This window comes from Pseudobacillus sp. FSL P4-0506 (assembly GCF_038003025.1).
Taxonomy (GTDB): Bacteria; Bacillota; Bacilli; order Bacillales; family Domibacillaceae; genus Pseudobacillus.
Genome location: NZ_JBBOOI010000001.1, coordinates 1575172 through 1805857, shown reverse-complemented (window position 1 = coordinate 1805857; position 230686 = coordinate 1575172). Strand labels below are relative to the sequence as shown.

General features: G+C 41.5%; 213 protein-coding genes, 1 tRNA gene, 1 pseudogene, 1 riboswitch and 4 other annotated features (2 of these 220 running past the window's edge). Of the genes and pseudogenes, 54 read left to right on the top strand and 161 right to left on the bottom strand.

The genetic code is table 11. From position 1 onward, the window contains the following. Both MKZ02_RS08815 and MKZ02_RS08810 read left to right on the top strand, forming a co-directional pair. Window positions 1-446 carry the final stretch of an APC family permease gene (locus MKZ02_RS08815; RefSeq protein ID WP_340853100.1) on the top strand. The gene continues 1384 nt to the left of window position 1, outside the view, so only the last 446 of its 1830 coding nucleotides appear in the window; its start codon lies beyond the left edge, outside the window; the stop codon is at window positions 444-446. Between the two features lie 142 nt (window positions 447-588). Beyond that, a riboswitch (Lysine riboswitch) is annotated at window positions 589-767 on the top strand. Between the two features lie 100 nt (window positions 768-867). Beyond that, window positions 868-2337 (top strand): amino acid permease, encoded by a 1470-nt coding sequence (locus MKZ02_RS08810; RefSeq protein ID WP_406909913.1) that lies wholly within the window; start codon window positions 868-870, stop codon window positions 2335-2337. 105 nt (window positions 2338-2442) lie between these two features. On the opposite strand, the gene ysxE is transcribed toward MKZ02_RS08810, so the two are convergent. From ysxE to hemA, 8 genes are all read right to left on the bottom strand, one after another. Further along, entirely contained in the window at window positions 2443-3426 is a 984-nt protein-coding gene (gene ysxE, locus MKZ02_RS08805; protein ID WP_340853098.1) for a spore coat protein YsxE, read from the bottom strand. Window positions 3427-3488: 62 nt separating this feature from the next. Beyond that, window positions 3489-4658: a stage VI sporulation protein D gene (gene spoVID / locus MKZ02_RS08800; RefSeq protein ID WP_340853096.1), complete on the bottom strand. Its 1170-nt coding sequence runs from the start codon at window positions 4656-4658 to the stop codon at window positions 3489-3491. Window positions 4659-4847: 189 nt separating this feature from the next. After that, window positions 4848-6137: a glutamate-1-semialdehyde 2,1-aminomutase gene (hemL, locus tag MKZ02_RS08795; protein WP_340853094.1), complete on the bottom strand. Its 1290-nt coding sequence runs from the start codon at window positions 6135-6137 to the stop codon at window positions 4848-4850. Between the two features lie 12 nt (window positions 6138-6149). After that, window positions 6150-7127: a porphobilinogen synthase gene (hemB, locus tag MKZ02_RS08790; RefSeq protein ID WP_340853093.1), complete on the bottom strand. Its 978-nt coding sequence runs from the start codon at window positions 7125-7127 to the stop codon at window positions 6150-6152. Then, complete coding sequence (locus tag MKZ02_RS08785) at window positions 7127-7912, bottom strand: uroporphyrinogen-III synthase (RefSeq protein ID WP_340853092.1); 786 nt, start codon at window positions 7910-7912, stop codon at window positions 7127-7129. Before MKZ02_RS08785 ends, hemB begins: the two co-directional genes overlap by 1 nt. Beyond that, entirely contained in the window at window positions 7909-8841 is a 933-nt protein-coding gene (gene hemC, locus MKZ02_RS08780; protein WP_340853091.1) for a hydroxymethylbilane synthase, read from the bottom strand. Before hemC ends, MKZ02_RS08785 begins: the two co-directional genes overlap by 4 nt. Window positions 8842-8861: 20 nt before the next feature. Beyond that, window positions 8862-9695, bottom strand: coding sequence for a cytochrome C assembly family protein (locus MKZ02_RS08775; RefSeq protein WP_340853089.1), 834 nt, complete (start codon window positions 9693-9695; stop codon window positions 8862-8864). A gap of 13 nt (window positions 9696-9708) precedes the next feature. Further along, the gene (gene hemA / locus MKZ02_RS08770) at window positions 9709-11052 is read right to left on the bottom strand and encodes a glutamyl-tRNA reductase (protein WP_120037843.1); all 1344 of its coding nucleotides are present in this window, start codon (window positions 11050-11052) and stop codon (window positions 9709-9711) included. A gap of 182 nt (window positions 11053-11234) precedes the next feature. Here hemA and MKZ02_RS08765 point away from each other — a divergent pair, with 182 nt between their 5' ends. Continuing rightward, complete coding sequence (locus MKZ02_RS08765; protein WP_120033483.1) at window positions 11235-11720, top strand: LiaI-LiaF-like domain-containing protein; 486 nt, start codon at window positions 11235-11237, stop codon at window positions 11718-11720. Between the two features lie 453 nt (window positions 11721-12173). On the opposite strand, the gene yihA is transcribed toward MKZ02_RS08765, so the two are convergent. The 18 genes from yihA to MKZ02_RS08675 form a co-directional block, all read right to left on the bottom strand. After that, window positions 12174-12779 carry a ribosome biogenesis GTP-binding protein YihA/YsxC gene (yihA, locus tag MKZ02_RS08760; protein WP_120033485.1) on the bottom strand — a complete coding sequence of 202 codons (606 nt, stop codon included), beginning with the start codon at window positions 12777-12779 and terminating at the stop codon, window positions 12174-12176. Beyond that, on the bottom strand, window positions 12769-15099 hold the full coding sequence (gene lon / locus MKZ02_RS08755) for an endopeptidase La (RefSeq protein WP_120033487.1): 2331 nt from the start codon (window positions 15097-15099) through the stop codon (window positions 12769-12771). The genes yihA and lon overlap by 11 nt, the downstream gene beginning before the upstream one ends. 244 nt (window positions 15100-15343) lie before the next feature. Further along, the gene (lonB, locus tag MKZ02_RS08750) at window positions 15344-17014 is read right to left on the bottom strand and encodes an ATP-dependent protease LonB (protein ID WP_340853084.1); all 1671 of its coding nucleotides are present in this window, start codon (window positions 17012-17014) and stop codon (window positions 15344-15346) included. 275 nt (window positions 17015-17289) lie between these two features. Then, on the bottom strand, window positions 17290-18552 hold the full coding sequence (gene clpX, locus MKZ02_RS08745) for an ATP-dependent protease ATP-binding subunit ClpX (protein WP_340853082.1): 1263 nt from the start codon (window positions 18550-18552) through the stop codon (window positions 17290-17292). Between the two features lie 765 nt (window positions 18553-19317). Further along, a complete protein-coding gene (gene tig / locus MKZ02_RS08740; RefSeq protein WP_120033493.1) occupies window positions 19318-20604 on the bottom strand; it encodes a trigger factor in 1287 nt (428 codons plus the stop codon). 143 nt (window positions 20605-20747) lie between these two features. After that, window positions 20748-21725, bottom strand: coding sequence for a tetratricopeptide repeat protein (locus tag MKZ02_RS08735; protein ID WP_120033495.1), 978 nt, complete (start codon window positions 21723-21725; stop codon window positions 20748-20750). A 224-nt stretch (window positions 21726-21949) separates the two neighbouring features. Next, a tRNA-Arg gene (locus MKZ02_RS08730) sits at window positions 21950-22026 on the bottom strand. A gap of 284 nt (window positions 22027-22310) precedes the next feature. Next, window positions 22311-22820 carry a metallophosphoesterase family protein gene (locus tag MKZ02_RS08725; RefSeq protein WP_340853081.1) on the bottom strand — a complete coding sequence of 170 codons (510 nt, stop codon included), beginning with the start codon at window positions 22818-22820 and terminating at the stop codon, window positions 22311-22313. Further along, window positions 22817-23425 (bottom strand): XTP/dITP diphosphatase, encoded by a 609-nt coding sequence (locus tag MKZ02_RS08720; RefSeq protein WP_340853079.1) that lies wholly within the window; start codon window positions 23423-23425, stop codon window positions 22817-22819. Before MKZ02_RS08720 ends, MKZ02_RS08725 begins: the two co-directional genes overlap by 4 nt. Next, the gene (rph, locus tag MKZ02_RS08715) at window positions 23422-24183 is read right to left on the bottom strand and encodes a ribonuclease PH (RefSeq protein WP_340853077.1); all 762 of its coding nucleotides are present in this window, start codon (window positions 24181-24183) and stop codon (window positions 23422-23424) included. Before rph ends, MKZ02_RS08720 begins: the two co-directional genes overlap by 4 nt. A gap of 169 nt (window positions 24184-24352) precedes the next feature. Further along, a complete protein-coding gene (locus MKZ02_RS08710; RefSeq protein WP_120033506.1) occupies window positions 24353-25399 on the bottom strand; it encodes a GerMN domain-containing protein in 1047 nt (348 codons plus the stop codon). A gap of 109 nt (window positions 25400-25508) precedes the next feature. Beyond that, on the bottom strand, window positions 25509-26309 hold the full coding sequence (racE, locus tag MKZ02_RS08705; protein WP_120033508.1) for a glutamate racemase: 801 nt from the start codon (window positions 26307-26309) through the stop codon (window positions 25509-25511). 10 nt (window positions 26310-26319) lie between these two features. Beyond that, the gene (locus tag MKZ02_RS08700; RefSeq protein WP_120033510.1) at window positions 26320-26769 is read right to left on the bottom strand and encodes a MarR family winged helix-turn-helix transcriptional regulator; all 450 of its coding nucleotides are present in this window, start codon (window positions 26767-26769) and stop codon (window positions 26320-26322) included. A 550-nt stretch (window positions 26770-27319) separates the two neighbouring features. Further along, the gene (locus tag MKZ02_RS08695; RefSeq protein ID WP_041097586.1) at window positions 27320-27544 is read right to left on the bottom strand and encodes a helix-turn-helix domain-containing protein; all 225 of its coding nucleotides are present in this window, start codon (window positions 27542-27544) and stop codon (window positions 27320-27322) included. A 144-nt stretch (window positions 27545-27688) separates the two neighbouring features. Next, window positions 27689-28138 carry an acyl-CoA thioesterase gene (locus tag MKZ02_RS08690; RefSeq protein WP_340853067.1) on the bottom strand — a complete coding sequence of 150 codons (450 nt, stop codon included), beginning with the start codon at window positions 28136-28138 and terminating at the stop codon, window positions 27689-27691. A 64-nt stretch (window positions 28139-28202) separates the two neighbouring features. After that, complete coding sequence (gene sdhB, locus MKZ02_RS08685) at window positions 28203-28970, bottom strand: succinate dehydrogenase iron-sulfur subunit (protein ID WP_120033514.1); 768 nt, start codon at window positions 28968-28970, stop codon at window positions 28203-28205. Window positions 28971-28972: 2 nt separating this feature from the next. Next, a complete protein-coding gene (gene sdhA, locus MKZ02_RS08680) occupies window positions 28973-30733 on the bottom strand; it encodes a succinate dehydrogenase flavoprotein subunit (RefSeq protein ID WP_120033516.1) in 1761 nt (586 codons plus the stop codon). 55 nt (window positions 30734-30788) lie between these two features. Continuing rightward, window positions 30789-31397, bottom strand: a complete 609-nt coding sequence (locus MKZ02_RS08675) for a succinate dehydrogenase cytochrome b558 subunit (RefSeq protein WP_120033518.1) — start codon at window positions 31395-31397, stop codon at window positions 30789-30791. Window positions 31398-31681: 284 nt separating this feature from the next. Here MKZ02_RS08675 and MKZ02_RS08670 point away from each other — a divergent pair, with 284 nt between their 5' ends. Then, window positions 31682-32107, top strand: a complete 426-nt coding sequence (locus tag MKZ02_RS08670; protein WP_120033520.1) for a YslB family protein — start codon at window positions 31682-31684, stop codon at window positions 32105-32107. 70 nt (window positions 32108-32177) lie between these two features. Here the strand turns inward: MKZ02_RS08670 and uvrC are convergent, their stop codons facing one another. The 12 genes from uvrC to MKZ02_RS08610 all read right to left on the bottom strand — a co-directional run bounded on the left by uvrC (window position 32178) and on the right by MKZ02_RS08610 (window position 45987). Then, on the bottom strand, window positions 32178-33965 hold the full coding sequence (gene uvrC, locus MKZ02_RS08665) for an excinuclease ABC subunit UvrC (protein ID WP_120033522.1): 1788 nt from the start codon (window positions 33963-33965) through the stop codon (window positions 32178-32180). Window positions 33966-34059: 94 nt separating this feature from the next. Beyond that, window positions 34060-34374, bottom strand: a complete 315-nt coding sequence (gene trxA, locus MKZ02_RS08660) for a thioredoxin (RefSeq protein ID WP_120033524.1) — start codon at window positions 34372-34374, stop codon at window positions 34060-34062. A 216-nt stretch (window positions 34375-34590) separates the two neighbouring features. Then, window positions 34591-35571, bottom strand: coding sequence for an electron transfer flavoprotein subunit alpha/FixB family protein (locus MKZ02_RS08655; RefSeq protein WP_120033526.1), 981 nt, complete (start codon window positions 35569-35571; stop codon window positions 34591-34593). 28 nt (window positions 35572-35599) lie between these two features. Continuing rightward, on the bottom strand, window positions 35600-36373 hold the full coding sequence (locus tag MKZ02_RS08650) for an electron transfer flavoprotein subunit beta/FixA family protein (RefSeq protein ID WP_120033528.1): 774 nt from the start codon (window positions 36371-36373) through the stop codon (window positions 35600-35602). A gap of 69 nt (window positions 36374-36442) precedes the next feature. Next, a complete protein-coding gene (locus MKZ02_RS08645; protein ID WP_120033530.1) occupies window positions 36443-37213 on the bottom strand; it encodes an enoyl-CoA hydratase in 771 nt (256 codons plus the stop codon). Window positions 37214-37244: 31 nt separating this feature from the next. After that, the gene (locus MKZ02_RS08640) at window positions 37245-37829 is read right to left on the bottom strand and encodes a TetR/AcrR family transcriptional regulator (RefSeq protein ID WP_120033532.1); all 585 of its coding nucleotides are present in this window, start codon (window positions 37827-37829) and stop codon (window positions 37245-37247) included. A gap of 121 nt (window positions 37830-37950) precedes the next feature. Next, complete coding sequence (locus MKZ02_RS08635) at window positions 37951-39639, bottom strand: long-chain-fatty-acid--CoA ligase (protein ID WP_120033534.1); 1689 nt, start codon at window positions 39637-39639, stop codon at window positions 37951-37953. A gap of 144 nt (window positions 39640-39783) precedes the next feature. Next, window positions 39784-40656: a VanW family protein gene (locus tag MKZ02_RS08630; RefSeq protein ID WP_340853064.1), complete on the bottom strand. Its 873-nt coding sequence runs from the start codon at window positions 40654-40656 to the stop codon at window positions 39784-39786. A 168-nt stretch (window positions 40657-40824) separates the two neighbouring features. Continuing rightward, window positions 40825-42162 (bottom strand): transcriptional regulator, encoded by a 1338-nt coding sequence (locus MKZ02_RS08625; protein ID WP_120033538.1) that lies wholly within the window; start codon window positions 42160-42162, stop codon window positions 40825-40827. 346 nt (window positions 42163-42508) lie between these two features. Further along, on the bottom strand, window positions 42509-43981 hold the full coding sequence (locus tag MKZ02_RS08620) for a sodium:solute symporter family protein (protein ID WP_340853062.1): 1473 nt from the start codon (window positions 43979-43981) through the stop codon (window positions 42509-42511). Window positions 43982-43998: 17 nt separating this feature from the next. Next, entirely contained in the window at window positions 43999-44217 is a 219-nt protein-coding gene (locus MKZ02_RS08615; RefSeq protein WP_220702325.1) for a DUF3311 domain-containing protein, read from the bottom strand. A 105-nt stretch (window positions 44218-44322) separates the two neighbouring features. Next, window positions 44323-45987, bottom strand: a complete 1665-nt coding sequence (locus MKZ02_RS08610) for an amidohydrolase (RefSeq protein WP_340853059.1) — start codon at window positions 45985-45987, stop codon at window positions 44323-44325. Window positions 45988-46294: 307 nt separating this feature from the next. On the opposite strand from MKZ02_RS08610, the gene MKZ02_RS08605 reads away from it, so the two are divergent. The 4 genes from MKZ02_RS08605 (at window position 46295) to MKZ02_RS08590 (ending at window position 50814) form a co-directional block, all read left to right on the top strand. After that, window positions 46295-47281 (top strand): glycerophosphodiester phosphodiesterase family protein, encoded by a 987-nt coding sequence (locus MKZ02_RS08605; RefSeq protein ID WP_340853057.1) that lies wholly within the window; start codon window positions 46295-46297, stop codon window positions 47279-47281. A gap of 13 nt (window positions 47282-47294) precedes the next feature. Next, the gene (locus MKZ02_RS08600; protein WP_340853055.1) at window positions 47295-48275 is read left to right on the top strand and encodes a 2-hydroxyacid dehydrogenase; all 981 of its coding nucleotides are present in this window, start codon (window positions 47295-47297) and stop codon (window positions 48273-48275) included. 130 nt (window positions 48276-48405) lie between these two features. Then, window positions 48406-48855 carry an Hsp20/alpha crystallin family protein gene (locus MKZ02_RS08595; protein ID WP_120033549.1) on the top strand — a complete coding sequence of 150 codons (450 nt, stop codon included), beginning with the start codon at window positions 48406-48408 and terminating at the stop codon, window positions 48853-48855. Between the two features lie 150 nt (window positions 48856-49005). Next, entirely contained in the window at window positions 49006-50814 is a 1809-nt protein-coding gene (locus tag MKZ02_RS08590; protein ID WP_340853054.1) for a pyruvate kinase, read from the top strand. Window positions 50815-50981: 167 nt separating this feature from the next. Here MKZ02_RS08590 and MKZ02_RS08585 read toward each other — a convergent pair whose 3' ends face one another. From MKZ02_RS08585 to zapA, 5 genes are all read right to left on the bottom strand, one after another. Continuing rightward, window positions 50982-51389, bottom strand: coding sequence for a DUF350 domain-containing protein (locus tag MKZ02_RS08585; protein ID WP_120033555.1), 408 nt, complete (start codon window positions 51387-51389; stop codon window positions 50982-50984). A gap of 16 nt (window positions 51390-51405) precedes the next feature. After that, a complete protein-coding gene (locus tag MKZ02_RS08580; protein WP_340853051.1) occupies window positions 51406-53760 on the bottom strand; it encodes an endonuclease MutS2 in 2355 nt (784 codons plus the stop codon). A 16-nt stretch (window positions 53761-53776) separates the two neighbouring features. After that, window positions 53777-55492 carry a DNA polymerase/3'-5' exonuclease PolX gene (gene polX, locus MKZ02_RS08575; RefSeq protein WP_340856363.1) on the bottom strand — a complete coding sequence of 572 codons (1716 nt, stop codon included), beginning with the start codon at window positions 55490-55492 and terminating at the stop codon, window positions 53777-53779. Between the two features lie 82 nt (window positions 55493-55574). Continuing rightward, window positions 55575-56129: a CvpA family protein gene (locus tag MKZ02_RS08570; RefSeq protein WP_340853049.1), complete on the bottom strand. Its 555-nt coding sequence runs from the start codon at window positions 56127-56129 to the stop codon at window positions 55575-55577. Then, window positions 56126-56386 (bottom strand): cell division protein ZapA, encoded by a 261-nt coding sequence (zapA, locus tag MKZ02_RS08565; protein WP_340853047.1) that lies wholly within the window; start codon window positions 56384-56386, stop codon window positions 56126-56128. The genes MKZ02_RS08570 and zapA overlap by 4 nt, the downstream gene beginning before the upstream one ends. Window positions 56387-56477: 91 nt before the next feature. On the opposite strand from zapA, the gene rnhC reads away from it, so the two are divergent. Next, window positions 56478-57410 carry a ribonuclease HIII gene (gene rnhC / locus MKZ02_RS08560; protein ID WP_120033563.1) on the top strand — a complete coding sequence of 311 codons (933 nt, stop codon included), beginning with the start codon at window positions 56478-56480 and terminating at the stop codon, window positions 57408-57410. Window positions 57411-57587: 177 nt separating this feature from the next. Here the strand turns inward: rnhC and pheT are convergent, their stop codons facing one another. The 3 genes from pheT to MKZ02_RS08545 all read right to left on the bottom strand — a co-directional run bounded on the left by pheT (window position 57588) and on the right by MKZ02_RS08545 (window position 62206). Then, window positions 57588-60002, bottom strand: coding sequence for a phenylalanine--tRNA ligase subunit beta (pheT, locus tag MKZ02_RS08555; protein ID WP_340853046.1), 2415 nt, complete (start codon window positions 60000-60002; stop codon window positions 57588-57590). Window positions 60003-60017: 15 nt separating this feature from the next. Beyond that, entirely contained in the window at window positions 60018-61052 is a 1035-nt protein-coding gene (gene pheS / locus MKZ02_RS08550; RefSeq protein ID WP_340853044.1) for a phenylalanine--tRNA ligase subunit alpha, read from the bottom strand. 117 nt (window positions 61053-61169) lie between these two features. Beyond that, window positions 61170-61395, bottom strand: a binding site (T-box leader). Between the two features lie 43 nt (window positions 61396-61438). Further along, entirely contained in the window at window positions 61439-62206 is a 768-nt protein-coding gene (locus MKZ02_RS08545; RefSeq protein ID WP_340853043.1) for a TrmH family RNA methyltransferase, read from the bottom strand. A 113-nt stretch (window positions 62207-62319) separates the two neighbouring features. On the opposite strand from MKZ02_RS08545, the gene sspI reads away from it, so the two are divergent. Both sspI and MKZ02_RS08535 read left to right on the top strand, forming a co-directional pair. After that, the gene (sspI, locus tag MKZ02_RS08540; protein ID WP_120033571.1) at window positions 62320-62526 is read left to right on the top strand and encodes a small acid-soluble spore protein SspI; all 207 of its coding nucleotides are present in this window, start codon (window positions 62320-62322) and stop codon (window positions 62524-62526) included. 89 nt (window positions 62527-62615) lie between these two features. Further along, complete coding sequence (locus tag MKZ02_RS08535) at window positions 62616-63320, top strand: DUF421 domain-containing protein (protein WP_340853040.1); 705 nt, start codon at window positions 62616-62618, stop codon at window positions 63318-63320. Window positions 63321-63474: 154 nt separating this feature from the next. On the opposite strand, the gene MKZ02_RS08530 is transcribed toward MKZ02_RS08535, so the two are convergent. Then, on the bottom strand, window positions 63475-63756 hold the full coding sequence (locus MKZ02_RS08530; RefSeq protein WP_340853039.1) for a hypothetical protein: 282 nt from the start codon (window positions 63754-63756) through the stop codon (window positions 63475-63477). A gap of 159 nt (window positions 63757-63915) precedes the next feature. On the opposite strand from MKZ02_RS08530, the gene MKZ02_RS08525 reads away from it, so the two are divergent. From MKZ02_RS08525 to MKZ02_RS08505, 5 genes are all read left to right on the top strand, one after another. Next, window positions 63916-64146, top strand: a complete 231-nt coding sequence (locus tag MKZ02_RS08525) for a hypothetical protein (protein WP_340853038.1) — start codon at window positions 63916-63918, stop codon at window positions 64144-64146. Further along, window positions 64104-64682 carry an STAS domain-containing protein gene (locus MKZ02_RS08520; protein WP_340853037.1) on the top strand — a complete coding sequence of 193 codons (579 nt, stop codon included), beginning with the start codon at window positions 64104-64106 and terminating at the stop codon, window positions 64680-64682. Before MKZ02_RS08525 ends, MKZ02_RS08520 begins: the two co-directional genes overlap by 43 nt. A 973-nt stretch (window positions 64683-65655) precedes the next feature. Beyond that, window positions 65656-66207, top strand: a complete 552-nt coding sequence (locus tag MKZ02_RS08515; protein WP_340853036.1) for a hypothetical protein — start codon at window positions 65656-65658, stop codon at window positions 66205-66207. 63 nt (window positions 66208-66270) lie between these two features. Continuing rightward, the gene (locus MKZ02_RS08510) at window positions 66271-67728 is read left to right on the top strand and encodes a DUF2642 domain-containing protein (protein ID WP_340853035.1); all 1458 of its coding nucleotides are present in this window, start codon (window positions 66271-66273) and stop codon (window positions 67726-67728) included. A gap of 90 nt (window positions 67729-67818) precedes the next feature. After that, on the top strand, window positions 67819-68490 hold the full coding sequence (locus MKZ02_RS08505) for a DUF2642 domain-containing protein (RefSeq protein ID WP_340853033.1): 672 nt from the start codon (window positions 67819-67821) through the stop codon (window positions 68488-68490). A gap of 132 nt (window positions 68491-68622) precedes the next feature. On the opposite strand, the gene MKZ02_RS08500 is transcribed toward MKZ02_RS08505, so the two are convergent. The 5 genes from MKZ02_RS08500 to MKZ02_RS08480 form a co-directional block, all read right to left on the bottom strand. Further along, complete coding sequence (locus MKZ02_RS08500; protein ID WP_340853032.1) at window positions 68623-69978, bottom strand: arsenic transporter; 1356 nt, start codon at window positions 69976-69978, stop codon at window positions 68623-68625. Window positions 69979-70230: 252 nt separating this feature from the next. Next, window positions 70231-70509: a hypothetical protein gene (locus tag MKZ02_RS08495; RefSeq protein ID WP_340853031.1), complete on the bottom strand. Its 279-nt coding sequence runs from the start codon at window positions 70507-70509 to the stop codon at window positions 70231-70233. Between the two features lie 259 nt (window positions 70510-70768). Next, the gene (locus MKZ02_RS08490) at window positions 70769-71077 is read right to left on the bottom strand and encodes a hypothetical protein (protein ID WP_340853030.1); all 309 of its coding nucleotides are present in this window, start codon (window positions 71075-71077) and stop codon (window positions 70769-70771) included. Window positions 71078-71089: 12 nt separating this feature from the next. Further along, window positions 71090-71644: a hypothetical protein gene (locus tag MKZ02_RS08485; protein ID WP_340853029.1), complete on the bottom strand. Its 555-nt coding sequence runs from the start codon at window positions 71642-71644 to the stop codon at window positions 71090-71092. A gap of 72 nt (window positions 71645-71716) precedes the next feature. Further along, the gene (locus MKZ02_RS08480) at window positions 71717-72388 is read right to left on the bottom strand and encodes a hypothetical protein (RefSeq protein WP_120033592.1); all 672 of its coding nucleotides are present in this window, start codon (window positions 72386-72388) and stop codon (window positions 71717-71719) included. A 209-nt stretch (window positions 72389-72597) separates the two neighbouring features. On the opposite strand from MKZ02_RS08480, the gene MKZ02_RS08475 reads away from it, so the two are divergent. The 3 genes from MKZ02_RS08475 (at window position 72598) to MKZ02_RS08465 (ending at window position 77014) form a co-directional block, all read left to right on the top strand. Further along, window positions 72598-75633, top strand: coding sequence for a hypothetical protein (locus MKZ02_RS08475; RefSeq protein WP_340853027.1), 3036 nt, complete (start codon window positions 72598-72600; stop codon window positions 75631-75633). Then, complete coding sequence (locus MKZ02_RS08470) at window positions 75630-76037, top strand: M67 family metallopeptidase (RefSeq protein ID WP_340853026.1); 408 nt, start codon at window positions 75630-75632, stop codon at window positions 76035-76037. Before MKZ02_RS08475 ends, MKZ02_RS08470 begins: the two co-directional genes overlap by 4 nt. 179 nt (window positions 76038-76216) lie before the next feature. Continuing rightward, a complete protein-coding gene (locus MKZ02_RS08465) occupies window positions 76217-77014 on the top strand; it encodes a hypothetical protein (RefSeq protein ID WP_340853024.1) in 798 nt (265 codons plus the stop codon). Between the two features lie 179 nt (window positions 77015-77193). On the opposite strand, the gene MKZ02_RS08460 is transcribed toward MKZ02_RS08465, so the two are convergent. After that, a complete protein-coding gene (locus tag MKZ02_RS08460; protein WP_182916990.1) occupies window positions 77194-77343 on the bottom strand; it encodes a hypothetical protein in 150 nt (49 codons plus the stop codon). Between the two features lie 72 nt (window positions 77344-77415). After that, window positions 77416-77982, bottom strand: a complete 567-nt coding sequence (locus tag MKZ02_RS08455) for a GNAT family N-acetyltransferase (protein ID WP_340853023.1) — start codon at window positions 77980-77982, stop codon at window positions 77416-77418. A 377-nt stretch (window positions 77983-78359) separates the two neighbouring features. Between MKZ02_RS08455 and MKZ02_RS08450 the strand changes: the two genes are divergently transcribed. The 3 genes from MKZ02_RS08450 to MKZ02_RS08440 are packed head-to-tail and all read left to right on the top strand — an operon-like array spanning window position 78360 to window position 80176. After that, window positions 78360-78926: an IMEF encapsulin system ferritin-like cargo protein gene (locus MKZ02_RS08450; protein ID WP_340853021.1), complete on the top strand. Its 567-nt coding sequence runs from the start codon at window positions 78360-78362 to the stop codon at window positions 78924-78926. Between the two features lie 27 nt (window positions 78927-78953). Continuing rightward, window positions 78954-79802, top strand: a complete 849-nt coding sequence (locus MKZ02_RS08445; RefSeq protein ID WP_340853019.1) for a family 1 encapsulin nanocompartment shell protein — start codon at window positions 78954-78956, stop codon at window positions 79800-79802. A gap of 14 nt (window positions 79803-79816) precedes the next feature. Continuing rightward, window positions 79817-80176, top strand: a complete 360-nt coding sequence (locus MKZ02_RS08440) for a 2Fe-2S iron-sulfur cluster-binding protein (protein WP_340853016.1) — start codon at window positions 79817-79819, stop codon at window positions 80174-80176. Window positions 80177-80217: 41 nt separating this feature from the next. Here MKZ02_RS08440 and MKZ02_RS08435 read toward each other — a convergent pair whose 3' ends face one another. The 6 genes from MKZ02_RS08435 to MKZ02_RS08410 all read right to left on the bottom strand — a co-directional run bounded on the left by MKZ02_RS08435 (window position 80218) and on the right by MKZ02_RS08410 (window position 85491). Continuing rightward, window positions 80218-80697: a hypothetical protein gene (locus tag MKZ02_RS08435; RefSeq protein WP_340853014.1), complete on the bottom strand. Its 480-nt coding sequence runs from the start codon at window positions 80695-80697 to the stop codon at window positions 80218-80220. Window positions 80698-80861: 164 nt separating this feature from the next. Further along, window positions 80862-81950 carry an acetyl-CoA C-acyltransferase gene (locus MKZ02_RS08430; protein ID WP_340853012.1) on the bottom strand — a complete coding sequence of 363 codons (1089 nt, stop codon included), beginning with the start codon at window positions 81948-81950 and terminating at the stop codon, window positions 80862-80864. A gap of 4 nt (window positions 81951-81954) precedes the next feature. Then, window positions 81955-83418 carry an AMP-binding protein gene (locus tag MKZ02_RS08425; protein ID WP_120033613.1) on the bottom strand — a complete coding sequence of 488 codons (1464 nt, stop codon included), beginning with the start codon at window positions 83416-83418 and terminating at the stop codon, window positions 81955-81957. A 32-nt stretch (window positions 83419-83450) separates the two neighbouring features. Further along, complete coding sequence (locus MKZ02_RS08420; RefSeq protein ID WP_340853009.1) at window positions 83451-84005, bottom strand: biotin transporter BioY; 555 nt, start codon at window positions 84003-84005, stop codon at window positions 83451-83453. An 83-nt stretch (window positions 84006-84088) separates the two neighbouring features. Continuing rightward, window positions 84089-84232, bottom strand: coding sequence for a hypothetical protein (locus tag MKZ02_RS08415; protein WP_182916991.1), 144 nt, complete (start codon window positions 84230-84232; stop codon window positions 84089-84091). Between the two features lie 47 nt (window positions 84233-84279). Next, a complete protein-coding gene (locus tag MKZ02_RS08410) occupies window positions 84280-85491 on the bottom strand; it encodes an ATP-grasp domain-containing protein (protein ID WP_120033615.1) in 1212 nt (403 codons plus the stop codon). 156 nt (window positions 85492-85647) lie between these two features. Here MKZ02_RS08410 and MKZ02_RS08405 point away from each other — a divergent pair, with 156 nt between their 5' ends. After that, on the top strand, window positions 85648-86673 hold the full coding sequence (locus MKZ02_RS08405; RefSeq protein WP_120033617.1) for a YheC/YheD family endospore coat-associated protein: 1026 nt from the start codon (window positions 85648-85650) through the stop codon (window positions 86671-86673). 78 nt (window positions 86674-86751) lie between these two features. Here the strand turns inward: MKZ02_RS08405 and MKZ02_RS08400 are convergent, their stop codons facing one another. Together MKZ02_RS08400 and MKZ02_RS08395 are read right to left on the bottom strand one after the other, a co-directional pair. Beyond that, window positions 86752-87192 (bottom strand): CotY/CotZ family spore coat protein, encoded by a 441-nt coding sequence (locus tag MKZ02_RS08400; protein WP_340853003.1) that lies wholly within the window; start codon window positions 87190-87192, stop codon window positions 86752-86754. Between the two features lie 30 nt (window positions 87193-87222). After that, entirely contained in the window at window positions 87223-88440 is a 1218-nt protein-coding gene (locus tag MKZ02_RS08395; protein ID WP_340853001.1) for an ATP-grasp domain-containing protein, read from the bottom strand. Window positions 88441-88697: 257 nt separating this feature from the next. Here MKZ02_RS08395 and MKZ02_RS08390 point away from each other — a divergent pair, with 257 nt between their 5' ends. The 3 genes from MKZ02_RS08390 to MKZ02_RS08380 all read left to right on the top strand — a co-directional run bounded on the left by MKZ02_RS08390 (window position 88698) and on the right by MKZ02_RS08380 (window position 92435). After that, on the top strand, window positions 88698-90080 hold the full coding sequence (locus MKZ02_RS08390; protein WP_340852998.1) for a UDP-N-acetylmuramoyl-tripeptide--D-alanyl-D-alanine ligase: 1383 nt from the start codon (window positions 88698-88700) through the stop codon (window positions 90078-90080). A gap of 229 nt (window positions 90081-90309) precedes the next feature. Then, window positions 90310-91170 (top strand): TetR/AcrR family transcriptional regulator, encoded by an 861-nt coding sequence (locus MKZ02_RS08385; RefSeq protein WP_182916993.1) that lies wholly within the window; start codon window positions 90310-90312, stop codon window positions 91168-91170. A gap of 47 nt (window positions 91171-91217) precedes the next feature. After that, complete coding sequence (locus tag MKZ02_RS08380; protein WP_120033627.1) at window positions 91218-92435, top strand: MFS transporter; 1218 nt, start codon at window positions 91218-91220, stop codon at window positions 92433-92435. A gap of 39 nt (window positions 92436-92474) precedes the next feature. On the opposite strand, the gene MKZ02_RS08375 is transcribed toward MKZ02_RS08380, so the two are convergent. The 4 genes from MKZ02_RS08375 to MKZ02_RS08360 all read right to left on the bottom strand — a co-directional run bounded on the left by MKZ02_RS08375 (window position 92475) and on the right by MKZ02_RS08360 (window position 101240). Further along, on the bottom strand, window positions 92475-94502 hold the full coding sequence (locus MKZ02_RS08375; protein ID WP_182917148.1) for a PAS domain S-box protein: 2028 nt from the start codon (window positions 94500-94502) through the stop codon (window positions 92475-92477). Window positions 94503-94521: 19 nt separating this feature from the next. Beyond that, the gene (locus tag MKZ02_RS08370; RefSeq protein WP_340852994.1) at window positions 94522-95385 is read right to left on the bottom strand and encodes a CheR family methyltransferase; all 864 of its coding nucleotides are present in this window, start codon (window positions 95383-95385) and stop codon (window positions 94522-94524) included. A 14-nt stretch (window positions 95386-95399) separates the two neighbouring features. Beyond that, entirely contained in the window at window positions 95400-98132 is a 2733-nt protein-coding gene (locus MKZ02_RS08365; RefSeq protein WP_340852992.1) for a response regulator, read from the bottom strand. 276 nt (window positions 98133-98408) lie between these two features. Continuing rightward, a complete protein-coding gene (locus tag MKZ02_RS08360; protein WP_340852989.1) occupies window positions 98409-101240 on the bottom strand; it encodes a tetratricopeptide repeat protein in 2832 nt (943 codons plus the stop codon). Between the two features lie 160 nt (window positions 101241-101400). Here MKZ02_RS08360 and MKZ02_RS08355 point away from each other — a divergent pair, with 160 nt between their 5' ends. Both MKZ02_RS08355 and MKZ02_RS08350 read left to right on the top strand, forming a co-directional pair. Then, window positions 101401-102786, top strand: coding sequence for an aminotransferase family protein (locus tag MKZ02_RS08355; RefSeq protein ID WP_340852987.1), 1386 nt, complete (start codon window positions 101401-101403; stop codon window positions 102784-102786). 141 nt (window positions 102787-102927) lie between these two features. Further along, complete coding sequence (locus MKZ02_RS08350) at window positions 102928-104310, top strand: APC family permease (RefSeq protein ID WP_340852986.1); 1383 nt, start codon at window positions 102928-102930, stop codon at window positions 104308-104310. A 141-nt stretch (window positions 104311-104451) separates the two neighbouring features. On the opposite strand, the gene MKZ02_RS08345 is transcribed toward MKZ02_RS08350, so the two are convergent. From MKZ02_RS08345 to MKZ02_RS08315, 7 genes are all read right to left on the bottom strand, one after another. Next, complete coding sequence (locus MKZ02_RS08345) at window positions 104452-105810, bottom strand: IS1182 family transposase (protein ID WP_340851863.1); 1359 nt, start codon at window positions 105808-105810, stop codon at window positions 104452-104454. 350 nt (window positions 105811-106160) lie between these two features. Continuing rightward, the gene (locus MKZ02_RS08340; protein ID WP_120033645.1) at window positions 106161-106589 is read right to left on the bottom strand and encodes an RDD family protein; all 429 of its coding nucleotides are present in this window, start codon (window positions 106587-106589) and stop codon (window positions 106161-106163) included. A gap of 24 nt (window positions 106590-106613) precedes the next feature. Next, complete coding sequence (locus MKZ02_RS08335; RefSeq protein WP_340852983.1) at window positions 106614-108020, bottom strand: M48 family metallopeptidase; 1407 nt, start codon at window positions 108018-108020, stop codon at window positions 106614-106616. Between the two features lie 232 nt (window positions 108021-108252). Further along, a complete protein-coding gene (locus MKZ02_RS08330; RefSeq protein WP_142927217.1) occupies window positions 108253-108543 on the bottom strand; it encodes a hypothetical protein in 291 nt (96 codons plus the stop codon). Window positions 108544-108589: 46 nt separating this feature from the next. Then, window positions 108590-109126, bottom strand: a complete 537-nt coding sequence (locus MKZ02_RS08325) for an MFS transporter (RefSeq protein ID WP_120033651.1) — start codon at window positions 109124-109126, stop codon at window positions 108590-108592. Then, the gene (locus MKZ02_RS08320) at window positions 109123-110559 is read right to left on the bottom strand and encodes an FAD-binding oxidoreductase (protein WP_340852980.1); all 1437 of its coding nucleotides are present in this window, start codon (window positions 110557-110559) and stop codon (window positions 109123-109125) included. Before MKZ02_RS08320 ends, MKZ02_RS08325 begins: the two co-directional genes overlap by 4 nt. Window positions 110560-110815: 256 nt before the next feature. Further along, on the bottom strand, window positions 110816-112288 hold the full coding sequence (locus MKZ02_RS08315) for an N-acetylmuramoyl-L-alanine amidase (RefSeq protein ID WP_259455587.1): 1473 nt from the start codon (window positions 112286-112288) through the stop codon (window positions 110816-110818). 252 nt (window positions 112289-112540) lie between these two features. Here MKZ02_RS08315 and MKZ02_RS08310 point away from each other — a divergent pair, with 252 nt between their 5' ends. Further along, the gene (locus tag MKZ02_RS08310) at window positions 112541-112684 is read left to right on the top strand and encodes an acid-soluble spore protein N (RefSeq protein WP_120033657.1); all 144 of its coding nucleotides are present in this window, start codon (window positions 112541-112543) and stop codon (window positions 112682-112684) included. 55 nt (window positions 112685-112739) lie between these two features. Here the strand turns inward: MKZ02_RS08310 and MKZ02_RS08305 are convergent, their stop codons facing one another. After that, on the bottom strand, window positions 112740-113558 hold the full coding sequence (locus MKZ02_RS08305) for a phytoene/squalene synthase family protein (RefSeq protein ID WP_340852975.1): 819 nt from the start codon (window positions 113556-113558) through the stop codon (window positions 112740-112742). 570 nt (window positions 113559-114128) lie between these two features. Here MKZ02_RS08305 and MKZ02_RS08300 point away from each other — a divergent pair. Together MKZ02_RS08300 and MKZ02_RS08295 are read left to right on the top strand one after the other, a co-directional pair. Next, the gene (locus MKZ02_RS08300; protein ID WP_120033661.1) at window positions 114129-115145 is read left to right on the top strand and encodes an AI-2E family transporter; all 1017 of its coding nucleotides are present in this window, start codon (window positions 114129-114131) and stop codon (window positions 115143-115145) included. A gap of 268 nt (window positions 115146-115413) precedes the next feature. Continuing rightward, window positions 115414-116895, top strand: coding sequence for an amino acid permease (locus MKZ02_RS08295; protein ID WP_120033664.1), 1482 nt, complete (start codon window positions 115414-115416; stop codon window positions 116893-116895). A 57-nt stretch (window positions 116896-116952) separates the two neighbouring features. On the opposite strand, the gene MKZ02_RS08290 is transcribed toward MKZ02_RS08295, so the two are convergent. The 9 genes from MKZ02_RS08290 to MKZ02_RS08250 form a co-directional block, all read right to left on the bottom strand. Beyond that, on the bottom strand, window positions 116953-117621 hold the full coding sequence (locus MKZ02_RS08290; protein WP_340852972.1) for a hypothetical protein: 669 nt from the start codon (window positions 117619-117621) through the stop codon (window positions 116953-116955). Window positions 117622-117724: 103 nt separating this feature from the next. After that, window positions 117725-118933, bottom strand: a complete 1209-nt coding sequence (locus MKZ02_RS08285) for a S1C family serine protease (protein WP_120033669.1) — start codon at window positions 118931-118933, stop codon at window positions 117725-117727. 206 nt (window positions 118934-119139) lie between these two features. Next, complete coding sequence (locus MKZ02_RS08280; RefSeq protein ID WP_120033671.1) at window positions 119140-119352, bottom strand: hypothetical protein; 213 nt, start codon at window positions 119350-119352, stop codon at window positions 119140-119142. A gap of 229 nt (window positions 119353-119581) precedes the next feature. Further along, complete coding sequence (locus tag MKZ02_RS08275) at window positions 119582-120997, bottom strand: sensor histidine kinase (protein WP_340852970.1); 1416 nt, start codon at window positions 120995-120997, stop codon at window positions 119582-119584. Further along, window positions 120987-121661 (bottom strand): response regulator transcription factor, encoded by a 675-nt coding sequence (locus tag MKZ02_RS08270; protein ID WP_340852969.1) that lies wholly within the window; start codon window positions 121659-121661, stop codon window positions 120987-120989. The genes MKZ02_RS08275 and MKZ02_RS08270 overlap by 11 nt, the downstream gene beginning before the upstream one ends. 77 nt (window positions 121662-121738) lie before the next feature. Continuing rightward, on the bottom strand, window positions 121739-122245 hold the full coding sequence (locus MKZ02_RS08265; protein ID WP_340852966.1) for a DUF1648 domain-containing protein: 507 nt from the start codon (window positions 122243-122245) through the stop codon (window positions 121739-121741). Between the two features lie 238 nt (window positions 122246-122483). Further along, window positions 122484-122801, bottom strand: coding sequence for a hypothetical protein (locus tag MKZ02_RS08260; RefSeq protein ID WP_120033677.1), 318 nt, complete (start codon window positions 122799-122801; stop codon window positions 122484-122486). A 130-nt stretch (window positions 122802-122931) separates the two neighbouring features. Next, window positions 122932-124650, bottom strand: coding sequence for an assimilatory sulfite reductase (NADPH) hemoprotein subunit (gene cysI, locus MKZ02_RS08255; protein WP_406909333.1), 1719 nt, complete (start codon window positions 124648-124650; stop codon window positions 122932-122934). 25 nt (window positions 124651-124675) lie between these two features. Then, window positions 124676-126496 (bottom strand): assimilatory sulfite reductase (NADPH) flavoprotein subunit, encoded by a 1821-nt coding sequence (locus tag MKZ02_RS08250; protein ID WP_340852964.1) that lies wholly within the window; start codon window positions 126494-126496, stop codon window positions 124676-124678. 363 nt (window positions 126497-126859) lie between these two features. Between MKZ02_RS08250 and MKZ02_RS08245 the strand changes: the two genes are divergently transcribed. Beyond that, window positions 126860-127297: a YueI family protein gene (locus MKZ02_RS08245; protein WP_120033681.1), complete on the top strand. Its 438-nt coding sequence runs from the start codon at window positions 126860-126862 to the stop codon at window positions 127295-127297. Between the two features lie 146 nt (window positions 127298-127443). Here the strand turns inward: MKZ02_RS08245 and MKZ02_RS08240 are convergent, their stop codons facing one another. The 5 genes from MKZ02_RS08240 to MKZ02_RS08220 form a co-directional block, all read right to left on the bottom strand. After that, entirely contained in the window at window positions 127444-127695 is a 252-nt protein-coding gene (locus tag MKZ02_RS08240; protein WP_340852961.1) for a hypothetical protein, read from the bottom strand. Window positions 127696-127733: 38 nt separating this feature from the next. Continuing rightward, the gene (locus MKZ02_RS08235) at window positions 127734-128819 is read right to left on the bottom strand and encodes a M42 family metallopeptidase (protein ID WP_120033685.1); all 1086 of its coding nucleotides are present in this window, start codon (window positions 128817-128819) and stop codon (window positions 127734-127736) included. A gap of 76 nt (window positions 128820-128895) precedes the next feature. Continuing rightward, window positions 128896-129384 (bottom strand): dUTP diphosphatase, encoded by a 489-nt coding sequence (locus MKZ02_RS08230; protein WP_340852960.1) that lies wholly within the window; start codon window positions 129382-129384, stop codon window positions 128896-128898. 14 nt (window positions 129385-129398) lie between these two features. Further along, complete coding sequence (locus MKZ02_RS08225) at window positions 129399-129656, bottom strand: DUF1294 domain-containing protein (RefSeq protein WP_120033689.1); 258 nt, start codon at window positions 129654-129656, stop codon at window positions 129399-129401. A gap of 79 nt (window positions 129657-129735) precedes the next feature. Further along, window positions 129736-131187 (bottom strand): aldehyde dehydrogenase family protein, encoded by a 1452-nt coding sequence (locus MKZ02_RS08220; RefSeq protein WP_120033692.1) that lies wholly within the window; start codon window positions 131185-131187, stop codon window positions 129736-129738. An 84-nt stretch (window positions 131188-131271) separates the two neighbouring features. On the opposite strand from MKZ02_RS08220, the gene MKZ02_RS08215 reads away from it, so the two are divergent. Next, window positions 131272-131565 carry a hypothetical protein gene (locus tag MKZ02_RS08215; RefSeq protein WP_340852956.1) on the top strand — a complete coding sequence of 98 codons (294 nt, stop codon included), beginning with the start codon at window positions 131272-131274 and terminating at the stop codon, window positions 131563-131565. A gap of 72 nt (window positions 131566-131637) precedes the next feature. Here MKZ02_RS08215 and rplT read toward each other — a convergent pair whose 3' ends face one another. From rplT to MKZ02_RS08110, 21 genes are all read right to left on the bottom strand, one after another. Further along, window positions 131638-131997 carry a 50S ribosomal protein L20 gene (rplT, locus tag MKZ02_RS08210; protein ID WP_120033696.1) on the bottom strand — a complete coding sequence of 120 codons (360 nt, stop codon included), beginning with the start codon at window positions 131995-131997 and terminating at the stop codon, window positions 131638-131640. A gap of 32 nt (window positions 131998-132029) precedes the next feature. Continuing rightward, a complete protein-coding gene (rpmI, locus tag MKZ02_RS08205) occupies window positions 132030-132230 on the bottom strand; it encodes a 50S ribosomal protein L35 (RefSeq protein WP_041097707.1) in 201 nt (66 codons plus the stop codon). 23 nt (window positions 132231-132253) lie between these two features. Beyond that, window positions 132254-132772, bottom strand: a complete 519-nt coding sequence (gene infC / locus MKZ02_RS08200; RefSeq protein ID WP_082028145.1) for a translation initiation factor IF-3 — start codon at window positions 132770-132772, stop codon at window positions 132254-132256. A 72-nt stretch (window positions 132773-132844) separates the two neighbouring features. Next, window positions 132845-132977 (bottom strand) — a sequence feature (ribosomal protein L20 leader region). Between the two features lie 119 nt (window positions 132978-133096). Further along, the gene (gene thrS / locus MKZ02_RS08195; protein WP_340852948.1) at window positions 133097-135037 is read right to left on the bottom strand and encodes a threonine--tRNA ligase; all 1941 of its coding nucleotides are present in this window, start codon (window positions 135035-135037) and stop codon (window positions 133097-133099) included. Between the two features lie 54 nt (window positions 135038-135091). After that, window positions 135092-135317 (bottom strand) — a binding site (T-box leader). A 63-nt stretch (window positions 135318-135380) separates the two neighbouring features. Next, window positions 135381-136313: a primosomal protein DnaI gene (gene dnaI, locus MKZ02_RS08190; RefSeq protein ID WP_120033700.1), complete on the bottom strand. Its 933-nt coding sequence runs from the start codon at window positions 136311-136313 to the stop codon at window positions 135381-135383. Next, window positions 136300-137700 (bottom strand): replication initiation and membrane attachment family protein, encoded by a 1401-nt coding sequence (locus MKZ02_RS08185; protein WP_340852946.1) that lies wholly within the window; start codon window positions 137698-137700, stop codon window positions 136300-136302. Before MKZ02_RS08185 ends, dnaI begins: the two co-directional genes overlap by 14 nt. A gap of 85 nt (window positions 137701-137785) precedes the next feature. Then, a complete protein-coding gene (gene nrdR / locus MKZ02_RS08180; protein WP_120033702.1) occupies window positions 137786-138244 on the bottom strand; it encodes a transcriptional regulator NrdR in 459 nt (152 codons plus the stop codon). Window positions 138245-138360: 116 nt separating this feature from the next. Further along, complete coding sequence (gene speD, locus MKZ02_RS08175) at window positions 138361-138738, bottom strand: adenosylmethionine decarboxylase (RefSeq protein ID WP_120033704.1); 378 nt, start codon at window positions 138736-138738, stop codon at window positions 138361-138363. Window positions 138739-139023: 285 nt separating this feature from the next. Further along, window positions 139024-140052, bottom strand: a complete 1029-nt coding sequence (locus MKZ02_RS08170) for a glyceraldehyde-3-phosphate dehydrogenase (RefSeq protein WP_340852944.1) — start codon at window positions 140050-140052, stop codon at window positions 139024-139026. Window positions 140053-140255: 203 nt separating this feature from the next. Further along, on the bottom strand, window positions 140256-140579 hold the full coding sequence (locus tag MKZ02_RS08165) for a DUF2178 domain-containing protein (RefSeq protein ID WP_340852942.1): 324 nt from the start codon (window positions 140577-140579) through the stop codon (window positions 140256-140258). After that, complete coding sequence (locus tag MKZ02_RS08160; protein WP_120033711.1) at window positions 140563-140772, bottom strand: helix-turn-helix transcriptional regulator; 210 nt, start codon at window positions 140770-140772, stop codon at window positions 140563-140565. The genes MKZ02_RS08165 and MKZ02_RS08160 overlap by 17 nt, the downstream gene beginning before the upstream one ends. A gap of 130 nt (window positions 140773-140902) precedes the next feature. Continuing rightward, window positions 140903-141505 carry a dephospho-CoA kinase gene (gene coaE / locus MKZ02_RS08155; RefSeq protein ID WP_120033713.1) on the bottom strand — a complete coding sequence of 201 codons (603 nt, stop codon included), beginning with the start codon at window positions 141503-141505 and terminating at the stop codon, window positions 140903-140905. Window positions 141506-141524: 19 nt separating this feature from the next. Further along, window positions 141525-142157, bottom strand: a complete 633-nt coding sequence (gene ytaF / locus MKZ02_RS08150) for a sporulation membrane protein YtaF (RefSeq protein WP_120033715.1) — start codon at window positions 142155-142157, stop codon at window positions 141525-141527. A 69-nt stretch (window positions 142158-142226) separates the two neighbouring features. Then, window positions 142227-143060, bottom strand: a complete 834-nt coding sequence (gene mutM, locus MKZ02_RS08145; RefSeq protein WP_120033717.1) for a DNA-formamidopyrimidine glycosylase — start codon at window positions 143058-143060, stop codon at window positions 142227-142229. A gap of 30 nt (window positions 143061-143090) precedes the next feature. Then, entirely contained in the window at window positions 143091-145718 is a 2628-nt protein-coding gene (gene polA, locus MKZ02_RS08140; protein ID WP_340852941.1) for a DNA polymerase I, read from the bottom strand. Beyond that, window positions 145693-147489: a two-component system histidine kinase PnpS gene (pnpS, locus tag MKZ02_RS08135; RefSeq protein ID WP_340852940.1), complete on the bottom strand. Its 1797-nt coding sequence runs from the start codon at window positions 147487-147489 to the stop codon at window positions 145693-145695. The genes polA and pnpS overlap by 26 nt, the downstream gene beginning before the upstream one ends. Next, window positions 147486-148199 carry a response regulator transcription factor gene (locus MKZ02_RS08130; protein ID WP_340852937.1) on the bottom strand — a complete coding sequence of 238 codons (714 nt, stop codon included), beginning with the start codon at window positions 148197-148199 and terminating at the stop codon, window positions 147486-147488. The genes pnpS and MKZ02_RS08130 overlap by 4 nt, the downstream gene beginning before the upstream one ends. A 163-nt stretch (window positions 148200-148362) precedes the next feature. After that, window positions 148363-149301, bottom strand: coding sequence for a malate dehydrogenase (gene mdh, locus MKZ02_RS08125; protein WP_120033725.1), 939 nt, complete (start codon window positions 149299-149301; stop codon window positions 148363-148365). Window positions 149302-149383: 82 nt separating this feature from the next. Beyond that, a complete protein-coding gene (icd, locus tag MKZ02_RS08120; protein ID WP_259455789.1) occupies window positions 149384-150673 on the bottom strand; it encodes an NADP-dependent isocitrate dehydrogenase in 1290 nt (429 codons plus the stop codon). Between the two features lie 86 nt (window positions 150674-150759). After that, the gene (citZ, locus tag MKZ02_RS08115; RefSeq protein WP_120033730.1) at window positions 150760-151878 is read right to left on the bottom strand and encodes a citrate synthase; all 1119 of its coding nucleotides are present in this window, start codon (window positions 151876-151878) and stop codon (window positions 150760-150762) included. 279 nt (window positions 151879-152157) lie between these two features. Next, window positions 152158-152613, bottom strand: a complete 456-nt coding sequence (locus tag MKZ02_RS08110; RefSeq protein WP_120033732.1) for a DUF441 domain-containing protein — start codon at window positions 152611-152613, stop codon at window positions 152158-152160. Between the two features lie 106 nt (window positions 152614-152719). Between MKZ02_RS08110 and ytvI the strand changes: the two genes are divergently transcribed. After that, window positions 152720-153850 carry a sporulation integral membrane protein YtvI gene (gene ytvI / locus MKZ02_RS08105; protein WP_120033734.1) on the top strand — a complete coding sequence of 377 codons (1131 nt, stop codon included), beginning with the start codon at window positions 152720-152722 and terminating at the stop codon, window positions 153848-153850. Window positions 153851-153879: 29 nt separating this feature from the next. Here the strand turns inward: ytvI and MKZ02_RS08100 are convergent, their stop codons facing one another. The 8 genes from MKZ02_RS08100 to dnaE form a co-directional block, all read right to left on the bottom strand. Then, complete coding sequence (locus MKZ02_RS08100; protein ID WP_120033736.1) at window positions 153880-154266, bottom strand: FxsA family protein; 387 nt, start codon at window positions 154264-154266, stop codon at window positions 153880-153882. Window positions 154267-154436: 170 nt separating this feature from the next. Beyond that, window positions 154437-156197 carry a pyruvate kinase gene (gene pyk / locus MKZ02_RS08095; RefSeq protein WP_120033739.1) on the bottom strand — a complete coding sequence of 587 codons (1761 nt, stop codon included), beginning with the start codon at window positions 156195-156197 and terminating at the stop codon, window positions 154437-154439. A gap of 28 nt (window positions 156198-156225) precedes the next feature. Then, window positions 156226-157185: a 6-phosphofructokinase gene (pfkA, locus tag MKZ02_RS08090; protein ID WP_340852929.1), complete on the bottom strand. Its 960-nt coding sequence runs from the start codon at window positions 157183-157185 to the stop codon at window positions 156226-156228. 241 nt (window positions 157186-157426) lie between these two features. Then, the gene (accA, locus tag MKZ02_RS08085; RefSeq protein ID WP_120033743.1) at window positions 157427-158377 is read right to left on the bottom strand and encodes an acetyl-CoA carboxylase carboxyl transferase subunit alpha; all 951 of its coding nucleotides are present in this window, start codon (window positions 158375-158377) and stop codon (window positions 157427-157429) included. Then, window positions 158374-159246 (bottom strand): acetyl-CoA carboxylase, carboxyltransferase subunit beta, encoded by an 873-nt coding sequence (accD, locus tag MKZ02_RS08080; RefSeq protein WP_120033745.1) that lies wholly within the window; start codon window positions 159244-159246, stop codon window positions 158374-158376. The genes accA and accD overlap by 4 nt, the downstream gene beginning before the upstream one ends. 76 nt (window positions 159247-159322) lie before the next feature. Next, a complete protein-coding gene (locus MKZ02_RS08075) occupies window positions 159323-159931 on the bottom strand; it encodes a FadR/GntR family transcriptional regulator (protein WP_340852924.1) in 609 nt (202 codons plus the stop codon). A 4-nt stretch (window positions 159932-159935) separates the two neighbouring features. After that, on the bottom strand, window positions 159936-161174 hold the full coding sequence (locus MKZ02_RS08070; RefSeq protein ID WP_120033750.1) for an NAD(P)-dependent malic enzyme: 1239 nt from the start codon (window positions 161172-161174) through the stop codon (window positions 159936-159938). Window positions 161175-161280: 106 nt separating this feature from the next. Then, window positions 161281-164634 (bottom strand): DNA polymerase III subunit alpha, encoded by a 3354-nt coding sequence (dnaE, locus tag MKZ02_RS08065; RefSeq protein ID WP_340852922.1) that lies wholly within the window; start codon window positions 164632-164634, stop codon window positions 161281-161283. A 147-nt stretch (window positions 164635-164781) separates the two neighbouring features. On the opposite strand from dnaE, the gene MKZ02_RS08060 reads away from it, so the two are divergent. Beyond that, window positions 164782-165117: a YtrH family sporulation protein gene (locus tag MKZ02_RS08060; RefSeq protein WP_120033753.1), complete on the top strand. Its 336-nt coding sequence runs from the start codon at window positions 164782-164784 to the stop codon at window positions 165115-165117. Beyond that, complete coding sequence (gene ytrI, locus MKZ02_RS08055) at window positions 165114-165623, top strand: sporulation membrane protein YtrI (RefSeq protein ID WP_120033755.1); 510 nt, start codon at window positions 165114-165116, stop codon at window positions 165621-165623. The genes MKZ02_RS08060 and ytrI overlap by 4 nt, the downstream gene beginning before the upstream one ends. Here the strand turns inward: ytrI and MKZ02_RS08050 are convergent. Continuing rightward, window positions 165620-166558, bottom strand: coding sequence for a DHH family phosphoesterase (locus MKZ02_RS08050; RefSeq protein ID WP_340852920.1), 939 nt, complete (start codon window positions 166556-166558; stop codon window positions 165620-165622). The genes ytrI and MKZ02_RS08050 overlap by 4 nt on opposite strands. A gap of 96 nt (window positions 166559-166654) precedes the next feature. Here MKZ02_RS08050 and MKZ02_RS08045 point away from each other — a divergent pair, with 96 nt between their 5' ends. Beyond that, the gene (locus MKZ02_RS08045) at window positions 166655-166960 is read left to right on the top strand and encodes a YtpI family protein (RefSeq protein WP_120033757.1); all 306 of its coding nucleotides are present in this window, start codon (window positions 166655-166657) and stop codon (window positions 166958-166960) included. A 148-nt stretch (window positions 166961-167108) separates the two neighbouring features. Here MKZ02_RS08045 and MKZ02_RS08040 read toward each other — a convergent pair whose 3' ends face one another. Beyond that, entirely contained in the window at window positions 167109-168422 is a 1314-nt protein-coding gene (locus MKZ02_RS08040) for a DRTGG domain-containing protein (protein ID WP_120033761.1), read from the bottom strand. 114 nt (window positions 168423-168536) lie between these two features. Continuing rightward, complete coding sequence (locus MKZ02_RS08035) at window positions 168537-169217, bottom strand: metal-dependent hydrolase (protein WP_120033763.1); 681 nt, start codon at window positions 169215-169217, stop codon at window positions 168537-168539. Between the two features lie 143 nt (window positions 169218-169360). On the opposite strand from MKZ02_RS08035, the gene MKZ02_RS08030 reads away from it, so the two are divergent. Together MKZ02_RS08030 and MKZ02_RS08025 are read left to right on the top strand one after the other, a co-directional pair. Further along, window positions 169361-170455 (top strand): M24 family metallopeptidase, encoded by a 1095-nt coding sequence (locus MKZ02_RS08030; protein WP_340852915.1) that lies wholly within the window; start codon window positions 169361-169363, stop codon window positions 170453-170455. Window positions 170456-170535: 80 nt separating this feature from the next. Further along, complete coding sequence (locus tag MKZ02_RS08025; RefSeq protein WP_340852913.1) at window positions 170536-170985, top strand: universal stress protein; 450 nt, start codon at window positions 170536-170538, stop codon at window positions 170983-170985. Between the two features lie 191 nt (window positions 170986-171176). Here the strand turns inward: MKZ02_RS08025 and MKZ02_RS08020 are convergent, their stop codons facing one another. The 9 genes from MKZ02_RS08020 to MKZ02_RS07980 form a co-directional block, all read right to left on the bottom strand. Continuing rightward, window positions 171177-171962, bottom strand: coding sequence for a DeoR/GlpR family DNA-binding transcription regulator (locus MKZ02_RS08020; protein ID WP_120033769.1), 786 nt, complete (start codon window positions 171960-171962; stop codon window positions 171177-171179). Between the two features lie 30 nt (window positions 171963-171992). Next, window positions 171993-173183 carry a saccharopine dehydrogenase family protein gene (locus MKZ02_RS08015; protein ID WP_340852909.1) on the bottom strand — a complete coding sequence of 397 codons (1191 nt, stop codon included), beginning with the start codon at window positions 173181-173183 and terminating at the stop codon, window positions 171993-171995. Continuing rightward, entirely contained in the window at window positions 173180-174277 is a 1098-nt protein-coding gene (gene phnW, locus MKZ02_RS08010) for a 2-aminoethylphosphonate--pyruvate transaminase (RefSeq protein ID WP_340852907.1), read from the bottom strand. The genes MKZ02_RS08015 and phnW overlap by 4 nt, the downstream gene beginning before the upstream one ends. A gap of 15 nt (window positions 174278-174292) precedes the next feature. Then, window positions 174293-175096: a phosphonoacetaldehyde hydrolase gene (phnX, locus tag MKZ02_RS08005; RefSeq protein WP_120033773.1), complete on the bottom strand. Its 804-nt coding sequence runs from the start codon at window positions 175094-175096 to the stop codon at window positions 174293-174295. A gap of 10 nt (window positions 175097-175106) precedes the next feature. Further along, the gene (locus MKZ02_RS08000) at window positions 175107-176864 is read right to left on the bottom strand and encodes a putative 2-aminoethylphosphonate ABC transporter permease subunit (protein ID WP_340852905.1); all 1758 of its coding nucleotides are present in this window, start codon (window positions 176862-176864) and stop codon (window positions 175107-175109) included. After that, entirely contained in the window at window positions 176865-177881 is a 1017-nt protein-coding gene (locus tag MKZ02_RS07995; protein ID WP_340852903.1) for an ABC transporter ATP-binding protein, read from the bottom strand. It abuts the gene before it with no gap. A gap of 22 nt (window positions 177882-177903) precedes the next feature. Further along, window positions 177904-178980 (bottom strand): putative 2-aminoethylphosphonate ABC transporter substrate-binding protein, encoded by a 1077-nt coding sequence (locus tag MKZ02_RS07990; RefSeq protein WP_406909365.1) that lies wholly within the window; start codon window positions 178978-178980, stop codon window positions 177904-177906. 430 nt (window positions 178981-179410) lie between these two features. After that, entirely contained in the window at window positions 179411-180805 is a 1395-nt protein-coding gene (argH, locus tag MKZ02_RS07985) for an argininosuccinate lyase (protein ID WP_340852902.1), read from the bottom strand. Next, window positions 180802-182010 carry an argininosuccinate synthase gene (locus MKZ02_RS07980; RefSeq protein WP_445324326.1) on the bottom strand — a complete coding sequence of 403 codons (1209 nt, stop codon included), beginning with the start codon at window positions 182008-182010 and terminating at the stop codon, window positions 180802-180804. The genes argH and MKZ02_RS07980 overlap by 4 nt, the downstream gene beginning before the upstream one ends. A 217-nt stretch (window positions 182011-182227) precedes the next feature. Here MKZ02_RS07980 and MKZ02_RS07975 point away from each other — a divergent pair, with 217 nt between their 5' ends. Next, complete coding sequence (locus MKZ02_RS07975) at window positions 182228-182569, top strand: hypothetical protein (RefSeq protein ID WP_340852901.1); 342 nt, start codon at window positions 182228-182230, stop codon at window positions 182567-182569. Window positions 182570-182739: 170 nt separating this feature from the next. On the opposite strand, the gene MKZ02_RS07970 is transcribed toward MKZ02_RS07975, so the two are convergent. Beyond that, complete coding sequence (locus MKZ02_RS07970) at window positions 182740-183585, bottom strand: EcsC family protein (RefSeq protein WP_340852899.1); 846 nt, start codon at window positions 183583-183585, stop codon at window positions 182740-182742. A gap of 248 nt (window positions 183586-183833) precedes the next feature. Between MKZ02_RS07970 and MKZ02_RS07965 the strand changes: the two genes are divergently transcribed. Further along, the gene (locus MKZ02_RS07965; protein ID WP_120033789.1) at window positions 183834-184418 is read left to right on the top strand and encodes a YitT family protein; all 585 of its coding nucleotides are present in this window, start codon (window positions 183834-183836) and stop codon (window positions 184416-184418) included. Between the two features lie 87 nt (window positions 184419-184505). Here the strand turns inward: MKZ02_RS07965 and MKZ02_RS07960 are convergent, their stop codons facing one another. The 7 genes from MKZ02_RS07960 to sppA form a co-directional block, all read right to left on the bottom strand. Next, a complete protein-coding gene (locus MKZ02_RS07960; protein WP_340852897.1) occupies window positions 184506-185696 on the bottom strand; it encodes an acetate kinase in 1191 nt (396 codons plus the stop codon). Between the two features lie 60 nt (window positions 185697-185756). Further along, window positions 185757-186746 (bottom strand): class I SAM-dependent methyltransferase, encoded by a 990-nt coding sequence (locus MKZ02_RS07955; RefSeq protein WP_340852895.1) that lies wholly within the window; start codon window positions 186744-186746, stop codon window positions 185757-185759. Window positions 186747-186820: 74 nt separating this feature from the next. Then, the gene (gene tpx / locus MKZ02_RS07950) at window positions 186821-187321 is read right to left on the bottom strand and encodes a thiol peroxidase (protein WP_120033795.1); all 501 of its coding nucleotides are present in this window, start codon (window positions 187319-187321) and stop codon (window positions 186821-186823) included. Window positions 187322-187418: 97 nt separating this feature from the next. Next, on the bottom strand, window positions 187419-187850 hold the full coding sequence (ytfJ, locus tag MKZ02_RS07945; RefSeq protein WP_340852891.1) for a GerW family sporulation protein: 432 nt from the start codon (window positions 187848-187850) through the stop codon (window positions 187419-187421). A gap of 27 nt (window positions 187851-187877) precedes the next feature. Beyond that, on the bottom strand, window positions 187878-188498 hold the full coding sequence (locus MKZ02_RS07940; RefSeq protein ID WP_340852889.1) for a DUF2953 domain-containing protein: 621 nt from the start codon (window positions 188496-188498) through the stop codon (window positions 187878-187880). Between the two features lie 127 nt (window positions 188499-188625). Beyond that, on the bottom strand, window positions 188626-189204 hold the full coding sequence (locus MKZ02_RS07935; RefSeq protein ID WP_406909366.1) for an RDD family protein: 579 nt from the start codon (window positions 189202-189204) through the stop codon (window positions 188626-188628). Between the two features lie 14 nt (window positions 189205-189218). Then, the gene (sppA, locus tag MKZ02_RS07930) at window positions 189219-190229 is read right to left on the bottom strand and encodes a signal peptide peptidase SppA (protein WP_340852886.1); all 1011 of its coding nucleotides are present in this window, start codon (window positions 190227-190229) and stop codon (window positions 189219-189221) included. Window positions 190230-190374: 145 nt separating this feature from the next. Between sppA and MKZ02_RS07925 the strand changes: the two genes are divergently transcribed. Beyond that, window positions 190375-191175 carry an NAD kinase gene (locus MKZ02_RS07925; protein WP_120033805.1) on the top strand — a complete coding sequence of 267 codons (801 nt, stop codon included), beginning with the start codon at window positions 190375-190377 and terminating at the stop codon, window positions 191173-191175. A gap of 154 nt (window positions 191176-191329) precedes the next feature. Here MKZ02_RS07925 and rarD read toward each other — a convergent pair whose 3' ends face one another. The 9 genes and pseudogenes from rarD to ezrA form a co-directional block, all read right to left on the bottom strand. After that, window positions 191330-192259: an EamA family transporter RarD gene (gene rarD / locus MKZ02_RS07920; RefSeq protein WP_340852881.1), complete on the bottom strand. Its 930-nt coding sequence runs from the start codon at window positions 192257-192259 to the stop codon at window positions 191330-191332. A 255-nt stretch (window positions 192260-192514) separates the two neighbouring features. Next, a complete protein-coding gene (locus MKZ02_RS07915) occupies window positions 192515-193519 on the bottom strand; it encodes a DUF4097 family beta strand repeat-containing protein (RefSeq protein WP_340852879.1) in 1005 nt (334 codons plus the stop codon). Next, window positions 193516-194073, bottom strand: a complete 558-nt coding sequence (locus MKZ02_RS07910) for a DUF1700 domain-containing protein (RefSeq protein ID WP_340852877.1) — start codon at window positions 194071-194073, stop codon at window positions 193516-193518. Before MKZ02_RS07910 ends, MKZ02_RS07915 begins: the two co-directional genes overlap by 4 nt. Next, complete coding sequence (locus tag MKZ02_RS07905) at window positions 194060-194389, bottom strand: PadR family transcriptional regulator (protein ID WP_120033813.1); 330 nt, start codon at window positions 194387-194389, stop codon at window positions 194060-194062. The genes MKZ02_RS07910 and MKZ02_RS07905 overlap by 14 nt, the downstream gene beginning before the upstream one ends. A 297-nt stretch (window positions 194390-194686) precedes the next feature. Continuing rightward, complete coding sequence (gene mbcS / locus MKZ02_RS07900) at window positions 194687-196267, bottom strand: acyl-CoA synthetase MbcS (RefSeq protein WP_340852875.1); 1581 nt, start codon at window positions 196265-196267, stop codon at window positions 194687-194689. A gap of 158 nt (window positions 196268-196425) precedes the next feature. Then, window positions 196426-197094, bottom strand: a pseudogene (locus MKZ02_RS07895) (sensor histidine kinase); the annotation flags it as partial. A 353-nt stretch (window positions 197095-197447) separates the two neighbouring features. Continuing rightward, window positions 197448-198650, bottom strand: a complete 1203-nt coding sequence (thiI, locus tag MKZ02_RS07890; protein WP_340852874.1) for a tRNA uracil 4-sulfurtransferase ThiI — start codon at window positions 198648-198650, stop codon at window positions 197448-197450. A 5-nt stretch (window positions 198651-198655) separates the two neighbouring features. Continuing rightward, a complete protein-coding gene (locus tag MKZ02_RS07885) occupies window positions 198656-199792 on the bottom strand; it encodes a cysteine desulfurase family protein (RefSeq protein ID WP_340852873.1) in 1137 nt (378 codons plus the stop codon). 145 nt (window positions 199793-199937) lie between these two features. Beyond that, window positions 199938-201626, bottom strand: a complete 1689-nt coding sequence (gene ezrA / locus MKZ02_RS07880) for a septation ring formation regulator EzrA (protein ID WP_340852872.1) — start codon at window positions 201624-201626, stop codon at window positions 199938-199940. A gap of 192 nt (window positions 201627-201818) precedes the next feature. On the opposite strand from ezrA, the gene hisJ reads away from it, so the two are divergent. Together hisJ and MKZ02_RS07870 are read left to right on the top strand one after the other, a co-directional pair. Then, entirely contained in the window at window positions 201819-202637 is an 819-nt protein-coding gene (gene hisJ, locus MKZ02_RS07875) for a histidinol-phosphatase HisJ (RefSeq protein WP_340852870.1), read from the top strand. 28 nt (window positions 202638-202665) lie between these two features. Further along, window positions 202666-203145, top strand: a complete 480-nt coding sequence (locus MKZ02_RS07870) for a GAF domain-containing protein (RefSeq protein WP_120033828.1) — start codon at window positions 202666-202668, stop codon at window positions 203143-203145. Window positions 203146-203224: 79 nt separating this feature from the next. Here MKZ02_RS07870 and MKZ02_RS07865 read toward each other — a convergent pair whose 3' ends face one another. Continuing rightward, window positions 203225-205051 (bottom strand): sensor domain-containing diguanylate cyclase, encoded by a 1827-nt coding sequence (locus MKZ02_RS07865; protein ID WP_340852865.1) that lies wholly within the window; start codon window positions 205049-205051, stop codon window positions 203225-203227. A gap of 423 nt (window positions 205052-205474) precedes the next feature. Between MKZ02_RS07865 and rpsD the strand changes: the two genes are divergently transcribed. The 3 genes from rpsD (at window position 205475) to MKZ02_RS07850 (ending at window position 208195) form a co-directional block, all read left to right on the top strand. Beyond that, window positions 205475-206077 carry a 30S ribosomal protein S4 gene (gene rpsD, locus MKZ02_RS07860; RefSeq protein WP_120033832.1) on the top strand — a complete coding sequence of 201 codons (603 nt, stop codon included), beginning with the start codon at window positions 205475-205477 and terminating at the stop codon, window positions 206075-206077. Window positions 206078-206375: 298 nt separating this feature from the next. After that, window positions 206376-206816 (top strand): GNAT family N-acetyltransferase, encoded by a 441-nt coding sequence (locus MKZ02_RS07855; RefSeq protein ID WP_340852860.1) that lies wholly within the window; start codon window positions 206376-206378, stop codon window positions 206814-206816. Window positions 206817-207058: 242 nt separating this feature from the next. Continuing rightward, window positions 207059-208195 carry a fused response regulator/phosphatase gene (locus MKZ02_RS07850; RefSeq protein ID WP_340852855.1) on the top strand — a complete coding sequence of 379 codons (1137 nt, stop codon included), beginning with the start codon at window positions 207059-207061 and terminating at the stop codon, window positions 208193-208195. Between the two features lie 52 nt (window positions 208196-208247). On the opposite strand, the gene MKZ02_RS07845 is transcribed toward MKZ02_RS07850, so the two are convergent. The 4 genes from MKZ02_RS07845 to MKZ02_RS07830 form a co-directional block, all read right to left on the bottom strand. Beyond that, on the bottom strand, window positions 208248-209099 hold the full coding sequence (locus MKZ02_RS07845) for a CheR family methyltransferase (protein WP_340852854.1): 852 nt from the start codon (window positions 209097-209099) through the stop codon (window positions 208248-208250). An 18-nt stretch (window positions 209100-209117) separates the two neighbouring features. Next, a complete protein-coding gene (locus tag MKZ02_RS07840) occupies window positions 209118-211841 on the bottom strand; it encodes a response regulator (RefSeq protein ID WP_340852852.1) in 2724 nt (907 codons plus the stop codon). A gap of 302 nt (window positions 211842-212143) precedes the next feature. Then, the gene (gene copZ, locus MKZ02_RS07835; protein WP_340852850.1) at window positions 212144-212350 is read right to left on the bottom strand and encodes a copper chaperone CopZ; all 207 of its coding nucleotides are present in this window, start codon (window positions 212348-212350) and stop codon (window positions 212144-212146) included. A 16-nt stretch (window positions 212351-212366) separates the two neighbouring features. Further along, entirely contained in the window at window positions 212367-212705 is a 339-nt protein-coding gene (locus MKZ02_RS07830) for a metal-sensitive transcriptional regulator (protein WP_120037860.1), read from the bottom strand. 538 nt (window positions 212706-213243) lie between these two features. Between MKZ02_RS07830 and MKZ02_RS07825 the strand changes: the two genes are divergently transcribed. The 4 genes from MKZ02_RS07825 (at window position 213244) to MKZ02_RS07810 (ending at window position 217644) form a co-directional block, all read left to right on the top strand. Beyond that, complete coding sequence (locus MKZ02_RS07825) at window positions 213244-213936, top strand: response regulator transcription factor (protein ID WP_120033844.1); 693 nt, start codon at window positions 213244-213246, stop codon at window positions 213934-213936. Beyond that, window positions 213933-214928: a sensor histidine kinase gene (locus tag MKZ02_RS07820; protein WP_120033846.1), complete on the top strand. Its 996-nt coding sequence runs from the start codon at window positions 213933-213935 to the stop codon at window positions 214926-214928. Before MKZ02_RS07825 ends, MKZ02_RS07820 begins: the two co-directional genes overlap by 4 nt. 117 nt (window positions 214929-215045) lie before the next feature. Next, the gene (locus tag MKZ02_RS07815; RefSeq protein ID WP_340852849.1) at window positions 215046-215807 is read left to right on the top strand and encodes an ABC transporter ATP-binding protein; all 762 of its coding nucleotides are present in this window, start codon (window positions 215046-215048) and stop codon (window positions 215805-215807) included. Further along, on the top strand, window positions 215797-217644 hold the full coding sequence (locus tag MKZ02_RS07810) for an FtsX-like permease family protein (RefSeq protein WP_120033850.1): 1848 nt from the start codon (window positions 215797-215799) through the stop codon (window positions 217642-217644). The genes MKZ02_RS07815 and MKZ02_RS07810 overlap by 11 nt, the downstream gene beginning before the upstream one ends. A 377-nt stretch (window positions 217645-218021) precedes the next feature. On the opposite strand, the gene tyrS is transcribed toward MKZ02_RS07810, so the two are convergent. Continuing rightward, entirely contained in the window at window positions 218022-219284 is a 1263-nt protein-coding gene (tyrS, locus tag MKZ02_RS07805; RefSeq protein ID WP_120033852.1) for a tyrosine--tRNA ligase, read from the bottom strand. A gap of 57 nt (window positions 219285-219341) precedes the next feature. Beyond that, window positions 219342-219564 (bottom strand) — a binding site (T-box leader). 216 nt (window positions 219565-219780) lie between these two features. Next, entirely contained in the window at window positions 219781-221499 is a 1719-nt protein-coding gene (gene acsA, locus MKZ02_RS07800) for an acetate--CoA ligase (protein WP_120033854.1), read from the bottom strand. Window positions 221500-221700: 201 nt separating this feature from the next. On the opposite strand from acsA, the gene MKZ02_RS07795 reads away from it, so the two are divergent. Genes MKZ02_RS07795 through MKZ02_RS07785 form a run of 3 tightly spaced genes read left to right on the top strand, consistent with a single transcriptional unit; the run spans window position 221701 to window position 224155 of the window. Next, complete coding sequence (locus tag MKZ02_RS07795; RefSeq protein WP_120033856.1) at window positions 221701-222333, top strand: GNAT family N-acetyltransferase; 633 nt, start codon at window positions 221701-221703, stop codon at window positions 222331-222333. Between the two features lie 17 nt (window positions 222334-222350). After that, window positions 222351-222998 (top strand): acetoin utilization AcuB family protein, encoded by a 648-nt coding sequence (locus MKZ02_RS07790; RefSeq protein WP_120033858.1) that lies wholly within the window; start codon window positions 222351-222353, stop codon window positions 222996-222998. Then, window positions 222995-224155, top strand: coding sequence for an acetoin utilization protein AcuC (locus tag MKZ02_RS07785; protein WP_340852844.1), 1161 nt, complete (start codon window positions 222995-222997; stop codon window positions 224153-224155). Before MKZ02_RS07790 ends, MKZ02_RS07785 begins: the two co-directional genes overlap by 4 nt. Before the next feature lie 113 nt (window positions 224156-224268). Here the strand turns inward: MKZ02_RS07785 and motS are convergent, their stop codons facing one another. The 8 genes from motS to murC all read right to left on the bottom strand — a co-directional run. Further along, window positions 224269-224988 (bottom strand): flagellar motor protein MotS, encoded by a 720-nt coding sequence (motS, locus tag MKZ02_RS07780; RefSeq protein WP_120033862.1) that lies wholly within the window; start codon window positions 224986-224988, stop codon window positions 224269-224271. Further along, complete coding sequence (gene motP / locus MKZ02_RS07775) at window positions 224985-225794, bottom strand: flagellar motor protein MotP (RefSeq protein WP_340852842.1); 810 nt, start codon at window positions 225792-225794, stop codon at window positions 224985-224987. The genes motS and motP overlap by 4 nt, the downstream gene beginning before the upstream one ends. A gap of 58 nt (window positions 225795-225852) precedes the next feature. Further along, window positions 225853-226848, bottom strand: a complete 996-nt coding sequence (gene ccpA, locus MKZ02_RS07770; RefSeq protein ID WP_120037862.1) for a catabolite control protein A — start codon at window positions 226846-226848, stop codon at window positions 225853-225855. A gap of 72 nt (window positions 226849-226920) precedes the next feature. Continuing rightward, the gene (locus MKZ02_RS07765) at window positions 226921-227997 is read right to left on the bottom strand and encodes a bifunctional 3-deoxy-7-phosphoheptulonate synthase/chorismate mutase (protein WP_120033864.1); all 1077 of its coding nucleotides are present in this window, start codon (window positions 227995-227997) and stop codon (window positions 226921-226923) included. 269 nt (window positions 227998-228266) lie between these two features. After that, the gene (ytxJ, locus tag MKZ02_RS07760; RefSeq protein WP_120033866.1) at window positions 228267-228593 is read right to left on the bottom strand and encodes a bacillithiol system redox-active protein YtxJ; all 327 of its coding nucleotides are present in this window, start codon (window positions 228591-228593) and stop codon (window positions 228267-228269) included. 73 nt (window positions 228594-228666) lie between these two features. After that, complete coding sequence (locus tag MKZ02_RS07755; RefSeq protein WP_340852839.1) at window positions 228667-229401, bottom strand: YtxH domain-containing protein; 735 nt, start codon at window positions 229399-229401, stop codon at window positions 228667-228669. Between the two features lie 18 nt (window positions 229402-229419). After that, window positions 229420-229911 carry a DUF948 domain-containing protein gene (locus MKZ02_RS07750; RefSeq protein ID WP_340852838.1) on the bottom strand — a complete coding sequence of 164 codons (492 nt, stop codon included), beginning with the start codon at window positions 229909-229911 and terminating at the stop codon, window positions 229420-229422. Window positions 229912-230128: 217 nt separating this feature from the next. Continuing rightward, a protein-coding gene (gene murC / locus MKZ02_RS07745; protein ID WP_340852837.1) for a UDP-N-acetylmuramate--L-alanine ligase crosses the window boundary here: on the bottom strand, window positions 230129-230686 show its final stretch. 747 nt of this gene lie beyond the right edge of the window; 558 of the gene's 1305 nt are visible here — the last part of the coding sequence; the start codon falls outside the window, past its right edge; the stop codon is at window positions 230129-230131.

Sequence of the window (230686 nt, the reverse complement as noted above, 5' to 3'; positions counted from 1 at the left end):
TGAGAATTAAATCTGGAGAAGAAGCACTTCAATTTAAAGGAAATGTCGTCATTGTCCCGGTTGCCGGCATTACAAAGGTAGTTGAAAATTCCTTAAATTATGCCGAACTAATCGGTGATACTGTCATTGCTGTTTACGTCGCTTTTGACCGTGAAAGCGAACGACAAATGGAGGAGAGATGGAGAAAGTGGAAGCCTAATGTCCGTCTTGTTACTCTGCATTCTCAATATAGAAGCTTAATGAGGCCTCTCGCCCGGTTTATTGACATAGCCGTGGAAAAAGCGAATGAAAGGAACCATACCTTAACCGTACTTATTCCACAATTCATTACGAAGAAGAGATGGCAGGACATATTACACAATCAGTCGAGCTTACGTTTAAGAATCTACCTTCTTTATCAAAAGAATGTCATTGTCACTACCGTCCCTTATCGATTTAAAAAATAATCTTTACTCAAATTACGAAACACCTCTTCGAGAGGATGACAGGGCTTTGTGCATATTCCAGAGAAGAAGAGCTAAAATTAACCATTGCAAGATTGATAAGAATTGACTATAATTCTAGTGTCAATTAAATATTCCCATTTACCGATGGGATAGAGGCTGCAGCTTATATGAGTAAAGCGGAAGAGAGACAATGACATCTATGACTCCGTTTGAAAGGATAAACTGCCGAAGTGTGGACAGGTCATTGTCTGTTCATGCTGGGGATGTTTTCGAACAGGAACATCACTGTCGCGTTATTTAACGTGGAGGGCTATCTTCGGAAGGATTAAACGGACTTGTTAACAGCCGTCGATCTTCTTCGACGGCTGTTTTTTATTTGCCCTTGAAATGATTCAATCTTTATCACGAAAAGGAGTGCACAATATTGAGGAATACAGTTACGTCATCATCATCGACATCATCATCAAAGCCCAATCAGTTGAAGAGGACTCTAAAAGCACGCCATCTAACGATGATTTCTCTCGGAGGATCCATCGGAACAGGGATATTTTTAGCAAGCGGCGGAGCTATTCATAATGCCGGTCCTGGAGGGGCACTGCTCGCTTATGCAGCAATCGGAGTAATGGTCTATTTCTTAATGACGAGCCTTGCAGAAATGGCGGCCTATATGCCGGTAGCTGGTTCCTTTAAGGTATATGCATCAAAATTTGTTGATCCGGCCCTTGGATTTGCCATCGGCTGGAATTATTGGTACAACTGGGCGATTACCATTGCTGCAGAACTTGCCGCTGCAGTGCTCATTATGAAATTTTGGTTCCCTGACAGTCCTTCCATTCTCTGGAGCGGTCTCGCACTTTTAATTATGTTTGGCTTGAATTTTATGTCTGCCAAAGGATTTGGAGAATCAGAATTTTGGTTTGCACTTATTAAAGTAGTCACTATTATTTTATTTATTGTTACCGGTTTGTTTATGATTTTTGGTATTATGGGCGGCGAAGCCATTGGCCTCACAAACTTTACAATTAAAGACGCTCCTTTCAATGGCGGGTTTTTAGCTGTTTTAGGTGTTTTCATGGCAGCTGGCTTCTCTTTCCAAGGCACGGAGCTGCTCGGAGTAGCCGCCGGTGAAAGTGAAGAACCAGAAAAAAATATTCCTAAAGCTATTAATTCTGTATTTTGGCGCATTTTGCTTTTTTATATTTTAGCTATTCTTGTGATCGGATTGATTCTCCCATACACAGACGAACGTCTGCTAAGTGACTCTGTTTCTGTAAGTCCCTTCACGCTAGTGTTTGAACGGGCAGGTTTTGCTTTTGCTGCTTCTGTTATGAATGCTATCATACTCACTTCTGTATTGTCCGCAGGCAATTCAGGCATGTATGCTTCCACCCGTATGCTCTGGGACTTGGCACGTGATGGACAGGCCCCAAAATTTTTGGCTCGCCTTGACAAAAGAGGGGTACCGGTCAATGCGCTCATTATTACCACATTGGTCGGTTCTCTCGCATTTCTAACTACTTTCTTTGGCGACGGCGCTGTCTATGTTTGGCTGTTAAACGCTTCCGGAATGGCTGGTTTCGTCACATGGCTCGGGATCGCCATTAGTCACTATCGCTTCCGTCGGGCTTTTATCGCTCAAGGAGGGGACGTAACCACTCTTCCTTATCGTGCAAAATGGTTTCCAATTGGGCCATTGTTGGCACTTATTCTATGTACTTTCGTCATTTTGGGCCAAAATTTCCAAGCGTTTATGGGAGGCCAAATTGACTGGAATGGAGTCCTTGTTTCCTATATTGGTCTTCCTCTATTCTTGATCTTTTGGATTGCTTACAAAATCAAACACAAAACGAAAGTCATTCCTTTGGAAGAATGTGATTTCAACAGGGACTAATAGGTTATTGCTAAAGCAGAAGTAAAATTTTATCAAAGACATTATACGAGGATTACGATTACACCTTGTCAGAGCTGGAGGAATTTCATTCCTCCAGCCATTTTTTTATTCTTCCTCTTCTTTTAAGTCTGTGACGAAATACTCGATATTTTTTAACTGCCAATAATTTTGCTGCAGCTGATCCGTATAGCGATACTCGTTTTGTTTTCTTTGTGCCGAGAAATAGGCAGCTGCTGTCTCATAAAGCGCTCCCGGGTAAGCAATATAGCTTTGGAATAAAAGTTTCTCCCCTTTTTTCAGCGGAAAAAAATTTGTATAGTAACTGAATAACTCTCTCGCTAAAGCTGATCTTTCTGGGTACCCCTTCAATGTACGGGAGAAATAGGGAATTAAATCATGAATCGGCGTGGCTCTGCGAGATTGCTCCAAGTTAATAAAGTAGCCTCCCCCCCCTCGATCAATAAGAAAATGACCTGGGTCCAGTTTGCCATGAACCTGGACCGTTCTCTCTTTCTCCTCTTCCTCTGTTGCCTCTTTCCATTCTTTCAACTTTTCCTTGGCATAGAAAAAAGCTTGGCGAACATCTGTATAATAAAGACAAAACAACAATTGAAACGGAGACATATATGTTTCCCTTTCTGAAAGCTCTAAAAATTGCTCTAAGTGCTCTTCCTGTCTTTCCCACAAAGCCTTGACCTGTTCATATTGATAGATCCGCGCCTCCTTCGCTACAGCTACATCCGTGGAAGAAACGAAATGCAGCCTGGCAACCTCCCGAATCATCTTTTTTTCTCTCTCGGCTATTTCTTGCTCACCACTTTCGATCCACGGCATTAAATAATAAATATGAGCTCCCTCTAAAATGCCATATCTGCCATCCAAAGCCGGATAAACAGGAACAAATCGGTGATAACCCGTCTGGTAAAGCTTTTGCATATTGAATAAAAAATCCATCCCTTGTACTGAAGGAATTCTTTTTAAAGCAAAATTCCCTTTATCTGTTGATATTTTTTGCACGTGGCCTAATGTTTCTATGTGCAAAGGGGTTAATCCGTAGCTTCTCCAAATAGCTGAATAGGGCTGTTCCACTTTCTTCACCCGCTTTATAAAAAATAAGGCTGTCCCACCTTTAATCGGGAACAGCCGGATCATTAACGAGAATTCGGTATATAGAGTACCTGGCCTTCTTCAATGCTTTGGCTGGTCTCCAATTTGTTTTCTCGGACTAAGTCAGCTACCGGTAACTCATACCGCTCAGCAATCTTTTGGAGTGTATCATCTCTCTGCACAAGACAAACCTTCCAGGTTACAGCTTCCTCTGACTCTTTCCTTGAGAAGAAATCTGCTAGCGACATCGTTTCCGTTTTTTTCAAGCTAAATGACTTTTTCTTTTTCTGTGTGTTCTCCTCCTCCATTTCCTTTGAGGACGACTCTGCCATATGGGCTGGCTCTTGAGCCGGAGACTCTGTTAGCTCTGAAACATTAGGAACTTCATGATGAGATGACGGACTCGCGGAAGCAGACTCCATTATGGACAATGATTCAAGCACATTAGGAGATTCTTCGATTGCTGCAACTGCGGAATGATTGCTTTCCATCTCCAAAACAATATTTGGAGATTCTTTCTGCTGTTTTTCTTCTCTTTGTTCACTCATTGGTGGAACTGAAACTTCCTTCTTCTCTTCCTCAAGCACATCAGGTTGCCTTTTGACTTCAACCGAAAAATCTGTCTCCCTTCCTGTTTCCTCTGAGCCGCCTGCATCATTCACATCCAACTTTAAAATTGAAAACCCTGGTTCGTCATTTTTTACATTTTCTTCTTGTTCTATTTGTAACTCTTCGTCTGCTGGTGTCATTTCAACTAATTCATTCACCTGCTCTCTTTCTTTCTCTTCTTCCTCTTCCATGATCCCTGATATTGATAGATCGACTGTTAATTTCAAATTTGCTTTTTCAGGGAATTCATAGTCAAACGAATCAATGTAAATCTCCACATCTTCCATTTTAGCAATGCGTGATTTAGGAATCGTTATATCAATCGGAAAGTGATGAAAGAATTCACACTCATTCTCTCCGCGCTCCAGCACTTGTTGCACATATTTATAAGTAGGTGTATCCAGTGGTTCGGTTTGCTGCTCTGATGGAGCGTATTCTCCAGAAAGTTCCAAGAAACCGTGCATTCTAATAAATTCATCTGTTTCTTCAGTTTGAATTTGCGGATCAAGAGAAATAGAATATAATTCTCCTACTTCCTGACCACTCGTAAAACGGACAGTTTCTTCTAATGAAAACCGCAAATATGACAGGTCTTGAGACGCCACTTCATTTCCTCCTTTCTATTCATCGGCCTTATGCCATCCATTTGTTTATACAACGGCAAGATATTCCTATTGATCTTCTTTCACAATTTATTTGTATGACGCTTCTCTAAGAAATATGAAAGATTGCCTCATTCTATTTAGAATACGAAAAAAAACCGCCAGCATATAGCCAGGCGGTTTTTTCTATTATTATTTCTTTAGGCGGCTGAACGCTTTTTCAGCTGCAGCAATCGTATGCTCAATATCTTCTTCAGTATGGGCGCTGGATAAAAATAACCCTTCAAACTGAGATGGCGGCAAAAACACACCTTCATTTGCCATCTCCCGGTAATATTCAGCAAACAGTGCAAGATCAGATGTTTTTGCCTTTTCATAATTGGTTACATGTTCGTTAGTAAAGAAGAGGCCAATCATCGAACCAGCGCGGTTAAATGTAATCGGAATGTTATGCTTTTGTGCAGCTTCGGTCAATCCTTCTTCCAGGCGATCTGCTTTGCGTCCGAACTCCTCGTATATCTCTGGTGTTAACTGCCGGAGTGTTTCCAATCCGGCAGCCATCGCCATTGGATTTCCAGAAAGAGTGCCTGCCTGATAAATTGGTCCGCTTGGAGCAATTTGATTCATAATATCTGCCCGGCCACCATAGGCACCAACCGGCAGCCCACCACCGATTACCTTGCCAAGGCACGTAAGGTCAGGCGTGATGCCAAAGAATCCTTGCGCACAGTTATAACCGACACGGAAACCAGTCATAACCTCATCAAAAATAAGGAGAGCACCGTTATCCTGCGTTACTTCACGAAGTCCTTCCAAGAAACCAGGCTGTGGCGGTACAACGCCCATATTGCCTGCAACAGGTTCAACAATGACACAAGCAATGTCCTCACCAAATTGTTCAAAAGCATATTTAACACCGTCAAGATCATTGTAAGGTACGGTAATTGTGTTCTTCGCCACGCTCTCAGGAACGCCTGGACTATCTGGCAATCCTAAAGTAGCCACACCAGAACCAGCTTTAATTAAGAGGGAATCGCCATGACCATGGTAACAGCCTTCGAATTTTACTATTTTACTGCGGCCTGTAAAACCGCGGGCAAGACGAAGCGCACTCATGGTGGCCTCCGTCCCAGAAGAGACCATACGAACCACTTCAATAGACGGAACACGCTCGATCACAAGCTTCGCTAGTTCATTTTCAATGAGAGTCGAGGCACCAAAGCTCGTCCCAGTTTCAGCCGTCTTTTTCAAAGCTTCTACAACTTGATCATTCGCATGGCCCAAAATAAGTGGCCCCCACGATAAAACATAGTCAATGTACTCATTGCCATCAATATCGTAAATCTTAGAGCCCTTCCCCCGTTCCATAAAAATTGGATCCATATTTACGGACTTAAAGGCGCGAACTGGGCTGTTCACCCCTCCTGGCATTAATTTAACCGCCTCTTGGAAGGCTTGCTTTGATTTTTCGTAAGAACGCATACAAGAACCCCCTTATTGTTCATCCAGCCAGCGGGCTGCATCTTTAGCAAAATACGTAATAATTAGATCGGCACCTGCTCTTTTCATGCTGATCAACTTTTCCATAACGATTGCCTTTTCATCGATCCAGCCGTTCAATGCCGCAGCCTTCACCATGGAGTATTCACCGCTCACATTATAAGCGACAATTGGCAATTTAAATTCATTTCTCATGTCACGCACGATGTCCAAATAAGAAAGAGCGGGTTTGACGATTAAGAAATCAGCCCCTTCTTCTACATCTGACTCTGCCTCGCGAAAAGCTTCCAGGCGATTAGCCGGGTCCATTTGATAGGTTTTTCGATCACCAAACTGCGGAGTAGATTCGGCTGCGTCACGGAAAGGCCCGTAAAAGCCTGATGAGTATTTAACGGCATAAGACATGATCGGTACATCAGTGAAGCCTGCTTCATCCAATCCACGGCGAATAGCAGCGACAAACCCATCCATCATATTAGATGGAGCAATGATGTCGGCACCTGCTTCAGCCTGGCTGACTGCTGTTTTAGCAAGCAAACTTAATGATGGATCGTTTAACACTTTGCTGCCCTCGATCACTCCGCAATGGCCATGGTCTGTATACTCACATAAACACGTATCAGCGATAACCACCATATCCGGATAGTGCCCCTTAATAAAGCGTGTTGCCTGCTGAACAATGCCGTGATCATGATAGGCACCCGTTCCTTCTGCATCTTTTTCAGCTGGTACGCCGAATAAAATGACAGATTTTAACCCGAGCGCTAGAATTTCGTCCATTTCTGCTTTCAAGCGATCCATTGACAAATGATACACACCAGGCATGGAAGGGACTTCTTTTTTTATGTTTTCGCCTTCTACAATAAAGAGAGGATAAATAAAGTCCTCTTTATGAAGATAAGTTTCACGTACCAATGCACGCATATTAGCTGATTGGCGCAAGCGGCGATGACGTTTAAATTGTAATTCCATTACTCTTCTTCCTTTCTGAAATAGCGGGCAATTGCCTCTGCCAACGATTCGCTCGTATATACCTCTGGGCAAATCTGCGTATGAAGACCGAAGCGGTCCGCTTCTTTTTTAGTTACTGGGCCGATGCAGGCAACAACAGAATGTTCCAGCGTGTGCATGCCCACTTCCTTTATTGCTTTCATAAAATGACGGACAGCAGAAGGACTTGTGAATGTGAGGATGTCCGCTTTATTCGTTACAAGTAAATCAATTAATTGCTGATTTGCTTCTTCGGGGAAATATGTTTCATAAACGATCCATTCGTCAGCCGTCATCCCTTTTTCCCTGAGGGCGTCAGCAATAGCTGTTCTGGCAAGATTCCCCTTCGGAATTAACACCTTTTTCGCTTCAAAGCGCCCTCCGGTAATTTCTTCTACAAACTGATCAGCGGAAAATTTCTCGGGAATATACTCAGCATGAAATCCGTAGTTTTGGAGCACAGCAGCTGTTTTCGTTCCAATAGCAGCAAAACGGCCACGTATAACTGTGCGGTCTATGTTTCTATTCTTTAGCTGCTGAAAGAAAAAATCGACACCATTTTTACTCGTTAAGATAATCCAATCATATGTAGACAATTGCTGCAACCATTCTTCCTCACGATCATCTGAGAAAGACTGGAAAGCGATCAGGGGAACGAAGTGAACGATTCCCCCGGCTGTTTCTATTTTATCAATAAATGAAGCTGCTTGTCCTCTTGGACGGGTCACTAATACATGCTTGCCTGCAAGCGGCCGACCGGGTGTCATTCGGCATCAAGCTCTGCTTTCACCGCTTCAATCAATTCTTTAGCGCCACGTCCCGAAAGCAAAGCTGCTGCTTCTACACCCACAGCTTGCGGATCGCTGCCTCTTACTATTTCCTTATAAATCGTTTTTCCATCTGGTGAGGCGACAAGAGCAGTTAGCACGGTTTCATTGCCGTCAGCTACAGCAAACCCGGCGATGGGCACCTGACAGCCGCCTTCCATCTTGTGAAGGAAAGCCCGCTCAGCAGTCACCGTTTTCGTCGTTTCCTCGTTGGCAAAAGCAGCGAGCAGCTCAAGTAATTCTTTATCATCTTCCCGGCATTCAATAGCAAGGGCTCCCTGGCCTACTGCAGGCAGGCAAAGTTCTGGCTCCAAAAATTCTGTTACAACGTCAGAGGCCCATCCCATGCGTGACAAGCCTGCCGCGGCCAAAATAATCGCATCGTATTCCTCAGTTTCAAGCTTTGCTAAACGCGTATCGATATTGCCTCGAATCCATTTAATTTCCAAATCCGGGCGAGCAGCTAACAGTTGGGCGCTGCGGCGCAGACTACTCGTACCGATAACGGCCCCTGCTGGCATATCCTTAAGCTTTACATGATCTTTTGAAATGAAAGCATCACGGTGATCTTCCCGCACTGGAATACAGCCAATGGTCAATCCCTCGGGAAGCTCAGCTGGCATGTCTTTCATGCTATGCACGGCCATATCAATTTCCTTATCATACATGGCCTGCTCAATTTCCTTGACGAACAAGCCTTTCCCGCCCACCTTAGAGAGCGTAACATCCAGGATGCGATCGCCCTTTGTAACGATTTCTTTTACTTCAAAGTCGTATTCCGGCTTTAACTTTTTCAACTGGCTAATCACCCAGTTTGTTTGTGTTAAAGCTAGCTTGCTTCGGCGGGAGCCGACAATAATTTTTCTCATAATATCCCCCTGCTTTGCTTTTAAGTGTACCAAAAGTGAAACGACGAAAATCGGCTCACTAGGAAAAAGTTAATTAAAATAATTAAAAAGGCAGCAGTGTTCAACAGTGCCAATGATTTGCCATAAAGGCCCTTGCGAACTTTCAGGTAAAGGTAAATGCCGTAAATAATCAACAGAATAAAAGAAGTAATAATTTTCACGTCATACCAGCTTACATCCGGCAGTTTAATAAACTTCCAGATCAACCCAAGAATTAAGCTTAGCAACAGCATTGGCACTCCGACTGCATTTGATACGTATGAAAATTTCGTCAGCTTATCTAAATCACCTAGACGCCATAAACGCTGACTCCATTTTTTCATTTTTAATAGCCTGTACTGCAGCAAATAAAGTGCAGAAAAAATAAAAGAAAGCGAGAATGCAGCGTACGACAAAATGGCCATTGTAATATGAATAAGCAGCAATTCAGAAACGAGCTGTTCCGCCATCGCCTGAGATTCCATTTGCACAGGGGCAAATGTGTGTATCGCCATAATGGCAAAGCCAATCATATTAGTAAAGAAAACGGTAAAATCCATACGCAGCAGCCGGTTAATAACCAATGAAAGCGTAATTAAGATCCACGCATAAAAATAAAGCCCTTCAAAAAGGGTAAGAACCGGAAAACGGCCGGTTTTGAACATATATAAAAACAAAAAAATTGTTTGAAGAACCCAAACAATCGATAAAGTCCAGAAGGCGACTTTATTCGCCTTCCGGTTCTGATTTAAAAAGTCGATAAAATACAGCATAACACTCAGCGCATATAAAATTACCATCAATTCGTGGAGCCTGGCCATTCCTTGTTCAAACATCAAGTAACCCCGCTTACACTTGGAATAATGGCTTTGTCTGAATCTGCTGGGTAGACTGTTCCGCTGTTTTTACCTGCTTCTCTGCTTTCACTTCTTCTTCAATGTTAAAGATTTGTGTAAACAGAGCCAGCTTTTCAGCCGAACGTTTATCCCCAGCGAGTTCCTTCGCCTGTAAAATTGGATCCTTTAACAGCTGATTAATAATACTTTTTGTATGCTTGTTTAATACTTTTCGTTCACGATCTGTTAGGTTAGGCATTTTTCGTTCGATGCTGACCATTGTTTCTGCCTGGATGGCAAGCGCTTTTTGACGAAGAGCGGAAATAACCGGAACGACTCCCAGCATATTAATCCAATCGTTAAAAGCGACGATTTCTGCTTCGATCATCAATTCAATCTTTTCAGCCGCTTTCTGACGCTCTGCCATGTTTGCTTGTACAATGCCTTCCAGATCATCGATATCATAAAGAAAAACACTTTCCAGATCAGAAATAGCCGGATCAAGATCACGCGGAACAGCGATATCAACCATAAACAATGGTTTTCCTTTACGCATTTTTTCCACGACGGCCATTCTTTCTTTCGTAATAACATAGCCGCTTGAGCCCGTAGAACTGATTAAAATATCGGCTTCCACGAGAGCACATTGAAGCTCTGCCAAAGTTTTGGCATTGCCGTCAAATTTCTCAGCAAGCGCAACTGCTTTTTCAAACGTCCGGTTCACAACTGTCACTTTTGTAGCTCCGCTGCCATGCAGATTTTGAATGGCAAGCTCACCCATTTTGCCAGCACCAACAACAAGCACGTGCTTGCCGGAAAGACTGCCGAAAATCTTCTTAGCGAGCTCTACAGCCGCATAGCTGACAGATACCGCATTCGCGCCAATTTCCGTTTCCGCATGCGCTTTCTTGGCCAGTGTGATGGCTTGTTTGAATAAATGATTAAAGACCGTGCCCGTTGCCTCAATCTCCTGGCTTCTTAAAAAGCTCGAACGAACTTGTCCCAAAATTTGCGTCTCGCCAAGGACCATGGAATTCAATCCACTTGTTACTTTCAACAAGTGCTCGACTGCCGCTTCCTGCTCATGAATAAATAGAAAAGGAGTGAATTCTTCCTTTTCCATGTTAAACCATTCAGATAAGAAATGTTTAATATAATAACGCCCTGTATGGAGCTGATCGACGACCGCATAAATTTCTGTCCGGTTGCAAGTGGAAAGAATGACATTTTCCAAAATGCTTTTTTGCTTACGGAGCTCTGACATGGCTTTTTCTAAGTCCGTGTCCTGAAAAGATAATCGTTCACGTATCTCCACTGGGGCTGTTTTGTAGTTTAGTCCCACCACAATAATATGCACGTTCTCAGCACCCCCATAAAAATCTGTTATATTCATTATAACACGGAACAAATTTTCCTTATTCACAAATTGTGAACATATGCTAACATTAAAACCAATAAACCTTTTTAAACCCAATAGCAAGCGTAACAAAATAAGAACTAAGATTCAAGTTAGGAATATGGAAAGCGGGGAAACTATTTATGAAGCAGCAGCGAATTTTTCCGGGAACCATTTTAATCGGATTCGGTTTATATTTCTTTTTGCAGCAGGCTGCTATCGTCTGGTTTCAGCCCTTTTTAAGCTGGCCAACACTTTTGATTGTTATCGGACTTGCGTTCTTAGCGGACGCTTACAGCGGCAAAGAAGGGAATAATATTTTGCCCGGTGTTATTCTGACAGGCTTTGGTGTTCACTTTCATGTGGTGAATCATTTTGGCTTTTGGTCTAATGACACTGGCGTCTTTATCTTAATCATTGCACTCGGATTCTTGCTTCAGTATCAGAAAACGAGAAACGGTCTGTTTCAAGGATTGCTATTTCTTATTCTTGCCGTTATCACCCTCTTTTATGATAAAGTAATCGAGTGGCTTGGCTTGCTTGAGAATCGAGCGCTCTCCCTCTGGCAATTTTGGCCTGTTATTCTAATTGTCATTGGCGGTTATTTACTATTTGTGAAAAAGAAATAAATTGAGCGAATAGAGAAGGAAACCAGACCACCCAAATACATACTTTAAAGCCCTTTTAAAACTGCAGCAGCCCGCCACACTTTTATTAGGTCTATTTAACGGGCTACCCTTCCTTCTATTCCCTTGTTCGGTATCACTTTATCCTTCTTAAGTCCTTTTATAAAAGATTTAAAGAAAACACAGCTGCTGCCTTTAGATGGAATTTCTTTCATAGGAATTCCTCTTTTTTTTTGCTTGGCTCTGTTGATCTTTCCTGGAGTCGCCACCTTCCGCTACAATCAACTATTGAAAAAACAATATTCCTCTTTAACAGAGACTTTCATTTAAGAAACTGGTCTTCTCTCACCTGTTTGGCAGGATGTCTATTCTTTTCAAAGATATAGCGCCAAGGTTCACGTTTCTCGGCAACAAGCTGGCAGTCTGTCGCTTTTTCTCCGAACAAAAAGCTGCCCACTATTCAGCGGACAGCTTTGCTTTCTTCATTCTTTTATGAATAACACTCCACGCTTCGTCTTTTCCCTGTCCAGTTTCAGAAGAGAAAATAACGATATCGTCTGTCGGTTCAAATTCGAGCGCTTCTTTCACTACCTTTAAATGCTTTTGCCACTTGCCTTTTGGTATTTTGTCGGCTTTAGTGGCCACGACCACAACAGGGATTTCATAATGCTTTAAAAAATTATACATCATGACATCGTCTTCTGTCGGAGAGTGCCTCAAGTCAACAATCAGCACACATGCCCGCAACTGTTCCCTTGTCGTTAAATACGTTTCAATCATTTTGCCCCATGATTCCCGTTCTTTTTTGGAAACTTTCGCAAATCCATATCCCGGTACATCAACAAAATAAAGTGACTCCTCAATTTTATAAAAATTGAGCGTCTGTGTTTTTCCCGGCTTAGATGAGATCCGAGCCATGCTTTTACGCTGAATCATTTTATTAATAAAAGAGGACTTTCCTACATTAGAGCGTCCAGCTAGCGCAAATTCCGGAAGAGAACCTTCCGGATATTGTGCTGGTTTTACTGCACTGATAACAAGTTCTACTTGATTAACCTTCATAATTTTCTCCTGTCAGCGCAACTTTTAATACATCATCCATGTGAGAGGCAAGAATGTATGTTAAATCGTTGCGCACACTTTCTGGCACATCTTCAATATCTTTCTCATTATCCTGTGGCAGGATAATTGTTTTGAGCCCGGCTCTATGGGCACCAAGCGATTTTTCTTTCACACCGCCAATGGGCAGCACACGGCCACGAAGAGTGATTTCACCGGTCATTCCAACTTCCCGACGAATTGGACGGGCTGTTAATGCTGAGACGAGCGCCGTAGCCATTGTAATGCCGGCAGATGGGCCATCCTTTGGCACAGCGCCTTCCGGGACGTGAATATGAATGTCATATTTCTCGTGGAAGTCAGCTTCAATATTCAGTTCTTCGGCCTTGGAACGAACATAACTGAATGCAGCCTGTGCGGATTCTTTCATTACGTCCCCGAGCTTCCCAGTTAAGATTAGCTTGCCTTTTCCTGGGGACAAGGACACTTCTATTTGCAGTGTATCTCCGCCGGAAGCTGTATAAGCCAGTCCGTTGGCTACACCAACCTGGTTAACCGTTTCAGCCTGTCCATAGCGGAAGATTCGCTTTCCTAAAAATTCTTCCAAGTTCTTACTCGTTACGACTACACGCTTTTTTTCCTCCGAGACGATCATTTTGGCTGTTTTTCGGCAAATTGCTGCAAGCTGACGCTCAAGGCTACGAACGCCCGCTTCACGTGTATAATAACGGACCACATCTTGAATCGCATCATCCCTTACCTGAAGCTGAGATTTTGTGAGCCCATGCTCCTCCACTTGCTTCGGAAGCAAATGGGATTTTGCAATATGAATTTTCTCCAGCTCCGTATAGCCCGCAATTGTAATGATTTCCATCCGGTCGCGAAGAGGGCCTGGGATCGTTGCCAGGTCATTAGCTGTCGCAATGAACATCACTTTCGATAAGTCGTATGTTTCTTCAATGTAATGATCACTAAAGTTAAAGTTTTGCTCAGGGTCCAGCACTTCGAGCATGGCTGCGGACGGATCGCCTCTAAAGTCACTTGACATTTTATCAATTTCATCAAGTAAAAAGACTGGGTTAATTGTCTCTGCTTTTTTCATACCTTGAATAATCCGGCCAGGCATGGCTCCGACATATGTGCGGCGGTGGCCGCGGATTTCTGATTCGTCACGCACGCCGCCAAGAGAAATCCGGACAAAGTTTCTGCCAAGTGATTCGGCAATGGAGCGTGCCAATGATGTTTTACCGACCCCTGGCGGTCCTGCTAAACAAAGAATAGGCCCTTTAAGAGACTGGGTAAGCTGCTGAACAGCCAAATATTCAAGCACACGCTCTTTCACTTTTTCCAATCCATAATGATCTCGATTTAAAATGGCTTCTGCTTTTTCGATATCCAGGTCATCTTTCGTCGCTTTCGTCCACGGCAGTGTAACGAGCCATTCAAGATAGTTGCGGATAACGGCACTTTCTGCCGCGCTTGAAGGAATTTTCTCATAACGATTCAATTCCTTTAAGGCGGTCTTTTTCACATGCTCAGGCATGTCCGCTTCTTCGATTCGTTTCAACAGCTCCTCGACTTCACCGGTTTTTCCTTCTTTATCGCCCAGCTCCTGCTGAATTGCCTTCATTTGCTCACGCAGAAAATATTCTTTTTGTGTGCGCTCCATAGATGTTTTCACACGCTGACCGATTTTCTTCTCTAAATTCAACACTTGCTTTTCGTTATTTAATAAATCAATGATTCGGTTAAGACGGTTCTTTACATCAAACGTCTCAAGAATCTCTTGTTTATCTTTCATTTTAATCGGCAAGTGAGAAGCAATGATATCGGCCAACCGGCCCGGTTCGTCAATATCGGCTACCGTAGAATAGGTTTCTGCAGAAATTTTCTTCGACAGCTTGATATACTGTTCAAAGTACTCCAGCAGTGTGCGCATCAGCGCTTCAGTTTCTATATCTTTTGCTGCATCGTCCTCGTGCACTTCAACTGTTGCCAAATAAAAAGTTTCTTTATCATCAAGCTGCTTAATAACCGCGCGGTTTAGGCCCTCAACGAGTACACGGATGGTTCCATTTGGTAGCTTCAACATTTGTTTTACTTTCGTTAATGTTCCTGTTTCAAACAAATCCTCTCGTAAAGGATCGTCTATATTGGAATCTTTTTGAGTGGATAAAAAAATCAAATGATTGTCTAGCATTGCCTGCTCCAACGCCTCGATCGAGCGATCACGGCCAACATCCAGGTGCAGAACCATTGTAGGGTACACTAATAATCCCCGGAGTGGCAGGAGGGGCACAGTGTGAACAGTTTGATTACTCATAAACATAACCTCCATCACTTCAAACATCAGGCGAAATAGCTGCCTGTTCTCTCTTTTACGCTTTCTGCCGCAAAATAGGTGTTTTGTACAATCTTATCTTATTTAAATAGGAGTGTCCATTATTGAACGGGATATCACCTTCCCGTCTTTTTACCTATTCCTCACTTTGGCAGAAAACAAACAACAGGGCTGCCTTAAAAGTAAAAAAATGATCACTTTATAAGGCAGCCTTTCTTCTGCTATGCTATATTGATTTCTTTTCCTTCGATAAAATATTCCCCGGCTGAACGAGTCCTTTCTGTTCTGCCTGCTTATCAAAGAAATGATCAAATGCTTCTTTAAGCTGGGAAACTGGAATGAGCTCCACCCCTTCCACTTTCTCTAAAAGAAGTGTGTCATTTTCTTTTGGAAAAAGCACCTTTTTTGCCCCCGCTTCTTTAGCGGCTATCACTTTTTGTAAAACTCCCCCGACCGGTTTTATCTGCCCGTGGAGGCCGATTTCTCCCGTAATCGCTGCTGTTCGATCCGCCGGATGATTGTATATTGCTGAATAAATGGATAGTGCTATCGCCGCTCCGGCAGACGGGCCATCTACAGGCATGCCTCCGGGAAAGTTAACAAAAATATCAAACTGCTCCACCGGCACACCCAACGATTTTAGAACGGTCACCGCATTGTCTACTGACCCTTTGGCCATGCTCTTTCGTTTGATTGATTTTGCTGGCTGGTTGAATGTTTCTTCTTCAACAATCCCAGTCACTGTTACTGTCCCTTTGTCTGCCGCAGAAAGAACAGCGGCCTCAATACTAAGAAGAGCTCCACTGTTTGGCCCGGTTACAGCTAGTCCATTAATCAGACCAATTCTTGACTCTTCAGGAATCCGCGATTCCCATTTTGGTGCTAGTCGGCTTGAGCGGATCACCCATTCCACTTCCTCATTGTATATTTCTTTTCGATTCTCCATCATCGCTAGGCCGGAAGCCATCTGTACAAGGTTTACAGCTTCCCGGCCGTTACGGGTATGCCCAGCGATCAGAGCTAGTCCTTTTTCAGAGAGATTCATCCCCGCCTTTTCGGCAGCTTTACGAGCGATATCTGTTAAATGTTTATTATCTAATTCATTGAAATACACTTCTTGACAGCGAGAACGAATGGCAGCTGGGATTTCCTCGGGCTGTTTAGTCGTTGCACCAATCAATCGAAAATCCGCTGGCAGTCCCTTCTTAAAAATATCATGGATGTGTCTTGGAATATTATCATTTTCCTCACTATAGTACACGCTCTCAAGAAGTACTTTTCGATCCTCTAACACTTTTAATAGCTTGTTCATCTGAATAGGGTGCAATTCCCCAATTTCATCAATAAACAAAATACCGCCGTGTGCATTGCTTACTGCCCCTTTTTTAGGCTGAGGAATACCTGCCTGCCCAAGAGCACCAGCCCCTTGATAAATCGGGTCGTGTACAGAGCCGATAAGCGGATCAGCAATGCCTCTCTCATCAAACCGGGCTGTAGTGGCATCCAGTTCCACAAACACTGCAGACGGAGCAAACGGAGAGCGCTTATTCTTTTTTGCTTCCTCAAGCACGAGACGGGCCGCTGCTGTTTTCCCCACTCCCGGCGGCCCATAAATGATGACATGCTGTGGATGGGCGCCGCAAAGAGCTGCTCGCAATGCTTTAATGCCTTCTTCCTGACCAATGATATCTGAAAAATTTTGCGGACGGATTTTTTCAGCAAGCGGCTTTGTCAAAGAAATTGCCCGCATTTTTCCCATAGCTTCCATTTCCTTTTTCGATTCCTTGTCAATCGTTATTCTGCTCGTATGCTGTTTTTTGAGCATCGTGAGAAAATAAAGACTGATAATCAGCCCAAACACAAGCTGACCCGCGATTGCAATTGCTGTCCAATTCATATCGTATCCTCCCATACCAGCAAAGTGAACCCTGCATTGACGGCTGACTTTTCTCCAAAGGTTTACGGTCTTCTGTTCATTCGACTGCTTCCCTTTAATTGTTAATCAACCGTTTTCTTATTCGCCAGTATCGCCTCATTTTGATACTCATAAACAGCAATTCATCCGGAAGTTCTTCTCTCCACGGAAAAAACAGGACAGCCTTCTCATCCTAAGCTGTCCTGTTTTTTCATTTAGTTTATTTTTTTCTTACTTTTCGCCTGGTGCTTCCCTGCTTAAGCGGATGTTTTCGTCAAATCTATCTTTTGTCCATTTTCTCCAAGCAATCTTGGTGCAGCATTGTCAAGAACGGTCTCCTTTGTGATGACACATGTCTTAATATCCTCTCGAGAAGGCAAGTCATACATCACATCGAGCATGATGCTTTCAATAATGGAACGGAGCCCACGGGCACCTGTTTTGCGTTCGATCGCCTTCTTGGCAATCTCACGAAGTGCTCCCTCGTCAAATTCAAGGTCGACTTCATCCAGTTCCATCATTTTTTGATATTGCTTAACGAGCGCATTTTTTGGCTTCGTTAAAATTTCAACGAGCGCTTCTTCGTCAAGCTGCTCAAGGCTCGCAATAACTGGAAGACGACCAATAAATTCAGGGATCAGTCCAAATTTAAGAAGATCTTCCGGTACTAATTTAGATAAAAGAGAGCCATCTGCCGCCTCTTCCTGCTTCGTTTCAAAGCCGAAGCCAATGACCTTTTGGCCAAGGCGGCGTTTAATAATTTGCTCCACTCCATCAAATGCTCCCCCGCAAATAAAAAGAATGTTTGTCGTATCAATTTGGATAAATTCTTGATGAGGATGCTTTCGTCCACCTTGTGGAGGGACACTTGCCACAGTTCCTTCTAAAATTTTCAAAAGAGCCTGCTGTACACCTTCACCGGAAACATCACGCGTAATGGACGGATTTTCAGATTTACGTGCCACTTTATCAATTTCATCGATATAAATGATGCCTTTTTCTGCTTTCTCCACGTCATAGTCAGCCGCTTGGATCAGTTTGAGAAGAATATTTTCCACATCTTCCCCCACATAGCCTGCCTCTGTTAAAGAGGTAGCATCAGCAATCGCAAATGGAACATCTAGAATACGTGCAAGCGTTTGAGCAAGGAGCGTTTTCCCGCTTCCTGTTGGCCCGATTAAACAAATATTACTCTTAGCCAGCTCAACATCGTCCACCTTGCTGTTGGAATTAATACGTTTATAGTGATTATAAACAGCTACAGCGAGCGACTTTTTAGCACGTTCTTGCCCAATAACATAATCATCTAAAATATCACGAATTTCCATCGGCTTCGGTACATCTTTAAATTCTACTTCTTCCTCAGTGCCAAGCTCTTCCTCCACTATTTCAGTGCAAAGCTCGATACACTCATCACATATATATACACCGGGACCAGCTACAAGTTTGCGCACTTGATCCTGTGTTTTACCACAGAAAGAACATTTTAGCTGTCCTTTTTCATCGTTAAACTTGAACAATGTGTTTCACCCCTTATAAATAATAATCGCTTGTCCAGCTACAGGCGCTAGCGCATACACTGATTTCGCTCCCTCTGTCGGAGTCTGAAAAGCGACTCCTCATCCAGAGCCCTAATCCGTTATCACACTAATCGAGCGCCTTTTGCTTTTTGTGTCCAGCTACGCCTCCCTGGAACTCGAGGTCATGAGCCGGTCCGGCTGTGCGGCTAGAAAGCGCCGCTCCTCCGGCCTGCCTTATGCTTGTCGCTCCCATACAGTCGGCTTCGCTTTTCTGTCCAGCTGCAACGCTCCATTCCTTCAGAGTAAACAGACGTCTTTTTTTGAAAACGACATTTGTTTCTCTTCTCTAACAGGCACGCTTCGCTGTTTATTTGCCCTATCCAGCTTTAATGGTTTGCTGCGGCGGGACAGGTAATTATTCTCTCTTCCCCTGTTCAGCTACAAGCATCAACGCACATACTGAACGAGCGCCGTTGGCTCTTTGTAAAAAAGTTATGTATTGCATTGTACCACATTTTTCTCTGTTCAAAAAACAAAAGGTCTTTTGTATATATAATGTGTTACCAGCTTGACTATTACTAAAACATTTTTTCACATTTTCTTGTCAAGCTTTATCTATTTAGGAAGATGAAATCAAACGCTGCAAAGAGTATCATTGCAGCTTGTTATTTCCCTATCCCTATAGAATTCATATGTATGATAGTAAAACAAGTAGGTAGAAAACAAGGCACGAGCAGTTCGCGCCTTGTCTACCTTTATCTATTATTATGCACTAGTTTTGCTGTTTTCCACAAGAAATTCGATTGCTTTGCGAATTTTCAAGTCAGCCTGCATGCCATCTAAGTTGCCCAATGCTTTTTTGATATCTTCTACGGACAAATTAAATTGCTCTGCCATTTTGCTTAATTCTTTTTCTGTATCTTCTTCCGTTGCTTCTAAGTTTTCTGCATCTGCAATCGCTTCAAGCGTCAAGCTTGTGCGTACGCGTGTTTCTGCATTCTCTTTCATTTGTCCGCGAAGGTCTGCTTCACTTTGACCAGAGAATTGATAATACAGGTCAAGGTTCATTCCTTGCATTGAAAGATTTTGTGTGAACTCTTGAAGCATGCGGTCGATTTCATTTTCAACCATCACTTCTGGTACATCGATTTCAGCATTCGCAGCTGCTTTTTCTACAAGCGTATCACGAAGTGTTTGTTCTGCAGCTGTTTTCTTTTGCTCTTCAAGGCGAGTGCGGATTTTCGCTTTCAATTCATCAAGTGTTTCCACATCTTCATCTGTTTCTTTTGCAAATTCATCATTCAGTTCAGGAAGCTCTTGTGCTTTGATTTCGTGAATTTTCACCTTGAATACAGCTGGTTTGCCTGCAAGCTCTTCTGCATGGTACTCTTCAGGGAAAGTAACTTCTACCTCTTTCTCTTCACCAGAAGCTACGCCGATCAACTGCTCTTCAAACCCAGGAATAAACGTGCCAGAGCCGATTACTAAAGAATAGTTTTCTGCTGTACCGCCTTCAAACACTTCTCCATTAACAGAACCTTCAAAGTCAAGGACAACAGTGTCGCCATCTTCTACTTTGCCATCTTCTTTTACAACAAGTTCAGCATGACGCTTTTGCAGAGCAGTCAGTTCTTCCTGAACGTCTTCATCTGTTACTTCTGTGCTTAACTGTTCTGCTTCAAGCCCTTTATATTCGCCAAGCTTTACTTCAGGCTTTACTGTAACAGTCGCTTTGAAAATTAGCTCTTTGCCTTTTTCCATTTGCTCAATGTCAATCTCAGGACGGTCAACAGGATCGATTCCTGCTTCTTCAACTGCTTTCCCGTATGCTTCTGGAAGAATAATATCCAGTGCATCTTGATAAAGAGACTCTACACCGAAGCGCTTTTCAAACAAAGCACGTGGCATTTTTCCTTTACGGAAACCAGGTACGTTAATATTCTTTACTACTTTTTTAAATGCGGCATCTAAACCGTTGTTTACTGTTTCCGCATCTACTTCTACTGTTAGAACCCCTTGGTTCCCTTCTTGCTTTTCCCATTTAGCAGACATAAAGTTCCCTCCAAAAATCTATAAATTGATCATCATGAACATTATAAGTTGTTCGGCCGCCCTATGTATATTTCTCTTACACAAAAAGGACACATTATGACCTTTACATTATACCATACGTTTTTTCTCTTTCAACCAAAAGCCTACATGATCGGTGAAGAAATTTCATCTAGTTTTCTTATAAAATTAAGGCTCAGCTGCACATCCTCTTCCTGCTCATTTTCCTTTACCACCCCTGCGCCTTCATAATATGAGCGTAGCTGATAGAGCGATGCTTTTGCCCATCCCGCAGGAGAAATTTCTTCCGGTTCAAACGGATATAGAAGAAAAAAATGGCGTTTTACCATTTCTTTCGCCTGCTCCAGTTGAACAGGGTCCTTATCGGCCAGCTCTTCCTCAAGAAAAGAAACCACTTGTTTAAAATAATCCTTCTCAAAGGCATCTACCAATTGCGCTGGAATAACCGTTCCCACAAAACAGAGTTTCTTCACCGTGACCATCTTTTCAATCCCATGCTCTTTTAACACATTGAGAACGAGCGTTTGCAGAAAAGGATGGGCATCCTCTTTCTCGAGCATTGCTTTTAGCTCATTATAATATGGATGAATATTTACATGGGCAAGCTCCATTAATTTCAACGTTTGTTCACGTAAGCTTTCTTCGCCAGTAAATAACATTTCCCACTTTGTTTCAGGAGAATCCATCATCTTTTGGCTCAATTCAAGCAGCCTACCGAAATAGTCTCGCTTGTTTTCTGGCAGCTGCTTTTCCTCCATGAGAGCTGACAGCGTGGAGAAAATAGTATTGTATTGTTTTTGCTGCATAAGAATGAGTACATAAATATCTAGTACATCATAATAGTCCCCAAGACCTTTATGAAGCATGTCACTGCATAATTCCAAGGCCCTTTCGTAACGGCCGCTTTCGTATAGCGCTAATAAAAGGGCTGTCTTTACGTCTCCCTCTTCAGCAAGCGGATATTTTAACGCTTCCGATAAAAAGGAGGCCGCCTCATCATAGTCTTTCTTCTCAAGTGCCGCTCGTCCTTTTTGAATAAGCGCTTGAGCTGTTCCTGGAAAAATAAATACATTTCCTTTTCTATCCCACTTTTTTTTCTTCATAGTCAGTCACCCGATTGTCTTTAGCTCTATGAAAACAGCAACTGCTTTCATTCCTTTTTCTGTATTTCTGTAAGTGTAGCATGTCTGTTTCGAAAAAAAAAGCCAGGAGCGAAGGAGCAAAGTTCCATTCACCTTAAAATAAGAGACACACGCAAGAATAATAAAATAAATTCCAGAATAAAAACCTTCCAAGCAATTGCCTGGAAGGTTGGTTTACTTATGTATGGCGTCCCAGGAGAGATTCGAACTCCCGACCGACGGCTTAGAAGGCCGTTGCTCTATCCAGCTGAGCTACTGGGACAATTTCTAAAAAATTTTGAACTAGTTATGTAAGACATTTACTATAATAACAACCCATAAAAAAATTGTCAATGCGTTTTTGATAATTTTTTCTTTTATTGTATAGAAAAAACTTATTCTGCATGAAAAAGAGAAGTTCGGTCCAAAAAGTTAGCGAAGATCAAGCTTTCCGGACCGCTTCTTTCAAGAGTATAGAACCGGCCAATGAAAAAAGTCCATGGATAAACGCCTGATAACTGCTTTTATTGTATACAGAAAAGCCAGCAAAGTATACCTACCTACTTTTTAAAATGAAAATGTACAACTTAGCTCTGTCAATTCCCGATGGGTGTCATCGAAAAAGCGGATCACAGCCTGCTGCTTGTCCGTTTCTACAAGAGCATACGTTTTCTCACGCCGGCCGCGCGGCATCGCAATGCTCCCTGGATTTAAGAAGAGGGTGTCACCAATCTTTTCTGCTCCTAATATATGAGAGTGGCCGAAAAAGGTTAAATCTGCTCCATATTCCTGTGCCTTATAAGTTAATTTCATGAGGGACATCTTTACATCATAACGATGGCCATGAGTAATAAATATTCTCTTGCCCTTGACTCCCTCTACTACATCATATGGAAATTCTTCTTCGGCATCGCAATTGCCTCTCACAACAAGATAGCCTTCAATAGCAGGATCATCAGCGCTAAGCTCAGAATCTCCACAATGAATGAAGACATCCACTTCTTCTTCATAGCGCTGTTTTATCTCTGCCAAAATTTCGCTCCACCCGTGACTATCACTCACTACTAATGCCTTCATCCAGTTTCACCACCAATCAGTTCTGGAAGCATTCTTCCCAATTTCCTCATAGCCACTCCACGGTGGCTGACGCTGTTTTTCTCTTCCGGCTGCAATTCTGCCATTGTTCTCTCAAAGTCCTCCAGCCAAAAGATCGGATCATACCCAAAGCCATTTTCCCCTTTTTTCATCATTGTGATCTTGCCCTCACACGTTCCTGATACCGTTACCGTTTCTTTGCCTGGACGGGCAATCGCCAATACACAATGAAAACGGGCTGTTCGTTTTTCCATCGGCAGTCCTTGAAGTTCAGCAAGCACTTTTTGAATATTTGCTTCATCGTCCTTATCGGCACCCGCATAGCGTGCGGAGTATACGCCCGGACGGCCTTCAAGTGCGTCGATACTTAACCCCGAATCATCGGCAATAACAAGCTGTCCCGTCTCATTCGATATTGTTTTTGCTTTCAGGATGGCGTTTTCCTCGAAAGTCTCACCTGTTTCTTCCACATCAGCTAACGCCGGATAGTCAATCAGCGTTTTTACATCCATCCCGTAATCTGCAAATAAACTTGAAAACTCTTTTGCTTTTCCTTTGTTTTTGGTTGCTATAATTACTGTTTTCATTCCGCTGCTCCTTTTGCCTGACTGCCGATTTTCCCGGCAATTTCTCCTAAAGCGGCTGATTGAATAGTAAATAAGCTCGTTATTCCTGTCTGGGCAAGCTCCAAAAGCTGCTGTAGATCATTAATAGAAAACGTCGCTTCTTCTCCTGTTCCTTGTAATTCCACAAATTCATTGTTGCCAGTCATCACTATGTTCATGTCTACTTCCGCCTGGCTATCTTCTATGTAATTTAAATCTAACACAGGTCCATGCTCTTGGACGATTCCCACGCTTGTCGCTGCAAGAAAGTCGGTAACCGGAAACGATGGCAATCCTTTTTCCTCATACAACTTATTTAAAGCGAGAGTCAAAGCGACAAAGGCTCCACTTATAGAAGCTGTCCGCGTACCGCCATCTGCTTGAATCACATCACAGTCAACCCAAACGGTCCGCTCGCCAATCACTTCTAAATTTACAATCGCTCTAAGGGCACGACCAATCAGGCGCTGAATTTCCATTGTTCTTCCCGATACTTTTCCTTTGGAGGATTCGCGAATGTTTCGTTGTCCAGTGGCCCTCGGCAACATAGAATACTCAGCGGAAATCCAGCCCTTTCCGCTCCCTCTCATGAATGGAGGCACACGCTCCTCAATGCTCGCTGTACAAATCACTTTTGTGTCACCAACCTGGATTAGCACTGATCCTTCTGGATGTTTTAAATAATTAGTCTCGATATGTACATCTCTCAATTCATGTGCTTGTCTTCCATCAAATCTCATCCTAATTCCCTCCGTTATTTCATTTGGTCCGCATCTTCCTATAGTAGCACTTTTCTTTCAGACATAAAAAAGAAATCATTCACCTAAGCCCTCTGACAGCAGACGGTTAGATAGATGATTATCAGAAAAGTCACTTGCATATACGGTCTGTTAAAGGGAAGGGAGCCTTTCACAAATCAACCGGATTTACCACATCCGGCCGTGTTACGGAGCTGCTCAGCGGCTTTCCTTGTTCAGTCGTAATATTAGAACTGCCGCCGACTTGAAGAGCCAGACTCTCAATTTGAGTTCCTTCCGTTAAAGACAAAGCGAGTGATTTTAATATATGCTCGGATACCATTTTGTTTTCAAAGCTCCCAAGAATGGCTTCATTGAAATTCAGGGTAACCCGCCCCTCTTTAATTACAGGCTTTTCTAGTAATTCAGCCTCCGGTAAGAACTCTGTTACAAGACCTGAATTGGCGCGCGGCCCCTTTGCCAGCTCCTTAACGATAGCGGTAATTTGATCTTCTTCCGCATTACTTACACGTTTGGTGACAGGCACGTAATAATAGCCTTCTCCTTCCTGGGCCATATAATATACAGTTACTGGTCTTGTATTGATAATGTCAACCACTCCTGATGTATCTATATTAATCCCAGCCTGCCGCGTCAGTCCCTCTTCATCAAGCGCCATCTTTCCAACTGGCATTTCTGAAAGCGATTGTCCGTTCACCTGTAGCTTGACCCTCTCCACTGAATCAAATTGTGTTAATGTCCAAGCAATGGATTGAACAATTCTTTCTTCATCTGCCTCGTCATATTCTTTAAATTCAGGTGAAAAGTCAACTGTTGCAGTTCCCTCTTTAATGTCTACGCTCTTCACTTGTGTACCGGCTGGCAAAACAGCCCGAAAACCATTGGGAATACTGTTAGATACAGGCCCCTCTGCTACCAGATACTCCAGCGCCTGCTTGGCCAAACTTTTTGTATTTGGAAGCGGCATCGTTTGGGAAACCACATAGCCATTCTTATCGATTAAGTATAACTCTGTCATGACCATATCTTTTTTCTGCGCGGCTTTCTGTCCCTCTTCACCGGACAAGCTGTCCGTATAAACAACGGATTGCGGAGGATCAATTTTTTCCTTTTTCTCTTCAGGCCATAATCCGCAGCCAGCTGTATAAACGGAAGAAATCAAAATGACTGCCACTGCTGCCGTTTTCTTTTTTCGCATAACTACCCCTCCTAAAACTGTTTGTACTAAATATACGGGTGTTTCGAAAACTTAGAACCGGCTTGGCCAAATCTTCTATTCTTACCAGCACAGACAACAAAAAAACCGCTTAGTTGCCTAAGCGGATCGCTTCGATGTGTAATTCCTTTTCCTGCAGCCAATCAGAAGCAATTTCGTAAAATAACTCCTTCGAGCCTGTTGTATAAAAAACATGTGGCAGTCGAGGAGTGTCCTTGGCCAACAGCTTTTTATAATCAAGAATAGCACTTACCTCACGAGCCGTTTCTTCCCCTGAACTAATAACCTGTACCCGGTCACCAAGAGACTTAGCTATAATCGGTTCGAGCAGAGGATAATGAGTGCATCCTAAAATCACCGTATCAATATTAGTATTTTTCAAAGGAGTCAGCGTCTCTGCCACAACCTTTTCAGCCATTGGTCCCTTGTATTCCCCACTTTCCACGAGAGGAACGAATTTTGGACAGGCGAGGGAAGTAACAATCGCCTTTTTATTTATCGAAGTAAGCATTTTTTCATAAGCACCGCTTCTTATCGTACCTATCGTTCCGAGCACGCCAATCTGATCGTTTCTCGTCTGCTTAATAGCCGCTCTTGCTCCTGGGTGAATCACACCGATAACTGGAATGGACAAGGCTGTCCGAATTTCTTCGAGCACAACCGCCGTAGCCGTATTACACGCAATAACAAGCATCTTGATCTTCTTTTCTATTAAAAAACGGGTCATCTCCCAAGTGTATTCGCTAACTTCCTCTGCCGGCCTTGGACCATACGGGCAGCGGGCAGTATCTCCCGTATAATAAATCGTTTCATTTGGAAGCTGGCGCATGATCTCTTTAGCTACCGTCAGGCCGCCTACTCCCGAATCAATTACACCGATCGGTCTATTCACTTTTCTCGCCTCATTTTACTTTCATTTCCTGATGCATTTTCTCTAGGTTGCTTTTTAAAGACAAGATTTCATCTTCACTGAAATCTTGTAAAATCTGCTGGACATACAACTGGCGCTTCTTTATTACCTCTTCAATCATGCTCGCACCTTCTTTTAGCAGATGAATGCGGACAATCCGGCGATCATTCATATCTTTGACCCGTTCAACAAGCTTATTTCGCTCCATTCGGTCAATTAAGTCTGTCGTTGTACTAAAAGCCAAAAACATTTTTGTGGACAACTCTCCAATGGTCATATCTCCCTCTTCAAATAACCATTGCAAAGCAATAAACTGAGGAGGAGTAATCTTGTAATCACTTAATATTTCTCGGCCTTTTTGTTTAATAATCCCGTTTATGTATCGTAATTCTTTTTCAATATCCGCGACGAAGTCGAGCGACTGCTCAAAATCTGCTTCCATGTTTTGCACTCCTTACTCATCGTTCCCTTTTTCAAAACCACACCTACAAACTCATTTACCTGTTTATTTTCGCTTTTTTCCTTGTAAAATGCAAGGTAAAGAAGGCATAAAAACGCAAGCTATAACAATTACCTCACTATACTTATTCTTCATTAAATGGAAATCACCGTATGAGGAGAGGGAGAATGATCCTTAAAAAAATAACTAGCTTTATAGCCACATGGTTTATTTTATGTGGAGCGACTTATGGTCTCCCTTTGTTAAAGGACAGATTTTTTCGATTATTCCTTTTTCATCGGAGGAATGGGTGTGATATTCATTAAGCTTTTCCGCTCATCCGATGGTTTTCCTAACGATAGCATAGATAGGCCCTTATAAAGCCGAACAGCATGAGGCAAAACTGGCAATCAACATCTTTTCGGTCCCCTAACTAGTTTTTATGCAGCCATTCTATCAGTTGAATGCTGCTTTATTATCGATCATATTTTTAAAACAGCCGCTTTACGCAAAGGCAAAACAGATGGCGGTCCAGCGGACGCCATCTGTCTTCTTAAAGCTTTAATTCACCCATCCTGAGCAATTCAACGATTGCCTGCGCCCGTCCTTTCACCCCGAGCTTTTGAATGGAATTTGAAATATGGTTGCGGACCGTCTTTTCACTGATAAATAGTTCCTCAGCAATTTCTCTTGTAGTCCGATCCTGCACGAGCAATTCAAATACTTCTTTTTCTCTCTTTGTTAATAGCGGTTTACGATCAAAGCGATGCTCCCTCACTTGACATGTACCCTCCTCGCTTCCGCCAGCTTCTGATCACTTAATCAATGGAACGGCCGTTACGGTATCATATGTGAGGGAACAGAGAATTGACAGTGGAGTCACAAAATTCCCTGTTATTTTTATTTTTATCATTCTATCGGGTTACTGGCCGAGTAATTTTTCCTTTAACTCTGTTGTGAATGAAATCGCTTTGCCTGTCTTTGGAGAAATTTGCACAAGCGTTCCTCTGCCGACAAAGCACACTCTTCCGTCTTCTGTTGTCCCTTTGTAATGAATATCACAGGAAGAACGTCCAAAACTATCTACTTTGACACCGATGGATAACTTCTCGCCAAAAAATACCTGTTCTAAAAAATCACATTGTAAATCAGCGACAACCGGAATGCTTTCACTTTTTTGGCTAAGCCATTCATCCTTCAAGCCTCTAGCTGCTAAAAACTCAATGCGCGCTTCTTCGAAATAAACAAACGGCACTGTATTATTTAAATGACCAAACATATCAGTTTCGGAAAAACGCACTTTGATTGGATGAAAAAAGCTGAATCCTTTTTGCCACTGTTCAAAATCTTCAATATAAGAAAACTTCTTCATCACTGTTCCCCCTTTGTTCTACAAAAAACAGCCTCCAGCTGAAACAGCTGAAGGCTGGAGTCAATTAATCTACTTGATGATCGCTTCCGAAGAAGTTACGGAAAGATTGCACAGTAGCTGCTCTGTTCATTGCTGCAATGGATGTCGTTAAAGGAATTCCTTTTGGACATGCCTGCACACAGTTTTGAGAGTTTCCGCAATCTTGCAAGCCGCCATCACCCATTAATGCATTCAATCGTTCATCTCTATTCATTGCACCAGTTGGATGGGAATTGAATAAGCGAACAAGAGAAATGAATGCAGGACCGATAAAGTCAGATTTGCTGTTTACATTCGGACATGCTTCCAAACAAACACCGCAAGTCATACATTTAGATAATTCATATGCCCACTGGCGTTTTCTTTCTGGCATACGCGGACCAGGTCCAAGTTCGTACGTGCCATCAATTGGAATCCAAGCTTTGATTCGTTTCATTGAATCAAACATGCGCTCCCGGTCAATCTGTAAATCACGAACAACCGGGAATGTGCTCATCGGCGCCAGGCGAACAGGCTGTTCCAGCTTATCGATCAAAGCTGTACAAGCTTGACGCGGCTTACCGTTAATAACCATTGAACAAGCACCACAGACTTCTTCAAGACAGTTCATATCCCAGGCAACCGGTGTTGTTTTCTCACCTTTAGCGTTAACCGGGTTACGCTGAATTTCCATGAGCGCTGAAATAACGTTCATATTCGGGCGATATGGGAGAACGAATTCTTCTTCATACGGAGCCGAATTCAGTGCGTCTTGACGAGTAATAATAAAGCGAACTGTTTTATTTTCACTCATCTTTATTTCTCCTCCTTGTTTTTCGTATAGTCACGTTTGCGTGGAGGGATCAAGGAAACATCTACCTCTTCGTAATGGAAAGCAGGAGCTTGGTTCTCCCCTTTAAATGTTGCCATTGTTGTTTTCAGGAAGTCCTCATCGTTACGATCCGGGAAGTCCGGCTTGTAGTGAGCTCCACGGCTCTCATCACGGTTAAGAGCTCCGATTGTAATTACACGGGCAAGATGAAGCATGTTTTTCAACTGACGAGTAAAGGCCGCGCCCTGGTTGCTCCATTTCGCTGTATCGTTAATATTGATGTTTTTATATCGTTCCATCAACTCAACAATTTTATTGTCTGTTTCTTTAAGCTTATCATTGTAGCGGACAACTGTAACATTGGCTGTCATCCACTCACCGAGCTCTTTATGAAGCAAGTAGGCATTTTCCTTGCCGTCCAAGGACATGATATCATTCCATTTTGCTTCTTCTTGTTTCACATATCTATCAAAAACAGAGGAAGAAATGGCATCCGCTGATTTTTCTAATCCATGAATGTATTTTACCGCATTCGGGCCGGCAACCATTCCGCCATAAATAGCAGACAGAAGGGAATTCGCACCTAGGCGGTTCGCACCATGCTGTGAGTAATCACACTCACCAGCTGCGAATAAACCAGGAATATTTGTTTGTTGCTCATAGTCCACCCATAGTCCACCCATTGAATAGTGAACAGCAGGGAAGATTTTCATTGGTACTTTACGTGGATCTTCACCCATAAACTTTTCATAAATTTCAATGATACCGCCAAGCTTAATATCAAGCTCATGCGGATCTTTATGAGAAAGATCAAGGTATACCATGTTCTCTCCGTTAATACCAAGTTTTTGATTTACGCACACATCAAAAATTTCACGTGTCGCAATGTCACGTGGTACGAGGTTTCCATATGCCGGATATTTTTCTTCTAAGAAGTACCATGGCTTACCGTCTTTATATGTCCAAATCCGTCCGCCTTCTCCGCGTGCTGATTCACTCATAAGACGAAGTTTGTCGTCTCCTGGAATAGCTGTTGGGTGAATTTGGATAAATTCGCCGTTTGCATAATTTACACCTTGCTGATAAACGATAGAAGCTGCAGACCCTGTATTAATAACAGAGTTCGTAGACTTACCAAAAATAATACCAGGCCCTCCGGTAGCCATGATAACGGCATCACCAGGGAATGATTGGATGTGCATATCCCGTAAATTCTGAGCAACGACCCCACGACAAATGTTTTCGTCATCAAGAATTACACCGAGGAATTCCCATCCTTCATATTTTGTAACTAGTCCTGCTACTTCAAAGCGTCGAACCTGCTCGTCCAATGCATATAAAAGCTGCTGGCCTGTTGTCGCTCCAGCAAATGCTGTCCGGTGATGCTGCGTACCGCCGAAACGACGGAAGTCAAGCAATCCTTCTGGAGTTCGGTTAAACATAACTCCCATACGGTCCATTAAATTGATGATGCCCGGCGCAGCCTCTGCCATTGCTTTTACAGGTGGCTGGTTCGCTAAAAAGTCGCCGCCATAAACTGTGTCATCAAAGTGAATATAAGGTGAATCGCCCTCACCTTTTGTGTTAACCGCACCATTAATGCCGCCTTGCGCGCATACAGAGTGGGAGCGTTTAACGGGAACTAGAGAAAACAAGTCAACCTGTGTTCCTGCTTCTGCTGCTTTAATTGTAGCCATTAAACCGGCCAATCCGCCGCCGACTACAACAATTTTTCCATTACTCATTGAGACTCACTCCTTTTTCTCCCAAATCCAAACTTAACTTAATTCAAGAACTTACTTATACGAACGCAAGAATTGCACTAACACCTACATAAGAAAGCGCAACAAAAATAACCATTGTGACATATGTCATAATGCGCTGTGAACGAGGAGAAACAGTAATTCCCCAGCTTACACTGAAAGACCACAGACCATTAGCAAAGTGGAATACAGTTGAGATGACACCAATTATGTAAAAACCAATCATTAATGGATTAGAAAATACATCCGCCATCATTTGGAAATCCACTTCAGCGCCAAGGGCCGCCTGAATTCTTGTTTCCCATACGTGCCACGCAATGAATACAAGCGTAATCACACCAGATACACGTTGCAAGAAGAACATAACGTTCCGGAAATAGCCGAATCTGCCAATGTTGTTTTTCGCTGTAAAAGCAATATACAATCCGTAAATAGCATGGAATAACAGTGGTAGGAAAATAACAAATGTTTCCAATAAATAACGGAATGGCAAACCTTCCATAACACCGGCAGCTTGGTTAAATGCCTCCTCGCCTTTTGTTGCAAAGTGGTTTACGACTAAGTGTTGCGTTAAGAACAACCCTACAGGTATGACACCAAGCAATGAGTGCAGCCTGCGATAAAAAAATTCTCGGTTGTCAGCCATGTTTTACCCCCCTTAATCTTGAAGCATCCGACAAATCCTCTCTTCTTTCGGCAAAGCTTCATATTGTAACTATTTTGTGACAAGACCATTTTACTCTCATCCATATGAAGCGTCAAGGACAGGTGTGCTCTTTTTATATTGTAAAAAAGCTACCAAAACTGAATGTTTCTTCAGTATTTTTGTTTTTCTTTAGAGATTTATTATATCACAATACTAAGCTAATAAATTCCTTTTTTCTCTTCCAACTGTTGTATATAATGGATAACAGAAAGTGGGGATAAAAATTGACAAATCAACTCGATCAACAAGAGACAAAAAGCCTCTCTGTGCCTATTTTCGGTTATGAATTAATCAGGGATGCTCTATTAGCAGATGTGCTCGGAAAAGAGGCTGGTCCAATTCTTTACTGGGCAGGTAAATCACTTGCTAGAAAGTTTCCTTGCCAAAACAGCGAAGACCTTTGCTCCTTTTTTGAAGAGGCTGGCTGGGGGACGCTTACCCTCTTAAAAGAAGCAAAACGGGAAAAAACTTTTGAACTGAGCGGCCCTTTCATTGAAAGGAGATTTTCTGTTCAATCCGAGCCCTCCTTCTCTCTTGAAAGCGGATTTTTAGCTGAACAGATCTCCTCCAACGAACAGGCTGAGGCGGAATCAGTCGTTGATATACAAAAACGGACGAAAAAAGTCACGCTCATTGTAAAATGGGAATAAGGTTTTAAGGCATCATAAAAAGGCTGTCCTACAATTGACCGTTTCTCTTCGTTTGGACAGCCTTACCTCTTTACTTTTCTTCGTTTTTCCTCTGCAACTGCTCAAGAAGATCCTCCGCGGTTCTCTCGGGAATACCGATAGCCCGCAGTTCCTCCTTCGTTGCTTCTTTGATTTTCTTCACGGAACCAAAATGTTTTAATAGCTGTTTTTTACGCTTCGGCCCTATTCCAGTAATGTCATCTAAAATGGACTGAAATGTTCCCTTTCCACGAAGCTGGCGGTGAAAGGTAATAGCAAAACGATGAACCTCATCCTGAATACGCTGTAATAAGTAAAATTCCTGACTATTGTGCAAAAGTGGTACAACGGAGAGCGGTGACCCATAAAGAAGCTGTGACGTCCGGTGTTTATCATCCTTTGCGAGGCCGGCAACCGGAATATCCAAATTTAATTCATTAAGCAAGACATCTTTTGCTGTTTCAATCTGCCCTTTTCCACCATCAATAATAATTAAATCTGGAAGCGGAAGCCCTTCCTTTAGCACCCGGCTATAGCGGCGGCGTATCACTTCACGCATCGAGGCATAATCATCCGGTCCATGAACGGTTTTAATTTTGAATTTGCGATATTCTTTTTTGGCCGGCTTGCCGTCAATGAACACAATCATGGCCGAGACTGGATCTGTTCCCTGGATATTTGAGTTGTCAAACGCCTCAATGCGGAGCGGTGTGTGAATATTCATTATCCTTCCCAGCTGTTCCACCGCTTTAATCGTCCGTTCCTCATCTCGTTCAATCAACGCAAACTTTTCTGCCAGAGCCGCTTGGGCGTTGCTTGCTGCTAGATGAACAAGCTCTTTTTTCTTTCCTCTTTGAGGCTTAATCATTTTCACTTCAATTAACTGCTCAGCGAGTGCCTCATCTACTTTTTCAGGCAGAAGAATTTCTTTCGGTTTAAAGTGATTTGGCTGATCATAAAATTGTCCGAGATAAGTTAAAAACTCTTCTTCTGGTTCATCGTAAATAGGAAATAAGGACACATCGCGCTCGATTAACTTTCCTTGGCGGATAAAGAACACCTGCACACACATCCAGCCTTTATCGACAGCGTAGCCAAATACGTCCCGGTCTGTAAAATCTGTCGTATTAATTTTCTGCTTCTCCATCGTGGCCTCAATGTGAGCAATTTGATCCCGAAACTCCTTTGCCCGTTCAAATTCCAGGTTTTCAGCTGCTTCATGCATTTTTGCAGTCAGCTGCTCTTTTACCTGCTGATGCCCTCCATTTAGAAAACGGACAATCTCATTCGTCATTTCTTTATACTGTTCATCTGTTATTTCATTCACACAAGGAGCAAGGCATTGGCCCATATGATAATACAGACACACTCTATCCGGTAAGTTGATACACTTTCTAAGCGGGTACAAGCGGTCAAGCAGCTTTTTTGTCTCATTAGCCGCATAAGCGTTGGGATAAGGACCAAAATATTTCGCTTTATCTTTTTTCACCTTTCTAGTAATAATAAGACGCGGGTGTTTCTCCGCTGTTAGTTTGATAAATGGGTAACTTTTATCATCCTTCAGCATGATATTGTATTTCGGATCGTGCTTTTTAATTAAATTTAGCTCAAGGATGAGGGCTTCGAGATTGGATGAAGTAATAATGTATTCAAAGTCCTCTATTTCACTAACGAGTCGCTGCGTTTTTGCATCATGCGAGCCGGAAAAATAGGAACGGACACGATTCTTTAACACTTTGGCTTTCCCTACATAAATAACGGTTCCTTGGCGATCTTTCATTAAATAGCAACCGGGTTTGTCCGGAAGCAGCGCCAGTTTATTTTTAATAGTTAGATTCATTCTCCCACCTCCCGGACGAGTTTTTGTTCAATCACTTTATTTGTACAAAAAACCGTCTTCTGTCCCAGACAGAAGACGGTTTTTTGTAATTAAATTAAGCATGTTTGTTTACTAATTCTGCTAATGCTTCTTTCGGTTGGAAACCGATCACTTTATCAACAGGCTGGCCGTCTTTAAACAAAATAAGTGTTGGAATGCTCATCACACCGTATTTTCCAGCTGTCTCTTGGTTTTCATCTACGTCAATTTTTACAATTTTTACTTTGTCGGCTAACTCTGCATCAAGTTCTTCCAATACAGGAGCAATCATTTTACATGGTCCGCACCATGGAGCCCAGAAGTCTGCCAGCACAAGGCCGCTAGCTGTTTCGTTATTAAAGTTTTGGTCAGTCGCTTTTACAATTGCCATCAAAAACCCTCCTAAAGTTACGTATACTATGGTCAGTATAGCACCGATTATAATTGGATGCTATTTTTTTGCTTTACATTTTATTTTCCCCTTTTGAAGTGCCTCTACTCCTGTTCTACCAGCTTGTATAAGAATATCTTACCGCAAATTGAAAGCCTATCATAAAAGAACAAACAAAGAGCTGATGCTTAAAGCATCAGCTCTTTGTTTAGCTAATCAAGAGGAAGCTACCTTTAACTTTTTAAATTCTTCTGTCAGCATCGGTACCACTTCGAATAAATCACCGACAATGCCATAATCGGCTACACCGAAAATACTAGCTTCTGGATCTTTGTTGATCGCAACAATAATTTTTGAATTGGACATACCGGCTAAATGCTGGATCGCTCCGGAAATTCCGCAGGCAATGTACAAGTCAGGCGTAACAACCTTCCCTGTCTGTCCAATTTGCAGTGAATAGTCGCAATAGTCCGCATCGCATGCGCCGCGGGAAGCACCGACCGCTCCGCCGAGCACATCAGCCAGCTCCTGCAGCGGCTTAAAGCCTTCTTCACTTTTGACACCGCGTCCGCCAGCAACAATTACTTTTGCTTCTGATAAATCAACGCCTTCTGACGTTTTGCGAACGACCTCCTGAATAACGGTGCGAATGTCTGTAATGTCTACAGTGACAGGGTAGACATCTCCTGAACGGGATTCATCCTTCTCAAGGGGCGAAATATTGTTTGGACGTACAGAAGCTAGCACAAGCCCTTCGCTCACTTTTTTTGTCTCAAAGGCTTTCCCTGAATAAATCGGACGGGTAAAAATAACCTCTCCGCTCTCTTCTTCAACTGCCGTTGCATCAGAAATTAACCCTGCCTGGAGTCTTGATGCAATTTTCGGCGATAAATCCTTCCCAAGTGCCGTATGGCCAAAGATAATAGCCTCTGGATTTTCCCGGTCCACAACCGCAAGCAATGCCTGCGAATAACCGTCCGATGTGTATTGTGCTAACTTTTCGTTTTCTACGGTGGCCACACGGTCTGCTCCATATTGAATAAGCTGCTCCGCAAGGCTGCTAACCGATTCCCCTATCAGCACCCCGACAACTTCGCCACCCTGTGCAACTTTTTTACCTGCTGCAATCGCCTCAAACGAAACGTTTCTTAGTGCCCCATCACGTACTTCTCCCAATACCAATACTTTTTTTGACATGTTGATCCCCTCCTGTCCAGTTTATCCTTTAAATGACCTTTGCTTCGTTATGCAGTAAACTTACAAGCTCTTGCACCTGATCGTTTAATTCCCCTTCCAAAATGCGACCAGCTTCTTTTTTCGGCGGCAAAAAGACGTCAATGGTTTCCGTTTTTGCTTCTACATCGTCCTCATCAAGACCCAAATCGTCCAGCTCCAGCTCCTCAAGTGGCTTCTTTTTCGCTTTCATGATCCCTGGCAGTGAAGGATATCGCGGATCATTCAACCCTTGCTGCGCCGTTACAAGCAATGGCAGTGTTGTTTGAATTTTCTCGGAATCTCCTTCTACATCACGAACGATGTGAACGCTTTCACCTTCGATTTTAATATCCGTAATTGTGGTCACATAAGGAATGCCAAGCAGATCAGCTACTCGCGGGCCCACCTGCCCACTGCCACCATCGATCGCCACATTTCCTGCGATAATCAAGTCTGCTTCCTTGTCTTTCAAAAACTCAGCTAGGATCTTTGCTGTTGTATATTGATCGCCGCTTTCGACATCATCTTCCGTATTGATCAATACGGCTTTGTCAGCTCCCATTGCCAATGCGGTCCGTAGCTGTTTTTCTGCTTCCTCGCTGCCGACGGAAACAACCGTCACCTCACCGCCTTTGTCATCGCGAATTTGAATCGCTTCCTCAACGGCGTACTCATCATACGGATTGATGATGAACTCTGCTCCGTCCTCTTGAATTTGGCCATTTACCACACTGATTTTCTCTTCGGTATCAAAAGTTCTTTTTAGAAGTACATAAATATTCATAATTTCCCCTCCCGCTTTATTCTTTTCTGTTCATTTGAAAGATTGAAAATATTTTTTCGGAAAAATGAATTACCCCTTAAACTCCGGCTGTCTTTTCTCAATAAAAGCGCTAATCCCTTCCTTGGCATCTTGAGACTCGAATACTTCACCGAACAGCTCTGCTTCTCTCTCTGCCCCTTTGTAATACTCGGCATGCTTTGAAAAATTAAGCAATTCAATCGTTGCTTTCATGCTAATTGGACTTTTAAGAGCAATTTTAGCGGCCATTTCGCGCGCCTTGGAGAGCAATTCTTCCTCCGGATAAGCGTGATTGGCCAGCCCTAATTGAGCGGCCTCTATGCCGGTAATTGGCTCACTCGTCAGCAGTAATTCTGCCGCTTTTGCAGTTCCGACATATCGCGGAAGACGCTGTGATCCCGCAAATCCAGGAACGAGTCCAAGGGAAAGCTCTGGCAAGCCAAGTCTGGCCTGTTCTGAAACAAGACGGATATGACAGCTCATCGCCAATTCCAGACCGCCGCCAAGCGCTGCGCCATGAATAGCGGCGATAACCGGTTTTGAAAAATTCTCAATCCGTTCAAATACTCGCTGCCCACGAGCAGCAAGCTCAGTGAATTCTTTGCCGTTGCTTACTGTTGTAAATTCCTTAATGTCTGCACCGGCTGAAAAGAATCTTCCTTCTCCGCTGATAAGAACGACACGGACTTCATGATCTTGTTCGATCTCGCTGAACGCTTGCTCAATGTCAGCGATCAACGCACTCGAGAGAGCATTAGCCGGCGGTCTTTGAATAAGAATTTCTGCCGTCCGGCCCTCTCTTTTCCATGATATGTACTCCATTTTCTTACCTCCCCTTGTGCCTGACAATAGATCAGTGAATAGAAAAACCATTTAGCAGCATATCCCCTACTTCAGGAGCAAGCGCTGGAAGAGAATACTTTTGATCATTCATCACCCAGGTTGTAACCGTTTCGTCAATCGTTCCAAAAATCATTTGTCTTGCAAGCTGAACGTTCAGTGACGGCCTGAATTCATCTTTCTCGATGCCTTCCTTTAATATTTCATCAATCAGCAACAAATAGCCTTTCAGCACGGCATTAATTTTCAGGCGAAGTTCTTTATTTGATTGTCTAAGCTCCAGCTGGGTGACTACAGCTAAATGCCTGTCTTCTGACAACATGGTAAAGTGATGGTCCACCAATAATAATAACTTCTCCGCGGCTGTGTTTTTTCCTGCTAAAGCTTCTTGAATTTTCTTCACAAAACTTCCCATTTTTTCTTGAAACAATGAAATTAATATGTCTTCTTTATTTTTAAAATACAGATAGATTGTGCCGTCTGCGACTCCAGCTTGCTTGGCTATTTTTGCAACCTGAGCTTGGTGGTAGCCGTTTTCTGCAATCGCTATAACAGCAGCATCTATAATTTGGTGGTATTTTGGTTTGTTCCTTTTCACAGGCTGCCCCCTCCCAATCTTTCAGCATCAATAAAATGAATGACTATTCATTCATGTTTTTATCTTACCGTTTTAAGAAAGAAGAGTCAAGAGGGGACAAGCAGTTTTCTTTTGGTTCTACTTAGCTTGTTTTCTCTTGTTTCCTTTTTTCTTCATCCACTAATGTGCGTCTCAAAATTTTACCGACGGCTGTCTTCGGCAGCTCCTTTCGGAATTCATAGATTCTTGGTACTTTGTAAGCGGCCAGATGGGCGCGCGCAAATATATTTAATTCCTCTTCTGTCGTTGAATAGCCGTCTTTTAAGACGATATAGGCCTTCACCGTTTCACCGCGATATGAATCTGGCACGCCTGCCACTACGACCTCCTGTATCGCCTCATGCTCATATAACACCTCCTCGATTTCTCGAGGGTAAATATTGTAGCCGCCTGCAAGGATCATATCCTTCTTTCTATCAACAACAAAGAAATAACCATCTTCATTCATATAGCCGACATCCCCGGTTAATAGCCAGCCGTTCTTGAAAGCCATTTCCGTTTCTTCCGGCCGGTTCCAATACCCTTTCATCACTTGCGGGCCCTTAATTACAATTTCTCCAACTTCTCCTGGCGGCAGGACCTCTCCAGTCTCCATCGATAAAATAGCTGCCTCTGTATCCGGCCAGGGAACACCGATGCTGCCTTTTACCCGCTCGCTATCCCATAGAAAGTTTGAATGAGTGACCGGGGAAGTTTCAGATAGCCCATACCCTTCCACAAGCTTTCCTCCAGTAACTCTCTCGAACTTTTGCTGCACTTCTGCAGGCAGCGGTGCTGAGCCACTAAGACATGAGCCAATGGAAGATAAGTTGTATTTCTTCAAATCAGGATCATTTAACAGGGCAATATAAATCGTGGGGGCACCCGGAAATAGTGTAGGGCGTTGCTTTTCAATAGTCTTTAGTGTCGTCTTTACATCAAATTTAGGCAAAAGCACCATTTTATAAGCTTGCATAATTGACAATATCATAACTGTGGTCATACCGTATACATGAAAGAATGGCAAGATCCCTAAAATTACTTCTTCTCCTTTTTTACACTTATACATCCATGAAGCACACATTGATGTATTGGCGATAAGGTTTTTATGAGTAAGCATAACACCTTTCGGAAACCCCGTTGTTCCTCCAGTATATTGGATCAGGGCAAGATCCTCATTAAAACGGAAAGGAACGGTTAGCTCTTCGGCTGACTCCCTTTCCATGATGCGTGTAAACTCATGATTTGTCCCCCGCTCTTCCACATACACTCTCAACCCCGTTTGTTTTGTCTGTATAAAAGGATAAATAATATTTTTTGGAAAGGGGAGATAGTCCTTGATAGCGGTTACAATAATATGCTGCAAGTTTGTATGTTTCATTACCTGCCGTACACGAGGATATAAAATGTCCAAGGTGATAACTACGATGGAGCCTGAGTCCTTCATTTGATATTCGATTTCTCTTTCCGTATACAGAGGATTTGTCTGAACGACGATTCCCCCGGCATACAAGACGCCGAAATAACTGATCACTGCCTGCGGACTATTAGGAAGCATAATCGCCACCCGTTCTCCTTTTTTAACACCGAGTTTTTTCAAATAGCGCCCCATTTTCAAAGAAGATTCATATACTTCCTTAAATGTTAACTCTTTTCCCATAAAATGAATAGCTATTTTGTTGGGGTGCTCTTTTGCTGCTTTTGTTAAATACGATTGAACAGGCTGTTCTTCATAGGTAAGTGAAGCGGGTATCTCTTCCGGATAATTCGCAAGCCAAGGCCGAATACTCATTTCCATCCCTCCCCGTTCATTTTGAATATTAAAAATATTCCTTTCAATTATAAACCATCTAAGAAGGCTTTGCCATATGGAAAAGGCAAAGCCCAGTGACAAACCGTTTCACTTTTACAAACAAAAAGCTGGAGACCCTTCGTTTTATTTATTATTAGTCCTCATCCGGACGTCCTCCGATGATAATATCCGGATCATCATTTTACCGTTTCTTGAGGTTGCCCTGATTAGGATGGGGTAGTTATATTCGTTTTTAAATGCAAAATCCGGCCCCCACCAGCTAACTGTAGCATCTTTTCCCGGCGGGACATACGGGACTCTTCTACTATGTGAATAACGCTCAACAATTTGAATCCCCTTTACATTTACCGCATTAAACAATGTGGAAGAAACCTGGCATATCCCTCCCCCAATATCTTCTGCAAGCTCTCCCTTTACAATGACTGGCGCGCGCTTATATCCTTTCGCTTCTGTGCGTTCGCCAACCACTTTATTAAAGGAAAACGTCTCTCCTGGAAACAGCACATAGTTATTAACCGCCTTTGTTGCAAGAAAAATATTGTAAGAACGTTCCTTGTTGCTTTCCGCAAAATAAGTAGTGAAGCGGCCAATTTCCCTCGTGCTAATTTCTGCCAACAGCTCGCTGTCAACTTTTGGATAAACTCCTTTCTTCGGAATGGCTATTGCGGTTGATTGGCCCCCATAAAAAAAGGTGTAAAATTGCTTGATGAATTTCTCTCGGTCAAGAGCTGTTCCTGACTGTGCAGGAACAATTTCTCCTCCTTCATTCAAGGTAGCGTTGACCGGTTCCTTATACACTTTTTTGTCTAAACGATTCATGAATACTTGCAGCTTGTTTAAGTCCATAAATGAGGTTTCTGTTGGAAAAAGAAGAAAATGATTACGCGTAACGGTCTCATTTATATTTTCATCTGTAACGGTAAAACTCTGTGCTTGAGGCACAAGCGGAGATACCGCCAAAAGTAAAAGAAGCATAAAAGCAATTTTTTTTATCATGACATGACCTCCTCTGCTTAGTATTAGTGGCAGAGAAAATTTCATGTATGGTAAAGATATTTCAAACAGTTAGTTAAGGAACTTTCATGAGTTAGAAAAGAGCCGACATCGGCTTGTAAAGCGCAACAATGTCTTTCTTCTTTTTAGGCGTTATTTTACCTCCTCCTATCAAGGCCTATCATCTAGGGTCAATTGGTATATTTGGCGGGGGCGCCCTTTATTGACTGGCTGCTCCTCTCCAATGATTCGGGCGTAGTTATGTTGCTCAAGCTTGCTTAAAATTCGGCGCGCACTTCGCGATGTAATCCCAAAACCATCGGCTAAATCGCCGGCAGTGATCGTTTTATTTCCGCAGCTTTCATTAAATGAAATTAACTTGTTGATCGTTCCAATACTTAATCCGGCTTGTTTGGCAATCAAAAGCCGGCTAGGGTCCTTGCTACGCACTGTATATTCCAGTTGGAAAGGTTCTCCAACTGGACCGTGCACTTTCCCATCTGATTCAACAACAAAACAGTTGCTATTGCCGGTAGATTTAGCTTTAGAAAAAGCCTCGTTCGCTTTTAGTTCTGCTTCGTTTGCTGTATGTCCAAATCCAATCCCAAAGAAAACAGGGATATTTAACTTGTTGCGCACAGGTTGCAGCATAGGAAATTTTCGAAAAGATTGGGTATGCTGCTCGATCTCCCCTCTCGTCGTAATAAGCCGGATGTCACCCTGTTCTGACCAGTCACTTAAAGCTTGGATATCTTCTCCGTATTGAGTAATAATCTGTTGTAACATTTCTTCTCTTTGCTTACTAGTATGTTTAGCTACACTCTCCTTCGATTGGTCGGCCTTGCGATTAAAACCGACAATCATGATGGCAATTTGGCTTTCCGTTTGGTAGAGGCTTTTCCCTTCAAGCAATACTTGCTGTAACGTATGGCGAATAGCTGATTTTGCTGGTGTAACTCGAAAAACAGGGATCTTCATTTTTTTTAGCTTTTCATAAACAAGATAATAACTCGTCATAGCCGACACAATTTTCCCTTGCTTCCATAATTCATAATGAAAATGAAAAAGTTTGTCCAGATCCTGATAAAGCTTGCATTTCTTTTTATACATTTTTTCGACGTTGATCTCTAACTCTTCTAGGCACTCCTGCGCACCTGTTTCAGGAAGGTAATCAATGCTGAAATATAATTTATCCGCACTCACCCCTGTTTGCTTAAAAGCCATAAAAAGCCCCCGGTAAAAAGAAGCTTCAGTATACGGAATAAAAATCATTGGCTTATTCAACTCCATAGCGAAGTGATTTAAATAATCACGCGCCAATAAATAAGGGACAGGGGCCGCAAATAATAAAATATCTGCCTCCTCATGATACTTTTCCACCAGCTCTACTACCTGATCTGGATGAGTATAAACGGCTTGAAGCAAATCGAGATCTTCAAACTGTTTTCCAACCATCATTACTAGTTCCACCAGGTCAGGTGCCCCGAATACAGCTACTTTAATCTTCAAATATGTATCCCCCCCTCTCTCTCATTTCTGAATATTATAAATATTTTATCATGAATTGATTTTTATGTATTAGACTCCGTAATAATGAGTGTTTATTTGCACTCCAGCCGCGTCGCTTTCAACACAATCCTCTCTCTCCGTCATTCTGTAGAATATTGAATGATGCCCTTGACTCCACACCATGCATGACGGAGTGCCTTCGCAACTCCCATGCCAATATCAATACGGATATTTATAGATCCCTGTACGAAAAAGTAATAAAAAGCTGGTGTTCCCTATCCGAGAACACCAGCTCCTGTCAAATATTATACAGGAATGACTGAAGATGAACTTTTTAACCATTCCTTTATTTAGCTGCAACAGGCGGTGTGCCTTTAAATTCCTCCTTGGATTTAGCATCTGAACCATTTGATTTCCGTGCCACAGGCTCTTTTCCTGCTGATTGTTTTTTCGTAACCATACTTACTATATAAGTCACAATAAAGTTCAAGACAAGTGCAATCAATCCTATATTTATGTTAAACAGATTGATTTCAATCAAGTGCATACTTAAGGCAAATACGTTACCGGTAATTAAGCCAGCAGCTATTCCCAATGGTTTGATGGTACGGGAGAAAAAGATAGCCAATAACCCCGGCAAAAATTGTCCATATCCATAGTATGCTGTATTGATTAAATTTAACATTAAGCTTGGTGCGAGCAAGGTTAGTGCCATTGAGCTTAAAAGATAAAGAACAACGATCGTTTGCACCCATTTTCTTTGAGAATTTTCCGGAACGGCTGGCATTAAATTTCTCGAGACGAGTCCACCGACAGTTAAACTTGTAATCGCCAGCACCAAAATTCCAGAAAGAGCGGCCCCCGCGGCTACAAGTCCAACCGCCCATTCGGGAAGAATAGACATTACAGTAGCCATAAATGCTTGGTTAGGATTTTGCAAATTTGGAATATGGACTAAAGCAAAGTAAGAAGAGAGAATTAAGAAAGGATACATCAGCATATAAAGCGGCATAAATCTTTGTGTTTTTTTGATTGTTCCCTCCGATTTGCCAGTAAAAATGACGGATGCAATAAGTGGCATGCAATATAAAGCTAATGCTTGAAAGAAAATGGTTGTCAAACTGAAAACTAAACTTTCAGGCTGGTCTATAGTCACTGAGGCCCCTTGTTCTTTTGCCATGGAAAATAGGTTAGAAATGCCGTTCGCTTCCCTAATAACAGCTATCCCCGCAATAATAATAGCTAGGAACATTAAAATGTCCTTTAAAATAGAAATCATTGCTGGAGCCTTCACACCTGACACTGAAATATAAAGAAAAGCTATACATCCAGCAATGATGACCGCTGCTGCAGGTGACAAATTAAAGCCCAAGGAGCTAAGGGCAACAATGAGCCCCTCGAATTGCAGCTGTCCCCAAGGAATCAAAAAAAGCAACGCAGATAACGTCACTACCAATTCTAAACCACGGTTGGAATAGTGACCTTTAAATAAATCGGGAATCGTCATTGCCCCATACTTCTTGCCTGTTCTCCAAAGCAACGGAGCGAAAAAATAGCCAATAGGGTACGCTAATAGAATGTAGCCTAAAAACCATAGTCCATAGCTTGGGCCTTTTGCATAAATACCTCCCGGAAAGCCAATCATCGTCCCTATGCTATATATTTCCCCCACCGCCAGAAAGAAAAGTAGAATCCCGCTGAATGACCGGCCTCCAACCAGGTACTCTTCCACATCCATTTTCTTCTTTTTCCCACGGCTATTTAGTGCGATGCCCGATGACAAAAGTAAAATGAATCCGAAAACGAAAACTGTCATCATTCACTACCCCTTTTTTGTCAATTTTTTTCATCCTCGTATTGATGCCGGTCAAAGAAGTGCCAAGAGAGGCAAAGACAAAGAGTAGTCAACGGAAACCAGAGAAATATCCAAAAATAAAGAATAGGGAACCCTAGAACGCTCACATCCGCTGTAGCAATAAACGGAACAACTCCCAAAATCGCCAGGAACGGTATGCCGATACCGATGAACAAACTTCCTATTTGACGTGATGCCAACGCCATCTCCACCTTTCCGCTGATTCAGCAAAAACTCGTTTACCTACTTAAGAAAACAAATAAATTTAGCCTTCTGCAGGGCTTCAGGTTCCCATAAATGGGTAACTACAATACACACATTTTATTCTCGTAGACTACACCGCCGTCGATCAACGAGGCCATGATTTCAATATCTTTAATTTCTTGCGGCTGAACTTTTGTAGGATCTTCTGCCAGAACGGTAAAGTCCGCTCTTTTTCCTAATTCAATGCTGCCGGAATGTTGTTCATCAAAATTAAGCACAGCTCCCCACATCGTCATCGACTTTAAAGCATTTTCTACATCACATGTTTGATCTGCTCCTAATACTTTGCCCTCCTTCGTTAAACGGTTGACTGCCGCCCAAACGGAAAACAGCGGAGAGATAGGAGTCACCGGACAGTCTGAATGTAGCGTAAACAGTAGATCACGATCCAGCGCATCTTTTATTGGATTTATTCTGGCCGCTCTTTCCGGTCCGAGAAACATTTTTTCATGACGCTCTCCCCAGTAATAAACATGATTAATGAAAAATGAGCCGGCTACACCTAATTTCTTCATTCGGTCCAGATCGGCCGTTGTCGCTGTTTGCACGTGCTCAATGCGATGGCGATGGTCTCTGCGGGGATGATTAGTTAAAGCAAACTCAAAAGCATCTAAATTAGATGCGATCGCCCGGTCGCCATTGCCATGTATTGTCACTCGATAACCGCGTTTGTGCAGATCCAGCACTTCTAAATTAAAATCCCTCTGCTCATGGATCAAGTCACCATATAACTCAGAATTGCTATAATAAGGCTCTCTCAACGCTGCCGTCAGCCCTTGAATAGATCCATCTTGAAACAATTTAGCACTGTCCAGACGAGCTCTTCCTTTAGACCGAAGACGGATATCTTCATCCAGTTCTTTGGCGGATACCTCTCCAAATGCATTATTCTCTCTCAGAAGATGGTGCATAATCATTAATTGCATACGCATAGGATTTTGCCCCCCGGCTACTGCCTGGATATGGGCTTCAAGTTCCTCTATTCCTATGTTCAGTCCAACACCGGCATCTGTATTTGTCGTGATCCCCTGAGCTAGATAATCTGTGGATGCTTCTCCTAATAAGGAAACTAACTCCTCTACGGAAGGAACAGGGATTTTTGACTCAATCAGACTCATAGCTGGAAGCTCGTACAATACACCATTTAATTTTCCTGCTCCATCTCTTCCAAAGTGGCCTCCTGGCGGATCGGTTATTTGCTCATCTATTCCAGCGAGCCTTAGCGCAGCAGAATTGACAACAGCAAAATGGGCAGAGATGTGCCTAATTAAAACAGGATGATGAGGAACAACAGCGTCCAATTCCTCACGGGTCGGGTGACGCTTCTCTTTCAGGAGAGTATCATCGTATCCATAGCCCAAGACCCATTGGTTCCTTTTAGTTTTCTGCGCTAATTGCAAAAGCTGACCTTGGATATCACTAATGCTTTTATTGAGCGGACTGCTGCAATTCGCTTGCTGGCGAAATTGGGCATACATTAGCAAGTGATTATGCGTATCAATAAAACCTGGAAGCAGCGTGCCGCCCTTTAAATTGATGACTTGCGTATGTCTTGTCAATTCAACATCGCTCTTTGGCGGTTCAGCTTCCGGCCAAATCCCGCTAATACGGCCGTTCGTTACAGACACAGAGCCCCCGCGTCGTCCTTCCTTATCTAAAGTAATCACATTAGCATTTGTCAATAAAACATCCGGTTTAATCATCATAAACCACCTTCTTTTGTTTCATTTGCTCATCCCTCTCCTTTCTTATTCAAATCAAGGTATGACTCATCTTGTATGCGTTTGCAAAAAGAAAAAATATTCTGATTTTTCTTTTAAACAATGGTAATAAAAATAATAATTTCTTACAATAACCATAAGTGGACCTTTATTAGAACTTGAGAAAGAAAAGCTTGGAAATATGTAATTTCGGCTTTTTGATTCAGCGATCTCATTAAATATTGTTTAAAAGCTTATATTTGTATATGATTCACAAGTAGGAAAGAAAAACATTGTGTACGGGGGGAGACTTGTGAAACTTTTTAGAAGAATAATAAAGAGCAAGATTAGTCTAGTTCTTGTCTTATTAGTAATTTTTGTGTATGTCAACAACAGCTCACTGTTCGTAAAAGAAAGGGAAGGCAAGCCGTTGCTGATCGCACATCGGGGAGTGGCACAAACCTTCGATCTTGCAGGCGTGGAAAATGATACATGTACAGCGGAAAGAATTCACCCGCCTGAACATGAGTTTCTCGAAAACACTATTCCTTCAATGAAAGCAGCTTTTCAAGCAGGAGCAGACATTGTCGAATTGGATGTACATATAACGAAAGATAATCAGTTTGCTGTTTTTCATGATTGGACACTAGATTGCCGAACAAACGGTACCGGCGTAACCCGTGACTACACGATGGCTGAATTGAAAAAATTAGACATCGGCTACGGTTACACAGCGGATGGCGGAAAAACTTACCCTTTTAGAGGAAAAGGTGTCAACCTTATGCCTTCCCTTACTGAAGTGATGAATCAATTTCCCAACAAGCCATTCCTCATTCATATAAAGAGTAATGACCCTAAGGAAGGGGCTCTGCTTGCCAAATATTTGTCCGATTTTTCTAAAGAGCGTTTAAAACAGCTGACTGTGTATGGCGGCGATGAACCGATAGCAGAATTGCAGAAACAAATGCCGGAATTGAGAGTGATGTCAAAACAAACAATGAAGGCCTGTCTCATTCCTTATATTGCTTCTGGGTGGAGTGGTTATGTCTCTAAAGACTGTCAGAATACTGAAATTCATGTTCCAGAGAAGATTGCCCCCTTCCTTTGGGGATGGCCGGATAAATTCCTTAACAGAATGGACAAGGCCAACGTCCGTACAATTATTGTCGGCGGCAACGGCAGCGATTTCTCCTCGGGCTTTGATTCTGAAGAAGATTTAAAGAGACTTCCGCAGAATTACACAGGCGGCATTTGGACGAACACCATAGAGAAAGTTGGAAAGATTTATAGTAAACAATAAGAGGGGTGTAACTATGAAGAAGGTTATTCTTGCTTATAATCGCGTATCTCCTGAAGTAATTACACAACTGAAAGAAGACTATGAAGTCATATACTTTGAAAAAAACGAATACCTGGATGATCCTTTTTTTGTCCAAACGCTGAAGAAAGCTTCTGGCGTGATTGGGCTTGATCTAAAAGTGACAAAGGAGCTGCTTGATCTAGCTCCTGAATTAAAAATTATTTCTAACGTTTCTGTTGGCTATGACAACCTGCCAGTAGACGAGCTATCACAGCGCGGCATTATGGCAACGAATACGCCGGATGTGCTGACTGATACAACAGCAGATGCAATCTTTGGGCTTCTCCTTGCGGCAGCCCGCCGAATCGCTGAACTGGATCATTATGTAAAAAGCGAACAGTGGAACGAACTTTTGCCTCCTCACCTTTTCGGAATGGATGTTCACCATAAAAGGCTCGGCATTATCGGGATGGGCCGGATTGGACAGGCAATTGCCAAACGGGGTCACTTTGGATTCGATATGGAGATTCTCTATCATAACCGTTCAAGAAAGCTTGAGGCAGAAAATTGGTTAAACGCTTCCTATGTTTCGATGGATGAGCTGCTTGCAGAGTCCGATTTTGTCTGTTTAATGGTGCCAGCCTCTCCTGAAACCAAACAGCTCATTAGCCATGAGGAATTTAAAAAGATGAAACAAACGGCTATCTTTATTAACGGCTCACGAGGACAAAACGTAGATGAAGACGCCCTTTATCATGCGCTTGAAAACGGAACAATTTGGGCGGCAGGCACCGATGTATTTACAGAAGAGCCTCTTCCTGCCGGCCATAAACTTTTAACATGCAAGAACCTAGTTACATTGCCGCATATTGGCTCATCTACAGCTGAAACCGAACATAAGATGTCTGTAGTAGCCGCTAACAATCTTCAAGCAGGTTTGAGCGGAAAGCTTCCTCCAAATTTGATAAATAAAGAGGTAAAGCTCAACCGATAAACAGATCCCTGTTTTTTCAATTGAATGGGTTTGCATAACAAGAAATGTTTAAAGCTGACCAATAAATAGTCGCATTTCGCCCTTTTCAACATATTTTGTTATTGATAGCTAATAGGAAAGGGGCAGATGTATGATGTCATTTAAGAAAAGCAACCTTCCAGGATTATTCGATGGTTCACTTCATCATTTGGTAAAGTCTATTGACTCTTTTTTCGGTGAATCATTTAAATATCTAGACACGTTTATCCATCATAATATGTTGTTCTCTGTTGACTCGTATGAAACAGATTCCGATATCATTATCGAGGCGGACCTGCCAGGGTATGAACGGGCGCAGATTCAAGTCGAAATACTCGGAGACCGGTTACGCATTTCAGCGGAAAGTTCAGGGACGATCGAAGAACATGATGATAAAAAGGCCTACTTTCATAAAAAACAAACCTTGCAAAGAATGGAGAAATTCATCACACTGCCTTTTCTTATTTCAGAAAAAGAGACTAGAGCCACTTATAAAAATGGCCTGTTAAGAATTATCACTCCAAAACAATATCATTGCAAACGACTTCTTAATATTGAATAAACTCCTTGATGTTCAAGGAGTTTTGTATTTTTATAGCAGAAATCAAAGGGGTTGGAGTTGCTATTTTTCCTACCAGACGGTAAGAAAAAATTCCATATCTCCTGAATAAAATAAAGGATGAATCACTTTTACACTGGGGTGGATAGATAAATGTGCGACTTTTCCCATGATGAATTAGTTAAGCTGGCGTGGACACTATATGAAAAAGCGGTGAATCAGGCAGCACTTGCCCCGTTTATGCACCCACGTGTCCTCCATCCGTTCAGCGCACAGAACTTACTGGCCTACCTCGCCTATAAAAACAATATACATTCTAAATTTGCAACCGCTCTTCGTAATAGAGGGCTCTGTTTGAGCTCAGAGCAGTATGTCATCCAAAGCCTACGTACCCTTTGTTCCCATTTAGACAGCTTTCCTCCCCCGTCTCCTCCTTCCCAAGAGGTGCATGCGCTATCAAGAGAGCGCAGTGAAGACGTATTCGGAAAAAGACGCTACCCAAATTTGCCTCATGTGATGGTCACGTTAGACAGCCAAATGGCCTCTCCCTCCGCTATCAAGCGGTTTTTGCTGAATGGGATGTCCATTGCCCGAATTAACTGTGCTTACGGCGAGGCATCAGCATGGAAAAAAGTGATCGATGCGATTCGTTGCGCGGAAGATCAATTAAGAAGGAAAGGAGAATATGAGGAGAAGAAGTGCCAAATTTATATGGATCTTTCAGGCCCAAAAATTAGAATTGGCCCGCTACAAAAAACAACCTATCCTTTAAAATTAGGAATAAAAAAAGATCGATTCGGCCGTCCTCTTGAAAAGAAAAAAGGCCTTATAAGCTGGCAGCCAACGACGACAAAACGATTATATGACGAGGAATATGATTTTATTCTTCACACCTGTCCTTGTGAACAATTCCGGTATTTCAGCGAAGGAGATTTTCTCTACTTTATTGATCTCCGGAACAAAAGGAGAAAATTCTTAATTACTGAGATCTCCCCCAGCGGTTTAGTTGTAAGTCTTGAAGAAACTGCTTATATTTATGAGAATACAAAACTTAGCAGCACGGACGGCCAAATAGAATTACTCGTAACTAACTTGGAGAAATCACCGATTCAAATTAAAGTCAAAAAGGGGGACTTTTTAAAAATTTATTTAAATAGCGAAATGGAGGGCTTTCCTGTCGCCGGTCCAATAGCTGCCTGCCTTTCAGTTAGTCTCCCCGAAGCGTTTGCATCTGTCCGGGAAGGGGACAGAATCTTTATTGATGATGGCAAAATACAGTCTGTAGTAAGAGAGCACAACGATGAATTTATTGTGGCAGAGATCTTATCGCCAGACATGAGCCTAACCATTAAAGAAAACAAAGGAATCAACCTTCCTGACTGCAAGGTTCATCTAACGGTTCCGGCCTTAACAGAAAAAGATGAGAAAGATCTTGCATTTATCTGTGAGCACGCAGATATAGCAGGCATCTCATTTGTACATGGCCCCGAAGACCTGAGAAAGCTGCAGGAACTTCTTCAAAGATATCCAAAAAAAGAATTAGCTGTCGTTGCCAAAATTGAAACGAAAGAAGCGATTCATAACTTCTCATCCATTCTACTGGAAGGGCTGACTTTTTCAAAATTTGGCATTATGATAGCAAGAGGCGATTTAGCAATCGAGATAGGCTTTCAGCAATTGCCAGTGGTCCAAGAAGAAATTCTATCGCTATGCCGTGCCTCTCATGTGCCGGTTATCCTTGCCACACAAGTGTTAGAATCATTAGCTAAAAAAGGAATCCCTTCTCGTTCCGAATTGGCCGATTTGTCCTTTGGAAGTGAATTTGATTGTTTAATGTTAAATAAAGGACCGTTTATGAAAGAAACACTTTCATTTTTAACAGATGCCCTTTTTGTCATCTCGCAAGTAAAAGAGCAGAACGAGATGATTACACGCCCTTCACCCTTCACCCTTCACCCATAAACAGGATCCACTTATTATCTAAATGAAAAAACCTTTTCTGAATATACTAGAAAAGGTTTTTTCGTTTTAGGCGATAAATGTTAAATAAATTATACCGATGATAAGAAAAACGCCACACAGGGCCAGCAATACTTTCGCTAATGTTTCCATAGTTCTTATGCTCCTTATTAATCTAAAGCTGCACCGATGACATAAGACAACCCGACAGAAATAACCATAGAGATAAAGCCGACAGCACGATTGTCATTTTCAATTTCTTCATCAATTTTAAAACGGGGAGTTAAAAACTCAAAAATAAAATAACCCGCTAGCAATAAAACAAAGCCAAATGCTCCCCATCCAATCATTGTCAACACCGTATCGTTATGGGCAATAGAGTGGCGGAAAATGTTTGCCAGTCCAAATATTTTTCCGCCAGTTGCCATTGCAACAGCCATATTTCCTTTTTTTATTTCTTCCCAGTTGCGGTATTTAGTTACCAGTTCAAACAAGGCTAACGCTAGTATAATACAGACAACAACGACACTGTAATAACCGGCAAGCTGTATAAATTCATTTTCCCAAAACTGGTTCATACATATAAAGCCCCTCTTATTTTAATTCGACGACAGTCACGCCGCTGCCACCTTCTCCAGCTTCACCAAAGCGCGTGCGTTTTACCGAGCGATGATTTTTCAAATAATCCTGAACGCCTTTTCTGAGCGCTCCTGTTCCTTTGCCGTGAATGATAGAAACACGCGGATATCCGGCAAGCAAAGCGTCATCAATATATTTCTCCAACCTTGCTAATGCATCTTCATAACGCTCGCCGCGCAAGTCAAGTTCGAGGCTGACATGATAATCTTTTCCACGCACCGTGGCAAGCGGTTTCGGCTCTGCTTTTTTCTCTGACTTCATAAATTGCAGATCGCTTTCTTTCACCTTCATTTTCATGATGCCGATTTGCACATTCCATTCTTTGTCCCCGGCCTTTTCAAGAAGCGTCCCCTTTTGATCAAAACTAAGAACTTTTACTTCATCTCCCGGCTTTAGCACTCGTTCCGTAGATGCTACCTTCTTCTTCGGTGCTTTCTTCGTCTCTGGTACCGCTTCTGTCAAACGTCGCTTGGCTTCAATCAATTCATGTTCCTTCACATCTGCCTGCTTCTCAAGTCTCATCGTGCGCAGGTCACGAATCACCTCTTCGGCTTCTGCTTTCGCTTTCTCCACAATATCTGCCGCTTGCTTGCGCGCCTTTTCAGCAAGCTCCTCTTTATGGGCATAATATTCTTGCATTTGCTTTTGCATTTCTTTATGGAACTGTTCAGCCATTTTCAAATATTCACGAGCTTCTCGTTCTTCCTCTTCCGCTTTTCTGCGCGCTTGCTCGAGCGAAGCAATCATCTGATCTACTTCATTTGTATCCGCACCAATCAAGCTTCGCGCCTGCTGAATAACATTGTCATTAAGGCCTAGACGGCTGGAAATTTCAAAGGCATTGCTTCGTCCCGGCACACCAATTAACAGCCGGTACGTAGGACTGAGCGTTTCCACGTTAAATTCAACACTTGCATTGACAACCCCTTCACGGTTGTAACCATACGCCTTCAGTTCCGGATAATGGGTAGTCGCGATGACACGAGCGCCACGATTATGCACATCGTCGAGGATAGCCATCGCAAGAGCCGCCCCTTCCTGAGGATCAGTACCGGCGCCAAGCTCATCAAACAACACCAGGCTGTCATGGTCTACCTGCTCTAAAATGTCAACAATGTTCACCATATGGGATGAAAAGGTACTCAAGCTTTGTTCAATAGATTGCTCATCCCCAATATCAGCAAAAATGGAGCCAAACACAGCTGTTTCTGATCCATCAAGGGCCGGAATAGGCAGGCCGGCCTGAGCCATGAGTGTTGTAAGACCGACAGTTTTTAATGTTACTGTTTTTCCTCCGGTGTTCGGTCCAGTAATTAAGATCGTCGTATATTCTTTTCCAAATTCAATATCATTTGCTACTGCCTCATCGATAGGCAAAAGCGGGTGACGAGCTTTATTCAGACGAATATAGCCGTTTTCATTCACTAACGGTTTTGACCCTTTAATTACCCGGCCGAACTTTGCTTTCATAAACATAAAATCAAGTTCGCCAAGCAAGCCGGTTAAATAATAGAGCTCTTCTCCATGCTGTTCAACTTCCACCGTTAATTCAGTGAAAATCCGTTCAATCTCCAATTGTTCCTTCAATTTAAACTCCCGGATTTGGTTATTCATTTGCACAATAGACTCGGGTTCAATAAATAGCGTTTGTCCGGATGAAGACTGGTCATGAACAATGCCGCCGTAGTGTCCTCTGTACTCCTGCTTTACAGGAATTACGTAGCGGTCGTTTCTAATTGTAATAATGGTATCGGAGAGCATCTTTTGAGCATTGCTTCCGCGAATCAAACTCTCAAGCTTTCCGCGAATTCGGCTTTCATTCGCACGAAGCTGCTGGCGGATATGACGAAGAGTTTCACTGGCCGAGTCAAGAACGCCGCCATGCTCATCAACTGTATGTTTAATCCGGTGTTCAAGCGGTGTCAACACCGGCAGCTGCTCTGCTTTTTCAGAAAGGATCGGTAAGCCTTCCCCTTCTTCCACTAAATCATGAATAAATTGCTTCATCATACGGCCAGCATAAATGGTGCTTGCTACTTGGACAAATTCCATTCCATTCAACATACCGCCGATTTGTGCCCGTTTTACTTGTGGCCGGACATTATAAATACCGCCGAGCGGTGCATGCCCCTTAAGACGAAGCACGCGCGCCGCCTCATCGGTTTCTTCCTGGAGACGGACCACTTCATCGTAAGAGACAGATGGCTTCAATCCTTCTGCCTGCTCTCTCCCTAAGCTGGAAGCCGCATGTTCAGCAAGCTGCTGCTTAATTTTGTCAAACTCAAGAGTTTTTAATACCTTCTTATTCACGTAACAGGATTCCTCCCTATTTGTTTCGATTAATAAATGCTAAAAATTCTTCTTTGCTGTAAGTGTTGACAACCGTTTCTGAACGGAGCCATCCTTTTCTTGCAGCCTTAGCCCCAACTTCCATGAAGTCAAGATGTTCAATGGCATGGGCATCTGTATTAATAAATATTTTCACGCCGGCAGCCTGAGCCTGCTTCAAATGTTCTGCAGATAGATCTAATCGATGTGGATTAGCATTCAATTCAAGAGCCGTATTTGTTTCTTTTGCCAGTTGGATAAGCCTCTCCATATCTACATCGTAACCGTCACGCCGCCCAATCAGCCGGCCGGTTGGATGGGCAATCAAATCAACATGTGGATTCAACAAAGCTGTTTTCAACCGTTCCATAATCGTTTCACATGGTTGTGAAAAACTTGAGTGGATTGAAGCGATAACAAAATCGAGCTGGCTCAATATTTCATCATCGTAATCCAATGTGCCATCTGGAAGGATGTCCATTTCAATCCCCGACAAAATTTCAATATCTTCGTATTGCGCGTTTAGCTGGCGAATTTCTTCATTTTGCTTTAGCAGTCGCTCAATCGACAAACCGTTGGCTACCTTTAAAAAACGCGAGTGATCAGTAATGGCCATATACTCATATCCCTTAGCCCGACAGGCCTCTACCATTTCTTCGAGCGAATAGGCCCCATCTGACCAAGTCGTATGCATATGGACATCCCCTTTGATGTCGTCTAGGTGGATGAGACGCCCAAATCCAGGAAACTGTTCCACCTCTGTTCCATCCTCCCGAATCTCTGGAGGAATCCATGGCAGTTGGAAATGATGATAGAAAGCTTCTTCCGTTTCAAATGTAGTTATTTCTCCCGTCTCATTGGATTCAACGCCATATTCGCTAATTTTCTCCCCGCGTTCTTTTGCCAGCTGGCGCATGCGGACATTATGGTCTTTCGAGCCCGTGAAATGATGCAGAGTAGAAGCAAATTCTTCCGCTGTGACGATACGGAAATCAACTGATACGTCCCAATCTCCGGCAATAACGACCGAAACTTTTGTCTCTCCTGCTGCAATCACTTCTTTAATTCCTGGAAGCGCTAGTAATTGCTCCTTGACTGCAGCGGCTTTGTCAGCAGCGATAATGAAATCCAGATCTTTAATCGTTTCTCGGAGACGGCGCAAACTTCCTGCCCGTGAGAACCGCTGAATCCCTGACATATCAGCAAGATGTCGCTCAATCGATTCAGCAAGCGGCAGCATGTATGAGATCGGCAATCTTTCTGGGCGCTTTCCGGCCTCTTCGATGGCAGCAAGAATCTTTTCTTCTGTTTTCGCTCCAAACCCAGGCAGCTCACGCACTTTTTTCAGTTCGCAAACTTCTTGCAAGTCTTCTATATTTTTTACATTTAGCTCTTTATATAACTTAGCAATTTTTTTGCCGCCGAGTCCCGGCAGCTGTAGTAAAGGAACAAGTCCGGCAGGTACTTCTTCCTGCAATTCTTTTAACGTAGCAGATTCGCCGGTCTCCAAATATTCTTTAATAACGGCGCTTGTACCCTTGCCAATCCCGGGGATTTTTGTCATATCATCAATTTCAGCCAGGCTGCGATCATCTGTTTCTAAAGCAGCCGCCGCTTTTCGAAAAGCCGAAATTTTAAACGGATTTTCCCCTTTTAATTCCATATATATCGCGATTTTTTCCAACAAACGAATAATATCTTTTTTATTGATCATTGTCGTCACCATGCTTTCAAAATCGATCATTTTCTCCATTTTAATAGTAACAGAAAAGCCAGACAAAACAAAAACTTCTCTTTCAAAAAGAGAAGCGGTTCAATTGGGCAAGCGACTCAAAATTTTTGAGCGCATCTGACAAATAAGGTGTATGATGGATCATATAGCCGGCAATGGATGAGTTAGCAATCATGGAAGAGACTTCAGTAGGTAGCAGCATGCCCAGATACACGATCACAAATAAGACAAGATAAATTTCCACAAAACCGAGAACGCCTCCGCCCACTTTATTCACTTCCCTCAAAATCGGGATATGGGCAATGGCATCCAAGAAAGAGCCTAGCATAGATAAAACAATTTTTACTAGAATAAAAACAAGAATAAAAGCAATCGCTCCATAATAAAAAGATTCAAAGCCAGAGGCTACTAAACTAAACGACGGACTTTGATCAACCGGTGGCATAGGAATCCACGCTTTTAACACGGGTGCCACTTGTTCCCGAAGTGCAAGAGCGGCGATGATAGCAATAATCGATCCTGCTATATGAAAAAATTGCAAAATAAATCCTCGCTTTAAGCCAATGACAATACCGGCAAGCAATAAAACAATTAAAATAATATCAATCATATTGGTCATCCCTTTAATTCTCTTAATTCTTCTTTTAATAGTTCCATTTCTTCTTGTAATTTTACATAATCATGAACTGTATTTACAGCAGCTAATACTGCTATTTTATTCAAATCAAGCACAGGATTCTTCATTTTGATTTCCCGCATTTTCTCATCGACCAAACGGGCGACATGCCGGATATGACTTTTCGATTCCGTGCCGACAATTGTATAATGATGTCCGTATATGTCAACCGTAATCCGGTTTTTCTCTTCATTCGACAATGGAATGCCCCCATTCGTAAAGAATCCTATCTGTTATCATACCATGAGCAGGAAGCCATGAAAAGCCGCAAGTATAAAGGAGAGATTCTAGATGAGTCACACTGTTTTGAACGTATCAAGCACGACCCTTTCGGAAATGAAAACCCATTATGCTTCTCAGGCCACTGGCAAGTTGCCAGCGGGAGCCATCTTCACAGCTAAAACGGCTGCCTGCACGATTACTGGCTATCGCTCAGGAAAAGTTTTGTTTCAAGGGAAAGATGCTCTATTGGAAGCGGAAAAATGGCAAGGGGAACAAGCAAAAGCTGCTCCTGCTAAGAAAAAGAAACCAGCGCCTGCCCTATTGCCGCCCGGATTCTCTGAAATGTCGGTTATTGGCAGTGATGAAGTCGGAACTGGTGATTATTTTGGCCCCATTACCGTTGTTAGCGCATTGGTAAGAAAAGAACAGCTAGATGAACTGCGAGCAATAGGGGTCCGTGATTCCAAGGATCTAACCGATAAGCAAATCATTAGCATTGCCAAGAAGATTGCTAAGGTTGTGCCGTACAGCCTGCTTATTTTAAGAAACGAGAAATATAATGCTCTTCAGCAAAAAGGCATGTCACAAGGAAAAATAAAAGCTTTGCTTCATAATCAAGCGCTGATCAATTTGCATCAAAAAATCTCGCCAGAGCGTCCCGATGCCGTCCTAATTGATCAATTCGCCGAAAGGAACACCTATTATCGTTATTTACAAGACCAAAAAGACGTATTCCGGGAAAATGTGTTTTTCAGCACAAAAGGAGAAGGGATCCACTTGTCTGTAGCTGCTGCCTCAATCATTGCTCGCTATGCCTTTGTTAAACAAATGGATGAGTTAAGCAATGAAGCTGGCTTCCCGATTCCCAAAGGCGCTGGCAGCCAAGTGGATGTCGCTGCCGCCCGATTGATCCGTGAAAAAGGAGAAGGGGCACTGACGCACTTTACAAAAAAGCATTTTGCTAACACACAAAAAGCATTGAATCTTGTGAGCAAGCGCTGAAGGAACAAAGCCGGACCCGATCAATCGGGCCGGCTTTTCTTACATGGCTGTCTCTAGATTATGAAGGACAAGTTGTTCATTTATATAAGCATTTTTCTGCTTTATAGGCTGTAGGCGCACAGCCTTTTAGAAATGAGAAAAGCACCCCTTCATTAGATAGGAGTGCTTAAAGAAATATTAGCTTCTTAATTCGGCCCCGGCTTTTTCTTTCAATGCTTCCAATACGCCGTTATGAACCTTGACAACTTCTTCATCCGTTAAGGTTTTCTCTGGATCAAAGTATTTAAGTGAGAAGGCAATCGACTTCTTACCCGCCTCTACATGCTCACCTTCATACAAATCAAATACATGGACATCTTTTAACAGCTTTCCACCGGCTCCTTCAATCACCTCTTTAAGTTTGCCAGCCTCTACCTTGCTATCGACAACGAGAGCAATATCACGGGTGATAGATGGGAAACGCGGAATTGGCTCGTAAGCAACCGCCTCTGTTTTTGCTGTAAACAGTGGGCTCAGTTTCAATTCAAACACATATGTTTCTTTTATATCAAGGGCTTTCGCCTGTTGCGGATGTACCTGGCCAACAAATCCAATCTCTTGTCCATCGAGCTCGACTACAGCGGTCCGCCCTGGGTGCATGCCGGAGATTTCCGCTTTCTTGAATGTGATTCGCTCCAAGAGGCCGAGCTCGGCAAACAATCCTTCCAACACACCTTTTGCTACAAAGAAATCGACGGCCTTCTTTTCACCTTGCCATAAGTGTTCTTCCCATAAGCCGGTAATCGCTCCGGACAACTGTTCTTCTTCTGTTGGCAGCTCGGCATCCGTCTCTTTCAAGAAGACGCTGCCGATTTCGTAAAGGGCGAGTGAGTCGATTTGACGCGCATTATTATAAGCGACAGCACTCAACAGTTGAGGAACAATGCTTAAGCGCAAATATGCATGCTCTTCGCTCATCGGCATCGCCAACTTAATTGGCTCGCGTGAATTCAATGCATATTCTTTCGCTTTTTTCTCACTTGTCAACGTATAAGTGATCGCTTGATTTAAGCCGGCTCCTTCCAAGAAACGGCGGACCGCTCGACGTTTTTCCTGGTAATCTGTCAAGCCGCCTGGATAAGTTGCGCCGACCGGGACGGTTGTCGGCAAATGATCATATCCGTATAAACGGGCTACCTCTTCCACTAGATCTTCTGAAATCGTAATATCGCCGCGACGAGTTGGTACTGTGACGATAAACTCATCATTATCAAGAGTGACCCAAAATTTTAAACGTCGGAAAATATCCTCTACCTCTGTCATTTGTAAATGCGTTCCAAGCACACGATTTAATTTTTCAAGTGTCACTGATACCACTTTCGGTTCAAGGTCCATTTCACCGGCTACTACGCTGCCTGCCAGCACTTGGCCGCCAGCATACAGAGCCATTAATTGCGCCGCACGGTCAGCTGCTGCCTGCAGACGATTTGGGTCAACGCCCTTTTCAAAACGGGCACTCGCTTCAGAACGAAGGCCGTGATCCTTCGATGCCTGGCGTACGCGCTGCCCATTGAAATAAGCAGATTCAATTAACACAGTCGTTGTATCAGCTTCTACTTCTGAGTTAGCTCCCCCCATAACACCAGCTAGAGCAATCCCTTCTTCGCCATTGGTAATTAGCAAATGTTCAGATGATAATGTCCGTTCTGCACTATCAAGCGTAACGAGCTGTTCACCATCTTGTGCACGACGAACGACAATTTCTTTTGAGCCTAACCGGTCATAATCAAATGCATGTAACGGCTGGCCGTATTCAAGTAAAATATAGTTCGTAATATCAACGACATTATTGTGCGGACGGATGCCCTCTGCCATTAAACGTGCCTGCATCCAAAGCGGTGACGGGCCGATTTTCACGTCTTTCACGATACGGGCGATATAGATTGGATTATCTTCTTTCGCGTCGATGTTTACTTTAATCCAATCCTCTGTACGCTCAGCCGCTTCTTCTACTTTGATCTCTGGAAGCTTCACTTCTTTATCAAGAATAGCGGCAACTTCATAGGCCACTCCAATCATACTCAAGCAGTCCGAACGGTTCGGTGTGAGGCCAAGCTCCAGCACCTCATCATCTAGATTCAATTGCTGCAATGCATCTTCACCTGGTGTCACATCGTTTGGAAAAACAAAGATGCCTTCTGCATATTCTTTGGCAACGAGCTTGCTTTCAATGCCTAGCTCTTGCAAAGAACAGATCATTCCATTGGATGCTTCGCCGCGCAGTTTTGCTTTTTTAATCTTAAAGTTGCCCGGAAGTACAGCGCCTACTTTGGCAACGGCTACTCTTTGCCCTTTATCTACATTCGGCGCCCCACAGACAATTTGCACCGGCTCTGCTTCACCGATATCTACTTGGCATACATTCAGCTTGTCGGCATTCGGATGCTGTTCTTTTTCGAGAACATGACCGATGACAACACCTTTAATGCCTTCACCCAGCACCTCTACACCTTCCACTTCAATTCCGCTGCGTGTGATTTTTTCTGCTAATTCCTTTGCCGGCATGCCGTCTAAATCGACATACTCGCTTAGCCATTTATATGAAACAAACATTAGTTACCCCTCCAGTTATTCATGTTCTGCAAATTGCTTTAAGAAACGAACATCATTTGTGTAAAAATGACGGATATCATCAATTCCATATTTCAGCATAGCAATTCGGTCAGGCCCCATTCCAAATGCAAATCCGGTATACTTTTTCGAATCAAAGCCAGCCATCTCTAATACATTCGGATGTACCATACCCGCACCTAAAATCTCAATCCAGCCGGTTCCTTTACAAATCCGGCAGCCTTTCCCGCCACACATGCAGCTGACGTCCACTTCAACAGACGGCTCTGTAAATGGAAAGAAGCTCGGACGTAAGCGGATTTCCCGGTCTTCACCGAACAATTTTTTGGCAAATACTTCAAGCGTTCCTTTTAAGTCCCCCATGCTGATGTTTTCATCGACAGCCAGCCCTTCAATTTGTGTAAATTGATGGGAATGTGTCGCGTCATCATTGTCACGGCGATATACTTTACCTGGACAAATAATTTTTACTGGACCTTTGCCTTCATGCTTCTCCATCGTACGTGCCTGCACAGGGGAAGTATGCGTACGCAGCAAGATATCTTCAGTGATGTAGAAAGAATCCTGCATATCACGTGCTGGATGTCCTTTTGGCAAGTTCAAGGCTTCAAAGTTGTAATAATCCGTTTCTACTTCCGGCCCTTCAGCAATGGAATATCCCATGCTGATAAATAAATCTTCAATTTCTTCCACAACTTTTGTGAGCGGATGAACATTGCCTGTTTTTACTGGACGGCCCGGAAGTGAGATGTCGATGGTTTCTTTTTCCAGCTGTTCCTGAATGGCTTTTTGCTCCAAAGCAGACTGTTTGCCTTCAATAGCTGACGCTACAGCAGCACGTACTTCATTCGCAAGGGCCCCCATTTTCGGGCGTTCTTCCGCCGATAGTTTCCCCATGCCTTTTAACACTTCTGTAATTGGCCCCTTCTTTCCTAAGTAAGCGACCCGGATGTCATTCAGCTGCTTGAGCTCTTCTGCTGCTTCCACCTTTGCGAGTGCTTCAATTTGTAACTCTTTTAATTGCTGCTCCACTTGAAAGTCCTCCTTTATTTTGTAGAACAAGTGCCCTAAGGTTGACTGTTTGCCAGCTCTTTGGGAAAAGTTCCTTATTTTCATGTTTTTAACCAATAAAAAAAGCCCCGTCTCCCGGAAAGGGACGAGGCTTTGGTCGCGGTACCACCCTTTTTAACATGCCAAGCATGTTCACTTCATTGAGGTAACGGTTCTTCACCGGAGCACCTTTACGCAGCAAGCGGTCCTGATGCCGGCTCGAGAGGTGAACTTCACTCACCATTTCATAAAAGTGCTTCCAGTCCGCGGCACTTTCTCCCTGAAAGAAATTTAATGAGTTACTCTTCTCTGTCATTGCCTTTTTTATTATGTAATTACCGTTATTATAGTCAACGCTCATAGAAAATTCAAACGTTTTTCAAAGAATGTTTAAAATGATACAGTAAGATGCCCGCAGCAACGGCTACATTAAGCGATTCGCTCTTCCCATAAATCGGAATATACACGTTGCTATCTGTCTCCTTCAGTAAGGCCTCTTCCACCCCACTCCCCTCATTGCCAACGAGCAAGGCAAAGGAATTATTCACTTGTGCTTCTCGATAGTCAGATGCCCGATGGAGCGATGTACCAAACACCCGAATTCCTTGTTCCTTTAACTGCTGAATCGCTTCAAGCAACGGCATCTGAACGATCGGCAAGTGAAAATGGCTTCCTTGCGCCGAGCGGAGCACTTTCGAATTATATGGATCGGCACAGCCCATTCCGAGAATGATGCCATCCAATCCGGCTGCATCTGCTGTCCGAATCATCGTACCGATATTGCCTGGGTCCTGAACGGCATCAATGAGTAAATATGTGCGTCCCTGAAGCGTTTTTGACAGCTCCTGTTTGTGACAGATAGCAAATACGCCTTGTCCTGATTCTGTATCAGAAAGAGTCTTGGCTATTTCAGGCGTGACCATCGTTATCTCTAAGCCGTCTACACTCCAGTTTGCCGGCAGTACGGCTTCTTCTGAGACAATTAATTCAATCACTTCCTCTTTGTGATTCAGTGCCTCTTCAACTAAATGAAAGCCTTCGACCATATATTGTCCCGTTCTTTCACGTTCTTTCTTCGTTAATAGCTTTTTCCACTGTTTTACCTGTGGATTTTTCATGGATTGGATAAATTTCACGCCGTTCACTCCTTTTCCTGTTTTCGCCGCTTCATTATAGCTTAATTCTTCCGCATAATGAATGGGCAGACAGGTGAAAATAGAAAAGATCACTTTGAAAAGGAGCGATCTACATGAATTTTAACTTACGCAACGCCGTATTAGCCAATGTATCAGGAAGTTCTCAAGAGCAGCTGGAACATACCATTGTCGATGCTATTCAGCGCAATGAAGAGAAAATGCTGCCAGGTCTTGGCGTCCTGTTCGAAGTGTTCTGGCAGAATGCCGATGAACAGGAAAAACAGCATATGCTGCAGACATTGGAAGCAGGACTGAAATAAAAAAGTGAAGTGATCCAAAATTATTTTGGGTCACTTCTTTCATATGACAAGCAAATGAATCTTCTTTTTACAAAGGATGTGAGTATATAATGGACTTCTTTCATTCCCAGGAATCCTTAACATCTGTTCAATGGATACTACGGGCAGTGGTTGCTTTTTTCTTTTTATTACTTGTTGCTAAACTGATGGGGCGACACTCCATTGCCCAATTAAGAATGCTTGATTTTATTATGGCTTTATTGCTCGGCAACATTATTGCCCACCCTCTTTCTGATGAACATTTAGGGATGAAAGGTTCAATGATTACGATTAGCGTTTTAGTCATTCTGTATACAGTCGGTGTCTTCTTAACTTTAAAATGGCATAAGCTAAGAAATTGGCTTGATCCGGCTCCTTTTGCTCTTATTAATAATGGGAAGATTATTTATAAAAATTTATCTAAATCAAAAATATCCTTGGATTTTTTACTATCCCAGTTACGAAAGGAAAAGATTACCGATATACAAAAGGTAGCACTTGCCTTATGGGAGCCAGATGGCAATATTTCTGTATTTTTAGATCCAAAGTACCAACCGGTCACCCGATCAGACATGCAGTTGCATCCGTTACCTTTTTCTTTTCCTCATGCCGTTGTTAAAGATGGGAAAATTGATCACTCGGAGCTGAAAAAAATAGGGAAAGATTCGACCTGGCTTGAGACGAAGCTAAAAAAAGACCAGTGTGTAGCAGTCAATGAGGTGCTATTAGCCACAATTGATCAAAACGAGCAGTTAAAGGTCCTGCTGTATAAGTAGCCATTCTAAGCATAGAAGTTTGTTCACTTCCTTTATGTAAGAAGCCCCGTCCCCTCTAACAGCCAATTGGCATCTATAAGCCGAGGGACCATTATATAAAACCTTGTTGTATGGAGAAAAGCTGCCTAAGTAATATGGCAGCTTCTTCTAAAATTTATTGATCCCATCCTCCTGAATAGTACGGGTATGGCTGTGGATAATACGGATAATAACTCATCGGTCTTGGACGTGGACGAGGTCTTGGATATGGATAATATGGGTATTGATACGCATAAGGATACGGTTGTGGATAATATGGATACGGCTGATACGATGGGTATGGCGGATACGGCTGCATATGATATGATTGCTGTCTTTCTTCCTCCAGTTCCATATCGGTCAATTCCTCTTGTTCAATAAACGGTTCATCTTCAAAATTGTAGTTTTGGAAATGCACAATCATGTCCCCCTTTATTTGCTTCTGCCCTTTACCTTATGCTGCCCATCCGTGAGATGTGTCCGTCCTTTTTAAAAATAGGGTCATCTGCTCATACACTCTTGAAATAAATGGGATATGCTATAATAAGGCAACAACTTGCAGGAAAGGTGGATACTTATGAATGCAATTGGTCAAATACCGATAAATATTTCCCTTCTTCACGCTTTGGATAGTTTGGGAGAAAACCTCATCATCGCTGACACCGATTACACAATATGCTGGATGAATAAGAAAGCAGCTAGTCTGCTATCCACCATAGCGCCTTTGTATGGTTTATCAGATGCGGAAAAGATGATCGGAAAAAAATGGATGTATTTCACACCCGTCCAGAAACTCAACGGGAAATGATGGAAAAGATGACAGAAAGCCATAGAGCCCGTATTACCATTCGCGACCGCTATGTTGCGGACATTATCATTACTGCTATTAAAAATGATACTGACGAAATAACCGGATATGTGGTTATCCTTATGGATGTAACAACGAAGGCGGAAGAAGAAGAAAGAAACGAAAAGCTGATCCAAGCACTATCTGTTCCCATTTTAAAAATATGGGAAAAAACCATTGCTCTCCCTCTTATCGGGGAAATTGATGCTGTCCGGGCAGACTGGCTTCTCAATTCTGTCCTAAAGGAATGCGCCGCTCACGATATCCAATTTGCTTTAATTGATTTAAGTGGTTTGTATAGTCACGGAGAGGAAATCAGGGAACACATACAAAAATTAAACGATTGTCTAAACTTAATTGGAACGCAGTGTATTATCGTTGGCATTACCCCTGAGTTAGCTATGTCCATTGGTGAGCTGCATATCCATATCCCCATTTTCAATACAGCACACGCTGGTTTGAACTATGTATTAACCCGGCAGCAATCGGGCATCTAGACTGCCGGGAAACCCTCGGCAACCTTCTTCCTCCCTACCAGGAACCGTTTTAAATGCTTATTGCCGCTTGCCGTCCGGGTCGTACATATGAGCATAGAGACCATACACTCATGAATGCTATGTATTTATAAAAAGTTAGATTTTGGGGATCATGAGCACACTGAACAAAATGAATAATAAGATAATACAGAATGCTCTAATTAATCCCCATAAAAGTCTGACTAGCTTAAGAGAAGATTATATAGCTGTTACACTCATTCATAATTATTTTTTCGGATAAGCTTTTATTACTTTCTTTCCTTTTTGATTTTTAGATGTGGCATTTTTGGGTGAATAATTATTCCAACCGCAGCCACAGCCTGATTTTTTAGCCTTTCGGGCATATCCATGAAAGTTTCCATATGACATAATCCTCACCTCTTTCAATAGAAGGTATCTTATATATATGTTTCTTTGTGTAAGCCGGATTGGATGAATACCAATGAAATTTAAATAAATTTGCTCTATACTTTCGCTTTCATCGTTTACGTATCTCTCGATTCATTATCTTGTTATATTTTCCCCACCCTCTACTATCCACTCAGCATTTATATTTCATTGTACTTTCCTCCTTGCAGTTACACAGGTTTTCATCTTTTTCAAAATCACAACAGATCCTGCACACTTTTAAACGGTCCTTTCAGCAACTTTTTACCTGCTTAAATACTAATGTTCAATTATTAGAAAGCATCGGACCGGAGTCTGCCATCTTTATCGCTTTAGAAATTTAAATACCAAGCTAAACGAAGAGAGAAACGGGTCATCTCAAACGAACGAAAAAGCAATGATTGTTTATTTTTGTCGTAAGATATTTTGTGCATGTTCTTTTAGTTTCTAAGAAGAACTGCTGTAAAAGGTAAATGCTGCCGCACCTTCTATTCTTGCAAAACATATATATAAAGAGAACTTTTCAAATAGGAGGAGAAGAGCAGAAATGAACAGAGAAATATTAAGTTCTTTAGTGGGGAAAGCTGTGAAAGTAAACCGCGGCGGCCATGATTCCAGAATTGGCATGCTGATGGCAGTAGAAGAAGATTACTTTGTATTACTTACAAAAGAAGACGGCGTTCTTTATTATAAAGGCCATCATGTGAAGAGTTTGACGGACAACACTAGAAAAGGCATAGATGTAGATTTTGTTATTCCTGAAGATTTTTCTTATATACAAGGCAAAAATTTTAAAGATATATTGCAAGGCTTAAAATATCACTGGGTAACGATTAACCGTGGAGGACATGAGAAATATCAAGGGGTATTGGATGATATTAATGACGATTACATCACTGTCGTCTTTCATGAAGAAGTTATTCGTGTAGCTATGTTTCATATCCGCAATATTAGTTATGATCTAAGAATAGAAGAACCGGGCAAAGAAAATAAAGAAAAAGAAAAAGAGAAAGAAAATAAAGAGAAAAACAAAAACGAAGATAAAAATAAAAATGAAGATCAAAATAAGGATAAACAATCACAGGAGCAAAGCGAGTAGTCCTCCTTAATGATTTTCAAGCTTAACTGCAAAGGAACCACTTTTGAATAAGTGTAGGTGGACATGGATTTTTTACAAGCTTCCATTCATTCAAAGTGGTCCTTGCTATTGAAAAAAGTTAATAACCTGCGAGGAGGGTTAGAAATGTCGAGCCCTTATTTTTCCGATACACTTAAATCACTTATAGGCTATTCTATAGGGATTTTTTCTAGTGACGGGACGTTAGTTAAAGGAAGCTTGGTGAATGTAAAAAAAGATTACCTTGTGCTACAAAACAAAAAAGGAGAATATTTTTATTACCATCTTGATCAGATTAAATCTATTTCAAAAAACACAAAACACTTGGATAAAAAACCGATACAGGACGATTATTTAAACGCGGAAAAGCTACAAGAAATTTTAGAGCATTGTAAGTATAAATGGATCACCATTAACTGCCATAACGATCAACTTATCAGAGGATACTTAAGTAAAGTCTTTGAAGATCACATCATTTTGATTAGCTCTGAAGAAAAGATTATTATGCAAACTTCTTACATTTCCAATATTTTTCCGGGCTTCTACGAAGATTCCGATTCAACCGCCGCTAATGATTTAAATGAGAAGGAAGCAGCCTCCCCAAACCAAACCGAGTATGTAAATAATATTCAGCAGGCATTTCACGAAGAGAAACCATATGAAAATCAACTGACGAATTCCGAGACACATTCTAGTCCTTCCCTGCCTAATGAAAGTGGAACACAGCCACAATTCTATGAAGAAAAAACAATTGAAAATCAACTGACGAATCCCGAGACACATTCTAGTCCTTCCCTGCCTAATGAAAGTGGAACACAGCCACAATTCCATGAAGAAAAAACAATTGAAAATCAACTGGCGGATTCCGAGACACATTCTAATCTCTCGTTGCCTAGCGAGAGTGACACACAACTACAACTTCACGAAGATGCGGAGTTTCTATTAATAAGCCGACAAGATATACAACAAGCAAAAAATAAAGAAAGACCTGTTGAAAAACAGATGACTTACAATGAAAATAATTCTTTAGAAAAAACACAACAAAATGATCATCCAATCGTTGAAAAGACAGCCGAACCGATAGACTACAATCTTTTTGATCAGAAACGCCAATCACGTCCATCCACTGGCAGCGGATCTTTATCTGCCTCTCATGAATACGAAGAGAAAAATGAGCCGACTGAAAATAATAAAATACTTAATAACGATTCAACGATGTCTTCTCATTCAAAGAAACGTTTCTTCAGAAAAAAAGGAAGCAAGAAAAAGTTAAAAATAAATAGAAGAGAAATGAAATCATCACCTACAGAAGAACAACAAATAGGCAAGCAAACAACATTATTGCCTGCTGGAAAGGAGAGTCGCGTTCATATAAAGCCTATCCTAACCCCCGAAGAAAGAGACAAGGTACTCGAATCTCAATATTACTCACTCATGAAGCAGGCTGAAAAAAATTATATGAATTTGAAAAAGAAACGGTTAGCACGAGAAAACCTAAGATAAAATGAAAATTTTCCTGGAAAAGAGATTTATTGGCTGACTCTTTATACCTTTAGGAATGTATAGCTTTTAAGCACTTGAGGAGGGCTTTGTATGGAGAAATTCATCAAACACTATGTTGGAGAGCCAATTACTTTGGAGCTTCTTGGGAAAACGGAATTGTCAGGCACGCTTGTTGATTGGGGCGCTGATGTGCTTGTTCTCTTTAAACAAGATGAGTTTTTTTATATTCCTTTTTTTCACATTCGTGAAATAGAGCTCTTGTCAAACAAAGAAGCAAGTACATTGGCACAGCCTGATGCAATACCAACACTTGCAGTTACTGAAATGCTGTCATTAGAAAAAATCTTATTAGCAGCAAAAGGGACGTTTGTTGAAATAGATGTAACAGCGGCTCAGCCGCTTCATGGCCATATTACCAATACACTGGATGACTATATCGTATTTTCCTCTCCCATTTATCAAACCATGCTCATTCCATTTCAACACATCAAACGACTTACTCCTTATCCAGCGGCCTCTCGTCCTTACAGGTTTAACAGCTCTATATCTCCGCTGGCTTCTACTGCTAAACCTTTTGCCACAACCTTTGATAACCAGCTAGAAGATATGATAGGTACATTTGCTACTTGCAATATTGGAGACAAAAAAAGCATCAGCGGCAAACTCCTTCATAAGGAAGATCACTTTATCAGTTTGCTAACAGTAAAAGAAAAACAGATTCACGTAAATATCCATCATATTAAAACAATAACCTGCACATAAGGGATTTCGCTGCTTTCGATTAAAGGTGGAAAGAGATTGAGCTTTCTGCTTTTTTCTCTTGGTCTTAGAAACGATGAATCACACCCCTTTAAAGCCGATTGTCATATAAACAAACTAAAGAATGAAGGGCTACTAAAAGAAGACTATATGCACCCAGTAAAATAATAAAAACAAGGTGACGATCGTTGTTAACGGGATAACGATTAGTGAGACACTCAGATAATCCTTCCATTGAATTTTAATTTTATTTTCTTTTAAGAGATGCATCCAAATAAGAGAAGCGAGAGTTCCGATAGGCAATAATAATGATCCTATGTCACTTCCAATTATGTTAGCGAGATAAATGGTTTTTAAAGTAATTGGGTCGAGCCCCATTTCTGTTAAAGTAATGGTTCCGATCATCAAAGCAGGATGGTTATTAAAGAGGTTAGATAAAATGGATACGATCCCTCCCATAATGAAAGTCGAATAAAACAGGCCTTCATTGACAATAGGCTCACAGATTTTCACAAGCATCGCTGTTAAACCAGCGTTGTGCAATCCATATATAATTACATACATCGAGAAAGCAAATATCAGAATATGCCATGGAGTTTTCTTCAAGATATCGAACGGTGTCGTACGCAAATGATACCATCTCCACAACAACAGGATGACTGAACCGAGTACGGCAACTATTTCAATCGGAATGGAAAAATAAGAGGCGGCGAATAAGAGACAGCGAATGATAAAGACAAACAACAACAATTTCATCATAAATTTTGTACGTTTATGTTTGGTTTCAAATGAAAGAGTGGTTTTTAAAGGGTGAAAATTTTTTTCAAAAAAGACTTCTTCTATATCATACAAAGAATCCGGTAATTTTTTTGGGAGCTTTTTCCTGAGCAATATAAACATCAGCCAAGACATAAACAATAATCCTAAAGTAGCTGGAACAAACATCATAGCTGTATGCATATAAAGTGACATATCTACAATTTTCAAAGCTATTAAATTCACAATATTGCTTACGCCGATCGGTGCACTTGAAGCTGTGGCAATAAGCGCTCCGCTCAATAGATAAGGAATCTGCTGATGAGGTTTTAAACGAAGATTTTTTAAGAGCAATATTAAAATTGGAGTGGTAATCAAAATACTTCCATCGTTGTTAAATAAAAGGGTCATTAAAAAACATAGAAGCTGAATATACCAGTATAACCGATAACCTGAGCCTTTAGCTAAGCTTGCAAGTTTTGCAGCTGCCCAGTGAAAGAAGCCGAAGCTTTCTAATATTACAGCCATAACAATTGTAGCAATAATGGCGATAGAGGCGCCGCCAATCTTGTGAATGATGTCTGTGACATCTCCCCGGGACACCGTCCCCGTCAGTAAAATGATCACCGCACCAATGGAAGCTGGCCATGCTTCATTCATCCCTCCAGGCCTCCAAAATATAACTAACATCGTTATGAAAAAGACAAACACCGGAATTGCTATTTCCAAACTCATCATTAATTCTTCCTTTTCATTAAAATAAATTCGCCTACAAAGCCCCTCCTTTTTCTCTTACTTTTATCTATATTCCGTTCTATAAAATACGAGCTAGGCAGTGAACCAGCTTTTTAAATTATGTGTTTGTCTCTATGTTATAAATGCACAAAGTCATTGCTAAATAAAATGGCAAAAAAGCAGCTGGGGGAATTCCCCCGCTGCTTACTATTGATTCATCATCCTAAATGAATGTACTTCGTTAAACAATTATTACTTGCACTTGTTGATAAGGCGGTCCACCTCATTTTCAAGCCGGTCAATTTGTCTTTGCTGGCGAGCATTTTCTCTTTCTAACTGCTCAATTTCTCTTTGTAAACGCTCTACCTGCCTCTGGAGGTCCCTAATAGCATCTTCTAAATCCTCCAGTCTGTTTCTTCCTCGGTCTCGGTCTCGACCTCGGTCTTGATCTCCTTTTCTGTCATGCTGCCGATCGTGTTTTTGTTCCTTTTCTTCTTGATTCTTATTTTCTTTGTCATGATCTTTTGGCACATTCCTCTCCCCTTTCTTTATTAAGCTATGAGAGAGAGGAGAAAAACATTAAACAATTATCCTAGTACTAAAAATCCGTTTTCTGTTAGAGTATGGTAGGTCGAAAGTCTACTATAGATGATGACAAGGAGGAATAAACTCTTGCTTCAAGTATTACCTATTTCTATTCAAAGATATAAAAAATTATTATTCTGCTTTTCATCGCAGAATAAAATGCAGTGCATTGCTGTAACTAGCTATGTTAAATGGTTGGCTTTTGTCAATTAATTAAATTATTATTTAAAGTGTCCAGTATTTCCTCATAAATTTTTTTATTGTGCTTCCTTATGTTTTCCACTTGTTTGATTAATTTTTCCACCTCAGTGTCTGCTACACTATAGCTATCATTGTCTTTTGAAAGAATCATATATAAGATAACAAATAGCAAACTACTGTTATCTACATTTACAATTGTATCAGCTTTATTGTCTGTTGAATCCTCTTCTCTTTTTTTCAGATGCTCTTCCAACTTTTTTGTCACAAGCTTCTCAATCAACTCGTTTATATCCTTATTTTTAGATGAAATCATTTGGTATCTCCTTCAGCAATTAATATTAATAGTATTTAAAGATGACACACCAGATGTTTGCTCTGCACAATAAACGAAGCCTTCTATTAAGATATTATTGGGTTTTAAAAGAGAAAAGCCGATTTGAAAGTTTTTAAAAGCAAGTACTTCTCCAGGAAGAATTTTGTCTGTATAGATCGGTTTTAACCAATAGCTTGTTTCTCCGTCCTCTTCCTCCTCCCTTTCTATCCGTTCCCAACCAAACTTCTGATGCTTCTCCATCTGCTTAGCACGCGTAAATTTCCCTGAAAAATCGATTGCCTGGTCACTTTTCACCTTAATTAAAACAATAGGAGACGTGATCACATGACGACTGTTATTTTTCACTGAAAAACTGCCTATCATTATTTGGTTATCCTTGAGATCTTTATTCAGAAGAAAAGAATGAGTAAAAAAGCAACTTACCTTATCCGGCAGTTTGCTTTTCTCCGAAGTTATACTTGTATTTATTTCTTCCAAAAATCCCTTCGCTTCTGACTCCAGTTGGCTGATCGACTGAGCCAGCTCTGCTAGCAATTTATTTGTCATTGATATCACCCGCTTAAAGTATTAAAGAGAGGAATTGTATCCTCTCTTTAATACTATGCGGCAGCATTCATTCTATTCGCCTGCAAGACCTGGAAATAAAACCGGGCATTGAGGCGGAATAACCGGCGCAGGGCATTGTTCAACGAGGATATCGCGCGGTTCACAGAAGTCTGCTTCTATCTCTAAAGTCACATCCGCAACTGTTTGAATGCTTTGGCAAAGGCTTAATGCAATATCGATGCTATCAAATTCAGTGCCTGTGCAGTTGACTCTCACGTTGCACTCTACATCTGTGAGACGGACAACGAGCCGTGTTCCTTCAGGTGCACATAAGAAGATGGATTCTGGTACATCAATTGAAATAGGATCAGAGAGTCCTACAAAAGGAGATGTCCCTGCCACACCGCTAATCTCCACTCTTATGCATAACGGCTTTACAAATGTTACTCTTTGCAGTGTAACAAGTGCCCCATCGATTACGAAAGTTCTGTCTTCTCTTTCACCAATTTCCTCCACTGGGACCTCTGCATTTACCGGAAGAGGATCGCCATTCTCATCCACTAAAAAGCATCTTGTAGTCAAGTTAGTCACCGTAGGATCACATGGATTAAATCCTGGCGGCAAACCAAGAGCTCCGGCAGCTACAGTTTGATTTACTGTATTCTGAAGTATGACCCAATCGTATACTTTTTCTGCGTTAATACATAAAAGCTCTTGAGCCCCCTGTAAATTTTGGCTTTGCATTTCATCTACTCCTTTTTATGGATTTTCTAACACAATAATAAGATATGTAAAAAGTCTAACTATGCTACAGGTTAATCTTATCGTTTACTTTCAATGAGGCTCTTGCCTATAAAAACAGGCTGTTGTTACAGCTATTGCTATACAGGCACAAGTACATCCGCCCTTTCATAAGATAACCTATATTTATGCTTGCAGGAGGTGGACGCTGTATGTCTGATAATGTATATGAAGATTATATCCAGCACTTACATCATCAAATTAATACGTATAAAAAAATGATTCAAAGCTACAAGGAGAATGATTTAGAGCAGGAATACATTGATTTAATGGATAAATACCAAAAGTTAGAGGAAAAAAACGTCGAGAAGGAAGAACTGCTGGCACAAGAGACAGAAAGAAGCGAACAGCTTTCTCTTCAATTAAGCAGCGCATATAATGAAGCAAGTTTGTTAAATGAGCAGATTCAAAAATGGCAGACCGATTTCGCTCAAAAAGAGGAACAATATAGGGACATGTGCAAAGAGAAAGAACGGCTCGCGGTCGAGCTGCAGCATATACGCGAAGAATATGTTCCTTATGAAAAACTGACAGACACCCTAAACTCTCTTGATCAGACAAAGCAAGAGAAAGAAGCCCTGTTAGCTGAAAATAAGCGGATGACTCATCAGCTAGCTGAACAAGACAAGGAAACCAAAACATACAAAGAGCAGATGGAGAGGCTTTCTTTCAAGCTGAAGGCACAAGAAGAAAAAGAAGAACTATATGATGAAATGCGTAAAGAGAAAGAGAATCTGGAATTAGAACTAGAATATATGCGTGAGAAATACATCCCCTACGAAGAGCTGGAGGGCATTTCAAACGCTCTTGATAAAGCCAATCAAGAAAAAGAAGAACTGTTAATTGAGAATCAACGGATCACCAATCAGCTGGCTAAACAAAGTATAGAGGCAAAAACGTATAAAGAGCAGTTGGAGATGATTTCTTCCCAGCTGAAAACGCAAGAAGCGAGAGAAAAGAAGTTACTAGCAGAGGAAAGACAGCAAAATGAACAGCTTTCCCTTCAATTACACAATACATCTCATAAAGCCAATTTATTAAGCGAACAAATTCAAAAATGGCAGAGCGATTTTACCGAGAAGGAAAAACTATATGAAGAAATTCTAAATGAAAAAGAACAGCTGGAGATAGAATTACAGCATATACGGGAAAATTATATTCCTTATGAAAAATTAGAAAAAACTTTAAACACCCTTAACAAGGTAAAACAGGAAAAAATGAATTTGCTGACAGATAACGAGCAGATGGCCAGCCAGCTATCTAAGCAAAACAGGAAAGCTGAAGCTTTGAAAAATGAACTGGAGGATCTTTCTTCTAAATTAACTAAAGAAAAAGCTCAGCATGCTTTCTTGCGAGAAGAGCACGCAGAAATCAAGCGGATGAAAGACGAGATAGAAAAAACAAAAGAAAAATTAGAAAAAGAACGTTCCGAACTTAAAGAATCCTTTCTCAAACTCGAAAAGGAGTATGAAGAAGCCCTCGGCAATCCTGAAGCCAAAGAAAAACAGGAGCTGATAAACAGCGAGAATACAGATAAAAAGGAGAATGATCAGTCAGACCCTTCCCTGCTGACAAAACAGAAATCGAAGGGACACATCGATCTCGGAGGCAATCCGTACGCTTTTCTCTTTGAAACTTATCTTAAAGATTATTTATTCTTCAACAAACACTTATTAGAAAATACCCTCATGCAGGAGCAAATTTTGAGAGAAGCGGCTATGCATGAGAAAGATTCACAAAAAAAGGAGGAACCAATAGTACACATGAATGAAGTAAATCAAAATATAGAGATGCTTAAACAAAGCGGGAACATTGAGCAGCCAGCGATTTCATCCTATGCACAGCAAACAAGCGAAAAACCCGCCCAGGCCCAGGATGTTACCCAAGAAAGTTTCATCCAAGTTTTATTGGAACAAAAAGAATTAATATTGAATTTACAAGAACAAATAAAAGAGTTGAAAACGAGTATACCAGAAAAACAAAAAGGTGGTTTCCTGGAGGAAGATCATTCTAACAATTCGTCATCTAAATCCGTCACCTTCCGAGATTTACAAGGAGCCTCCGTTATGCAACCTGTCATAGGAAATAAAGCAAATAAATACCGCGGCGAGGTGGAACAATTTCAAAGAAATCTAATGAATGTTAACAAACTAGGGCTAGATTCTAAAAAGAGTGGAAGCACTCATGAAAATCAATTATACAACAAGGAAACCAACCATTGGAGCGGCAAGGGACCTTATGTTATTAACCTCCCTCCTATTCAAGCAAACTCATCCGCTCCTTTGCCAAAAGTCAAAAGCAGCGAGAAATCTGAAAGTGATTCTGATGACATCAGCACGCCTGCGCCATCAAATGAAAGAACACCTACTAATAACAAGCGAACCATCCAAAAACCAAATCCTTCCCCAGTTCCTACAGCCGACACACCTGACTTCGCTACCGTTAAAAGCGAACCATTAGGCCCATCTAAAAGTAGTTCTCATTTAGAGCTTCAGGCTGACTTTTCCGCCGGAAAAGAGATAACAGCTAAGAAAAAGCTTGAGAGCTCTGAACAAAACAAGAAAGAAACACAGCCCTTAGATGCCAAATATAATGAAGCCAGCTCAGCTGCTTTAGAGCATTTAGATTCAGAGCGGCCTTCCAGAACCTATCGAATCGTTTCAACCTATGAAAGAAAGGCCTCTACACTGGATAAGGAACCCTCTTTGGATCCGATCGCTGGGAAGGCAACAGAAAACCAAGAGATAAGCAAGCAAACAAGCAAATCGCAACAGGCAGAAAACAATGAAGCAACCAAACAAATAATCAAGCTGAAACAGGAAGAAGACTCTAAAGCGAATAAACCAACGATCAAAGCGGAACAAATGGAAGCCACTAAAGTGAGTAAACCAACGGCCAAAGCAGAACAAACAGACGCCACTAAAGCGAGTAAATCAACGGCCAAAGCAGAGCAAACAGACGCCAGCAAAGCGAATAAACAGATGCTCAAAGCGGAGCAAACAGAGGCCAGCAAAGCAAATAAACAGATGCTCAAAGCGGAGCAAATGGAAGCCAGTAAAACGAATAAGCAAATAATGAAAGCGGAACAGGCAGAGGCCGGTCCGTCAACTGTGAGACACAAACAGGAAGACCCGAGTAAGACAAGAAGAAAATCTCTATTTCAACTTGTATGGGATAAAATCACATGAAAACCGATGCATTACACATCCCTCTCTCTGTCTATAACGAGATGGTGCAGCATGGGCTTGAAGAACTCCCTTATGAAGCGTGTGGAATTCTATCCGGCCGGGAAAAACAGGTCAGCACCTTATGGAAGCTTCAAAATGAAAAAAGAGCGAGGAACAGCTATTTTGTTAGTGCCCAAACGGTATCTGCTGTATTAGATGAAATAAATGGCAATGGTGAAAAGCCCATTGCCATTTACCATACCCATCCCACTGCAAAAGCTGTGCCTTCTCAAATAGATATTGACTGCCACCCTCATTCAAGCATCTATATGATTATTATTTCTTACCAGAAGAAGATTCCTGTCGCCCGCTGCTTTTTCATCTTAGAAAAAAGTTTCCAGGAACTCTTATTGAAAATTGAGTAAGAAAAAACGGTTCACCTATCTTTTATGAAGATGTGCAATTGTCCAAACCATTATTTCCCTCTTCTCATAGGATATCATGTAAGCAGATTCACAATACACCTTCCACGGTCTTAAATGCTTTATTGATCTCATCTGAATTTGCCTACAAAAATAAAATTATAGGAAAGGATTGTATTCGTATGGCATTTGGTAACCAATGGGGCTCTTCTGGTAAACGTTGTAAGCCTGTTGTTAAACAAGACGATTGGAGGGGATGTGATCGTAAGCACGATGACTGGAATGACTCAGGTTCTTCCTGCGATTCCTGTGGACATAAGCATTCGCATTGCAACTGTCATTTCAAGTCGATTAATAAACCCGTCCACTTAAACAGCGACTGTGTATTGGTTAACTCAGTGGTGTGCACGAAGACTGTACAAAAAGTAGCTGAAGTCGTACTTCCTATTACTGTGTTTGCTGGTTTAGGTGCTCTTGAAGATCTTGTTGCTGTAGATGTTGTGCCTAATTTAGCTGGCGTGACAATGAACGCGAGCGTCATTAGAGACAAAGTTGTTAACATTGGGGTTATCCCTGCAACTATTACGGTAACGATTGCAGGAGTTGCTCTTCCTGTTACTCTTACAACTTCTCTCCCATTCCAAGAGCATACAGATTGTCCTGGTGCTTGTCCTGGAGATACATTGACAGAAACTCCACTTGAAGTAGAAGGCATCTTCGTTCAACCAGGCGTACCAGTCGTTGGAATTACTGGTGTAACTCTTGTAGAAGGTATTTTATTCAAGATCATTCTGCGTACAACACTCACTGTTACTCGCCCGCTTATCGCAAAATCAAACAATCTTAACTTTGACTGCTTGCAAGATGTAAATCCGCATCGCTGTGAAACAACAACTACTCCTACAACAATTCAATTTCCAACCCCTCCTGGCGGAGGTCTTCTAGGCGGTGGCGGTGGCGGCGGATTGCCAACACCATAAAATCCAATTACTCTTTCTTTAGCATCTAGGGAAGACTATTCACTCTGCTCAAATCAAACACAAAATAAAAACAGCCGTTTAGTTTATCTAACGGCTGTTTTTTTCTTTATTCACAAGTTTCAAAACCATTTTATCCTTTAAAGGAAATTGAACCGTCAAAAAGAAGAATATTTTTTCTGTTATTTATTTTCCTGTCCCTCTTCCTCGTCATAAGCAATCAATACAATATTCTCTCCAATTTCCTGCCTTAATTCCTTTTCCAGCGACTGCACTTTTTGCAAATGGTTTTCGTTCAGGTCCGCAACAGGAAAACGTTCGTATACACTCATTTTCACGGGCTCCTTTCGTTTATGCTGCTCTTTATTTTGCCCGCCTGCCTGAGCATTATGCAGTCCCGCTGCTCATTTGATTTTTGAATAAATACACGTGTTCCTCAGTTCTTTCCCGTCGACCGATACATCGTCATGACGCAAAGTGCCTTCTAAATGAAAGCCAAGCTTTTCAGGGATCGCCCGGCTCTTGCTATTTTTTTCATCGCAGCGAATCTCCACCCGGCGTGCCTGTAACACGTCAAAGGCAAAATCCGTGAGCGCGTCAACCGCTTCCGCGATATAGCCGTTACCGCTTTGGCGTGTATCAATCCAATAACCGATTTCAAATTTTGGCACGCTCCAGTTCATGCGATGCAAGCCTGTTGAGCCGATAAATTCTCCCGTTTCTTTATTAAAAATGTGAAAGCGCAAATCCTTACGTGTTAAAAATTCAGCATGAGCCTCTCTTACATTAGCCTCCGTTTCATCTAAGCTTTGTTTGTGCCTAGCAAACGGCAGCCAGGCTTGCAGCTCCTCCCTCGAAGCGTTTATTGCTTCATGCACCACTTTTCCATCTCCCGGCTTTGGCATTCTAATGAAGAGCCGTTTGGAATAAAGCTCACTTGGAAAATCCAGCAAAATCGGTTTCACTTGCATCCCCCCATAATATCCCATCCCTCACAGCACTCTGCTTGAAACGGCATCTATTTCAAAATTATTACATTAATCTGTCTTCTTATCAACAAATAAAAGAAAAACAACTCCACGCATAGAAACTCATTCCATAAAATTAGTTACTTTTGGGGAATAATATGGAGAAACAGTCGAATACTGGTGGTTTTCGCTATTCTCTTTGTCTGAAAATACGCTATAATGAACACAGAATTGAGTTTCACAAGAACGGCTACTTTTATTGGATCATAGGGCAAGCGATATATGAAAGGGCCAGCTCTTTCAAGCAGCTAGAAGCTCCGTAGTAAACCAAAAATAACCTGTCTATTCTGTAAATTATTCTATAACCGGAGGTGCCAATCGTGAAGGAAGAATTAGCCTCGTTTTACCAAATTTTCACGACGACGAAAGAAGCCATCGAGCGCTTTATGGATATGCTTGATCCAGTCATTGAACATGCTAAGGATGACCATGAACGTTTGTATTATCACCATATTTACGAAGAGGAAGAGCAGCGGCTGTCCCGGCTTGATGTACTGATTCCACTCATCAGCAGATTTCAGACTGAACAAAATGGCAATGCTTTTTCTCCTAGTAACAACACATTTAATCGCTTGCTGCAGGAGTTAAATCTTGAAAAATTCGGCTTACACAATTTTATTGAGCACGTCGATCTTGCCCTCTTTGCCTTCACAGATGAAGAACGACAGACCTTATTAAAGCAGCTCAGAGTGGATGCTTACGAAGGGTATCAATACGTGAAAGAAAAATTAGCCGAAATTAACAAGCGGTTTGACCATGATTATGAAGACCCGCATGCTCACCATGACGAGAAGCATGATCACTTAGCTGCTGTTCCTGATGCTTCGACTCAAAAACCACAAGCCAAAAAACGAAAAGGTTTTACTGTTGGCAGCTTAATCCAATAGGCCCCGCTAAAAAGAGGAGGAAAAAACATGAATAAATCGCAACTATACCCGGATTCTCCGTTAACAGATCAAGACTTTGCCCAGCTCGATCAAACGGTCATCGAAGCTGCACGCAGACAGCTTGTCGGCCGCCGCTTTATTGAACTGTATGGACCGCTGGGAAGAGGCATTCAAAGCGTCTTTAATGATATTTTTGTTGAGAATCATGAAGCAAAAATGGACTTCCAGGGCTCTTTCGATACGGATATTGAGTCTAGCAAGCGCGTCAACTATACGATTCCGATGCTATATAAAGATTTTGTCTTGTACTGGCGTGATTTAGAACAAGCAAAAGTTTTAGACATTCCGATTGACTTTTCAGCTGCTGCTAATGCTGCCCGCGATGTTGCTATCTTAGAAGACCAAATGATTTTTCATGGTTCCAAAGAATTTGATATCCCCGGCTTAATGAATGTAAAAGGCCGGCTGACACATTTAATGGGGAACTGGTATGAGTCCGGGAGTGCCTTCCAAGATATCGTCGACGCTCGAAATAAGCTTTTGGAAATGAATCATAATGGTCCGTACGCACTCGTGTTATCACCTGAATTATATTCTCTTTTGCACCGTGTACATAAAGACACGAATGTGCTGGAGATTGAACATGTTCGCGAACTGATTACGGACGGTGTATTCCAATCCCCTGTGTTAAAAGGCAAAACAGGCGTTCTTGTTAATACAGGCCGCAACAATTTGGATTTGGCTGTATCCGAAGACTTTGAAACGGCTTATTTAGGAGAAGAAGGAATGAATCATCCATTCCGCGTATATGAAACCGTCGTACTGCGCATTAAACGGCCGGCTGCAATTTGCACATTAGTCGATCCGAAAGAATAAAGGGCTGCGTAACGATGAATAACCGGAAATTTACTGTCGGCTCCCTTATTCCAAATCAGCAGACTGCCGAACCGGCCGCGGTCGCATGGCAAACGCAGCAGCCTCCGGAAAAACAATTAAAAACCAGCATTCGTCTGCTGCAAAATGGACAAACCTTTCAGGTGAAGCGTTTCAAAGGCAATTTGTTAGAAGCAGCATTGAAGCAAAATCAGGCTCTTCAATTTAAATGCCGAAAAGGTACGTGCGGCGTCTGCACAGTGAAAGTGATAGAAGGGGCCTCCTTGCTGTCACTGCCAAATGAACAGGAACAAAAGAAGCTAAAGCAGTCTTTAACAGAAGGATATCGGTTAGCCTGCCAAGCAGTCATCTATTAAAAAAGCTGTCCCGCGCCTATGGCCGGGACAGCTTCTTGTTATTAAGCATGTAGTCTGTCATTTAAATGGACAAGTTTGTCTTCCACAGAAAATGGCAAGTAGACATCGTGTTTTTTCAGTTCTTTGACGCTAATATCGCGAACAAGCTGCAATGCTTCTTTTTTAAATGTATGCGTGACAAATCCCTCGTTAATTTCACATAGCTTGCGTAAATATTGTACCGTATCCTGCAGCAGCATTTGCTTTACGTAGCTATTTTCCATCTGACAAATCAGCTTATGCTGCAACCCTTTGATCACCGCTATTTGATCAACATGCGTCATAATGTTCATGCCATCTTCATCGATAAAACAGAGGGAAACGTACTGCCCTTTTGAAAGATCAACATTCGTGAATACTGGATGAACGTACACTTCTCCCGACACCAACTGAATCATACTCGCTTCTGCCACTCCGCCAATTTTACGCTTGTTCGAAATCACTGTATGAATGTCTTTTAGTCCATGCAGCATGTTCATCATTTGTTTATTCGCTCCGTTCTTCAAAATGATACTTTCATTTTAAAGAAAATGATAATCATTGTCAATTAGTTTTTCATCGGGTCAATTGGTGCGCTCTTTTATCCGCCACTATATTTTATTAGCCCATTCTGAATGTTATTCTCCAGATTCTTCTATTGACTAGCCTAACACTCCACTTTTTCAAACAAAACAGCGGTTCCCACACCGCCGCCGCTCCCTAAAGCGGCGAGTGCATAACGCGCTTCAGGTCTTCTTTGCATTTCATAAAACAGTCGCGTGACTAAAATAGCGCCGGAAGCTGCATACGGGTGTCCTAGAGCAAGAGCTCCTCCTCGGACATTCAATTTGTCGGCAGGGATATCGAGTTCTCGAGCACAGGCTGCTATTTTAACAGCAAAGGCCTCATTAATTTCAACTAAATCGATATCATCCATCCTTAAATGATTACGAGCAAGCAATTGCCGAATAGCTGGTACGGGCGCGATGCCAGGATGATGAGGATGAACAGCGGCTACCTCGCTGTCAACAAACCGCAGCACCGGCCGGAATTGCCGGACAAGTGCCTCTTGCTCTTCCATAATGAGCACCACGCTGGCTCCATCGTGGATGCCACAGCTATTTACAGCCGTCACTGTGCCGTCTTCTCTTTGAAAGACTGCCTTTGCTCTTTTGGCAAGCTTCGCAATATCCCGCTTTTTGCAAAATTCCTCATCAGCTTTCAAGGAACTAGCTGGGATTATCTCCTCTGTGTAAATCCCCTGTTCAAAAGCTGTCCAGCTTCGCTCATAGCTAATTTTTGTCCACTCATCTTGTTCTTCTCGAGAAATAACATAATCCTGAGCTACATATTCAGCAGCTACTCCCATGTCAGGATCGCCTATATGGTCAGGTGCAAAACGGGCACGGGATGGAAACGGAGTGGTGCTTGTACTTTCTGTTCCACCGGCTAAATAGATCTTTCCTGCTCCACCTTGGATGAAATAGGCGGCCATCCGGATAGCTTCAAGCCCGGCACTGCATTGACGGTCAATCGTCAGGCCCGGCACAGAAAGCGGCAGACCAGCCTGCAGACCAGCCAAACGGGCAATATTTCCACCCGGCCCCACGATGTTTCCTAAAATCACATCGTTTACCTCAGCTTCTATTCCTCTTCCAAGATATTGAAGCAGAGGTGCGGCCAGTTCATGAGGCTGCCATGATTGAAATATTCCATTCTTTTTTCCAACCGGTGTGCGTTTAGCATTTACGATCACTGCTTTATAAATGGGAAGACACTCCTTTTTCCAATTCTTCCTTTAACTTTGCCCGGGCAATTTTTCCGCCTGCTGTCATTGGTATATCCTCCATAAAAAACCATTTTCGCGGGATCTTATAAGAAGCTAACTGTTCCTTGCAAAGTCTTTTTAATGGCTGCTTAGTCGCACGGCCTTTAATCACGGCAGCAACGACTTCTCCCCAATAAGGATCCTTCAGCCCGACAACAGCTGCTAGTTCAACTTCCGGATGCAAAGATAACACCGCTTCAATCTCCTCGGGAAACACATTAATGCCTCCATAGAGTATCATGTTTTTCTCCCGTCCTTTTATGTAAAGAAACCCTTCCTCATCACAGTAGCCCATATCATCGACGGTGCTCCAGCCTTGTGAGTCCTGCAATCGCTGCACTCCGGTTGTAGTTACATACCCGTCGCAAACCAGCTCGCTTTTCACGTATATCTTCCCGGTTTCATAAGGAGCAGCTACTTCCCCGCTTTCTTTGCGAATTTGAATAGCCACGCTATAACAGGGCTTGCCAACCGAATCAGGCCTCTCGCTATTTTCCTCATTGGATAAGACGGTCACAAAGCTTAACTCGCCAGCCCCGTAAAATTCGAACATCTTCAGTTGCGGAAACATCCTCCGTATTTTGCTTTTAGAATCTTTTTCCCATTTAGCACCAGACGAAATAAAAGTCAGCGGCTGCCTCACAATCTGGTCCTGTCTTAACAGGGCCTCGATCATTGTAGGTACAAGATAAACAGCCGTAATCCGATAATTTTGAATGACCTGCAAGGTAGCAGACGGCGAAAACTTTTCTAATAAATAAACGGTGCCGCCTAGAAATAACGTACTGATCGCTCCGTAAAGAAAATGGGAATGGATCAGGGCACCTGGCACGAGCGTGTATTCATTTTCTTTCAATCCAAAATCATGCCTGTTGCATTTAAAACTGGCAAGCCAGGATTGCTGCGAACGAACAAACGCTTTTGGTGCTCCTGTAGAACCGGAAGTAAACCCCATATAAAAAGGAGTATGACCAGCTATCTCTCTCTGAGATCGTTCCTGTATTTGTTCAATTTCATTTGAAATGCTCTCCCAACTGAAAATGGCGGTATCAATAAAATCAATCTTTTTAGATAAACTCTCTGTTGTCACAATCAAAGACGGAGAACAAACACGAAGCCGCTTGTCCAGTTCATCTCTGCTCCATTTCGGATCTAACGGGACAGCTGTCCATCCTGCTGCCGCCGATCCGGCAAATAATTGTAAAAACGGCAGTCCGTTACTCATAAAAATGCCCACCGTCTTGTTTTCCTGCTCTTTTGAATGGAGCCAGCCGGCTGTTTGAAGAACGAGCTGATGCCATTCCCTCCAGCTCACCTCCCGATCCGGTGTTTTCACCGCCAGTTGATCAGGATGGCGATGAACATGCTCGGAATAAATAGAAGTAATAGATGCCATAATGATTCTTCCTTTCTAAATCAAAAAGCGGCTTATCCTGCTTTAGCAAACTGTTTGGCAACTGCTGTCGACTTTCTTAGCTTATAGACTAAATAAGAAGCGGCTGTAGCTTTGATTAAATCTCCCGGGATATAAACGAGACTAATTTTAATCGTGTGAATAAGCGACAAATCCATAACGAAAGCTTGAACAGGTATACCAAATAAATAAAGGGTAAACACACCGATAGTTAAATTGATGAGCAAAATCTTTCGTAACGTCCATGCTTGAAAGCGAGAAAGTAAAAAACCAAGCAAAGCTGCTACAATTGGATAGCTGAATAAGTAACCGGCGCTTGGCCCGATGAATACTCCAATGCCCCCGCGTCCACCGGATAAAAGCGGCAAGCCGGCAGCTACAAGCAATAGGAAAGTAACCTGACTCATAAACCCAAGTCGAGCGCCTAATACTCCCCCAGCGAGAATAACGCCTAATGTTTGCAATACGATTGGTACGGGAGTAAACGATAGCATAATGGGCGGAACCATTCCAAGTACCGCCATTACGGCTACAAATAAGGCTACATAGGTTATTTCTCGGGTCTTCATGTAAATTCCTCCTTATTCTCCTTATCTAGTAAACTAAAAACACTGTCAGTTTATTAGATAGAAAAATAAAAGTCAACCTAAAATTAATAAGGTTTACATATATATTTTTTACGGGCGATAGCTGACAAATCTCCTTTCAAGCTCTCCATCATCCAGCCGCTGCTCACAGAAAGGGATATAAATGTCAGCAAAAAAGCCGTGCCATTCGTTTGATTTTCAAACGGCACAGCTGATTTCTCTCTCTATAAAATAAAATGACCGGTGCGAGATCGATTTATTTAAGATGGAACCTTATTTCCTTGGCAGCCTCCTCGGCTATTCTTATGGCTTCCTCTTTTGTATCTGAAGAGGTGATCACATACCCATAACGGTCTCCCATTGATAAAGGAGGCTGCAGCATCTTCCCTTTTTTAGGCTTGATAAACACTTCTTCTACCCCCGGAACTCGCAAGCAACGCTTCTTTCCCGTTACTTTTAACAATTCTCCTTTAGAATCAACAGTTAGATAATGAGTATAAACAAATTGGGCATGTTTTCTCTCCAAATCCGGTTCCTGTCCTACAAATAATTTAATCGTTTCTTCAACCAGGTTAATCCCGTAAGCTACCTCAATCATCCGGTTCATGGCCCCGCCTGATATTCGAGGGTTAATCTCAATTAATTTCCATTCGTTTTTGACTAACCTCATTTCTAGATGACAGGCCCCATTCTTCATCCCAAGACTGTCCAAAACGGAGCTTACTGTTCTAAACACATGATTGTAAAATGACTCTTCCATGTCAGCTAACACGCAGTAGCCAGTAACAATAAACCGTTTAAAATAAGTAATCTCTTGTTCAATCACAGCCACAATATGCAATTTTCCATCATGCACTAGAGCTTCAATTAAATATTGAGGACCCTCTAAATATTCTTCTACTAAAATTTCCTCGTTGCCTTTTTTTATTAATTTTTTAATAGACTCTCTTAATTGTTTCTTATTCCTTGCCAATAAAACGTCTTTTGACCCTGTGGATGTAGGTGATTTCACAATAAGGGGGAACGGTTTCTGTTGTTCATTGAGAAAATCGCTTAAGTATTGATCGGTTGTATACCGCGCAAAATACGGGGATACGGGATGGTCTTTAAGAAGTTCCCGGGTTAGGACTTTATCTTCCATCATTCGAATTGGTTCAGAAGAAACAACGCTCGTGCAAAACTCTTCTGTCAAAGCCGCTGCCACCTGAACAAAAGGGTCGATAAAGCTTAAAATAGCTACTATTTGTTTTCCTTGATTTTGTATTTCTTTAATGTTCTCTACTAATTGATCGTGATCGTCCAACTTTGTTAAGATCATCCGATGAACATCTGGAAATTCAAGCCTTTGCTGCAAAAACTGTTCCCTGTCCGTTAATAATACATTAAAAAATCCCAATCTCTCTGCAGCTTTAATGGCTTCTCTGCTTGATCCGGACTTATTGCTTCCAATAAAAATAAGAGTTCTCATTTGTTATATTCCTCTTCCCGCTATCATAGGTTTTCATTAAGGCTTCATTTTTGTGCTTATATAAACAGGATATAAAAAATAGGAAAATTGGTTCTGCATCACTGACAAAATAGGCAATTTTTTGGTGAGTTGATAGGAGGGGGGATGAAATGAAAAATGGTCTTAGTCGGAATGCTTCATCATCGGAAAGATCCTGAAAAGGTCAGGAGAGCCTATGCTTATGCCGTTGTGGCTAAAGCGGAAGGCATTGATTTTTTTTACTTTACTCCCGGAAAAGTAGATGTAGAGAGAAAGAGAATACAAGGAAAAGTCTATAAGAATGGCCATTGGGTTGATAAGGAATTTCCTTATCCGGATGTAGTGATTAATTCGAGCTCTCCTATGAACGATAAGGCTGCGAGGGTAGTTGATGAGTTATCTTACACTATTCCATTTACAAGCCTCTCCATTGGAAATAAATGGTCTGTGCATAAGCGACTTGAGCGAGGAAAAGACTTTGCCTCTTTTCTTATTCCTACTTATCATTTAACGACTGATATTAGATGGATGGACATGATTGAGCAATATTCAAAGATCATTATTAAACCAGTGTCTGGCCATCAGGGCAACGGAATTATCTTTATTGAGGTTCATGGAAAAGACCGTTATAGAGTGAATAACCAAGGTCATATTGTCATGAATACTAAAGAAGAACTGATGAAGCTTGTCCACTCGAAAATACAGGAGCAAGTCTATATCATCCAGCCATTTATTTCTTGCCAAATAAAGACCGGCCATGTATACGATTTCAGATTGCATGTACAAAAGAATGGAGAAGGAAAATGGGTGATTACCTCCATCTATCCACGGATAGGCAAATTGGGAACCATTACGTCAAATATGGGCAGTGGCGGCTATACCGCTTTTTTAGATGATTTTCTAAAGGCCGAGTTTAATGATTCCTGGTATGATATTAAGCGGGAGCTGGAATGGTTCGCCGTAAATTTCCCTGTCCACTTCGATTCTTTATATGACCACAGTTCTTTTGATGAATTAGGGATTGATGTCGGCATTGATGAAAAAAGAAAATTGTGGCTGTTTGAAGTGAATTGGCGTCCCGGTCCCCCAGTCATTTTTAATTTAGAATTGGATGTAGCCCGAAACGCTATCCATTATGCCGCTTATTTAGCAAAGAATGTGTAGTAGAATAAGAACACCGCCATACGGATAACCAAAATGGCGGTGTTTCTCTTGATTTATAGATAATCTTTCGGAGAGCGTCTATTTGCATTTTGACTCGATGTCTGGTAAAGGACGCTCTATTAATTGAGAAGGCAGGAATTGAATCGCACAGAAACAGGTCAAGTCCACAGTTAAGCAAAAATTAGTCTCCAGTAACGAAAATACTTCTGAAAATGACGCCACTCTGCATCCATCGATACCTATCGGTTCCAAAACAGATAAAGTTGCACAAGCGCCGTCGGCATGTAAAGTCTTTAAGGTAAAGAAGGAAGAAAGCAGCCAATCGCCCTCTCCCTCCTCCATGCCCTTTCCTACAAACAGGTTTCCCCGGTTCATATATAATAAAAAAGGAAGGCTACTTTTTTCTTTATCCAAGGTAAAGAAAGAGCTCTCATCTTCAAGCCACTCTTCCTCTTTTAATAAGGTGGCCATTAATTCATATATACAACTTTTTGAGACAGAAGAATTGTAGTTACTCAACGTTTTTCCTCCTTTCCATAATGTTTGCCATTATATAGGTTTAAGATGAAAGTGAATATGGCTGGCAGCCTTTAACGCAATTTCCTTTGCCTCGCTCTCCGTCCTGCCCTTCGCTAACACATAACCGTACCGATGCCCCATCGACAAAGGAGGGGTTAATGTTTGGCCATTTTTAGGTTTTATATAAATTTCAATGACACCTGGTTCTTTCCTAGCCTCATTTCTTCCGGTTACTTTTAAAAGTGTGCCGACTAGATGAACCGTCATGTAATGGGCATATACATGATTTTTATGCTTCCGCACTAATAAGGGCTCATTCCCTAAATAAATTTTCAATATTTGTTCCACGTAGCTAAACCCGTATGCTTCTTCCACGAGCTTATTCATTATTCCTCCGGAAATACGTGGATTGATCTCAATTAGCTTCCACTCCCCCTCTACCCACCTCAATTCTAAATGACAATTTCCATTTTCTACATCCAACTCACTAATAATTTCCCGTGAGGTTTCAATCAAGCGGTTATACATTTCTTTATTACGATTCAAGACCACGCTATATCCTGTCACAATAAATCTTTTTCTCCTTGTAATCTCCTGTTCGACTACAGCCGCAATGTGAATAGTGCCCTCAAAAACAATCGCTTCAACAATGAACTGCGGTCCTTCAAGATACTCCTCAATAAGAATCTCTTCCCCCGGATACCTCTTACGCAAATATTTGATGCGATTTCTCAGCTCATACTCATTTTCAATAAAAAAAACATCCTTTGATCCAGCGGAGTTAGGCATCTTGACCACAAGAGGGTATCTTCCTTTAAGAAGGCAAGTAACTGGATGAATCGATTCATTTTCTTGAACAATTAAATAATAGGGGGAATACTTTTTTTCTTTTAAACAGGCTCTCATTCGTGCTTTGTTTTCCATTATTTTTATGCTTTCTACAGATAAATTTGTGTGACAGAGATGATTTGAAAGCTCTGCTGCAATGTGAACATAAGGATCAATAAAGCTTATAATGCCAACCACCTGATAGGTAGATCGAATGTTCATTATCGCTTCTTCAATGCTTTCCTTCTGTTTTAAGTTCACAGCATGCATTTCATCCACTTCCGTAAATTCCTTGTTTTTCTCAAGAATGCTCGCCCGATTCGTTAACAGATGGGTAAAAAACCCCATCTCTTTTGCTGCTTTGATCCCCTCGCGGCTCGATCCTGACTGATTCGTATCTAAAAAAATAATCGCTTTCATTTTTCCAACGTGCCTCCATGTAAAGTCCGAATAAATACGTATATTGTACACTTGTCTATGATGCATCTTATTCAATTTACTTTTAAAATGAATAGTCATAAATACTATAAATAGAGATTATTGCTCATCGATAATTAAAAAGGAATATTTTTCATATACAGATAGACAAAGTTACGCACAGATGTCCAAGCAATCAGCTCGAATAGTCATACTATATAATGTACGATCACTAAAAATTAAAGAAAGGAGTAACCCGTTTGAAACCTCTAGCCTTAGAGGCGATATTAACTTCAATGGGAATCAAGCCGGACAAGGCCCATCAAGGCGTGTCTATCTCCAACGTTACCCATAACAAGTTTTATCCAGGAAACCACACGTTATATTTTCGGAGAAGCGGAAGGATATTTCTGGATGGGGAAAAGTTTAAGAAGTTTACAAGTTTTTATATAGTAACCGATTCATCTTTCTCCAACATGGACAAATTAAGACCCGAACAAATTATAATGGTGGACGATGTAATGAAGGCCTTCTTTACATTCACTTCTTACTACCGTCATTTATTTGATATTCCTGTTGTGGCTATCACCGGCACTTGTGGAAAAACAACAACGAAAGAAATGCTTAAACATATTTTACAAAAAGACTACAAGGTCCAAGCAACCGTTTCCAATAAAAACGCCGGCTGTTACAACCTTCCTTATTTGATGGGTATCGATGAAGAAACGGATGCCGCTATTATAGAAGCAGCCGTCGCCGAACCCGGTCATATGATGGAAACCTGTAAATATTTCTTTCCAACAATAGGTGTCATGACCATGATTGATGTTGATCATACAGATCACTTCCGCTCATTTAGAGAGTATGTAAGAGAAAAAGAAAAATTGATAAGGGGGCTCAATAATAAAGGAACGCTTATTATTAATGCCGATGATCCTCACATTCTATCCATGGATTTCTCTAAATATCGAGGCAAATTAATAACTTTTGGAAAAGATAAAAAGGCTGATTGGCGGATAAAAGACATGTATTCTCATAAAAACAAGACCTATTTCAAGGTCAATTATAGGGGGAAATCGTATACGGGATCCGTTCCTGGATTAGGAGAACATAACGTTTACAATGCTGTCGCTTCTATTGCAACAGCCAGAGAAATGGGAATGAAGGTTACCTCCGCTATAAAAAGATTAGCATCCTTTGAGCATTTGAGTTCTCATTTTGAGATTATTGAAGGTCGAAACAAAACCGTTCTTATCGATGATACATGGAAATCGAATCCCGCTTCCTTAAAAAGTGGTTTACTATCTTTAGTAGATATGGCTCGTTCTTCACAAAGAACCATTGCTGTTTTAGGAAGAATGGCTGAACTTGGAATCTACGCGGATGAAGAATATAAAAAAATCGGTCAGCTACTGAAAGAGATAGGAATAGATGTGCTCATTACAAAAGGTTTTTTTGCAAAAGATATTGCCAAGTCAGCCATTCGCGCAGGAATGAAAAAAGACAATATTTATCACTTTTCTGAGGAAGAAGAAATGAAAAGCTTTTTGGACACCTTCTTACAACCTAATGACATTGTATATTTTAAAACTGACGATACAGACCATGTGTTTGACCGGATCATTCGACATTTAAAACGTTGAGAAGTATGAATAGACAACAGCTAAAAAAGGATGCCAGCAAACTAAGATTTGCTGGCATCCTTTCTTTGTAACAAGTTCCTTTCATGAGGCAGCGTGAAAGGAAAAGGGCTCTCTCCTAAAAAAGCTTCGCTAATCGAAATTTTTTCGTGTAAATAAAATGAAGATGTGTTAAAATTGATCAATCATGACCAAATGGTCAAATTGGAAACCGAATGGTTGGGAAAAAAAGATGAACGAAAAGAAACGGAAAATACTCATTACTGCCATGAAGCTTTTCTCTCAAAAAAGCTTTCATCAAACATCGATGCAGCAAGTAGCTGATATATGCGGGATATCCAAGGGCAGCCTGTATACTTATTTCAAATCAAAAGAAGAGCTCCTATTAGACATTTTTTCTTATTATTACCAACTTCTAAGCGATCAGCTTGCCGCCTCTTCGAAAGATGGTGACACGCCGCGGGAAGTTTTCATTCATGAAATTGCAATTCGCATTCAACATTATTGGAAGTTCCAGGAGTTTTTCCTTATGCAAATGAATGAGTTAAGTGGATTGGAAGATAAGTCGCTGAATCAATATGTTCGCCAGGAAAACGCCAAAATTTTGCGCAGAACAGAAAAAGGAATCGTTTCTGTATTCGGTGAGGAGATCGTTCCGTATGCAGCTGATTTAACAGCTACCTTAAAAGGAATGTTCACTTCATATATGCGTGGGGTGATGGAAGAGGGGAACGCTTGTGACTTCCATAAGCTCGCTCATTTTTTATTTTTTCAGCTTGAAGCAGCAGCTCAAGCACTGATCGAAAAACGGCCGGAGCCATTTTTCGTAACCCCTCTCTTACAGGAGCTCACAGACAGACAGAAGGAAGAAACGGTACATCCGCTCTATATCTTACGAAAATTAAAAGAAACGGCTGCAGCTCAAGAAGAAGCAATCATTGCAGAATCTATAGAAATAATGGAAAAGGAATTGAGAGAATTAAAGCCAAGACCAGCGCTTTTGACAGGGATGATTCGTAACTTGAAAGAAAATGAAGAACTGGCCCCATTGGCCGGGGAACTTGAGAGAATGATTCGTTTATATCCATCGTAACACCGATTTAGTAAGTAAAGAGAGTAAAAAGAAAGCAGGTTGATCCTATGTCACAAAAAAATGTACAACAATTCCCGCTCCTCATTTTAATGGCCAACATGTTCATTGTTATGACAGGCATTGGGCTTGTGATTCCAATTATGCCCACTATCATACATGATTTTGGAGCCGGGGGGAAAACCTTTGGCCTGTTAATTGCTACGTTTGCCTTTGCACAGTTTATCTTCTCTCCGATCGCAGGAGATTTGTCTGACCGGCTCGGTCGCAAAAAAGCGATTGTGTTCGGTCTTATTCTTTTTTCTTTTTCTCAATTTTTGTTCGCTTTTTCCCAGCAGCTAATATTGCTTTACGCTTCGCGTATCTTTGGGGGCATCGGAGCGGCTTTTATGATTCCTTCTATGATGGCTTTTGTTGCTGATATTACGACAGTAGAAACACGGGCAAAAGGAATGGGACGGCTCGGAGCCTCCATGTCACTTGGCTTTGTTGTCGGGCCCGGGATCGGTGGCTTTCTTTCCACACTAGGCTTGCGGGCTCCGTTTTTTATCGCAGGGGCTGCCGCCGCTTTAGCTGTTATTCTCTCTATCTTATTTTTAAAAGAGCCTGAACGTGCGGCGATGCCAATGACATCTAAAAAACGTGATCCTTTATTTAAACAGCTCGCTCTTTCTGCAAAAAAGCCCTACTTTATTCTTTTAATGATGATGTTTACCCTATCATTCGGTCTTGCCAATTATCAAGCAACGATTAGCTTATACACAAATGTCAAATTCGGTTTTAGCCCTTCCGATATTTCTATGCTTATGGTCGTTGGCGGCTTGATTGGTGTCATTGTGCAAGCCTTTGTCTTAGATAGAGTGCTGCGAGTATTTGGAGAAGTCCGTATTATGAACATCATGCTTGTAGTCGCAGCTGCTTCTATGATTGGCTTGTTGTTTGCTACTGGATTCGCTTCTGTTCTTACAGTATCTGCCTTCTTCTTTACTGCCGCTTCCTTGCTTCGCCCAGCTATCAATACAACGGTTTCAAAAATGGCAGGAAGTGAACAAGGCTTTGCGGCCGGAATGAATAACGCCTATATGAGTATCGGCAATATGGTGGGTCCCGCGCTTGCCGGCGCTTTATTTGATATCAATATGGCTCTTCCTTATATATTTGGAGCAGTGATCATTATAATCACGCTTATCATTTGTATGAAATGGGCACAGAGCTTAAAGAGAAAACGCCGTTTACGGACATCTTACCAGCCCCCTTCCGCTCAATAGCAGGCCACCAAAGCGAGGCAATCCCAAAGTGTCTATCACTTATGGAGTTGCCTCGCTTTGGTTTCCTCCGGTGATGGCAAACCGGATAAAAAAAGTGGTTCCTTGCTCACTCGTTTTTAGATCAATAACCGCATGATGCCGTTCAGCTACACTATAGCAAATAGCGAGCCCTAGTCCTGTACCTGTATCTTTCGTTGTAAAGAAAGGAGTGCCAATCGTTTCAAGAAACTCCGGCTTGATGCCGCCGCCTTCGTCCTTTACCTCTAAAACGACCGTATTCTTTTCTGTATATGTTTTCAGCGTAAGTTTCCCTCCAGGGTCCATCGCCTCTAGTCCGTTTAAAGACAAATTTAAAATTAATTGACTAATTTCCTTTTCATCCAAATAAAGTTCGGGACAGTCGCTTAGCTGAAGAGAAACGAACTTGTCGTTCATTAATGCTTCTGCTTGTATTAATGGGTGTAATCCTTCAATCACCGGATTAAGAGGCTGTAGCTTCTTGTCGCTCACCTTATTCTTGGCTAAATTAAGAAACTCAGTGATGATTGAATTAGCCCTATCTAATTCTCCGAGCATTAAATCAACATACTTCACCATTAAATGCTCTGGATCACTCTTTGACAGCTCTAAAAATCCTCTGACGGTTGTCATTGGGTTTCTAATTTCGTGAGCAATGCCAGCGGCCATTTCCCCCACTAAATATAGGCGGTCCAACCGCGCTACCTCGCTTTCCAACCGCACGCGCTCCGTAATATCGGTAATAGCACTTAACACACATTGTTCTCCCTGGATCTCAAGGATCTCTGTCGACAACAGCCCATGCCTGATCATCCCTGCTTTTGTTTGATATTGAATTTCTGCATTGCGAACACATTCACCATTTTTCAAGTCATCTCTTCCTGTGAGATTTAAAACAGGAACGGTTTGATTAAGTATTTCTTCATATGAATAACCAGTATGGTTCAACCAGCTCGCATTTACATCAATATACTTTCCGTCCCTTAACGTACGAAGCTCGATTAAACAAGGACTTGATTGAAAAATTTTATAAAAATGTTCTTTGGATAGTCGCAAAGCTTCGGCCATTTTTTTACGTTCTTCGATTTCTTTTCGCAGTTGTTCATTTGCCTGTGATAATTCCTGTGTTCTTTCCTTCACTAGCTTTTCTAAAAGGGCATATTGCCGTTTTCGTTCTTTTTCCATCTTCTTTCTTTCTGCAATATTACGAATGGAGCAGACAAAAAGATATTCATCTCCTATCTGAGCCTCGCCAATTTGGATTTCGACTGGTATGTCTTTCCCCTCTTTATTTTTGACAACAGCCTCAAGCAGCTGGCCAGTCATTTCTCTGACATAATCCATCAGCTGAGGAGAAAAGCCGGGCAAAAGATTAACCATATGCTTTCCAGGAAGATCATCCATTGAATAGCCAAACATGCGTGTAATAGCCGGGTTAACCGATAAAATACACCCTTGTTCATCAAACGTAATAATCGTATCAAGCAATGTTTCACCAATGACTCTCGCCAATTCTTCATTTTTGCGCAAATCAAATGTCGTGCGTTTTAATTTTTCATTTACTTTTTTCAGCTCATTTTGACGCCGCAATTCACTTTCGTGTTTCAGTTTTTTATGATTTTGATAGATTTTAACAAACTGTTCGACCTTTAGCTTTAAAGTTTCTGGATGAAATGGCTTGAATATATAATCTACTGCACCGAGTCCGTATCCTTGAAGTACATTTTCCATCGTTTGATTGATCGCCGTAATAAAAATAATGGGAATATACTTAGATCGTTCTCTTGCTTTAATAAGATTAGCCGTTTCAAATCCATTTAATCCCGGCATTTGCACATCGAGCAAAATAACAGCAAAGTCCTGTTTGAGTACATACTTTAAAGCTTCTTCACCTGAATTTGCACATACAAGATGATAGTCCGGCGAAGCGAGGACAGCTTTTAGCACGAGTAAATTTTCAGGATGATCATCAACCATGAGAATATTCACCTTTTGTTGGTGGGCTTCTTCTTCAATTGTCCACTCTTTTTCCTCACTGCTTGCCGGCATTACCTGGGTAGATAAAGAACTATTGGATCTTTCTGTATATTTTTTCAAACGGATCCACTTCCTCATAAAAATTTGTAATGCTCGTAAATTTAATTCCTTCTTTACTGCCAAGTCCGAGAATGCCTGATTGGACTAAACTTTCATGAAAAAGATTATAAACACGATTTTGAAGCAATTTATTAAAATAGATCATGACATTGCGGCAAATAATAATATGAAATTCATTAAATGAACGATCGGCCGCCAAATTGTGCTCGGCAAAAATAATGTTTTTTGCTAAAAATGGATGAAAAGCTGCTTTTTTTTGTTTAGCCGTATAGTACTCTGAAAAAGCACTCGTTCCTCCCGCTGCTAAATAATTTTTTGTATATAATTGCATTTTCTGCAACGGAAATTCTCCATTTTGAGCATAGGTTAGTACAGTTCTGTTCATATCCGTCGCATAAATTCTTGTTTTCTCATATAGGCCTTCTTCATACAAAAGAATAGCCATAGAATATACTTCCTCTCCGGTTGAACAGCCTGCATGCCAAATCTTGATTGAAGAGCAACTTCTTAAAAACGGAATGACTTTTGTTCGAAACGATAAAAAAAAGCTTGGATCACGAAACATTTCCGTGACATTAATTGAAAAGTCTTCACATAACTTCTCCATCACCGAAGAGTCATGCAATACTCTTTCCTGCAACCCCGAAATACTTGTTACTTTTTCTGTTCGCATCCTATTCCAGATTCTGCGTTTTAAAAAGGGAAGCGCATAGTTTCTAAAATCGAATCCATAATAGCGGTAAATCCCTTCAAGCAATAAATCTACCTCTATACTTTCCAGTTCTTTATGCGGCAGACTATCGTTTTGCTCTTCTTGTTCTATTGCTTTGTTCACCCGTATTCCCCCGCCTATCTGTATAACCATACTTGAATAATAGAAAAGAGCTGTTCTAGATCGATTGGCTTGCTGATGTAATCTGAGGCCCCTGCATCAATACATTGCTTTCGATCATCTTTCATCGCTTTTGCTGTAAGAGCGATGATCGGCAGATGCTTAAACTCTGGTATTCTTCTTATCGACTGGATTGCCTCAAAACCATTCATTTCAGGCATCATAATGTCCATAAAGATTAAATCAACATCTGGATTTTCTTGTAAAATCCCAATCCCTTCTCTACCGTTTTCTGCAAACATTACTTCCACTTGATAGTTTTCGAGAGCTGCTGTTAACGCAAAGATATTTCTCATGTCATCATCTACGATAAGTATCTTTTTGCCTTTGAGCAGCACCTGTCTTTCAAGATCTTCTTTTCTCTCCCCTTCACTCACGGGCACTGAAAAAGCAGGCTCAGAGGGAAATACACTTTCTTCCTTCTCACTCTTCCCAGCCGCCGCCTCCATTGCATAAATAGAGGTCTCTAAATGTTTTGCTTCCTGATAATTGGGTAAATATAATGTAAATACGCTTCCCTTATGTTCTATGCTTTCTACCTCAATAAAGCCGCCTAACAAATGGGCAATTTCTCTACTGATGGAAAGACCTAAGCCCGTTCCTCCATATTTGCGGCTAATTGTGCCATCCGCTTGTTTAAATGCCTCAAAAATAAACTCTAAATTTTCCTCTGAGATTCCAATGCCAGTATCCTTAACCACAAAACATATCTCCATATTAGAATGGTTATCCTTCATGCTTTGAATCGTTAGGGACACAGTTCCTTGCTTAGTGAATTTGAAGGCATTCGATAGCAGATTTTTTAAAATCTGTTGTAACCGCTGCTTATCCGTACGAATAACCTCGGGAAGACCAGCAGCGAGTTCAACATAAAATTGAATATTCTTCTTGCGGGCCACAGGTGTAAATTGCGCATTTACAAAATCTTTAATGTCGCTTAGCTTTACATTTTCGAAAATAATTTCCATTTTTCCTGCTTCAACTTTTGCTATGTCCAATATGTCATTAATTAAATTCAACAGGTCCTTTCCTGAAGAAAAAATAGTCTTTGCATACTCTATTTGTTCAGCTGTCAGATTATTTTCGGCGTTATCAGCTAGCATCTGAGCTAAAATAAGCAGGCTGTTTAGAGGTGTGCGAAGCTCGTGGGACATATTAGCAAGAAACTCTGATTTATATTGAGAGCTAATAGTCAACTGCTGGGCTTTTTCCTCTAGTTTTTTTCTTATTTTTTCTAGCTCCCTCGTTTTTTGTTCAGATTGTTCATATTGCTCTTCAAGCTGTTCATTCACCGTCCGCAGCTCTTCCTGTTGCAGCTGAAGTTCTTCTGATTGGCTTTGCAATTCCTCGTTTAATGCTTGAAATTCTTCAAGCAGCTTTTCTACTTTCGTATGATTTAACGTTCTGTTGATGTTCATGCCCACATTTCCGATCACTTCCTGGAGAAACAGCTGTTCAAGCCGGCTGAATGTGTTGAAAGAAGCAAGTTCAATGACAGCCAATACTTCACCCTTAAATTCAGCCGGCATAGCTATCACATGAGCCGGGGCTGCCGAACCAAGGCCCGATTTAATTTTTATATAATTTTCAGGTACCTGATCAAGGGAGATTGTGCGATTTTCTGCGGCACACTGCCCAATAATACCTTCGCCCAAGTAAAAGCTTTCTCCTTCTATTACGGAATGAGGATCTGCATAAGCAGCAATCTTCCGTAATTTTTCTAGGCCTCCCTCATACTCCTTTATGTAAAAAACACCATAATTAGCTCCCGAAATGGCGGCAACCTTATTGATGAACCATTGAGCTAATGTTTCCAAATTATCTATTCCAGGATACATATGGGCAACTTCGGCAATTTTTGTGCTTAACCAGCTTCTTTCCTCTGCTTCGTTTTTTAATTGTTTTTCCTGCCGAGCATGAATTTCAAGAGATTGGGCCATTTCGTTAAAGGCAAGAGCAATTTCCCCGATTTCATCTTTTGTCGTTACTTCTATACGCGGAAGTTGATCTGAACGATTAAAAGCTACTTCAGTCATAACAGAAGTCACCTTTTGCAGACTTCCCGTTATGCTTCGTAAAATCCAAGTCATGATAGTTAAGCCGACAAGGAAAACAGCCACCACATAGATGAAAATGATTTGGTTTGTCCGTTTGTACGTTTCAACAGACTTTTTCAGTTCTGCATCGATTGTTTTCTTCTGAATGTTTTGCAGTTTTTCAGCAATGTTACTCATCTCTTCTCTAATTTTTCGGCTATCATACCAAAATATTTTTAGAAGCTCTTTATCCTCTCCAATGTTTGTGGACGCGTCTGTTTTTTTCTCTAAAGCACTATATTGTTTGCCCAGTCTGTTTAAGTCTTGGATTAAGTGTTGGGACTGTTCTCGTTTATCCAATTTTTCGAGAGAAGTAATCGCTGCATGCACATTCACCATCGCTTGATCTCTGTTTTTTTCTAGTTCTTTTACTAATTCTTCCGGTGGATTGGATATAAGCCCTCTTGACTCCCTGCTGAACACATTTAATTCATCTTGAATCGTATTAGCCAAATCAAGCATCTCATAATTTTTAACAGCGACATTTGTATTTAGGCTAAGTTGATTCATCATAAACATAAGAATAAAATACGAAAGGATGAATAGCCCAAAAAGAAAACCAAATCCGATATAGAGCTTTGTTTTAAGTTTCATTGCTTTCCCTTTCCCCTATCAGCCATTTAGCCTACATATCGCAATAAAGAAAAAACAGACGATTCCTAAGGCTATTTTAGCAGGAGTGATTAATTATATGATAAGTCCATCAGTTACAATTTTCAAACAGATTTTCCAATTATCAACTGTTATTTTGTTATAAGCAAACAAAAAATAAAAATAATAACAGGTAGATTTTGTCGATAAGCAACAAAACAAGTTCTTTCATTTCCATGCTTTAAAATGACCCATTATTCATCGGATTGCCTTACACGCCTAAAAAACCGGAACTCGGTTAAATGTCGAAAATAATCGATGCATACGACCTCGTATATCGATTCCCATTTCTTCCTCTACATGAATGACTAGCTGGCGAGCAAGACGATTTGCTTCCGTGGTCATATTCTGTCTTAAGAGCAATTTTATATAGTCAAAATAGACCTCTTCCTGATAAGGATCTTTTTTAATGAGCTTTTCAAAATAGGTAAAACACTTCTCGTATTCTTCTTGCTGTTCATAATACTGAGCAAGCGTGCGGCATATTTTCATAAATAGAGACCGCATATTCTCTCGTTCCGCTTCTACATAATGCTCATACGGATACTCTTCAAGATAGTCTCCTCTATACAATGCTTCTGCTGCAAGCAATTTCTTTATATTCACTGGAGAATTCGCTTCCCTTCCTGCAGAAGCTAATTGACAAAAACGTTCAATATCCAAATCTATTTCTGTCGTATGGAATAGATAATGATTATCCGAACGACTAATAAATCGGGAATGGCCTCCTTTTTTTAGCGGGGGCTCAAGCGCCTTTCTTAAAGTTGATACAGTTACATGCAATTGGTTTTGAACAGACTCTAATGATCCATTCGGAAAAAGAGCATCAAGCAGAATATCTTTTTCTATTTTCTTATTTCGGTTGGTAACAAGGAATTGAAGCAAACGGAGGCTGGATTTTCTCTTAATGATAACCGGCTGTCCTTTATAAAAGATTTTCAGTGGACCAAGTGTTTGAATTTCAAGCGGAACCTTCTGTTTCTCTTTAATGATTACTCCCTCAACTGCTTTTATCCCAGCTTCTTCCCAATAAAAGTTATGCTCTTTGCATAGTTGTACAAACTCTGTGATCTTTTGTTTTTCTCGCACCCTGTCATTCTTTTGACGATACAATTCAATCTGTGATTTGATGACTGTACAACGATAATAGGCGAACAATTCAAATGCACGAGAAGCCTCCATCAAACAATTCTCAGCCTGTTGCCATTGCTTCCCCTCTATGTAGCTAAGACCCAACTCTCTATTTGACCAGCCAATATCAAAATTAATATTGTATTCTTCGGAAATGTCCACTGCTTTCTTTCCCCATTTAATCGCCCCATTGAGGTCTCCTCTCATGCGAAGCATCCGCCCCATCGTTGTATAAATAAAAAATAATGAAGAGCGATCGTACTTCTTAGCAATTGTTAACGCTTGCTGAATGTGGAGGTCTGCTTCATCCAATTTTCCCTCATCCAGGCAAATAGTAGCGATCGTATCGAGCGCATGAAGCTGGGTATGTTTATGACCATATTTTTCTGAAATAAAAAGGGATCTTCTCACATTTTGCAATGCCTCTTTATACTCTCCAAAATATCGTTGAATTTCAGCGAGCAGATTTAAATTCAAAGCTGTCATTGGCCTATCTTGAAAACGCTCGGATTCCTGCAAGGATTCTAAAAACAGCTGTTTCGCTTTCATCAGGTCACCGTGCATAAGAAAAATAGTCGCCAGCCGATGCTGAAGACTGCATAACCATAATTTATTGTTTTTCTCTTTTAAGAGCGCCATGTTCTTTTCAAATTGAGCAATCAGTTGTTGAATGATGGACAGTGGTACACAGCGAATGAGAAACAGCGTATTGTTGGCAATGTTTTTCTCTAGTGTCATTTCCTCCAGCCAGCCGTCAAGAAAAACCATTGATTCAATCGGATTATAGCGATGGCTAATTAATTCCATCAGCCGGGCAGCCGCTGGATAATCCTTGCCGATTACCGAATAAACGAAAGCATAAACAAATTGGTATCTTGATTCATAAATAGCTGCCAGCTTCAGCTGCTGTTCCTGAAGGGTGATGGAAGAAGCACGTTCTTTATATTTTTGATAGAGAAATTCGCGAAACAGCCCATGATATCTAGTCGTTCCCTCGCTCTCACTGGCAATGAATAGATGCTCACGCTGCAATTGCTGCAAAATATGCTTAGAATCTTTTCTCCCTAACAGCTCATCAATTATTTCTGGGTTGAGTTCAGGCAACAAGCTCGTCTCACATAAGAATTCTTTTATTTCTTCAGACTGAGCTTCAAACACCTCTGAGGAAAGGTAGTCATAAATGTCTTGAACGTGCGGAAATTGTGTCCAGAATTGGGCTCGTTCTTTGGCAGCCATTTTACTGATAATACCTAATATGAGCTGATAGCTTGCAATCCAACCTTCTGTTTTCTTGTATATCAATTCTAATTCATGGGGCTCTAACTTTAATTGATGGGCCGAATGAAAGAATTCCTCCGTTTCAGCAAGAGTAAACGCAATATCATCGGTTGTTAACTCTTTATATTTGCCTTCAGTTTTCAACCTGGAGATAGACAAATTAGGACGAACTCGACTAATGATAATAAATCGAATAAAGGGAGAACAGTGCGCTAACAACTCTTTCATAACCGCCTTAATTTCCGGACTCTGATTGACCGATTGGTAATCATCAAGAACAATGCATAGCGGCTCTTTCTGGGCGGTTAAAAGTAAAAGCAACTCTTCAAACTCGGCTTCTGTACTTTCGGGAGAAGTGTTGGCTGTCGGTCTCTTTTTATGCAGCTTTTCCATAATTCCTGCCTTTAAATAGCTTATAAATACATGCTTATAACGGTCAGAGACTGTAAGGTTATACCAGACAGCAGGAATCTTTTTTTCATGGATGTAACTAGCTACAAGTGTGGTCTTCCCATACCCACTATCTCCAATAATTGAAATCAGAGATGCTGGTTTCAGGCACTCCAGCTCGGAGAATAAGCGGCCGCGCTGAACAACCGGAGAGTATACAGGCATTCTTAATTTTGTCTCTATCCATTTCATTCTACTATCTCTCCTTTAAGACAGAATTGTAACCGTTTTAATTTTTATCATTGTAAGAAAGAGGAGTTTATTTGTAAGAACGCAGTAAGAAAGATATTTTAATATTCAGTCTATAGTATTTTTTTTATATTTACAATCTACTTTACAGGAGGAAATGAAGATGTCAATTCAAACAGAAAAAGCCAAAACAATTGCTGAAAATTTAGTTGAATGGGATAAAAAACATTACTTCCATCCAACCACTCCACTGAAAGATCAACAAGCGAATGGACCTGCGCACATTTTTACAAAAGGCCATGGCATTCATGTAACCGATGTTCACGGCAATCAATTTATTGATGGGGTTTCATCATTATGGAACGTAAACATTGGCTATGGGCGCAAGGAACTTGCTGATGCAGCCAGTGAGCAAATGATGACTCTCGCCTATGGATCATCATTCTTCAATAATTCTCATGATGTCGTTATCCGTTTGTCTAAAAAACTAGCAAGTTTGGCACCTGGAAACTTGAATGTCAGCTTTTTTACCTCAGGCGGTTCGGAATCAAATGAAAGCGCCATCAAAATTGTCCGACATTATTGGAAGATGAAAGGACAGCCGGAGCGCAAGAAAATTATCGCACTAGAAAGAAGTTATCACGGGGTCACGATGGGAGCAACAAGTGCAACGGGTGTGCCAGAATTTAAAAATATGATTACCGCCATCGCGCCGGACTTTCTGCATGCACTGCCTTATCAAACGGAATGCGAACGCGGTGATAAATCAGCCCCAGGCTATGAACGCAGTATTAGAGGATTGATTGAAAAAGAAGGACCTGAAACAATTGCAGGAGTTATCCTTGAACCTGTCCAAGGTGTCGGCGGTATACAAATCCCGCCTGAAGGCTATTTGAAAGCTGTGCGCCGGCTATGTGACGAGTATGGTATTTTAATGATGACAGATGAAGTCATTACAGGCTTTGGCAGAACCGGTAAAATGTTTGGCGTCGAACACTGGGATGTCGTCCCTGATTTAATGTCGGTTGCTAAAGGAATTACAAGCGGCTATATCCAGCTCGGGGCTGTGATGATGACCGAACAGCTGCGAGATGAATTAGCTGAACTGTCTGATAACGTTTTCTTCCATGGTTTTACTTACAGCGGCCACCCGACTGCCTGTGCTGTCGCTTTAAAAAATATTGAGATTATTGAAAATGAAGGCCTTGTTGACAATGCTAAACAAATGGAAAAAGAATTGCTTAACGGATTACATTATCTGCAGGACACTCATAAAATTGCAGCTAAGCCCCGAGCTCTTGGCTTAATGGGAGGAATTGAGCTTCTTGCTGATCCAGACAGCGACACAGCGTTTGATCCGTCTGTATTTGCAGCGCCAGCGGTGGTAGAAGAGTGTGCCAAACGAAATCTCATCTTGCGCCCGCTCATTTTCGGAGGATTGAACGTAGTAGCCATTGCTCCGCCTCTCATCGTGAACAAGCAAGACATTGAGACGATCATTCATACGCTGTCTGATTCAATCAAAGCATTTGAACAAAAAGTTTTATAAGCTATTTAACTAGTAAAATAGCTGATCAAGACATTATCGCAATAAAAAAGCTCGTTTATCTTTCCAATTGGTCAGTAAATGTCTCGTTTAGATTAGTCAACGAGCGTTACTGGCCAATATTTTCCAGAGAGGAGAAGCATAATGAATGAATATAATTATTCAGCAACTGAAACGAATGGAATCCAAGACGAGGCATCAGCCCATTCATTAAAAAAAGTTTTAAAAACGCGTGATTTAGTTATTTTTGGCATGGTATTCATGGCACCTGTTTCAGCCCAGACACTCTTTGGAGAACTGACCCAGCTATCCAAAGGACATGCGGTACTCTCCTATGTAGTAGGATTAGTGGCTATGATTTTCACCGCTTTTTGTTATGGAAAAATGGCTGGCGCTTTTCCAAAGGCTGGTTCCACTTACAGTTATACTTCCCAAGCCATTCATCCGCAACTAGGCTTTATGGCTGGATGGGCGATTTTACTCGATTACTTACTAATTCCGATGCTGCTTTATAAATTAAGTGCTGTCTTTCTGATGGAGCTCATTCCCTCTGTCCCCTTGTGGATAGTTCTATTGATTTTCGTCGTTCCAGTCACATTAAGTAACTACTTTGGCGCCCGCGTTACCTCGCGTGTGAATATGTATATGATGCTGCTCATGTTCTTCAGCCTCGCATTATTTATCGGCTTTGCTGTCAAAAGCCTCATTTCTTCAGGCGGAATCAGCAGTCTTTTTTCTTTACAGGGGATCTATAATCGGGATACTTTCTCAATGAATTCACTGGTTACAGGCGCCTCAATTGCTGTCCTTTCCTATTTGGGATTTGACGCCGTAACAACTATGTCTGAAGATTCTAAAGTTACAGGAAAGATGGTCGGCCGCGCCGCTATTCTTTCTTTGTTAATCAGTTCCTTCTTTTATATATGTCAAGTATATTTTGCTACACTTGCAGCGCCAGACTTCACTTCATTTGCCTCTCAGGAAACAGCTTTTTTTGAAATTGCTACCGCTGTCGGCGGCAGCCCCCTTGCCACCATTTGTACGTTGATTATTGCCGTGTCGGGAATATCAACTGCTTTGGCCGGACAGGCATCCGCTTCTCGAATCTTATTCAGTATGGGTAGTGACAAAATGCTGCCGGATTTTTTTGCCCGGCTGCATCCGAAATATCAAACGCCCGTCAACAGTATTGCCTCATTAGCAATAGTCGGCTATATTGGTGCTGTTTTCATTCCTTTATCCGTTCTTTTCCAGCTGATTGTCATAGGAGCCCTCTTTGGTTTTGTTTGTGTTAACCTTTCAGTCGTCAAAGAGTTCTACTTTCGTCGGAAAGAAAGGCAGGGATGGCAATTCATCACCAATTTGCTATTTCCGCTGCTCGGTCTCTCTGTCTGCGTTTACATTTTCTTTGGTATTAGCCCGATTGGAAAAACGATTGGTTTCATCTGGTTGTCCGCTGGTTTTTGCCTGTTAATGTACACCTTGAAATTTCTAAAAAGAGAGATTTCTATCTTTGAAAACCTGTAAATATAAAAAGCTATCTCTGAAAAGAGATAGCTCAGTTTGTCGACAAAAGGGGTTCGGAATAGTCTTATTCCGAACCCCTTTTGATTTTTCGGTAGTTTTAAAGCCATTCGAGAGAAAGATAGACCTCTCCGAGGTCATCATTTAAGCCATTTCTGGTTCTCGCCAAGTCCAGCTGGCCATTTTCTTGAGATTCATGGCAGCGAAAGTAAGCATCGCTTGCATCGACAATTTTTTAAGTCCCCTTAACGTTGTCCAACGCATGCCATGCTTTTCTTTTGCATCTGCGAATACACGCTCAATCGTTTCTTTTCGCTCCGCATAAATCGCTTTAACTTCTTCGTGGTGGCGAAGATGGTCGGCCTCTTCCATATATTTCTGCCAAATATGGCGTGTCACCACTTTTTGATGATTTCTGCTTTTCGTGCATTTAGCTAAAAAAGGGCAGGAGGTACAAACCTGTTTGGGTGATCTGTATTCACGATAGCCTTCCTTATTCGTCGTTGAGTAATTCAATACTTCCCCTGCCGGACAAAGGTAACAGTCAAAATGTTCATCGTACACATAGTCATGCTTTCTGAAGAAGCCCTCTTTTGTGCGCGGCCGTGTATAAGGCAAAGCAGGTGTCATGCCGTTTTCCATTAAATAACTGGCAATGGCAGGTGTTTTGTAAGCTCCGTCTGCACCAACAGCTTTAGGTTTTCCTACCTTTTCTATCACTTTCTCCATTAACGGCTCTAAGATTTGGCTGTCATGTGTGTTGCCTGGTGTGACCATTGTGCCAATTACGAATCCCTTACGGTCTGCGGCCGCGTGAAAGGAATAGGCAAATTGTTTGGTTCGTTCGTCTTTAACGTAGTAGCCACTGTCCGGATCGGTTGTACTTTCCTTGATTTCTTTTGTTTCTTCTTTATCGAACTTATCTGGCGGGAACGGCTTTTTTCCATGATCCTCTCGGTCCTGATTAATCTCTTCTTGGAGGCGTTCCTGATACGCGCGTGTTTCTTTGCGAACCATTTTCTTTTCAAATTTACGCTTATTCGCGCTAGCTTTTACATGAGTGGAATCCACAAAAACGTGCTCCGCACTAATGAGCTTTTTCTCGGCAGCTATTTTTAAGATACGATAGAAGATCTGTTCAAACAGGTCGGTATCTTTAAAGCGACGCTCGTAGTTCTTACCGAAGGTAGAGAAATGCGGCACTTTATCATGGAATCCATAACCGAGAAACCAGCGGTAGGCCATATTCGTTTCCACTTCCTCGATCGTCTTGCGCATGGATCGAATGCCAAAGGCATATTGGATAAATGTTAGTTTAATTAAAATAATTGGATCAATGCTTGGGCGGCCCACTTCCGCATACAATCCTTCCACCAAGTCATAAATAAAAGAGAAATCCATCGCTGCCTCCATTTTACGGACCAGGTGATTCTCTGGTACAAGCTGGTCTAGAGCGATCATTTCTATTTGATTCCGTTGGATTGGATTGTTTTTCGAAAGCATCTTTCTCACCTCAAGTGTTTGATCTATTTATTTTAAAACAGGTATGGTTGTACGGCTACTCTAACTTTGTAACCCCTGTTGATTGAAATGAATGGCGCAAAGACTCCTGCGGGATCAGCGGGACAGGTGAGACCCCGCAGGCGCTTTCGCGGCGAGGAGGCTCACCGCCCGCCCCGCGGAAAGCGAAGCGCCTGGAATGGAAATCAACAGCCCCCATTCACAAGCAAAATAAAAAGGACTGTAGACAAACTCTAGAATTTCATTGAGTTTGTCTACAGTCTGAGCTATCTCTGAAAAGAGATAGCTTTTTATATACTTTTAAAGCGGACGTTTGCTCCTGAACCCAGCTCTTAGAGCGAGATGTTTTCTTCTATTTGAATGTCTTCAGTGGTTACATACGTGCCGGCAATAAAATCATGGATGGCGCGCTTGTCATCCCGCAAGCCGACCATGAAGGCGCTGATAATAAGGCCAATACCTAAAGTTAATACGTAAACAAGGCCGGCGACAATTGTTCTCAGCAACATAGCACCGATTCCTAGTTTTCCCCCATTTACTTTGGCGATACGGACGCCCATAATTTTTTTCCCCACCGTATAGCCGGACCAGACAACAGGGATAATTAAAGCGTATACGAGATTCAATATATTCGTAAACGTATCGCCATCCCAATCTCCTGTAATAAAATAACTAATAATGGATAAAGGAACCCCAATAATAAGTGCATCTAACAAATTGGCAGCTAATCTTCTCCAAAACCCTGCTGGTTGTCTAATCATTGAATGCTCTCTCCTTTTTTGTGATTAACTTTCTCTCTTTAATAATTCAATTATATTACGATTGCCTGTCTCAATTGCATACATTAATGCCGTCATGTTGCCGCTGTCTCTATACGTTGGATCAGCTCCTAGTTTTAATAGAGCCGCCACTGTAGATTCATCTTCGCTAAAAACAGCGTGCACTAAAGGAGTCGTCTCATCTTCTCCCTCACTTTGATAATTCGGATCTCCTCCTGCTTTTGCCAGACGTTGCACCATCTCTGCATTCCCTTGCTCGGCCGCCTTTGTAAAAGGAGTCATGCCATAATAGTCTTCCTGGTTAGGGTCTGCTCCAGCTTTTAGCAACTCATCGACCATTTCTTTATTATTATCAAGCACAGCCCAATGAAGCGGCGTATATCCTTGATTATCCATCGTGTGAACATCTTCACCTTTTGTAATAAAAGCAGCAACTGCAGCTGTATCTCCCTTTACCGTTGCTTCAATAATTGGCGGAATAGGCTCTGCATGAGCTTCCTCTTCTTCATAATTTTCATAGTCATCGGAAGCGATAAATCCATCAAATTTCTCGAAAGCATATATCATACCAGCCACAAATAAACCGAAAATCAGGGCAATCACTGGTATCCAGAGCCAAACGACCTTCGATGCTTTTCTTACAATAACTGTTCCCTCAGGCTCATTAAAGAACAAAGCAATCTCATTTATTCGTTTCGGCAAAGGCGGATGAGTAGAAAGAATCTCACTCAGCCAGACGAAAAAACCCGCTTCATGATTGATTTGATCTAAATATTCATCTCTATTCACCTGTTCGTAAAGCGTCTTACCGACCGCAAGGATAGTTAAACTCTTTTTAGCCGCCTCCCTATTATCTATATAATATGCAGCGTACCGGTCACATGTGTATTCACAAGCCCGTAAGTATAATTCAGCGATGCCCGGAATCCACATAGCAGGCAGAATAAACATTGTTTTTGACAGGTGATTTCGCTTAATGTGAGCCAATTCATGCGCGATAACAAACGTTAATTCATCACTATTTTGTTTCTCTGACAGTTCAAAAATCTCAGAGTATAATACAACCATGCTCCGTCCAAAAAAACGGGTGGCAAATGCATTCAATACGCCCTGAGACTCTAGGACATATACGTCAGGCACATGTGAAATCTCCATTTTTCGGCATAGTTCTTTTACTTGCTCATATACTTGCGGAAATTGTTTCTCTGTCAACTTGACAGCATTCGTCCGTATATACCCAATCGATAGGGCGTGCAAAAATAGCGAAATGGCCATCAAGACTAAAATAATTACAATACCCACAATAGAAATGATTAAACTGCCATACGCAATAAGGCTTATAAGAAGAACAAACCAAAAATATTTTTGCTCATTTTTGTGGATGAGGCTTTTAAGTGGTACATCTTGATTCATTAGATTGTCGTAACTCCTTTATTTATCATCATCTTAGAATAACAGTGAAGGGAAGAATATACTATAGGAATATAGTGGTATATTTGGTTATAATATAGAAGAAAGGCAGACAATAAGTCTGTACTCACCATGGATAATCAGGCTCACTGCTATTCGTTTCAAACTATTTAAATAGTTTGATGAACACACGACTAATTTACTAGAGAGACAGAGCCATTCTGCCTCTGCACTTTTATAAGCAGAACGAGGAGTTGGTGAAGAATAAACGCTGATTCCTGTATTCCTTGCCAATATGATTGCCCGCATCATGTGGAGAGGATGACTGACAATGGCAAAGCTGGGCATCCCTTGTCTCCTTCGCAGGCTCTTTGCACTGCTTAAGATCTTCTTCAGCACTTCTTGATTGTTCATCAATTAAGATAGCTGCAGGGTGCCCATTATGCCCCAGCACATACTCACCCACCGCTTCTGCCTCGTCCATAACAGTGTGACTTCTTCTTCCAGCGGTAAGAACAATAGCCATTACACCATTGTTTTCATACAGCCAAACAGCAGAATGCCTTAATCACTTAGCTCATGTCTTTTTTTAACAAAATCATCCCGCTGATCACATAGACAAGGGATGCCAAGTAAAAGATCGTTCCGATCGTGAGGAAGTCAACGATATATCCCGTTAAAATGACCGCCACAGCTGCCCCAATCGACGTCCATGTATGATAACTGCCAATTTGCTTTCCTGCTGTCTCCTTCATAACGTGACGGGCAAGTGCTGTTTTTTCCGTATTTTTCTGCAAAGCACCGAGCAGACCCATGACAATTTGCAGAATATATACTTGCCATGCTTCGGTAACAAGCGGAAAAAACAATAGAGTAACAGCCGTCCCCCATGTATACGTAACAAGCAGCACTTTATCGCCTAGCTGATCAGCCATTTTTCCAATCATCGGATAAGCTAGAGCAGAAGTTAAGGCAAATAAGCCATAGGCCCAGCCAAATTGAGCATAGCTGTCGCCCACATTTCTCAATAGCAGAACATAAAAAGGAAAAATCATGCTGCCAGCCATTATCATTAAGCTTTGTGACAATATAAACCGTTGAAAATTCATTGGCCATACTCCCTGTAAAAAAAGTTCATGAAGCGCTCATCCGGATCATATTTTCTTTTCATGCGAAAAAACTCTTTGCTATGCGGATAAGCAGTATCAAACTGGTCCTTCGTTGGGTAGGAATAATAAGGCAAGTAATAACTGCCGTTATGCTGAAGGGTAATATCGATCATCTTACGGATAACTTCTTCCGTTTGCTTCATATCCTTTGAAGACCTCCCCTGATTAATGAGCAGAACAAGGGCAAACATATCTGCTTTCGCATAAGACAAGACAGCTTGTTCATCTTTTCCTACATAGCGGACGGTAATATTGAGCAAATTAAAATCCTTTTCATTTTCAAGAACATTCCGCAAATCATCAATATAGTCTGCAAATTCACTGACAGGAACAAAATATTCCTGAAGCACCTCTGTCCGACTGCTGCTTTCATACTCCATAAAAGCTGTTTCTGATCTCATCACATTATTTCTCGTTTCCAGCTTCCCATTTCCCTTTTTCATATACGTTCGCTGCAGTTCCCAAAATTTATCTTTCCCCCAGTCACTGTATCGGGATAAGCCAAGAAGTAATTTTGGTGCTGCAATGATCCGATCCTCTTTTAACTGATTATAAGCAGTCAATTTATGTTCATCTTTAGCATTTGTCCAGTCTGTTACATACATTTCTCGTAAAAAGGTGTCAGGTGCAACCGAAATGCGGGCAAGATGCATTTTAACTTGCGAGCTATTTACAGCGTTTTGAAAATAGGAAGAATATTGGCTGTAATCTATCACTCTTGTATGTGTTTCATACAGCTCATCCTTTGCTAATGAAAACGTAACATCGAGAATGATCCCAAATAGACCATAGCCTCCGATAACAAGTGGAAACAGCTCCTTATTTTCTTCTCTGCTCACGTTGATAATCTCACCTGCAGCAGTTAGCAGCCGAAACGATTCCACTGTATCAATTAATGAACCATAATGGATATCTCGGCCGTGGACATTGACACTCAACGACCCGCCAATTGTAAAAATATTTTGCGACTGCATGACTTTGACAGAGAGCCCGTATGGATTAATTCGTCGTTGAATATCATCCCATGTAGCTCCAGCTTGAACAGTAATCGTTTGCCTTTTCGGATCAAACTGAAGAATTTTATTGTACTTTTTCATATCAATGATCGTTCCACCAGGATAATAGGTATGACCTCCCTGGCTATGCTGCATGCCAGCAATAGAGAGTTTATCACCTGTTCGATTTGCCCGTCGAACCATCTCTTGGAGTTGCTTCTCCCCTTCTGCCTGCTCGATGCTTTTCACTGCCGTTGGCAACAATTGACCAGCATCACTTGCAATTGGCTGTGAGAATTGTTGCCCGTGCCAATAAACAGATCCTGTAAAAAGAAGCGTATATCCAATTAAAAAAGAAGCCATTGCTTTTTTCTTCATAAATAACGTCTCCTGAAAAAATATCTATATTTATCTTATCATAATCATTGGCATTATTTTTCTATCAGTGTAAAAAATGGAATCATTTGCTTAATATAGATGGATGACTTTTTAGTAACCCATTTAAAATGCCCCTTTAGAAACTTAATTAGGACATAACGGGCAAAAACGGATGAGTCTGGCTATGAAAATCCTCACAAAAAAGACGCCCTCTAAAAGCAAGATTTGTGAGCTTTCAGAGAGCGTCTTTTCAATATTATTTTGCTACGTTATAAAGAGAATCGACTTGATAACCTTTTTCTTTATAGTAATCTAGAATGCCAAGATAGATAGCTTTAGACGCAGCTGTACGCCAATAGTCTGATTTTAGCTTTTCATTATCTTTTGCGTTATCAATGAAACCAAGTTCAGCTAGAGCGGCTGGCATGCTATTATACTTAATCACATAATAATTAGCTGTTTTTACTCCACGGTTCTTCAACTGTAAAGCATCTACCATGCGCTTCTGAATTTTAGTCGCCAGCAGCTTACTGTCAGATACGTAAGGATTAGTTGCTGCTGCTGAATAGTAATACGTTTCCGTACCGTTGCCCGCTCCGTTGCTGGCATTCGCATGGATGCTGACAAATACATTGCCCTTTTTACTTTTAGCAAACGCCGTGCGGTCTGGTAGTGATGGGAACGTGTTACCTGTGCGAGTCATATACACTTTAAACGGTGTTTTTTTCAATAGTTCATTTGTTTTCAGTCCCGTATCTAAGACCACATCTTTTTCCTTGAGGCCGAATCCAGAAGCTCCAGGATCACTGCCGCCGTGGCCAGGATCAAGAACGATAATTTGATTAGCTAAACGCGGATCTACGTTGTCGATTACCCCAGGTTTCTCATCATTATCCTGGTTATTGTCTTTATCCGGTGTTGCTGGCTGATCCGTTGTGTTGCCTGGTTTCTCTGTATTGCTCAGATAGCTTTTATGAACAAATCCGATTATATTTTCTGATTTGATATACATCCAGCTCCCGATTTCATGGCTGCCGAGTACTTTGACACCCTTCTGTAATGAGCCGCTCTTTTGATAGCTTGTAGATGGGCCTGTACGTACATTTAAATTATTGGTGTTTACCCAAAATGTTTTTGTAAAGGTGGCCGTGTTTTTTATACGGAATTCAGGATTAATGGCACGTGCAAGAAAAACAGAGAAGTCTGCACGGATAATTTGCTCATTCGCTCCAAATGTACCATCTTCCATACCGCTTGCAATTCCACGGGACATTAAAGCGTTCGCTGCACCCGAAAGGCTTCCGCCAAACTCATAACCAAATGCTTTTGAGAGCATAACGGCCATTTCGCCACGTGTTACCTCTTTCTGTGGGAGAAACCTTCCACCGTCATAGCCTGATAGAATGCCTTTATCTACCGCTGATTGAATATACCCTGAAGAAAAATTGCTTGCTGATACATCTTTAAAGACGGTTTCACGTTTTGCTCCATCTAATTGCAAGGCACGTGCGATAAAAGTAGCTGCTTCTTGGCGGGTCACCACTTTCTCGGCAGCAAATATAGTTGCTGATGAACCATTTGCAATTCCTCCCTCAGCCAAGTAATTGACTTCTTTTAACGCCCGATTAGGTACATCGGTAAAGCCGCTCGCCTGGGCTGTCGTATGAAATCCAAAAAGAGGAATAATTAAGAAAAAGGCAAACGCCATAAAAATAGAACTCTTCTTCACAAGTTTGTCTCCCTTCACAAATTTTACCATTTTATTCTAGCATACAAATATACTTCTAAACATACAATTTTCGACTCTTATTGTACTTTTCGGTAATAAAGGGCTAATTATGTAGCTTTATTGTATCTTTGTAACAACAAAAACATCTTTGTAATATTTTTGAAACAAAATATTTCGAAGGGAGGAAAATAGGAGAAAAATAAATTATTTCTCTTTACTTTGGCAAACCTATCTATCGAAAGGAGGGATATTATGAGTAAGCCTAAAACAAGCAGAAATCACTTTGCTTCCAATGAGACCGGTTCACCTCCAACTTCCTTTGAGGGCAACAAAGGAAAGAAAATGCAGGACACATCAGGAAAACATGCCCAAGTTATCCAAACAAAAGGGGAATAACTGCCTCTCATCAAAAAAAGGCAAAAAGCTGTGGAAACAGCTTTTTGCCTTGATCCTATTTCTCTATGACTTGACTCACCATTTCTGTTACCTCTGCTCTGCTCATTTTTTCTTTTCCTTTTTCTAAAGCATGGAGCGTCCCATGAGCAAGAGCGAGAGGGATTTTGCAAAAATTAAGAATAGAGCCGGATTTAATCCCTTCTATATAAACATCAGCTAAAGCCAAATTGCGCTTAGCATAATTGAACATATCTTCCAATTCCCAACCCTCAGGGAAGAAGCTTACTCCCCGTTCTCGATCTTCCGTATGGTTGCGAAGAATATTAACAGACTGTAATCCGCGTCCGTAAGCAATCGCTAATTGTTTGTCGGTTTCTGTGCCATCGTGCCATTTCCATATATCGGAGAGCATGACTCCAACAAGGCCGGCCACATAAAAAGTATAGTCGTCCAAATCTTTCTCGTCCTTTACTTTCCATCCCTTCATTGCCCAATCTGCCATGCCCTTGGCCATGATCGAAGTAGCACTTAGAACAGTGTCTACAACTGTTGCCGGACAGTACTTGACCCAATCACCAAGCCGTAAAGTAACCTCTGGCAGCAAGGCTTTATATGGCTCGACAATAGACTCGAACTTTTCAGTATTAAACGATCCTTTCAAAATCTGGCTGATAGAGTTTAGCAGGCTGTTTTTCGATGCTGGCTCAAGTTCCGGATGGTCTTCAATCTCATCGATTGCTCTCATGCATAAATAAGCTGAAGCCACGGCTTCCTGCACCCCTGGTGCAAGCTGACTGATCGGAATAAAGAATGTCCTGCTCGTCTCCTTTAGCACATTGATTGCATCTCTTTGTAAATGATTCATTTCGCTCATCTGTTGCTGCCTCCCACTATTTTCGCGGTCCTACGCTAAATATTCTCAAAAACCAATGTTATTTTCACTCATAACAATATTCTAACATAAAAGACCCACTTCTCATTACATTTGATTTTAGAGAAAAAAAGTTTAGTATAAAGTTTTTGCAAGCTGACAAGTGAACAATTGACTAAAAAGTCACTTTCTGCCCGTCCTTCTATTTTATCTATTATAACCGTCCCGGTAATTGAAAAATAGTCACATGCAGAATATGACTAAAAAACGTCATTTTCTGGTTGCTTTAAGAAGGAACTCTGGCCCCCCCTTACTCAATAAACATACAATAGATCATTTTCTTTTCTACTGTTTTAAGCTATGGTCTCTAAAAGAAAAAACGAGACAACTCCTGTTAACATACACTATTGATACATATATCTGATACGGCAGCCTTGTTAATTATTCCTATATGAAAAAAACCTCTTTAAATACTTGTAAACTTCCCCCCGCGAGTTGATAATGAAATAGAAAGAACAGAATGTAATTGGCTGTATTGAAAAGTGAGAAACTTGCTAAGGAGTCATAGTAGAGATGGATGAGATAAAAGGGTTTTTCCAAAAAAAAAGCGTTAAACGTATTATTATTGCCGGTTTGATTATTTTGATTTTATTTGCAATGAGAAGCATGATTAATTTACTCCTTCTTACATTTATTTTTGCCTTCTTAATGGACCGTCTCGTAGAATTTGCAGCTAGGCGCATCCCATTAAACCGCAGGCTTCTCGTTTTATTGATGTATTCCCTCATCGTGGGTCTATTAACATTTGGACTCGTGAAATACCTGCCGATTATTACGATAGAGATCGGCCAGTTAATTAAGCGCATCACCGCTTTTTATGCCCAGCCTCACGATAATGTTTTTATGAATTACATTGAAAAAGTCATCTCTAGTGATCAAATTAATGCTTACTTAGAGAATGGCGTATCTTTCTTGCTCAAATCATTCAGCGATATTAGCAAGACGAGCATTGATGTATTCATTTCCTTAATCTTAAGCTTGTTTTTCCTTTTAGAAAAACCGCGCTTACAAGAGTTCACCAAAAAATTTAAAGATAGTAAAATTGCTCCTTTTTATTATGAAATTGAATTTTTCGGAAAAAAGTTCACACGTACCTTTGGAAAAGTGATTGAGGCACAATTTATTATTGCCTTTATTAATTGCTTATTATCCGTGATCGCACTGTCGATTATGGGATTTCAGCAAATCTTCGGATTGGCGATAATGATTTTCTTTCTGGGACTTATCCCCGTTGCCGGTGTCATTATTTCACTCGTCCCTCTCTGTTTAATTGCCTATACGATTGGCGGTTTTATTAAAGTCGTCTACGTAATAATAGCCATCGCTATTATTCATGCAATCGAGGCTTATATTTTAAATCCAAAGCTGATGTCCTCAAAAACCGATCTGCCCGTTTTCTACACGTTCGTTGTCCTCCTTTTCTCGGAGCATTTCTTCGGTGTATGGGGGTTAATTATCGGGATTCCGGTCTTTGTTTTCTTGCTTGATGTTTTGGAAGTGACAAATAAAGAAGCCACCCGTTTGTCATAATATGTTTAACAGCTTTTTATTCTCCCCTCTCACCAAATGAGAGGGGATTTTTCATAAAGTTATCTATCAATTCATTTTTCACATAGTAAAAATACAACATTTTCCGACAAAAAAATACAAAAAACCTCTTTCTTTTTTACTCTTTTCGATTTATGATATGTATACGCTTTCAACATTTTGATGTTTACTACTTCTCTTAGCGGTGGTATTTAAGATAAAGCATAGTTACCATGCAACATTTGTATTTAATCATCTTGGAGGTAGAACTATGAGCAATCAATCATTACAAAATGGTAGCATTGGCCAAAACGGCGAATTAAAGAAAGGATTAAAAGCAAGACATTTAACGATGATCTCGCTGGGCGGCTCAATTGGTACCGGTCTTTTTTTGGGCAGCGGTTTTTCTATTTATTCAGCAGGCCCTGGTGGCGCCTTGCTTGCCTATCTTATTATTGGCGTGATGGTCTATTTTATTATGACCAGTCTGGCAGAGCTAGCAGCTCTTATGCCAACAAGTGGTGCATTCAGCACATACGCCACTAAATTTATCGATCCCTCTCTTGGCTTTGCACTAGGTTGGAATTACTGGTACAGCTGGGCGATTACGCTTGCCGCTGAGTTATCTGCCTCCACCCTCGTTATGAAATTTTGGTTTCCAAATAGTCCATCCTGGTTGTGGAGTGGTTTATTTCTATTATTAATATTTGGCTTAAATATATTGTCCGTTAAAGGTTATGGGGAAGGGGAATATTGGTTTTCTTTTATTAAGGTTACTACAATCATTATCTTTATTATTGTTGGCTTCCTTATGATCTTTGGTATTATGAATGGCGGCGATTCCGTTGGATTCAAAAACTTTACTATTGGTGATGCTCCTTTTCACGGAGGATTTCTAGCCATGTTTGGTGTGTTTCTAGCAGCAGGTTTTTCTTTCCAAGGAACTGAAATCGTCGGTGTCGCAGCAGGGGAAAGTGAAAACCCGCGCGAAAATGTGCCCAAAGCGACACGAACTATTTTTTGGAGAATTTTATTATTTTACGTGCTTGCCATTTTAGTCATCGGGTTAATCATTCCTTATACAAATGAAAATCTTAAAAGTGATGACATTATGGTAAGCCCATTTACGTTAGTATTTGAAAAGGCTGGTCTTGCTTTTGCAGCTTCCCTAATGAACGCGGTCATTTTGACAGCTGTATTGTCTGCAGGGAACTCAAGCTTATACGCCTCAACTCGGATTTTATACGCTATGGCAAAAGAAGGACAAGCCCCTCGGCTTTTTGGAGTGTTAAATAAAAGAGGCATTCCAGTTGCGGCCCTTGTAGCAACTGCATTAGTAGGTTTACTAGCTTTTCTTGCTTCCATCTTTGGAGACGGTGTCATTTATATTTGGCTTCTAAATTCTGCTGGCGTCACCGGTTTTATTTTCTGGTTAGGGATTGCAGCAAGCCATTATCGTTTTAGAAAAGCATTTTTAGCTCAAGGGTATTCACTTGATCAGCTTCCTTATCGGGCAAAGTGGTATCCATTGGGGCCAATTCTCGCATTCAGCATCTGTCTTGTCGTATTATTGGCACAGAACTATCAAGCCTTTCTTGGTGATCATATCGACTGGACGAATGTAGTTTCTTCCTATCTCGGTATTCCGTTATTCCTAATCGTCTGGTTTAGCTATAAATTCATCAAAAAAACAAAAGTCGTTCCTTTAACAGAATGCGAAATTACTATGGATGAAGATCCACAAGTTAAATAAGCTAAAAAAGAACCGTCTGGAGAATCTCCAGGCGGTTCTTCACATAGTATTTACTTATCAGTTCAGTTTGTGTTTCTCAAAGGGAAGATGATCGACTCCTAATTCCGCTAACTGCTCCTTTGCTTTGGCAATAAGGGCTTCCGCTTTTTTCTTCGTTGCTTCATCCAAATTGGCAAACAGGTCTCCCTTGTCTCCTCTTTCCGGCATCTTCACCCCTAGTTTTTCAAGCTGCACATGGGCCTCTTCACGAGTAATCGTTCCCGCTCTTTCTTTTTCCATAATGGCTTCGGCTTTTTTCTTTGTTGCTTCATCTAAGTTAGCAAACAGGTCTCCCTTGTCTCCTCTTTCCGGCATCTTCACACCCAGTTTTTCAAGCTGCGCGTGGGCCTCTTCACGAGTAATCGTCCCCGCTCGTTCCTTTTCCATAATGGCTTCGGTTTTTTTCTTCGTTGCTTGATCCAGGTTGGCAAACAGGTCTCCCTTGTCTCCTCTTTCCGGTATCTTCACGCCTAGCTCAACTAAATCAGATTTAAGTTGATCCATGATCATTTTTACTTTTTTCTCCGTTGTGTGATCTTCCGAAGCTTTTGCATTTGTTCCCTGCTGAACCGTAGACACCGATGAGGATGAATTGGTAGCAGCCAATACTGATGCTCCTGCTCCTCCTAAGATGCTTAAAGATAAAGCTCCTGTCATTACGTAACTGAATACTTTGTTTTTCTTCATTATAAATTCCTCCTTTATGAATGGGGCTGACACAACATTTACTTTATCCGTCAATAGTGAAAAGATGGTGAAAATTCAATGGGACGACTACTTTTTCGCTACTTTATTTTTCATTAAGCTTTAAGGTTATGCTCATTTGCTGGCCATTCCGATACAATCCTACTTTAATCTTTTCTCCTACTTCCGCTTTGGAATAGAGATATTTTCGAAAGTCGCTTGTATCGCTAACCTTCGTCCCATTGACTGACTGGATCACATCTTTAGCCTGAAGGCCAGCTGCTGCTGCGGGTGAAGAGGTCTCTATCGCGGCAATTACTATTCCTTCCTTTACATCTGCAGGTAGATCAAGCTGGCTTTGCAGTACAGTAGCAGGAAGATCACCGACATCCTGCAGGCTAACCCCGAGATACGGTCTTTTCACTTTTCCATCTTTCAGTAGATGATCAATAATTGGAACCACATCTTCACTTGGAATAGCAAACCCTAATCCTTCCACGCCGCTTTCTGCAATTTTCATGCTATTAATACCGACAACTTGTCCAGAACTATTAATTAAGGCGCCACCACTGTTGCCAGGATTAATAGCGGCATCTGTTTGAATAACATTTAAATCCCACTGTCCCTCTGATGTAGAGACAGGTATAGTTCTATCCTTCCCGCTCACAATCCCCTGTGTTACTGAACTTGCCAAGTCGAGGCCAAGCGGATTGCCGATTGCGGCTACTTGTTCACCGAGCTTAAGCTTCGATGATTCACCAAAGCTGGCTACTTTGGTGATAATGCTGCTGTCTGTTTTAAGAACGGCTAAGTCTGTCAATGGATCGGTTCCGACAATTTCCGCTGTCGCTTTCTTTCCATTATTAAGCACTATTTCTACCTTATCTGCTCCTTCAACGACATGGTTGTTTGTCACGATAAAGGCATTAGCACCAGACTTTTTAAAGACAACTCCAGAACCAGTACCAGCCTCTTGCTCATTTTCTCCGATATTTCCATTTTCCTGAAAAAAGCTTGCTGACTGTTGTTGAAGATTCACTACGCCCACGACGGCTTCATTGATTGTATCAATCGCACTGACCAAGCTGGTAGAGGAAGCCGCTGTTGGCTGTATATTTAGGTCAGAACCAGCAGCTTGATCATTCTCCACAACAGCGGCCTTCTCTTTATCCACAGCCGGCACCTCTCCATTTACTCCAAGAATTGGCGATAAATATAAGACTGCAACCCCACCGGCAATGGCACCGGTAAACGAAGTCATAAGCGGCTGAAGTATCCCTTTTCTCTTGTTTTTTTCATTTGTCTCATCATACATATCTACTCTCTCCTTTTCACTGTCCTCTTTTTTTACCTATTACTGATGTTAAAAAACAATGGTGAAAAGACGGTGAAAAGATAAAAATAAATAAATTACATAGGAAGGATGGTTGGGAAGGTCAACGGGGGGAAAATTAGGGGTGTATGCATCTTTAAAAGCCGTATAGGATGAATCACTATACGGCTTTCATAAAGGAAAAAAATCTACTCTATTTCTTTAGATTGGCCGGCATCTTTAAGCAGTTCGCTAAGCCTTTCATTCCTTTCCCGATCAAGCTTTAGCTTTGCATTCATAAACTTAATCACTTGTATAGCGAAATAAATGCCGAATCCAACAAGGATTATATTAATAACTATAGGTAGAAGAGTAAGAAAAACAATCATCCCTTCCGACGCAAACAATGCATTATTGAACATCAAATACCTCCAGTAATTGGATGAATCATCCTTATTTAATATGCCAATTCCAATTTTATCAATTTTATTTTCTAAAAGCTAAAAAATTACCTATTAAATACTGAATAAAGAGCGCTCACTTGAAGGAGAATGGTCTAAACCAAAGGAGAGCTCATTGCTCTAAATGCTAGAGTAGTAGAGAAACACATAAAACAGGGAGATTCTTGTAGAACCTCCGTTTAAATTAATTCTATGATGAAAAATGCTTCTCGTTCTCCTCCTCGGCACGTATTGGCAGGCGCACGGTGAATACACTCCCTTGCTCAGGCTTGCTATCCACCTCAATAGAGCCTCCATGAGTAGAGACAATCCACTTAGCAATGGCGAGCCCTAGCCCATAGCCTCCCATCGATCTTGATCTTGATTTGTCAGAACGGTAAAAGCGATCAAAGATACGATCATAATCATCAGAAGGAATACCGATACCTGTGTCTTCTACAATTATAGTCAGCTCCTTTTTCTGCCCCTTTAAGAGAAGAGAAATTTCACCTCCGTCTGGCGTATATTTAATTGCGTTATCAAGCAAAATGTAGAGAAGCTGAGTAAGCCTTTCGCTATCACCGTTCACCTGGATGGATGGAGACGCCTCAAAATGCAGCCTGATTTGCTTTGCCTGTGCGAGTGACTGAACAGATCCAACCACTTTTTCAGCAGTCTTGAAAAAATCGAACGTCTCTTGCTGTCTTTCCATCATTCCCGAATCTGTGCGGGCAAGTGTCAATAAATCACTCACTAGCTTCGTCATTCGTTTCACTTCAGTCTTCATATTGACGAGCAACTTACGAGCAAATGGATCTTCGTTCATTGAATCCGTCATTTCCATAGCATTAATTGATGACAGCATAATGCTCAATGGTGTGCGCAATTCATGTGAAGCATCACCGACAAATTCCTGTTGACGGGCAAATGCCTTAGAGATTGGAATCATCGCTTTCTTTGACATATACCGACTAATAAACAAAGCAATGCCAAAAAACAAAACAGCTAACAAAGTAAGAATAACAAGGAGCCATTTAAATAAATGATAAGCAAATGAAATATCTTTTCCGATATACAGCATCCCAATAAACTGTCCGTTATAAAAAAGCGGCCGTCCATCAATCATCAACTTGACTGTTTGCGAATCTCCTATGCGATGCGGGCCTTTTCCTATTTCTTCTCTTTTCGGAAAAGTGATCTGTAGTGTTTCTTCACGGACGTCATTTTTTCTCGGAATCCAACCTTGTAAAAGCTGCAATAAATCCGGGCGAATCTGAGGAATGGTTTCCTGTCCCATAATAAGGTCTCCATCTGTATCCACTACATAATAAAAAAACTGATCGACTCCAGCTAAAACAATTTGTTGACTTTCAAGGCCTTGCAATTCTTTTATCGCATTGTCTGCCAAATAATCTAAAATAATTCTCGATTCGTGGTGAGTTAGCTCTCCAAGCTCTTTTTTTTGGTCCTCTAAAACAATTATATATACTAGAAAATAAACAATAATAACGAATAACGAGAGAAACAATACCATTAAACCGCTATAGAAAAAAGTAAGCCGAGATTGTGTATTCTTAAAGATATCAGCTTGTTGATGTTTCCGCCGCAAAAAACTCTTATTTTTCAACTTTGTAACCAACCCCTCTAATGCTATGAAGGAGGTGCTGTTTTCCTACGATGTCTAGCTTTTTCCGCAGCAGCTTCACGGTTGCATCTATCGTTTTTGTAGATACGTCCGCATCGTATCCCCAGATCCGGTCTAAAATCACTTCACGCGGCAACACCTGCCCTTTGTTTTGAACAAGCAAGTCTAACAATTGAAATTCACGCGGGCTTAACTGAATACTTTCATCACCATAGTGAATCATTTGGCTCGTTCTGTTAAGAAGAAGGTCCTGAATCGCTAATGTTTCTTCCAAGATTGGCGCATAATTTCTTCGGGATAGCGCTCGCAGCCGTGCAAGTAATTCATCTATTTCAAACGGCTTGATGAGATAATCATCTGCACCCGAATCAAGCCCTTCCACCCGATCTTCCACTGTATCCTTCGCTGTCAACATGAGTATCGCTCCCGAATAACCCTCTTTTCGTAAACGGCGGCATACGTCTATTCCGCTTCCATTTGGCATCATCCAATCGAGTATTAATACATCATAATGGGAAGCAGCTGCATAGTCATAAGCGTCCTCCCCCTCCTTTACCCACTCTACCCGGTAGCCTCCTTTTTTCTTTAGCATAAAAGCAACTAATTCGCCAAGCTGCTCATCATCTTCAGCTAAGAGGATATTCATGTTGTCTCCTCCTTTCTCTTCTCTTTTTATGCTAATCCCTTTTAATGAAAAACAAGTGAAAATGGCGCCTATCTTTCTTACAGTTCATTGCCCCATTTTCTTATTTTACGGTTTCGATAAAGAAATACACCAAGCGTGCCAAATAGAACAACTAGAAAGACAGGCAGTTCAAAATAGCCTAATCCTACTTCCTTTCCATATGACCATTGAACACTTTGCCAACTAGTATAGATAAGAAAAAGAATAATCTCCGTTTTAATGGTATTTAGCATAAGTCTAGTATTAGCAAACATTTGGTCCTTATTTTCCTCTGTTAGATGAGGAATGTTATAAAGACTCGGCTTTCGTTCCAAAACTGTCATACCTGCCCAAAGAATAAAAGTGATGAAGGGAAGAAACCAGATCATCCCTTTGCTTCCCCAGCCGTCCGCTTCTCCTTTGGCATTAAAATGAATGGGTACTTGTTCAGGCAATTGGCTCCATTGTGTAAACAAATAGATGACATTAGCAAGGATAAATAGCAGCGAAACAACAGTAGAGACTTTTTCAAACATTGTTTTGGCTAATTGGTTGTTATCAGTCATTTACTTCCTCCTTTGTCATGCTCATTCTCGGATGCTTAAAACCGTATCTAGCTTAGCTTATTTTGTTACAATCCGTTTTTCTTCATAAAATGATAGCCGCTGTCTGCTGCATTCTTGACAACAAGGTGACACTATTCATTTCTTTTTTCTAAACAACCTGTCCATCCTACAAAGTGCTTATCAGTTAACAATCCGCAATCAACATTCTTCTTTCCGGATTTTTTATTCCTTTTTCTTTTCATGTCTTTTTCATTCTTAAAAACAGCTCTTCAATCATTGGCCAGTTTTTTACCCATGTAAACAGCCGGACAATATGGAAAGGTGCCACCATCACCACAATGAGAAGGGTGAGAAAAAATACAGCCATGCTCACAAATTTCACATATCCTGTTTCCTGATAAGTCATTGCTTTCAAACTGACAAAAGCGCCAACGAGCAAAAAAATCATTCCGACAGCAAACAAATACTCCACAAAGTTGCTTAAAATAAAAGAGAGACCGACAAATAACATCCCTATAAAAGAAAAGATGACAGATGACAAACTATAGATTTGCATATTTTCTCCTTTTTTATTAATTGTACCAATTATTCCGCCTCATGGGTATCACACAACAAAGCAGGATGCCCAGACGGCATCCTGCTTTGTTTTAAAAATTTTATAACGTGCGGATTTTGCATTTTTTCTGTCAAGCGTGGAAATCAGTACCGGAATGAACTTCTTTAACGATGCCAGCCCGAATCACATAATCTCCAAAGCGTTCGCCTTCCTGACGCTCTTTAGCATATTGAGAGAGAATCGGACGAAGCAACGCCAAAATCTCTTTTTCCCCAACATTTTCTTTATAAAGCTTACTCAGGCGGTTTCCTGAAAAACCGGCTCCTAAATACATATTATACTTTCCAGGAGATTTGCCGATAAAGGCAATTTCAGCCAGAGCTGGACGAGCGCAACCATTCGGACATCCCGTCATACGGATCGTGATCTCTTCTTCATGCAAACCGCTCTCTTCTACAATGTCCTCAATTTTTTCAAGTAAACTAGGAAGATAACGTTCTGCTTCCGCCATGGCGAGGCCACACGTTGGAAGAGCCACACAGGCCATTGAATTTCTGCGTAATGCTGAATAATGCTTGCCGTCTGTAAGTCCGTATTTCTTAATCAGCTCCACAATTTGATCTTTTTTCTCATTCGACACATTAGCAATGACAAGATTTTGGTTCGGCGTCAAACGGAAATCACCCGTATGAACTTTAGCAATTTCTCTTAAGCCGGTCATGAGTGGATATCCCTCTATATCAGCTACACGGCCATTTTGAATGAATAAGGTAAAATGCCAGCTTCCATCGCTTCCTTCTACCCATCCATAGCGATCCCCATTATGATTAAAGTGGAAAGAATGTGCCTCTTCAAGCTCCCACCCTAATCGTTTATGAAGCTCTTGTTTAATAGATTCCAGTCCCAATCTGTCAACTGTATACTTAAAGCGGGCATACTTTCTAACAGAGCGGTCACCGTAATCACGTTGAATAGTGATTACTTTTTCAGCTACGTCAAGAATCTTTTCCGGCGTACAGAAGCCAATCACTCTAGCCAGCTGCGGATATGTGTTTTTGTCGCCGTGGGTCATCCCCATTCCGCCGCCAATCGCCACGTTGAATCCAGCTAGTTTTCCCTCTTCTACCACTGCCACAAAACCAAGATCCTGGGAGAAGACATCTACATCGTTGGAAGGCGGAACCGCGATGCCGATCTTGAATTTTCGGGGTAAATAAAGCGCTCCATACATCGGTTCTACTTCTTCTTCCGGAGTGCCTGCCACTTTTTCCTCATCAAGCCAGATTTCATGGTACGCTCTCGTACGCGGCGAAAGGTATTCGCTCAATTTTCGTGACCACTCATACACTTCTGAATGAATTTCGGACTGATAAGGATTAGGGTTGCACATAACATTTCGATTCACATCTCCACAAGCGGCTAATGTATCCATTAGCACTGCGTTAATTTCCTGGATGCTTTTCTTCATGTTCCACTTTAGAATTCCATGCATTTGAAATGCTTGGCGAGTCGTTAATTTAAGTGTGCCATTGCCATATTTTTGAGCAATGTCATCCATGGCAAGCCACTGTTCTGCTGTTGCCACTCCACCTGGCGCACGCACGCGCACCATAAATTGATAAGCGGGCTCAAGCTTCTGGCGCTCCCGTTCATTTCGTAAATCCCTGTCATCTTGCAAATAGCTGCCGTGGAATTTCATCAGTCGATTATCATCATCAGGAATGCCTGCGGTAATGGGATCTGCCAACGTTTCTGCAAGTGTGCCACGCAAGTAATCGCTCTCTCTTTTTATTCGTTCGACATCACTTGGAGGACCTTCTGGCGCCTTTAATACTTTCTCTTCGATCATTTTCCTAACTCCTTCCCCTCAAGGCTTAATATACATCGCGCTGATAACGCTTTTGTTGCTGCATCTCAGCAAGATAAGCCTCTGCTTGCTCCCGGCTTCTGCCGCCTTCCTGTTCAATAATTTGAATCAGTGTTTCATGGACGTCATGCGCCATATTTTTTTCATCGCCGCAAATATAAATGACTGCTCCTTCTTCAAGCCATTGATAAAGCTCTTTGCTCTGTTCTAGCATGCGATGTTGGACATAGACTTTTTCCTCTGTATCACGTGAGAAAGCAACGTCCATTTTCGTTAGAACGTCTTTTTTGAGCCATTGCTGCCACTCTGTTTGATAGAGAAAATCCGTTACAAAATGCTGATCACCGAAGAATAACCATGTTTTCCCTTGAGCAGCCAGCTCCTCTCGTTCTTGTAAAAACGATCTGAATGGAGCTGCTCCTGTGCCAGGTCCAATCATAATAATCGGTGTATCCGGGTTTGCTGGCAGCTTAAAGTTTTGATTGCGTTGAATATAAACTGGCAAATAATCCCCAGGCTGAACCCGTTCAGCACATTGTATGGAGCATACACCCTTACGGCTGCGTCCGTTACTATCGTATCTGACGGTTCCAATCGTCAAGTGTACTTCATCAGGATTCGCTCTTAAGCTGCTGGCAATGGAATAAAGCCGGGCCGGCATTTTACGCAAAATCGAAACAAATGCGCTAGCTGTTATGCCTTCAAAGCTAAAATCTTGGATTAGATCAAGCAGATCCCGTCCTTCAATGTAAGTTCGTAGGTCTTCCTCTTGTCCTGGTGCTACTAGCTGCTGCAGTTGATGATCTGAAGTAAGTTCAGCTGCTTTTTGAATAAGCGGCTTCGTCAGCACTGTGATCTCATAATAAGAGAGGAGTGAATCACGCAATGAACGTGTTTCTCCTTGCTTGTTCAGCGTGACCACTTCATCAGGATTCCAATTCATTTTCCCGATGATTAAATCAACCAGCTCCGGATCATTTTCAGGATAAATACCTAAGCTGTCTCCCGGTTCAAACTCAAGATTTGACCCTTCAAGCGATAGTTCAATGTGTCTCGTTTCTTTATTTGAACCGCGTCCATTTAAATTAATATTTTCAAGAACCTCGGCCTTAAAAGGATTCGTCCGTGAGTAGACCGACTGGCCTGCCGATGTTCCCGCTCCTATTGAAGCAAGTGGAGAAACAGCTTCCTCAGCTTTTGCTTCACCTAAACTGCTTAGGACGCCTTCCAGCCACTCGGCAGCAGGTTCATCATAATCCAAATCACAATCAAAGCGCGGATAAAGGCGCTGACCGCCCAATTCCTCTAAACGTTTGTCGAAATCTTTCCCAGTCTTACAGAAAAATTCATACGAGCTATCGCCTAAGGATAGGACAGAGAAACGTAAATCCTTCAGCTGGGGAGCCCGTCTTCCATGAAGAAATTCATGGAATGAAAGGGCGTTATCCGGTGGGTCTCCTTCTCCATGAGTACTTACCAAGAGCAGAAGATTTTGAACTTTTTTAATATTATTTGCTTTAAATTCATTCATTGGAGCAAGAGTTACTTGGAATCCACGTTCTTTTAGCTTAGCTGCTACATTCTCAGCAAGCCCCTGGGCGTTGCCTGTCTGAGAACCAAAAAGAACAGTCACTTCCTTAGACAGGGCCGAACCATTTTGTTGAGGGACAAGTTCGCTTCCTGTCACTTGTGGCAAAACAGTACCAGCCATTCCGGCAAGATATCCGCTCAACCACATTTTTTGGGGTTCCGTCAGCGTTGATAAAAGACGATTAAGGAGCTCCGACTGCTCCTGACTAAAAGGACTGTTCATTACTTGAAGTTGCAATGATATCCACCTCACAAAGGAATATAGATGATCAATCATTTAGCCTCGAAGGATAAATGATTGTATTCGCCACAATCAGAAAAGCGACAAAAGGAATGAGCAAAACAATTTCCTTTTTTTTGACGCGGCTATGTACTAGTAAAAAGAAGCCATATCAGCGTCTTAATGATTAAGTTTTATAATATATTCATTAATCCTATATGTCAAGTAGGTTTTATGTCCGCACCTTGTGGTTTTCTCCAATTATTTTGACTTTTTTGCCTTTCAATGCTACACGTTAGAAAATGAATAACTCGATCACTCCCCAATTTAAAGATAGGCGCATATTCTTTATTATATTATTAAAATACAAGGAGTTAGATGATGACTAAAAAAAGTGTAGAGGATATTTTACAAGAAGGGATGTACGGCAAAAAAGAAATTAACCCAGAGGAGCGGCGGAAGTTTCTTGGCACATTGAGAGAAAGAATAATAGCTGCACTCCGGCAGAGCCAGGTAAGGGAAGCGGAGGTTTATCCGGAGTTCATTGAGTTGATAAAGAAACATCCGCAGGCAAAACTGTACTTAAACGGCTCCATTGACATTACTTATTTAAAGAAATATATTACCGCTGCCGAAAAGCACAGGATCGATTATACGATCGTCATTAACAAAACCCATGATACAGACATCGGGCTAGTTTTTGCTTATGACTATGCTATCGATAAAGAGGAGATTTATCTTTCTAGACCGCAAAAGCAACAAAAAAGCGTAAAAAAAAATAAGCTTGCCTCCTTTTTTAATTGGCTGAGGCGCAAATAACAAGCTTCTTATACAAATTTAGGCGTATCCATAAAAAAGCTGTCATGAAAACACATGACAGCTTTTTTGATTGAGAACAGGGTTAAATAGTTTTACTGGGCCGCTTTAACAGATTAATGAACCGCTTCCTCTAAAATACGAGCCACTCAGTCCGGTTTACGTGCTGGGCGAGCGCCTTCCGCTTTTCTTTGTCCAGCTGCAGCGACCATCGGCTCGAGGTCACAAGCCCATCCAATCAGAAGGTTAAAGAACAAACTTCTGGCTGGCTCGTCTTGTGCTTGTCGCCGATAAACGGCCGCTTCCGCTTTTCTTATTGTCCAGCTGCTGGCGCTAGCGCGTACGGCGGTTTCGGTCTCTCTGTCGGAGTCTAAAAAACGCCTCCTTGTCGAGCCCTCCAACCTCCTATCGCGCTGGGCGAGCGCCTTCCGCTTTTCTATTAGTCAAACTTAATTTTGTCGACGGTTTCCTGATCCAATCGCAGGATGACTTCGCCGATAAGTTTGACAGCATTTTCGTAATCGTCACGGTGAAGCATCGCTGCGTGTGAGTGGATGTAGCGGGTAGCAATCGTAATGGACAAACTTGGTACTCCGCCTGAGGTCACATGAATCGCACCTGAATCTGTTCCGCCACCTGCCATTGCATCAAATTGATAAGGAATATTTAATTCATCCGCTACATCTGTTACGAAATCACGTAACCCTTTATGGGAAACCATGGAGGCGTCATACAGAATAATCTGTGGACCATCGCCCATTTTGCTCATCGCCTCTTTGCTGGAGACTCCTGGCGTATCACCAGCGATGCCCACATCCACGCCAAATGCAATATCCGGCTGAATGGCTTGAGCAGATGTTTTCGCTCCACGCAATCCTACTTCTTCCTGTACAGTTCCAACGCCATATACTGTGTTTTTATGTTGTTTGCCTTTAACATATTTCATGACATCAATAGCAATCGCACAACCGATACGGTTATCCCACGCTTTGGCAAGCAGCATTTTTTCATTGTTCATTACCGTGAATTCAAAATAAGGCACGACCATGTCGCCCGGACGCACACCCCATTCTTGTGCTTCCTCTTTGCTGGAGGCACCAATGTCGATAAACATATCCTTGATATCTACCGGCTTTTTACGCGCTTCAGGAGATAAGATATGAGGTGGTTTAGAACCGATGACTCCCGTAATGTCACCTTTTCTCGTCACAATGGTCACGCGCTGGGCAAGCATGACCTGACTCCACCATCCGCCGACTGTTTGAAAGCGGAGAAACCCCTTGTCATCAATTTGTGTGATCATGAAGCCAACTTCATCCAAGTGGCCGGCAACCATAATCTTTGGTCCGTTCTGTGCACCCGACTTTTTGGCAATTAAACTGCCGAGATTATCTGTCGTTACTTCATCCGCGAACGGCTCTATGTATTTTTTCATAACGGCGCGGGCTTCACGCTCATTTCCAGCAATCCCTTTAGCGTCCGTTAAATCTTTGAGCATCGATAATGTTTCGTCCATTTTCGCCATACATCATTCCTCCTATAAAAAATATGGATCCGTTTTCATTATACGTATTTTTTCAGATATATACAAAAATTACCGCTTAATATCCTTGCTGTTGCCGCTCGTAGTTCACTTCATTTTTCGAAACATATGCTTTTTCCACTTCTTCCGCCGAGAATCCGAGCAGGCCGCCCAGTGTAAAGTACTCTTGAAGCATTTGCTGATATGCCTCCGCTGATTTTTCCTGCTTGAATGATTGAACAGCCTCATAGACGAGTAGAAACTGGTCGGTTATTGAGCCTTCCGCTTGTTTATCCTCTGCAGTTGCCTCTTGCTCTAAAGAACATGTCAGGCCAAGTGATAAAATAAAGTGCACGCCATCCACAAATTCCTCCAAGATCACTTCACGTGCACTTGGTTTTTTTAGACTCCAAAATTTAAAACAGCGTGTCTCATTGGCAAGTTCGCCAATTTCAACAAGCAAAGCAAGTACCTTTTTATCGAACAAGTCCGCTTCTTGTAGGCCATGCTCCGCTTCAATATATCCATCGAGCGCCCGCTGCATGCGGAACAACTTAGCTAAATCCATCTTTCTTCCTCCATTCATGAAAAGTAAATAAGCAGGCTGAGGTCAATAAGCGCTAAGACAGGCATCCCATACTTAAACGAAGGATGCTTCGTCTTGTGACGATGTGTCTGCATGGCTACCCAACTGCCGATCGCTCCTCCAATAAGCGCCAACAGCCACAGTGTACTCTCGCGTGTCCGCCATTTTCCCTGCCTCGCTTTTCGCTTGTCATTTCCCATTGCAATATAGCTAATTAGGTTAATAAGAACAAAATAAATAAGCACACCCTTCACTCCTCTCTGTTAGTTTAACAAAAAAGTCCGGACAGAGTGAGGATGTGCATGGAAGAAAGATCATTTTTATATGGTCACATTAAAACGGATATTCTCTTGCCTTTGTTTGAACGGATATCCACTTTGTTGTCGTAAATTCATGAAGAGCCCATTCTCCGCCATATCGGCCCAACCCGGAAGCTTTTTCACCGCCAAAGGCAACGATCGGCTCATCATTCACTCCCTGGTCATTCACGTGAATCATTCCGGTCACTACTCTTTTTGCCACTTCTACTCCGTGTTCAATCGATCCAGCGTGCACCGCGCCACTCAGTCCATACTCGCTGTCATTAGCGACTTGGATTGCTTCTTCTTCATTTTCCACTACAATAATGCCTACCGCTGGGCCAAATATTTCCTCTTGAGCAATCGGCATATCATTTGTTACATCTGTAAGGATCGTAGGGGCAAATACACTTCCTTTCACCTCTCCCTGCAGAGCATATTTAGCTCCCTTGGCCAAGCTTTCGTCAATTAGCCTTTGAATGCGCTCTACTTGCTTATGGTTAATAAGAGGACCTACCACGACCTCTTTATCTTTCGGGTTTCCATATTTAATTTGCGACGCTTTATCTACAAATTCTTTTAAAAATGCTTCATAGACAGGTCTCTCCACAATAATCCGGTTTAAAGACATACATATTTGCCCGCTGTTGAGAAACTTGCCAAAGGCTGCAGAGCCAGCTGCTTTCCCAATATCGGCATCTTTTAATACAATCATTGCATTATTGCCACCTAATTCCAAGGCAACACGCTTAAGATGCCTTCCGCATAATTCTCCAATATGACGGCCCACAGAAGTAGAACCTGTAAATGAAATAATCCGCGGAATTGGATGTTCAACAAAAGCATCTTTAATTTCTGAAGAACTAGAAACAGTAATGTTTAACAATCCTTTCGGGATGCCTGCTTCTTCAAAAATTTCTCCCATAAAGAGGCCGCCTGAAATCATTGTTTGCAAATCAGGCTTCAGGACTACTCCATTTCCTGCTGCTAAAGCGGGAGCAAGTGAACGCATCGTTAAATGAAATGGAAAGTTAAAAGGACTAATAATACCAACGACTCCTGCGGGATTCTGATAAATCCTGTTTTCTTTTCCAGGGATCACAGAGGGCATAATTCTACCTTGCATACGAACAGGAAAGGTAACCGCCTCTTTCATAATCCCAATCGCTGCATCTACTTCAATATTTGCTTTTGTATAAGAGGCTCCATTTTCCTCCACTAAAATATGAACGATTTCTTCTCTTCTTGCTTTTACTAACTCGACGGCTTTTTCAATGACGGCTGCCTTTTGATAAGGATTGACCTGTTCCCACTCTTTTTGCGCCTTCTCTGCCGCACGATATGCTTCATCGATATCTTCTTTGTTAGCCAATCGAATTTCTGCTAATGTTTCATCATTGTAAGGGTTTTTATCTGCGTAGACCGTTTGGCTGTTTCCTTCTTTCCATTCTCCACCGATAAATTGTTTGTCCCAGTTTTTGTACATCTCATCCCATCCTTTTTCCTTGTTTTCTGCTTATGCTCTTCCTTGCATATTAACTATTTTGGCCGTTCTTTAAGATTTTTATTTTTGTTCACTTATTGCCTTGTGTATAACGAAAGTAAGACGGGAGAACAATACAAAGAAGAACGAACGGAAGCAGGTGAAGATCCAATGCCGCGGGAAAGAGAAAATATCCAAACGAACAACGGCGATCCGCATTTTGACGGGAGATATGAAGGCATTATTGCTCACCCTGAGGGCACGTCGCAAATGGGCATTCGCGTAGACCGAAAACAGTCTGAAAGTGCTTATGAAGTCACAAGTTTAAAAAAGGACCTGGAAATGGAACGGTTTAAACAGTTCTTTGACGGAAAAGAATAAAAGCTTTTATTTCCTAGGGAAATCACAAAAAAAACAGACCCGCTGAAAGCGGGCCTGCTTCTTAAAAATATCTTATTTATTTAACTGAGCTTTAGCTGCTTCAGCTAATTGGTTGAACGCTTGTAGATCATTCACAGCTAAGTCAGCAAGCATTTTACGGTTTACTTCGATACCTGCAAGCTTTAAACCATGCATTAAACGGCTGTAAGAAAGACCGTTCATGCGTGCAGCTGCATTGATACGAGTGATCCAAAGCTTACGGAAGTCACGTTTTTTCTGGCGACGGTCACGGTAAGCGTATTGCAGGGATTTCATAACCTGCTGGTTGGCTACTTTATATAAACGGTGTTTAGCACCGAAAAAACCTTTTGCTAATTTAAGAACTTTTTTACGACGTCTGCGAGTTACTGTTCCGCCTTTTACGCGTGGCATAATATTTCCCTCCTAAAATATAAGTCCTGATCTTACTTAAGATTGTCTAACATATGACGAATGCGTTTGAAATCGCCTTTAGATACAAGAGTTCCTTTGCGAAGCTTACGTTTTTGCTTTGTAGATTTGTTGGCAAATAAGTGGCTAGTGTAGCCATGAGAACGTTTCAATTTACCAGAACCTGTTTTCTTAAAACGTTTCGCTGAGCCGCGGTGAGTTTTCATTTTTGGCATTTTCGTATTCCTCCTCAAACTGATTACTTTTCGTTTTTAGGTGCTAATACTAAGAACATACTGCGTCCGTCCATTTTCGGTTTCGTCTCCACAGTAGCTACTTCTTGACAAGCTTCAGCAAAACGGTCAAGTACGCGTTGGCCAATCTCTTTATGAGTAATGGCGCGTCCTTTGAAGCGAATGGAAGCTTTAACTTTGTCGCCTTTTTCTAGAAACTTGATCGCATTGCGCAGTTTTGTGTTAAAATCATGTTCCTCGATTGTCGGGCTGAGACGCACTTCTTTCAAGTTAATGATCTTTTGATTTTTACGAGCTTCTTTCTCTTTCTTCTGCTGCTCGAACTTAAATTTGCCGTAGTCCATAATACGGGCAACCGGCGGTTTTGCGTTTGGCGCAACAAGCACAAGATCAAGGTTAACGCGTCCAGCAATTTCGAGCGCTTCGTTCTTTGACTTAACACCAAGCTGCTCTCCATTTTGATCGATTAGACGAACTTCACGGGAGCGAATCCCCTCGTTTACAAACATATCTTTGCTAATAATGAGCCACCTCCAAGGTTTTTGAGAATAAACGTTTCTATTCCAGAATACACAACTTAGCACCTAATTGCTTTGACACAATAAAAAATGCGGGTATGATGTACATACCCGCATTAAACAGCGTAAATCAGCTATTTGTTCTTACGTTCAAACCTGCCAACTGCTTATGCGTCAATCAGGTGAGAAGCGGGTGCTCCTGCTTAAATTGTATATTCAGTTCACCATAGCATTATATCATAACGAATATTCTTCGTCAACTCATCGAAAGCAATTCAACAGAAACAATTCTAGCAAAGTTTATAAAATTAAGCAACATCTTTTTAAAACTTATGCTTTTTTTGCTTCTTTCTTGATCATTTCAATGAAATCTTCGAAAGCAACCGTCTCTGATTTTTGCTCCCCATATTTACGAACGTTAACAGAATCGTTTTCAATCTCTTTGTCGCCGACAACAAGCATATACGGGATTTTCTGCATCTGTGCTTCACGAATTTTATAACCGATCTTTTCATCACGGCTGTCGAGTTCTACACGGATACCTGCTGCACGCAGCTTTTCTTGGACTTCTTTAGCATAGTCAAGATGAACATCAACAGAAACCGGGATAACTTGCACTTGTACCGGTGCAAGCCAAGTCGGGAAGGCACCTTTATATTCTTCAATCAAGAAGGCAACAAAGCGTTCCATTGTAGAAACAACACCGCGGTGAATAACAACAGGACGATGCGGCTTTCCATCTTCGCCGATATAAGTCAGATCAAATCTCTCTGGCAGCAAGAAATCCAACTGTACAGTGGATAGCGTTTCCTCTTTACCGAGAGCTGTTTTTACCTGTACATCAAGCTTCGGACCATAGAACGCTGCTTCACCTTCTGCTTCGAAGTAATCCAGCCCCATTTCATCCATCGCTTCTTTCAGCATGCTTTGCGCTTTGTTCCACATTTCATCGTCATCATAATATTTTTCTGTATCAGCTGGGTCCCGATAAGACAGACGGAATGAGTAATCATGTAAATCAAAATCTTTATATACTTCTAAAATCAAGTGCACTACACGTTTAAATTCATCTTTAATTTGATCCGGACGGACAAATACGTGGGCATCGTTTAAAGTCATACCGCGGACACGCTGAAGGCCGGAGAGCGCTCCTGACATTTCATAACGGTGCATTGTGCCGAGCTCCGCGATTCGGATTGGCAGTTCACGATAGGAGTGGATGCCATTTTTATAAATCATCATGTGATGCGGGCAGTTCATTGGGCGAAGCACAAGCTCTTCATTGTCCATGTCCATAATTGGGAACATATTTTCCTGGTAATGATCCCAGTGTCCGCTCGTTTTATATAGCTCTACATTCGCCATAACAGGCGTATACACGTGGTGATAGCCAAGGCTTTCTTCTTTATCGACGATATAACGCTCGATAATGCGGCGGATCGTTGCGCCTTTTGGCAGCCACATCGGCAGTCCCTGTCCGACTTTTTGTGAGCTCATGAAGAGATCGAGCTCTTTGCCGATTTTGCGGTGATCGCGCTCCTTTGCTTCCTCGAGCATTTTTAAATGATGTTCCAAATCTTCTTTTTTGAAGAAAGCAGTGCCATAAATACGCTGGAGCATCTTATTATCACTGTTGCCGCGCCAGTAGGCACCCGCAATGCTCAACAGCTTGAATTCTTTAATTTTATTCGTAGACGGCACATGCACGCCGCGGCATAAATCAAAAAATTCCCCTTGCTCATATATAGTCACTGTTTCATCTTCTGGAATAGCATCAATTAGCTCAAGCTTATATTCGTCACCAATCTCTTCATACAGTTTTTTAGCTTCATTGCGGCTTACCTCTTTGCGGACTACCTCTAGATTTTCACCCACAATTTTCTTCATTTCTTTTTCAATTTTTGGCAAGTCTTCCGGTGTAATAGACTCATCAAGGTCGATATCGTAATAGAAACCGCCTTCGATTACCGGACCAACACCGAGCTTTACTTTCTCTTCGCCATACAAGCGCTTGATGGCTTGTGCCATTAAATGAGCGGTACTGTGGCGAAGAATTTCCAAAGCATCTGCATGGTCAGGTGTAACAATTTCCAAGCTGCCATTTTCTTCAATCGGTGTGCGTAAATCGAGCAACTTGCCATCTACTTTTCCAGCAAGTGCCTTTTTCTTTAAGCCCGGGCTGATTGACTGGGCAATTTCTTCTGTTGTTGTTCCTTTTGGAAACTCCTTGACTGATCCATCAGGAAATGTAATATTCAGCATTTCAGACATCGTCCACACTCCTTATTTTTTGACAAAGTAAAAAACCTCGCCCTTCAATAATAATGAAGGGACGAGGTTTATATCGCGATTCCACCCTACTTTTCAACAAAAATGTTGAAATCTCCAGATCAGATAACGGCTGCTGCCGGCGGTCCATTACTAACATTGCTGCGTTCACGGCCGAAGTTCAAAGGCGGTAAGCATATTCCTCGTGTTAGGAAAGTTTCAGCCTTGCTTTCCCTCTCTGGAAACCGTAAGAAAATACTCATGTCCTTATCAAAACTTGTTGCATTATTTACATGTATGTCCGTATTATATGCCTTGCCTATTGAAAAATCAATAGGGTGGTTCTCTATTTTCGACGATTAATCCCTTTCATTTCGACAGGAATAGTCAAAAACTTAATTCGTTCCATTACCCGCTTGGCCTTCATCTCTTCCCTCTCTCCCCGCTGGGAATGAGCTAAGTGATGTTCAAGTTCACTGTAACTGAAATTAGACGTTAAAAACGTTGGCAGTCGTTCCAGCATGCGGAATTGCAAAATCGTCCCAAGAATTTCATCACGCATCCAGCTCGACATCGCTTCAGCGCCGATATCATCAATCATCAATACAGGTGCCTTTTTGACAACTTCAAGCTTCTCATTCATAGATTGATCATTTAAAGACTGTTTCATCTCCCGAACGAATTCCGGAAAGTGAACAATTAAAGACGAAACATTTACATTGGCCAGTTCGTTAGCTACAGCTCCTAATAAATAAGACTTCCCTACACCGAACGGCCCATAAATAAATAACCCTTTCGCCTCGTTATTCTTTGTATATTCCTCTGTAAAGTGCTGCGCCTGTTCAATCGCCGGCCATCGGCCAGAATCCCCTAAGTCGAGGCTAGAAAAGTCCGCACTTAAAATATCTTTCGGAACGTACAAGCTTTTGATTAACTTTTCATTTTTTCTTTGCTCGTCATCGCGGATTTTGCGCGGACAACGGTGGTAATCGATATCGATGCCTCCACGGCGCCAAACGAGCTTTGGCTCAAAGCCTTTCATCACGTTCACACACTCGCTTAAACTTGGACATTTTTCACAGGAAAAGCTTTGGGTTTTATATTCATAAAGTTTCATTAAATTTCTATCTAGCACGTCCGGCGTTATTTGACTTTGATGCTCAAGCAAAAATGATTGGACTGCCGGGTCACTTAAAATTTCCTGGCGCGTTTTTTCATAACGAGCTTTAAAGTCCGGAGATTTTGTCAATTTGTTCAACGTTTCATCAATTCGTTTCATCGCTGCTCGTCACCTGCCTTTTCAATCTCCTGTTTTTAATTTTTTCCTCAAGCTCCCGCCGTTTCGCTTCCAACTCTTCATTCTTTTCAGAAGCAGGCTCTTTTGCTTTCTCTTCTTCATAGAACCAGTCAGGCAGTTTTTCCGTACGTATGACTCGTTGTTTCGGTTGTTGCTTGTTTTTGGCCCATTCCGCATACTGGCGATGTTCATTTTTCGCAAGTTCCATCGCATCTCTTACTGTTTTTACTTTTTTCCGCGCCCAATGGGAAGCAATTTTTTCCACGTAACTTTTCGTCAATTTCATGTCAGTCTTTAACATGACATATTGGATCAGTACATTTGCGACACCTGCTGGCAATTTATGCTGAAACAAAACACCCTCGATCACTTGCATATCCGAACTTGAGGGGAGGCTTCCTGAAATATCGATGAGTAGCTGCCGCGGAGATACGGTCTCCAAATAATAAATCAGTTCTTCTTCTTTTGTCTCCGGTTCGCTTTGGATAGTACGCAATGCCGCCGGTTGAGCTAGATGAATAAGCTCAGGAAGCTTCTCATCCCGCTCCAACTGGTACCAATCACGTGCTGATTTACGCAACACTTCAATATCAATCTCGTCTTTTTCATCTACTGCTGTAAGCAGTAAATTTTTCATTTCTAGCGGTTCAATGCCATACAGGTAAGCCAGCTTTACGATCGTTTCTTTCACAAGAGGTGTCATTGCTGACTTGGATACCATCATGCCTTGAAGGGAGCTTTCCAGCAAGCTGAAATCAAACTGATCCACTTTTAGAGAAACCCCTCTTCTGTCCGGCTTAGTCATAAACAGCTTGTCTTCAGGGAGAAGGCTGTCTTCTATAACATCCTGATCTAGTGGTGGCGGACCAGCAGAAAACACTTCTTGGAAGTCTTTTGTGATTTCTATATGATCCTCTGTACAGGACACGTCATCAGAAAAAAATTCTTTTAATCTTAAAAAGTGGGCACGGCCGATTTTACGATAAAGAAACACATTAAGCATGCCGTCGTTAAAGAATTGTTCTGGTGTGAGCGGCGGCTGAAGTTCATATACAAATTCACGCAAATCACCATTTTTTCGAATGAATGTTTTTAGTAACCCCAATGCTTCCAGCTTTAGACGTGCCTCATAAATTTCCTGAAGATTTTTATCAAGAAAGTTCATTAAATGATAATGATTAGCTATTCGAGAACGAAGTCGATTTTCTTCTACCTCTGCCCAGAGAGTCATATATAAACTAAAACAGGTGGTGCCGAGGAGCGGTTGATACAAGAACGTTAAAATGCGCCGGTCGGCTTCATGGAGGGTGCCGTGTAAACACACTATGTATTCATCCACCGGCTGTATTTCGTTCCAATGTCTTTTCATGTTAACCATCTAACCTTTCAGTGTTGAAACTTCTTTTGCTGACCGATGAAAAAAAGCTAGAGAACGGGTCGTTGCCTCCAGCCTGCTATTCTTCTTTTTTAATTAACTCTTTCAATTCATCCAAAAATACATTAATATCCTTAAATTGGCGGTAAACAGAAGCAAAGCGAACATAAGCTACTTCGTCAATATCTGCCAGGCGGTCCATGACCATTTCACCAATCTTTTCCGATTGAATCTCTGAAAACCCACAACTTCTGATTTCTTTTTCTACATCCATTGTTAATTTTTCAAGCTGTTCGAGTGAAACCGGACGCTTTTCACAGGCTTTGATGAGCCCGCGCAGAAGCTTTTCGCGATTAAACTCCTCCCTTGTACCTTCTTTCTTTACGACAATTAACGGTAAATCTTCCACCTTTTCAAAAGTCGTAAACCGGTAAGCACAAGATTCACATTCACGGCGTCTGCGGATGGAGCGCGCTTCATCTACAGGCCTTGAATCGATTACACGGGTGCCATTATGCTGGCAGGCCGGACACTTCATTCTACCAACTCCGATTATAAATTGATTACTCTCATCATATTAAAAAGAAACAAAATGCACAAGGCAAGATCCCCTAAATAAATGAAAGAGGTGTATGCTTGTGCATACACCTCTCTTTATAACACACTTGCTTCTTGCTTCATTTGTACAGGGCCCATTCCCCGAGGCATTTCGATTTTTTCCTGTGTTTCTGCCTCTAACGCCTCTGCAATGTAATTAGCCGCAATGTTTGGATCAAGGTCTCCGCAAGTATAGACATCAATGCTTGCGTAGCCATGTTCTGGAAAGCTGTGAATCGTTAAATGCGACTCGGAAATAATGACGACTCCACTCACGCCTTGAGGAGCGAATTTGTGAAACGCCACTTCCCGGATTTCAGCACCTGATTTTAATGCAGCATCCACAAAGATTTGTTCAATAGTTTCCATATCATTCAATTTTTCAAGATTGCATCCCCAAAGTTCTGCAATTACGTGACGACCCATAGTATCCATGATCGCTTCCCCCTTTTACAATTTTTAGAAGATTCGTTGTAAAAGTATAACCACCACGGGGGAAAGTTAGTCCGAAGAGGTCCTAACCCTTTAAGCGGTTATTTATTTCACGAAGATTAGTATACTGTGAACAGTTTAATTTTGCAACATCTTGTCAGACATTTTTCCGAAGGATTTTTTTAGAAAATTCTACATACAAATAAAGGAAGCAACTAAATCCCGCAGACAATTATCTGCGGGATTCATTTACTCTTACACGATTAATCGTATTCCTTTATAGACAAATTATGCAGTTACTTCAACTTTTTTTTTCATATTTTCAGCAACATAGTTCACTAAATCAACGACACGGCAAGAGTAGCCCCATTCATTGTCATACCAAGCTAGAACTTTCACTTTTGTTCCTTCCATTACGATCGTCGATAAACCGTCGATAATAGAAGAATGAGGATTTGTATTGAAATCAACAGATACTAATGGTTCTGTTGTAAATTCAATAATCCCATTTAGTGGGCCTTCAGAAGCTCTGATGAAGGTGTCATTTACCTCATCTACTGTAACTTCACGCTTCAAATCAACAACAAGGTCAACTAAAGAAACATTGGAAGTTGGTACACGCAACGCCATGCCGTGAATTTTTCCTTTTAATTCAGGCAGAACTAGCGATAATGCTTTAGCCGCTCCTGTAGATGTCGGAATGATTGATTGGGCACATGCACGAGCACGACGTAAATCTTTGTGTGGATTGTCGATGTTATTTTGATCATTTGTATAAGCATGAACAGTAGTCATTAGACCATTTTCAATACCAAACGTATCATTAAGTACTTTTGCCACTGGAGCAAGGCAGTTCGTTGTACAAGAAGCATTCGAAATCACTTCATGTTTTTCGATATCTAAATCGTCCTGATTAACGCCCATAACAATTGTAACATCCTCGTTTTTGCCAGGAGCCGTTAGTACAACTTTCTTTGCGCCAGCTTCCAAATGAAGGGCTGCTTTTTCACGGGCATTGAATTTACCTGTTGCTTCAATTACAATATCAATGCCAAGTTCTTTCCATGGAAGCTCACGCGGATCGCGATTATTAACCAATTGAACGCGCTTGCCATTTACAATCAAAGCATTCTCTTCTGTTTGCACATCTCCATCAAACTTGCCATGATTTGTGTCATACTTTATTAAATGGGCAAGCGTCTCTGCAGGATAGCTTGCATTTACCGCAACAATATCAAATTTATCCTCTAAAATTGCTTTGCGGAAGACCATTCTCCCGATACGTCCAAATCCGTTAATTGCTACTTTCGCCTTCATACACCGGCTCCTCCTATATCAATAAATGTTATACTTAATTGTTTTTTTATCTGCAATTAGTATAACATATTTACCTCCAAGTGGAAGCCTAAAAACCACAAATTAATAAGTTTAACTATTCTGAAAAAAGCGAAGATAACCATATAATTGTGACTATCTGACTAGCACGACTCCTATCCATCTGCGCTGCTTTTCTCACTCCTTTAATTTTGGTTACTAAAGTACACACTAGTAACGATAAGCGAGAGATTATGAGCTACCCAGATGCCGGTCATAAGGAAAAATGAGAAAGAAATGCCGTCAAAGATAATAATAAGAGCCCAGGCAGCGAGAAGAATAACTGATGTAGCATTCCAGGCGGCTGCTTTGGAACGAGCTGTTACATATTGCTGGCGTTCATCGAACAATCGTTTTTTCCTACCGACCCGGCGGTTGATAAAATAAATAATAATGATACACAGAACTCCAAGTAGTAAACCTGACAAGCCAGTCAAATTATTTACTAACGTTTCACTCAATATTCTCATCCCCTTCAAAAATAAATAAGTCTTCAATGCAGCAATTAAATAATTGAGCAAGCTTATGAGCCAAAACGAGAGAAGGATGGTATTTTCCTTTTTCCAGGGAAATAACTGTTTGTCTTGACACATTTAATTTTTTTGATAATTCTTCCTGTGTAATATTTCTCTCTGTGCGTTTTTCACGAATCTTATTTTTCATTTGTCCTCCTAACTCAACATAGTAAAGTAAGCTTTACGTAAAGTTTACTTTACTATCATTCTAATGTCAAGCGCACTTTACAAAGATAGTGTTTTAGCCTAAAAAAGAACCCGTCCATTATAGAGACGGGTTAAGGGGTCAGTTGCCATTCTTTGATGATTTCTAAAAGCTGCTCTTTCGTTTGCATAATGGAGCCATTATTATCAATTACCGCATCCGCTCTTTCGACTTTGTCAGCGAGCGGGAGCTGAGAAGCGATGCGGGCTTTAGCAGCTGCCTCATCTAAATGATTGCGAGCCATCAACCTGTCCAGTTGCGTGGCTTCACTTGTATAAACGACAATCACTTTTTCGACCATCCATGTCAATTCACTTTCGAATAAAAGCGGGATATCCATAATAATCGTTTGTTTTCCCGCTGCAACAGCTGCATCTTTCTCCGCAATCATAAACTGGCGCACAGCAGGATGAACAATGCTATTTAGCTTCTCCCGCTGCTCTTTATCGTTAAAAATAAGCTCTCCGAGTCGGCTTCGGTCTAGGGAGCCGTCAGGTAAAAGTATCCCTTCGCCAAATGTTTCAACAATTTGTAAAAGAGCTGGCCTACCCGGCTCAACTACTGCTCGGGCAGCCACATCTGCGTCCACTACTGTGTACCCCAATTCTTGTAGCAAGCGGCTCACCGTGCTCTTTCCGCTTGCAATGCCTCCGGTCAATCCAATGATTGCTGCCATGACTTCCTCCTCTTAACGGTTAAATTTTCAACGTTCCTAAGATGATTAATAAGATGCCGGGAAAAAAGGAAAGCCGCTGTACCCATTGAATCCCTGCAAACTTCCGGCCACAAGCCAGCCCTCCTGTAATAAACAGAAGGTTCATCACAGCTACAGCTGCCGCAAGTACAAGCGCCGGATAGCCAAGCATAGCCGCTCCAATTCCTGCACCGAATGCATCTAAAGAGAGAGCAAAGCCGAGCAGCAGGGCCTCCAAACCATTAATTGTGCCAGATTGATCCAAATCCGCAGCCGTTGGACGTTTAAAAATATGAACAACCACACCAAGCCGTTTCAACTCTAAATGGATAAGCGGCTTCTCTTCCATCTGCTCATGCACTTGTCTCTCCCGGAAAAATTGCCAAAGGACCCAAGCCCCGAGCACAATCAAAATAATACCGCCAAGTCGGCTGGCTGCTTGCTCACTGAACCATCTGCTTAGCCAATGGCCTGCCCCCATGGCAACGAGAAGCACTACCGCTGAACAAAGCGATAAAATAATGGAAGATTTAACCGGCAATTTTAGCTTTTTTAATCCGTAGGCAAGGCCTGCACTGAAACTGTCTAAACTGACCGCTGCTGCCAGCATAAATAACGAAATATACCCATCCATCAAACAGCTCCTCCCCTGTCAAAACGTTACTGTAGTATATGGAAGGAGGGATGGGAAGGTTCAATTTTATTAGCTTGGAAACGGCTGACAGTTTGGACAAAGATGCGTGCCGCGACCGGCTGTTCTTATTTTAACAATCAGTTCACCGCAACATTTACAAGGCTCTCCTTTACGGTTGTAGACAAAATGAGTTTCCTGGAATGTACCGGCCTGCCCCTGGCTGTTCACATACGATCGGACAGTACTTCCTCCTTTATCTACCGCTTCTTTCAATGTGGAAATAATCTCTTTTTGAAGAACAACAATCTCTTCTTCATTGAGTGAATTAGCCTTTCGTTCAGGGTGGATTCTCGCCCGGAAAAGAGCTTCATCTACATAAATATTGCCGAGACCCACAAACACTTTTTGGTCAAGCAGCACTGCCTTAATAGTTCTCTCAGTTTTCTTCAGCTTACTTTTTACGTATTCAACCGAAAAGTCCTCGGAAAACGGCTCAGGGCCAAGCTGTGACAGCGGCAGGGAATTATACTCCTGTCCCCGCTGAAATAAATGCATCGTGCCAAACTTACGTACATCCCGGTAGTGCAGCTCAGAGCCGTCTGTAAATTTAAATAATACGTGTGTATGAGGCTCTTCTTCTTCCCCGCACCCATGCAACCGGTATTTTCCTTCCATTCGCAAATGAGAAACGAGTGAATAATGATCAAGGGTAAAAATTAAAAATTTTCCTCTGCGCCCTATGTCATGAATCGTTTCACCGATCAAAGCATCAGCAAATTGCTCTGCCTGTTCTGGTTGTTTAATAATATTTGGCCACCGGATCTCCACCTCTTGGATGGTTTTACCGACGACAAGCTGTTGAAGAGTACGCCGGACAGTTTCTACTTCTGGCATTTCAGGCAAGTAGATCTCTCCTCTCTATGTTGTCTTTTATTATTTGGCATCGTACCATGTCGGTCCGTATGAATAATCAACCTTCAATGGAACCTTTAGTTGAATGGCCTGTTCCATTACTTCTGGGACAAGCTGCTTCATTATTTCAATTTCCTCTTTTGGCACTTCAAAAATTAATTCATCGTGTACTTGTAACAGTAGCTTGGAACGAAGCTTTTCATTCTCCAGTCTCTCGGCCACATCAATCATCGCTTTTTTAATAATATCAGCTGCACTTCCCTGAATTGGCGTATTCATCGCTGTTCGCTCTCCAAAGCCTCGTAAATTAAAGTTGCGGCTCGTGATTTCTGGAATGTAACGGCGGCGTTGCATCAGTGTAGTAACAAAACCTTTTTCTTTCGCCTCGCGGATGATGGAATCCATGTATTCTTTCACACCCGGATAAGTTTGTAAATAACGATCAATAAAGGTACCTGCTTCTTTTCTTGTGATGCCGAGACTTTGAGACAAGCCATAATCGCTGATCCCGTAGACGATACCAAAGTTGACTGCCTTTGCCTGCCTCCGCATATTGCTGTCTACTTCTTCCTGTGACACGTGGAACACATCAGCGGCTGTTGCTGTATGAATATCAAGGTCATGCAAGAAAGCATCGATTAATTTTTCATCATCAGCGATATGAGCAAGTACACGCAATTCAATTTGCGAGTAATCGGCGGCAAACATCACTGAATCAGGCTCTGACGGAATAAAAGCCTGGCGGATCTTTCTGCCTTCCTCCAAACGGATGGGGATGTTTTGCAAATTAGGTTCTGTTGAGCTTAACCGTCCTGTTTGCGTCAACGCCTGGTTGAAGCGTGTATGAATTTTGTGTGTATCAGCATCTACTACTTTAAGAAGCCCTTCAATATAAGTCGACTGAAGCTTGCCGAGCTGACGATAATGTAAAATATGGTCTACAATTTCGTGGGACGGCGCCAGTTTTTCAAGCACATCCGCCGAAGTAGAGTAACCTGTTTTTGTTTTTTTTATAGGTGGCAGCCCCAATTTCTCAAATAAAATTGTCCCAAGCTGCTTCGGCGAATTAATATTAAACTCGGTGCCTGCAAGTGAATAAATCGTCTTCTCAATATCAGCCAGCTTGCCTTTTAGCTCTTCGCCCATTTCCTTCAGACGGTTTATATCTACTTGAACACCTTCTGACTCCATATCAGCAAGAATGAGTGCGAGCGGCAGCTCCAGCTCATAAAATAATTCAAGCTGTTGGTTTTCTTCAAGTTCTTTTAGGCAAACCGCTTTTAATTCCTCAATTGCTGCTGCTTTTGAGGCGATATGCTCGGCATATACCGATCCTTCAGGAAGTTGGCGTTTGGCTCCCTTTCCATATACCGCTTCATCTGATTGAATAGATGAGATGCCATGCAGCTTCGCTACGGCAGCGAAATCTTCCGGTGACTCAGATGGGTTGAGCAAATAAGAAGCAAGCCAGATATCAAAGTCAATTCCCTTGAGCTCAATTCCATAGCGCCTTAATCCAATAATAGTACGCTTTGCATCATAAACAGATTTTTTCTTCGTTTCATCCTCTGCCCATTTTTTAAAAACGGCTGACTGAAATGCCGCTTCTGCCGGAATAAAGTACGTTCCCTTTTCCCCACTTATCCCAAAACCAGCTATATCTGCCCGGTGATAGTTTTCAGTAATCATTTCTAAATAGAAGGAATCCTCTCCACTAAAAAGATCGTCTGTCAGTTCTGTCACAGACTCATAATGTACGTCTTCATGAGCAGAAGCTTCTTCTACCGGACGGTCCAGCTTTTCCAGCAGCGAGTTAAATTCAAGTTCCTTAAATAACTCATATACTTTTTCATTATCCGCTTCATGATATTCCAGGTTGCCTATCGAAAAGTTAATGGGAACCTCACGAAGAATCGTCGCCAGCTCTTTGCTCATTAAAGCGAGATTCTCGTGCTCGCGTAGTTTTTCTTGCAACTTTTTCCCACTCACCTCATCGATAGATGCAAGTAAGTTTTCTACAGAACCAAATTGCTTTAATAGCTTGATCGCTGTCTTTTCTCCAACTCCAGGTACACCCGGAATGTTATCAGAAGAATCACCCATTAAACCCTTCATATCAATGATTTGTTCTGGTGTTAGCCCATACTTTTCCTCAACGTGAGCAGGAGTATATTCTTCAATGTCGGTAATTCCTTTTCTTGTAATACAGACGGTAGTCGCATCAGAGGCAAGCTGAGTTAAATCTTTATCTCCTGAATAAATTTTAATTTCATATCCATCTTTTTCCGCCTGAAGCGACAAGGTCCCAATAATATCATCTGCTTCATAATTTTCCAGTTCATATTGAGCAATACCGTAAGCTTTCAGCAATTCACGGATATAAGGAAATTGCTCAGACAGCTCAGACGGTGTTTTTTGCCGGCCGCCTTTATAATCGCTGTATGTTTGATGCCGGAAAGTTGTTTTACCGGCATCAAAAGCAACAAGAAGATGTGTAGGTTGCTCTTCCTTTAATACTTTTAAAAGCATCATAGCAAAGCCATAAACTGCATTGGTATGGACACCTTTGTTGTTATTCAATAAGGGCAAGGCGAAAAACGCCCGATAGGCAATGCTGTTGCCGTCAATTAATACGATTTTTTTCTTCAAAGCGGTCATCCTCCTCTTGCTTATTTAAGAAAACGGTAAACGTGGTGCCTTCATTGGCTTTACTTTTTACAAAAATCTCCCCATCATGCGCCTCGATAATATGTTTGACAATGGCTAATCCAAGACCAGTGCCTCCTGAATTGCGGCTTCTCGCTTTATCTACCCGGTAAAAACGCTCAAAAATCCGCGGTATCTCTTCCGGATTTATGCCAATGCCATTATCTTCTACTTCAACGATTACCCGGTTCTCTTTATCAAAGGCCCTTACTTCTATATGGCCTCCTTCTTGTGTATACAAGATAGCGTTTGTCAATAAGTTAAAAAATACTTGTTTTAGCCGACTGGCGTCTCCAGTAATCCATAAATCTTTCTCCAGTTGCAGTGACAAATCAATCCGCTTAGCTTCAAAGCGATTTTGCAAGGAGGGAATCACTTCTTTTATCACTTCATCTATAGACAAGTTTGTTGTGTGAAGAGAAATTCCCTTTTGTTCAATTTTCGATAATTCCAACAAATCCATAACAAGAGTTTGCATTCGTTCACTCTCTTTTAAGATAATGTTCAAAAACATCTTCAGTGCCTCTTTATCTTCGAGCGCCCCGTCCAGCAAAGTTTCGGTAAAGCCTTTAATGGAAGTAATAGGCGTTTTCAACTCATGGGAAACATTTGCCACAAAATCTTTGCGCATTTGCTCCAGCTTTTTCAAACTTGTAATATCATGAAAGACAATCAATATGCCTTTCCATTCAGCATTCGTTCCAATGATCGGCGCACCGGACACTTCAAAATGCTTTCTTTCAATCCCAAGTGGCAATAACAGCTGCCTGCGTATATTTTGCTCGGTCATGAACACTTCTTCAATAATATCAATGACTTCCGATTGTGGGATTGCCTCATGATACCTCTTTCTTATTAATCGTTTGTTTTCCAAATGGAAATGTTTTTTAAACGATCGATTCACCATAATGATGAAACCGCGATCATCTATTAGAAGCAAACCGCTTTCCATATTTTCAATTAAGGTCGATAGCCGATTTTGATGAACTTCTTGCGCTTGCATCATTTCCTGCAAATTCCGAGCAAGAATATTAATGGAAGTATTCAGCGTCCCTACTTCATCCGCAGGAATTTCATGCGTTCTGGCCCGATAGTTCCCTTTTGCAAGCTCTATCGCTACTTTCGTTGCCGATTCGATTGGTTTAGTATAGCGATTCGTAATTTTGGTACTAAACAATGTGAGCAGCACGAGAGAGACCCCGAGAGAGAAAAGCAAAATAAGCCAAATTTGCTGGTAAATATCATCAAGATCCTTCACTTTTGTATTTACTACAATCATTCCATCGATTTGACCCGCCTGATTCTCTATCATTCGCCAATGATAATGTTCACCAAACTTGCTAGCAAGCGATTCTTGATAAGCAGTGGAGGGATCGGTATTAGCCAGCCTTTTAACGACCTTTCGATGATCAGATCTAGATGGATCGTCAAAAGCCCCGCTGTCAAAAATTAATCGGCCAGAGGGATCGGCAAGGGAAATCCGTACATGTAGCTGTTTGCTCCAATCTTTTATAGTGTCCTCGTTCAAGGACTCCAGACCACCTTGCCGAGTAATCTGTCCGGCTAATAGTTCTGTCTCTTTTTCCAAACGTTCATTAAATGTGGATAAATAATAGCCTTTGAACACCTGTCCCAGCATAATGCCAAGTGCCACCAGAACAAGAACAATTAAAGAAAGAAGAGCAAGCACAAGCCGGGTACGGAACTTAATCATGAAGGCTTTGGCTCCTCTAATTTATAGCCTAATCCGCGGATCGTTTTTATGTACTCGGGCTTTCTCGTATTATGTTCAATTTTCTCACGCAAATGGCTGATATGCACATCAACAATTCGTGTATCACCGGCAAAATCATATTTCCAAACAGCACTTAACAGCTGATCACGTGTTAATACACGTCCTTTATGCTCCATTAAATATAGAAGTAACTCAAACTCTTTCGGTGTAAGCTCCAGTAAGTTCCCTCGAAAATACGCTTCATATTTTTCTGGATAAATAACGATTTCTGAAACGGTCAGTCCGTTCTCCTGTCCATTTGTTTCTTCTACTTTCGGCATATGCTGCAGCCGGCGTAAAATAGCCTTCACCCGTGCCAGCAATTCTCTTGGACTAAATGGCTTTGTCATGTAATCATCCGCACCTAGTTCAAGGCCAAGTACTTTATCAAACTCTTCATCCTTTGCTGTCAGCATTAAAATTGGTGTGGACACTTTTCTCTGCCGAAGCTCCTTACATACTTCCATTCCATCCAGCCGTGGAAGCATCCAATCCAGCACAAGCAAATCTGGAAGTTCCTCCAATGTTTTTTTGAGCGCTTCCTCCCCATCATATGCTGTGATAACTTCATATCCAGCCTGCTCTAAGTTGTATTTAATTAGCGTTACAATAGATGGCTCGTCATCTACCACTAAGACTCTTTTGTTCATTTTGCCCTCCCTGGAAAGTAATGACCGTTCTTTCTCAATTATACCTTAACCTTCTATTGTTGAAAAAGGAAGAAACGCGACTCCTTCGATGTCGGTCTTTTACGATAAAAATCAATACAAAAACCCCCAGGGGAAACTGGGGGTTTTTGTAAATACCTATTTATCAAGAAAGAACACTCATCACATTACGCACAGAATCAACTGATTTTTGCAGCGCCGCCTTCTCATTCTCTGTTAGCTCAAGCTCAATTACTTTTTCAATGCCATCTTTACCGAGAATTGTCGGTACCCCTAGATAAAGGCCCTCGTGTCCATATTCACCTTCAAGATAAGCAATAGCAGGAAGAATGCGGCGTTGATCTTTCAAAATAGCCTCTGCCATTTCTACAAGGGAAGCAGCTGGTGCATAGTAAGCAGAACCGTTACCTAAAAGAGAAACGATTTCACCGCCGCCTTTGCGTGTACGTTCAACAATGGCCTCAAGACGATCTTGCGGAATCAATTTTTCTAAAGGAATACCGCCTGCGTAAGAATAACGTACAAGTGGGACCATGTCATCGCCGTGGCCGCCAAGAACAAAGCCTGTAATATCTTTTACAGACAAATTTAACTCTTGTGCAACGAATGTACGGAAACGAGCGGTATCAAGAACGCCTGATTGGCCGATCACGCGGTTTTTCGGGAATCCTGATTCTTTAAACACAGTATAAGTCATCGCATCGGCAGGGTTCGTTAGCACGATAATATGGCAATTTGGAGAGCTTTTCGCAATTTCAGCTGTTACAGCCTTCATCACTTTTTGGTTTGTTTGTACCAGGTCATCCCGGCTCATCCCTGGCTTACGAGCAATTCCAGCTGTAATGATGACCAGATCAGAATCTTTCGTATCTTCATAGCTGGATGTACCGATGATGTTCGTATCAAATCCTTGCACAGGACTTGCTTCAAGCATATCAAGGGCTTTGCCTTTGGTTGGGCCTTCCGCTTGTGGAATATCAACTAGTACAACGTCTCCTAGTTCTTTCTGTGCAAGCAAAAATGCCGTTGTTGCTCCTGTAAATCCCGCACCGATGACAGAAATCTTTTTACGTTTCAAAGACATGTGTGAGTCCCCCTTAAAATTAGGTATGGTATGGAATACATATAACACCGTTCCTTTGTAAAAAGAACGGTGTTGATACTAATTAAAGGTTCTTGATTAATTCATCAGCAAACTCAGAAGTTTTTACTTCTGTTGCGCCTTCCATTAAACGGGCAAAGTCATAAGTAACTACTTTAGACGCAATGGTTTTTTCAACAGATGCAGTGATAAGATTAGCTGCTTCATTCCATCCTAAGTGTTCAAGCATTAATACACCTGAAAGTAGAACAGAAGAAGGATTTACTTTATCAAGTCCTGCATATTTTGGAGCTGTTCCGTGTGTCGCTTCAAAAATAGCATGTCCTGTTTCATAGTTAATATTGGCTCCCGGTGCAATTCCGATTCCACCCACTTGTGCAGCAAGTGCATCAGAAATGTAGTCACCGTTTAAGTTCATTGTTGCTACTACATCAAATTCTTTTGGACGAGTTAAAATTTGTTGAAGGAATATATCAGCAATGGCATCTTTAACGATGATCTTGCCAGCAGCTTCTGCATCAGCCTGCGCTTTGTTTGCTGCTTCTGTTCCCTGTTCTTCTTTAATTTTATCGTACTGAGCCCAAGTGAATACTTTTTCGCCGAATTCTTTTTCAGCTAATTCATAGCCCCAGTTTTTGAACGCACCTTCAGTAAATTTCATAATGTTACCTTTATGTACTAAAGTAACAGATTTGCGGCCTTCTTTAATAGCATAGTTGATCGCTGCTCGTACTAAGCGAGTAGTTCCTTCTTTAGAGATTGGCTTAATACCAATACCTGAAGTTTCAGGGAAACGGATTTTATTTACACCCATTTCATTTTTCAGGAAGTCGATGACTTTTTTCACTTCATCTGAACCTTCCTTGTATTCAATACCAGCGTAAATATCTTCTGTATTTTCACGGAAGATAACCATATCAGTATCTTCAGGGCGTTTGATCGGAGAAGGTACTCCGTCGAAGTAACGAACAGGACGCAAGCAGACGAATAAGTCTAATTCCTGGCGAAGCGCTACGTTTAAAGAGCGGAATCCGCCGCCGATTGGTGTTGTTAATGGACCTTTAATAGCAATCAAATATTCACGAATTTGCTCTAGTGTTTCTTCCGGAAGCCATTCGCCTGTTTTGTTAAATGCTTTTTCTCCGGCATATACTTCTTTCCATTCGATCTTCTTTTCACCGTTATATGCTTTCTCAACAGCAGCATCAAGTACACGGGAAGCTGCTGCCCAGATATCAGGGCCAATTCCGTCCCCTTCAATGAATGGGATTACTGGATGGTTTGGTACATTTAAAACTCCATTTGATACAGTAATTTTTTCGCCTTGTGACATGAAAAATACCTCCAATTCCATAATCAAAGGTTAGAGGCATACGCCCTCTAACCTCTGTTACTCAATTTATATTACACCAATTTTTTGGGTGTTTGTAAATATTAGAATTACTTGCGCTTACCGATCGGTACGTACTCTTGCATACCAGGACCTGTGTATTCAGCACGTGGACGGATTAAACGGTTGTTTGAATACTGTTCCAAGATGTGTGCCAACCAGCCAGATACACGGCTTACAGCAAAAATTGGCGTGAACAAATCATGCTCTATGCCCAGGCTATGGTAAACGGATGCAGAATAGAAATCCACATTTGGCGGAAGTTTCTTCTGCGTTGTTACAAGTTCCTCAATTTGTGTGGACATCTCGTACCATTGTGGCTCTCCAGTTAATTCTGTCAATCTTCTTGACATTTCCTTCAAGTGCTTCGCACGCGGGTCGCCTTGACGGTATACACGATGGCCGAAGCCCATAATTTTTTCTTTATTGTTTAACTTGCTCAAGATATACGGCTCTACGTTATCAACGGAACCGATCTCAGTGAGCATTTTCATTACCTGCTCATTCGCCCCGCCATGAAGCGGGCCTTTTAAAGCAGAAATGGCTGCTGTTACTCCAGAATAAACGTCAGATAAAGTAGCTACACATACGCGAGCTGTAAATGTAGAAGCGTTTAATTCATGGTCCGCATGCAGAACGAGCGCTTTGTCAAACGCTTCGATTTCGACAGCCTCCGGTTCTTTTCCGGAAAGCATGTACAGGAAGTTCGCTGCTAAACCGAAATCTTTGCGTGGCGCTATCGGCTCTTCGCCTTTACGGATGCGGGCAAACGCAGTTACAAGCGCAGGGATTTTTGCTTGCAGACGAACTGCCTTGCGGTAATTTGCTTCCTCGCTCATAACATCCGCTTCTTCATCGTACAAACCAATTAATGAAACAGCTGTGCGGAGGGCGGCCATTGGATGGACTTTATCAATTGGATACATTTTAAAGTGGTTAAGTACTTCTTGAGGAAGATCATAGCTGTCTGACAATTGCTGCTTCAGCTCATCTAGCTCTGCCTGTGTAGGAAGTTTTCGGTGCCATAGCAGATAAATAACTTCTTCAAAGCTTGCATTTTCAGCTAAATCATCGATGTTGTAGCCAGCGTATGTAAGAGTGTCATCAATAATAGAGCTTACTGAAGATGTTGTTGCTACTACTCCTTCTAATCCACGAGCGGTCGTCATAATCATTCTCTCCTTCGACTGTTAATTTCCCCCATTGCCTTTTTTGAAACCATTTTTAACTGAGTTCTTGCTCAGTAAAGTTTCATGTAAAACACGAACATTTTTAAAGATTGCGCTTTCACCTGATATTATAAACAATAATTTAATGTTTGTGAATGAAAAGTGTCTAAAATTCTACAAAATCGCCATGGTTTCTCAACAAAACACGGGGAAAAAACATGTTATACTAAAAAATTATTTTCTTCCTGTACTCATTATACATGGGAGCGGCTAAAATTTCTATTGAAACCACTCAAGAACTTTCATAACCGTGTAGGCGATGCCTGCGCCGATCAATGGACCAACGGCCACGCCATTAAAAAGAGCTACCGCTGCAATCGTTCCAAAGACAAGTGCGGTCGTAATATGAGGATCCTCCGCCAGCAACGTCACGCCGCTTTTGCCGAGAAGGGCTACAAGCATACCAGAGATGAGAGCGATCCATGCATAAGGAGACTTTAGAGAATCCCCCAGCTCCCTAAACCCAATTTCTCCTGTCGCAATCGGCACCAACACCGCAATAGTAATGACTGCTACTCCCCAGTTGATTCCCTTCGTTTGAACAGCCGCAAACAGCTTGTCATCTAAACCAATCACTTTCAGTACGAGCAAAACAATAACAGCCAGAAGAAGCGATTGATTTTTCGCAATGAGCGCGATGGCAAGTAACATCAGTAAGAATAGATAAGGCTGCATATCTCTACCCCTTTCTTTTATGCAATTTTTGTCGTTATAATACGAGCCATTTTTCTTTCTCTCCCCTGATCAGATTGATACAATGTGAGGCATAGGAGGTGAAGCCTTGAATTCATCCAACTGGCATAGGTTGATACGCTTTCTGATTGTAATTATTTCCACCGCGTTACTTTTACTCTCTTTATATTATGTTGCAAAAATAACGTACCCATTTATCATCGGCTTTGCAGTTGCTTTTCTTATTCAGCCATTCGTTCGTTTTTTGGAGAAAAAGGTGAGGTTGCCACGAGCTGCTGCTGCCGGCACAGCTATCCTTCTTATTTTGGCTATTTTCGCTGGTGGAATGACGCTTTTAATCGCTGAAATTGTTTCAGGCGCGAATTATTTCGCCTCTGTTGTTCCCCGCCACGTTCACGTTGTAGTGGAGCAAATAGAAAACCTCTTCGCTTCTCAAGTGATCCCAATATATGAACGGGCAGCAGGGCTGTTTCATTCTCTTGATACCGGCCAGCAGGAGACCATCTCTACAAACATTCGCCAAGCAGGGGAACAGTTCGCCTCAACAGCAGGAGAGTTTATCCAGAACTTCTTTTTGAAACTCCCAAAATTAATCTCATGGGTCCCTAATTTCGCGACCGCATTAATTTTCTCATTTCTTGCTGCTTTTTTCATTACTAAAGATTGGGAGAATCTTCAGAAGCGGACGATTCATTACTTACCCGTAAAAGCAAGGACAAGCTTGATTAACGTGTTTGCCGCTTTAAAAAGGGCGTTATTCGGCTTTTTGCGCGCCCAATTGACACTCATTTCGATTACGACCTTTATCGTTCTTGTAGGATTGCTTATTTTGCGGGTAAATTATGCAATTACACTCGCTCTTGTTGCGGGGCTTGTTGATTTGCTTCCTTATCTCGGGACAGGCACCCTATTCGTGCCATGGATTATATACGAATTTATTGCCGGAGATACTGGCCTAGCCATTGGTTTAACTGTTTTATACGTGATCATCATTGTTCAGCGTCAGATTATGGAGCCTAAAGTATTGTCCTCCAGCATCGGCCTGGACCCTCTAGCTACGCTGATTGCCTTATTTGTCGGCTTTAAGCTTGCTGGTTTCTTCGGTCTGATTCTCGGCCCTGTTACACTCGTTATTATTAACGCTCTCAGCAGTGCAGGAGTATTTACAGATTTACGAAACTATATTACAGGAGAAGATGTGCCACCTCCGATGAAATAGAAAAGCGTCAGCCGCTGGCTGACGCTTTTCTATTTCATGATAATGACATTTCCATTTTGAAAAGAACGACGAAATAGTTTTAATAAGAGTGGTTTAACCCATTTTCTTGTGAAGGGAAGCAAAAGTAAAAAACCTAAAATATCTGTAATAAAGCCCGGGGCTAAAAGCAACAAGCCGCCGACCAATATGCATACGCCATCGATTACCGTATCACCAATGAACCGGCCGTTCTGAATATCTTCACGCAACTTTATAACCGCCTGCATTCCTTGTTTCTTAGCAAAATAAGCTCCTAAAAAACCTGTTGTTAAAATCAACAGAAATGTTGGCCAAACTCCTATAGTTTTTCCTGAAAGCATCAGTAGACTAATTTCCAATGCCGGAGCAACAATAAAAATAAATAATAAATATCGCAACGGATTTTCCCCTTTTTAAACAATTTATGTTCTTCTTTATTGTATCATCCCTCCCCAGCCGTCCGCAAAAATAGACGCATCTATTGTCTCTTCATACACTTGTTACTTATAAAAAAAGCTGTTCAGCAGCCGACAATCTGTCAGTTGCTGAACAGCTTTCATTTTCTTAATTAAAGGACATTGGCATGCCCGTTATAAACAATGCCTCTGGAGGCATCCACAGTAATTTCTTGTCCATCCTTTAAAATCGACGTCGCTTCTTCTACTCCAACTAGGACCGGAATGCCCAAATTGATACCGACAACAGCACCGTGGCTTGTCAATCCACTTTCCTCTGTAATCAGCGCTGCACATTTTTCGATAGCCGGCACCATGTCTCTGTCGCTGCCGATCGTTACAAGGATGTCCCCTTCTTCTATCCTTTCTAGTGCTTCTGATGCGTTTTTAGCAACGACGACCTTGCCATAAGCCGATTTTCGCCCAATCCCTTGGCCTTTCATTAAAACGTCCCCAACCACATGGATTTTCATCAGATTTGTCGTACCCGATTCGCCTACTGGAACACCGGCTGTGATGACGATTAAATCTCCGTGCTTGACGAGACCCGTACTTATGCTTTGTTGTACAGCGAGCTCAAGCATTTCATCTGTTGTCTTTACTTTAGGACCGATATTTGGGAATACTCCCCAGACAAGTGCAAGGCTGCGTGAAACTCGTTCACTGGATGTAACCGCGACAATCGGTGCTTTTGAACGATAGCGTGAAATCATTCGAGCAGTGTGTCCACTCTCCGTTGGCGTCACAATCGCTTGTACATCTAAATTGTTTGCCGTATGGGCCACTGATTGTCCGATCGCATCGGTCATTGTATGTCCACTTACTTTGCTACGTATAGATAAGATTTCTGAGTAATTTAAAGCCGTCTCTGTGCGATCTGCAATGCTGTGCATCGTTTGTACCGCCTCAAGAGGATACGTTCCTGCAGCTGTTTCCCCAGAAAGCATAATCGCATCTGTACCATCAAAAATAGCATTGGCTACATCACTTGCTTCCGCACGTGTCGGGCGCGGGTTACGCTGCATGGAATCAAGCATTTGTGTCGCCGTAATAACCGGCTTGCCGAGAGTGTTGCAACGCTGAATTAACCTTTTTTGCACGAGCGGCACTTCCTCGGCAGGAATTTCCACGCCAAGATCTCCGCGTGCTACCATCAATCCATCCGATACCTCAAGAATGCTGTCGATATTATCGACTCCTTCTTGATTCTCAATTTTAGGGATGATTTGAATATGGCTCGCTCCATGCAGTTCCAGCAACTCATGAATCTCGAGAACGTCAGAAGCGCGACGAACAAAAGAAGCAGCAATAAAGTCAACGTCTTGTTCAATACCGAACTTGATATCTTCTGCATCCTTTTCAGTAATTCCTGGAAGATTGATCGATACACCGGGCACATTTACACCCTTTTTATTTTTTAGCGTGCCACTGTTCAGTACTTTTGTTTGGATTTCGCCTGCTGATCTATCGATGTCTGTTACTTCAAGGGCAATTAAGCCGTCATCCAACAGGATTTTTCCTCCCGGCTTAATATCCTCTATCAATCCCTCATATGTAACCGAAAATTTTTCGGATGTTCCGAGCACTTCATGCATAGATACTATCACTTGACTGCCAGCTGTTAGCTCTATAGCATCATTTTCCATATTATGTGTGCGAATTTCAGGGCCTTTCGTATCTAACAAAATACCGATTGTTTTTCCGGTCTTCTTTGCAGCTTCGCGAATATTTTTGATTCGCTGTGCATGCTCTTCGTGATTCCCATGGGAAAAATTCAAACGGGCAATATTCATGCCAGCTTCCATTAACTTTTCGAGCATGGACGGGCTTTCACTTGCCGGACCAATCGTACATACAATCTTTGTCTTTCTCATCTTTTGAGAGCCTCCTCGTGAAAATCAATTAAATAGATAACTCTTTAGCTAATCGGGAAATATTTAGATCCAGCTTATGTGGAAGAGCTAGTGCTTCTACAATGTCATAATCAACCAGCTCATTGCGCTCAATGCCGACTGCACGGCCGCCTTTTCCTGCTATCAACAGCTCGACAGCTCGAGCACCAAGCCGGCTTGCAAGCATCCGGTCGGCAGCTGTTGGAGAGCCCCCTCGCTGCATATGGCCAAGCACAGATACCCTCGTTTCAATTCCAGTCATTTTTTTTACTTTCTCAGCAAAGTCATTTCCACTCATTACGCCTTCAGCCACAATAATAATACTGTGTCTTTTTCCGCGCTCAAGCCCATTCAACAGCCGGACTTTGATCGCCTCCATATCAAGTGGTTCTTCCGGAATTAAGATCGTTTCCGCCCCGCCAGCAAGGCCGGCCCACAACGCCAGATCTCCGGCGTTTCTTCCCATTACTTCCACGATAAATGTGCGTTCATGAGAACTTGCCGTATCTCGGATTTTATCAATTGCATCAATGATCGTGTTTAAAGCCGTATCAAAACCGATTGTGAATTCGGTGCCCGGAATATCATTATCGATTGTCCCGGGTACACCGACACACGGATAGCCAAGCTCAGTAAGTGCTTTTGCCCCGCGGTAAGAGCCATCGCCGCCAATCACAACAAGCCCTTCTATTCCATGTTCTTCCAACTGTTTCAATCCTTTTTTCTGCCCTTCTGCTGTTTGAAATTCGGGGCATCTTGCCGATCGGAGAATCGTTCCTCCCCGATGAATAATATCGCCAACTGAACCTACTTCCATCTTGTGAATATTGCCTGAAATTAACCCTTGGTATCCTTGGTAAACCCCATATACTTCCAGGTTATGATAAATCGCTTCACGGACAACAGCACGAACGGCTGCATTCATTCCCGGTGCGTCACCACCGCTCGTCAACACTCCGATACGTTTCACATGGATCCCTCCGTCTCGCCTGGATATGTATCTTTTTACAGACATAGCTAAACAGTTCTTATTGTTTGGCTCATTCTCTACTTGTCTCTTCTAAAATAACAGAAAGGTCTGACCTTCACAATGTTTATGGAGTTCCATGATCAATTAGATAGGGCTATATTTTATAAACATTTAAAAAAGAACGTGCTTTTGCCTTTCGCTGCACGTTCTTCTTTTCCCGCTGTCTATTTGCACGAAACAATCAGAGTGTGTACTCTCCGATCTGTTTATATTTCATATAACGATTGTCCAATAATTCCGGAATCGATAAATGAAGAAGCTCTTCAAGAGCCGGCTTCAGCGTTTGATCAATTAATGCTGCTTGTTGGGCAACATTTCGATGGGCTCCTCCGCTCACTTCAGGGACAATGGCATCAATGACTCCTAAGTCTTTTAAATCTCCTGCTGTGATCTTCATTGTTTCTGCAGCCCTTTTTGCCTGAGAGGCATCTTTCCAAAGCAGAGCCGCAGCCCCTTCTGGGGAAATAACAGAGTAAGTGGAATTTTCCATCATAAATAATTTATCGCCGATGCCTAGACCAAGGGCTCCTCCGCTTCCGCCTTCGCCGATAACAATACAGATAATAGGCACTTCCATGCCAGCCATTTCAAACAAGTTTTTCGCAATTGCTTCGCTCTGTCCTCGTTCTTCAGCGGCCTTCCCTGGGTAAGCACCTTTCGTATCGATCAGACAAATAATCGGGCGCTTAAATTTTACTGCCTGGTTCATTAGACGAAGTGCCTTTCGATATCCTTCCGGGTGCGGCATGCCAAATGTCCGCTTAATATTTTCCTTCGTGTCCCGTCCTCGCTGATGACCGATAACAGTTACTGGTAGGCCGTGATATTTAGCTACTCCACCGACAATCGCTCCATCATCGCCAAACAATCGATCGCCATGAAGCTCCATAAAATCGGTAAATAAATAGCTAATATAATCCAGCGTTGTCGGCCGTTCCGGATGCCGGGCCATTTGTACACGGTCCCATGGTGTCATGCTTTCATAAATATCTTTCTCAAGCTTTTTCAAGCGTTGTTCCAGCTTTTCAATCTCTTCCGTCAAATCAACATCCGAAGTTGAAGTAAACTCTTTTAATTCAGCAATCTTTCCTTTTAGTTCCATCACTGGTTTTTCAAATTCTAAACCAATCATGCCAATTCACCACCCGGTTGATGTATGTCCAGTAAAAAGGCGATCTTTTCCTTGATTTCATGACGATGAAGTACTGCATCCAGCTGGCCATGCTTTAATAAAAATTCGGCTGTCTGGAAATCTTCCGGCAGCTTTTCGTGGATCGTCTGCTCAATAATCCGCCTGCCTGCAAATCCAATCAATGCGCCTGGTTCTGCGAAATTATAGTCTCCAAGGGAAGCAAAACTTGCGGATACGCCGCCAGTGGTAGGATGCGTCATAATGGAAATAATCAACCCGCCATTTTCGCTAAAACGTTTTAAAGCTACACTTGTTTTCGCCATTTGCATTAACGAAAGCACACCCTCTTGCATTCTGGCTCCACCTGAGGCAGTGAAAATAATAAACGGTACTCCCCGGCGTCCTGCTTCCTCAATTGCTCTCGTAATCTTTTCGCCAACCACTGATCCCATACTTCCCATCCGGAAATTAGCATCCATAATGGCAACAACGGCTTCAAAGCCTTCCACCCGGCCAATGCCGGTTAAAACAGCTTCATTCATTTTTGTTTTTTGCCGGTCTGCCTCCAGCTTTTCCAGATACCCCGGGAAATTCAGCGGATTTGTTGAAGAAAGTCCGGCGTCGAATTCCTCGAATGTTCCCTCATCAATAAAAGAATTACAACGTTCAATTGCCGTCATTCCATGATGATGGCCACACTGCAAGCAAACACTTAAATTTTTCTTTAGTTCTTTTGTATACATGATCTTTTTGCAGTTAGGGCATTTTTGCATAATGCCTTCAGGTACGTCTTGCTTACTAGCTTCTGTAGGTATCGTCGCATACTTTCTTTTTTTTGGTTTTTGTTTGTTAAATAAATCTTTAATCAAGTTGCATCCTCTCCCTGTAAAAAGCTTGAACCTAGTTATCTGACTTTATGAGACGGACAGCAAAAAACAGAACAGCCTAAAGCTGTTTGTAAGCGTCAATAACATCTTTTATGTTTCTAGTCTTCACTATAGAAATCAAATGGATAAAAGCCTCTTTATTCGTTAATAGTCTATCCTCTTTGTGAATTGCCGCGGCATAATCAGATACGATCAACCAGATCTTTTTTAAAAGCGAATTACCGCTTATATCCATTAAGAAAGCAAAAAAGCTCTGCTCCGTAAACGATTCGTCTTTTATTCTTTCAGCAAGCTCTGACATTAATTCCTCTAAATGTGGAAGTAAGACAACAGAGGATAAACAGCCGATTTCCATAATCTCTTTCGTTAGCCGAACATCTTTTTGAGTCTGTTCTCTTTGCAAAATAAATGTGCTTAGCAATTGAACGAGCTGATGATCGCTGAAATCACGAAGAAATGTTCCCTCTCCTCGTCTTGTTTCAATCAATCCAAGTAGTTCCAGAGCCCGCAATGCCTCTCTAACAGAGGACCGGGCAGCAGACAGCCGCTCAGACAGCTCCCTCTCAGATGGCATCTTGTCCCCCGGAGTCAAGCCGTCTGCTGCGATCATCTCACGGATTTTGTCTACCACTTCCGCAAACTTTGATTGCGGTCGTTCATTTTCCACAGCTTTATTCACCTTTTCCGATAAGAGACAACTGCATCGTACGTTGGCGAATTTCCTCAGGATCAGCTTTCAAGCGGGCTACACCCGTTTCCATTGCTGCCTTTGCCACTGCCGATGCTACCGCTGGAGCTACACGCGGATCAAACGGACCTGGTATCACGTAGTCAGCATTTAGTTCGTGATCCTCAATCAGTCCCGCAATAGCCTCTACAGCTGCCTGCTTCATTTGTTCATTGATGTGCGTCGCGCGTACATCAAGTGCACCACGGAAAATTCCCGGAAAAGCGAGAACATTATTTACTTGATTCGGGAAGTCTGAACGCCCAGTTCCAATCACACGGGCTCCTGCCATTTTTGCCTCTTCCGGCATGACTTCCGGTACCGGATTTGCCATCGCAAAAATAATAGGTTCTGGATTCATTGTTTGAATCATTTCTTTTGTGAGGGCGCCGGCAACAGATACACCAATAAACACATCCGCCCCCTTAATGACGTCCTTAAGTGAACCTTCCTGACGGTGAACATTCGTATACTTGGCCACTTCTTCTTTCACAGGGTTCATTCCTTCTTGACGCCCTTCATAAATAGCCCCACGAGAGTCACACATAATGACATCACGCACTCCATAGCTTGTAAGCAGCTTGATGATAGCAATGCCAGCTGCTCCAGCACCATTGGCCACTACTTTAATGTCTTTGAACTTTCTTCCCGTTAATTTTAGAGCATTCAACAGACCTGCCACTGTGACGATAGCCGTTCCATGCTGATCATCGTGGAAGATGGGAATGTTCGTTTCCTTCTTAAGGCGTTCCTCAATTTCAAAGCAATGAGGAGCTGCAATATCTTCTAAATTGACTCCTCCGAATGTTGGCTCCATCAGCTTTACAGTTTCTATGATCTTCTCTGGATCTTCTGTATTTAAGCAGATTGGAAACGCATCTACGCCAGCAAAACTTTTAAATAACACTGCTTTCCCTTCCATAACAGGCATCGCTGCCTCTGCCCCAATATTTCCAAGCCCAAGAACGGCGGTTCCGTTAGAAACGACCGCTACCGTGTTCCCTTTAATGGTATAATCAAACACTGTTTCAGGCTTTTCATAGATTTCCTTACATGGCTCTGCGACACCCGGTGAATAGGCCAGGCTTAAATCTCTTGCATTTTTCACTTTTGTTTTAATGCCAGTAGACAACTTTCCTCTATTAACCTTATGCATATGTAATGCTTCTTCTCTAAGTGACATCTTTTTCTCTCCCTATTTCGGCAATTCTAACCGCTCTCAGTGGTCAGACCACGTTTTTGTCTATTACACACAATAAACTATCAGCGATCAGTTGTAAAGTAAAGAATTATTTAAGTACTACATTCTCGCTGCCGACGAGCTTTCTTAATTCCTCCAGCAGCGATTCTGCCGGCTTAACGGCGCTTCTTCCATGAAGCTTAACCGTTTGCCGGTTCTTTTCATAATGAAGAACAACAGGCACATTTCCTTTGGAAAAGCTGATCAGCCGGTGAATATCCTCAAGAATTAAATGTTCATCCGGTACCTCTGGTATTTTTATGTACAGCGTTTTTTCTCTTTCTACCTGCCACTCTTCCACCTCTTCTAAGCTGTACACCTGATTCACTATCAATTGTTTACGGCCGTTTCGTTCTTCCGCATTTCCTGATAGATAAAGAATAGCACCTTTTTCTAGAAGAGTGGAATACCTTCTATATGAAGTTGGGAATAAGACACCTTCTATTTCACCGCTGTTATCTGAGCAATGAACAAATGCCATATTTTCTCCCTTTTTCGTGCGGATGACTTTTACTTCGTTTACAAAAACACCGACAGACACACTGCGGCTGCCAGCAGACAATCGAACAATTGGAAGAGCTCCCTCTTGCTCAAAAAGCTGCTTATACTGTTCTATTGGATGAGCAGACAAGTAGAAGCCGATGACTTCCTTTTCAAATTGAAGTTTATCTTCCATGCTCATTGGCTCTGCCTGTGCATATTTTGGTTTTGGGAAGAAATCATCTCCTATAAATAAGTCCTCCACGCTTGGACTATCCATTGGCTGAATCAACTGAGCATGTTCAATCGCCACGTCAAGTGTGGCCAGAAGGACAGCTCGATCTTCATTAAACTCATCAAATGCACCTGCAAATAAGAGGGCTTCTAGCGCCTTACGATTCACTGCATGAATAGGGACACGCAGACAAAAATCAAACAAGTCCGTAAAGGGTCCTTTTTCCCGGGCATTTATAATTGTTTTCAGTACACTTGCCCCAATGCCTTTGATAGCTGCAAGGCTAAAGCGGATGCTGTTTCCTTCAGCTTTAAAAGGATAAAAACTGTGATTAATAGACGGCGGCAGTAAAGAAATTCCCATCTCCTTCGCTTCTGCTACATATTGTCTCACTTTCTCTTCATTGCCGACAGCGGAGCTTAACAACGCAGCCATAAAGATGGTTGGATAGTGAGCTTTTATATACGCCATTCCGTAGGAAATAAAGCTATAGGCTACCGCATGGCTTCGGTTGAATCCATAATTCGCAAACTGAACGATTAGATGGTAGATTGCTTCTGCTGCTTCTTTGCTGTAGCCCCTCTTCACTGCTCCTTCTATAAAATGATGGCTTTCGCTGTCAAGCACGTCCTTTTTCTTTTTGCTGACTGCCCTTCTCAATAAGTCCGCTTCCCCTAGAGAAAAACCAGCGAATTTTGAGGCAATCTGCATGATTTGCTCTTGATAAATAAGTACACCATACGTCGGCTCTAAAATGTCCTTTAAGTCAGGGTGGGGATAATGGACCGGCTGTCGTCCATGCTTGCGCTCTATATAACGAGGGATACTTTCCATCGGACCTGGCCGGTAAAGCGCATTAACTGCCACAATATCCTCAAAACGGTTCGGCTGCAACTTCATCAGTACGTTTCGCATTCCCGCTGATTCCAATTGAAAAATCCCTGTTGTCTTTCCTTCTCCGAGCAATTGAAACGTTTCTTTATTCTGTAAAGGTATATTCTGCAAATCTAGCCTTTTTCCTTCAACATAATAAATGGAATCAATCATTCTTTCCAGAATGGTCAAATTGCGCAGACCGAGTAAATCAATTTTTAACAAACCAAGTTCTTCGAGGGCATCCATTGGAAATTGGGTCAGAAGCACATGATCATGTCCCTCTTGCACAGCAACGAGTTCCGTTAAAGGCTCTTCCGTGATAACCATTCCGGCGGCGTGTGTGGATGTATGGCGCGGTAGCCCCTCAAGTGTCAAAGCCGTCTGATAGATTTTTTCGTGCTCTCCCGTTTGGTGCACCCACTCACGAAAACGGTCAGAGTCCGCATACTGCTGCTTAAGTGTCACCCCTGGCCGTGATGGGATGATTTTGGAAAGCTGTTCAAGTTCCTTTGAGGACAAACCGAACACTCGGGCTATATCGCGGATAACTGCCTTTGCCGACAATGTGCCAAACGTAATAATTTGTGCCGCATGAAGCGTCCCATATTTATCAGCAACGTAACGAATGACCTCATCCCGTCGGTGATCGGGAAAATCAAGGTCGATATCCGGCATGGTTACGCGCTCTGGATTAAGGAACCTCTCAAATAACAACCCATGTTCAAGCGGATCGACTGTTGTAATGCCGAGCACATAAGCTACGAGCGAGCCAGCGGCCGATCCTCTTCCCGGCCCTGTCAAAATATGATTGTCTTTTGCGAATTTCATAAAGTCCCAGACAATTAGAAAATAATCACAAAATCCCATCTTTTTAATTGTTTCAAGTTCATAAGAAAGCCGCTCTGCATAAGATGGCTTCCCGGAAGCTCCTATTTCCTCCAGCCCTTTATGGCAAAGCTGTTCTAAATATTGAGAAGCAGATTGGCCCTCCGGCAGCGGATACTTAGGAAGCAGACGTCGTCCGAGTGGAATATCCACTTTGCACTCATTTGCGATTTTTACCGTTTGTGCCAGAGCATCCGGCAAGTCTGCGAATAACTGAGCCATCTTCTCTTTGGAAGAAAGGTACGCTTGATTATTATCATCTATCTGTTTATCTGCCAGCTTCACTCCATCCCTGATCGCTTCTAAGCATTGAACGGCAAATGCTTCTTCTTCATTTAAATAAGTAACTCGATTAGACACAAGTAGCGGAATTGAAAGGGAATGACTTAATTCTCTCATTTCTTGGATAATTGTTTCCTCATTCTTTCTCCCGTGACGTGCAACCGATAAGAAAAAATGGCCTGGATCAAATTGCTGTTCTAACAATTTAGCTGCCTTCTTCGCTTGTGCAGGATCGATTAAGAGCCATTGCTCCACCTCTCCTTCTACCCCTGGAGTAAAGGCAAATAAACCAGCTGAATAACCTTTGAGCCACTTTAATGGAATGCCTTCTTTAGCTCTTGTTTGAATGGCACTGGAAATCTTCAATAGATGATGGTAACCTATATTGTTTTTCGCCAGCAGTACAAGCGGATAAGAACGTCCCTCCTCCAGGCTGCTTTCAACATCGGCAATTAAGCCGATAATCGGCTTGATTCCAGCCCGCCTGCATGATTTGTAAAAAGGAACCGCCCCGTACATAACATTGCGGTCTGTGATGGCGAGTGCGTCATAGCCCAGCTCTTTTGCCTTGACAGTCAACTTGTCAATAGCTATGGAGCTAGACAATAGGCTGTAGCCTGTTTGAACTTGCAGATGTGTGAACATCCTTCTCATCCTTCCTTGACACTTTTCGTCCCTAGCCTCTTTCTTCATTATAAGACGGCCGCCATAAAAAAGAAAATATGTTCTGCTTTCATAGGAGACTCTTTCTTTACATATATAAATAGAAAGACAAGCTATTATGGAGGGCGTATGGCAGAAACCTTTTTTGATGAATTATTTAAATGTTACTTTATCGCATTTGGCGTTTTACTCGGCGGCTCGCTAATCGGGGGACTAGCATCGTTTGCAACCGGAAGACCGCTTTTTACGGGCATTTCACAAATTAGTGAAGGCTTGCGAATTTGGGCAATTATCGCTGCCATCGGAGGAACCTTTGATACCGTTTATAGCTTTGAACGAGGCTTTTTAAATGGTGAAACAAAAGATTTATTTAAACAATTCTTGCTCATTTTGTCGGCAATGGGCGGAACAGCTACCGGAACGGCTATTATCGTATGGCTGACTGGGGAGCATATTTCGCCATGAGAGTGCCAACTTTGCATAAGCAAAAGAGCTTGCAGCGGCTGCTGGCCGGGGCAGCGATCGGCTTCTGCCTTAGCTGGGTGCTCTTTCTTTATATGTTTGGAGCTTCCCAGGAAAGGCAAGCTGCTTTACTGGAAAAGCAAAAGAAAACGATTGATGAATTAAAGGTCCAGCTAGAAGTTTGGCAGGAGGAGTATAAAGAACTTAATAAAAAAAACCTGCACAAGCTGATTGTGCAGGAAATTGAAATTGATATTCTCAATTATAAAAAGTATGGCATTGATGACTCCCAAAGCATTTTCAATGCAAAGGAACAGCTAAAAAAAGATCTATCTGTTTTATATGCGAAGGACCTCGAAACAGTTTATTCTCATAAAGAACTGATTCGACAGACAATTGAAAACAAAACACTAAAAATCAATAAACGAAGTTATTCCCTTCATGTAAAAGAGTGGTATTTTTATACCACTATCCATATTCAGCTCGAGATGGATTTAGAAGGCGGTTAAGCCTCCCGGCAAAGCTTCTCAAGATCAGCCGCTACGTTTTCTGCCTCTTCCCAGGAATAAACGGAAGCCCCGGCAGCGAGTGGATGGCCGCCTCCTTTATACCTTTTCGCAATCTCATTAATTACAGGTTTTTTAGAGCGAAGACGGACACGGATTTGATCTTCTTCTTCGATGAAAAAAACCCAAGCCTTGATCCCTTTTACATTGCCGAGTGTGCTGACAAGCAAGGAGGCTTCTGAAGGGGCTACTTGAAACTCCTCAAGAAGCTCCTTTCTTAAAACGACAGAAGCCGCTCCACTTGCTGATAGATTGAATGTTTGCAGGATATACCCTTGCAATTTCAATACTTTCTCATCCGTCTCATACATCCGGTTAAACAGCTCGTCACGATCAAAATCAAACTGAAGAAGCTCTCCTGCAAACACCATGGTACGTCTCGTTGTACTAGGATACAGAAAGCGTCCGGTGTCACCGACAATGCCAGCAAACAATAGCCGGGCTGCCTCATCATTCAAGCTTAGTCCTTCCTCTTTGCCGCTTTTATATAAATCATAAATCATTTCACTCACCGAGCTGGCAGAGGTATCTACCCACAGAAGATCGCCATACGGGTCCTCGTTTGGATGATGGTCAATTTTGATCCACTCTTTTCCAAGACGATAACGGCGGTCACAAATTCTCTCCTGATTGGCTGTATCACATACAATCACGAGCGCTCCCTCATATACTTCATCCGCGATGACATCGAGCTTGCGCAAATAAGCAAGTGTCGGCTCTTCCTTTCCAACCGTGTATACCTTCTTATGGGGAAAAGAAGCGAGGATCATTTCTGCCAGCCCCCCCTGCGATCCGTAGGCATCTGGATCGGGACGTACATGACGATGAATAATAATCGTATCATATTCTTTAATTTTTTGGATAATTTGACTTTTCATTCCTGTCTCCTTTGTGACATTCCGTTTTTTTAGTAGAATTTCCTTCTTGTTCTCGTTAAAATGAAGATGTCTGAACAAATAAATGGAGGAAAACTTATGCCCGTTTTAGCATTTATTATTGTTTTATCGTTCGCTTTTTACATTTTTTATAAGGTCCAATACGTTAGAAGCAGACGTCCCATGGAGAAAAAATGGCTATCTGCTAAATCCAGCATGGCGCTTGGCCTATTTGTCGGCTTCTTTGGTTTGAATACATTATTTATCCAGCAGACGACTATATCTTATGTGATTGCTGCTCTGTTTTTGCTTATCGGTTTTTCTAGCTTATGGGCAGGGTATAAAGCTTACCGTCATGTTCTTCCTTACGCCCAAAGAGAAGCTGAAGAATTAAAAAATCAATAATGACCTAAAAGGAGGATGACCTAAAAAAATCTTTGGGACATCCTCTTTATTTATTTGTCACATCCCATCCGCCGGGAAGGTTACAGAACAACCTTCCAAACGGCTCGTCTTGTGCTTGACGGGACATAGCAGTCGGCTTCGCTTTTCTTTATTGCCTATCTAGGATTTGGCACATCATGAGGGCTTTTCCGACGAGCATGCCTCCGTTGTATACTTCCACGTCCACTTTTCCAAATTTCCGGCCGACTTCAAGTACATTTGGATGGATTTCCAACAAGCTTTCCATTTGTACGGGCTTTGAGAAATAGATAGTAATGTTCTCTACGACAATGTCGCCCTTTTTCTTAGCCCGCAGCGAGCGCCTTGCTGCTTCTGTAACAATCGTTGTAAATACTCCATAAGAAATAGCTCCCAGCTGATTGGTCATTTGGGGCGTCACTTCAAATGTATAAGTTTCTTCGGACTTATCGCCCGAAAGATCAATCTGGTTTGTAATCGTATCATCAAGCGTTTCACCCATTTGCGGTTGTCGCTGGGCCATTTGTAATGTTTTCAATACATCTTGACGACTGACAATTCCCTGGATACGACTCTGATCATCGACGACCGGCAAAAGCTCAATCCCTTCCCAGATCATCATATGAGCAGCAGCAGCTACACTCGTTTTCATGGTGACGGTGATCGGCTGCTTTGTCATGACTTTCTCAATAGGCGTCTCCTGTTCTGCTCCCATGATATCTTTCGCTGTCACAATTCCTTGTACTTTTAAATGGCGATCAAGAACAGGAAAGCGACTGTGGAGCGTCAATCGATTTTTGTCAATCCAATGGCTAACTTTATCACCGATAGTGAGTGAAACTGTCTGGTCAAATGGCGTAAAAATATCACCGACAAGCACGATTTCCTTTTTGATCAACTGATCATAAATGGCACGATTGATCATGGTCGCCACTGTAAAAGTGTCATATGTTGTGGTAATGACCGGCAACTCTAATTCATCTGCAAGTTTTGTTACATGGTCATCCGCCTGAAATCCTCCCGTGATCAACACGCCTGCTCCTGCTTGCAGGGCCAGTTCATGTGCTTTCGTCCGGTTGCCGACAATCAATAAATTATCAGGCCCAGTATATCTCATCATGGCCTCTAGTTTCATGGCGCCGATCACGAAACGGTTTAGCGTTTTATGCAGGCCAGCCCGGCCTCCTAGTACTTGCCCATCAATAATATTCACTACTTCAGCGAAGGTCAGTTTTTCAATATTTTCTTTTTTCTTTTGCTCTATCCGGATGGTGCCAACTCGCTCGATTGCTGAGACAAACCCCTTAGTTTCCGCATCTTTTATGGCTCTATAAGCCGTTCCCTCACTGACTGAGAGCGCTTTAGCAATTTGCCGGACAGAAATTTTCTCCCCTATCGGCAGCCCCTCTATGTATTGTAGAATCTGTTCGTGTTTTGTAATCAACTGTTTCACCTGTCCCTTTCAGACTCGCTAATACAGTTATTATACTTTGAAAAGCACAGCGATTCAATTCAATTCAGAAAAGGCTGCAAGGTTCTTCTCGCAGCCTGAATCCTGTTACAATTCGATAGCTTGTCCAGGTTCTAACACTTGTCCATTTTTCGTTTCTAGCTTCTCAATAAATGCATGAGGGTCCTGTTTGATCGGCGGGAAAGTATTGAAATGAATAGGAACGACTTGCTTTGCTTGTAAAAATTTAGCCGCAAGCGCTGCATCATCTGGTCCCATTGTAAAATTATCACCAATCGGGAGAAATGCCAGGTCAATCGGGTGCAATTCACCAATTAATTTCATATCGGAAAAGATCCCCGTATCTCCCGCATGGTAGATTGTTTTTCCTTCAATCATTAATAAAACGCCCGCCGGCATGCCCATATAAAGGAAGGTCCCGTCTTCTTGTTCAATTCCCGAACCGTGAAATGCCTGAGTAAATTTTACGCGGCCAAATTCAAACTCACGACTTCCACCGATATGCATAGGGTGAGTATTAACTCCTTGGTGACTGAGATAAGTAGCCAGCTCATTTACAGCAATAACGAGAGAATTATTTTTTTTCGCAAGTTCTACTGTGTCACCCACATGATCACCATGACCATGCGTCAAAATGATGACATCCGGCTGTTCATTTTCCACTTGCAGATCGGTTAAGTCATTCCCTGAGATAAACGGATCGATTAAAATTGTCTGGCCGTTCGTTTCTACTTTTACAATTGAATGTCCATGATAGGATACTTTCATAGGTAAAACCCCTTTCTTAAAATGATTTCCACTCCTACTATTCGATGAAACAATAAATTCCCCTGCATGTCTACTTATTTACTTACTCATCATTTATTGATACGCTTTTAACTGGTAAATGCATTGTCTAAGGAGGAAACAACATGAACAATCGACTAACAAAATTAATGGAGTGGCTGAAAGAAAAAGACATTTCCTTGGCCTTTATCACTGCTCCTGAGAATGTCTTTTATTTAACTGGTTTCAGAAGCGATCCGCACGAACGTCTGCTTGGCGTAGCCATCTTCCCTGAATCTGAGCCTTTTCTCATTTGTCCAAAATTAGATGCATCCGATGCTAAAAACAGCGGCTGGGCATTTGAAATTGTCGGCCATACAGATATCGAAAATCCCTGGGAAATGATCGAAACCCGTGTAAAAAAACGGTCCGGTCGCATCAATCGAATAGCCGTTGAAAAACAACATTTAAATGTTGAACGCTACGAGGAGCTTTCCAGCCGTTTTCCGGGTGCCGCGTTCGTTGCCGCCGAGGAGAAAATGCAGCAGCTTCGATTGATAAAAGACAAAAAAGAACTTGCCTCTTTAAGAAAAGCTGCAGAGTATGCAGATTTAGCTGTAAAAACCGGAGCAGAAGCCATTCGTGAAGGCAAATCGGAGTTAGAAATTCTCGCTGAGGTTGAATTCGAAATGAAAAAACAAGGCATTGCTGAAATGTCTTTTTCTACGATGGTATTGACCGGTAAGAATGGCGCTTCTCCACACGGGACACCTGGAAACACAAAAGTGAAGAAAGGGGATCTCGTTTTATTCGATCTCGGGGTTGTATATGAGGGCTATTGCTCTGATATTACGCGTACGGTCGCTTTTGGAGAAATCTCAGACAAACAACGTGAAATTTATGAAACGGTGTTACAGGCTCAACAGGCAGCTGTGGCAGCTGTAAAGCCTGGAATGACTGCTAAAGAGATTGACCTGACTGCAAGAAAGGTGATTGCAGACGCAGGATACGGCGACTTTTTCCCACACCGGCTCGGACACGGTCTTGGAATCAGTGTTCATGAATACCCAAGCATCACTGAAACAAATGAGCTGCTTTTACAAGAAGGCATGGTATTCACAATTGAGCCAGGGATTTACGTGCCGGATGTGGCCGGTGTGCGCATTGAAGATGATGTATACGTTACAGCGGACGGCGTTGAAATTTTGACCGCCTTCCCTAAACAATTAACATTTGTTTAAGAATTTTCATATTTTTGGATACATCTCAGCTGTCATCTTTCTCCTTTTCATGTAGAATAAAAGAAAAGGAGGAATGTATAATGAGCATGAAGTATGAAAGCATCCTTGTGGCGGTTGACGGGTCGAAGGAAGCGGAGTGGGCATTTCGAAAATCAATCGAAATCGCTAAACGCAATGATGCGGTACTCAACCTTGTACATGTAATCGACACACGCTCATTTGCAGCCATTGAAGCATATGACCGCTCCATCGCCGAACGGGCTACTACTTATGGCAGTGATTTGCTAAAAGAGTACAAATCGTCAGCTGAATCGGCAGGTGTCGGAACCGTCAACACTTATGTTGAATACGGCTCGCCTAAAGTTATCATTCCTAAAGAAGCAGCAAAGCAAGTAAAAGCAGACTTAATTGTATGTGGAGCAACCGGCTTGAATGCCATGGAACGCTTCCTCATTGGAAGTGTTTCCGAACACATTACTCGTTCTTCTAATTGTGATGTACTTGTTGTCCGCACAGATAAAGGCGAGTAATAGAAGAAAGACCGAAGCATAAGGATGCTTCGGTCTTTCTGGCTTGTAAGCAGCTTTCATATAATCTCTTCTATAGAATTCACGGTACATTTTCCCTTTTTTTGATCACTAACTATTTTTCTTACATCTTCTTTTCTAATGGCTATTTCCTAACTACTTTTAGCAGCCGATTCGGAGCAGTCGTTCATTTTTCAGCATTTTATCCAACTCACTTTGTCTTTGGCTAGCTGTTCTCCCCACCCATCCGGATAAGATGCATCAGAAAAAATATAATCCACTTTGTTTAAATTAGTAATTTGATAAGTAGCTTTTTTGTCTAGCTTCGAGTGATCGGCCAGTACGAATGTCTGGCTCGCTTGCTTAATCATTTGCTCTGACAACGTAGCATTCTCTAATTCATAGCACGAGAGTCCAAACTTTGGCAATATGCCGTCTACTGAAATAAATGCCTTTTCAAAATGAAGTTGGTTCATAATTTGCTGGGACATTGGGCCAGCTACCCGATAGTGCTGAGAACTAACCTTTCCCCCAATAAATATCACTTCCCCCTCAAAAAACTTTTTATTGATTGCTGAAATCAGTTGATTAGCTAGTGCAAAAGAATTTGTAATTACAGTTAAGTTTTTGTAATGGAGCATATAAGGAATCAGTTGCAACGTAGTGCTTCCCTCGTCAATCATCAGCACATCTCCATCGCGTATAAAGGCAGCAGCCTTGTAAGCAATTCTTTTTTTCTGTTCTATGTTCCAAATTTTCCTCTCTATCATCGAAGGCTCCACTAATGGGGAGTTCGCCGACTTAACAGCTCCCCCGTATACCTTCTTCAGCTTCCGCTCTCTATCCAATTCTTCTAAATAGCGGCGGATCGTTTCTGTAGATACAGCAAACTCATTCGCTAAGTCTGCTACCTTCACTTTTCCCTTCACTTCCACTTTTTCTACGATGATCCGCTTTCTCTCTTCACTTATAACGGACACTGCTGCACCTCCAATGCCAGTCTCTTTTTGTTAAATGTGCGGCAGGGCAACTTCTTTTTCTATAACACTTACCTTTTCATGGATAAAAATCTCTCTTTTTTTTAGCTCTTCAAAGATGATAGACGGATTAGCAAACGCTTCTTCTGGCGTGATTATCCCCTGCTTTTTTACATGCCCTTTGGCAATTAAACTAGCTGCGATAGCAAAAGGGATTGCTACATTTCGAGTATAAGCCCTTAACCTCTCCCAACCAGGCACAGATCCATCCGAAGCAGGATGTGTATGATACAATGTATGCCGCATCTGTTTTCCTTGCTTTGTTCCCTCCACCTCTACATGAAGGGCATATCCATATAATTCTGTTGTCTGCCCTTCGTCAGATGCCAATAAATACTGGGATATACAATCCATAATTCCAATCTCTTGACCGTTTACAGTAATCTGTGTATTCTTCAACATTCCATAATCAAATAACGATTTTACTAGACTCATGTTCTTTTCAGGCCATGCTCCCCGGGTTTCAATTAATTTAACCCCTTTATCCTTCAGTGCTTGAGCGAGGGTGATCGTTTCAGCATGTGGAATAATATATTGAATCGTTTCTCCATAAGGGTCCGGCAGCTTGACTTTTCGCGGCCGAGCAAAGGGTGGCACTTGCTTCATTTCTCCGTTTTCAAATACCACTCTTGTCGGCAAGTTCGGGTCGTATTCGTAAGTAGTTGTTTCAGCAATGGAAGCTGAGAAAGCAATCGGCCGGAAAGAACCATGGCTTACCCGTACACTTTCAACGGTATCTAATTGATTGGCCGCATGCATCGCCATCATTTGCGTTAATCCTGGGGTCATGCCGAAACCCGGGAGAAGTGTTTTTCTATTTTTCACAAATAGATTGTTCCACTTTGATTCTTCGCCAAATCCATTTAAGTTAACGCCATGACATCCTGCTTTCGCAATACATTCGGAAGACAAACCATTCAGCTTAATCGTCGTTCCATCTAAAACGATATCGTATCCCTTCATTTTTTCCACAGTTTCGTCTACGTTGGTCACGTCCACTTGGACAAAGTCTATTCTTGGGTCATTCAACCACTTTACAACCGCTTGTCCTTCTTGTTCATTGAAATCAGCTACTGTAATTTTTTCGAATTTAGAGTACTGAACGAGATCTAAAATCGCTTCGCGGCAAATTTTCCCGGCTCCTCCTAAGCAGAATACCTTCATAGACAAACCGCCCTTCTTTCAACAGCTTTTGTTAAGGCCAAAATATCAGCGGCATGCACATTACCAATATTGCCAATTCGAAAAGTATCTATTTGAGAAACCTTTCCTGGATAAATCACAAACCCTTGTTCTTTTAAATAGTTATAAAACGATGTAAAGTCAAACTCTTCGTTCGGAAAACAAAATGACGTGATAATGGGTGAATGGTATTCTTCTTTAATAAAAGGCTGAAAGCCAGCTTCCTTCATCCGTTGCACTAATAAGGTCTGATTCTGCTCATAGCGTGTTTGTCTCGCCCCGACACCACCCTCTTCTTCAAGCTCGAGCAACGCTTGATAAAACGCTCTTACTACATGGGTGGGAGAAGTGAATCTCCATTTTCCGTTAAACTGTTCCATTGTTTGCCACTGATCATACAGATCGAGCGACAGGGAACGTGCCTGTCCCTTGCATTTCTGGAGTTCCGCACGATTAGCAATAACAAAACCAAACCCAGGCACTCCTTGAATGCATTTGTTGGCACTGCTGATTAGAAAATCAATTTGCCAGCTTTCCATATCTATTTCAACTCCGCCAAAACTGCTCATCGCATCAATGATTGTTCGTTTGCCATACTTTTTGGCTGTTTCAGCAATGGCCCGTACGGGATTTAATATTCCCGTAGTCGTTTCACAGTGAACGGCTGCCACATGAGTAATGTCTTTGTTGGCAGCTAAGACATTTTCCAGTTGTTCAATTTCTATCGGTTTATTTTCCTCAGTCCTGCATATAACAGTTGGGATACCGAGAATCCTGGCAATTTTGACAATCCTGTCTCCGTAAGCTCCATTTACACAAACTAATAGTTTACCGGATGATTGAACAACTGATCCTATCGTGGCTTCTACAGTAAATGTTCCGCTTCCCTGCATAAGAACCGCTGTATAGTCATCCGTATTTGTTACAGCCAATGCTACAAGCTTTTGACGAACTTCCTGAACGAGATCATTATACTCTTTATCCCATGTACACCAGTCCCTCATCATTACGGCTTTCACTGTTTCAGTAGTAGTAAGCGGTCCAGGCGTTAATAGTAAATAATGTTTGTTTTCCATATGAACATCTCTCCTTTATGAAACAGTTATAGATTGCTCGAATTCGATTTTATCAATTACCTTTTCCAAGTCATCCAGCTCTAAAATAGTGAAATCGGCTCCCGCTTCAATAAAGCGTTCCCTTACTGCTTGTATTCTTCTGTCTAACTCGTTGATCTCCATCGATTTTACTTCCTCTTCTGAAAGACCGAGTTCACTGCCTCCTAAAATAACCCCTACTGTCCACATTCCAGCGTTTTTTCCCTCTTGTATGTCTGAAATCGTGTCTCCTACCTTAATCATAGAATTCATTGGATAAATCCCTAAGTGTATGGCATTTAGATAACACATCCATGGATAAGGGCGCCCTGCAGGCACTCCATCGGATGTAATGAGATAATCAGGAGCATAGCCTTGTTTCTCTGCTTGGAAGGCAACAACTTTCATCATTTCTGCTGTGTAACCTGTTGTCGAGCCGATCTTGATCCCCCGGTGACGGAGTTTCTCCATGAGTTCTAAACAGCCGGGAACTGGTGTAGCGTAATCAGGAAGAATCGCAAACAATTCTTCTTCAAATCGGTCGTACATCTCTTTAATATCGTTTTCTTCTGGATCGCGTCCATGAATGGTGTGCCATAGCTCCTTGATACGCGGCATTTCAGTGAGTACGCGAATGTGATCTATTTTCAAAAGCCCCATCGGCTTGCGAGCCTCTTCAATCGTAATATCAATGCCTTTCTCCTTAAAAATGCGGATGAATACTTGCACAGGTGCAAAGCACCCGTAGTCTATTGTTGTTCCTGCCCAATCGAAAATGATTCCTTTAATTTTTGTTTTCATCTTGTCTCTCCTACCTTTGCTGCCAACGGATTACCCACAGGCGCATCGTTTTTGTTATTCCTTCATGCAAAATTTTCACAATAATATTCGCTAATAAAATAAGTGAACTCATGGCAGCCGCCGCAGCCAAGTTTCCAGCATCATCCATGTTTACAATTGAGATAGCCGCCAACTTGAAGTCCGGCGAGTACAAAAACATGACCGCAGAAACGGTAACCATGGAATTGACAAAGAAGTACATGGCCATTTCCAGAATAGCTGGCAAGCACATAGGAACCGTTACAGTGAAAAAGGTTTTGTAAAGGGGAATCCCCATGGATTCGGAAACAACTTCATATTCTTTGTCTAACTTTTTTAACGCTGTCGTCGCCGTAACAAAAGCAACGGAATAGAAATGGATAATATTCGCCATAACGACTATCGCTACTGTTCCATATAAGAAATGAAAAGGGTTGGCCAACTTCCATGAAAAAATCTGAATGTCTGGCTGGCTGAAGAAAAATATATATCCAAGACCAATTACAAGGCCTGGCACAGCCAATGGGATGACTGATAGAAAATAGCCCACTTTTCTCAAATGAGATAGCCCGCGGATCTTCTCTATTGCGTAGGCGAATAAAAAGGTCAAACAAGTTCCGATAATTGCTGTAATTCCAGCTACGATCAAGCTGTTTGTAAATGCCTCTATTCCGTTGCCTGTATAACTGGAAAACCCGAGGTGTTCAAGGGTAAAGCTTAAATCATATGGCCACACTTTTGTAAAAGCAGCAATTAAAACGGCCAATATCATAAACAAAATGGCTCCTGTAATAGCTGAACAAAACAGGAACAACAATGTATCTCGTAATCTTCCTTTTTTGATTTGAAATGGCTTCGATTTAGCTGAAATGAATGAAGCGTGTTTTTGCTGTGTGAGTCTATCGATAACAAAAGCAAAAATAGCAGGAAGCATAAGAATCATGCCAACAGCAGCCCCCATGGCTATGTTTTGCTGCCCGATCACTTGCTTGTATACGTCTGTTGCCAACACATTATATTGTCCTCCGACGATTTTGGGTGCGCCAAAATCTGTAAAACTTAAAGTGAAAACAACAAATGACGCACTGATCAATCCATATTTCACCCCTGGCATCGTGATTATCCAAAACTTTTTAAGCTTTCCTGCCTGGAGAATATCAGCCGCTTCATACATCTGATAATCTGTTCCTTGAAAGGCGACCAATAAAATTAACAGTGCCTGCGGGAAAGTATAGATAACTTCCGCTATGATAATACCTATCGGGCCATATAACTCCAGTGATACTCCCGGAAAAATCCCCAAAAATCCATTGGTGAGCAGCCCTTGATTGCCAAACAAATAGACAAGGGCGATTCCGTGCATCATGGTTGGGGCAAACAACGGAAGAAGTGCTGCAGACTTAAAGAATCCCTTTCCGGGAATTGCTGACCGAACGAGTGCATAGGCGTAAACAAACGCCAGGGAAACTGAGATGAAAGTGGTAGCGCCAGATATAAAAACCGTATGCTTTAATGACTGAACAAGTGCCGGTGAGGAAAAATACTGAATGAAATTTTCTAAGCCGGCAAATGAGCCATCTTTCCGATAAAATGCATGAATAAATAACTGGCAGAGCGGAAGAACAAGAAGAAGCATAAAAGTGCCGATTAATCCGAGAAGGAGCAATCGCTGCAGCCAGTCATTTTTCCCGCTTTCTCGTTTTATTCTCTTAAGCGCAGCAGCTGTTCCACTTTTTTCTAACCACTCCATTTAAACGCCCACTTTCTCCCGATATGACAGCATCTGCTTTTCACCTAAAGACAAGGTGAGCAGGCTGCCTTTTTTGATTTTTCGCTGCTGAACGATATTTGTAGCTATATCAATCAGCAACAGCCTCTTATGTAATGGTGAATCGACGTCTTCAAGTCTGACTAATCCTCTGTATATCGGGCCTCTAAACTCAAGTTTTTCTACAATGGCACAGATACCTGCTTCATCGGTTAACATGATCTCTTCTGGGCGGATGGCGAGCATCTGTCCATTCTCTGTATCCTGATGAGCATGGATAAAGTTCATCGCTCCAATAAAATCAGCTACAAATGGATTAGCTGGCATTTGATAAATTTCTTGAGGGGTCCCTATCTGCATAATCTCTGCGCTTTTCATGACGATTATCTTATCTGCCATGGTTAAAGCTTCCTCCTGATCATGAGTTACCATAATCGTCGTAATACCAAGTTTTTCTTGCAGGGAACGAATTTCAAATCTGAGTTTTTCCCGCACCTTCGCATCTAGGGCAGATAACGGCTCATCAAGCAAAAGAAAGTCCGGTGACAGGGCGAGTGCGCGGGCAAGTGCTACCCGTTGTTGCTGTCCTCCTGATAACTGTGCAGGATAGCGATCTTTGCTATCTAGCAACCCAACCATCTCCAAAGCTTCAAGCGCCTTCTCTCTCACTTCAGGCCTCGGAATCTTTTTAGCTTTCAAACCAAATTCAACATTTTTTAAAGCAGTCAAATTCGGAAAGAGGGCATACGATTGGAAAACCACCCCGACATTCCTTTTTGCCGGCGGAACAGCAGTCATATCTTTTCCTTTAATAAAGACTCTCCCAGAGGATGGTTTTTCCAATCCGGCAATAATACGAAGCAATGTTGTCTTGCCGCAGCCACTAGGCCCCAATAAACAAAGGAACTCTCCTTGAGACACATTAAAAGAGAGATTATTTAACGTAGTAAGCTCTCCAAACGTTTTTTTAACGTGGTCAATTCTTAAATAATCCTTCATAGCGTTCGCCGTCCTTTCTATCTTATTCTTCTTTTGCTTCTGCCTTTTGGCCGAATTCATTTTCCCATTTTTCTAAAATAGTCTCCCGGTTTTCTGCCGCCCATTTCAAATTATTTTCAGTAAATAATTGATCGGATACACCTTTAGGAAACCCGTCTGGTGTTGTGAAATTATTTTTAATCGTGGCAAATCCATTGGCTTCAAAATATTCCTTCATGGCTTCATCAGAAATGGCCCAATCTAAAAATGCTTTAGCAATCTCTTCATTTTCCTTTTCATCCTTCTTAATTAAGGCATTGGCTTCCACTTCCCAGCCCAATCCTTCCTTTGGCAAAATAACAGCAACTGGTGAGCCTTTTTGTTTCTCTTTTACGCTGCTGTAAACCATGGAAATACCAATCGGATACTCCCCTGCTGAGGCAAGCTTGGCCGGTTTTGATCCAGAATGAGTATACGTCGCTATATTTTTATGCAATTTCTTCATATAGGCCCATCCTTTTTCCTCCCCCATCATTTGCAGCCAAGCAGAAACCGTTAAAAATCCGGTTCCTGAGGATGCAGGATGCGGCATGACGATCATTTCTTTATATTCGGGTTTTACCAGATCTTCATATGATTTAGGCATTGGAATGTTTTTCTTCTCTAGTTCTTTTTTATTCACAGCAATCCCCGTCATGAATGCTGTATTTCCTACCCACTTCTCCGGTTGGTTTGAATCTTTAAATAGGGGTTGTACTCTGTCCACTCCTTCAGGTGAATAGCCCTCAAGCATATTCTTTTCATCAAGCATCAGCAAACTGGAAGCTGCTGTTCCCCAAACAACGTCAGCAGGAGTGTTTTTCCCTTCTGCTAGAAGCTTCGCTGTGATGACCCCAGTTGAATCACGGACAATATTGATGTCTACTTCCGGATACTTCTTCTCAAATGATTCAAGATAGACAGGAACCAGCTCCTCCTCAATCGCTGTATAGATGGTTAGTTCTCCCTCCAGCTTTTCACCGCCAGTCTCTGCAGCAGTTTTTCCTTCTTTGCTTGAGCATCCTGTCATTAAGGCTAAACTGAATATGGCCGCTAGAGCAGCTAATCTTTGCTTTTTCACCTTCAAGTTTCTCTCCCCTTTTTAATTGGTTGTTTCTCTATACATTCACTATAAAAAAGAAAAGTAAAAACCGATTAGGTAAATTGTTAATCGTTTGTTTTTTATGGGAAACCGTTGAATTATGTGTTTTTAACTTAAAAGCAAACGAATACCACAATTTCCGCTCTATATTCTTTACATTGGCTTAACATACGGCATAAACTCCCACAAAAATAACTTGGCTTTTTCACATGAAGGGGATAGATAGAAGAAAATAAATTGGAGAGAGCGGAAGGAGTGTAACATTCAGAGATGCTACTCGTTATTGCTTATGAATGATGAGGGTTTAGTGTGTAACTGCAGGAATAATAACAGAAAGAGCGGGAAAGAAAAGCACAAAACAGGAACAAACGAGGATGTCGCAAATAATAGGCATAACAAAAACAGCCCCTTACTTCTTAAGGGGCTGTTTTTCATTTACCAAATGCTTGGCTGTCTCGATTTGGAGCTGAACCTGGTCGAAACCAGTGCCGCCTAAAGACTTCCTTCTTTTAACGGCCTCATATGGAGACAACACCTGGTAAATATCTTCTTCAATGTTCGCTGATGCTGACTTTAGCTCCTCTAAAGACAGATCGGCAAGATAGCATTGATTTTGAATGCAATGAAGCACAAGTTTTCCAACAATCTCATGTGCCTCCCGGAATGGAATGCCTTTTGACGCCAAATAATCGGCGAGCTCCGTAGCATTGGAGAAATCATTGTGGACAGCTTCCTCTAAGCGGCCCTCATTCACCTTCATGGTCTGAACCATTCCTGTAAAGATCTTCAAGGAACCAATGATCGTATGTACCGTATCGAACATGCCTTCCTTGTCTTCCTGCATATCTTTGTTATATGCAAGTGGCAGGCCTTTTAATACGGTGAGCAAACTGAACAGGTTTCCATAAACGCGTCCTGTTTTTCCACGGATTAACTCCGCCATATCAGGATTTTTCTTCTGCGGCATAATGCTTGAGCCAGTAGAAAACGCGTCGTCCATTTCAATGAATTGGAATTCCTGGCTCGACCAAAGAATCATTTCTTCAGCAAGACGGGATAAGTGCATCATTAAAATAGAGGAACTGCTTAAGAACTCAAGGATAAAGTCCCGATCACTGACTGCATCCATGCTGTTAGCATACACCCCGGAGAACCCGAGCAGATCTGCTGATAATTCACGGTCAATCGGGAAGGTGGTTCCAGCAAGCGCTCCCGCCCCTAAAGGCGAGACATCTATGCGCTTTAAGCCTTCCTGAAACCGCTCTTTATCTCTTTGCAGCATCCAGAAATATGCCATTAAATGGTGACCGAATGAAATCGGCTGTGCTCTTTGCAGGTGGGTATAGCCAGGCGCAAGTGTTTCCACATGCTGTTCTGCTTTTTCCACCAAAGTTGCTTGAAACTGTTCAATCAATCCAATGATAAGTTTGACTTGCTTCTTCAAGTACAAATGCATATCAGTGGCAACCTGATCGTTACGGCTGCGTCCGGTATGCAGCTTGCCGCCGACCGCTCCGATTTCTTCGATCAAGTATTTCTCCAAATTTAAATGGATGTCCTCTTGGGCAACCGAGAATATTAATTCACCTTTTGAAGCTTTCTTCTTTAAAGCTTCAAGGCCGCCCAAAATTTGATTCATTTCTTCTTCTGTTAAAATGCCCGTTTTTCCGAGCATCGTTACATGTGCCATGCTGCCCTCAAGGTCTTCAAAAACAAGCTCCTGATCAAAGTGGATAGAGGCGCCGAATTCATCTACCCATTCTTCAGCTGTTTTTTGAAAGCGTCCTCCCCAAAGCTTGCTCATTGCTGGACTTTCACTTTCTCTTGCTGAACCATAGAATTCACTTTTGTCGGCAGACCCCAAAGCTGGATAAAGCCTACTGCTGCTTCATGGTCAAATTGATCTTCTGTTGTATAAGTAGCTAATTTTTCATCGTATAATGAGTACTCAGACTTTCTTCCTTCAACAATCGCATGGCCTTTGAATAATTTCACACGTACAGTTCCAGTGACAAACTGCTGTGTTTGTTTCAGAAATGCTTCAAGCGCTTTTTTCAATGGTGAGAACCAAAGTCCTTCATAAATTAATTCAGTCAATTTCTTTTCAATGACTGGTTTGAAATGAGCCATTTCTTTAACGAGTGTTAAGTCTTCTAATTCTTTATGCGCCAAAATTAATGTCATCGCACCTGGGCACTCATACACTTCTCTTGATTTAATCCCAACCAGACGATTTTCTACATGGTCGATTCTGCCAACACCGTGCTTGCCGGCAATCTCATTCAACTCAAGAATTAACTGAGCTAGAGAGTAGTTTTGCCCATTCAATGCAACTGGAACGCCTTGTTCAAACCGAATTTCAATGATTTCCGGAACATCCGGTGTGTTTTCAAGAGAGGCGGTTAAATCATAAGCCTCTTCCGGAGGAGCTGCCCATGGATCCTCTAAAATTCCACATTCGTTACTTCTTCCCCACAAGTTTTGATCAATAGAGAACGGGCTGTCTAAGTTAATCGGGATCGGAATATTGTTTTGTTTTGCATACTCAATTTCTTCTTCGCGCGACCATTTCCAGTCACGTACAGGCGCTAACACCTCAAGGTTTGGATTTAATGCTTTAATCGACACTTCGAAACGAACCTGGTCGTTTCCTTTCCCTGTACATCCGTGAGCCACAGCGACCGCATTCTCTTTTTCAGCTACCTCTACTAGCTTCTTCGCGATAAGCGGACGTGACAGCGCGGATACTAATGGGTATTTCCCTTCGTAGAGCGTATGACCTTGAAGAGCAAGCAATGCATATTCATTTGCATATTCTTCTTTTGCATCAATCATGTAACTGGCTACAGCTCCCACTTGCAAAGCTTTCTCTTTTACGAATGCTAAGTCTTTCCCTTCTCCTACATCTAAGCAGCAGGCTACTACATCGTATCCTTTGTCCTTTAGCCACGGGATGGCTACTGATGTATCTAAACCGCCGGAATAAGCTAACACTACTTTTTTGTTCATTGATATTTCCTCCTCTTAGCTGCTATCTATTAGTATAAATATACATTTATTTTTATTTTTATTCTTTTGTATGAATAAAATATAACATGTTATTTCTTAGCTTTCAAGCATTTATTTGAAAAAAATTCATTTTGTTGAATAAATAATCAATCCCCCAAATTCTTTTGCAGAAAATCCGGAAAACAGATACGATAAAAGAAAAAAAGAGGAGACTTATATGCACTTTCTTTTACATGAACGGCTTGGTATTTTACTTCCTTATTCTGAAAAGGAATGGGAAAAATACCCATCCGTGGAGCAAGAAAAAATCCTTCAAAAATGGGAAAATATCCGTGGAAGTATTCCCGATCGCATACAAGAGCTTGAGAAGCAGATTAACATCCTACAGCACCAGCTGAATCACGAAGAAGATTTTTCACTCTCCTGCCGTCTTAATGAAGAAATCAGTGAGCTTGCTTCCATTATTAATGATTTATGGCTTTGGTTCCGCACGACTCCTTCCATAAAAAATCAGCCTAGAGAAATCAATGCAGCCGACAATAACAGCCGTCATCAATAAACTGCCGGCTGTTATTTTTTTATACATAAATTACACATTTCCTCAGTTATTCACATAAATGTGAAATTAACCACAATCTTTCCATTAAGATAAAAGTAAAAAAGAGCGTTTGGGCTGCGGCACCCGAACGCTCTTTTTTAGTATCCAATTACCTTTTCTATACGCAGCTCCTAAAAGGCTCTAGACGCTTTCTTTTCCTGCAGCCAACGGTACTGATAATACTTTTCAGCAAATTCGGTCATGCTTTTTGTCAAGCGATAATTCGCTCCGGCACCAATCGCTAGACTAATAAGCGGCAGATTTGCCATTTTTTTATTTTTAAACAGCGTAATAGCTAGCAGCTTGCTAAATTGCTTTATCTGACCTTCCATCCACGACGGATCGATCAGTTGTTCCGTTTCATTGTAAAAATAAGGATGTTCCCTTTCCTCAAGATCAATTAGCAGCTCTTGCCATCCATCGGCTTTGAGTCGTTCAGGCAAAGCAGCAGCATGAAAGACTTTCAGAGAAGCCATCATTTCAAATGGCAACTGAGGATCATATCCGTACGTCATTGCAGTAATTTGGATGGCTCGCAGGTTAAGAACGGCCATGGCCGCAAAGTCAGTGCTAAGCGGAATGGCGCCTCCTGTCCCGGTAATCCCGCCCTGAATGAGTGAATAAAGTCGATGCCTTGATGACTGCTGGCTATTCAAGTAGCGAAGTTGATCAATCGTTAGCTTTTTTAAATCATCCAGTACTTCCACATCTTCTCTAAATACGCGAGCAGATGTTAAAATTCGGTCCCTCGCTTCATTTTGAAATTGTGAGCCTTGAAGCAACGAGTGCATATGAAACAGCACACTGTCTAGCTGTCCGAAAAAAGAAGAAAGCGCCTCTTCAGGAATAGTTGCCAGTGCTGCATTTAACCACTTCGAATATGTATATTGAAAGTCATTGCCGTCATAGTCAGCCATTGACTGTTCCCACGCCATGATTTCTTCCCAAACGGCTTTCTCCCGTTCTGTCCAAGCCATATTCGCGTCCCCTTTCCATGCTATTTCCGTCCTTTCATTTTCTATCATCAACCAGTAAAAGTCAATTTCGACGGATTGACAAAAAACAGTGGTTGACAAGTAGCTTCTCCTTTATTTAGCTGGATTCCCCGTCCTCACTCTGGATCAAGGCGTAGAGTAGTTCAAATGCAGCTTTTGCTTTTCCCTCGGAATAGGAACCCTTTCCATTGCATAGTTTTTAACGAGGACTTGGACAAGGAGAGGATAAGATCGTAAAAAAGATACTTATTATTGGATTTGCAGCTGTGCTCATTGGAATAGGGATTAACGGATTCATTCTTCCCTTTCATCTTCTCGAAGGAGGAGTGTTTGGAATTGGCTTGTTATTCAACTATTTATGGGGATTTAAAATAGGAATTACTATTTTATGTTTAAATTTCCCAATCTATCTTCTCGCTTTTAAGTTGGAAAGATCGTATTTTTTTAACAGCTTATATGGGACTCTTTTAACGCCCGTCGCAATCGATCTACTTCTCCCTCTGAAAGGAACAATTGACCTGCCTATCCTGATGAGTGCTTGTGTTGGTGGTCTATTCATTGGAGCCGGAACCGGTTTAATGCTAAGGTATCACATCTCTCCAGGAGGGGTGGATTTATTAGCTCTTTTGCTGTCAAAACACCTGGCTGTCAATGCTGGTTTTTTTATCTTCTTTATGGATTCGTTGATCCTTGCTTCCGGCTTATGGATTTTTAAGGACCCCACAATGATCTATTCTTTACTTACACTAATGGCTGTTGCCTTTTTAGTAACTATTCTTACTTCGTTTCGCTCAGTAAATATTTATTCAAAATAAACATCCTCTGCCATAGAATGGGAGTTCCATACAATGCCAGAGGATGTTCCTCTTGCTATCATTGAAATTGACAGCTTCCTTATATCATTATAATCCCGCTAGTTTTACCGTATCGCAGGCGATCATCACTTCTTCATCTGTTGGAATAATGATGACTTTAACTGGGGAATGAGGATAATTAATAAAAGCCTCTTGACCGCGCACTTGATTGCGCGCAGGGTCCCAATAGACGCCCATAAATTCAAGTCCGCGAAGTACACGACCGCGAATAACAGGGCTGTTCTCTCCAATGCCAGCTGTAAAAATAATGGCATCAACCCCAGACATCCGTGCTGCATAGGAGCCAATGTATTTATGTATTCGACCGGCGAACACTTCAAGAGCAAGCTCAGCTCGTTCATTTCCCTTGGCTGCTTCTTCTTCAATATCGCGAAGGTCGCTGGAGAAACCGGAAACTCCGAGCATCCCTGATTCCCTGTTTAACACATCTAGTACTTCATCCGCTGTTTTCCCTGTCTTTTCCATAATAAATGGAATAAGAGCTGGATCAATATTCCCTGATCTCGTACCCATGGTAACACCGGCAAGCGGTGTAAATCCCATGGACGTATCAATCGACTTGCCGCCGCTGATTGCTGCAATGCTCGCACCATTTCCGAGGTGACAGGAAATTAAGCGCAGCTGTTCAATGGGCCGTTCAAGCAACTCGGCCGCCCGCTGTGAAACATATTTATGAGAGGTGCCATGGAAACCATATTTTCGAATGCCGTAATCTGTGTAGTAATGATACGGCAGACTGTATAAAAACGAACTCTCGGGCATCGTCTGGTGAAAAGCCGTATCAAAAACGGCAACGGCCGGCACATTAGGAAGCACTTCCCTAAATGCCCGGATTCCGGTTACGTTTGCTGGATTATGGAGCGGTGCTAAATCGGACAACTGTTCGATTTTCTCTATCACCTGATCCGTAATGATGACTGAATCTGTAAATATTTCTCCTCCATGAACCACACGATGGCCGATACCGTTTATTTCTTCAAGCGATTGAATAATCCCCATGTCGGTCAGTTTATCTAAGAGAATCCGGACCGCTTCTGCATGGTTCGGAATATCCATGATTTCTTTTTGTTTGTGCCCGTCTACTGTAATGTTAAATAAGGCTCGTGGCAGGCCAATCCGTTCCACAAGTCCCTTTGTGATAACCCGTTTTTCCGGCATTTCAAACAGCTGAAACTTTAATGAGCTGCTCCCGGCGTTAATGGCAATAACTTTTGACATAAAGACCTCCTCATTTTCACAAAGTGCTGGCACGGCCGATTATATTCAATTATCTAGCTTTTACTTATTTTCTTTGAACCATGTCTCCAATTTTATCATGATCGACTGCATGGCCTTTCTGTCCTTCATAGATGGCATGGTTGCCAAAAATACTTGTTTTGGTGCAAGGCTTTCCACTTGCTGCTTTTGTAAAATCAAAATACTTTTTGCCGCCTGCTTGTTCTTAAACATAGTCATTGGCAATTGAATCAGCCCTTGAATATGAACATGTTTTTGAAAAAAGCGATGCAGCTTATCAGCTCCCGCCTCCTCAAATAAACCATTTGGAACAAGCAAGAATAGATAACCACCTGGCTTTGTATGCTTTACACTTTGCTCTATAAATAAATGATGGGCATAGGAATGTCCCTCTTCCGCTTGCAGCTCATAGTCTGCTGCCCTTCTATCATTAGGGTACCAGCCGACTGGCAAGTCGCAAATAACTGCATCCACTGGGTCAATTAACAATGGCTCTAATGCATCTTGATTATAAAGCTGGACAGACTGCTCGATCAAGTTGGCTCCACACCAGGCGAGTTTTAATAATAAATCATCTATTTCTACCCCTGCAGCGGCAATGGCTGCTTCCGGTTGGCGATTTAAAACTGTCATCAAAAGATTCCCTGTTCCAGCCGCGGGATCAAGAAGGGTAAATTCTTTTTTTCCTTGCATGAATTTTTCCAGTAAATAGCTCATAAATAATCCGATAGAATCCGGTGTCATTTGATGATGCGGCTGTACATTTTCTTGCATTCCTTTTAAAATAGCGAACTGATAAGCTTGACGAACTTCCTCTTTCGAATAATTGTCAAGGTTTGTTTCCTCATATTTTTTACATACCCGTTTCTTCGTAAAATCGCTCATTTCTTCTTGCAAAACTTTTTGTTGAAATAAGTTTTCCGCAGTTTCTGCTAATGCATCTAGATAAGAGCATTCTAGCTCTTGCTGAAGAATAGCCGCTGTTTCATCGAAGATTTTAAATAGGTGTTCAATCGGGGAAAAGTCACTCATATTCGTTCCTCCTGTAAGTCTCTATCGCTTTAAAAAGGCTGACTCATAAAGAGCCAGCCTTTCATTTTTTATTTTTACTTGGCGGATTTTGCTGCCTCAATCGCTTTTTCATAGTCCGGATGGTTCGTTCCCTCACTTACATATTCTACATATGTAACTTTCCCTTCGCTATCTAAGACGAATACAGAACGTGCCAATAGGCGGAGTTCTTTCATATGAACACCATAAGCATCCCCGAACGACATATTGCGATGATCAGAATAAATTTTTACATTTTCCAGTCCCTCTCCCGCACACCAACGCTTTTGTGCAAACGGAAGATCGGCAGAAATAGTAATGACTTCTGCATTGCTAATTTTAGAAGCTTCTTCATTAAACTTGCGTGTTTGCTGCTCACACACGCCTGTATCAATGGAAGGAATCACACTAATTAAACGCACTTTGCCATTAGAATCGGCTAACGTAACCTCTGATAAGTCTGTTGCAAGCACTGTAAAAGCAGGTGCCTGGTCGCCCACCTTTACTTCGTTTCCAAGCAGTGTGACCGGGTTTCCTTTGAATGTTATATTTGCCATATTCCTAATCCCTCCTCCATCTTTTTCACACTTAATATCATACTTGTTTGAACGAGGGAAATGCAAGGAAAAGTCCTGCTATTGCTCAATCTCTCTGCTAAATTGTAAAATCTGAAGAAGATTTTTTAGCTGACGATTGTTTGGACTGATTTTTTTGGTTAAGCATATTTTGAATTTTATCTATGACAGCCGGCGCGAGGTCAATAATCTTGTCTAACAAATGTGTGTTTTCGTCTAGATGAAGCATGCGTACACCGCTTGAATTAACAATTAAAAAAGCGATAGGTGTAATGGACACACCGCCCCCACTACCGCCGCCAAACGGGCTTTTCCCCTGGCCTTCTCCCTGCTTATCAAGCATAAATTCACTTCCGCCTGCCGCAAAGCCAAAGCCAACTTTAGAAACAGTCATAATTACACTGCCGTCAGGTGTTTCCACCGGATCTCCAATAATTGTATTGACATCAATCATATCTTTCAAGTTTTCCATAGCTGTGGTCATTAATCCTTCGATTGGATGGTCGCCCATGTTCATCCCTCCAGTTGTTTACGCATTTTAAAAAAACAGCCCGGTATTCGAACGTTTTTTTCGGCTTCGCCGGTGAAAAAATAGTTGAATAACTGCAGTTATAGCATGCCCTGCACGAAAGGAAATCATACACGAACATTCCACTTTCCAAATAGATTGGCCAAAAACGGGTGTGACCTCGATTTCAGGAATGGCAGTCATATTCATCATGCGATGTGCGGCTGAAAGGACACTTCCTTTTATAGCCCAGAGCGAACCTGCTGCCACACCTGTCCAGGCGGCGTCCTTCATACCGATAGCTGTCCGCCACAAAAAAGTGTGGATTTCTATTTTATTTAAAAATGAACGAATAATATAATGAAGATTTTCAATGTGCTCCAACTTCTCCTTCACTTGGATGAAAAATTTTTCCGCCTCCTCAGGTGTCACTTCTTCATCTGCTCTTTTTCTTTGAGTCTCAGAAATTGAACTGTCTGTAAGTGGAATATAGAGAGTATAAGATAGCAGTCCGTGAAGGAAGGAAAAACGGACATAGGCCTCTTTGCTTTCAGGTACGCGAAAAAAGTAAAAAAGGAGCCTGATTTTCAGGAAATATATAGATAAACAAAGAATTAAAAAAACAGCCAGTCCCCACCATACGTAACCCATACGGTTCCCTCCTTTTTCGCTAAACAGTTTGTCCGCAGGAAAAAGAAAGTAAACATGAGGAACCAACGTATTCTCTAATGGTTACAAAGAGCATAAAAAAGCCGCCGGCAATCAGCCGACAGCTTTTTTATAAGGAATGAACAGGAGACTGAACAGCTAGTGAATACTCGTGGATAACTGTTGTACCCGCAAAATAGTCATGCAGTCCTTGTTTTCTTGATAAAAAGGCAACAAGTACATATAAAAAAGGTATGGTTACAGATAAGTAGCGGCCAATCCACTCGCGGAATAAAATCGTCTTCCATGAAAGACCGGAGTCCGTCAATGAAATAACTTTTAGGCCAAACACCATTTTTCCCACCGTTTGCCCCCACCATTTTGTCATTAAAACAAAATATAAATAAAAAACAAGGGCGGTCGCTATATTAACTGCGGAAAAGAGCCCATCGCCTGTCGTATCGATCCCAACGGCCCGAAATAACGGATAGACGAGAAGGCGGGAAATGCTTCCGACTACAATTAAATCGAGAAGATACGCCCAGAACCGCATCCAAAAGCCGGCATAATGTAAAACAGGTGGAGCAGAAACAGCCAACGGCGCTTTTTCTTCTACCGGTGGACCGAACGCATGCGCAGGCTCTTCTGTTGGCTGCTCCTCCTCAGGACGCTTTGTCTCTTCCGTTTCATTGTTCCAATCTTCTCTCATCATCTGTCCCTCCTTTATTCCGCATATAAATACATCAGCCGCGGAGAATTTGGATGTGAAAAGATTTTCATTAACGCTTGGACTTCATCATTTCCACCGATCAGCTGCTGCGCTTTCGCTGTTAAGAAAGACGGCAGGCCAAGATTAGACTCATACGTCACCACTTGGGCACCTTTTAAGTTTTTATCCTGTTTCAATGCATCAATGGTATCTTCAAGATAACCAAAATCATCAATCAAGTTAAGCTTTTTTGCCTGGCGGCCATCATAGATGCGGCCATCAGCAATTTTTTTGACTTGCTCTTTCGACATCCCGCGCCCACTAGCGATAACATGAACGAAACCTTCATAGGAGTTATTAATCATTGATTGTAGAATTTTTCTTTCTTCTTCTGTCATTTCACGCGTCGGGCTCATAATGTCTTTGTGAGGACCGCTTTTTATGGTAACAAAATCAACTCCATACTTTTGCGCAAGCTTTGAATAATTGACGCTTTGCATAATGACTCCAAGTGAGCCAGTCAACGTTTCAGGGCTCGCATAAATTTTATCAGCGGGAGCTGAAATATAGTAGCCGCCTGAAGCTGCCATCGAACCCATGGATACATAAAATGGTTTTTTCGTTTTTTCTTTAATCTCTAAAATCTTCTCGCGAATTTGAGCGCTTTCCACTACTCCGCCACCCGGTGAATTTACTTGTAGAATGACAGCTTTTATCGTGTCATCCTCCTGAACCTTATCGAGTTTTTTCATAAACTGTCGATGATTATAGCCGGGAGACGAAAAAAGTGATTCAGCCGTGCCCGTATCTTGGATAACTCCCTCCACTGGCAAAACGGCAATCTTTTTCGCAGCATTCCCTTCTTGCTCCACCTGCTCGGTGAAATCCTCATCACTGGCTCCCATCGCGCTTTCGAACGCTTTAGAAAAGTCTGTTTTCATTGCCATGGATGCTACATTAACAATAATGGAAACAATAAATAATCCAGCAGCCAGTGCGAGGGCAACCATTCTCTTTTTGTTCAATTTACTCTCTCCTTCCCTATCTTTTTAGTTCACCAGCTTCGAAAAAACAGCTGGCACATGGTAAACTTGAAACAGGTACACCTTATTCTAACAAATCATTTAATAACAACCATACTAACTTTCCCAAAAAAAAGGAGACTTTCTTATGGATCAGCGCCGGAATGTCTATTTTTACGAAACCCGCCGAAAAAATGTGGCAGAAAAAGTAGCAGAAATAAAAAAGCTTGCCGTAAAACACGGCTTTACTATCGTTGAAAAATCAGCAGATGCAAATATCATTGTCAGCATCGGCGGCGATGGCACATTTTTGCAGGCTGTTCAAAAAACCGGATTCCGCGAGGATTGCCTATATGCCGGTATTTCTATTTTTAATGAGTTAAATATGTATTGTGATTTTCATGCAGACAATATCGCAAGCCTCATTGAAGTGATGTCTAAAGCAGAAATGGAAGTTCGCCGTTATCCCGTTTTACAAATTTCTGTCGATGAAGAAGCTGTCTTTTACTGCTTAAACGAATTCAGCATTAAATCTAGCATTATTAAGACAATGGAGATGAATGTGTATATCGATGACCTCCATTTCGAAATGTTCCGCGGTGACGGGATGATCATTGCTACACCGACAGGCAGTACAGCCTACAATAAGTCCGTAAGCGGAGCGGTAGTCGATCCGCTGCTTCCTTGCATGCAGGTGAGCGAGCTAGCCTCGCTAAACAATAAGCGCTACCGCACACTCGGCTCCTCTTTTATATTGAGCGGCGATCGTACACTAACGCTGAAAATGCTGAAAGGGAGCAACAACTATCCAATTATGGGGATCGATAATGAAGCACTGAGTATCCAGCATATTGAAGAAGTAAACATCTCATTAAGCAATAGACGCGTAAAAACATTGAAACTAAAAGATAACTCATTCTGGCACAAAGTAAAACGGGCCTTTTTATAAGAAAAGCGCAAGGCACATGCTCCGTATGACATCGGATTGGACTCCCCAACAAGTAGGCGTTTTTCAGCCTTCGATAGAGAGTGTAAAATCAGCTCACTTGCTAGTGTATGCAGCTAGAACAAGAAAAAAGAAGCGCCTAATGGACTATCGTCTATTAGGCGCTTCCTTTTTCTTGTTTTCTCGTCATTAAATGTCTTTTTTGATACCATTTTGTCTGAGAAAGTGTAAACACAACCAGCGCTAGCCAAATAAATGAAAAAGAAACAAACTGGATAACAGAAAATGGCTCCTGATAAACAAACACACCAAGCAACAGCGTCATAGTTGGTGTGATGTATTGCAAAATGCCAATCATTGACAACGGAATTTTCGGTGCGCCCGCTGCAAACATCAGCAATGGAAGTGCTGTCACGGCTCCGCCAAGCATTAACAGTACATCGGTAGAAAATGAGCCAGAAAACAACAATAGCTCTCCTTTGGACCACCAATAAACAAGAAAGGCAACCGCAATTGGCGTAACCGAAAAAGTCTCAAGCGTTAAACCGACAGCTGCCTCCACTTGAATGGTTTTCTTCATTAATCCATATAAAGCGAAAGTTACAGCGAGCCCCAGTGATACCCATGGCAGTTGACCATAGGATATCGTAATAATCGCTACACCAATGGCTGCCAAAGCAACAGAAAATACCTGTGCTTTAGACAAAGACTCTTTTAGAACAAAAACTCCGAGCAGCACACTCATGAGCGGGTTAATGTAATAACCTAGACTTGTCTCTATCACACGTTCATCATTGATCGCCCAAATAAACAAAAACCAGTTGCCGCTCACAAGAAAAGAAGCAATGACAAGAGCCGCTGCCTGCTTTGGCTTCTCTTTCATTGTTTGGAGCGTAGCTTTTAAGTCTCTTAGTTTTCTAGTAAACACGAGCAGCAGCACCATTGAAACAAACGACCAGAGTACACGATTAGCAAGAATCTCATGAGCGGTTACATGCTCCAACATCTTCCAATATATTGGGAATAGTCCCCATAGTAAGTAAGATAAAAATATGTATAGAGCCCCTTTTTTTGTCTGCTCATTCATGTGATCACCTATTTCCTTCCACTCCCGAAATAAATTTCATTATACTCCTTTCCTTTTAAAAATCAATAGAACAGCTAAGAAAGAACCGGGCTAAACAAAAGTAACTTATCCAAAGGCCAAACTAGGTAAGTTTCCTAAGATAGCCTGCAGCAATTCGTCTGCAGGTTTATAGATGAGACACAACAAAGATCGAACGGTAAAAGCCGTTGAACATAAGAAAAACAGCAATACTACATTGCTGTTTCCCCTCGTTTCCTATTTTAGCTGGAAGTCTCCTGATTTGGTTCGTACGATAAGCTGCAGTTTGCCATTGGCAATTTTCCCGATCACTCGATGCTCTTCCTTCGTTGTGTAAGTCACATTGGATGCACGAATGCTGGCCTCCCCGGATCCGGCTTTAAAATCAATGGAAAATGGCAACGAATTTTGACTTGTATCTATAAGGACAGTGCCACTTGATGTTTCTAAATTCACGTTGCCTGCTTGCTCATTAGGACGAATCTCGATGTCTCCAGACTGTGCTTTCGCTAAAACTTCTCCACTTATATCCTTAAGGTTAATATCTCCTGATTTAACCGACAGATCAGATTTTTCTGCGTCTAATTGATTGGCTATAATAGCTCCGCTTTCCCCTTGTATCTTTACCTGTTTTTCAACTTTCGTATGATCTATTGAAATATCCCCACTGCTACTTTTGAGTGACAGGTTGTATGCATGATTGCTTTCGCCCTCAATATCTCCGCTGGTTGTTTCAGCGTTCAATTCTTCCTTTAAAACAGTCTCTTTAATGATTAGGTCTCCCGAATTGGATTGGAATGTCGCCTTGTTTGCCTGGCCGTCTTCCAACGTAATATCACCCGATGTAGTCTTTAAGGCAATGGATTTATACATTTTTTCTGGTAGTTTTACATGCAATTGAACATGGCTATAGAAGGTAATTCCCCACTTGATATGATGCTTCACCTTAACTTTCAATGTATCACGATCCTCATCAATGACTAGATCATATTCTCCGTCTCTTTTCCTGCTTTCTTTTCCAATTAATTCAACTTTCACACGATCACTATTTCCTTTTTCAATTATAGTATCAACAGCAGCCGAATCGATATCGATTTTGTCTATTGAACTGGCTTCAACCGTTTGCTCTTCCTTCCATTTAACAGGTTCAAGCAAGTGTATATCTGAAAAGTAAAGTGAAGAGGCTGTGCCGATCAGTCCTATGATAATTAGTGCAAACGCAACAATAACCAGTTTTTTCATGATATTTTCCCTCCTTTCATCACTTTTATATTAAATTTTGTATATTGCAGCATGATTTTGTAAGAAAATTTCCCGATATGAATGATAGCTATACTTAGTAAAATTCCAATGCCGCATAAAGTAACGGACATAAAAAACTGAATCATAAAGTCCTCAAAACCCGTAAAAATTCCCCAAAGCACAGCCAACAATGGAGAGACTGTGAATGAAAATGCCGTTACACATAGGCTAAAATATACTCCAATCAGCCCAATGACTGGTCCTAGCAGAAATACTAGGTTAAAAAAGCTTAAACCTATCGTTACGAAGACCGTACGGGATGTATTAGGAACAGATGGTCCTTTTTCTGCCCTTATCATCTGATAATCCGCAATTAAATCCTTGGCAATGAGATGAGGATCTCCGAGTTCCTCTACGACTTCTTCTTCTGTTTTTCCATTTTCTATTCCCACTGTAAAATGCTCGTCAAAATCATAAAGCATATCTTTTCGATCATGTTCAGGAACCTTCGCAAGATAGGCCTCCAGTTTTTTCATGAATTCATTCCTTTTCATTTTTCATCCCCTCCTCAATGAACTGATTCACTGCATTTGAAAATTGCTGCCATTCTTGAATTAAACTATTCATATAATCGATTCCTTTTGCTGTAATTGAATAATATTTTCTTGGCGGCCCCTCTGTTGACTCTAAAAGATAAGTTGTTAAGAGGTCCTCCTTTGTTAATCGTCTCAATAATGGGTAAAGTGTTCCTTCAGCCACTTCAATTTTCCCGGAAATACTTTGTGCTAATTCATATCCGTACTGGTCCTTTGATTTGATTAAAATCAAAACACACAATTCTAAAACACCTTTTTTAAATTGTACGTTCAAGGATTTCACCTCCTATAAACTAATAACAGCTATTAAATATTATTCACTAGTCGATAGCTATATCATATCCGATAGTACTGATCAATGCAAGGTACTGAACAATAAAAATGGAAAATGATTCAATCACCCATCATTCAAGCAAAAAAATAAGCCGGATCTATAGCGATGATCCGACTTAAGGGGTACTTTTATATGATCTAGCTCTCGCTCATTCGGGCATTGATGAGCGAGGTGCTTTTCGAATTCTTTAGAAACAGACGCTTTTATTTCACGGCAGTATGTTTAATTTTTCTAAAATTAACTTTTCACTTGCTGTTCGGCCTGACGCAATTCAATGCGGCGAATTTTTCCGGAAGTAGTTTTAGGCAAGTCTTCAACGAATTCTATCTTTCTAGGATACTTATACGGAGCGGTTAATTCCTTGACATGGTTTTGCAGCTTTTCCACCAATTGAGGATCTTTTGCATCCACCCCTTCTTGCAAGACAACAAATGCTTTAACGATGTGGCCACGAATTTCATCCGGACTGGCCACAACGGCACACTCTTTAACATCCGGATGCTTAACGAGCGCGTCCTCTACTTCAAATGGTCCGATCGTATAGCCTGAACTGATAATAATGTCATCTCCGCGCCCTTCAAACCAATAGTAGCCGTCCTCATCTTTTTTAGCTTTATCACCAGTTAAGTAGTAATCTCCCCTAAATTGCATAGCCGTTCTTTCTGGATCTTTATAATATTGTTTAAATAGAGCCGGTGTATCGATGTGAACAGCAATATCTCCTACGACCCCTGCCTCTACAGGCTCCCCTTCATCGTTAATAATCTCTACACGGTTGCCCGGCGTTGGTTTTCCCATAGATCCAGGTTTGACTTCCATTCCTTTTAATACACCAATTACAAGTGTACTCTCTGTCTGGCCATACCCATCTCGCACGTCAACGTTAAAATATTTGCGGAACGTGTCAATGACTTCGCGGTTTAACGGTTCGCCAGCGGACACAGCGCTATGAAGGCTTGATAAATCATAGTCTGCCAAGTTATCTACTTTCACCATGAGTCGGTATTCGGTTGGTGTACAGCATAATACATTGATTTTATTTTGCTCAAGCAGCTCCAGATATTTTTTCGGTTCGAATTTTCCATTGTATACAAATCCTGTAGCTCCAGAACCAAGAACGGACATAAACGGGCTCCATGTCCACTTTTGCCAACCAGGACCTGCAGTGGCCCAAACAGTATCTCCCTCTTTGATACCGAGCCAGTTTGGCGCTGCTGTTTTAAGATGCGCATACCCCCATGCATGCGTATGAACGACACCTTTAGGATTGCCGGTTGTACCTGATGTGTAAGGAAGAAAGGCAATGTCGTCTTTCGATGTGTCAACGATTTCCAACTCATCGGAAGCTTCGGCCATCTTTTCCTCAAGGTTTATCCATCCTTCTACCTTTCCTCCGAATGAAAAGGCAGTTAATTCTTTTATCTTTTCTACTTGTTTAAATTGCTCGGTAAATGGCGCGTAGCAGACAACCCCTCGTACACCAGCATGCTCGATGCGATAATTTAAATCTTTAGTACGCAGCAATTCTGCACTTGGGATAATAATCAGGCCTGTTTTTAAGGCGGCAAGAAACACCTCGTATGCTTCAATTAAACGCGGCACCATAATAAGAATCGGATCTCCCTTTTTTAATCCGCTCGCAAGGAAAGCGTTTCCAATCTTATTTACATTTTTTATTAATTGAGCATATGTAATTTCCTTTTTTTCCCCGGCTTCATTCTCCCACTTTAGCGCCAGTCGATCGGGGTCTTTTGCAAATTTTTCTACTTCCATGACGATGTTATATTTTTCAGGTGCAAGCAAGTCTTCTCTTTTCATTATTCTACCCCCTTAATAATATGTCTCCATTATACAGAATAATGGAAAACTTTAAAATATTTTAACATAGCAATCTGTTACTTTTATCTTTTTAATACTTGTTTTGCGCAGACAACAGCTTTTAAAAAAGCCTATGGAACATTCGATCCCATAAGCCATTACATACGTACAGGTTGTTCAACAATAAAGCTCAACCAACCTTCTCTATATTCCGCATGAATAATACCATGATGAAGTTCAACAATCCTCTTTGAGATAGCAAGTCCAAGTCCCGTGCCTTGATTATCTTTTCTTGCCTTATCGCCCCTGAAAAACCGTTCAAACAATTTATTTGCCTCGTTAACAGGGAGATTCTCCACTTTGTTTGATACTTTCAAGATCGCTTTGTCTGCTTTAAGTTCCAGGCTTATTAATAATTCAGATGGTTTTCTACTGTATTTTATTGCATTCATAAAAAGATTATCATAAACACGAACCATCTTTTCTATATCCATTAAAATAGGGATATTTTCTTCTGTAATTGATTTTTGAACACTTAATTGTTCCTTTTCAAAAATAGGCATGTATTCTCCAACTACTTGTTCCAACAAACCTGACAAGTCTACTTCATTAAGGTTTAACGTAACATCTGGACTTGATAAATGAGTATACTCAAACAGTTCATCAATTAGGTGTTTTAGTCTTTGCGATTTTGAATAAATAGTTTCAACGTATTCTTGAAATTGCGCTTTACTCACGTATTGTTCTTTTTTCAGTAAATCTAAATATCCGATAATAGATGTTAAAGGTGTCCTTAAATCGTGAGAAACATTTGTAATCAGTTCATTGGTTTAGATTTGTAATCCTACTTTAAAATTCAAACCTGAAGAAAAAGGAACAAAAATCCTTAAAAATTCTTAAGCTTTGATCTATCTCTTTTCTGAACACGGTTACCCTTACTTTAAAAGGACAGGTGTTTATTGTTATTTATGAAACAAACACTTGTTTTATAATTCTATGTCCATTCACCTATTGATGTTTATCTTACAAGATAAATAAAGAAATTCGTTGATTTTCTAATGTGAAAACAACCGGATTTTAAAAACAGATGCGAAAAACACTTTAAAAAGGAATAACTAGCAAGAAAACCAATCAAAAAACCTTACATTCATCAGACTTAATGAATGTAAGGTTTTTATGATTACAGCAAATCCAAAAACTCACTGGCTGTTTTTTCTTGAGGAAGCTGAATTGTTTCCATTTCTTCTATCGCTTGATCAATCATCTCTTCAAAGTTAACGAAGCTCTCGAAATGCTGTACTTTTTCAAGCTTTGGCCGTGTTTTTGGAGATGGTGGTGTAAAAATTGTGCAGCAATCTTCATAAGGCAAAATCGAAATGTCATGAGTGCCTATTTTTCTGGCTATATCGATAATATCAAGCTTGTCCATTGCAATGAGCGGACGTAGTACCGGTGTAGATGTTACATCATTAATGGCTCTCATGCTCTCAAGCGTCTGACTTGCCACTTGTCCGAGACTTTCACCGGTTGCAATGGCCAGTCCACCACGTTTCTGACGAATTTTGTCGGCAATGGCTAGCATCATGCGTCTTGTTGAGGTCATCGTATAATTCTCGGGCACTTGCTCTTGAATTTTTTGCTGAATGGCGGTAAAAGGAACGATATGAAGCTTGATTTCCGCTCCAAATGCAGTCAGCCTCTCAGCTAAATCAATCACCTTCTGCTTTGCTCGCTCACTCGTATATGGCGGGCTGTGAAAATGAATAGCTTCGATTTCTACCCCTCTCTTTAACATGAAATAGCCAGCTACAGGGCTATCAATTCCTCCAGAAAGCAAAAGCATTGCTCTTCCGCTTGCCCCTGACGGCAGTCCAGCAGCCCCTGGATACTTCTCACATGATAAAAAGACGCCTCCCTTGCGAACCTCTACAAGCAGATTAATATCAGGGTGTTTAACATCCACAGTTAAGTCTTCGATGTTCCTGAGCACGTGGCTGCCAATAGCGTAATTAATTTCATTCGTATCCAACTCAAATTGCTTATCGGAACGGCGGGCAGATACTTTAAATGTTTTTCCTGCACTAAAATTTCGTTTAACGAGTTCAAGAGCAGCTACTTTCATCTCTTCGATATCATGGGCTGTACGGACCACAGGGCTGAATGATTGGATGCCAAACACGTGACTTAGCCGATCCTTTATCGCTTCGAACGGTACGTCATTTAAATGGATAAACATCCGATCATGACTTAATTCAATCTTTATTCCCGCAAATTCTTTTAACGCCAACAAAATATTTCTTTTTAATTTAGTTATGAATTGTTTACGATTACGTCCTTTCGTAGAAAGCTCACCGTATCGAATTAATACGCGGTCGTAATTCATCGTTGTCACCTCTGGACTTTCGTTAGTTTAGGAATGATTTCTTTTAACACCCGGATAAATATCTGCGCTTCTTCTTTTGTATTCTTATAAGATAGGCTCAGTCGGACACTGCTATCAGCTACGGCTGCCGGCAGTCCCATCGCTGTTAATACGGTACTCGTTTTCTTCTGTCTGGAGGAACAGGCGCTCGTTGTGGATAAATAACAACCTTGTTCTTCAAGAGCATGAATGAGTACTTCCCCTTTCATTCCAGCAATTGAAAAGTTTAAAATATGGGGAGCACAGCCTGTTTTCGGTGTATGGATGGTTACCCCGCTGATCCTTTCCAGTTCCGTACGCAAAAATTGCTGAATGCCCCTCATTTCTTGGACGCTTTTCACTCGTTTTTCCTCTGTCAGACGCAGCGCCTTAGCCATGGCAGCAACCCCGCCTGTATTTTCTGTGCCGCTCCGCCAGCCTCTTTCCTGATCGCCACCGGATAAGAGTGCAGAAAGCTTGACTCCTTCTTTCTTGTACAGCACACCACTTCCTTTTAACCCGTGAAACTTGTGCGCAGATAGAGAACAAAGATCGATCCCGTCAAGATCTAATTCTACTTTCCCGCGGCCTTGTACATCGTCCACATGAAATAGGGCTTTCGGGTACCCTTTCAACAGCTGGCTGATTTCCGCTATTGGCTGAATCGCCCCTGTTTCATTATTAACATGCATAATAGAAACGACAATCGTTTCATCTGTCATTGCTTCTTTCAGCTCTTGCACAGAAACTTTTCCCGATTCATCAACCGGCAAGTAGGTTACTCGAAATCCAAGCTCTTCAAGCTGCCGGCACGCATTCAACACTGAAGGGTGTTCAGTTTGCTGGGTAACGATATGATCTCCCCGTTGCCTGTTCGCAAGAGCCGCTCCTTTTAATGCTAAATTATTTGCCTCCGTTCCCCCAGAAGTAAAGACTACCTCTTCTGGCTTTCCGCCTATCAATGAAGCAATTTGCTTACGAGCTTCCGCCAACAGGCGATCCGCCTGCATGCCTAGCTGATGAAGAGAGGAGGGATTACCAAAAAATTGCTCGTTTGTCTTTATAAAAGTTGCCAAAGCTTCTTTGTATGGTTTTGTCGTTGCGCTATTATCAAAATAAATCATGATCGCACCTGCTTCATTTCAGTTTGTTCAACTATTTATCATAACATAGCTATGTGTTGAAGAAAACTTCCCATATACATAGCTGTAAACATAACAAAAGCGATCCCGGCTAAATTGAAGGCCAATCTGCCGGCACCGCTTCTGTTTATTTTTTATTCATCATATCCTCAAGCTGTTTCAACCCTTTTGGATCAACTTTATCGATCGCTGTAGCCGCTTCTTCAAGAGCGGAGCGATAGTCATAATTGCGAAAAGCACGTTCCGCCTCGTAAAGCTGATCACTAATAGCCGGATGGGAACGCTTATATCTGTTTCCGTATTGGATAATACGCTCAGCAAGCTCGGCTTGCTCGATCACTTCCTCTGTTTTACGCTCAAGGTTGCTTACAGAGGAAACCGCCTCACTTAGTTTTTCCTGAACGGCTTTCATATTTAATGGCTTTTCATTTAATGCCTGTACAACCTCGCCAATACGCTCTGTTGTTTCTTCTGTCAACGACTGATAAAACCCCGGTACGCCTGGCATGTTGCTTTTATTGACCATACGGAAGATTTCATTGATCTTCTTGCGGAGTGCCGCCAGACTTTCACGGGCAGCCATCTCATCCTTGCGCAATGTTTTTAAGAAGCGGCTAAAACTCGCTTGTTCTTTTTGCAGCTCTTCAAGTTGAGATTGCAGTTCTTGTAATTCTTCATGTAAAAAAGAATAGGCCGTATTCTGTTCGGTAATTCTGGCTTCTAATAAATCGTACCGCTTTACAAGGCGAAAAATATCTTCTTCCAGCTTTTGAGGGACGACCCATTCATCTTTTGCTAGCTGATAGCTTTGTCGCACATGTTCCGTCTCCGCCTGCAACTCTTCATTGGCAGTCCGCACATTGTCTAACTGCTCCCTCGTTGCCTTCTCATTTTTCACAAGAAAGTGCTTGGCATCGACTTCTTTCTCAAGCAGCTCATAAAAGAATTCTATGTTTTCTTTTACATCTTGAATTCCCACTTCTACTTCGTTCGTCTCCGTTTTAATAATAAAATCTTTATAAAGAGAAAGCTGCTGACGCAAGCTGGCAACTTCTTTTTCAATCTGTAAATGGTCAAGCAAATAGCCCTTTTGCTTCATTTCTTTGTAGCCAGATTCAATTTCATTTAACTGTGCTGGCAACAAGTTCGTTGTTTCAGCCATCAACACCGGAATAACTTCCATCTTATGTAGAATGGTATCCATATCATGAGTCAGCTTTAAAATGATCTCCCTAGCTGCGAGATAGTTTCCTTCATTAGTCAGCTCTTCAAATTTATCAAACTCCGAGGATAGAGCATCAAGCTGAATTTCAAGCACGGATGCAGCTTTGCCAAATGTGTGGCGATGAGCAAGCAGCTGCTTTCTTGCCGACCGGCGCTTTTCTTTCAGTTCTTCACTCTCTTCACGGTTATTCTCCTCACTGCCAATTAATTCATCCAGCTCGGTCAGGATGCCTTCCACTTTCTGTTCAGCCTCTTCCAGCCTGCTGACGATGGTTTCATTGATCTCTTTTGCTTTGCCAAATCTAAATTGATCCAATCGTTCTTCTGATTCAAATAACTTTTCTTCAACGTCGGCTAAATCGACAGCAAGCACCTCGTCCCATGTTTGCCGCCAACGGTCGAAAAGTTCTTCCGTCTGACCCGTCATGTTAAGGCGCTTCACTTTAGCCAATTCGTCAGTGACTGGCCGATTCATAATTTCCGTTTTCCTTTTTTCTAACATATTAATTTCTTTGTATATTTTTTTTCTATTAAAATAGGCGATAATCACTAAAATGGCTGCTATTAAAATCGCAGCAATGATGAATTTCATCGTAAGCCCCCTGTTCTTCTGCCAGCAAAAGTAATCGTTTCATCTATGTGGTAAGATATAAATTTCACTCAATTATTACTAATGATACCACAGGATGTAGCATTTTTTGACGACAAAACTCGTTTTTTTTTAAGCTCCTGATTAAAATTTTTGTTACACTATAAATAGGATTATTTTTCAGGAGGTTGTTCTATGAAAAGAGACGGACACATTCACACACCTTTTTGTCCTCACGGAACGAAGGATTCGCTGAACAGCTACATTGAGGAAGCAATTAACCAAGGTTTTTCCCAGCTCACTTTCACTGAACACGCTCCCTTGCCCTTCGGCTTTGTAGATAGTACGCCTACAAAGGACAGCGGAATGAAACGAAGCGATTTAGATGCCTACTTTTCTGCTTTGCAGCAAGTAAAACAAGAGTATGCAACCGATGTAGCTATCCAAATCGGACTGGAAGTTGATTATATTGAGGGCTTCGAAAAAGAAACGTCCATTTTTTTGAATGAGTATGGTCCACTTCTTGATGACTCTGTTTTGTCTGTTCACTTTTTAAAAGAGCAATCTAACTGGTACTGTCTTGATTATAGCGTGGATTTATTTGGAGAAATGATAAAAATCTTTGGATCGACTACTGTTCTATATAGAAAGTATTTTGAAACTGTACAGCGCTCTATTGAAGAGGATCTCGGCCCATTCAAACCGAAGCGAATTGGCCATTTGACGCTCGTGCATAAATTTCAACACCGCTTCCCGTGCGAAGCAGACTTCAGCGCTGAAATAGAAAATCTCTTAACAACGATAAAAGCCAATGGCTATGAAATTGACTTTAACGGCGCTGGTCTGATGAAACCGTTCTGCCTGGAATCTTATCCACCGTTAGAAGTTGCCCAAAAAGCCCGGGAAATGGGCATCCCGCTTGTATACGGGTCAGATGCTCATCAATCTAAGGATATCGGACAAGGCTACAAAGAAATGTTTCCTCTGCAAGAGCAAGCCGTTCCTCGTCCATAAAATACGTTTGATAAAGGAGCCATCCATCATGTTTCAAACAACTAGTTATACAGGGAAAAAAACAGAAAACTATCAACTCGTTATTAAACAATTGCGAGCGCTGCTCGCAGGAGAAAGCAATCAAGTCGCTAATTTAAGCAATGCTTCCGCCTTATTAAACCAGTTTCTCGACCGCATAAATTGGGTCGGCTTTTATTTAGCTGAAGGGGAAGAGCTTATACTCGGTCCTTTTCAGGGTCTTCCAGCATGTGTGCGCATTCCATTTGGCAAAGGTGTATGCGGGACAGCGGCCAGTGAAAGAAAAACGCAAAGAATTGCAGATGTTCATTCCTTTCCAGGCCATATTGCATGCGATGCTGCCTCTCAATCTGAAATTGTTGTCCCCTTGCTAAAAGACGGGCGTTTGATTGGCGTACTTGATATTGATAGCCCGGAAACAAACCGTTTTGATGAAACAGACGAAGAAATGCTTGAAGCTTTTGCGACTGCTTTAGTCGAATACTTGTGATGTCTGTACTGCCAAATAAGAAGTTTTTTTAAAATTGACAGTCATAGCGTAAAAAGAGCTGGATAACCAGCTCTTTTTTCTATAAACAGCAATAGCCGATAGCCACTCTGTTCTTTCCAGCTTCCTTCGCTTTATATAAGGCCGTATCGGCATAATTAAATAATTGTTTTTTGGAGGGAGGATTCGCCTTTGACCAACAGGATAATCCACAGGAAATAGTGACTGCAGGCTTAGTATTTTCTGCTACTTCACTTATGATTCTTTTAGCTGTCATCGCCCCTTCCTCTAAAGAGCAATTGGGCAAATAGACAGCCAGCTCCTCTCCTCCCCAACGGGCAGCTACGTCTTCTTGCCGAATAGCCGTTTTCAAAATTTGAGCAACTTGAATGAGTATCTCATCTCCAGTTTGATGCCCGTATGTGTCATTAACCTTTTTAAAATTATCAATATCCATTAACAAAAAGACACCCTTCTCATCTTTCTCAACGGACTTTTGAAGCAATTGATCTAAATAGTTTCTTGAATATAAATGTGTTAGATGGTCAGTAATAACCATTTCTTCTAATTTTTCTCTGAGCATGGCATTGGCTAAGGCAAGTGTAGAATGATGGATCAGTGACTGCAAAAGCTTATACATTTCAAACGTAAAGCTATATGGCTCTTTTTTTAATACGATACAAAATCCTCTCAGCTCATTCCCCTGTTCCATAGGAACAGCCATCATCGCATGGAAAGTCAAGCAGTCCCTTTCTAGCTTATTCGCCAATTCACCAATAAAAAAAGCTTCTTTATCTTTTATCAGCTTCTCAGCAGTAAAATGAATGAGTTCTTTTCCTTCCATCTCGTAAAAAAAAGAACTGCTGCCCGGCAATGTTTCTGTTTCTTTTCCATTTAAAAAAATAAAGCCAACGGCACAAGCGTTAAAGGAACGAATGATTTGAGAGTGTAAAAAATTAGTGACATCGGAAAAGCGCAAGCTGGAGTTTAATTCGTGGGATGCATCATTAATTAACTGCAAATCTGAATTAAGCTGTCGCGATTGATCATATAGCATTACTTTCTCAATGGCGCCTCCTCCTGCGTTAGCGAGCATACGGATAAATTCTTTTTTTGTCTCAGGGATATTTTTTTCTTCGGAAAAATTCACTTTCAGTACACCATATACTCCCTGTTTGCCAATTAAAGGAGCATAGAGAATCTTCGAAATATCATCAACTTGGATTGTTCCATTTGTATATGAGGCCATCCCCGCTTCACTTACTTCATCAAAATTAAAGTGAGTTACTGGCAGGCCGGTATAGGATCCCTCCATTGCCATAAGGAAATGATAGGAACATAGCGGGAAAATCTTCTGTAAGGTGGTAATGATTTCTTTCAGCACAAATTCAATGTCTGTAGAGGAATGCAATCTTCCTGTTACATTAAACAACTCTTTATATCTATTGACTCTTCCTTCCATCACATGGACATAGTTCGCCCATTCAATTAAGCGGCTGCTTTCTTCCGTAAAAAACAACAAATCCTCTTCTGTAAGGACGGCCATTACCTCCTTATCCGCCCGCAAGAATAAATAAGTGTTTTTTTCTTTACAAAAACCTGTTAGTCGAAATCCTACATTGTAGGCAGCAGGTAGCGGCCATCCGTCTATTTCTTCCTTACAAAAAAGGTATGGCTGTGTAAAAGCCTGGCTCAACGCCTCCTTTTGTTCTCTAGTCCAGTCTAACTTCTCTTGGCTACTTGCATTAAACAAGTACAGTTGAGACGTGCGAAACTGTCTGCTGACGAGGCGAAGCCATTCCTTCTGAAGTTGTTCTACATCGAATAAAGCATCCCGGAAGCCGGCCATCAAGTCATATAGCAATGCTTTCCAGCTTATCGCCCACTTGCTTTCATAACGCTGATTCATGTAGTAATCACCTGCCATTCAAATTGGACAAAACAGCTGTTCTTCCTTTTTATACCACTATTGGAACATTATTCACTTTTACAAATTTAAACATCTAAAGAAGAGCTGACCTACTCATCAATAGGATAATTATACCACACGAAATGAGCCTAAAGACTTACTAAATTTATTATTTTTTCATATATTGCAATCTTACCTTGACAGAAGGGCCTGTCAATTATATACTAGCATTTGTGTAAAATATCGCAGCCTATGTGAACACCTTTATGTGCTCATTTTGTTCCTTTGCCTTTAAATGCAAATGGTGCATCGCGTAACCCTCTGCTGCTGGGGCGATGGTGCATGAAAACAAAATGACCTAATTGCTGTCTCACCGGTTTTTATTTTACAACAAAATAAAACCATTAAAGGAGGAGCTATATTATGGCTCGCTATACTGGCCCAAGCTGGAAACTTTCCCGCCGTCTTGGAATCTCTCTAAGCGGAACTGGTAAAGAATTAGAAAAACGCCCTTACGCACCTGGACAACACGGTCCAAACCAACGTAAAAAATTGTCTGAATACGGACTTCAATTACAAGAGAAGCAAAAGCTTCGTCATATGTACGGTGTAAATGAGCGCCAATTCAAAAACTTATTCGTAAAAGCTGGTAAAATGAAAGGCGTTTACGGCGAAAACTTCATGATCCTTCTTGAAGGCCGCCTAGACAACCTTGTTTACCGTCTTGGCTTAGCTCGTACTCGTCGCCAAGCACGTCAGCTTGTTAACCATGGTCATATCCTTGTTGATGGAAAGCGCGTTGACATTCCATCTTACCAAGTAAAACCTGGTCAAACAATTTCTGTTCGTGAAAAATCCAGAAACCTTGCTATCGTTAAAGAAGCTGTTGAAGTAAATAACTTCGTACCAGATTATTTAACATTTGATGCAGATAAGCTAGAAGGTACATTTACTCGCCTTCCAGAGCGTTCTGAGCTTCCAGCTGAAATCAACGAAGCTCTTATCGTAGAGTTCTACTCTCGTTAATTCTATTGCTTATCAAATAGCAATAGGCAAAACCCTAGAAATATTGGTATACCAATATTTCTGGGGTTTTTATTTTACCTTAGAAACTCACCAATCGACTCTTCTCTTAGAATAAAGAATTGACTTTTTCTCTTTTGTCGGGGGCAGTTTTCTTGCTTTTTATTTCAAATGCTATATGGGTCCAGCGCTAGAGACTAAGTCTTTTGTTTGTAGCAAAAACAAGTAAGTATCCATATTATAATCAAGTAAACTTGCGTCATTTCCTTTCTAATTTCCCCTGTATGATGGAGGCTCATAAATGATTATTAGAAAATCAAATAGGAAAGAGACAGATTTTATTTTAGCTTTTTCGCAAAAGGTAATCGAAGAAAGTTCAATGGGATATCTTAAACCCGGTCATCATAATATCGTAACTGAGATGTTTGAACCTGCTCTTCAAAACGGGGCTTACTATTTGGTGGCTGAGAAAGAAAATAAATTGCTAGGATGGATCTTAGTCGGAACAACTATTGACCCTTATTCTCTTGAAGAAATTGGGTATCTTCTCGATATTTATGTTTTTCCCGACTATAGAAAATCCGCGATAGCCAAAAAGCTTACACATGAAGCCTTAACACGATTAAAACAAGACCATTACAAGAAAGTTCAATTAAGTATTTTTTCTGGTAATCACTCAACAGCTCTTTGCCAACAATTTGATTTTAAAGAAGTACTAACTGTTTTTGAAAGACCTCTCTAAACTCCTTCTTTAACCTAAAATAAATGTCGCCAGCTTTTATTTAGATTAGCTTCCCCCAATTACTTTTTGACCAGTGTAAAGCTATGATCCCCCCTTTTAATCATCTATCAAAACTGTTACCAATTTAGCTATCATTGATTCCTAAAAATATACGTTTCTCCTCTTTATTTGTATACTAATTGTATAGAAAAACTCATTGCGTGTACCGCACAATAAATAGTAAATAAGGGGAAGAATTTTGAATGTCCATTCTAATTGTTGATGACAACAAAGTCAATTTATTTGTAATCGAGAAAATATTAAAAAACGCAGGATATGAGAACTGTGTTTCTCTATCATCCGCTCAGCAGCTATTCAATTATATTGAGAAAAATGAGCAACACGCCAACAAAGTCTCTATTGACCTTATCCTGCTTGATATCATGATGCCAGAGATTGATGGTATAGAAGCTTGCCGCCGCCTTCAGCAGGATGACTGCCTTAAAGATATCCCGGTTATTTTTATTACAGCTCTTGAAGACTCCAATAAACTTGCCGATGCGCTGGACGCAGGTGGAATGGATTATATTACAAAGCCGATCAATAAAGTTGAGCTGCTGGCGAGAATAAGAGTGGCACTTCGCTTGAAATATGAAAAAGACTGGCATGCAGAACAAGAACAAAAGATTCAAAATGAACTTGATCTGGCCATGCAAGTTCAGAAAGGACTCTTGAATCCTCCTTTAGAGACAGACAATATCACAATTAATGTCTCACACCTTCCCTCCTTCAAACTTGCTGGTGATATGTATTATTGGCACAAATTTGAGGATCACAGATACGGCGTTATTCTTTTAGACATGATGGGACATGGCATTTCTTCCTCTCTTGTCTGCATGTTTATCTCTTCCGTCTTGAGAGATATTATTAAAGAACTGTCTGATCCTGAACTGGTCATTAAAGAATTAAACCGCTATATGGCACTTCTGCATCATCCGAAAATTGATTACAATTACTATTTTACCGGCATTTATCTTTTGGTTGATACCGAAAGAAAAATCGTTGAATATGTGAATGCAGGTCACCCAGAAGGGTACGTTCTCGTTGATAATGCTTCATTATGCACAATTGAAAGAAGCAGCTGTGCCGTGGGATTTTTTGATCAAATGGAAGTCAAAAAGTCAGTCATCAGTTATGAAGACAACATTCAGCTTCTGCTCTTTACCGACGGCGCAATAGAAGTGAATCGCAATGACGAACAGTCTATGCTGAACAAGTTAAAATATATTGCCTCTCAAAAATGGAGCAATGTACGCTCTCCCATCCATCTTGTCATCCCGGAAGAGCAGCATGCTGGACAAGGCGATGATATGTGTATCATGATGATTCATGCTAAATAAGAAAGTGAAAAGCAGAATAAAAAGGAGAATGATTCTCCTTTTTATTCTGCTTTTAATTTTTTTGATAAATTTTTACATGTTCAGCAAAACTTTTATATTTTTCTGCGCAACTTGCAAATTGAAGGGACTCTTTATCCCCCAAACCAAGAAATCCCTTCGGGCAAAGACTGTCAAAGAATAGTTGGTGTACTTGATTTTGCAGATCAACTGTAAAATAGATCAGTACATTTCGGCATAAGATGACATGAAATTCATTAAAGGACTGGTCCGTGACAAGATTATGCTGGGCAAAGCTGATTTTATTTAAAATCGAAGGATTTAAATAAGCAAAATGCCCATCAGCTGTATAATACTCAGAAAAAGCTCGCGCTCCTCCTGCAAGCATATAATTCTTCGTGTATGTCTTCATTTTACTGAGTGGGATGAACCCTTTACGAGCCTTCTTTAGCACCTCTTCATTCATATCTGTGGCGTAAAGCTTCGTCTTATGCCCAAGCCCTTCTTCTTCTATTAAAATAGCCATTGAATACACTTCTTCACCTGTCGCACAGCCTGCATGCCAAATTCGTATTTCCGGATAATCCTGTAACTGGGGAAGGACCGTTTGTCGGAAAACTTTAAAAAACTCCGGATTTCGAAACATCTCGGTTACGTTAATAGAAAAATCATTAAGTATTTTTGTCACGAAGGACGGATCATGAATCATTCTGTCAGTAATCTGAGAAATCGTTGAGATCTTCTCAAGCTGCATGCGATTTTTAATGCGCCTGTAAATGGAGGACCGCATATATTTCCGAAAATCAAATCCAGATACACGGTAAAGTCCCTCCAGCAATAAATCCATCTCGATTGCTTCTTTAAAACTAAAGTCTTGTTCTTCTTCGTTATTCCACATACTGTTCATTTAAAATCTTATCCTCACTTACCTTGTCATCCAGACATTCATAACGGAAAATAGCTGCTCCAGCTTCAGCGGCTTGCTAATGTAGTCAGATGCCCCTGCCTCGAGACATTTTTCGCGGTCATTTTTCATCGCCTTAGCCGTCAGAGCAATAATTGGTAAATCATCGTATTCTTTCGACTGGCGAATTCGCTGCATCGTTTCATATCCATCCATGTCCGGCATCATAATATCCATTAAAATTAGATCAATGCTCTTGCTGGAACTGAGAATATCCAAACATTCAATCCCATTGTTTGCCACTAGTACATTCATTCCTTTTTGTTCAAGCGCTGTCTTTAGAGCAAAAATATTGCGGTTATCATCATCTGTGATCAATGCCGTCTTTCCATAGAATACATTGTCCTGAGCCTTTGGCTTTTCTTGCAGTCCTATAACTGGAGTGGTCTCCTCCCCCATAGAATCTGGAGGTGAAATTGTGGCTGCAATTTCTCTCGATGCCTCTGTGAATAAGTCAGCAGGTATGTTTCCATCTGAAATATTAGGAAGGAGAAGAACAAATGTACTTCCCTTTCCTTCTTCGCTAAAGAGCTGAAGATTGCCGCCTAACAGTTTGGCAAATTGACTGCTGATCGACAACCCTAAACCGGTGCCGCCATATTTTCGGATAGTAGCTCCTTCACCTTGCTGGAATGCTTCAAAGATGAGCGCATGCTTTTCTTTTGGAATGCCGATCCCTGTATCCGTTATGGCGATTTCAAGCCAATAATCTACATTTGTCTGGTTGGCGTCCGCCCCCACCTTCTTAATATTTGCAGAGACAGAACCTTCTTCTGTGAATTTAAAGGCGTTAGACAATAGATTTCTAATAATCTGCTGAAAACGCTTTTCATCCGTTTGAAAGATGGCCGGCACATCTGGGCTCATGCTAATGTTAAAATCAAGCCCCTTTTGGTTAGCAATATGGGTGAAATTCCTTTCAAGACTCGCAGGAAGCTCCGTCATATTTACTTCATTGATCACAACGTCCAGTTTTCCAGCTTCCACTTTTGATAAATCCAAAATATCATTGATTAAGTTCAGCAAGTCTTGTCCAGAAGAATGAATAATTCCCGCAAACTCTAATTCTTCCTCCGAAAGGGAACCGCTGCTGTTTTCGGCGAGCATTTCTGACAAAATCAAAATGCTATTCAATGGTGTGCGCAGCTCATGAGACATATTAGCAAGGAATTCTGATTTGTATTTAGAGCCAAGTGTCAGTTGCTTTGCTTTTTCTTCCAAGTCTTTTTTTGCCACTTCAAGATCTTTCGTTTTTTGCTCAGCTTCTTGTGTGCGCGATTCCAACTGCTCATTGATCATCTGCAGTTCTTCCGATTGCATCTTCAACTCTTCAGACTGCGTTTGCAATTCCTCTGATTGCGCCTGTAACTCTTCTGTCATGGCCTGGGATTCGGACAGCAATCGAGCAATTTCCATTCGGTCAATCGCTCTATTAACCGTTAATCCGAATGTTTCCAGTACTTTTTCTATAAAAGCAACGTGCAGTGAAGTATATTCGTTAAGGCTTGCAAACTCCACCACCGCGATAATTTCCTCCTCATATACGATAGGAGCAATTAAAATACTCCTTGGCTTTGTTTCTCCCAGTCCAGAGGAAATTAGCCGGTAGTCTTCGCCAACTTTGTTAATCACTTGTATCCGTTTTTCTAGTGCACATTGACCGATCAAGCCTTGGCCAAGAGCAAAACTACTTCGGCCTACGTCATCAGCTGAATCAGCAAATGCAGCCTTTTTTACTAAAATAACATCATTTTCTTGTTGCTCTCTGCTATAAAAAGCCCCAAACGATGAACCTGTAATCTGTGCGGCTATCGAGAGAAATGTCTCCGCGAGATTTTCTAATGAAGAAATCCCCTGATTCTTGCTCATAACATCTGCCACACTTCTTTGCAGCCAATCCCGTTCTTCTAAAGAATCCAAAAGCTCATTTGTCGCACTTCCCAGATCCCTAATTTCATCGTTCGTTTTCACTTGAATACGGCTGCTAAGATCTCCACCCGTAGACATGGCACGAATAGTATTTACTACCGCTTTAATCGTTTTAATAATAGAGCCTGAAATGATCATGGCCAGAATAAAAGAAACAATAATAACAAAAGCCAACAAGCTGTACAGCCCAATATCTAGATACTTATTCTGTTTATTTAGTTTATCAGCACGTTGGTCAATCAGCTCTTTCTCCTTGTCTCGGAAAGAATCAAACTGCTGCTGTACTTGCTCAATTTTTTGTCTTCCAGTATCTTCTTTAAAAAATGTCATAATGCTTGTTGTATCGTTCTGCTGTTTCATTTTAATGGATTTATCACCGGCATCCGATACCCAATCTTTGATGTTCTCGTTAATCTCAGCTACCTCTTTTTGCTGCGCCGGATTATCTGACAGAAGATTGTCCAGTTTATTGAAATTCTCCGTCCATCGAGAACGCGCTTCATTATACAACCGGAGATATTCTTCCCCTCCCGATATGATAAAACCTCTCTGTCCAGTTGCCATCTTAAGCAGATCTTTTTCTATTTCATTCGTCAGATCCCTTACGACAAAATCACGTTGAATGATAAAATTTCTTTCTTCCTGCATCGTGTCCAACTGTTTATTCACAGCAAGAATCGCTATAACCAAACAGATAATGATAACCACATAGCCGGTAATAATCTTCTGGCGTATTCCAAATCTAAAGTTCTTCATCCTTATGTATTCCTGCCTTTTTATAAAATATGCTCTGTTGTTAATTATAATGTTTTTACGGTTGATTAGATAGTATGGCCGCATTGTAGGTACAAGAAAGAGATGCACTACCATTATCATACGTTTCAGCGCTATTAATCTAAAACTAACCTGTCCTGTTAATTTTAGATCAGTACGCAAAAAGTGGTTTTGGCTATTTATCCTCTCTGGATTTCTGTCTTTTCAGGTTGACTGCTTTTTCTCTCTAAACCATTTGTACCTTTCCATAATAAAAAAATGGATGTGGCTAGCACATCCATTTTTTATTCAACATCGTATCCTTGATCATCAATCGTCTCTTTAATTTTATCTAAGTCCACTTTGTTTAAATCATACTGTACTTCAACTTTTCCACTTTCTAGAGCTACTTTTACGCTCTCCACTCCCGGCAATTCGCCAACGCTCCCCTCAATCGCTTTCACACAATGGCCGCATGACATTCCGCTTACTTTTAATGTGATATTATTCATAAATTTCCCTCCATTATTATTTTTTCATTAATTTTTGTACGGTAACTAATACTTCGTCAAGAACTTCGAAATCGCCTTCCTGAATTCTTTCAACAACGCAACTCTTCATGTGTCCTTCTAAAAGAATTTTCGCCACACTGTTTAACGCTGACTGTGTAGCTGATATTTGTGTAATGACGTCATCACAATACGTATCCTTTTCAATCAAACCTTTAATACCACGGATTTGCCCTTCAATCCGGTTTAAACGGGTCGTTAAATTCTTTTTCACCTTATCAGAATGATGGCTTTTTCGCTCAGAATGATTGAAATCACCATGATCAGCTTCGAAAAGCTCTTCGTATTCACTATTCATTAACATTCCTCCCCCTCTCCTTTCATTGTACATTACCCCCCTACCGTATGTAAAGAGAGAGTTCGAAAGATGATCTACTATTTTCTTGGTTTGTAGAAAAACGAACGAATTTATCACCTTCACAGATGATTTGTTTTAAACTGAGACTAGCGCAGCTAAAATGGGGAATCTAAAAGCAAATAAGGTGTCAATTTGCATTGTTTTCTGTTGAATAAGCCTCCATTTTTATCAGACTTTCCTCTTCTAAAAGGTGGATTTTTTAAAAACAAACTTTATACTATTAGCTTAACGTATACTTTTGAAGAATGCGGTCTCCCACTTTATTTTTGTCCGGACTCATGGATTTACTAAAAACTCATTTAAAGAAAAGGCATTCCATTTGAGTCTTGATGCTCGAATTAGTTAGTGTTACAACCATTGCTCAGTAAATTGGATGAAAAGTATCATTTCATGTGAAGTTATTTTAGGACCGTATAACAGCATTGTGCCGATAGAAAAGAATAACACGCCAATGTGAACGAGGGAACAGGAGGATTGGATGTATAAAATATTAATTGTTGAAGATGAAATAAATATCTCCCATACATTGAAAAGTCATCTTGAAAAGTATGGTTATCAATGCCGGCTTGTAGTAGATTTTGAAAAAGTATTTGAGCTGTTTCAGGATTTCCAGCCGCATCTTGTCATAATGGACATTAATCTCCCTGCTTTTGATGGCTATTATTGGTCCCGTAAAATAAGACGGGTATCAAATTGCCCCATCATGATTCTCTCTGCTCGTATAAGTGAACTAGATCAAGTGTATGGTATTGAAAATGGGGCAGATGACTTTATTACAAAACCTTTTTTAATGAACGTAATACTTGCAAAAATAAACGGACAAATTCGCCGTATATATGGTGAGTATGCAAAGGATTCACAAACCCGGATTTTAAAGAAAGGGAATACAACTTTAAACCTGGATACTGTTCGATTGTCTACACGTGAAAAAGAGGTGTTATTGACAGTAAAGGAACTCCAGCTATGTGCCCTGCTTTTAGAAGCATGCCCGAATGTAGTGGCAAGACAGCAGCTACTTACGGCTATTTGGGATGATGAGACGTTTGTTGAGGAAAATACACTTACGGTTAATATCGTAAGATTGCGAAAGAAATTAGAGGCGATTCATTCCTCATTAGAAATTATAACAATCCGAGGAATTGGCTATCAATTAACGGAGAAAAGTGTATGAAACTCTTTTTACGGGACCATTTCAGCTTTATTATCCTTTATATCATTACATTTATTAGCTTGCCAATTGTCATCCATCGACTAGATGGCATGGAAAATCATTATCCCTATTTTATATTTTTAGCCATCACTCTGCTGGTTATTTTCCTTTTCTTTCGTTATATACGCCGCAAGAAAATGTATGCAAGTGTCAAAGGAAGGAGCCTGGAGACAGGGGACTTTCTCATTCATCAGCCAGTTGCTCCAATTGAAAAAGCATATGCAGCTCAATTGCAATCAATTCAGTCTTTTCTTCTTTCAAAAGACGATAGTTACAGGGATTTCTTACAAGAACAGCAATTGATGATTTCTCATGCTGTTCATCAAATGAAAACCCCCCTCTCTGTCATTCAGCTACTTATACAATCTAATCAGTTTGAAGAGCCAAGTGTACTACTAGAGTGGCAGAAAGTTAAAACGGAATGCAACAAGTTGAATTTTTCTTTAAATCAATTATTGACGTATAGTCGCTCTACAAAACTATTGGCGGATCTAAAGATAGAATCAATTTCATTAAAGAGTGTTGTACAGGAAGTTATTAATGATTTAAAAGACTATTTTATTGAAAAAGAAATATATCCTAAAAGTACCATTGGAGAAAATATAGTGATCTATTCAGATCGCAAATGGCTAAAAGTCGTTATTTACCAGCTGTTAAGTAATGCAATTAAATATGGGGAGAAACAGTCTTCCGTTATCATTCTTTATGAAAATGAACAATTATACATCAAAAACAAAGGGGAAACGATACCTGAAAGTGAAATCAAACGCGTTTTTGAATTATTTTATACAGGCACTAAAGGACGTACTAAGGGTGAAGCAACCGGCATTGGGCTTTACTTAGTAAAGAAGATTTTATCTACCTTAAGCCATCCATACACATTGTCTTCTATTAATCATGAAACAACGTTTGCCATTGACTTTTCTGGAAGAGTAGAAACGGCTGCCAAATGAGGCAGCCATTTTGAATGTGACGTTTTTGTCATATTGCTGTCACGTTCAGAGATTTTAGGGAACAGAAAGGTTTGTCTATACTAAAAGCAAAGAAAGACGCAAGGGAGCGAAAAGCTAATGGCAGATACTATTTTACATGTAAAACAACTTCAGAAGGAATATACAGGGGAAATCACATATAAAGCCTTAAAAGGCATTGACTTTGATTTAAAGGAGAGGGAATTTGTTGCAGTAATGGGACCATCCGGCAGTGGGAAAACAACATTCCTTAACTGCATTTCAACCATCGATCGTCCTACAAGCGGCTTCATTACAGTCCGCTCAAAAAATCCATATGAATTAAATGATGATGAACTAGCGAAGTTTCGCCGCAAGGAATTAGGCTTTGTTTTTCAGGATTTTAACCTTGTTCATACGTTAACAGTAGAAGAAAATATTTTATTGCCATTGACACTTGATTCTGTAAATGAGAAAGAAATGAGAAAACGCTTAGCAAGAATTGTAGACTTTTTAGGTATTGAGGAGATAGTAAAGAAACGCACATTTGAAATTTCAGGTGGACAGAAACAACGTGTGGCCATTGCAAGAGCAGTTATTCATGAACCCGGCTTATTGTTAGCGGATGAGCCGACTGGAAACTTGGACTCTAAATCGGTAAATAGCGTTATGACATTGTTTGAATCGATTAACCATGTGTTTCACACAGCTATTTTGATGGTGACGCATGATGCCTATGTCGCTAGTTTTGCGCAGCGTGTCATCTTTATAAAAGACGGTATTCTTTATAATGAGATACACCGAGGTGAAAACAAGCAGCAGTTTTATCAAGAAATTATGGACACACTCACGTTTTTGGGCGGTGGTCAACATGAGTTTTAATCATATTGTCGTTCAAAATATTTTACGTGATAAATCCACATATATTTCCTACTTTTTAAGCAGTGTATTCTCTATTTTGGTCTTTTTCTTATTTTCAACTACAGCTTTTCATCCAATGATGACGAAAATTGATCATACGAGTACACTTGGACTGACAATGATGCTCGCTAGCTTTTTTATTTATATTTTTTCATTTGTCTTTATCATTTATTCGCTGTTTGCTTTTTTGAAAAAGAAAACAAAAAATCTTAGCGTATTTATGATTACCGGTGCATCCACGAAGCAAATCAGCAAAATGATTTTCAGAGAAAATATGCTCATTGCCGGTGCAGCGATCGTAACAGCCATTGCAGTTGGACTTATCGTTGCCCCCTTATTTTTAATGGTAGCCAAAAGGGTTTTGCGTGCGGATAGCTTTGGTATGTATGTACCATTACAGTCCATCGCATTAACGGTTGTCTTATTTACTATATTATTCTTTATTGTTTCTAAATTGATGACGCGCTTTATCAACAAAGAAGAAATGGTCCAGCTGTTAAAAGCAGATATAACACAGGAAAAGCTAATTGCACCGGCACCATTGAAACTGTTGCTATCTCTTATGGTGAGTGGATTTTTATTCCTTTCAATTATAAAGGAAATGAATTGGATAAAGTCTTTTGAAACCATTTGGTATATGAGCTTATTTGCCAGTTTGCTATTATCCATTTATCTCCTTATTACTCAAGGAACACTATTGATTATTCGCCTATTACAGAGACGGCCAGCGTACCTTCGAAAAACAAATATGCTTTTTATTTCTAATTTAAAAGCTAAAGAGCGTTCTCATGCACATATCATTTACTTATTAACCGTATTACTATTAGGTGTTTTTGTATGTACGAGCGTTCTATATAGCTCCTATTATAATGTGAAGGAAAAGACAGAAGTGCTATATCCTTATAGTGTCCAATATACTTCACTTCCTGCCAATAAGTCAGGAGCTGAGCAAGAAGATATTGCGTTTATTGAAGCGACATTAGATAAAGCAGGTACGTATGATGTCTATTATTCGGCATTTAAAACCGATGAAGATCGCCGGATTGCCTTTATGTCCGTTTCAAATTACAATGCGCTTGGCCAGCATAAGGCGATCACACTAAGTGACAATGAGTATTACGTTGCAGCTGGACATGAAGGCGTACTGCCCAATCGAGAAGCTATTCATGATTACCCGCTTGGAAAGCTTGAGTATGTAGGTTTGGAAGAACAAAATATTTTATCAACGGGCTTACAAAATGTGTATTATATCGTACCCGATAAGGTTTACGAAACAATCGATTATCCAGTCTATAAAGTATTTGCCTATGAACTGGAAGATTGGGTAGAAAAGATCGATGTTGCTGAAACCATTTCATCAGAAGTTCCTACAGATCCCAATGTTCGCTTGGTGGCTTCTAAAATTGAGTTATATGATGCGGAGAAGTTTGTGAAAAGCATCATGTTTTTTATCGGTTTTATGCTCAGTCTGATCTTTTTGAGTGCGGCAATGAGCATTCTTTACTTCTACTTACAAACGTCACTTGAAGGAGAAAAGAAAAAATATGAAGGCATTCGAAAAATTGGCCTTTCTTTTAAGGAACTAGCTTCTGTCGTAACAAAAGAATTAGCAGCTTTAATTTTTATTCCATTTACAGTGGCAGCTATTATTTTATTTGCAGGGATGTTTGGCATGCGAAACTATATTTCACCGACATTTTATCAAATGACAGCGATCGGTGTAGGTATATTTTTATTGCTGTTCATTATAAGCTTTTTTACTATTCGACGGGGTTATTTAAATAAACTTGTGAATTGATCATGCTCGGTTTTGCCCAACAAAAGAACCATGAGAATAATGTTTTTTTCTTCCCCAGTTCTTTCAAACTGAATTTAAATGGGTGTATGTAAAAATCTATGCTCTTCATTGAAATTAAGAAACCGTAAACATGAAAACCATTCATTTTTATCTATATTTAGTTGTCTAGTCATTTCTATGTTGGTTGGTTTGGGTAAAACAGATAGTATGTTTGAAAAAGATCATTATTTGCAAATTTAAATTGCCTAAAGAGCTTAAAAAGAACTTTTATCTACAATAAATAGAACTTATAACGATTAAGTTTCACTCTTGTTAATAAAAGAGAGGATGTCCCCAACTTGTTGGAGCATCCTCTTTTTTGATCACTTGTTTTTTACTTATTTGTATTTAATTAAGTAGTACTTCTTTTTGCCACGACGAATGATTGTAAATTCGCCTTCCATTTTATCCTCTTCCGATAAAACATAGGCTGTGTCTGTTACTTTGTCGCCATTAATAGAAACCGCACCATTTTGGACATCTTCCCGCGCTTGGCGCTTCGACGAAGAAATACCAGCAGCGACAAGCAAGTCTACAAGACCTATTTCCTCTTCGCTTGCCTGTTCAAATGATGGCACATCTTTAAATCCTTGTTTAATTTCTGAAGCTGTTAAGCTTCTGACATCTCCGCTAAATAGAGCATCTGTAATTTTCTGCGCTTGCTCCAGTGCTTCGCCGCCGTGAATTAAACGAGTCATTTCTTCAGCCAGTGCCTTTTGAGCTTTACGCAAATGCGGCTCTTCCTGTACTGCTGTTTCAAGCTCTTCAATTTCTGCAGGGCTTAAAAACGTGAATATTTTCAAGTATTTAACAACATCTGCATCGGCTGTATTAATCCAGAACTGGTAAAACTCATAAGGTGTTGTTTTTTCGGGATCAAGCCAGATGGCTCCGCTTTCTGTTTTGCCAAACTTCGTACCATCTGCTTTTGTAACGAGCGGGATTGTCAAACCGTACGCCTTCTCGCCTTCTGGTTTCATTTTGCGGATTAGCTCCAGCCCGGTTGTAATGTTTCCCCATTGGTCACTGCCGCCAATTTGCATTTTACAATTATGATCTTCATATAAATGCAGGAAGTCCATTGCTTGCAAAATCGTATACGTAAATTCCGTGAAGGAAATACCAGTATCCAGTCGGGACGCTATAGTATCTTTTGCAAGCATGTAATTGACGCCAATATGCTTTCCGAAATCGCGTAAAAATGTCACGATATCCATAGAACCAGCCCAGTCATAGTTGTTCACAAGCTCGGCTCCGTTTTCTCCATCAAAGTTAAAAATCTTCTCTAACTGCTTTTTAATGCAGGACACGTTATGCTGAACCATCTCAAGCGTCTGCAGCTTCCTCTCTTCTTTTTTACCGCTTGGATCTCCAATTAATCCCGTTGCTCCTCCCACAAGAACAATCGGGCGATGTCCATTATTTTGGAAACGACGCAGCGTTAAAAATGGCAGCAAATGGCCAATATGCATGCTGTCTGCTGTTGGATCTACTCCGCAGTAAAGTGAAATTTTCTCTTTTTCTAACAGTTCTTTAATTCCTTCTTCATCTGTTTGTTGATAAATAATCCCTCTCCATTGCAATTCTTCCAATAGATTCATCTCTTATCTTCCCTTCTTTTCTATATTTTCACAAAATAAAAACGCCCCTGCAGTTACTGCAGGGACGCTATTAAGCGCGGTACCACCCAAGCTTGAGAAGATGATCTTCTCCACTCATTTAGATAACGGTTGTTCCGTTTGCTGCTACTGATCTGGTAAACACGTTTCACAGCAAAAGCTCCAGGAGGTAATTCATTCAACTATTTGTACCGGTTTCCACCAACCACCGGCTCTCTTTTAACAGGGATAGCGAACTACTTAATCCTTTCATGGCTTAAATATGTAAATGTATACGTTATATTTAAACAAAGCGTTATAGAAAAGTCAAACCCAATTTAAGAAAAGTTGATCTCCCACTGGATGGTTGATTTTGTTGAAGTCGCCGAATACAGTGAACACTTCCTATAAAAAACTTTATTTATCTTTAACAGAATCCAAGAAAAAACCGGTCTTAAAGCGTTAGAAAAGTCGCTTCAAACCGGTTAGATCCTTCTTATTAATCTTCCATTGTTGACAAATCACCTGTAGGAAGATCAAGCTCCCAAGCTTTTAAAACACGGCGCATGATTTTTCCGCTGCGTGTTTTTGGCAGCTTGTCACGAAACTCAATTTCACGCGGTGCCGCATGAGCAGCAAGTCCCGTCTTAACGAACTGACGGATTTCTTCTTTCAGTTCATCTGTTGGCTCGTATCCTTCTTGAAGAGCAACAAATGCTTTGATAATTTCTCCACGAACAGGGTCTGGCTTACCGATAACACCTGCTTCGGTCACAGCCGGGTGTTCAATCAGCTTGCTTTCTACTTCAAACGGTCCGACCCGCTCACCAGCTGTCATAATTACATCATCCACACGACCCTGGAACCAGAAATAGCCATCTTCATCCATGTAAGCAGAGTCTCCGGATACATACCAATCGCCCGGCATAAAGTAAGATTCATATTTTTCCGGGTTATTCCAAATAGCAACCATCATAGATGGCCAGCCCTTTTTGATAGCCAAGTTGCCCATGCGGTTTGGCGGCAATTCATTTCCTTGATCGTCAACAATTGCGGCCTTTACCCCTGGAACTGGCTTACCCATCGATCCAGGGCGAATGTCCATGGATGGGTAGTTACAAATTACGAGAGCACCTGTTTCCGTCATCCACCATGTATCATGAATACGGCGGTCAAATACTTTGGCTCCCCAGCGAATAACTTCTGGATTGAGCGGCTCTCCCACACTGACAATGTGGCGAAGAGAACTTAAGTCAAACTTCTTCACAACCTCATCTCCGGCTCCCATCAGCATGCGAAACGCAGTTGGAGCGCTGTACCAGACAGTAATCTTATAATCTTCAATGGTTTGGTACCAAGTTTCCGGTTTGAAACGACCTCCGACAATAACGTTCGTTGTGCCTGTAAGCCATGGCCCGAAAATCCCATAAGATGTTCCAGTTACCCAGCCTGGATCAGCTGTGCACCAATATACGTCATCCTCTTGCAAATCAAGTACCCATTTAGCTGTCATGTACTGCTGAACCATCGCTCGATGAACATGCAAGACGCCTTTCGGCTTACCTGTTGAGCCAGAAGTATAGTGGAGAATCATGCCATCATCTAAATTCATCCATTCAATATCGAATGAGGCGTCTGCTTCTTTCATTTTGGCGTTAAAATCCACATATTTATCTCCAGTCGGCACACTGTCACCGACGATAAAGATCTTTTCTAAGGCTGGTAGATCATTAATAGGCACACGATCAAGCAAGTCTGGAGTCGTAACGAGCACCTTTGCGCTGCTGTCCTCCAAACGGTCGCGAACAGCCCCTTCCATGAAGGCTTCAAAAAGCGGACCGACAATCGCTCCAGCTTTAATGGTTCCAAGTACGGTAAAATAGAGCTCTGGTGAACGCGGCATGAACACGAAGACCCGGTCTCCCTTTTCTACTCCGCCTGCTGTCTTTAAGACGTTGGCTGCCTTGTTCGTATATTCTTTCATTTCTTCAAATGTATATTTTTCATCTCTATCCGCGTCTCTGTAATAGAGAGCAATTTTTTGTTTAAGGCCGGATTCCGCATGACGGTCAATTGCCTCGTAAGCAATATTGATTTTACCGGTTTCAGACCAGGAAAAATGTTTCTCAGCATCTTTCCAGTTAAATGAAGCATATAATTCATCGTAATCTTTTAAATTATAATTTCCCTCTTTTACTGTCAACGTTTCCAATTTCATATAACCGCTCCCCCCTATGTAAGAATTCAGTCTCTATTATAACTCAAATTCCCATTTTTCACAATTTTGAAACAACCATTTAGTCTATGTCTCTACTTACCTATTGCAGCCAACAAAGAATTGCGAAAATTTAGTGAAAACGCTTTATAAGTGGGAAATTCAGGTATAATACAAGTATGGAATGATGAAGGCGGTGACTTAATGGAGCATAAAAAAGAGTATCATTCGCAAGAAGTGGAAACGTCAAAAGGGACTATTATTATCGAAGGCCCGGTTTCTGCAGAAGCTCTAGCTAATATGACATTTCATGAAGGGCTGACCGCTTTTCGACAGCCTGCACAGCAGCATCAGGCGCTCGTAGAAATTGCCGATCTTCCTGAAGGGCGCATTATTATTGCTCGCAGCGGTCATGTGATCATCGGCTACGTAACCTATCTCTACCCCGATCCTCTGGAAAGATGGTCAGAAGCCAATCTTGATAATTTAATTGAGCTTGGAGCAGTAGAGGTTGCTCCTCCTTACCGTGGCACTCAGCTTGGCAAAAGCATGATTAAGCTCTCCATGCTGGATGAAATGATGGAACATTATATTATCATTACTACTGAATACTATTGGCATTGGGATCTAAAGGGGACCGGTCTAAACGTATGGGAATACAGAAAGATCATGGAGAAAATGATGAATGCCGGCGGCTTGGTATGGTATGCAACCGATGATCCAGAGATCAGTTCCCATCCGGCAAATTGTCTAATGGTGCGCATCGGCAAACATGTGGACCAAACATCGATTGAAAAGTTTGATCAAGTGCGCTTTATGAATCGCTTTATGTATTAACAAAGGGGGATGACTAAATGATCGTGGAGCAAATTATGCAGCAAGAAGTACATACACTGTCACCGAATGACAAGATCGGTACGGCGTTGCAGTTGTTCAGAGATAAAAAAATCCGCCACGTGCCGATTATAGATGAAACAGGAGAACTTGTGGGTATTGTAGCAGATCGTGATGTCAAAGATTCCACACCTTCTATTTTACAGAAAGATTTAAGCGACGAAGAACTGAACAAGCCGCTCTCTCTAATTATGCAACGAAATGTCGTTACCGGACATCCGCTTGATTTTGTAGAAGATGTCGCTGCTGTCTTCTATGAGCATAGCATTGGCTGCATGCCTATTGTCCAAGGAGGGAACATCGTTGGCATCGTAACCGAAACAGACGTACTTCATACATTTGTTGAATTGACCGGTGCCAATCAGCCTGGCTCGCGCATCGAGGTCAAATTGCCGAATAGACCCGGTGAATTATTTGATGTCGTCAGCATCCTGAATAAACGGCGGGCGAATATTCACAGTGTTCTCGTATATCCGGATAAGGAAGATGAAGATTCGAAAATTGTTGTTTTCCGCGTGCGAATGATGAACCCGACCGGAGTGATTGATGATTTAAAACAGGAAGGGCATACTGTGTTGTGGCCAAATATGCCAGGCATGTCTTCATGAAAAAAGAGGCAGTATTCGTCTATTCGGATCAGCTTCTTTCTTACAAATTTTCCGAAAATCATCCTTTCAATCAATTCCGGCTCACATTAACTATCGATTTGTTAAAAAAAATGAATAGAATTCAAGAAAGTGATATAATTCCTCCTCGTGTAGCATCAAAGGAAGAATTGCAGCTTATCCATGATATTGCTTACGTTGAAGCTGTCCAACAAGCAGGCAATGGCGAGCTGCCCCTTGATATTGCAGAAGGCTATGGACTAGGTACAGAGGATACACCAATGTTTAAAGGCATGCATGAAGCAAGCGCCCTGCTTGTCGGCGGCACATTAACAGCCGCTGATTGGGTAATGCAAGAGAAAGCAGCACACGCCCTGCACTTAGGGGGAGGCCTTCATCATGGTTTTCGCGGGAAAGCGTCAGGCTTCTGCATCTACAATGACAGTTCAGTAGCCATTAAATATTTACAAGAAAAGTATCAGGCACGGGTCTTATATATCGATACAGATGCTCACCACGGCGATGGGGTACAATGGTCTTTTTATGACGACCCTGATGTATGCACGTTATCTATTCATGAAACCGGCCGATACCTTTTCCCTGGAACTGGAAATATTAATGAACGGGGTCAAGGAAAGGGATATGGCTTTTCTTTTAATCTTCCTCTAGATGCTTTTACTGAGGACGACTCATGGCTTGAGGCGTATAAAACCTCCATATGGGAAGTTGCGGACTTTTTTAAACCTGATGTCATCTTAACGCAAAATGGGGTAGATGCTCATTTTTATGATCCACTTACCCATCTATCTACTACGATGAATGTTTATCGGCGAATTCCTGAGATTGCTCATCAGGTCGCCCACCGTTATTGTGATGGGCGTTGGATTGCTGTTGGCGGTGGCGGATACGACATCTGGCGAGTTGTTCCACGGGCCTGGGCTTACATTTGGCTCGCCATGACTAACCATTCAAATGTATCCGGTGCACTCCCTAGAGAATGGATTGAGAAATGGCAGTCCAAATCACCTGTCCAGCTCCCCACTCAGTGGGACGATCCTCCAGGTTTATATCCAGCGATTCCCCGAAAACCGGAGATCGAGGAGAAAAACCGTTTAACCTTGGAAAAAATGCTCTATCCTCTTCGTCAGTTAAAAAAATAGGCTCTGTTATGCTTGATTGTTGATTTTCGCTGCAAGCGATGAGTAGAAAAAAATAACATTCATCTTTAACGGAGCCAAAGAATAAAAAAGCGGCCCATCATCGGGCCGCTTTTTTATTCTTTGTATGCCGGGTCAGAAATCACAATTTGCACCCGACGGTTTTTTTGCATATTGCCTTCATTTATATTCGGCACAAGCGGCCGTGTATCACCGTAACCTACGGCGATGAACCGCTCAGGATCAAGACCGCTGTTATCTATAAAGAAGCGAATAACACTGCTTGCTCGCGCACTGGAAAGCTCCCAGTTAGATGGATAAATAGAATTTTTAATAGGTCTATTATCCGTATGTCCTTCCACTTTCACAAGATTAGGAATGGTTTTTAGCAGCTTCCCTGTCTTTTCTAGAAAAGGATAAGCCTCTTGCAGAATAACAGCATCTCCCGTGCCAAACACGATCTGTTCTTGTAAAACAAGCACTACACCACGTTCATTTCTAATGGCTGCAGCCGTGTCTTCAAGCCCATTCTCCTTGAGGTACTTCTGAACTTCCTTTGCAAGCTCATCAAGTGACTGTTCATTCCGATCTGCTTCTTCCTTGTTCATTTTTTCTGAAGGATATTCCCCAGGAACAATGGAATCATTCGTTTGGAAAATTCCCTGCGCATTAAATGACTGTGCGATTGTTTTAAACTTAATCATATCAATTTGCGACATAGAAAAAAGCAAAATAAAGAATACGAGAACGAGCGTAACAAGATCAGAAAACGTCACCATCCATTTTGGTGCTCCTTTTTGCTCTGGTTTGCGGGAAGGACGGCGACGGCTGATCATAACTCCGCCGCCTCATTTGCAGTGATCGTCTCCGTCACACTTCTTTTGCTGTCAGATGAAAAAGCAAGCAGCTTTTCCCGAAGAATTTTTGGATTTTGCCCTGTTTGAACCCCTACTACGCCTTCAATAACAATCTCCCGGAAAAACACCTCTTGTTCTGTTTTCAGCTCTAATTTTGCAGCCATCGGCAAGAAAACAAGGTTGGCAAGCAGGGAACCATAGAATGTGGTTAACAGAGCTACTGCCATATTAGGCCCCAATGAAGTGGGATCATCTAGATTTTTCAACATGAGAACAAGCCCGACCAACGTTCCGATCATTCCCCAAGCTGGTGCGTATTCTCCTGCTTTTTCAAGGATGCTTCTCTTTTTTCTATGGCGTTCCTCCAAAGCAGTAATTTCAGCGCTCATAATATCCACTAGCATATCCTGTTCGATCCCATCAATCGCTAGCAGCATACCTTTCTTAAGAAACTTATCATTTTCCTGTTCCAACTCTTTTTCCAGTGTTAACAAACCCTCGCGCCTAGCTTTTTCAGATAATGCGACGAATCTTTCAATGAGGGCTTCCAGATTCATTTCCTCTTCTCGAAACGCCTGGCTTATGATCGTAAAGATATGCTTGATCTCGCTAAATGGAAAGTTGATTAGCAAGCCCGCCGTGATCCCCCCAAAGACAATTAGAATAGACGGCAAGTGGATAAATGAAGCAAACCCCTCCGCGCCACCGCTCGTCAAAACGGCGAAAGCCAGCAGGACAAAACCCGCAACAATGCCAATCGGTGTCAATGCATCGAATTTTTTCATCTTTCCTCCCTCTCTTCTGTCTCAGAAACAGTCTCTATCTCTACTATCGGAGGAAATTTTACTTTGTTGACCCTCTTTCTTCAATACGATGCGGCAACACGACAATCGGACTTTCCACTTCTTCTTTATTCATATACTTTGTCAATAGCCTCATAGCAACTGCTCCAATATCATATAGCGGCTGCACTACGGACGTCAGTTGCGGCCGAACCATTAAAGCCAGTTTGGTGCTTTCAAAACTAATGACTTCCAGTTCTTCAGGAATCTTCACGCCGCTATCTTGTGCACCATGAATGATACCTAGAGCCATTTCGTCTCCATTTGCAAAGACAGCCGTCGGCTTCACAGAAGCTGTTTCTAATCGATGCCACGCTTCTATCCCAGCCTCATAAGTATAATCCCCATCGATAACTAACTCATCAGCCACCGGTAGACCTGCAGCAGCAAGTCCCTCTTTATATCCGCGCATTACATATTGGCTGATTGTGTCATCCAATGGACCATCGATGAATGCGATATGTTTATGACCTTTTTCTGTTAACGAATGAATGACATCTACAGCTGCTTCTTGGTAATCAATATTGACAGATGGAATTTCCCCTGTCGGTTCTAAAGAACCTGCAAGCACGACTGGAACCGGAGAACGCTTAAACTCCTCTACATGCTCCTCTGTGATCCGGCCGCCCATAAATACAAGCCCGTCCACCTGCTTACCAAGCATTGTATGAATTAAATGAATTTCCTTATCTTTGTTTTGGTCGGAATTACTTAAGATAATATTATATTTATACATTGTGGCAATATCTTCAATTCCTCTTGCAAGCTCTGCATAAAAAATATTTGAAATATCCGGGATAATAACACCCACTGTTGTTGTTTTCTTGCTGGCCAATCCGCGAGCTACAGCATTCGGGCGATAGCCAAGCCGTTCAATTACTTCCAATACTTTTTTTCGTGTAGCTGGCTTCACATTTGGATTTCCGTTTACTACGCGGGAAACCGTAGCCATAGAAACACTCGCTTCTCGTGCTACATCGTAGATCGTTATATTCATTTTCATATCTTCTCCTTCGTATTAGCTTTTATCTCTATCTTAACAAAAAAAACTCCTGTGAATACACAGGAGTTACGCTTTTACAGGAATAGTTTGAAGAACTTCACGATAAAATTCATCAAATTGTTGCAAATTCATTTGCTGTGCAGAGTCAGAAAGGGCTACCGCCGGATCTGGATGCACTTCGGCCATTACTCCATCTGCTCCGATAGCAAGGGCTGCTTTTGCTGTTGGAATTAATAAATCACGACGTCCTGTCGAATGAGTAACATCTACGAAGACAGGCAAATGTGTTTCCTGTTTCAAGATCGGTACAGCTGAGATATCAAGGGTATTGCGTGTAGCACGCTCATATGTCCGAATGCCTCGTTCACAAAGTATAATCTGGTCATTCCCACGGGAAATGATGTATTCAGCGGCATTAATAAATTCTTCAATTGTAGCGGCAAGGCCGCGTTTTAGCAATACCGGTTTTTTCACACTACCAGCAGCTTTTAACAACTCAAAGTTTTGCATATTGCGGGCACCGATTTGAATGACATCAATGTAATCGCAAGCTACTTCAATGTCGGCTGGGTTAACAATCTCACTGACAACTCCGAGATCGTATTCATCCGCTACTCTTTTTAAAATTTTCAAACCTTCCAAGCCTAGTCCTTGGAAGTCATAAGGAGAAGTACGAGGTTTGAATGCTCCACCACGAATGAGCTTCAATCCTTTATCCTTAATAGCCTGCGCCACTTCTGCCACTTGTTCATAAGATTCTACAGCACACGGACCGAATACAAATGTAGGAGAGCCGTTGCCTACTTGTTCTCCACGAATCTCTACAATTGTGTCTTCCGGCTTCTTCTTACGGGAAACAAGAAGCGCTTTGCGGTGGTCATCTTGCTGCAATTCCAATCCTGCTTTAAAAATTTCTTTGAACAAATGTTCAATCGTTGAAGTTTCAAATGGTCCACTATTACTTTCAATAATCTTATTCAGCATCGCTCTTTCGCGGACAGGATCATAACGGTTAACGCCCTGCTTTTCTTTCACTCGCCCGATTTCCTGAACAAGTGTAGCTCGCTCGCTAATAAGGTTCAGGAGCTCCACATTTATCTCGTCAACACGTTGTCTCAACTGATCTAGTTCCTGGTTACTCACAATTATCATCCTTCCGCTTTAATATATTTATCTGCATTCTTTTCGTAATCCGCTGTTGCACTTTTCCAAATGCTTTTCTTTCGCCGGCTGAAAGAGCATAAGCAATTGAGATAATGTTTTTAATGTTAGGGATTATTATAAAACAAACATTCTGAAATGTCACGAATAATTTTCTTTAATTATTAGACGCTTTTAAGCGTTAAAGTAAAAAAGCGAATAAAATAGCTAAAAAAGTATTTTCATACCTTTTTAACCATTCTATCTTTCTTTCACTTTTTAGAGCTTACTTCTTCTAACTGTGCATGTGTGATTTTCCAATGAGACTCATGCCAGGAAGGCTGCCCATTTTCAAATAAGAACGCTTGCGGAGATTGATGAACAACATCATATTCTCCCGCTATGTAGTTAGATAGCTCTCTTGAATCTTGAACAGCCAAATAGTACCCTTTTTCTTCAGGGTGTTCATTTAAAAAAGCTTGGTACTCATTGAAGGCACCTGCACTCACCGGACAGGTGGTACTGTGCTTAAAGAAAAAGAAACGTTCATTTTCCTCAATCAACTTTTCAAAATCAGCAATCAACTCAATTTTTTTCACAATTGTCACCCTTCTATTTTAAAAATGTATAGATTTCGTTATCCAAAAGAAAAACAGCGGGCAAGCCGCTGTTTTATTTGTTATTTTTCTTATTGTTTTGCTTGCCGCTGTTCGAGTTACCCTTATTTGAAAAATTATTGTTGTTTTTAACAGGGTTATTAGGCGCATTATGACCGCCCCCCTGTGCTTTCTCATCCACTCCTACATCGGTTGGATTCGCATAAACAGATGGAGAAGACTTCTCCGGTTCTGAAGAGCTGTTAGATGCGTTTGCTGAGTTAGATTGAGATTTAGAAGATGATCCATTGGTTCCACTTAGACTTTTCTCTGTTTGATCAAACGCCTTTTTCGTTTCCTCCAACTTTTGGGAGACAGATTCTTTGACAGAGCTCGCCGTTTCTTTCGCTTTATCCATCATGTCACCTGTACTGCCGTTGCCTGAATCGGAACCATTGCCTGTTGGCATGATGGTTTTTACTTTATCCATTAATACACCGGATTGTTCTTGGACAGATTGAGACAATGTAGACGTTTTATCTTTAGCAGCAGTAGCAAGGTTCGTTCCTTTTTCTTTTGCCATTTCCGTCCAGCCGCTAGCCCGTTCCTTCAATGTTCCTGCTTGTGAGTTAAAGTCTTCACGCAGTTCTTTTCCGGATTTCGGAGCCATAAATAAAGCAGTAGCAGCACCAACTAGCCCGCCGACTAATGCACCAATTAAAAAATCTTTTGTATTCATTGTACCATCATCGTAGCTGTTTCCTGCCTCATAATTATCATACTTTACGTTCGGCTTTTTCATTTGTCCCATATAAATCTCTCCTTTTCTTTAATAATTAGGCTGACGAGTTACAGATGAAGCAGAGTCTGACGTAGATAGCTCTCCAGCATTCACCTTGCGCGGTCGCTCTTCTTTTCCGTCTTTAAACTTTTCAACGAGTTGTTTGACAATATTTCCCCACTGTACTGCTTGAGAAATCTTATATTGGTTTTTCTCCATTTGTGAGGCAACCGTTGTAGTGACTTTATTGATAGACTGGTTCAGGTTTTGCACAGTCGAACCTACATCTTTAACAGCGTATACTACTGTATTCAGCTGTTCTGTCTTATGCTGAACGTCTTCAGCAAGGGCATTAGTCTTATGTAGTAGTTCTGTTGTTTCGGCTGTAATCCCCTGCATTTGTCCTTCCAACCTATCTACTGTTCGGGAAAGACTGTCCAATGTTTTGTCAACCGATTTTAATGTTTTGGTTAAACTCAAAACAAGGATTAAAAAAGCAATCGCTGCCACTGCAGCACTCAAATACAAAATAATTTCCATTCCGCAACACCTCCTGCAATTTCTTATATACTATACACTAAAGTTACCCCACAAATAAAAGGTTAAACACTGATAATTTCTCCTAAATGCTTATTTTCCCTTCTTATTTATTAAAAAAGCATGAAATGTTCACTGTTTAGCCACAGCTGCCTGAAAAGAAAACTGCCGGAGGATTCCCCCGGCAGCCGAAGAGAAAATGACAGCTGCCACCTTCTCATTATTGTTCATTCAAGTAATTTTCATACGCAGACTGAAACTTCTGAATATCTCCGGCTCCCATAAAAATTAGCACACTATCCTTATGTTTGAATAAAGAAGAAGTATCTCCTTCCTTCATCAAAACGGAGCCCGGAATTCTTTCTTGCAGATCTTCGATCGTCAACTGGCCATGATGTTCACGGGCAGATCCGAAAATATCACACAAATATACTCCATCGGCTCCGCTGAGACTTTCCGCAAAGTCATCGAGAAAGGTTTGTGTTCTTGAGAAAGTATGCGGTTGAAAAATCACGACAATTTCTCTATCCTGATATTTCTGACGTGCAGCATTAATAGTTGCCTTTATCTCCGTCGGGTGATGTGCATAGTCATCAATTAGCACTTGTGTCCCAATGACTTTCTCAGAAAAACGCCGCTTCACACCTTCGAATGTGAGCAGTCTTTCTTTTACAATCTCCGTATCGATGGCCTCATAATGACAAAGCGCAATAACAGCAAGCGCATTTAAGATATTATGATCCCCGAATGTTGGAATTTTAAATGAAGCGTAAAACGT

Excerpts from the sequence above, each read along its gene's own strand:
- tyrS (WP_120033852.1), bottom strand. The coding sequence starts at position 219,284 with ATGAATCTATTGGAAGAATTGCAATGGAGAGGGATTATTTATCAACAA.
- MKZ02_RS08485 (WP_340853029.1), bottom strand. The coding sequence starts at position 71,644 with ATGACAAATAAATTGCTAGCAGAGCTGGCTCAGTCGATCAGCCAACTG.
- MKZ02_RS08360 (WP_340852989.1), bottom strand. The coding sequence starts at position 101,240 with ATGAAATGGATAGAGACAAAATTAAGAATGCCTGTATACTCTCCGGTT.
- MKZ02_RS07925 (WP_120033805.1), top strand. The coding sequence starts at position 190,375 with ATGGATCAGCGCCGGAATGTCTATTTTTACGAAACCCGCCGAAAAAAT.
- coaE (WP_120033713.1), bottom strand. The coding sequence starts at position 141,505 with ATGGCAGCAATCATTGGATTGACCGGAGGCATTGCAAGCGGAAAGAGC.
- MKZ02_RS07785 (WP_340852844.1), top strand. The coding sequence starts at position 222,995 with ATGAAAAAAGAGGCAGTATTCGTCTATTCGGATCAGCTTCTTTCTTAC.
- MKZ02_RS08245 (WP_120033681.1), top strand. The coding sequence starts at position 126,860 with ATGACTAAAAAAAGTGTAGAGGATATTTTACAAGAAGGGATGTACGGC.
- MKZ02_RS08405 (WP_120033617.1), top strand. The coding sequence starts at position 85,648 with ATGGTCTTAGTCGGAATGCTTCATCATCGGAAAGATCCTGAAAAGGTC.
- MKZ02_RS08340 (WP_120033645.1), bottom strand. The coding sequence starts at position 106,589 with ATGATTAGACAACCAGCAGGGTTTTGGAGAAGATTAGCTGCCAATTTG.
- MKZ02_RS07975 (WP_340852901.1), top strand. The coding sequence starts at position 182,228 with ATGCACTTTCTTTTACATGAACGGCTTGGTATTTTACTTCCTTATTCT.
- motS (WP_120033862.1), bottom strand. The coding sequence starts at position 224,988 with ATGATCAGCCGTCGCCGTCCTTCCCGCAAACCAGAGCAAAAAGGAGCA.
- MKZ02_RS08700 (WP_120033510.1), bottom strand. The coding sequence starts at position 26,769 with ATGGAAGCAGATTTTGAGCAGTCGCTCGACTTCGTCGCGGATATTGAA.
- rph (WP_340853077.1), bottom strand. The coding sequence starts at position 24,183 with ATGAGATTTGATGGAAGACAAGCACATGAATTGAGAGATGTACATATC.
- MKZ02_RS08610 (WP_340853059.1), bottom strand. The coding sequence starts at position 45,987 with ATGATGATTAAACCGGATGTTTTATTGACAAATGCTAATGTGATTACT.
- MKZ02_RS08295 (WP_120033664.1), top strand. The coding sequence starts at position 115,414 with ATGAGCAATCAATCATTACAAAATGGTAGCATTGGCCAAAACGGCGAA.
- ytrI (WP_120033755.1), top strand. The coding sequence starts at position 165,114 with ATGAGAGTGCCAACTTTGCATAAGCAAAAGAGCTTGCAGCGGCTGCTG.
- MKZ02_RS08185 (WP_340852946.1), bottom strand. The coding sequence starts at position 137,700 with ATGAAAAGACATTGGAACGAAATACAGCCGGTGGATGAATACATAGTG.
- MKZ02_RS08435 (WP_340853014.1), bottom strand. The coding sequence starts at position 80,697 with ATGATGAACATGCTGCATGGACTAAAAGACATTCATACAGTGATTTCG.
- MKZ02_RS08475 (WP_340853027.1), top strand. The coding sequence starts at position 72,598 with ATGTCTGATAATGTATATGAAGATTATATCCAGCACTTACATCATCAA.
- MKZ02_RS07955 (WP_340852895.1), bottom strand. The coding sequence starts at position 186,746 with ATGAGTGACTTTTCCCCGATTGAACACCTATTTAAAATCTTCGATGAA.
- MKZ02_RS08505 (WP_340853033.1), top strand. The coding sequence starts at position 67,819 with ATGGAGAAATTCATCAAACACTATGTTGGAGAGCCAATTACTTTGGAG.
- MKZ02_RS07870 (WP_120033828.1), top strand. The coding sequence starts at position 202,666 with ATGTTTCAAACAACTAGTTATACAGGGAAAAAAACAGAAAACTATCAA.
- motP (WP_340852842.1), bottom strand. The coding sequence starts at position 225,794 with ATGAAAAAATTCGATGCATTGACACCGATTGGCATTGTTGCGGGTTTT.
- MKZ02_RS08775 (WP_340853089.1), bottom strand. The coding sequence starts at position 9,695 with ATGTTTGAACAAGGAATGGCCAGGCTCCACGAATTGATGGTAATTTTA.
- MKZ02_RS07850 (WP_340852855.1), top strand. The coding sequence starts at position 207,059 with ATGTCCATTCTAATTGTTGATGACAACAAAGTCAATTTATTTGTAATC.
- MKZ02_RS08655 (WP_120033526.1), bottom strand. The coding sequence starts at position 35,571 with ATGTCAAAAAAAGTATTGGTATTGGGAGAAGTACGTGATGGGGCACTA.
- MKZ02_RS07995 (WP_340852903.1), bottom strand. The coding sequence starts at position 177,881 with ATGAAGGATTATTTAAGAATTGACCACGTTAAAAAAACGTTTGGAGAG.
- MKZ02_RS08710 (WP_120033506.1), bottom strand. The coding sequence starts at position 25,399 with ATGCGAAAAAAGAAAACGGCAGCAGTGGCAGTCATTTTGATTTCTTCC.
- MKZ02_RS07750 (WP_340852838.1), bottom strand. The coding sequence starts at position 229,911 with ATGGAAATTATTTTGTATTTGAGTGCTGCAGTGGCAGCGATTGCTTTT.
- MKZ02_RS07935 (WP_406909366.1), bottom strand. The coding sequence starts at position 189,204 with ATGAGAGAAGATTGGAACAATGAAACGGAAGAGACAAAGCGTCCTGAG.
- MKZ02_RS08310 (WP_120033657.1), top strand. The coding sequence starts at position 112,541 with ATGAGTAAGCCTAAAACAAGCAGAAATCACTTTGCTTCCAATGAGACC.
- MKZ02_RS07815 (WP_340852849.1), top strand. The coding sequence starts at position 215,046 with ATGGCAGATACTATTTTACATGTAAAACAACTTCAGAAGGAATATACA.
- MKZ02_RS08455 (WP_340853023.1), bottom strand. The coding sequence starts at position 77,982 with ATGCAAGTGAAACCGATTTTGCTGGATTTTCCAAGTGAGCTTTATTCC.
- MKZ02_RS07830 (WP_120037860.1), bottom strand. The coding sequence starts at position 212,705 with ATGAATAGTGAATACGAAGAGCTTTTCGAAGCTGATCATGGTGATTTC.
- MKZ02_RS08465 (WP_340853024.1), top strand. The coding sequence starts at position 76,217 with ATGGCATTTGGTAACCAATGGGGCTCTTCTGGTAAACGTTGTAAGCCT.
- MKZ02_RS08335 (WP_340852983.1), bottom strand. The coding sequence starts at position 108,020 with ATGAATCAAGATGTACCACTTAAAAGCCTCATCCACAAAAATGAGCAA.
- MKZ02_RS08345 (WP_340851863.1), bottom strand. The coding sequence starts at position 105,810 with ATGCTTTCGAAAAACAATCCAATCCAACGGAATCAAATAGAAATGATC.
- MKZ02_RS08015 (WP_340852909.1), bottom strand. The coding sequence starts at position 173,183 with ATGAAGGTATTCTGCTTAGGAGGAGCCGGGAAAATTTGCCGCGAAGCG.
- MKZ02_RS08030 (WP_340852915.1), top strand. The coding sequence starts at position 169,361 with ATGAACAATCGACTAACAAAATTAATGGAGTGGCTGAAAGAAAAAGAC.
- icd (WP_259455789.1), bottom strand. The coding sequence starts at position 150,673 with ATGGAATTGGAGGTATTTTTCATGTCACAAGGCGAAAAAATTACTGTA.
- ytaF (WP_120033715.1), bottom strand. The coding sequence starts at position 142,157 with ATGGATGGGTATATTTCGTTATTTATGCTGGCAGCAGCGGTCAGTTTA.
- MKZ02_RS08420 (WP_340853009.1), bottom strand. The coding sequence starts at position 84,005 with ATGAAGACCCGAGAAATAACCTATGTAGCCTTATTTGTAGCCGTAATG.
- phnX (WP_120033773.1), bottom strand. The coding sequence starts at position 175,096 with ATGAAAACAAAAATTAAAGGAATCATTTTCGATTGGGCAGGAACAACA.
- MKZ02_RS08130 (WP_340852937.1), bottom strand. The coding sequence starts at position 148,199 with ATGAACAAAAGAGTCTTAGTGGTAGATGACGAGCCATCTATTGTAACG.
- ezrA (WP_340852872.1), bottom strand. The coding sequence starts at position 201,626 with ATGAAATTCATCATTGCTGCGATTTTAATAGCAGCCATTTTAGTGATT.
- MKZ02_RS08675 (WP_120033518.1), bottom strand. The coding sequence starts at position 31,397 with ATGGCTGACAACCGAGAATTTTTTTATCGCAGGCTGCACTCATTGCTT.
- hemC (WP_340853091.1), bottom strand. The coding sequence starts at position 8,841 with ATGAGAAAAATTATTGTCGGCTCCCGCCGAAGCAAGCTAGCTTTAACA.
- polX (WP_340856363.1), bottom strand. The coding sequence starts at position 55,492 with ATGATCAATAAAAAAGATATTATTCGTTTGTTGGAAAAAATCGCGATA.
- hemB (WP_340853093.1), bottom strand. The coding sequence starts at position 7,127 with ATGGAATTACAATTTAAACGTCATCGCCGCTTGCGCCAATCAGCTAAT.
- citZ (WP_120033730.1), bottom strand. The coding sequence starts at position 151,878 with ATGACGACCGCTCGTGGATTAGAAGGAGTAGTAGCAACAACATCTTCA.
- trxA (WP_120033524.1), bottom strand. The coding sequence starts at position 34,374 with ATGGCAATTGTAAAAGCGACTGACCAAAACTTTAATAACGAAACAGCT.
- MKZ02_RS07940 (WP_340852889.1), bottom strand. The coding sequence starts at position 188,498 with ATGGGTTACGTATGGTGGGGACTGGCTGTTTTTTTAATTCTTTGTTTA.
- MKZ02_RS08300 (WP_120033661.1), top strand. The coding sequence starts at position 114,129 with ATGGATGAGATAAAAGGGTTTTTCCAAAAAAAAAGCGTTAAACGTATT.
- MKZ02_RS07855 (WP_340852860.1), top strand. The coding sequence starts at position 206,376 with ATGATTATTAGAAAATCAAATAGGAAAGAGACAGATTTTATTTTAGCT.
- MKZ02_RS08035 (WP_120033763.1), bottom strand. The coding sequence starts at position 169,217 with ATGAAAGTATCCTATCATGGACATTCAATTGTAAAAGTAGAAACGAAC.
- hisJ (WP_340852870.1), top strand. The coding sequence starts at position 201,819 with ATGAAAAGAGACGGACACATTCACACACCTTTTTGTCCTCACGGAACG.
- MKZ02_RS08440 (WP_340853016.1), top strand. The coding sequence starts at position 79,817 with ATGAATAACCGGAAATTTACTGTCGGCTCCCTTATTCCAAATCAGCAG.
- MKZ02_RS08290 (WP_340852972.1), bottom strand. The coding sequence starts at position 117,621 with ATGAAGAAAAACAAAGTATTCAGTTACGTAATGACAGGAGCTTTATCT.
- MKZ02_RS08590 (WP_340853054.1), top strand. The coding sequence starts at position 49,006 with ATGTGCGACTTTTCCCATGATGAATTAGTTAAGCTGGCGTGGACACTA.
- MKZ02_RS07790 (WP_120033858.1), top strand. The coding sequence starts at position 222,351 with ATGATCGTGGAGCAAATTATGCAGCAAGAAGTACATACACTGTCACCG.
- MKZ02_RS08480 (WP_120033592.1), bottom strand. The coding sequence starts at position 72,388 with ATGCAAAGCCAAAATTTACAGGGGGCTCAAGAGCTTTTATGTATTAAC.
- speD (WP_120033704.1), bottom strand. The coding sequence starts at position 138,738 with ATGGATACTATGGGTCGTCACGTAATTGCAGAACTTTGGGGATGCAAT.
- MKZ02_RS08620 (WP_340853062.1), bottom strand. The coding sequence starts at position 43,981 with ATGATGACAGTTTTCGTTTTCGGATTCATTTTACTTTTGTCATCGGGC.
- MKZ02_RS08280 (WP_120033671.1), bottom strand. The coding sequence starts at position 119,352 with ATGTTCAATAATGCATTGTTTGCGTCGGAAGGGATGATTGTTTTTCTT.
- MKZ02_RS07820 (WP_120033846.1), top strand. The coding sequence starts at position 213,933 with ATGAAACTCTTTTTACGGGACCATTTCAGCTTTATTATCCTTTATATC.
- rpmI (WP_041097707.1), bottom strand. The coding sequence starts at position 132,230 with ATGCCAAAAATGAAAACTCACCGCGGCTCAGCGAAACGTTTTAAGAAA.
- MKZ02_RS08285 (WP_120033669.1), bottom strand. The coding sequence starts at position 118,933 with ATGTATGATGAGACAAATGAAAAAAACAAGAGAAAAGGGATACTTCAG.
- acsA (WP_120033854.1), bottom strand. The coding sequence starts at position 221,499 with ATGAAATTGGAAACGTTGACAGTAAAAGAGGGAAATTATAATTTAAAA.
- MKZ02_RS08385 (WP_182916993.1), top strand. The coding sequence starts at position 90,310 with ATGAACGAAAAGAAACGGAAAATACTCATTACTGCCATGAAGCTTTTC.
- MKZ02_RS08050 (WP_340852920.1), bottom strand. The coding sequence starts at position 166,558 with ATGAAAAGTCAAATTATCCAAAAAATTAAAGAATATGATACGATTATT.
- rarD (WP_340852881.1), bottom strand. The coding sequence starts at position 192,259 with ATGAATGAGCAGACAAAAAAAGGGGCTCTATACATATTTTTATCTTAC.
- MKZ02_RS08000 (WP_340852905.1), bottom strand. The coding sequence starts at position 176,864 with ATGGAGTGGTTAGAAAAAAGTGGAACAGCTGCTGCGCTTAAGAGAATA.
- mbcS (WP_340852875.1), bottom strand. The coding sequence starts at position 196,267 with ATGAAAAGAGAAGACTTGCTTGCACCTGAAAAATATAACATCGTCATG.
- MKZ02_RS08045 (WP_120033757.1), top strand. The coding sequence starts at position 166,655 with ATGCCCGTTTTAGCATTTATTATTGTTTTATCGTTCGCTTTTTACATT.
- MKZ02_RS08525 (WP_340853038.1), top strand. The coding sequence starts at position 63,916 with ATGAATGCAATTGGTCAAATACCGATAAATATTTCCCTTCTTCACGCT.
- ytfJ (WP_340852891.1), bottom strand. The coding sequence starts at position 187,850 with ATGGGCGACCATCCAATCGAAGGATTAATGACCACAGCTATGGAAAAC.
- MKZ02_RS07810 (WP_120033850.1), top strand. The coding sequence starts at position 215,797 with ATGAGTTTTAATCATATTGTCGTTCAAAATATTTTACGTGATAAATCC.
- sspI (WP_120033571.1), top strand. The coding sequence starts at position 62,320 with ATGAATTTTAACTTACGCAACGCCGTATTAGCCAATGTATCAGGAAGT.
- MKZ02_RS08490 (WP_340853030.1), bottom strand. The coding sequence starts at position 71,077 with ATGATTTCATCTAAAAATAAGGATATAAACGAGTTGATTGAGAAGCTT.
- MKZ02_RS08445 (WP_340853019.1), top strand. The coding sequence starts at position 78,954 with ATGAATAAATCGCAACTATACCCGGATTCTCCGTTAACAGATCAAGAC.
- MKZ02_RS08410 (WP_120033615.1), bottom strand. The coding sequence starts at position 85,491 with ATGAGAACTCTTATTTTTATTGGAAGCAATAAGTCCGGATCAAGCAGA.
- pyk (WP_120033739.1), bottom strand. The coding sequence starts at position 156,197 with ATGAGAAAGACAAAGATTGTATGTACGATTGGTCCGGCAAGTGAAAGC.
- rnhC (WP_120033563.1), top strand. The coding sequence starts at position 56,478 with ATGAGTCACACTGTTTTGAACGTATCAAGCACGACCCTTTCGGAAATG.
- MKZ02_RS08220 (WP_120033692.1), bottom strand. The coding sequence starts at position 131,187 with ATGTACAAAAACTGGGACAAACAATTTATCGGTGGAGAATGGAAAGAA.
- dnaE (WP_340852922.1), bottom strand. The coding sequence starts at position 164,634 with ATGTTCACACATCTGCAAGTTCAAACAGGCTACAGCCTATTGTCTAGC.
- MKZ02_RS08690 (WP_340853067.1), bottom strand. The coding sequence starts at position 28,138 with ATGAAGAAGTTTTCTTATATTGAAGATTTTGAACAGTGGCAAAAAGGA.
- MKZ02_RS08585 (WP_120033555.1), bottom strand. The coding sequence starts at position 51,389 with ATGAACCAGTTTTGGGAAAATGAATTTATACAGCTTGCCGGTTATTAC.
- MKZ02_RS08510 (WP_340853035.1), top strand. The coding sequence starts at position 66,271 with ATGGATTTTTTACAAGCTTCCATTCATTCAAAGTGGTCCTTGCTATTG.
- hemL (WP_340853094.1), bottom strand. The coding sequence starts at position 6,137 with ATGCGTTCTTACGAAAAATCAAAGCAAGCCTTCCAAGAGGCGGTTAAA.
- MKZ02_RS08535 (WP_340853040.1), top strand. The coding sequence starts at position 62,616 with ATGGACTTCTTTCATTCCCAGGAATCCTTAACATCTGTTCAATGGATA.
- MKZ02_RS07960 (WP_340852897.1), bottom strand. The coding sequence starts at position 185,696 with ATGTCAAAAGTTATTGCCATTAACGCCGGGAGCAGCTCATTAAAGTTT.
- MKZ02_RS08305 (WP_340852975.1), bottom strand. The coding sequence starts at position 113,558 with ATGAGCGAAATGAATCATTTACAAAGAGATGCAATCAATGTGCTAAAG.
- MKZ02_RS08470 (WP_340853026.1), top strand. The coding sequence starts at position 75,630 with ATGAAAACCGATGCATTACACATCCCTCTCTCTGTCTATAACGAGATG.
- pheT (WP_340853046.1), bottom strand. The coding sequence starts at position 60,002 with ATGTTTGTTTCATATAAATGGCTAAGCGAGTATGTCGATTTAGACGGC.
- MKZ02_RS08720 (WP_340853079.1), bottom strand. The coding sequence starts at position 23,425 with ATGAAAACAGTAATTATAGCAACCAAAAACAAAGGAAAAGCAAAAGAG.
- MKZ02_RS08500 (WP_340853032.1), bottom strand. The coding sequence starts at position 69,978 with ATGAGTTTGGAAATAGCAATTCCGGTGTTTGTCTTTTTCATAACGATG.
- MKZ02_RS08320 (WP_340852980.1), bottom strand. The coding sequence starts at position 110,559 with ATGAAGAAAAAAGCAATGGCTTCTTTTTTAATTGGATATACGCTTCTT.
- ccpA (WP_120037862.1), bottom strand. The coding sequence starts at position 226,848 with ATGAATATAACGATCTACGATGTAGCACGAGAAGCGAGTGTTTCTATG.
- rplT (WP_120033696.1), bottom strand. The coding sequence starts at position 131,997 with ATGCCACGCGTAAAAGGCGGAACAGTAACTCGCAGACGTCGTAAAAAA.
- thrS (WP_340852948.1), bottom strand. The coding sequence starts at position 135,037 with ATGTCTGAAATGCTGAATATTACATTTCCTGATGGATCAGTCAAGGAG.
- MKZ02_RS07865 (WP_340852865.1), bottom strand. The coding sequence starts at position 205,051 with ATGAATCAGCGTTATGAAAGCAAGTGGGCGATAAGCTGGAAAGCATTG.
- MKZ02_RS08165 (WP_340852942.1), bottom strand. The coding sequence starts at position 140,579 with ATGAGAATATTGAGTGAAACGTTAGTAAATAATTTGACTGGCTTGTCA.
- MKZ02_RS08325 (WP_120033651.1), bottom strand. The coding sequence starts at position 109,126 with ATGAATTTTCAACGGTTTATATTGTCACAAAGCTTAATGATAATGGCT.
- MKZ02_RS08265 (WP_340852966.1), bottom strand. The coding sequence starts at position 122,245 with ATGACTGATAACAACCAATTAGCCAAAACAATGTTTGAAAAAGTCTCT.
- nrdR (WP_120033702.1), bottom strand. The coding sequence starts at position 138,244 with ATGAAGTGTCCGGCCTGCCAGCATAATGGCACCCGTGTAATCGATTCA.
- tig (WP_120033493.1), bottom strand. The coding sequence starts at position 20,604 with ATGTCTGCTAAATGGGAAAAGCAAGAAGGGAACCAAGGGGTTCTAACA.
- MKZ02_RS07755 (WP_340852839.1), bottom strand. The coding sequence starts at position 229,401 with ATGGGACAAATGAAAAAGCCGAACGTAAAGTATGATAATTATGAGGCA.
- argH (WP_340852902.1), bottom strand. The coding sequence starts at position 180,805 with ATGAGCAAGCTTTGGGGAGGACGCTTTCAAAAAACAGCTGAAGAATGG.
- MKZ02_RS08645 (WP_120033530.1), bottom strand. The coding sequence starts at position 37,213 with ATGGAGTACATATCATGGAAAAGAGAGGGCCGGACGGCAGAAATTCTT.
- copZ (WP_340852850.1), bottom strand. The coding sequence starts at position 212,350 with ATGAATAATATCACATTAAAAGTAAGCGGAATGTCATGCGGCCATTGT.
- MKZ02_RS08460 (WP_182916990.1), bottom strand. The coding sequence starts at position 77,343 with ATGAGTGTATACGAACGTTTTCCTGTTGCGGACCTGAACGAAAACCAT.
- pnpS (WP_340852940.1), bottom strand. The coding sequence starts at position 147,489 with ATGATTAAGTTCCGTACCCGGCTTGTGCTTGCTCTTCTTTCTTTAATT.
- rpsD (WP_120033832.1), top strand. The coding sequence starts at position 205,475 with ATGGCTCGCTATACTGGCCCAAGCTGGAAACTTTCCCGCCGTCTTGGA.
- MKZ02_RS08600 (WP_340853055.1), top strand. The coding sequence starts at position 47,295 with ATGAAGAAGGTTATTCTTGCTTATAATCGCGTATCTCCTGAAGTAATT.
- MKZ02_RS08725 (WP_340853081.1), bottom strand. The coding sequence starts at position 22,820 with ATGAAGGCATTAGTAGTGAGTGATAGTCACGGGTGGAGCGAAATTTTG.
- MKZ02_RS08025 (WP_340852913.1), top strand. The coding sequence starts at position 170,536 with ATGAGCATGAAGTATGAAAGCATCCTTGTGGCGGTTGACGGGTCGAAG.
- MKZ02_RS08520 (WP_340853037.1), top strand. The coding sequence starts at position 64,104 with ATGGATGTATTTCACACCCGTCCAGAAACTCAACGGGAAATGATGGAA.
- MKZ02_RS07795 (WP_120033856.1), top strand. The coding sequence starts at position 221,701 with ATGGAGCATAAAAAAGAGTATCATTCGCAAGAAGTGGAAACGTCAAAA.
- MKZ02_RS07970 (WP_340852899.1), bottom strand. The coding sequence starts at position 183,585 with ATGGCTTGGACAGAACGGGAGAAAGCCGTTTGGGAAGAAATCATGGCG.
- sdhB (WP_120033514.1), bottom strand. The coding sequence starts at position 28,970 with ATGAGTGAAAATAAAACAGTTCGCTTTATTATTACTCGTCAAGACGCA.
- thiI (WP_340852874.1), bottom strand. The coding sequence starts at position 198,650 with ATGAATTACGACCGCGTATTAATTCGATACGGTGAGCTTTCTACGAAA.
- cysI (WP_406909333.1), bottom strand. The coding sequence starts at position 124,650 with ATGATCGAAGAGAAAGTATTAAAGGCGCCAGAAGGTCCTCCAAGTGAT.
- MKZ02_RS08765 (WP_120033483.1), top strand. The coding sequence starts at position 11,235 with ATGAAGCAGCAGCGAATTTTTCCGGGAACCATTTTAATCGGATTCGGT.
- accA (WP_120033743.1), bottom strand. The coding sequence starts at position 158,377 with ATGATTGGTTTAGAATTTGAAAAACCAGTGATGGAACTAAAAGGAAAG.
- yihA (WP_120033485.1), bottom strand. The coding sequence starts at position 12,779 with ATGAAGGTTAATCAAGTAGAACTTGTTATCAGTGCAGTAAAACCAGCA.
- MKZ02_RS07845 (WP_340852854.1), bottom strand. The coding sequence starts at position 209,099 with ATGAACAGTATGTGGAATAACGAAGAAGAACAAGACTTTAGTTTTAAA.
- MKZ02_RS08110 (WP_120033732.1), bottom strand. The coding sequence starts at position 152,613 with ATGCAGCCTTATCTATTCTTACTGATGTTACTTGCCATCGCGCTCATT.
- MKZ02_RS08330 (WP_142927217.1), bottom strand. The coding sequence starts at position 108,543 with ATGGCTATTGTTCTTACCGCTGGAAGAAGAAGTCACACTGTTATGGAC.
- dnaI (WP_120033700.1), bottom strand. The coding sequence starts at position 136,313 with ATGAAACGAATTGATGAAACGTTGAACAAATTGACAAAATCTCCGGAC.
- mdh (WP_120033725.1), bottom strand. The coding sequence starts at position 149,301 with ATGTCTTTGAAACGTAAAAAGATTTCTGTCATCGGTGCGGGATTTACA.
- MKZ02_RS07910 (WP_340852877.1), bottom strand. The coding sequence starts at position 194,073 with ATGAAAAGGAATGAATTCATGAAAAAACTGGAGGCCTATCTTGCGAAG.
- MKZ02_RS08365 (WP_340852992.1), bottom strand. The coding sequence starts at position 98,132 with ATGAAACTTAAAACAAAGCTCTATATCGGATTTGGTTTTCTTTTTGGG.
- MKZ02_RS08425 (WP_120033613.1), bottom strand. The coding sequence starts at position 83,418 with ATGGCATCTATTACTTCTATTTATTCCGAGCATGTTCATCGCCATCCT.
- MKZ02_RS07825 (WP_120033844.1), top strand. The coding sequence starts at position 213,244 with ATGTATAAAATATTAATTGTTGAAGATGAAATAAATATCTCCCATACA.
- MKZ02_RS07915 (WP_340852879.1), bottom strand. The coding sequence starts at position 193,519 with ATGAAAAAACTGGTTATTGTTGCGTTTGCACTAATTATCATAGGACTG.
- MKZ02_RS08570 (WP_340853049.1), bottom strand. The coding sequence starts at position 56,129 with ATGACCAATATGATTGATATTATTTTAATTGTTTTATTGCTTGCCGGT.
- MKZ02_RS08630 (WP_340853064.1), bottom strand. The coding sequence starts at position 40,656 with ATGATAAAAAAAATTGCTTTTATGCTTCTTTTACTTTTGGCGGTATCT.
- MKZ02_RS08260 (WP_120033677.1), bottom strand. The coding sequence starts at position 122,801 with ATGCAAATCTATAGTTTGTCATCTGTCATCTTTTCTTTTATAGGGATG.
- phnW (WP_340852907.1), bottom strand. The coding sequence starts at position 174,277 with ATGGAAAACAAACATTATTTACTATTAACGCCTGGACCGCTTACTACT.
- tpx (WP_120033795.1), bottom strand. The coding sequence starts at position 187,321 with ATGGCAAATATAACATTCAAAGGAAACCCGGTCACACTGCTTGGAAAC.
- MKZ02_RS07840 (WP_340852852.1), bottom strand. The coding sequence starts at position 211,841 with ATGAAGAACTTTAGATTTGGAATACGCCAGAAGATTATTACCGGCTAT.
- MKZ02_RS08635 (WP_120033534.1), bottom strand. The coding sequence starts at position 39,639 with ATGAGTATTCGGCCTTGGCTTGCGAATTATCCGGAAGAGATACCCGCT.
- MKZ02_RS08070 (WP_120033750.1), bottom strand. The coding sequence starts at position 161,174 with ATGTCACTTAGAGAAGAAGCATTACATATGCATAAGGTTAATAGAGGA.
- MKZ02_RS08380 (WP_120033627.1), top strand. The coding sequence starts at position 91,218 with ATGTCACAAAAAAATGTACAACAATTCCCGCTCCTCATTTTAATGGCC.
- MKZ02_RS08785 (WP_340853092.1), bottom strand. The coding sequence starts at position 7,912 with ATGACACCCGGTCGGCCGCTTGCAGGCAAGCATGTATTAGTGACCCGT.
- MKZ02_RS08515 (WP_340853036.1), top strand. The coding sequence starts at position 65,656 with ATGAACAGAGAAATATTAAGTTCTTTAGTGGGGAAAGCTGTGAAAGTA.
- MKZ02_RS08595 (WP_120033549.1), top strand. The coding sequence starts at position 48,406 with ATGATGTCATTTAAGAAAAGCAACCTTCCAGGATTATTCGATGGTTCA.
- lon (WP_120033487.1), bottom strand. The coding sequence starts at position 15,099 with ATGAGTAATCAAACTGTTCACACTGTGCCCCTCCTGCCACTCCGGGGA.
- MKZ02_RS08160 (WP_120033711.1), bottom strand. The coding sequence starts at position 140,772 with ATGAAAAATAAGATTCGTGAAAAACGCACAGAGAGAAATATTACACAG.
- uvrC (WP_120033522.1), bottom strand. The coding sequence starts at position 33,965 with ATGAATCTAACTATTAAAAATAAACTGGCGCTGCTTCCGGACAAACCC.
- MKZ02_RS07885 (WP_340852873.1), bottom strand. The coding sequence starts at position 199,792 with ATGATTTATTTTGATAATAGCGCAACGACAAAACCATACAAAGAAGCT.
- MKZ02_RS08235 (WP_120033685.1), bottom strand. The coding sequence starts at position 128,819 with ATGGCGAAAATGGACGAAACATTATCGATGCTCAAAGATTTAACGGAC.
- MKZ02_RS08735 (WP_120033495.1), bottom strand. The coding sequence starts at position 21,725 with ATGAAGAAAAAAAAGTGGGATAGAAAAGGAAATGTATTTATTTTTCCA.
- MKZ02_RS08230 (WP_340852960.1), bottom strand. The coding sequence starts at position 129,384 with ATGGATTTAGCTAAGTTGTTCCGCATGCAGCGGGCGCTCGATGGATAT.
- MKZ02_RS08270 (WP_340852969.1), bottom strand. The coding sequence starts at position 121,661 with ATGAATATCCTCTTAGCTGAAGATGATGAGCAGCTTGGCGAATTAGTT.
- MKZ02_RS08350 (WP_340852986.1), top strand. The coding sequence starts at position 102,928 with ATGAATGAATATAATTATTCAGCAACTGAAACGAATGGAATCCAAGAC.
- MKZ02_RS07980 (WP_445324326.1), bottom strand. The coding sequence starts at position 182,010 with ATGAACAAAAAAGTAGTGTTAGCTTATTCCGGCGGTTTAGATACATCA.
- MKZ02_RS08355 (WP_340852987.1), top strand. The coding sequence starts at position 101,401 with ATGTCAATTCAAACAGAAAAAGCCAAAACAATTGCTGAAAATTTAGTT.
- MKZ02_RS08170 (WP_340852944.1), bottom strand. The coding sequence starts at position 140,052 with ATGAAGGCGAAAGTAGCAATTAACGGATTTGGACGTATCGGGAGAATG.
- lonB (WP_340853084.1), bottom strand. The coding sequence starts at position 17,014 with ATGAATTGGACAGCAATTGCAATCGCGGGTCAGCTTGTGTTTGGGCTG.
- MKZ02_RS08395 (WP_340853001.1), bottom strand. The coding sequence starts at position 88,440 with ATGAAAGCGATTATTTTTTTAGATACGAATCAGTCAGGATCGAGCCGC.
- MKZ02_RS08650 (WP_120033528.1), bottom strand. The coding sequence starts at position 36,373 with ATGAATATTTATGTACTTCTAAAAAGAACTTTTGATACCGAAGAGAAA.
- MKZ02_RS08060 (WP_120033753.1), top strand. The coding sequence starts at position 164,782 with ATGGCAGAAACCTTTTTTGATGAATTATTTAAATGTTACTTTATCGCA.
- MKZ02_RS08375 (WP_182917148.1), bottom strand. The coding sequence starts at position 94,502 with ATGCCGGCAAGCAGTGAGGAAAAAGAGTGGACAATTGAAGAAGAAGCC.
- sdhA (WP_120033516.1), bottom strand. The coding sequence starts at position 30,733 with ATGAGTAATGGAAAAATTGTTGTAGTCGGCGGCGGATTGGCCGGTTTA.